Origin of the sequence: Cytophaga hutchinsonii ATCC 33406 (assembly GCF_000014145.1) — a bacterium.
GTDB lineage: Bacteria > Bacteroidota > Bacteroidia > Cytophagales > Cytophagaceae > Cytophaga > Cytophaga hutchinsonii.
The window spans coordinates 3,845,488-4,076,173 of the sequence record NC_008255.1 but is presented as its reverse complement, the minus strand read 5'-3'; the positions used below and the strand labels follow the sequence as shown (position 1 = coordinate 4,076,173).

The 230,686-nt window shown below is 39.5% G+C and carries 152 protein-coding genes (2 of these 152 running past the window's edge); 69 read left to right on the top strand and 83 right to left on the bottom strand.

Annotation, left to right across the window (positions count from 1 at the left end):
- From CHU_RS17110 to CHU_RS17090, 5 genes are all read right to left on the bottom strand, one after another.
- Window positions 1-695: the 5' portion of a hypothetical protein gene (locus CHU_RS17110; RefSeq protein WP_011586862.1), read on the bottom strand. The gene continues 652 nt to the left of window position 1, outside the view; the window shows 695 of its 1,347 coding nt (coding positions 1-695); its start codon is at window positions 693-695; its stop codon lies off the left edge, out of view.
- Between the two features lie 2 nt (window positions 696-697).
- Window positions 698-1,921 carry an OmpP1/FadL family transporter gene (locus tag CHU_RS17105; protein WP_011586861.1) on the bottom strand — a complete coding sequence of 408 codons (1,224 nt, stop codon included), beginning with the start codon at window positions 1,919-1,921 and terminating at the stop codon, window positions 698-700.
- Between the two features lie 421 nt (window positions 1,922-2,342).
- Entirely contained in the window at window positions 2,343-4,637 is a 2,295-nt protein-coding gene (locus CHU_RS17100) for a cation:proton antiporter (RefSeq protein ID WP_011586860.1), read from the bottom strand.
- A 145-nt stretch (window positions 4,638-4,782) separates the two neighbouring features.
- The gene (locus CHU_RS17095; RefSeq protein ID WP_011586859.1) at window positions 4,783-5,502 is read right to left on the bottom strand and encodes a LytR/AlgR family response regulator transcription factor; all 720 of its coding nucleotides are present in this window, start codon (window positions 5,500-5,502) and stop codon (window positions 4,783-4,785) included.
- A complete protein-coding gene (locus CHU_RS17090) occupies window positions 5,471-6,229 on the bottom strand; it encodes a sensor histidine kinase (RefSeq protein ID WP_041932817.1) in 759 nt (252 codons plus the stop codon). Before CHU_RS17090 ends, CHU_RS17095 begins: the two co-directional genes overlap by 32 nt.
- A 167-nt stretch (window positions 6,230-6,396) precedes the next feature.
- On the opposite strand from CHU_RS17090, the gene CHU_RS17085 reads away from it, so the two are divergent.
- Complete coding sequence (locus CHU_RS17085; RefSeq protein ID WP_011586857.1) at window positions 6,397-6,900, top strand: DUF2569 domain-containing protein; 504 nt, start codon at window positions 6,397-6,399, stop codon at window positions 6,898-6,900.
- 106 nt (window positions 6,901-7,006) lie between these two features.
- Here CHU_RS17085 and CHU_RS17080 read toward each other — a convergent pair whose 3' ends face one another.
- A complete protein-coding gene (locus CHU_RS17080; protein WP_011586856.1) occupies window positions 7,007-7,723 on the bottom strand; it encodes a YebC/PmpR family DNA-binding transcriptional regulator in 717 nt (238 codons plus the stop codon).
- A gap of 352 nt (window positions 7,724-8,075) precedes the next feature.
- On the opposite strand from CHU_RS17080, the gene CHU_RS19815 reads away from it, so the two are divergent.
- From CHU_RS19815 to CHU_RS17060, 5 genes are all read left to right on the top strand, one after another.
- The gene (locus tag CHU_RS19815; protein ID WP_256235747.1) at window positions 8,076-8,210 is read left to right on the top strand and encodes a hypothetical protein; all 135 of its coding nucleotides are present in this window, start codon (window positions 8,076-8,078) and stop codon (window positions 8,208-8,210) included.
- Between the two features lie 104 nt (window positions 8,211-8,314).
- Window positions 8,315-9,238: a PCMD domain-containing protein gene (locus CHU_RS17075; protein WP_011586854.1), complete on the top strand. Its 924-nt coding sequence runs from the start codon at window positions 8,315-8,317 to the stop codon at window positions 9,236-9,238.
- 4 nt (window positions 9,239-9,242) lie between these two features.
- Window positions 9,243-9,995 carry an outer membrane beta-barrel protein gene (locus CHU_RS17070; RefSeq protein WP_011586853.1) on the top strand — a complete coding sequence of 251 codons (753 nt, stop codon included), beginning with the start codon at window positions 9,243-9,245 and terminating at the stop codon, window positions 9,993-9,995.
- A 57-nt stretch (window positions 9,996-10,052) separates the two neighbouring features.
- Window positions 10,053-10,670 (top strand): FMN-binding negative transcriptional regulator, encoded by a 618-nt coding sequence (locus CHU_RS17065; RefSeq protein ID WP_011586852.1) that lies wholly within the window; start codon window positions 10,053-10,055, stop codon window positions 10,668-10,670.
- A 65-nt stretch (window positions 10,671-10,735) separates the two neighbouring features.
- Window positions 10,736-11,731 carry a hypothetical protein gene (locus CHU_RS17060; RefSeq protein ID WP_011586851.1) on the top strand — a complete coding sequence of 332 codons (996 nt, stop codon included), beginning with the start codon at window positions 10,736-10,738 and terminating at the stop codon, window positions 11,729-11,731.
- Between the two features lie 102 nt (window positions 11,732-11,833).
- Here the strand turns inward: CHU_RS17060 and CHU_RS17055 are convergent, their stop codons facing one another.
- The 15 genes from CHU_RS17055 to CHU_RS16985 all read right to left on the bottom strand — a co-directional run bounded on the left by CHU_RS17055 (window position 11,834) and on the right by CHU_RS16985 (window position 31,089).
- The gene (locus CHU_RS17055) at window positions 11,834-13,636 is read right to left on the bottom strand and encodes a UvrD-helicase domain-containing protein (RefSeq protein WP_011586850.1); all 1,803 of its coding nucleotides are present in this window, start codon (window positions 13,634-13,636) and stop codon (window positions 11,834-11,836) included.
- Between the two features lie 172 nt (window positions 13,637-13,808).
- Entirely contained in the window at window positions 13,809-14,333 is a 525-nt protein-coding gene (locus CHU_RS17050; protein ID WP_011586849.1) for a hypothetical protein, read from the bottom strand.
- A gap of 101 nt (window positions 14,334-14,434) precedes the next feature.
- Window positions 14,435-15,079 (bottom strand): DUF6498-containing protein, encoded by a 645-nt coding sequence (locus CHU_RS17045; RefSeq protein ID WP_011586848.1) that lies wholly within the window; start codon window positions 15,077-15,079, stop codon window positions 14,435-14,437.
- A 32-nt stretch (window positions 15,080-15,111) separates the two neighbouring features.
- A complete protein-coding gene (locus tag CHU_RS17040; protein ID WP_011586847.1) occupies window positions 15,112-15,672 on the bottom strand; it encodes a helix-turn-helix domain-containing protein in 561 nt (186 codons plus the stop codon).
- A gap of 7 nt (window positions 15,673-15,679) precedes the next feature.
- On the bottom strand, window positions 15,680-16,024 hold the full coding sequence (locus tag CHU_RS17035; RefSeq protein ID WP_011586846.1) for a type II toxin-antitoxin system HigB family toxin: 345 nt from the start codon (window positions 16,022-16,024) through the stop codon (window positions 15,680-15,682).
- A 207-nt stretch (window positions 16,025-16,231) separates the two neighbouring features.
- Window positions 16,232-18,004, bottom strand: a complete 1,773-nt coding sequence (locus CHU_RS17030) for a tetratricopeptide repeat protein (protein WP_238379306.1) — start codon at window positions 18,002-18,004, stop codon at window positions 16,232-16,234.
- A gap of 487 nt (window positions 18,005-18,491) precedes the next feature.
- The gene (locus CHU_RS17025; RefSeq protein WP_011586844.1) at window positions 18,492-20,048 is read right to left on the bottom strand and encodes an Ig-like domain-containing protein; all 1,557 of its coding nucleotides are present in this window, start codon (window positions 20,046-20,048) and stop codon (window positions 18,492-18,494) included.
- Window positions 20,048-20,911: a class I SAM-dependent methyltransferase gene (locus tag CHU_RS17020; RefSeq protein WP_011586843.1), complete on the bottom strand. Its 864-nt coding sequence runs from the start codon at window positions 20,909-20,911 to the stop codon at window positions 20,048-20,050. Before CHU_RS17020 ends, CHU_RS17025 begins: the two co-directional genes overlap by 1 nt.
- A 2-nt stretch (window positions 20,912-20,913) precedes the next feature.
- Window positions 20,914-22,779 carry a tRNA uridine-5-carboxymethylaminomethyl(34) synthesis enzyme MnmG gene (gene mnmG, locus CHU_RS17015; protein WP_011586842.1) on the bottom strand — a complete coding sequence of 622 codons (1,866 nt, stop codon included), beginning with the start codon at window positions 22,777-22,779 and terminating at the stop codon, window positions 20,914-20,916.
- An 824-nt stretch (window positions 22,780-23,603) separates the two neighbouring features.
- Window positions 23,604-24,035 carry an rRNA maturation RNase YbeY gene (gene ybeY / locus CHU_RS17010; RefSeq protein ID WP_011586841.1) on the bottom strand — a complete coding sequence of 144 codons (432 nt, stop codon included), beginning with the start codon at window positions 24,033-24,035 and terminating at the stop codon, window positions 23,604-23,606.
- A 2-nt stretch (window positions 24,036-24,037) separates the two neighbouring features.
- Entirely contained in the window at window positions 24,038-24,439 is a 402-nt protein-coding gene (locus CHU_RS17005) for an ATP-binding protein (RefSeq protein ID WP_011586840.1), read from the bottom strand.
- 106 nt (window positions 24,440-24,545) lie between these two features.
- A complete protein-coding gene (locus CHU_RS17000; protein ID WP_041932473.1) occupies window positions 24,546-27,872 on the bottom strand; it encodes a DUF4175 family protein in 3,327 nt (1,108 codons plus the stop codon).
- Between the two features lie 123 nt (window positions 27,873-27,995).
- On the bottom strand, window positions 27,996-29,756 hold the full coding sequence (locus CHU_RS16995) for an ABC transporter substrate-binding protein (RefSeq protein ID WP_011586838.1): 1,761 nt from the start codon (window positions 29,754-29,756) through the stop codon (window positions 27,996-27,998).
- Between the two features lie 119 nt (window positions 29,757-29,875).
- Entirely contained in the window at window positions 29,876-30,640 is a 765-nt protein-coding gene (locus CHU_RS16990) for an exodeoxyribonuclease III (protein ID WP_011586837.1), read from the bottom strand.
- Window positions 30,637-31,089, bottom strand: coding sequence for a hypothetical protein (locus tag CHU_RS16985; RefSeq protein ID WP_041932472.1), 453 nt, complete (start codon window positions 31,087-31,089; stop codon window positions 30,637-30,639). Before CHU_RS16985 ends, CHU_RS16990 begins: the two co-directional genes overlap by 4 nt.
- A gap of 60 nt (window positions 31,090-31,149) precedes the next feature.
- On the opposite strand from CHU_RS16985, the gene CHU_RS16980 reads away from it, so the two are divergent.
- Complete coding sequence (locus tag CHU_RS16980; protein ID WP_011586835.1) at window positions 31,150-31,860, top strand: ComF family protein; 711 nt, start codon at window positions 31,150-31,152, stop codon at window positions 31,858-31,860.
- Between the two features lie 78 nt (window positions 31,861-31,938).
- On the opposite strand, the gene gldJ is transcribed toward CHU_RS16980, so the two are convergent.
- Both gldJ and CHU_RS16970 read right to left on the bottom strand, forming a co-directional pair.
- Entirely contained in the window at window positions 31,939-33,129 is a 1,191-nt protein-coding gene (gene gldJ, locus CHU_RS16975) for a gliding motility lipoprotein GldJ (RefSeq protein ID WP_011586834.1), read from the bottom strand.
- Window positions 33,130-33,341: 212 nt separating this feature from the next.
- The gene (locus CHU_RS16970) at window positions 33,342-34,343 is read right to left on the bottom strand and encodes a hypothetical protein (protein WP_238379305.1); all 1,002 of its coding nucleotides are present in this window, start codon (window positions 34,341-34,343) and stop codon (window positions 33,342-33,344) included.
- A 171-nt stretch (window positions 34,344-34,514) separates the two neighbouring features.
- Between CHU_RS16970 and gldM the strand changes: the two genes are divergently transcribed.
- Together gldM and CHU_RS16960 are read left to right on the top strand one after the other, a co-directional pair.
- Window positions 34,515-36,125, top strand: a complete 1,611-nt coding sequence (gldM, locus tag CHU_RS16965) for a gliding motility protein GldM (protein ID WP_011586832.1) — start codon at window positions 34,515-34,517, stop codon at window positions 36,123-36,125.
- A 92-nt stretch (window positions 36,126-36,217) separates the two neighbouring features.
- Window positions 36,218-37,348, top strand: a complete 1,131-nt coding sequence (locus CHU_RS16960) for a DegT/DnrJ/EryC1/StrS family aminotransferase (protein ID WP_011586831.1) — start codon at window positions 36,218-36,220, stop codon at window positions 37,346-37,348.
- Between the two features lie 110 nt (window positions 37,349-37,458).
- Here CHU_RS16960 and hemH read toward each other — a convergent pair whose 3' ends face one another.
- Window positions 37,459-38,493 carry a ferrochelatase gene (gene hemH, locus CHU_RS16955; protein ID WP_011586830.1) on the bottom strand — a complete coding sequence of 345 codons (1,035 nt, stop codon included), beginning with the start codon at window positions 38,491-38,493 and terminating at the stop codon, window positions 37,459-37,461.
- 139 nt (window positions 38,494-38,632) lie between these two features.
- Here hemH and CHU_RS16950 point away from each other — a divergent pair, with 139 nt between their 5' ends.
- Window positions 38,633-40,147 carry a glycine--tRNA ligase gene (locus tag CHU_RS16950; protein WP_011586829.1) on the top strand — a complete coding sequence of 505 codons (1,515 nt, stop codon included), beginning with the start codon at window positions 38,633-38,635 and terminating at the stop codon, window positions 40,145-40,147.
- A gap of 517 nt (window positions 40,148-40,664) precedes the next feature.
- Window positions 40,665-41,405 carry a T9SS type A sorting domain-containing protein gene (locus CHU_RS16945; RefSeq protein WP_177254175.1) on the top strand — a complete coding sequence of 247 codons (741 nt, stop codon included), beginning with the start codon at window positions 40,665-40,667 and terminating at the stop codon, window positions 41,403-41,405.
- A gap of 79 nt (window positions 41,406-41,484) precedes the next feature.
- Here the strand turns inward: CHU_RS16945 and CHU_RS16940 are convergent, their stop codons facing one another.
- The 4 genes from CHU_RS16940 to glmM all read right to left on the bottom strand — a co-directional run bounded on the left by CHU_RS16940 (window position 41,485) and on the right by glmM (window position 45,891).
- The gene (locus tag CHU_RS16940; protein WP_011586827.1) at window positions 41,485-42,573 is read right to left on the bottom strand and encodes an alkene reductase; all 1,089 of its coding nucleotides are present in this window, start codon (window positions 42,571-42,573) and stop codon (window positions 41,485-41,487) included.
- A 245-nt stretch (window positions 42,574-42,818) separates the two neighbouring features.
- Window positions 42,819-43,367: a hypothetical protein gene (locus tag CHU_RS16935; RefSeq protein ID WP_011586826.1), complete on the bottom strand. Its 549-nt coding sequence runs from the start codon at window positions 43,365-43,367 to the stop codon at window positions 42,819-42,821.
- 12 nt (window positions 43,368-43,379) lie between these two features.
- Window positions 43,380-44,507: a cysteine desulfurase family protein gene (locus tag CHU_RS16930; RefSeq protein WP_011586825.1), complete on the bottom strand. Its 1,128-nt coding sequence runs from the start codon at window positions 44,505-44,507 to the stop codon at window positions 43,380-43,382.
- Window positions 44,488-45,891, bottom strand: a complete 1,404-nt coding sequence (gene glmM / locus CHU_RS16925) for a phosphoglucosamine mutase (RefSeq protein WP_011586824.1) — start codon at window positions 45,889-45,891, stop codon at window positions 44,488-44,490. Before glmM ends, CHU_RS16930 begins: the two co-directional genes overlap by 20 nt.
- Before the next feature lie 170 nt (window positions 45,892-46,061).
- Here glmM and mazG point away from each other — a divergent pair, with 170 nt between their 5' ends.
- Entirely contained in the window at window positions 46,062-46,856 is a 795-nt protein-coding gene (gene mazG, locus CHU_RS16920) for a nucleoside triphosphate pyrophosphohydrolase (RefSeq protein WP_011586823.1), read from the top strand.
- Between the two features lie 52 nt (window positions 46,857-46,908).
- On the opposite strand, the gene CHU_RS16915 is transcribed toward mazG, so the two are convergent.
- Both CHU_RS16915 and CHU_RS16910 read right to left on the bottom strand, forming a co-directional pair.
- A complete protein-coding gene (locus tag CHU_RS16915; RefSeq protein ID WP_011586822.1) occupies window positions 46,909-47,730 on the bottom strand; it encodes a DMT family transporter in 822 nt (273 codons plus the stop codon).
- A 114-nt stretch (window positions 47,731-47,844) separates the two neighbouring features.
- Window positions 47,845-48,891: an RluA family pseudouridine synthase gene (locus tag CHU_RS16910; protein WP_011586821.1), complete on the bottom strand. Its 1,047-nt coding sequence runs from the start codon at window positions 48,889-48,891 to the stop codon at window positions 47,845-47,847.
- 229 nt (window positions 48,892-49,120) lie between these two features.
- On the opposite strand from CHU_RS16910, the gene CHU_RS16905 reads away from it, so the two are divergent.
- Window positions 49,121-50,029 (top strand): 1-aminocyclopropane-1-carboxylate deaminase/D-cysteine desulfhydrase, encoded by a 909-nt coding sequence (locus tag CHU_RS16905; protein ID WP_011586820.1) that lies wholly within the window; start codon window positions 49,121-49,123, stop codon window positions 50,027-50,029.
- Here the strand turns inward: CHU_RS16905 and CHU_RS16900 are convergent.
- Window positions 49,961-51,991 (bottom strand): hypothetical protein, encoded by a 2,031-nt coding sequence (locus tag CHU_RS16900; RefSeq protein ID WP_011586819.1) that lies wholly within the window; start codon window positions 51,989-51,991, stop codon window positions 49,961-49,963. The two genes, CHU_RS16905 and CHU_RS16900, sit on opposite strands and share 69 nt — an antisense overlap.
- A 6-nt stretch (window positions 51,992-51,997) precedes the next feature.
- On the bottom strand, window positions 51,998-52,528 hold the full coding sequence (locus tag CHU_RS19040) for a type II toxin-antitoxin system antitoxin SocA domain-containing protein (protein WP_011586818.1): 531 nt from the start codon (window positions 52,526-52,528) through the stop codon (window positions 51,998-52,000).
- A 184-nt stretch (window positions 52,529-52,712) separates the two neighbouring features.
- Here CHU_RS19040 and CHU_RS16890 point away from each other — a divergent pair, with 184 nt between their 5' ends.
- The 4 genes from CHU_RS16890 (at window position 52,713) to CHU_RS16875 (ending at window position 58,301) form a co-directional block, all read left to right on the top strand.
- Window positions 52,713-54,092, top strand: coding sequence for a dipeptidase (locus CHU_RS16890; protein WP_011586817.1), 1,380 nt, complete (start codon window positions 52,713-52,715; stop codon window positions 54,090-54,092).
- Window positions 54,093-54,205: 113 nt separating this feature from the next.
- On the top strand, window positions 54,206-54,883 hold the full coding sequence (locus tag CHU_RS16885; RefSeq protein WP_011586816.1) for a protein-disulfide reductase DsbD N-terminal domain-containing protein: 678 nt from the start codon (window positions 54,206-54,208) through the stop codon (window positions 54,881-54,883).
- On the top strand, window positions 54,883-56,559 hold the full coding sequence (locus tag CHU_RS16880; protein WP_011586815.1) for a protein-disulfide reductase DsbD family protein: 1,677 nt from the start codon (window positions 54,883-54,885) through the stop codon (window positions 56,557-56,559). Before CHU_RS16885 ends, CHU_RS16880 begins: the two co-directional genes overlap by 1 nt.
- Window positions 56,560-56,735: 176 nt before the next feature.
- Window positions 56,736-58,301 (top strand): hypothetical protein, encoded by a 1,566-nt coding sequence (locus CHU_RS16875; protein ID WP_011586814.1) that lies wholly within the window; start codon window positions 56,736-56,738, stop codon window positions 58,299-58,301.
- 2 nt (window positions 58,302-58,303) lie between these two features.
- Here the strand turns inward: CHU_RS16875 and CHU_RS16870 are convergent, their stop codons facing one another.
- Both CHU_RS16870 and CHU_RS16865 read right to left on the bottom strand, forming a co-directional pair.
- A complete protein-coding gene (locus CHU_RS16870) occupies window positions 58,304-58,714 on the bottom strand; it encodes a winged helix-turn-helix transcriptional regulator (protein WP_011586813.1) in 411 nt (136 codons plus the stop codon).
- Between the two features lie 132 nt (window positions 58,715-58,846).
- On the bottom strand, window positions 58,847-59,053 hold the full coding sequence (locus CHU_RS16865; RefSeq protein ID WP_041932471.1) for a hypothetical protein: 207 nt from the start codon (window positions 59,051-59,053) through the stop codon (window positions 58,847-58,849).
- 231 nt (window positions 59,054-59,284) lie between these two features.
- On the opposite strand from CHU_RS16865, the gene CHU_RS16860 reads away from it, so the two are divergent.
- The 4 genes from CHU_RS16860 (at window position 59,285) to CHU_RS16845 (ending at window position 64,526) form a co-directional block, all read left to right on the top strand.
- The gene (locus tag CHU_RS16860) at window positions 59,285-60,193 is read left to right on the top strand and encodes a hypothetical protein (RefSeq protein ID WP_143144128.1); all 909 of its coding nucleotides are present in this window, start codon (window positions 59,285-59,287) and stop codon (window positions 60,191-60,193) included.
- Between the two features lie 41 nt (window positions 60,194-60,234).
- Window positions 60,235-61,809 carry an FMN-binding glutamate synthase family protein gene (locus CHU_RS16855; RefSeq protein ID WP_041932470.1) on the top strand — a complete coding sequence of 525 codons (1,575 nt, stop codon included), beginning with the start codon at window positions 60,235-60,237 and terminating at the stop codon, window positions 61,807-61,809.
- 58 nt (window positions 61,810-61,867) lie between these two features.
- Entirely contained in the window at window positions 61,868-63,823 is a 1,956-nt protein-coding gene (locus CHU_RS16850) for a sensor histidine kinase (RefSeq protein WP_011586809.1), read from the top strand.
- A 61-nt stretch (window positions 63,824-63,884) separates the two neighbouring features.
- On the top strand, window positions 63,885-64,526 hold the full coding sequence (locus CHU_RS16845; RefSeq protein WP_011586808.1) for an OmpH family outer membrane protein: 642 nt from the start codon (window positions 63,885-63,887) through the stop codon (window positions 64,524-64,526).
- A 71-nt stretch (window positions 64,527-64,597) separates the two neighbouring features.
- Here CHU_RS16845 and CHU_RS16840 read toward each other — a convergent pair whose 3' ends face one another.
- From CHU_RS16840 to CHU_RS16825, 3 genes are all read right to left on the bottom strand, one after another.
- On the bottom strand, window positions 64,598-65,233 hold the full coding sequence (locus CHU_RS16840; RefSeq protein ID WP_011586807.1) for a peroxiredoxin: 636 nt from the start codon (window positions 65,231-65,233) through the stop codon (window positions 64,598-64,600).
- A gap of 360 nt (window positions 65,234-65,593) precedes the next feature.
- Window positions 65,594-65,869, bottom strand: a complete 276-nt coding sequence (locus CHU_RS16830) for a hypothetical protein (protein WP_011586805.1) — start codon at window positions 65,867-65,869, stop codon at window positions 65,594-65,596.
- A 4-nt stretch (window positions 65,870-65,873) separates the two neighbouring features.
- On the bottom strand, window positions 65,874-67,364 hold the full coding sequence (locus CHU_RS16825) for a dihydrolipoyl dehydrogenase family protein (protein ID WP_011586804.1): 1,491 nt from the start codon (window positions 67,362-67,364) through the stop codon (window positions 65,874-65,876).
- Between the two features lie 460 nt (window positions 67,365-67,824).
- On the opposite strand from CHU_RS16825, the gene CHU_RS16820 reads away from it, so the two are divergent.
- The 4 genes from CHU_RS16820 to CHU_RS16805 all read left to right on the top strand — a co-directional run bounded on the left by CHU_RS16820 (window position 67,825) and on the right by CHU_RS16805 (window position 72,068).
- On the top strand, window positions 67,825-69,291 hold the full coding sequence (locus tag CHU_RS16820; protein WP_011586803.1) for a circularly permuted type 2 ATP-grasp protein: 1,467 nt from the start codon (window positions 67,825-67,827) through the stop codon (window positions 69,289-69,291).
- Window positions 69,292-69,302: 11 nt separating this feature from the next.
- Entirely contained in the window at window positions 69,303-70,250 is a 948-nt protein-coding gene (locus tag CHU_RS16815; RefSeq protein ID WP_011586802.1) for an alpha-E domain-containing protein, read from the top strand.
- Between the two features lie 68 nt (window positions 70,251-70,318).
- Window positions 70,319-71,050: a peptidase gene (locus CHU_RS16810; RefSeq protein WP_011586801.1), complete on the top strand. Its 732-nt coding sequence runs from the start codon at window positions 70,319-70,321 to the stop codon at window positions 71,048-71,050.
- 100 nt (window positions 71,051-71,150) lie between these two features.
- The gene (locus CHU_RS16805; protein WP_011586800.1) at window positions 71,151-72,068 is read left to right on the top strand and encodes a hypothetical protein; all 918 of its coding nucleotides are present in this window, start codon (window positions 71,151-71,153) and stop codon (window positions 72,066-72,068) included.
- 269 nt (window positions 72,069-72,337) lie between these two features.
- Here the strand turns inward: CHU_RS16805 and CHU_RS16800 are convergent, their stop codons facing one another.
- Both CHU_RS16800 and CHU_RS16795 read right to left on the bottom strand, forming a co-directional pair.
- Window positions 72,338-73,954: an ABC-F family ATP-binding cassette domain-containing protein gene (locus tag CHU_RS16800; protein WP_011586799.1), complete on the bottom strand. Its 1,617-nt coding sequence runs from the start codon at window positions 73,952-73,954 to the stop codon at window positions 72,338-72,340.
- Window positions 73,955-74,072: 118 nt separating this feature from the next.
- Window positions 74,073-74,981 carry a glycosyltransferase family 2 protein gene (locus tag CHU_RS16795; RefSeq protein ID WP_011586798.1) on the bottom strand — a complete coding sequence of 303 codons (909 nt, stop codon included), beginning with the start codon at window positions 74,979-74,981 and terminating at the stop codon, window positions 74,073-74,075.
- Between the two features lie 143 nt (window positions 74,982-75,124).
- Here CHU_RS16795 and CHU_RS16790 point away from each other — a divergent pair, with 143 nt between their 5' ends.
- Window positions 75,125-76,471: a neutral/alkaline non-lysosomal ceramidase N-terminal domain-containing protein gene (locus CHU_RS16790; protein ID WP_011586797.1), complete on the top strand. Its 1,347-nt coding sequence runs from the start codon at window positions 75,125-75,127 to the stop codon at window positions 76,469-76,471.
- A 111-nt stretch (window positions 76,472-76,582) separates the two neighbouring features.
- The gene (locus tag CHU_RS16785; RefSeq protein ID WP_143144127.1) at window positions 76,583-77,371 is read left to right on the top strand and encodes a hypothetical protein; all 789 of its coding nucleotides are present in this window, start codon (window positions 76,583-76,585) and stop codon (window positions 77,369-77,371) included.
- Here CHU_RS16785 and CHU_RS16780 read toward each other — a convergent pair.
- Window positions 77,361-78,680: a sensor histidine kinase gene (locus tag CHU_RS16780; protein WP_011586795.1), complete on the bottom strand. Its 1,320-nt coding sequence runs from the start codon at window positions 78,678-78,680 to the stop codon at window positions 77,361-77,363. The two genes, CHU_RS16785 and CHU_RS16780, sit on opposite strands and share 11 nt — an antisense overlap.
- Before the next feature lie 59 nt (window positions 78,681-78,739).
- Window positions 78,740-82,108, bottom strand: coding sequence for a transcription-repair coupling factor (gene mfd / locus CHU_RS16775; RefSeq protein ID WP_011586794.1), 3,369 nt, complete (start codon window positions 82,106-82,108; stop codon window positions 78,740-78,742).
- A gap of 429 nt (window positions 82,109-82,537) precedes the next feature.
- Here mfd and CHU_RS16770 point away from each other — a divergent pair, with 429 nt between their 5' ends.
- From CHU_RS16770 to CHU_RS16745, 6 genes are all read left to right on the top strand, one after another.
- A complete protein-coding gene (locus tag CHU_RS16770; RefSeq protein WP_011586793.1) occupies window positions 82,538-87,187 on the top strand; it encodes a hypothetical protein in 4,650 nt (1,549 codons plus the stop codon).
- A 1-nt stretch (window position 87,188) separates the two neighbouring features.
- A complete protein-coding gene (locus CHU_RS16765) occupies window positions 87,189-89,252 on the top strand; it encodes a fibronectin type III domain-containing protein (RefSeq protein WP_011586792.1) in 2,064 nt (687 codons plus the stop codon).
- A 93-nt stretch (window positions 89,253-89,345) separates the two neighbouring features.
- The gene (locus tag CHU_RS16760) at window positions 89,346-105,707 is read left to right on the top strand and encodes a right-handed parallel beta-helix repeat-containing protein (protein ID WP_011586791.1); all 16,362 of its coding nucleotides are present in this window, start codon (window positions 89,346-89,348) and stop codon (window positions 105,705-105,707) included.
- 88 nt (window positions 105,708-105,795) lie between these two features.
- Window positions 105,796-107,490 carry a hypothetical protein gene (locus tag CHU_RS16755; RefSeq protein WP_011586790.1) on the top strand — a complete coding sequence of 565 codons (1,695 nt, stop codon included), beginning with the start codon at window positions 105,796-105,798 and terminating at the stop codon, window positions 107,488-107,490.
- 41 nt (window positions 107,491-107,531) lie between these two features.
- Window positions 107,532-113,156: a fibronectin type III domain-containing protein gene (locus CHU_RS16750; protein WP_041932469.1), complete on the top strand. Its 5,625-nt coding sequence runs from the start codon at window positions 107,532-107,534 to the stop codon at window positions 113,154-113,156.
- The gene (locus CHU_RS16745) at window positions 113,131-114,429 is read left to right on the top strand and encodes a hypothetical protein (RefSeq protein ID WP_011586788.1); all 1,299 of its coding nucleotides are present in this window, start codon (window positions 113,131-113,133) and stop codon (window positions 114,427-114,429) included. Before CHU_RS16750 ends, CHU_RS16745 begins: the two co-directional genes overlap by 26 nt.
- A gap of 47 nt (window positions 114,430-114,476) precedes the next feature.
- Here CHU_RS16745 and CHU_RS16740 read toward each other — a convergent pair whose 3' ends face one another.
- A complete protein-coding gene (locus tag CHU_RS16740) occupies window positions 114,477-115,946 on the bottom strand; it encodes a phytoene desaturase family protein (protein WP_011586787.1) in 1,470 nt (489 codons plus the stop codon).
- A gap of 178 nt (window positions 115,947-116,124) precedes the next feature.
- Here CHU_RS16740 and CHU_RS16735 point away from each other — a divergent pair, with 178 nt between their 5' ends.
- Entirely contained in the window at window positions 116,125-116,502 is a 378-nt protein-coding gene (locus CHU_RS16735) for a hypothetical protein (protein ID WP_011586786.1), read from the top strand.
- 529 nt (window positions 116,503-117,031) lie between these two features.
- Here CHU_RS16735 and CHU_RS19630 read toward each other — a convergent pair.
- Window positions 117,032-117,190, bottom strand: coding sequence for a hypothetical protein (locus tag CHU_RS19630; RefSeq protein ID WP_011586785.1), 159 nt, complete (start codon window positions 117,188-117,190; stop codon window positions 117,032-117,034).
- Between the two features lie 780 nt (window positions 117,191-117,970).
- Here CHU_RS19630 and CHU_RS16725 point away from each other — a divergent pair.
- The 6 genes from CHU_RS16725 to CHU_RS16700 all read left to right on the top strand — a co-directional run bounded on the left by CHU_RS16725 (window position 117,971) and on the right by CHU_RS16700 (window position 158,175).
- On the top strand, window positions 117,971-126,394 hold the full coding sequence (locus tag CHU_RS16725) for a glycosyl hydrolase family 8 (RefSeq protein WP_011586782.1): 8,424 nt from the start codon (window positions 117,971-117,973) through the stop codon (window positions 126,392-126,394).
- A gap of 93 nt (window positions 126,395-126,487) precedes the next feature.
- A complete protein-coding gene (locus CHU_RS19035) occupies window positions 126,488-134,755 on the top strand; it encodes a glycosyl hydrolase family 8 (protein ID WP_177254190.1) in 8,268 nt (2,755 codons plus the stop codon).
- Between the two features lie 164 nt (window positions 134,756-134,919).
- Complete coding sequence (locus tag CHU_RS16715) at window positions 134,920-142,278, top strand: gliding motility-associated C-terminal domain-containing protein (protein WP_238379304.1); 7,359 nt, start codon at window positions 134,920-134,922, stop codon at window positions 142,276-142,278.
- 174 nt (window positions 142,279-142,452) lie between these two features.
- Window positions 142,453-149,694: a gliding motility-associated C-terminal domain-containing protein gene (locus CHU_RS16710; protein ID WP_238379303.1), complete on the top strand. Its 7,242-nt coding sequence runs from the start codon at window positions 142,453-142,455 to the stop codon at window positions 149,692-149,694.
- A gap of 263 nt (window positions 149,695-149,957) precedes the next feature.
- Window positions 149,958-157,061, top strand: coding sequence for a gliding motility-associated C-terminal domain-containing protein (locus CHU_RS16705; protein WP_011586778.1), 7,104 nt, complete (start codon window positions 149,958-149,960; stop codon window positions 157,059-157,061).
- A 157-nt stretch (window positions 157,062-157,218) separates the two neighbouring features.
- The gene (locus tag CHU_RS16700; protein ID WP_011586777.1) at window positions 157,219-158,175 is read left to right on the top strand and encodes a PorP/SprF family type IX secretion system membrane protein; all 957 of its coding nucleotides are present in this window, start codon (window positions 157,219-157,221) and stop codon (window positions 158,173-158,175) included.
- A 77-nt stretch (window positions 158,176-158,252) separates the two neighbouring features.
- Here the strand turns inward: CHU_RS16700 and CHU_RS16695 are convergent, their stop codons facing one another.
- From CHU_RS16695 to CHU_RS16680, 4 genes are all read right to left on the bottom strand, one after another.
- A complete protein-coding gene (locus CHU_RS16695; protein ID WP_011586776.1) occupies window positions 158,253-159,098 on the bottom strand; it encodes a substrate-binding domain-containing protein in 846 nt (281 codons plus the stop codon).
- A 10-nt stretch (window positions 159,099-159,108) separates the two neighbouring features.
- Entirely contained in the window at window positions 159,109-161,760 is a 2,652-nt protein-coding gene (locus CHU_RS16690; protein ID WP_011586775.1) for an MGH1-like glycoside hydrolase domain-containing protein, read from the bottom strand.
- Window positions 161,761-161,826: 66 nt separating this feature from the next.
- On the bottom strand, window positions 161,827-162,696 hold the full coding sequence (locus CHU_RS16685) for a porin family protein (protein WP_011586774.1): 870 nt from the start codon (window positions 162,694-162,696) through the stop codon (window positions 161,827-161,829).
- 72 nt (window positions 162,697-162,768) lie between these two features.
- Complete coding sequence (locus tag CHU_RS16680; RefSeq protein WP_011586773.1) at window positions 162,769-163,278, bottom strand: FKBP-type peptidyl-prolyl cis-trans isomerase; 510 nt, start codon at window positions 163,276-163,278, stop codon at window positions 162,769-162,771.
- Between the two features lie 489 nt (window positions 163,279-163,767).
- Here CHU_RS16680 and CHU_RS16675 point away from each other — a divergent pair, with 489 nt between their 5' ends.
- A complete protein-coding gene (locus CHU_RS16675) occupies window positions 163,768-166,695 on the top strand; it encodes an FAD-binding and (Fe-S)-binding domain-containing protein (protein ID WP_011586772.1) in 2,928 nt (975 codons plus the stop codon).
- Window positions 166,696-166,749: 54 nt separating this feature from the next.
- Window positions 166,750-167,019 carry a hypothetical protein gene (locus CHU_RS16670; RefSeq protein ID WP_011586771.1) on the top strand — a complete coding sequence of 90 codons (270 nt, stop codon included), beginning with the start codon at window positions 166,750-166,752 and terminating at the stop codon, window positions 167,017-167,019.
- A 72-nt stretch (window positions 167,020-167,091) separates the two neighbouring features.
- Here the strand turns inward: CHU_RS16670 and CHU_RS16665 are convergent, their stop codons facing one another.
- Window positions 167,092-167,301 (bottom strand): hypothetical protein, encoded by a 210-nt coding sequence (locus tag CHU_RS16665; RefSeq protein WP_011586770.1) that lies wholly within the window; start codon window positions 167,299-167,301, stop codon window positions 167,092-167,094.
- 9 nt (window positions 167,302-167,310) lie between these two features.
- Window positions 167,311-169,278, bottom strand: coding sequence for a KUP/HAK/KT family potassium transporter (locus CHU_RS16660; RefSeq protein WP_011586769.1), 1,968 nt, complete (start codon window positions 169,276-169,278; stop codon window positions 167,311-167,313).
- A gap of 156 nt (window positions 169,279-169,434) precedes the next feature.
- On the opposite strand from CHU_RS16660, the gene CHU_RS16655 reads away from it, so the two are divergent.
- Window positions 169,435-170,790 carry an MBL fold metallo-hydrolase RNA specificity domain-containing protein gene (locus CHU_RS16655; RefSeq protein WP_011586768.1) on the top strand — a complete coding sequence of 452 codons (1,356 nt, stop codon included), beginning with the start codon at window positions 169,435-169,437 and terminating at the stop codon, window positions 170,788-170,790.
- Between the two features lie 9 nt (window positions 170,791-170,799).
- On the opposite strand, the gene CHU_RS16650 is transcribed toward CHU_RS16655, so the two are convergent.
- Entirely contained in the window at window positions 170,800-171,042 is a 243-nt protein-coding gene (locus CHU_RS16650) for a hypothetical protein (protein WP_011586767.1), read from the bottom strand.
- Between the two features lie 139 nt (window positions 171,043-171,181).
- On the opposite strand from CHU_RS16650, the gene CHU_RS16645 reads away from it, so the two are divergent.
- Window positions 171,182-172,384, top strand: a complete 1,203-nt coding sequence (locus CHU_RS16645) for a chromate transporter (protein ID WP_011586766.1) — start codon at window positions 171,182-171,184, stop codon at window positions 172,382-172,384.
- A 180-nt stretch (window positions 172,385-172,564) separates the two neighbouring features.
- Here the strand turns inward: CHU_RS16645 and infB are convergent, their stop codons facing one another.
- From infB to rimP, 3 genes are read right to left on the bottom strand one after another with little or no spacing between them, the layout of a single operon-like run.
- Window positions 172,565-175,591 (bottom strand): translation initiation factor IF-2, encoded by a 3,027-nt coding sequence (gene infB, locus CHU_RS16640; RefSeq protein ID WP_011586765.1) that lies wholly within the window; start codon window positions 175,589-175,591, stop codon window positions 172,565-172,567.
- Between the two features lie 26 nt (window positions 175,592-175,617).
- Complete coding sequence (gene nusA / locus CHU_RS16635) at window positions 175,618-176,874, bottom strand: transcription termination factor NusA (RefSeq protein ID WP_011586764.1); 1,257 nt, start codon at window positions 176,872-176,874, stop codon at window positions 175,618-175,620.
- 1 nt (window position 176,875) lies between these two features.
- Window positions 176,876-177,379, bottom strand: a complete 504-nt coding sequence (gene rimP, locus CHU_RS16630; RefSeq protein ID WP_011586763.1) for a ribosome maturation factor RimP — start codon at window positions 177,377-177,379, stop codon at window positions 176,876-176,878.
- A 239-nt stretch (window positions 177,380-177,618) separates the two neighbouring features.
- Here rimP and CHU_RS16625 point away from each other — a divergent pair, with 239 nt between their 5' ends.
- From CHU_RS16625 to CHU_RS16615, 3 genes are read left to right on the top strand one after another with little or no spacing between them, the layout of a single operon-like run.
- Window positions 177,619-178,683 (top strand): endonuclease/exonuclease/phosphatase family protein, encoded by a 1,065-nt coding sequence (locus CHU_RS16625; protein WP_041932467.1) that lies wholly within the window; start codon window positions 177,619-177,621, stop codon window positions 178,681-178,683.
- Window positions 178,684-178,697: 14 nt separating this feature from the next.
- On the top strand, window positions 178,698-180,191 hold the full coding sequence (gene cysS / locus CHU_RS16620; protein ID WP_011586761.1) for a cysteine--tRNA ligase: 1,494 nt from the start codon (window positions 178,698-178,700) through the stop codon (window positions 180,189-180,191).
- A complete protein-coding gene (locus CHU_RS16615) occupies window positions 180,181-181,200 on the top strand; it encodes a M28 family peptidase (protein WP_011586760.1) in 1,020 nt (339 codons plus the stop codon). Before cysS ends, CHU_RS16615 begins: the two co-directional genes overlap by 11 nt.
- Here the strand turns inward: CHU_RS16615 and CHU_RS16610 are convergent.
- From CHU_RS16610 to CHU_RS16550, 13 genes are all read right to left on the bottom strand, one after another.
- Window positions 181,195-182,073 carry a S66 peptidase family protein gene (locus CHU_RS16610; RefSeq protein WP_011586759.1) on the bottom strand — a complete coding sequence of 293 codons (879 nt, stop codon included), beginning with the start codon at window positions 182,071-182,073 and terminating at the stop codon, window positions 181,195-181,197. The genes CHU_RS16615 and CHU_RS16610 overlap by 6 nt on opposite strands.
- A 46-nt stretch (window positions 182,074-182,119) precedes the next feature.
- The gene (locus CHU_RS16605) at window positions 182,120-182,692 is read right to left on the bottom strand and encodes an OmpH family outer membrane protein (RefSeq protein ID WP_011586758.1); all 573 of its coding nucleotides are present in this window, start codon (window positions 182,690-182,692) and stop codon (window positions 182,120-182,122) included.
- 52 nt (window positions 182,693-182,744) lie between these two features.
- Window positions 182,745-183,395, bottom strand: coding sequence for an OmpH family outer membrane protein (locus CHU_RS16600; protein WP_011586757.1), 651 nt, complete (start codon window positions 183,393-183,395; stop codon window positions 182,745-182,747).
- A gap of 36 nt (window positions 183,396-183,431) precedes the next feature.
- A complete protein-coding gene (locus tag CHU_RS16595; RefSeq protein WP_041932466.1) occupies window positions 183,432-183,971 on the bottom strand; it encodes an OmpH family outer membrane protein in 540 nt (179 codons plus the stop codon).
- 4 nt (window positions 183,972-183,975) lie between these two features.
- Window positions 183,976-186,522, bottom strand: a complete 2,547-nt coding sequence (bamA, locus tag CHU_RS16590; protein ID WP_011586755.1) for an outer membrane protein assembly factor BamA — start codon at window positions 186,520-186,522, stop codon at window positions 183,976-183,978.
- The gene (locus tag CHU_RS16585; protein ID WP_041932465.1) at window positions 186,523-187,278 is read right to left on the bottom strand and encodes an isoprenyl transferase; all 756 of its coding nucleotides are present in this window, start codon (window positions 187,276-187,278) and stop codon (window positions 186,523-186,525) included.
- 53 nt (window positions 187,279-187,331) lie between these two features.
- Window positions 187,332-188,027: a DUF6089 family protein gene (locus CHU_RS16580; RefSeq protein ID WP_011586753.1), complete on the bottom strand. Its 696-nt coding sequence runs from the start codon at window positions 188,025-188,027 to the stop codon at window positions 187,332-187,334.
- A gap of 2 nt (window positions 188,028-188,029) precedes the next feature.
- On the bottom strand, window positions 188,030-189,013 hold the full coding sequence (locus CHU_RS16575; protein ID WP_011586752.1) for a DUF6089 family protein: 984 nt from the start codon (window positions 189,011-189,013) through the stop codon (window positions 188,030-188,032).
- Window positions 189,014-189,100: 87 nt separating this feature from the next.
- Window positions 189,101-189,979: an NAD kinase gene (locus CHU_RS16570; RefSeq protein WP_011586751.1), complete on the bottom strand. Its 879-nt coding sequence runs from the start codon at window positions 189,977-189,979 to the stop codon at window positions 189,101-189,103.
- Window positions 189,980-189,989: 10 nt separating this feature from the next.
- The gene (locus tag CHU_RS16565) at window positions 189,990-190,655 is read right to left on the bottom strand and encodes a CBS domain-containing protein (protein ID WP_011586750.1); all 666 of its coding nucleotides are present in this window, start codon (window positions 190,653-190,655) and stop codon (window positions 189,990-189,992) included.
- A complete protein-coding gene (locus CHU_RS16560) occupies window positions 190,645-191,418 on the bottom strand; it encodes an alpha/beta fold hydrolase (RefSeq protein WP_011586749.1) in 774 nt (257 codons plus the stop codon). Before CHU_RS16560 ends, CHU_RS16565 begins: the two co-directional genes overlap by 11 nt.
- Before the next feature lie 104 nt (window positions 191,419-191,522).
- On the bottom strand, window positions 191,523-192,041 hold the full coding sequence (locus CHU_RS16555) for a CvpA family protein (RefSeq protein WP_011586748.1): 519 nt from the start codon (window positions 192,039-192,041) through the stop codon (window positions 191,523-191,525).
- A 7-nt stretch (window positions 192,042-192,048) separates the two neighbouring features.
- Entirely contained in the window at window positions 192,049-192,510 is a 462-nt protein-coding gene (locus CHU_RS16550; RefSeq protein WP_011586747.1) for a GatB/YqeY domain-containing protein, read from the bottom strand.
- Between the two features lie 65 nt (window positions 192,511-192,575).
- Here CHU_RS16550 and CHU_RS16545 point away from each other — a divergent pair, with 65 nt between their 5' ends.
- The 4 genes from CHU_RS16545 (at window position 192,576) to metK (ending at window position 196,170) form a co-directional block, all read left to right on the top strand.
- Window positions 192,576-193,292: a pyridoxine 5'-phosphate synthase gene (locus CHU_RS16545; protein WP_011586746.1), complete on the top strand. Its 717-nt coding sequence runs from the start codon at window positions 192,576-192,578 to the stop codon at window positions 193,290-193,292.
- 4 nt (window positions 193,293-193,296) lie between these two features.
- Window positions 193,297-194,061 (top strand): alpha/beta fold hydrolase, encoded by a 765-nt coding sequence (locus CHU_RS16540; RefSeq protein WP_041932464.1) that lies wholly within the window; start codon window positions 193,297-193,299, stop codon window positions 194,059-194,061.
- Window positions 194,062-194,107: 46 nt separating this feature from the next.
- The gene (locus tag CHU_RS16535; protein ID WP_011586744.1) at window positions 194,108-194,827 is read left to right on the top strand and encodes an SAM-dependent methyltransferase; all 720 of its coding nucleotides are present in this window, start codon (window positions 194,108-194,110) and stop codon (window positions 194,825-194,827) included.
- A gap of 83 nt (window positions 194,828-194,910) precedes the next feature.
- Window positions 194,911-196,170, top strand: coding sequence for a methionine adenosyltransferase (gene metK / locus CHU_RS16530; protein ID WP_011586743.1), 1,260 nt, complete (start codon window positions 194,911-194,913; stop codon window positions 196,168-196,170).
- 50 nt (window positions 196,171-196,220) lie between these two features.
- Here metK and hpf read toward each other — a convergent pair whose 3' ends face one another.
- The 5 genes from hpf to CHU_RS16505 all read right to left on the bottom strand — a co-directional run bounded on the left by hpf (window position 196,221) and on the right by CHU_RS16505 (window position 199,151).
- Window positions 196,221-196,520, bottom strand: coding sequence for a ribosome hibernation-promoting factor, HPF/YfiA family (gene hpf / locus CHU_RS16525; protein WP_011586742.1), 300 nt, complete (start codon window positions 196,518-196,520; stop codon window positions 196,221-196,223).
- 26 nt (window positions 196,521-196,546) lie between these two features.
- Window positions 196,547-197,428: a tyrosine-type recombinase/integrase gene (locus CHU_RS16520; protein WP_011586741.1), complete on the bottom strand. Its 882-nt coding sequence runs from the start codon at window positions 197,426-197,428 to the stop codon at window positions 196,547-196,549.
- Window positions 197,429-197,491: 63 nt separating this feature from the next.
- Window positions 197,492-197,689, bottom strand: a complete 198-nt coding sequence (gene rpsU, locus CHU_RS16515; RefSeq protein WP_011586740.1) for a 30S ribosomal protein S21 — start codon at window positions 197,687-197,689, stop codon at window positions 197,492-197,494.
- Window positions 197,690-197,765: 76 nt separating this feature from the next.
- Complete coding sequence (locus CHU_RS16510; protein ID WP_041932463.1) at window positions 197,766-198,905, bottom strand: acyl-CoA dehydrogenase family protein; 1,140 nt, start codon at window positions 198,903-198,905, stop codon at window positions 197,766-197,768.
- Between the two features lie 27 nt (window positions 198,906-198,932).
- Window positions 198,933-199,151: a hypothetical protein gene (locus CHU_RS16505; protein ID WP_011586738.1), complete on the bottom strand. Its 219-nt coding sequence runs from the start codon at window positions 199,149-199,151 to the stop codon at window positions 198,933-198,935.
- A gap of 131 nt (window positions 199,152-199,282) precedes the next feature.
- Here CHU_RS16505 and CHU_RS16500 point away from each other — a divergent pair, with 131 nt between their 5' ends.
- The 5 genes from CHU_RS16500 (at window position 199,283) to rfbA (ending at window position 205,058) form a co-directional block, all read left to right on the top strand.
- A complete protein-coding gene (locus CHU_RS16500; RefSeq protein ID WP_011584297.1) occupies window positions 199,283-200,605 on the top strand; it encodes a UDP-glucose dehydrogenase family protein in 1,323 nt (440 codons plus the stop codon).
- 209 nt (window positions 200,606-200,814) lie between these two features.
- Window positions 200,815-201,795, top strand: a complete 981-nt coding sequence (locus tag CHU_RS16495) for a UDP-glucuronic acid decarboxylase family protein (RefSeq protein WP_011586737.1) — start codon at window positions 200,815-200,817, stop codon at window positions 201,793-201,795.
- A gap of 9 nt (window positions 201,796-201,804) precedes the next feature.
- Complete coding sequence (locus tag CHU_RS16490) at window positions 201,805-203,103, top strand: nucleotide sugar dehydrogenase (RefSeq protein WP_011586736.1); 1,299 nt, start codon at window positions 201,805-201,807, stop codon at window positions 203,101-203,103.
- A gap of 2 nt (window positions 203,104-203,105) precedes the next feature.
- Entirely contained in the window at window positions 203,106-204,170 is a 1,065-nt protein-coding gene (rfbB, locus tag CHU_RS16485; RefSeq protein ID WP_011586735.1) for a dTDP-glucose 4,6-dehydratase, read from the top strand.
- Window positions 204,171-204,191: 21 nt separating this feature from the next.
- Entirely contained in the window at window positions 204,192-205,058 is an 867-nt protein-coding gene (rfbA, locus tag CHU_RS16480; RefSeq protein WP_011586734.1) for a glucose-1-phosphate thymidylyltransferase RfbA, read from the top strand.
- 10 nt (window positions 205,059-205,068) lie between these two features.
- On the opposite strand, the gene CHU_RS16475 is transcribed toward rfbA, so the two are convergent.
- Complete coding sequence (locus CHU_RS16475; RefSeq protein ID WP_041932462.1) at window positions 205,069-206,253, bottom strand: THUMP-like domain-containing protein; 1,185 nt, start codon at window positions 206,251-206,253, stop codon at window positions 205,069-205,071.
- Window positions 206,254-206,399: 146 nt separating this feature from the next.
- On the opposite strand from CHU_RS16475, the gene CHU_RS16470 reads away from it, so the two are divergent.
- Window positions 206,400-206,651, top strand: coding sequence for a 4a-hydroxytetrahydrobiopterin dehydratase (locus CHU_RS16470; RefSeq protein WP_041932461.1), 252 nt, complete (start codon window positions 206,400-206,402; stop codon window positions 206,649-206,651).
- Window positions 206,635-207,387, top strand: coding sequence for a 16S rRNA (cytidine(1402)-2'-O)-methyltransferase (gene rsmI, locus CHU_RS16465; protein WP_011586731.1), 753 nt, complete (start codon window positions 206,635-206,637; stop codon window positions 207,385-207,387). Before CHU_RS16470 ends, rsmI begins: the two co-directional genes overlap by 17 nt.
- Before the next feature lie 25 nt (window positions 207,388-207,412).
- On the opposite strand, the gene CHU_RS16460 is transcribed toward rsmI, so the two are convergent.
- The 4 genes from CHU_RS16460 to CHU_RS16445 all read right to left on the bottom strand — a co-directional run bounded on the left by CHU_RS16460 (window position 207,413) and on the right by CHU_RS16445 (window position 211,845).
- Window positions 207,413-208,843, bottom strand: a complete 1,431-nt coding sequence (locus tag CHU_RS16460) for a PhoX family protein (RefSeq protein WP_011586730.1) — start codon at window positions 208,841-208,843, stop codon at window positions 207,413-207,415.
- Between the two features lie 4 nt (window positions 208,844-208,847).
- Window positions 208,848-209,783: a DUF6929 family protein gene (locus CHU_RS16455; protein WP_011586729.1), complete on the bottom strand. Its 936-nt coding sequence runs from the start codon at window positions 209,781-209,783 to the stop codon at window positions 208,848-208,850.
- A 67-nt stretch (window positions 209,784-209,850) separates the two neighbouring features.
- Window positions 209,851-210,801: a hypothetical protein gene (locus CHU_RS16450; protein ID WP_011586728.1), complete on the bottom strand. Its 951-nt coding sequence runs from the start codon at window positions 210,799-210,801 to the stop codon at window positions 209,851-209,853.
- A gap of 84 nt (window positions 210,802-210,885) precedes the next feature.
- Complete coding sequence (locus CHU_RS16445; RefSeq protein WP_011586727.1) at window positions 210,886-211,845, bottom strand: hypothetical protein; 960 nt, start codon at window positions 211,843-211,845, stop codon at window positions 210,886-210,888.
- Between the two features lie 194 nt (window positions 211,846-212,039).
- Between CHU_RS16445 and CHU_RS16440 the strand changes: the two genes are divergently transcribed.
- Genes CHU_RS16440 through CHU_RS16430 form a run of 3 tightly spaced genes read left to right on the top strand, consistent with a single transcriptional unit; the run spans window position 212,040 to window position 215,216 of the window.
- Entirely contained in the window at window positions 212,040-212,558 is a 519-nt protein-coding gene (locus tag CHU_RS16440; protein WP_011586726.1) for a 3-hydroxyanthranilate 3,4-dioxygenase, read from the top strand.
- Window positions 212,559-212,571: 13 nt separating this feature from the next.
- A complete protein-coding gene (gene kynU, locus CHU_RS16435; RefSeq protein WP_011586725.1) occupies window positions 212,572-213,870 on the top strand; it encodes a kynureninase in 1,299 nt (432 codons plus the stop codon).
- Window positions 213,867-215,216, top strand: a complete 1,350-nt coding sequence (locus CHU_RS16430; RefSeq protein ID WP_011586724.1) for an FAD-dependent oxidoreductase — start codon at window positions 213,867-213,869, stop codon at window positions 215,214-215,216. The genes kynU and CHU_RS16430 overlap by 4 nt, the downstream gene beginning before the upstream one ends.
- Before the next feature lie 34 nt (window positions 215,217-215,250).
- Here the strand turns inward: CHU_RS16430 and CHU_RS16425 are convergent, their stop codons facing one another.
- Entirely contained in the window at window positions 215,251-216,033 is a 783-nt protein-coding gene (locus CHU_RS16425) for a TIGR00730 family Rossman fold protein (RefSeq protein WP_011586723.1), read from the bottom strand.
- 242 nt (window positions 216,034-216,275) lie between these two features.
- Between CHU_RS16425 and CHU_RS16420 the strand changes: the two genes are divergently transcribed.
- Window positions 216,276-216,908 (top strand): hypothetical protein, encoded by a 633-nt coding sequence (locus CHU_RS16420; RefSeq protein ID WP_011586722.1) that lies wholly within the window; start codon window positions 216,276-216,278, stop codon window positions 216,906-216,908.
- A 2-nt stretch (window positions 216,909-216,910) separates the two neighbouring features.
- Window positions 216,911-217,621 carry a hypothetical protein gene (locus CHU_RS16415; RefSeq protein ID WP_041932460.1) on the top strand — a complete coding sequence of 237 codons (711 nt, stop codon included), beginning with the start codon at window positions 216,911-216,913 and terminating at the stop codon, window positions 217,619-217,621.
- A gap of 306 nt (window positions 217,622-217,927) precedes the next feature.
- Here CHU_RS16415 and CHU_RS16410 read toward each other — a convergent pair whose 3' ends face one another.
- On the bottom strand, window positions 217,928-218,989 hold the full coding sequence (locus tag CHU_RS16410) for a DUF4421 domain-containing protein (protein ID WP_238379302.1): 1,062 nt from the start codon (window positions 218,987-218,989) through the stop codon (window positions 217,928-217,930).
- A 394-nt stretch (window positions 218,990-219,383) separates the two neighbouring features.
- Between CHU_RS16410 and CHU_RS16405 the strand changes: the two genes are divergently transcribed.
- The 6 genes from CHU_RS16405 to CHU_RS16380 all read left to right on the top strand — a co-directional run bounded on the left by CHU_RS16405 (window position 219,384) and on the right by CHU_RS16380 (window position 225,410).
- Complete coding sequence (locus CHU_RS16405) at window positions 219,384-219,764, top strand: RidA family protein (protein ID WP_011586718.1); 381 nt, start codon at window positions 219,384-219,386, stop codon at window positions 219,762-219,764.
- A gap of 94 nt (window positions 219,765-219,858) precedes the next feature.
- The gene (gene gltX / locus CHU_RS16400) at window positions 219,859-221,412 is read left to right on the top strand and encodes a glutamate--tRNA ligase (RefSeq protein WP_011586717.1); all 1,554 of its coding nucleotides are present in this window, start codon (window positions 219,859-219,861) and stop codon (window positions 221,410-221,412) included.
- Window positions 221,413-221,423: 11 nt separating this feature from the next.
- Window positions 221,424-221,624, top strand: a complete 201-nt coding sequence (locus CHU_RS16395; RefSeq protein WP_011586716.1) for a hypothetical protein — start codon at window positions 221,424-221,426, stop codon at window positions 221,622-221,624.
- 27 nt (window positions 221,625-221,651) lie between these two features.
- The gene (locus tag CHU_RS16390; RefSeq protein ID WP_011586715.1) at window positions 221,652-222,305 is read left to right on the top strand and encodes a phosphatase PAP2 family protein; all 654 of its coding nucleotides are present in this window, start codon (window positions 221,652-221,654) and stop codon (window positions 222,303-222,305) included.
- Entirely contained in the window at window positions 222,305-224,053 is a 1,749-nt protein-coding gene (locus tag CHU_RS16385; RefSeq protein WP_011586714.1) for an ArnT family glycosyltransferase, read from the top strand. The genes CHU_RS16390 and CHU_RS16385 overlap by 1 nt, the downstream gene beginning before the upstream one ends.
- A gap of 130 nt (window positions 224,054-224,183) precedes the next feature.
- The gene (locus tag CHU_RS16380; RefSeq protein WP_011586713.1) at window positions 224,184-225,410 is read left to right on the top strand and encodes an NAD(P)-dependent oxidoreductase; all 1,227 of its coding nucleotides are present in this window, start codon (window positions 224,184-224,186) and stop codon (window positions 225,408-225,410) included.
- 147 nt (window positions 225,411-225,557) lie between these two features.
- Here CHU_RS16380 and CHU_RS16375 read toward each other — a convergent pair whose 3' ends face one another.
- The 5 genes from CHU_RS16375 to CHU_RS16355 form a co-directional block, all read right to left on the bottom strand.
- A complete protein-coding gene (locus CHU_RS16375) occupies window positions 225,558-226,073 on the bottom strand; it encodes a transposase (RefSeq protein ID WP_011586712.1) in 516 nt (171 codons plus the stop codon).
- 259 nt (window positions 226,074-226,332) lie between these two features.
- On the bottom strand, window positions 226,333-227,535 hold the full coding sequence (locus CHU_RS16370) for a hypothetical protein (protein WP_011586710.1): 1,203 nt from the start codon (window positions 227,533-227,535) through the stop codon (window positions 226,333-226,335).
- Window positions 227,536-228,429 (bottom strand): outer membrane beta-barrel protein, encoded by an 894-nt coding sequence (locus tag CHU_RS16365; RefSeq protein WP_011586709.1) that lies wholly within the window; start codon window positions 228,427-228,429, stop codon window positions 227,536-227,538.
- A gap of 3 nt (window positions 228,430-228,432) precedes the next feature.
- Window positions 228,433-230,130, bottom strand: a complete 1,698-nt coding sequence (locus CHU_RS16360; protein WP_011586708.1) for a DUF1501 domain-containing protein — start codon at window positions 230,128-230,130, stop codon at window positions 228,433-228,435.
- A 12-nt stretch (window positions 230,131-230,142) separates the two neighbouring features.
- On the bottom strand, window positions 230,143-230,686 hold the end of the coding sequence (locus tag CHU_RS16355; RefSeq protein ID WP_011586707.1) for a DUF1800 domain-containing protein. The gene runs 1,193 nt beyond the window's last position; 544 of the gene's 1,737 nt are visible here — the last part of the coding sequence; the start codon falls outside the window, past its right edge; the stop codon is at window positions 230,143-230,145.

Sequence of the window (230,686 nt, the reverse complement as noted above, 5' to 3'; positions counted from 1 at the left end):
TCCATACTTGCATCAAACCCTACGCCCGGGCCGCCGGCGACCGGTGTAATACTATCATTTGCAGCACCTGCTAATGCATATAACAACACATCATTACTTCCGATAAATAAGGTAAAGAAGGTAGGGTTCTGTGCCATGGCATCCTGCAGAATCGATGCTGTTGCCGGATTCGAAGCCATACGTGTAAAGAACGGATTAAACTTTCCCAAACCGTTTCCAGGATTACCATAACCATGATAGATCGTTGTTACTGATTTCGCTCCCGGTACACCCATGTTATTAAACGGACCGGCAGAACTGTAAATATTTCCAAAGATACTTAAATCTCCAGATGCTGCTACAGGTACGGGCGACAAAGATGTGTTACCCAGACAATCTGTCTTCAGCGCCAGTTTCAATCTTGCGCCGCCAGTTGATCCTACACCTACAGAGGTTTGACTAACCAGCGGTTGTTTAAACTCACCGCCGCCTATTTTAGAAAACTGGCCGGATAAGAGATTCGCAAATGAAACCTGCTGCCCATCATAATACAATGCATTATCTGCATAACCGGAAGTAATGGAATTGCCAACGGCAACATATTTGGTTACATCTAAACTTCCTTTATCAATGGAAGGTTCTTCTATGTGTGGTTTACAGGCAGCCATAGTTCCGCATAATGCCAGTACATATAAGCTGTTTTTATATTTTTTCATGACTAGTTGAAGTTATAGGTTAATGAAATACCTGGCACTAAAATGCGTGTTTTGTATGTACCGGACATGTGTGTTTCTATGTTGGTGTCCGTACGTTTCATAAAGTTGATATAACTGAATGAAGCATCTATTACAAAACGGTCGCTGGGCTTGTACCCGATACCTCCTGTAAAATTCAACCTGTCTGCATCCGGAACTTCCGGTGTTACATATCCATCTTTGATTGGTGTTTTTTCATAGTTTGTACCTGCACGCACTAAAAACTTTTCACTCACTTTATATTGTGCACCTAAACGCAATGCATACGTGTTTTTATAATTACGGGGCGACTCTGTGTCTTTTAACGAAGAAGTATTCTGTTCGTAATCAAACGCCAGTGATTTGTAACTTCCCCAGCCGATGTAGTTCACATCAAAAGTAAGTAATAACCGTTCGCTCGCATTGTAGCCGATCCCTAATGTTAACACTTGAGGAAGTGGAAGGGACGCACTGAAATTACCTGATGGAAAGCTGCTGGCAAGGGATGGAGGTACATTAAACGTTGCCGTGCCCTTGTTTACTTTCATCTTTACTTCCGAGCGGTAACTCAGACCAAACGAAAGTTTGTCACTGGGTTTGTAATAGATACCAAGATTATAACCCATGCCGCCGGCTGTACCTTTTAAGTTAGCTGTAGCATAATCTCCGTTTGAATTGCTAATCGGCAGGTCTCTGCTTAAATCTATATTTCCATAGCCATATACAAAACCTGCACCTATGCCAAACTTGTCGTTGATTTTATAACTTACTGTCGGCTGAAAAAATACGGAAAGCAATTTCATTTGTGTTAAGCTAAATCGTCCGGACCAGCCATCTTCGTATGTAATGGTACTTCCGAATGGTGTATATACACCCATACCAAATTTAAATTTGCTTTCTTTCGGTCCCCAAACGCCATAGCCCGTAAATGGTGTGCTGACCGGAGAATTTGTATTAAACTCCTGCTGGCTGTTCCCGTCGCGGAAGGCGGTACTTTCAGCGGTTAAACTCACCCCTGCACTCACACTGTTTTGCTCTAAGTGCGCAACACTGCCGGGGTTGAAGAAAACACTGGCGGCATCTAAGTTTGTTGCAACGCCTGCTCCACCCATAGCTTGCTGCTTTTGCCCCTGCAAATTTACCTGAAAGCCCTGGGCAAACAGTAATGCCGGCGATAGAATACAAACGATAATTAGTAATTGTTTCATAGCATTTTGATTACGGTTTATAACGATTAAAAAAATTGTACTGAATTTCCCTGAAAAAAAGCAGGATCTATGTCGAATGTCTTCTTTCAGAAAAGAAGCATGCCAGCATTGTCTTTTATACGACCAACAGAATAAAAAAGGTTTTGTTTTTAATCTGTTTCAACTAAATATATTCTCCTGATCCTTTTTTAGGAAGAATACGGTCTGGTTAGATAACAATTGTTAATGCGCTCTTTCCGTTTAATCCGTTGCTATATATAAGTTACACTTTTTTTGACTATTTCAATAGGCGTTTGTGCAACCATACATATATTACTTTTTAGAGGTTTGTTTTTTTTAGATGTGTGCGTAATGAAATTGCAGGCAGAGAATAAAAATTGATGCAAAAAAAACCGGGGCTGATCAGCCCCGGTTTAAAACATCAGGAACGGTTCCCATGAAGTTGTTTTTCCGAAATGATTAATGTGGACGGTATATCTGATAACCATACACTTTTTGTTTCTACTAATTTTTTCCAGCTGGCCAAACTTATAATCATCATGTCCTGTTGCTGTAAAAATGTTTTTTCAATTATACGTTGATTTTGCAGCGTAATGTGGTTTGGTGCATTTTGCTCAATGGCACGTATTTTTTCTTTGGTTTCAGAATTGTTTTTTATTTCACCGGCTGCATCCAGCACCACTACCTGCGCGCCGCTGTTATGAATAAGCTTCTGTGCATAATTAACCAGGTATGCATCTTTGACATCAAAGATCGGAATGAAAATGCGATCAACTTTTGTCAGGTTCTTATCAATTAAAATTCCTACTGGTACATGTGTTCTTGATAAGATAAGTTTTGTACTTTCATCAAACGGCGAATTATCAAACAATTTTTCTTTTCCTGTTACGGTATTTAATAATTTTTCAGGATTAATAATGCGGGTTGTAAAGCCAAGTACTTTCCCTAACAAGCTTCCCTGAAAAATAGATTCGCTTAAGCCTACTAAAAGCAGATCGTAATCTCCTTTGTTTGCTGTATCTGCAACCTCATAATTAATATCGTTAGACGCTTTGAATATGGTTGTTACTTTCTGGTTCAGCTGCTGTGATTCTTCGATAATCGGATCGAAGATTTCTTTTTCATATTCTTCGATATTATAATGATGTAATTCATTGGTTGGCGAAAGGTGCAGCGCCGTTAAGGATGCATTGCTGTTTAGTTTTTTTGTTAAACCGTTTGCAAGTTTTAATAACGTCTTTCCCGATTCCGGATTACTGAACGATACTAAAATTTTGTATTTGCTGATGTCTTTAATTTCCTGTGGTACAATCTGCACTTTACTTCTGAACAGAAAATTAATTGCGTCAAGCGCGGGCCCTGTCATAACAGTTGTGAGTAATGCCATGATCACCATCATGGTAAATATTTCCGGAGTTAAAACACCTAAGTCATAGCCAATGTTTAATACAACCAGCTCCATCAAACCTCTTGTATTCATAAGTGCTCCGATGGTTAAACTGTTTTTCCAGTTCTGTCCTACAAATTTTGCTGCCAGTGCACTGCCAATAAATTTTCCGGCTACCGCAACAAGGATAATCAATCCGGTAATCTTCCATAGATACGGATCATTCAGTAATCCGATCTGTGTTCTTAATCCTGTAAAAACAAAAAACAAGGGCAGCAATAAAACCAATGCTACGTCTTCTACTTTTTCAATGAAAATATTTCTGAACCGAATGTTTTCAGGCATGATAGCACCTGCCATAAATGCGCCGAATAATGCGTGAATACCAATCACTTCGGTAGCATAAGAAGAAATCAATAATATAAGTAAGAATATGGCTACAATTGGTTTACTTAAATTTTCTCTTGTTGCATGCAGTTCACCCACACGTTTTAAAAATGGCTTGATCACATAGATCATAATAACAACATAACCCAAGGCAAGTCCCATGATGTAAAAGGCACTTATAAAAGAACCGGCTTTTACAATTGCAATTACAGCTGCAAGAATGCACCATGCCGTAATATCATCTGCTGCTGCACACGTAATAACAACTGTTCCTAATTTTGTTTTATGGATGCCGCGCTCCTGAACAATACGCGCCAGTACCGGAAAGGCTGTTATACTCATGGCAATACCGAGAAAAAGAGCAAACGATAAAAACTGTACGCCTTCTGGTGCAAAAGACTGATAAATAAAAAACGCGAGCCCCATGCCTAAAGCAAACGGAATAATAATACTTGCGTGACTTATAACAACTGCTTCATGTGCCTTGTTTCTCAAAACTTTCAGATCCAGCTCCATGCCTACGATGAACATAAAAAGTATCAAGCCGATCTGGCTTAGAAACTGAAGGTTACCCAATGATTTTACAGGAAACAAGGCGGCTGAAAATTCCGGAAAATACATGCCGATTAATGATGGCCCCAAGATGATGCCGGCTATAATTTCACCGACTACGGAAGGCTGCCCGATCTTTTTGCACACCCAGCCCAATAAGCGTGCAATAATAATAATTGTTACGATCTGTGCCAGCATAATTGCAAGCGGATGCTGCAGGTTATGTTGCATTGCTACCAAAAATTCCTGCCACTGACTTTTACCGGATTGCGGTATTACAATATTTCTGCCTTTCTCCAGCGATGCCCCTGTCAATACGATCCAATACATCAGTACCGAAAACACACTGATTATACCAATATAAAAAAAGCCGTTTTTAAATTTTTTCATTCTGATTTACTTTTACGATTATGCTGAGGTTAAAATGTTTTTAAGACTGCCCGGATACAAAAATGGCTGGATTTTTAAGGAAAAAATAACCCTTGATTTAAAATATCCCACAAATGTAGTAAGATGGAATTTTTTTGTAATAAAATCAGGGTTTGATTAATTCTATAAACGTATTTCTATAAACATCACTTAAGGTCAGCTTCAATAAACCACCGGATTTGTCGGTAAGGTTTGTGGTGATCTCATCAAATGAAAATAGCTGTACCGATTTCAGCGCAATTAATTCTTTTTTATTAATGCGGCAAAACTGGTCTGCGGGCAATATTTCCTGCAGTTTTTCAAATGAAATATTTTTTAGTGTTAAGGTTGCCCCATCAACAAACTGTGCAAATTTATCCCGGCTATCAGATTCAGAACTTTTTATGTAACACAGCTGATCGAAAAAGATCAATGCTTTTCCTTTATCTGTATTTAGCTGAACAAAAGATTTTGTATTTGGTTTGATATTGATTTTCTGCAGCAGTTTCTGCACAGCTTGCTGAAGGCGTTCTTTCTTTACCGGTTTACGTACATAATCAACAGCATTCAGATCAAACGCTTCCGCGGCATATTCTTTATAAGCCGTTGTAAAAATTACCGGTTTGCCGTTTAATAAATTAGCCACCTGCAAGCCATTCATCCCCGGCATTTCAATATCTAAAATACACAGGTCGAAATCCAGATCAGCCTGTTCAGCAAGAAAAACTTCCGGTTTGTTAAACGCTTTTACAACTTCCAGTTCCGGAATTTGCTCGCATAACATTTTCAAATACGTTAATCCCGGCAGCTCATCATCAAGCAGTATGCACTTTAGTTTTATATTCAAGTAAATTTATTTTTAAATGTGTGGTATAAATATCGTCTTCAATAAACCGGTCTAATGTATAGTTGCCATTATACAATATTTTAAGGCGCTGTTCAAACGTTTCGCTGCCTATGCCGCTGCGGTCTTTTTGCATAGCGGCTTTACCAGACGTTTTATTTGAAACGGTTAGATACAGGCTGCTGTTTTTAAATTCAAAAACAATCGATATAAATGACTCTGCACTTTGCAGATCAGCATGCTTAAAGGCATTTTCAATCAGATCAATAGAAATCAACGGTGCCAGGATCTGTTGGTTATAGAGCGGATCCGAGTCATCTATTTTTGTTTTAACGTTTAATTCAAACAACGGACTGATCTTGATTTTATTTATTTCTATCAGGTCAAGTGCAAATTCAATTTCTTCTTTGGGAGAAACAAGTTTGTTGCGGCTTTCATATAAAATATAATCCAGTACATTCGCTAATTTATCAAGCGCATAATAGGTTTGATAGGCATGCGACTGAATGGAGTTAAGAATGTTTTTAAACAAATGCGGATTTAATCTGGACTCAAGTGTTTGAAGTTGAAGTCCGTTTATTTTTTCTTCCAGCACATTAAACTTTAATTCTGCTTCCTGCTGAATCTGCTTCGATTTTTTAAGTTTAGCATACAGATTCACTGTTACGATTGTTAGCACACTAACCACAATGGTTGCCAGATAAAGAAGTACGAGTGCCGTTATATTCATTCCTGTTGTTTGTTTTTTATTATGCTGCAGGAGCAATGCTTTAAATTTATGTAAAATTCAATGAAATATTTTATTCGCTGCGCTTTCTTGTCTGACAAAAAAATCAGAATTATATTGCTTACGTACAATACCCTTGCTATTGTATAAATCTCAACCCGAGTTATCTTATGGAAAACGACACATTAGACCTGGACCAGCTTCCTGAAAAAGAGCAGAAATACAACAAAATCGGCGGATGGATGATTATCCCTGTTATTGGATTATTTATTACACCGCTGCGCCTGACCGTTTCCTTATTTAAGGATTTGATTCCGGCTGTTACCGGCCCTGATATTGCCTTGTATGAAGATCCGGCATCTGAATTGTATACGCCGGCTTTACGGTATCTTCTTTATGGAGAAATCTTTGTTAATGTAGGATTTTCAATTTTTGCGATCGTGATCCTTGTACATTTATTTAAGTTTAAATCGATAACACCTCTTTTATACATTACGTTTGTTGTTTCAAATCTGGTGTTTGTTGTTGCAGATTCTTTGATCGTGCTGCAACTTGGATTAGGGACCACCGGCGATTTTTTTGATAAAGAATTATTCCAGGCTATTGTTTCGTGCAGCATCTGGATTCCTTTCTTTTTATTATCGGAGCGGGTTAAAGGAACCTTTGTAAAATAAAAATCGCGGCGGCTTATAACAAAACGCGTAGCGGAAATTTTTTTGAATAAAAAGGCGTTATACAAAAATCCGTACAACGCCTTTTTATTGTCAATTCTGATAAGCCTTATTCCGTTTCAGCCATATTATGGAACACCGCCTGCACATCATCATCGTCTTCAAATTTTTCCAGAAGCTTATATATTTCTTCCTGCTGCTCTGTAGTTAACGTTGTAGTTGTATTCGGAATACGTTCTGTTTCTGCATTGATAACAGTAATATTTCTTTGCTCCAATTCTTTCAGCATCGTTCCGAAATCAACAAACGCCGTATAAATGAAAATTTCATTTCCATCTTTTACAATTTCTTCTGCACCAAAATCAATCAGTTCCAGTTCCAGTTCTTCCGGATCTAAACCGGTGCCATCAATTTTGATCACGCCTTTACGTTCAAATAAAAATTCCAACGAACCCGTTTTTCCTAATGCTCCGCCTGAACGTGTAAAGTATGATCGCACATTGGCAACCGTTCGTGTATTGTTATCTGTTGCACATTCAACAAGAATGGCAATACCATAAGGGCCGTATCCTTCAAACACTACTTCCTCGTAATCCGATTCGTCTTTACCTGAAGCTCTTTTTATTGCTGCATCAATTCTGTCCTTCGGCATGTTTACACTTTTGGCATTGTTTACTGCCGTACGCAAACGAGAATTGGTTTCTATATTTCCGCCGCCTTGTTTGGCAGCCATAACGATCTCTTTACCTAAACGTGTAAAGGCTTTGGCCATTCGATCGAAACGTTTTGCTCTTCTTCCTTTTCGAAGTTCGTATGCTCTTCCCATAATAGTTGTATTTGCAATCTTGCGCCAAAGTTACGTAGATTTCAAGAGGTTATATAATGAAATGTTACTTTTTTCGTTAGAAAATGCACCATTATTTACGTCCTTTATATAGTAGAGATGTGCTGTTTTCATCTCTTTTTTAAAATAGGATCATTAAAACCCATTATAAACCATTCAATTGTAACGTATAAATTGTTTGTATTGCAAAACAATCTAAAAACACGAACCGTATTCATATGATGGCAATGCTGTTGCTGGTATCTGAGCATGCATTGTCTATAAGCTTTTACAGCATTTTATTGTTGTTAAACGTGTCAAAAATATTTTGGGATTTGCTACTAAAAATGATAAAATGATAGTGCGTAAAGAACGGTTTGAAACCATCAGTGGTATTTTCGTTTTTATTATTGCAATTTTCATTTTCACGTATGTGGAACAACTGATTGAAAATTATTTAAAAGAACGGGATGAACCGAATGTTGATTAATTGCAGTGTGCTTTATTAATCTATGCTGCTGAATGTTAAACTTAATTTGAACAGAATTTATAAAATGAATTTTTTTTGTAGATTCGGGAAAAACCTTCTCAACTATGAAAAATCTATACATACTTATATTTGCCTGCCTGGCTATATCTGCACAGGGTCAGCAATTATTAAACAGTGATTTTGAAAACTGGACGAATCATCCGGGCAGCGGAGGATACAGCAGTTACGATGAAGCAGACAATTGGGCTTCGGGAAATGCCGCCGTAAATATTGCACCCGGCTTAACTCCTCCAACCACTAAAACAACAGATGCCCAGCACGGAAACGCTGCTGTAAAACTTACAACCCAGTCTATCTTTGGACAAATTGCCGCAGGCAATCTTTTTACAGGAAAATTTCAGTTAAACTTATCGAACCCTGTAAAAAGTGTGCAAATGGGAATACCTTATGTATCCAGACCTTCAGCATTTAATGTTTATTATAAATATGCTCCGGTAAATGGTGATTCCTGCGCCATTTATGTTCTGTTAACCAAATACAATACTTCTACTAAAAAAACAGATACCATTGGCAGAGGTCATTTTTCTTCTACGGCCAACGTTTCTGTATACACGCTATTACACATTCCGGTTACCTATACATCAACTGCAGCTCCCGATTCAATTGCAATGGTATTTACGTCAAGTGCCGATGGCGGAAATTTTCGCGGGCAGGTTGGAAGCTCGTTAACCGTTGATAATTTCTCGCTGGAGTTTGAAGAGCTAAGTATTGCAACTTCCCTTGCTGCGGTATCGGCTGTGTTATATCCAAACCCGGCACAATCACGGGTGGCTCTTTCAAATGCACCTTCAGAATCTGGAACGGTTTATTTCTATAATGTTGCAGGCAAACTGGTTTCCTCACAAAAATGGACGGGTACCGTTTCGCCTGAATTTGCACTCGATAATATGCCGGCCGGATTTTATACCTGTAAATTCATTACTTCTGATACAGCTGTTTTCTCCGGTAAATTATTAATTACGGAATAATCTGATGCGCAGGTATTTTGTCACAACAGCTTGGTTGCTCCTTATTTCTTCTGTGTCGTTTGCACAACATGCACACTGGAATGTGTATGCTAAAACAGGCATACAGGTTGGCGGACCGTTATATCACAGCTCAACGATTGTGAGCAAATCCGGTTCGCCGGGTTTTAACCCAATCATTGGTACAGGAATATCTTATAAGCTTTCAAAAAAATGGTCGCTAGCTGCCGAAGCTTTTTATAGCCGCAGAAAAGTTACATATACATCTGAAGTAAAAGACCAGAATTATATTGACCGCAACACGATTATTATAAACAATAATCCCGTTACGTTTGAAGTTTCCACAACATTTACCGGAACCACAAAAGGTGAATTTGATATACATTACCTGGAATTTCCGTTACTGGCACAATATGCTATCGGAAACAACTGGCAGATTCATGCAGGGATGTATTATTCGTGGGCGTTCAGTAAAACAAATAAAGGCACGGCAACCGGTATTATTGGCCGGACAGATATTTCAAATCCGAACACCGTAACAGATAAAGAATATAATTACAGCAAAGAAGTTAACTCCAGATACTACGGCTTTGTTGCCGGCGCACAGTATCAGCTTTCTCCGGCAGTTGCGCTGGATCTTCGTGCAACCTATTCCTGCAAAAGTTTATACAAAGAAGATTGGGAAGGCGTTCCGTATACGTTAAAAGATTTGTACGTACAGTTTACGGTAAAATATTTCTTTATAAGAGCCAAGGACTGATGCATGCTGTTTATTCCCTGGTAAAATAAAAACGGAAGCTTTTAATTACAACGATACATGTATATTCCAAAGTTTTTCAAACTGGATGATCCTGAAAAGGCGCGCGTTTTTATTGAAAAAAACAGTTTTGGTATTTTAATAAATCAGTTGGATGGCAAACATTTGGCTACGCATATTCCGCTGCTTATTGAAACAAACAGTAACAATGAAACTATTTTGTCCGGACACATAGCAAAAGCAAATAATCAATGGAAAGCTTTTCGCGAAGATCAGGAAGTACTTGTTATTTTTCAGGGACCTCATGCCTACATATCTTCTTCCTGGTATGATCATGAAAATGTCCCAACCTGGAATTACACAGCCGTACATGTATATGGAAAAATTAAAATTTCAGATAATAAAACCGTATTTAATCAGTTGAGCAAACTTGTTGATACATATGAAACTGGAAATAAAAATCCCGTAAGTATTTCAAAAATGTCTGCCGGTATGGTTGAAAACCAAATGAAAGCGATTGTTGGTTTTGAAATCCTCATCACGGAGATACAGGCTGCAGAAAAACTTTCTCAAAACAGAGATGAAAAAAATTACAACAACATTATAGCTGAACTGGAAAAGAAAGGTGATGTGGATTCTCTGCAAGTGGCGGCGGCAATGAAAAATTTAAAACGCTAATCTGAACTCCTTTTCGAAGCAGATACGTACATAGGAATTCCCTTTTTTAGTATTAATTTTGGATCATGGCAATCCAGATTTACAATCCTTTTGAAGAAATGCATTTTGATATGCACACCTGTTTTCTAACCGGAGAAACATTGCAGGCAGATACTGAACCGGTTTCTATTTTTCCGGAGTGGGTATTGAAAAGATATAATCTAAGCGATCAAACATTTAAAATGCTGGATGAAGGCACACGCATTCAATATAAAAATCTGAAAGTACCGTATTCAAAAGCTGTTATTGAACAAGCTATGAATCCGCTGGAAGCAGAAATAGAAAAAGCCTTTTGTGCCGGTTATGATGAAGTTGTAAAAATTCCGGAGGAACGATTGTTTCAATGGATGGCTAAACTTATGATTGGTGTGTTATTTGAAGACTTACGGATTGCACAAAAAAAATTAGCTGCGCAGAATGATATCTTGCATGTATCTTCTTTTTTAAAAGCGCGTTTTCAAAAACTGCATTGGATGCTTCAATCTCTGGTTTTACCGATGGAATTTAAAGGATTAAAACCCTGGTCAATCCGGGTATTTCGTGTAAAATATTCGAAAGATGTTTTTCATTACAAAGATGAAACCAACAATCTTAATTTCTCTTTAGGCATGAATGATTTTGGTATTGTTGCCTGTCTGCAGGACAATGGTGAAGTTGGTAAAAAGCTGAATGAACTTACAGACAGAATTGGCGATAAAACATTGCATCCGATTCAGTTTGAAGAATTGTGCGCACGGTTTATTTATTCAAATTATTTACTTACCAGTTATGCTACGTACAACGTTTTGTTAACAGACGAAAAAGTAACGGTTGAATCAATACCGTTGAGCGCAAAAAACAACACGCCGTTGTTTGATCACTGGGATGATAATATGTACGGACAAGTGCTGGCGAATTACTGGAAACCCTGGGGTCTAACGATGAAAGAAATTATCATGTTCCCAAATCCGCCGATCAGTTTTATCGAAAATGATTACAACGATGAAATCACAGATCTGGAAAAAATTAATCAGCCGTATTAAAAATAAATTTGTATAGCCTGCTGTTTTTTAATTACGACTTCAGTTAAACCGTTGAAATAATGAAATAATATGAATTTCATTATTAAAATTTTCTTCACCTTTTTATCGATAAATATATTCCAATTCCAGTTTTTTAATTCGTGAGCCAATGGCTCCGCGTGTACGTCCAAAATGCTTGGCCATATCACCCAGGCTGATTCCTTGCAGATACATCTGCGCCAGTTCCTGATCCAGCGCATGTGTCCAGGGTTGGTACGCGTCTTTATTTTTATCACGCGTCTCTTCCGAAGAAACAGATTTTTCTTTTGAATAACCGATGGGTTCTTTCTGGTTTTTACTTTTTGATTTTGCGGCAGACTGTGCTGCTCTCCGTTCCTCTTCTTCGGGCTGTACACGTAAGACTTGTATCTGCGCGGAGCGCAGCGCGTTTTTAGGCAGCAGGGTTTCCGGAATATGAATGAGATTTTTTGTACGCGTTACCGCAACATACAGCAGATTGATCTCTTCATTCAGTTTAGAAATATTTATTTGTTCATCGGTGCGTGTACCTTTGGTTTGCTTCTCGATTTTTTCCTGGGTAATAAAATCATTTACAATCTGTATCGAATCATATTCCATACCTTTGCAGCGGTGTACCGTTGAAAAGATCATTTCCGCTTTATGCTTTTCTTCGTTACCAACATGTTTTTCTTTTATGAGTTTTAAAATGTTGGGAATGTCGTTTCCGTATTCATGTATGATTTCGATCATCATGCCGAGCTGCACATCTTCTGTTTTTTCGATATACTCTTCCAGCTCGTCCATGTTCTTCATCTGCGCAATCAGCTTATCGCGGATCAGCGCAGGTTTTTTATTATACAGATTCAACACATCGTACAATGATGTACCTTCGTCTGCATACGTATAGGAATGTATGTTACCTTCAAAATAAATATGCTTAACATTTTTCTTTTCGGTAACATATTCAATGGCTTTCAGCAATAAACCTAAATTGGTACGGGCAATAATGGCTTTTACGGTGGTCTCTTTTCCGGAGCCTTTTCCTTCGATGAAAAACTGCTGTTCTTCTGCAACAAAATTTTTCCAGTTCAGTACATCGATCGCAAGCTTTGCAATATCCGCACTGAAACGGAAGCTGGAGGATAAGTGATGTGTTTTAAAATTTGCCTTCTCCAGTGAGTTTACAGCAAACCGCCAGCCATAGATCTGCTGGTGGGTATCTCCTACTATAACTTTTGTAGCAGACTGTTTGAAAAAAATATCCAGCATAGCCGGTGAAGCATCCTGTCCTTCATCAAACAGTATATAATCGAAATACAAACGCGGATTGGAAAGCTGAAATTTTTTCAGGTAAAAATCATGTGTGATTTCGATTTCCCCTTTATCCATTTTGGCCAAAAACAGGCGTGTATTCTTTTCTATGTATTCATATGCAGCTGAAACAAATGCTTTCGCTTCGGCATCAAAAACTACATCCCGGTAATTGAGTTCCTGCACTTTTTGTTTGTCGCTGTTGCAGAAGTACGCAACAAATTTATTGATGTGATTAGCCGCAACATATTCGGCGTGTTTGTCGCCGTTATTTTTTAAACCTAAAATATCAACGATCTCGTGTGTCTTATATCCGTTTGCTTTTACGCGGTAGTTGTATCTGAAAACAATCTCGCGGTACGCGAGCGAATGTGCCGTTTCAACTTTGACATTATGCAAACCCTGATCTGTAAATTTTTTCTGGGCTTCCAGCTTCACCGATTTATTAAATGCCAGGTAAAGCACTTTGCTTGAAGCCGGACGAGCCTTTGCATATGCAATAATGGTTGTGGTTTTTCCTGAACCGGCAACGGCGTTGATCTTAATATCTCCGGTGGAGTTAATAATTTCAATCTGTTCTTTGGTAAATTCCATCAACCTGCTTTTTACTTTCAATTTAAGAAATTAATCGTGCTATACGATATAAGGTTGAAAGCTTTATAAATGTATTCTGTGGAGCGGTGATCAAAAAGACTTCCACCTGGAAATGGAAGTCTTTTTTTAATTAACAAATTTATTGATCTGATTATACTTAAAATACATTATATCATGAGGGAACTCCTACATATCCTATTTTATCGTTTAACATATTTACAAAAGATTCATATTCTTCTGTAAATATGTATACTCGCAGATAAAGATTTTCCCGGTTCGTAATAATGTGAATAAACGATTTCTTTTTGAATCCAAAATACAAAAATATTCCAGCGATCATCGTTATTGCCATAGATATCTGATTATTGCTCTCGTTCCATTCCATCGCTGCTTTTCTAAACTCTTCGTCCAATAATAATTCATTAAGACTTTCTGATTGTGCGGGAAACAAGCCTAATACATGATTGGCAAAAGCAAACAATAAAACTGCAATACCGATACCTATTAATTTCCAGTTTATTTTTTTTGAATATTCTATACTTGAAATATCTTGTAAGCTGATACTTTTAACATTCTCTCCTCTTGCGATGTAGAGTTTCGTTGGAGTAAGGGTACAGATATTATTTTTTGATGTATTGTTTTTATCGTATCGTAATGTACAAACGGATAAAACTTTTTCATTTGTGGTAATAGCCATAAAACATGTTGTTTAAAAATTAAAAAGAAAATAATGTATAAATGTACTTAGCTGATTAATGCATTCAAAGAATTGCCGGCAATTTTTGAAACTTAGTAGGTTCATCCCGGCTTTTGCATTTCCTTCCGTTTCGCCTTTATTTCCGACCATTCAAATAAAAACTTAATAGTCAAAAAAGGGACGATCGCTAAGATGGTGCTGTAGCTTTGTAATTCAAATGGCAGCGAGGCCAATTTTTTTGTTGCAACTGTCCACAATAAAATTCCTAATATGATGGAAAGGTGCAGGGTTATAACTCCTTTCGACATGACCGTGCGGGCAAGATTATTTTTTACAAGCTTTTTATTGCTGTATACATAGATCTCCCGTGCAGCAAAGGAAAGCAGGCTGATATTGAAATAAACATTTTTGAATAACAGAATTTCTATATTTCTGTAAAGCCCTTCTTGCGTATTCCATTCGATCATGAAACAAAAACAGATGATGATAAAAACGAAATACAGAAACAACATAAAAAACCGGGTTTTGATATCGTTTTTGAATTGTTCCCGGTCTTCAATTTCGTGTTTGCGCAGAATCAGACGCGACAGATCCGAAACCGTTTTAATAATTTCATCCCACCAGAAAACATAGATCAGATAAAAAATAGTAATCTCATGCATAGCCACTGCAACAATGGTTAAGCCTGAAAAAAACAGTAACGTCAGAATATCTATTACGTAAGCTGTGTGATTTTTATTCAGCATAGATTTTCAAAACAATTAAGATAAGTGTCATATTATTGGACAATTATTAAATCATCTTTCCCCAATTTCAACTCTGGTTTATTAATTTTGTTCAATGAAATCCTTAATCTTTCTTTTTCTTTTTGAGTAATAAACGTTGGAATTAAATATTCTAATTTAATATGAAAGAGCCTATGAATAATAATTAAGTCTTTATTACTAAAAGGGCTTATGCCATTCATTAATTCTGACATATAAGATTTTCCATGACCTAATATTTTGCCCAAATCCTGTTGTGTTAGATCAAATTTCTTAAGTTGCTCTTTTATTACATCTTTTCTTTTTTCTAAAAAATATCTTTCATGTTCAGCAATAAATTCAGCATTATCGCTTTCTTTTATTTGCCTATCAGTAATTTTTGTATCATCCGACCAATTCAAATTTTCGTAGGCTTTAATAATTGATCGTAATTGCTTTCTGGATTCGACAAGCTCTGGATTTTCCTTTACCATCAAGCGAAGTTTTCTATCCATAATTAATGCTCTTTCTAATTCTAATTCATCTGAAAGAATCCCCTTTTTCAAGATAATTCTTAAATCTGCTTGCTCTTTCATCTTATGTTTAATTAGTGTATCCTTTACTTTTTAACCAGTTTGCTATGGTTTTTTTATTATTTTTAAATGTTAACTCATATTCATCATGAGTTCCGCACCATACAATCGTTGCTTGTCCATCATCACAAAACTCAATCAAAATCATCGTTCGATGAATATTTATATTAAAGAAATAAAATCCATCATTATGAACAAGATCTGCATCTGGTCTATCTTGTTTTAATTGTTTACCGTTTTTCCAATTTTTAACTTCTAGTTCTTGTAATAACTCATCAATAGCATTAGCAAGACGGCCATTTCCTAAATTTTTATTTTTAAGCTTTTGAAGTTTCTTTATGCCAATAATTTCCATAAACAACAAAATAAATGTATAAAAAGTTCTTATAATTTCCGAACTTTTAAAAAGTGTAAAATATAATTATTTAAAAATCAACTATTTATATTTATGTTCCAGTCAACATCGTTGACAACATTTGTGGATATCGCGGTGCTTTTCAAAATCCGGAATGTATGCTTCCTTGCCCAACTAGAGTCGTGGGCTGATGTTATGATGCACAGATTAGATCTTATCTCCTCTCAATATCCGGAAACGCTTACGTGCTTCGGTAACATAAACACTGTTTGTATACTGAATCAAAAAATCCTGATATAGCTGCATGGCTTTTTCTGTATTTTTCAGATCATAATCGAAGATCTGTGCGGATGTAAATAAGGCATCGTCACCCAATAAATCATCGGCGTAGCCGGTCGATATTTTTTTAAGCATTTCCAGTGCTTCGGTTGGTTTACCTGTCTGTCTTAAGATTGTAGCTTGCAGCCAATATACATCATCCGTTAATTCATGATGCGGATACTGTTTCAACAGCGCATTGGCTGCCTGCAAAGCTTCATCGTATTTTCGCTGGAAAAGCAATAATTGTATTGCACTGTAATCTTTCAAAGCATCTGTTGTGGAATCGAGCCCGGAATTTTCTGTTATAAACACACTCAGCTGAATGGCATCGTTTGAAATTTCGCGGGTGGTTGCCAGTTTCAATACATCTAGCTGCTCCTGTGCCAGCACAAATTCTCCTTTATAATAATACAATTCTGCATTACGTAGTTTTGCTTCGTGGCCAAGCTGGTCTTCTTTAAAATCTTTTTCCACCTGGCTGTATAATAATGTCGATTCCCATGGTTCGCCGGTCAGCAGATAAATATCGCCCAGGTCAATTTTGGCTTTGCCGCGTAAGCGGTTATCGGTATATGGATTTTCGATCAGCGATTTTAAAATTACGACAGCTGTATCTCTTTTGTCCAGATAGAAAGCATTCAGCAGTGCCATGTTCCGTAAACTCTCCAGTGTATAGGCTGTACGCCCGTTCTCTTTCAACAATTGATTATAATCGCTGATAAGTCCCACAATTTTCTGTTTATCCACGGGAAACGTATTTTTAATCTGTTCTTCACGTGTCTGTATCAACAGTCTTCTGGCAATACTGTAATTAAAGCTTTCTTTAAAATTATCAGACACATATTGAAAACAGGCTCCGGCTGCATCGTAATCTTTATTTTCCAGTGCAATATTCCCCACTTCCAGCACCGTTGTTCCCGTTTGACGGTTTCTTTTGTCAATTGCCTTTGCCTGTATAAATGCTTTTGTAAAGTTTTTGCGCTGCAAGTTGAGCCACAGTAAAAGCTGATTGTAAACAATATCGTTCGGGTCTTTATTTATGCGGTCGTAAACTTTTGTTTCGAACAGCGCAAATTTTTCATCTGTATCCAATTCATTTTGAAACGTATTTTGTACCTCTTCCAGTGAGGCCGGATTTACGCTTAAATAATTTAGAAGTTCGTCAAACATATTCTCAGTCTGACCAAGCCTGTTGTAAATGGAGGATAATTCAAAACAATACGCGTAGCGGTCGAAATTTTTTCTGGCCTGCAGGTATAATTGTTTTGCCCAGGTATACTCTCCCAGCTTTTGCAGATATGCACCTGATATATCCACAGCTGTTGAATTCTTTTGTATATCTGAAACAAAAGCCGAAAATTCTTTTTCAGCTTTATCCGTTAAATTCTGTTGCTTATAAAATAGTGCATAATCGATCCGGTACGTATAATTTTCCGGTGAACCCACTTTTACCATTTTTTTAATGATCTTCTCTGCTTCGGTATAGTTTTTCAACTTATATAAAGTAGACAAGTATGTTTCGTATACTTTCGGGAGATTTTCTTCCTTTTTTATAACTTCGGAATAAGTGGCAGCAGCTTTTTCATATTCCCCGTTGTTATAATATTCTTTCCCCAGTTTAAAATAATCGGTCTGCCCAAATCCGGAAAAAGAAATCATAAAAATTGAAATCACTATAAGAATTCTATATATCATTTCTTCTATTATAATTTTTATAAAATAAAATTTTTAAATTTTTTGTCTTTATTATTAAGGCTGTGGATTCGTTTATAAGTTTTTGAATTCACACTTGATTATATGATTTGCACAGTAATAATAATCGATATACACATTAATAACACGTTATCCATATAATAAGTATCAGTAAATTAGAATTTTATATTTTAGATAACAACTATAAAAACTACTTAAATACATATATACACCTATATCAACATAGCACTACTTGTTTATTCTGTATGTGGATATACACACTCATCAACACTTATTCTTATGCTTGTATTTTATACACGATTCAATTTTCTACTACACCATATAATACCATGAATTGTGTTTAATTATAGGCTTATTAACAGGTTGATTATGGATAATTATTTTAAATAATTATGGTAAATGTGCTTATCTACAGTTTGTTAATAAATGCTGTTTAAAATATCATTTGTATATCTTCTAAATCCCAGTTTGCCCGTATTACCAGTTTTTCTTTAAAATAATAGATCGGTTCAGCTGGTGTATTGCTGATTGGATCGTATGCATTCCAATATCCGTCTTTGTTTGTATCAATATGTACAAATAATATATACTCGCCTGGTTCTAAGTTTTTTATTTGATTTTTATGTTTGTCTGTTGAAGTATAAACAATTTCATCTTTGCTATTTTTAAAATACGTGGTAAACCCTGTCTGATTTGTTTTTAATTCGAATTGAATATTTCCGTAATTCTTTTCATTATCTGTACCAAACTTTTCTTTATAGTTTCTGTTATATTCCCCATATATTGAAGTTGCACTTTCACGTGGAATAACTACTTCTACAGTATCCTTTTCCTTTTGACCTTTTAAAACAAGAACAAAATTATTATAATTATTTGTCAATGTATAAGTTACATTTTTTGGTGCTATAACCTCTACATCAATTTTAGTAATCAATTTGTCTGTACTAAATTGAATTGAATCAATAACCTGCTTCAAACTTTTCTTTTTGTTGATAGTTGAAATGTTTATAATACTGTCTTTATCTTTTTGTAAATCAATTTGTTTGAATTTTACTTTCTTTACATATTCACTTTTTATCCCCACAGAATCAATATATTCAATTTGTATTTTAGTAGTATCTGTTAAATTGTATTGATTTTCGATGCTGTATTTTCTGCTTGAGAGTTTTGTATATATATATTCACCTTCTTCACCTTTTATTTTTAAATACTGTAAACCTTTACTAAAGAATATGTTAATAGTTTTATTTACTGAATTTGCCGAAAGTACTTTAGCTGTATCAAGTATTGTTTCCTGAATCTGAAAAGATTCTGTTATCTTATCTTTTACGATGATATTTTTTACAGATAAAGGTTCATTTTTATCCCATTTATTATTTTTATTATTATCTGCCACTGCTACAGCTGTGTACTCTTTTTCTTTTATATATCCTATTTCGACTTTTCCTGAATCTGTAGCTATTCCTATGTACTCTGGTTTTTTACTTAATATATTCGTAATTGAATCTGTTTTTTCAAAGAGCAATAATTTTAAATTTGGATTGAGTGCAGCACCTGGTATATTTTTTATAATTGAATTCACTGTGTTGGAATCGATGTCATTACCGGTTGAAAAAGTAATGCTGTAATTCTTTAATAAATTTCCTTCTGTATTATCTTTAATACCGTCAATGATATTAAAACTGTACGTTGTATTTTCTTTTAGGGTATCTCTCCAGATTACTTTAGCAGTATTTTTTTTGATCTTAACAGTATAGTAACCTTCAATTGTAGGGCTCACAAGAATCTTTGAGCTTAATTGATTGTCTACAATAGCTTCATCAAAGGTCATGGTTATAAAGTTTTCTTTATAATTAGTCTGTCCGTTTTTAGGATAAGCAGAAATAATTTTTGGTGCCTCTGTATCTCTTGGCCCACCGGTTGGTGGTACAATATTGGCACATTGTGTAAAAAGCAAACAGGAAAAAAGAAGTATCAGTATCCGGATCATTATTTTCTTTCTATAATATAAATCAAACTAGAGGTGTTGTGTTTACCTGCTTTAATATTTGAGCGCAAGCCATTCCAGATTGCCTTCAGAATATTTCCTCCTTTGTATTTTTCACTAAGCATGCTGATATAATAACTATCCATTTTCATGGGTAAAATAGAATGTACTTTTAAATCATATCTATTAGCAATCTGTTTAATGACTGTTTTTTTATAATGATACACATGTCTGGGTACATCATAAGCTGCCCAGTTTTCTTTGTATAATTTTGCATCCGGAGATTCCGGATTTGGTACTGCCAATACTAATACTCCATCTGTATCAAGAAGTGATTCTATTTTTTCAAACGTTTTATTAATATCAAGTACATGTTCAAAAACGTGCCACATGGTTATGGTTTTATACGTTCCCTGAACAGCTTCCAGTGTTGTATATGGATCAACATTCAGTTTCTGTTTTGCCTGTTCGGCTGCCCCCGGATCCGGTTCCATAACAGAAACAGTATATCCTCTACGTTGCATATGTGCTGCGAAATATCCTGTACCGCAACCAATATCCAGAAGGGATGTTTTTTTATGAAAATCAGATATGATCGATGCTTTTCTGTTTAATGCAATCTTTCGGGCAATGTGATAAATCTTATTGATTAAGCCTTCCTTTGTATCTGAATGAGAAACGTAATTATCCGATTGATAGTATTTCCCTATTTCAGTTTCAGAGGGCTGAGGGCTGGTATGGATTAAGCCACAGCAAAAGCATTCCAGTAATTCAAATTTTTCATTGGTAATGCTATGATCGGTTACCTGTAAGATTGGAGTCAGATCATCACATTCACAATAATTGCACGTAGTAATTTGATTCATAATTATCTTCCCATGTATATCATTAATATTGAAATATCAGCTGGGTTAACACCGCTGATTCTTGAGGCCTGGCCTAATGTTGCCGGTTTTAGCTTGCTTAATTTTTCCCTTGCTTCCAGTGATAATGCCTGTATTTTTTTATAATCAAAATCAGGATTCAAAGCCATGTTTTCAAGCTGTGTCATTTTAAGAGCCATCTGCTCCTCTTTATCAATATAATCTCTGTATTTTACTTCAATCATTGCCTGTTCAATTTCTTCCTGTGTGTATGGTTCGATCAGGGTTTTTATTTCCTCTACTTTTTCTGCAAACAGGCTAACTTCCATGTTTGGACGTTTAAGCAGGTTGTAAAGAACTACTTTTTCCTTAATCGGAGCAGAACCATTTTCTTCGAGAATTTCATTTGCTGTTTCAGGCTTGATCTTTGTGTTTTTAATTTCTTCAACCAGTTTTTCACTGTTGTGTTTCTTAAGAAGCATATCCTGGTAGCGTTCTTCTGTTGCCAGACCAATTTCATATCCTATTGGAGTAAGTCTTAGATCAGCATTATCCTGTCTGAGAAGAATCCGGTATTCGGCCCGCGACGTAAACATTCTATAAGGCTCTTCTGTGCCCTTATTCACCAAGTCGTCTATCAATACCCCTATATAGGCTTCAGATCTCTTTAGAATAAGTGCCTCGTGGTCTTTAGCTGCTTTATGTGCATTGATACCTGCCATCAAACCTTGACAAGCTGCTTCTTCATAGCCTGTAGTACCATTTATCTGTCCTGCAAAGAACAGGTTCTTTACCAATCTAGTCTCTAAGCTTAATTGCAACTGTGTCGGCGGGAAGAAATCATATTCAATGGCATAACCCGGTCTGAACATTTTTGCATTTTCAAATCCGGCTATTTTACGAATGGCTTTGTATTGTACATCTTCTGGTAAAGAAGTAGAGAAACCATTTACATATACTTCAACCGTATTCCAGCCTTCAGGTTCTACAAAGATCTGATGTCTTTCTTTCTCAGCAAAGCGGTTGATCTTATCTTCAACAGAAGGACAGTATCTAGGCCCTAATCCTTTTATTCTTCCTGTAAACATCGGAGAACGGTCAAAACCTTCTTTTAATGTATCGTGTACAGCTTGATTGGTGTAGGTAATATGACATGAGCGTTGTTTCGTAAGAGAAGTTGTCTGTTTAGAGTAAGAAAACTTGGAAGGGTTTTCATCTCCCTCCTGTTCCTGCATAACACTGTAGTCTAAACTTCTTCCATCTACACGGGGTGGTGTACCAGTCTTCATTCTGCCGCTTTCGAAGCCCAATTCAACCAATTGTTCTGTAATACCTGTTGCTGCTTTCTCTCCCGTTCTTCCACCCCCTAGTTTCTTTTCACCTATATGTATGATACCGTTTAAGAATGTCCCATTGGTTAGTACAACAGACTTGCAAGGTATCTCTATTCCTAAACCCGTGCGTACGCCACACACCTTCCCGTTTTTAACAATCAGGCCAGAGATCATCTCCTGCCAGAAGTCTACGTTAGGCAGTGCTTCTAATTGCATACGCCATTCCCAGGCAAACATATGTCTGTCGTTTTGCGAACGCGGACTCCACATAGCAGGACCCTTTGAACGGTTTAACATTCTGAATTGGATCATAGATTTATCAGATACAATACCTGATAAACCTCCAAGCGCATCTATTTCACGCACAATTTGTCCTTTTGCTACCCCACCCATTGCAGGGTTGCAGCTCATCTGTGCTATGGTCTGCATATTCATGGTAGCAAGCAGTACTTTAGAACCCATATTAGCCGCAGCCGCAGCCGCTTCACAACCAGCGTGACCGGCACCCACCACAATCACATCGTATTCAGGAAACATATTCTTTTAATTTTATTACTTATTTCAGTTTTGTTCCACGTGAAACAATCTGTTTTAATTTTTTTATATTAATATCTGTATACATATCAAATATCAGTGTGTATTATGTTCCACGTGAAACATTGTATGCTATGTATTTCCTTGTCCTGTCCAGTTATGTTTGTATACAAAAGGACATGCCAATATTATTACTTATTCTTTTTTAAACTTTATGTTCCACGTGAAACATATTTTATTTTTTATAAGTATTAACAATGCATTTAACAGATAACGTTTTAAAAGCAAAGTACGCTTCAATAATCCGAAACCTAACCATCAGCAGGATGTCTATTTCTTCGCAATTATAATCCTCTCTAATCCTCCTATTTCTTAAAGCCCCTTACAGATAAATCAAATCAATTAGAGACTTTATGTTCCACGTGAAACATATAAAGAAAAACATTTTATTATTCATGCATTCATGAAACGGTAATGCTAATATTGATTCAACGCTTTTGTTTGTTAACATCATTCAGAGTGCTTCATTATGCTAAAGAAACAAGTTTAGATTGTTTCTGTTGATAGAGTTGTAAAGATGGTTATTCAGAGAAGATTGATTCGTATGAAACAGGATCAGGAAAGATCGCTGATTTCCGGCAGGTTTATATACTGTGATTAATAGCTTCGATGTTTAATGAATCTACATGCACTTCATATAAGGTTTGCTTTACTATCTATTTGCCCTGTATAAACATACACGTTTCAGCTACTAGCTGAACATATTATTTAACCTAATAGATTCATTATTGAATAAGTATGTTTGAATCTATCAGTAAATGCATTAATCAGAATTTACGCAAAGATAAGGATGCGTCTTCTTTTGCCCGCATCATTTCCTTTTCCTTTGTTGTTTTGTCTTTATATCCGGTTAAATGGAGCAGACCATGTGCCAATACCCGGTGCAACTCATCTTTAACTGTTGAATGCTGGAGCTGTGCATTGTCTTTAACCCGATCAATGCTGATAAAAATATCCCCTTCTATTTTACCTTTAACTTCGCTATTATCAAACGTGATAATATCGGTATAATAATCGTGGTCTAAAAAATCTCTGTTCATTTGAAGAAGGTATTCATCCGAACAAAAAATATAGTTGAGTTCTAAGATGGAATACTTTTCCTTTTTAGCAATTGTATTCAGCCAGGTACGTATTTCTGCACGTTGCCTTAATTGGTACTGAGTATCTTCTTTAAAGAAGAAGATTGTTTCTTCTTTCAATTCTAATTATTAAAAAAGGTTAACTCTACTTTACGTCCTTCATTTGAAAACTTAACTTCATCGGCTAGATGCTTCATCAAAAAGATTCCTCTTCCGCCTACTTTTTCAATGTTTTCTGGAGCAGTCGGATCAGGAAGTGTATCAGGATTGAAACCCGGGCCTTCGTCTTCAACAGTAAATACCAATACATTCTCTGTACAGGAAGCCGTTAATGTAACGTTCTTTTTATTGTCTTCTTTATTACCGTGTCGGATAGCATTGTTTACTGACTCAGTAATAGCAACCATTATGTTGCCATAGATATCATCATCTATTTCAAACGTGTCTTTAACATTATCAATAAAACTTTCAACGATGCGAATGTTTTCTACTAATGAAGGGATCTGTATGCGCAAGGATTCCATGTGTTTTCTTAATTGTATTGCAAGTTATTTCATTGATAATTAATAACAAAATAAGTCTACAGTCATTTCAAAGTTTGTTCTGCAGACATCAGATGTTTTATTCTTTTTAATCGAGATTCTTAAAATAATCGTCTATTTCTTCTTTGTAATAGGGCGTATATGATGGCGGAATCGTCTTAATCAGTTCTAATTGCTTTTCTTTCGCTTTTAAATATTTCTCTAAGGACGGAGGATATTCGTTTGGCTTCTGATCAGCAGTTTTAGATTCGCGCGTGTTATCCCACTCACGTTCCCGAACAGATTTTTCTGCTTCTAATAAACGTGTCTGGATTTCGCGCTGACGCATGATGGTCTCGTTGGTAATGTTTTTGTTTACCAAATCGCGTTCCGTTTGTTCCATCATATCACTCAACTGCTTCAACTCATTGCCCGGCTTCCCACCCTGCTCTTTCATCATCTTTTCCATTTCCTGTAAAGACTTTCTAAGCATCTCCTGTTCTGCCGCCAGTTTAGCCAATTCTTCTGAATAGCTTTTTCCGCTTAATCCGCTTTTCTTCAGCTGTTCAATTTTTTCACTCAGGCTCTTCTGCATCTGGCTCATATTACCCGGCTTTGGTTTTCCTGAAGCACCGGGCTTAGGCTTATTGCATTGTGCACTACCCATTTTAGGCTGTGAGCTTGCCATCTCCTGCTGCATTTGTTTTAACACTTCATTCAGCATCAGTGCCAGGTTATTCATAGAAGTCATCGCATACTGCTCATCCGCAGCAGCCAGATCCGGCCGGCGTTCTTTAATGTGTTGTACGGCTGCATCCATATGTTGGTTCATGGCTAAAACCTCTTTTGTAACAAATGCTTCAATCTGGGGAACACGTTTCGCTAAGGCATATAAGCTGTCCTTAATGATTTTTGTTGCGTCTTTTAATTTAACCTGCTGCTGCCCCAGGGTGATGTATCTTGGATCTGTCTGCTGTACCTTGCGGAACTCTTTCATCAGTGCTTCCTGATCAAAAGAAACGTGAAGCAGGTTATCCAGTATCTGCCGCAGATCTTTCATATTTTCAGCCGCTTCTTCAGCCTGCATGTCCTGCTGCATCTGCTGCATTTTTTCAGACATCTTTTTCATTTTGTCTGCCGCACCTTTCTGAGAAGCTCCTGCCTTTTTACTCTGGTTATTTTTTAATTCCTCGCTGCTTTTCTGCATTTCCTGATCAATATCCTGCTGCTCCTGATCAAGATCTTCTAACGGTTTTTTGTTTTCTAATTCTTTATTCAACTCTTCAAGGTTTTTCATTTCCTCTTTTAATTGATCAAACTCCTTGTTGAGCTCTTCCTGCTCCTTAACAAGTTCTTCTTTTGGTATTTTCTGATCCAGTGTTTTCTCCGCCAGTTCCTCTTCTTTTTTAGCCAGTTCCTCGAGTTTTTGAATATTGTTTTCCAGCTCGCGGTCAAACTGCATCTGCTTGAAAAGTTCAAGATTACGTTCCAGTTCTTTCTCCAGGTACTTATCTTTATTTGTAAGGTTTTTTAACGCCTTGTCTAAATCTTCTTTTTTGGCATTCTCCTGAAGCAATTTTTCAAGTTCGGCCATTAATTTCTTCGTCTCTTCATCCAGCAGTTGATTCATCAATTTTTCCAGCTGCTTCATTTTTTCGGCTAATTCCTGAGAAGCAGGATCAAATTTATCTTGTTTTTCCTGAAGCTTTTTAAGGTTTTCCTGAAGTTTTTCCAGCTCTTTTTCCAGCGCCTGATTCTTTTTAACCATCTCTTCCATCGCTTTTTTATCCTGCCAGCTCAATTGCTTTTTAGACTTAAGGCGTTCTTCCAGCTGCTGCATTTCTTTTTGCAGTTGCTTAGCTTGTTCTGCCACTTCCTGGAATTGATTGGATGCAGACGTTGAAGCAGTTTTTAATTCTTCTGATAACTCTTCTTTACTTGGTATTTTCCAGGAGAATACGGAAGACTTTGTACTTTTTGAACCATTTACGCCATCATTATCAAATACTTCTAAATAATACTCCAGCTCCTGTCCCGGATTTATTTGAACGGAATCAATGTTCCATGTGAAATAAAAAGTCTGATTGGACTTACCGGTTTCGATCGGAATAGTTTTGCTTCCTTTTTTTACCGGTTTCTTAGAAGCATCTTTTAATACGTAATGCAATTGCAGTCGATTAATTCCATAATCATCTGATAATGAACCTCCAAATTGAATTGCTTCCATCAAGGTAGAGTCTCTGAACTCTTCCACCAATAGTGCCGGATACTGATCTTTAATAACGTGCAGACTATATTGTATCGGTGCCGGTTGGTTTAGTTTGGATTGATTAACGAGCAAGGAGTATTTATCATCGTTTCGAATGGTTTTTTTGAAACGGAATGTTTCTCCATCTTTTTCTCCTTTGACTTCTTTCCCTTTTTCACTTTCAAAAGAAATGAATAAGGTTTCCGTGTGAACGGTTTCTATGTTCCACGTGGCGGTCGTTCCCTCAGGTATGGTCAGGTTTCCGCCATTTTTAATGGATTCAGCTGGTTTCTTAAGATATGCCGGATAATTTAAAACAATATCCAGGCCTTTGATATCAGGTTTAACCTGCACATCAAGATTGTATTCAGCAGATCTGAAACCGGCAGCTTCGAAAGCAAATGTTTCTTCCCGCTGAACATTTTTAAAATCGTAGGTAAAAACACCGTTGGTTTTACGCTTCAATTTAAAACGCTGATCGTGAATCAGAATATAACATTGATCCGGAATTTCATTTCCGATCAATTCCAGCTCTACCTCAACATCTTCATTTTTGTAGGCAGACAAATTTTTATTCAAAAGATTGAACTGAAACGGTGCCGGTTCTAAAAATTGCTTATCAAATTTAATTATACGGTTTGCACTATCTGTTAATAAACTTGGTATAACAATTAATAATATGATTATTAGAAATATAGGTGGTAGAACAAATCTGAAATATTTACGGTTTTCTGATAGATCAATCGCACCAGAAAATGTAAAGGTATTTAGCTCTTTTGTCTTTTGTTTGATACTGGCCAGAATGAGATCGTTGCTGGATCGGTTTGTACTGGCATGAAGCTGTAGCGTATTGGTAAGCTTGTCTTTTATCTCCGGAAAAAATTGTCCGATTTGTCTGGATGCTTCTTCATTGGATAATGCCTTATCAAGCTGTAGCAGCTTAATGATCGGATTTCCTACCCAGCTGATTAATGTATAGCCAACACTGGCCATAAGCAATAAAAGAAAAGATAAACGGACGATACTATTAAACCTGCCATAATGCTCAGATAGAGCAAGAGCTAAAAATACAGCAGACAATAATCCAATAGTGATTAATGAACCACGCACCAATCTGTTTAGATAATACTTCTTTTTGTATTGTCTGAGATTGGATAATAACTCATCGTATGTTGTGTCATGCACCATGTATACAATAGATTGAAATACTATAGTATGTTATGAGAAAAAACCCGTAATATATTTCTTGTGAAATTATTACGGGTTTTAAATGATTAATATAGTTCTTCTACAACGAAGATTCTCTCAGTGTTATTTTGCTTCGCTCTTAGAAGGAGTTAAATAAACAGCTGTGAAATCTCTGTATTGCATTGCGTTGTTCGGGAAGTTTTTAACAGTTGGCTGCATTAATCTGTATGCTTCATCGTACCATAATACTACGATTGGAGCTTCATACATCGCAACTTTTTCAGCTTCTAAGAAATATTTATAGGCATCAGCATCAGTTTGAGCTTTTAAACCTTTTTCATATAACTCATCAAATTTGCTGTTTTTGTAACGTGCCATGTTCGGGTAAGAAGAACTTGAAGGACCTGCAGGTACGTTTTTACCATACAAATACCAAAGGAAGTTTTCAGGACTCGGATAATCAGCAATCCAACCTACACGGAACAGATCTGATTTACCTCCGATCATGTTATCGATCAATGTTGCAGTAGTAACTACATTTGTTTCGATTGTGATGTTCAGGTTGTTTTTTAATTGTGTTCTTACTTCCGATGCTACAGCTTCATTTCTTCCGCCGTCTGAGTTAAGCTCAAGAACAATTTTAGGAACATCTGCACCGCTTTTGAAACCGGCCTTTTTAAGGTAATAGTTTGCAGAATCTAAGTTTAAGGTATATCCGGTAATTGATTTTGCATCATATTGAGGGAAAACGTTTACCGGTGTAATTCCCCAGAAGCCAGGAGCATCGCCTTCACCATCCAATACTTTATCCAAAATCATTTTTCTATCGATACCAAAAGAAATTGCTTTACGAAGATTAATGTTGCTGAACATTTTTCCCTGGTTTGCAAAAGAAAGGAAGTGCACAGCCATTTCAGGATTTTTCTGTAATTCATACATTCCGTATTCGCCGGTTTTCTTTACAGATTGTTCTTCAATATCAATAATGAAGTCAGTTGGTAAACGGTACATCATGTGGAAATTGCCTTTCTTAAATTCGATCAATTCAATTTTACGATCTTTTAAGAATTTAACAGCAATACCATTCAAATAAGGAAGTTGGTTACCTGCTTCATCTTTCAGGTAATAGTTCGGATTTTTTAATAAGTTAACGGAAGTTCCTTCGTCAATGCTTGAAATAACAAATGGACCTGTCCCTACCGCTTTAACACGCATTTCCTGGCCATATTTTTCATATGCTTCTTTAGCAAAGATAAATGTGAATGGTCTTGCAAGATTGTATGGGAAAATAGAGTTTGGCTCCAGTAATGTAAATTCAATTGTATACGGATCAATAACTTTGATACCTTCTACTTCAAATTCAGGTTTTTTTCCGCCGGTACTTGCTTCATAGTAAGCATCTGCACCTTTAAGAATTCCCTGGAACATGCTGAAACCTTGATTTTGCTGAGGATTAGATGTACACAGTAAGCTGAAGCAATATTTCACATCTTCTGCAGTAAACTCACGGCCTTTTCCTTCTGGGAAACAAGCGTTATCATGAAACTTAACACCTTTACGAAGTTTAAATGTGTAAATCGTTTGTGTTTCATCAACGGTATAGCTTTCAGCCAAGCCATTTGTAAGCTGCAACGAATCCTGTGAGAATTTTAACAAGCCTTCATAAACCTGAGATGCAATTCTGTATGAAGTAGCATCAGTAATGTTATGCGGGAATAAATTTTTAAGAAACTCGGATTCATTGTACTTAAAAATTCCACCAGAATATTTACCGCCTTTGGCTTCTATTAATGCTTCAGCATTTTCAGATTTTCCGTCTTTGTCATTGGAACAAGATCCCATTACAAAAACTGCAAGTAAAAGTGGTAGTAACGATTTTTTCATTGTATCGTGAGAAATTATAATGTACTTATATTAACAATTTTTTCTTATACGCAGCATGCGAATAAACGTTAATTATTTTAGTATAGCAATATACCAAATTCTGAATAGAAACAAATTTATTAGGGAATAATTTCTAATAAAACAGGACAATGGTCAGAATGTATGGCATCCGGTAAAATTACGGAACGCTTTAATTTCCCAACCATTTCCTGTGTTACTGAATGATAATCAATTCGCCAACCCAGATTTTTACCTCTTGATCCGGCCCGGTAACTCCACCAGGTATAGTGGTGCGGCTCTTCATTAAAATGCCTGAATGCATCAACAAAACCGGAGTCAAAGAATTTACTCATCCATTCGCGCTCTTCAGGTAAAAAACCCGACGTCTTGGCGTTTGATTTTGGATTATGAATATCAATCGCTTTATGGCAGATGTTATAATCTCCGCACACAATTAAGTTAGGAATTTTTTTTCTTACTTCTGAAATATAAAGCAGGAAATCATCCATCCATCCAAACTTAAATGCCTGACGGTCATCGCCGCTGGAGCCTGACGGCATATACACATTCATTACCGAAAATGTTGGATAATCAGCACGGATCACACGGCCTTCGAAGTCGTATTTTTCAATGCCGCAGCCATATTCAACATGCACAGGAATTTCTTTTGTACAGATTGCCACACCGCTGTAGCCTTTTTTCTGTGCCGGAAACGCGTAGGTAGTGTAACCCAGGGCTTTAAAACTTTCTACATCAAATTGATCTACAGATGCTTTGATTTCCTGAAAACACAGTACGTCTGCATTGGTTGCTTTAACCCAGGTTAATAAGCCTTTTGTAATTGCAGCACGAATACCATTTACATTATAGGTGATAATTTTCATTCGGAAAGAGAATTTTGTCCATCGGTTTCAGATGAAGGTTTAGGCTTTATAATGGGTTTTAAATGACTGACATTTTTGGCCGTCTTTTCCCGCTCCCGTTCATCGTGAATATGCTCTTCAAAATATTCGATCATGTGAAGCTTCAACAGATCTTCCTGTTCTTCAAGGCTTAATTTCGGAACAGGCTTAACAGCTTTATAATGCGGCCAGCCGTCTGAATCAAGGCCTTCCCATTCGTAATACCCGGATAAACTTAACAGCTTGCAGGTAGCAATATGCATTAAGTCCTGTTTTTCTTCTTTGGAAAATGTTTTTTTCCCTTTTCCTAGTTCATTTACGCCGATAAGAAAAAGGAGTGTATTGGTTGTAGGTTTTTTTCCCGTAGTGCGGATAAAAAAGTACATCAATCGCTTCCAGTCTTTATTTAGATCAAGATCTTCAAATTCCATATACTTTTTATCAAAAGGAAATACTAATTTAACACGCAATTAGCTAAGGAATCATTTTTTATGAAAAAAATTTTTAAAAGCATCGCAAATAGCGCGAATTGCCTGGCGGATGTATTGTTCCCGCCGCATTGCCTGGTGTGCGATTCAGGATTAGTACTTGGCGAAACAGATGTCTGTTCAACCTGCCTTTCAACATTGCCAACGGTAAATGATGATTATTCTCCCGATTCGTTGTATCTCCGTTTGTCGATTGAATTGCGGCCGTCTTTTGTGTGGGCGTATTTGCTTTTTGATTCAAAAAACAAAACACAGAAAATTTTACATGCTATTAAATATGGCGATGCACCGGATATAGCCGTTCGGCTGGCAATGATCTGGACTGACCGGATCAGAGAGTCATTGGTAGAAGCTGATGTAGATCTGATTATGCCCATCCCGCTTCATAAATCAAAATTACGGAAAAGAGGTTATAACCAAGCTACAAAAATTGCTGAAGGCATACAAAAAATTGTTCCCATACCAATTGAAGAAAGCGTATTGATCCGCAAACGCAATTTATTTATTCAGGCAAAAAGCAAACGTGCAAAACGATTTGAAAATGTAAAGCAGGTATATGCCATTCAACATATAGAGAAAGTTGCGGGCAAACATATATTACTTGTTGATGATGTATTAACGACAGGCGCAACGCTGGAAGCCTGCGGACTGTTATTAAAAAATGCAGGAGCTGCAAAAGTGAGTGTTGCTTTGCTTGCAATGGTAGCAGATTGAACAGGACTTATATTATATAAAATAAAAAACCCCGTCACGCTAGTAGTGTGACGGGGTTTTGAAATGAAAGTCTATCTATTAATAGTTTGTTCCGGCTTGAATCATTGCGCAACGGAAACCGATAGTAGCTGTACAAGAATCTTCAGCTAAATATCTTCTTGTTCCAGGAGACATCCAGTAAGCAACGTCTTTCCAGGAACCACCTTTGTATACACGCACGTGATCATCAACCAACGATTGGAAACCTGCTTTATCGTATCCTTTTTCTTCATCTAAGAAACCGTTACGACGTAATGGGTTTAAGTCATCAAATGTTTGGAAAGATAATGGACGGTAAACATCGTAAACCCATTCGTTTACGTTACCTGCCATACAATATAAACCGAAATCATTTGGCGGGAATTCGTAGATGTAAGTAGTAATCATTGCACCATCGTTCAACTTACCGGCGATACCAGCGTAGTCACCACGACCTCTTTTAAAGTTTGCAAGGAACATACCCATTTGTTTTCCATACGGGTTACGTAATGCGTGACCATCCCATGGATATAAACGTTTGTGTGTTTGGTTTTCATCTAACCATTGGTTACCGATAAGTGCCTGAGCAGCATATTCCCACTCAGCTTCAGATGGTAAACGGTAGTTTGGAAGAACGACACCAGATTCCAATGGAATACGGCCGCCACCTTCAGGAACATCGATACCTGCATTTTGTGCAAGTTGATTGTTCACTACTGTTGTTCTCCAGATACAGTAATCGTTTGCCTGAATCCAGTTAACACCAACAACCGGGAAATAACGGAAACCAGGATAACGGAAATAGTGATCTACGTATGGATCGTTGTATGCAAGTTCAGATGCCCATACTGTTGTATCAGGCAATGCAGACTCATAAAATTCCTGAGATGAGTCACGCTGAACATAAAATAAATATTCTAACCAGTGGATGTTCGCTATTTCAGTTTCATCCATATAGAATGAAGCTACAGTAACCGTTCTTTCAACGTTATCACCGTTTTTCATCAAATCTTCTTCAAATGAACCAAGAACTGTACGTCCACCTTCGATGTATACCAAGTTTGGACCTTCTGGCTGACCAGCATAGTCTGACACTTGAAATCCATTTTCTTCATTGAAGGCCATACCAGTTGTTGTGCTGGAACCTCCCGGATTAATGCTAGTAGGGTTCCCTTTGCTACACGAAAAAAGAAGTGAAGCACCCGCTACTAAGACAACCGCATGTTTGATAACACGATTCATTTTCTTCATAAACTGTTTAATTAATAGATAGTCTTTTCCAATTCAGTGTGCTAATTTATCCACATTATATCTAAAATCCAACAAATCAAAGGAAATTTGATACTTGAATTTAAACACAGTTAATAAACAGCTATATACACACTCAAAATTTATCCTTTCAAAAGGCCCCAGGGAGACTTTTATGGAAAACTTATTATGCAAATACCGATAAAGCTAATATTTTAAAGAGATAAATCCAACAATTTTATCAAATCGGCCTCTTTAATTTCATTTAATGGAATAATAGAAGACTCCCGATCTCCTACCCGGGTTTTTTTAGAACCATAATATAGGTGCGTATCTGTTTTTTGAATGGAGATACACGTGACAGCAGCACCTATTGGTAAATTCGGACAAACCCATTGTCCGGAAAGGTCATTTTCCAATGGAATTATACTCATCAACGAATCAAATACAATATAGTTATGTACCTGGACTACTTTTTTTTCAGAAACAGGTAACCTGAATGTTGCAATGAAGTCTGTTTTCGTTCTCATATCATCATAAAAACGGTCGCAGTTGATCCAGCCGAACTTTTGGATAGAAAAAAAATATGTATGTAAGACGGCCTCTGTCTGAGAAATTTCTATGGGTTCATCTTCTTCTGCAACAAAATCATATCCGGTTTCCTCATAAATGGGTGCTATTGATCCGTCCACTTCCCAATTCATATTACCCTTGTCATTTCTCTTCCCCTGAAAATAAATCATGTTTTCCTGAACTTCCCTGGGTAAGCGGATACGGAGGGCATTTTCACAGGTTATTTCTATCGCTTCTCCATTTTCAGCATATGCGTGTACATAAATAGATCCATCGCTCTCTAACATCCTGCCATTTGAAATGGTATAGGCACGCTCTTTCAGCAAGGCTGCTTTTGTATACAATTCTTTCAGTTCAACCGTGATTTTTTTCTGCGGCACACCGGATGAAAAATTTAAACATACCGGATTAATAAAAAGTATGGTTCCTTCTATACCATATAATATAGTATCTGAATGTGTATCAACAGTAAATGACTGAAGCGGTACAGATAAAATTTTTGTTAAATCAGGAAGCAACGGTTTCGTGTTGTTTTTTATTTCCGGATACTGATATACCTGGCGCATACCAATTGTACGATTCATCGGGGCACAGCTGAAAAAGAACAGCAGCGTAAGCATAACATACCAGACAGCATTTTTCATATACATCGGGGTTTATGAAAACATAATGCTATGCAAGTATTTAGTTACAAAAAAGTTGTTTAAAAATTTTCCTGCACCGTATATAAAAATTTTTTCACATGGACTGTATCTTTTTTCTTTCAGCACATTATTCAATCAAAGAATAAACTATTCACGTAACCGATTTGAATTATGTCAACAGGAAAAGAAACACCCAGACAACGCATGATTGGTATGATGTACCTTGTGCTTACTGCCTTGCTTGCCTTACAGGTAAGTTCTGCAATTATTGAAAAATTTTATGCCTTGAATCAAAGCATGGAAACCACGGTCAATAATGGTATTCAATATAATACAGATCGATTAGCCATCATTAAAAAAGCAGTTGCAAACAGAGGAAATTCTGCAGCTGATCAACAGACACAAACACAGGCAGAAGAACTGAGAACCAAAACGGAATCGGTTGTTTCATTTATGAATAAGTTGAAAACAGAAATGATTGTGAAAACCGGTGGCTACGATGAAGACGGGAATCTTAAAGGAGCGAAGGAAGAAACAGAAGTTGAAGTATATATGCTGGGTACAAATAAATTGAATGGCAAAGCATATGAATTACAGAATAAATTAAACGAGTACATTGTATTTGTTAATAAAAGCTCAGGTATGAATTTTTCAAAACTTGCATTAGATGCAAAAGATGATCCGATGTATCAGAACAATGCGGATCAGAAAAATAAAGATTTTGCGCAGTTGAATTTTGCTCAGACGCCCCTGGTTGCAGCCATGGCTGTTGTAAGTGATTTGCAGACAAAAGTTACCAACATTGAAAGCACATTAATGAATCAGTATTTAGCAACTCTTGGTCAGGATGATTTTATGGTAGATAACATGATTCCGATTGTACGTGCTAAAAGTAAATATGTGCCGGCGGGTACAACGTATGAAGCAGAAGTTTTAATGGCGGCATCCTCCAGCTCGCTTGCACCAACCATGCAGGTAGGTACACAGGTATTAACTGTAAATAAAGAAGGAATCGGTTCATATAATTTTAAGGCCGGGGGCGGAGCATATTCTGCAGATGGTTTGTTAAAGAAAACGTGGACAGCACAAATAAAAATTAAAAAACCAAATGGCAAGGATACATTATATACAGTAAGCGAAGATTACTTTGTTGTGAAACCGGTGATACAAATACAGTCTGCAGCACAAACGGGTTTATATTTTAATTGCGGAAACAAAGTAGATATTATGGTACCTGCCTTAGGTGCTGAATACAATCCGGAATTTAAAGCAACAGGCGCAACCGTTAAATCTACCGGCACAAAAGGGCGTGTATATATTATTCCAAATGCTGCTTCAACAAAAATTGCTGTGTATAACAAAGGACAATTTATAGGAGATGAAAATTTCAACGTAAAAGCAATTCCAAAACCAACCATTGAAGTCCGGGTAAATGGCCAGCTGATAAATGCACGTACAGGTATTTCACACATGGCGTTAAAAAATATTTCGATCAAAGCAATTCCGGATGCGGACTTTGCAGCCAGCCAGCCGGAAGATGCAATGTATAAAGTGACGGAATGGGAAATTGATTTTGGACGCGGAAGAAGACCTGTTCCCGGTCTTCCGAAAATGACACCATCAGACCAGCTGGTAAGCATGAGTGGAAAGGCACAGAATCTTCAGGACAAGGACATGATTTTTGTAACACCTAAAAAAATAATGCGGAAAAATTATTTAGGAACGTGGGAAGAAGTTAAGGTCGCATCCACACCGATACTGATTCCGATACTGGAAAATTAAAATAAAAACCCCTCACGAAAGTCTGGGGTTTTTTTATTCCTTAAATAAAATCACATATCTTTAAAAAAGATCTATTAAGTGTTAAATAATTTATGAAGCACATTCCGTTTTTTACATTGGTGCATCAAAACGCTTTCCTTGAAAAGGAAATAGAGTTTTTTTATAAAGAACTGCATGCCGAGGCCTGGTATATTTTAGGAAAACGCGTTGCTCAATTTGAAAAAGCATATGCTGCCTATAATAATGTGCGGCATTGTATTGGCGTAGGAAATGGATTGGATGCATTAACACTTTCGCTGCGTGCATTAAATATTGGAAAAGGTGATGAAGTGGTTGTTCCGGCAAATAGTTTTATTGCAACGCTGCTGGCGGTTACACAGGTAGGTGCAACACCCATTTTAGCTGAGCCCGACAAACACACATTTAATATAACAGCAGAAGAAATTAAAAAAAAAATTACGTCAAAAACCAAAGTAATTATTCCCGTTCATTTATATGGTTTGCCTTGCGCAATGGAAGATTTAATTTCTTTAGCAGAAACAAATAATATATTCATTGTTGAAGACAATGCACAGGCACATGGTGCGACCTACAAAAATCAAAAAACGGGAAGTTTTGGAATTGCTAACGCAACAAGCTTTTATCCGGTGAAACCACTTGGTGCTTATGGCGATGGCGGTGCTGTTACAACGAATGATGCCGGGCTGGCAAGACAGATCCGCTTGTTGAGCAATTATGGATCAGAAGAAAAATATTATTATGAAACGACCGGGATAAATTCCCGGCTGGATGAAATACAGGCCGGCGTATTGTCGATCAAACTCAATTATCTTGACCGATGGAACGAAGAACGGATTCAGCTTGCAAACCTTTATTCAGAAATATTAAAAGATACAGAAGGAATTGTACTTCCGGTTTCTTCACCAGACTGCAAACATATTTACCATCAGTATGTGATTCAATCAGACAAAAGAGATCTGTTGAAAGAGCACTTAAAAAAACAAGGTATTGAAACAGGTATCCATTATCCGGTGCCGCCACATCTGCAAAAAGCATATGACTTTTTAAATCTGCAAAAAGGCAGTCTGCCGGTTACAGAAAAGCTGTCAGAAACGATTTTAAGTTTACCTATCTATAACGGAATGAAAAACGAAGATGTGGAATATGTGTGTGAAGTGATAAGAAATTTTATAAATAAAAAAGTTAAACCAACAGTGCAATGATGGTTGAAGTTAATTGAAGGAATACAAATTGCATCAGAAAAATACAAAGGTCGCAAAAACAATCTCATTACAAATTGTTTTGCGACCTTTGCGTTTAGTATGTTTAAAGATCAACTCTTACTCACTACCATATCCTTCAAACATTCCACCCAGGTAGGGTTTGTATTTAAACTTTCAACCAGTTGCCAGTCTTTACCGCCGTGTTCTTCAAATAGTAATTTATATTCTTCTCCGCCTTCAACCGTTGTTTCTAAGCAATCTGCAATAAACGATGGTGAGAAAAATAAAATACTTTTCTTTCCTGCTTTGCCCAGTTCTTCAATGTTATGATCTGTGTATGGTTTGATCCACGGTGTTTTTCCCAAACGCGACTGGAACGAAACAGAATACGATCCTTCGGCCAAACCCAATTCTTTAACCAGCAAACGGGTTGTTTCATAACACTGTGCACGGTAGCAATATTCATTTCTTGAACCATAAACCTGACAGCAGGTACCTAATTTGCACTGGTCGCCGATGGAAGCTTTTTTAATCTGTCTTTCCGGAATACCGTGATACGAGAAAATGATATGATCCCAGTTTCTTTCAGCCAGGTATTTGCGGCCAATTTCAGCAAAGGCTTTTATGAATAACGGATGATCAAAAAATTTCGAGATTACTTCTATGTGCGGTGTGATTTCCCACTTACCTAATACACGCAGTGCTTCTTCAACGGCAGATCCGGTAGAAGCAGAAGCATATTGCGGAAACAGGGGAACTACAATTACTTTGTTATAGCCTTTTGCTTCCAGTTCTTTTGCTGCTGATTCTATAGACGGGTTCTGATAACGCATACCCAGCACAACTTTATATTCATCGCCCAACGCCTGTTGCAGTAATTCCTTCACAGCAACCCCATGAAACATGAGCGGAGAACCCTGTTCCGTCCAGAGTTTTTTATATTCATGAGCCGATTTAGGTGCACGGAAAGGTGCTATGATCATGTTAATCAGCAGCCAACGGTTAAGCCAGGGAATGTCAATAACACGTCTGTCCATTAAAAACTGGCGCAGGTATTTGCGTACGTCAGGTGTATTTGGACTGTCTGGTGTACCCAGATTAATGAGAAAGACAGCTGTTTTGGATTTTTTATTAGGCAATGCCATAGAAACATATTTAATTTGCAAACTTAACAAATAACTGTTTTAAATTTGTGATTTTAATCAGGAGATGCATTTATATTTCTCATTATCTGATTTCGGTCAAAAAGTTAAAATAGCTGGTAAATACGTATAAAAGAGAATCATGGAAAATAAAGTAGTTGCCCCAGCCGAAAACGGCCTGATGAAAAAAATCGTTTCGCACGCGAAAGAATATGGTTTTGTTTTTCCTTCATCAGAAATCTATGACGGGTTGCAGGCAGTATACGATTACGGACAAATGGGTGTTGAATTGAAAAACAACATCAAAATAGTTTGGTATAAAGCAATGACGCAATTGAACGACAACATCGTTGGTATCGACGCGTCTATCTTTATGCATCCGTTAACCTGGAAAGCTTCGGGCCACATTGATGGTTTCAGCGATCCGATGATCGATAACAAAGATTCGAAAAAAAGATACAGAGCCGATGTGCTTGTTGAAGAACGCGCGGCACAAATGGAAGCTGCCGGTAAAAAAGACGAAGCCGATGCACTGGTAAAAAAACTTGCACGTCTGCTTGAAGCTGATGATTTGAAAGGTGTTCAGGATCTGATCACCAATGAAAAAATTACGTGTCCGGTTAGCGGAACATCAAACTGGACAGAAGTACGTCAGTTCAATCTGATGTTCTCTACACAAGTAGGTTCGGTTGCTGAAGATTCAAGCACCATTTATTTAAGACCGGAAACAGCACAAGGTATTTTTGTAAACTTCCTGAACGTACAGAAATCAGGCCGTATGAAAATACCGTTTGGTATTGCGCAGATCGGTAAAGCATTCCGTAACGAAATTGTTGCGCGCCAGTTTACCTTTCGTATGCGTGAGTTTGAACAAATGGAAATGCAGTTCTTCATCCGTCCCGGAACGGAAATGGAATGGTACAACAAATGGAAAGAGTCACGGTTGAACTGGCACAAAGCAATTGGTTTGCCGGCAGAAAAATTGAAATTCCACGATCACGAAAAGCTTGCACACTACGCAAATGCTGCGGTAGATATTGAATTTGAATTCCCGTTTGGTTTCAAAGAAATGGAAGGCATCCACTCACGTACGGATTTCGATTTGGCGAACCACCAGGAATTATCGAAAAAGAAACAGCAGTATTTTGATAACGATATTGATCCTGTAACAGGAAAAGCATTTGGTAACTATGTTCCGTTTGTGGTTGAAACGTCGGTTGGTGCAGACAGATGTTTCCTTGCCGTCTTGTGCAATGCATATACCGAAGAAACAACGGTAGAACAAACAGAAGAAGGTGAAAAAGTGAAAGAACGTGTGTACTTAAAATTACACCCGACTTTGGCTCCTATCAAAGCAGCAATTCTTCCGATCACAAAGAAAGACGGCTTGCCTGAAAAAGCAATGGAAATTTACAACGAATTGAAATACGATATCAAGGTAACGTATGAAGATAAAGATTCGATCGGTAAACGGTACACAAGAAATGATTTAATCGGTACGCCATTCTGTATCGCGGTTGATCACCAGACATTAGAAGATAATACAGTTACGATCCGTCACAGAGATACAACCCTGCAGGAAAGAGTTCCGATCAGCGAATTACGTCTGAAGATCCGCAAAGAGACGAGCTGGAGAACGATTTTGGAGAAGGTGTAATTTTCATCTATATAATTTTAAAGAAGGCTTGTCGGAAGACAGGCCTTTTTTTTATTCTGCAGTGAAAACATTCCCTTATTTAAAAAGAACATTAGAAGTTATAGAGTCTGTTGAAATGTAATAACAAATTTTTTTACTTGTTGTTTTTTCCAACTCAATTTCAACTTCATCGTCATTGAACCATTTTTACTTTTTCACGCCATGCAAAATGCTATCATGGCAATGAATTATTTCCTTTTGGATTTTATATCCGTTAAGATGATAATAAAATAAATTACAGACAAAATCATATTCGATGAAAATCCCCATTATCGGGAGTTTATATTTTTTAGCATTTGAAAATAAATGTTATATCATCCGGTTTTTCATGATTGAAATATTGAATCGTAAACTATACGAACACAGGGTAATAGTGATTTTACTAAATATTGCTGTTTTCTCACCACTGGTTCATACCTTTTTCAGAATTTTTATTAACTTAAAAATCCGTACTGTTTTAACCTTAAATAAACTTTTTATGAAAACACTTTTAAGTCTTTTTGCATTATGTATGCTAGGTATATGTGTGCATGCACAGAATGTTCGTCTTCGGGATTATACCGTTGGCGAAGAGATTAACGATACCATTTTTTCCTATTATGGCAATCTTCCTTTCAGCGGCAATGGTGATATTTATTTTGGAGGAAATGTTACTGCTGAATTAATGCCGGGAGTATCTTTTAAAATTGTTATTGACAGCATCAACAAGGGCGAATCTTCAGTAAACACAGCATTCCGCGTAGAAGGAGATGAAAATATTGCAATTAAAAAAGGCGATACGGTATCCATGCCGGTACGTTTGAGATTGTTTGCAGGAAAAATTGGTTTTCATATACTTGTACATGGCACACCTTTAACAGCAAACGAGGAATATTTATGTGATCTTGTTTTTGCGCAGACAACAAGTGAGGATTGGGGATTAGTGCTTGTCGACAATAGCAATACGTTATGTACCGTTGATTTGACAACGGGTATAAAAAAGAAGTTATACACTAAAAATATTTCTGTTTATCCGAATCCGGCAACTGGTGACATTACGCTAAATGTTGCTGTGGACATGGTTGGCTTTTCTTACAACATTTCTAACGCCATGGGAAGAGTTGTAACTTCAGGAAATATAAGTGATGCGTTTTCAGTTGTTTCTGTAAACGATTTATTGCCGGGTGTATATTATGTGATTGTTGAAAATGCAGCACCGGTAAAAATTATTAAGCAATAAATTAACAACTAATTCTATAAAAACAGGAAAGGCTCATCACACGATGAGCCTTCTTTTGTTTATAAGGTATGTGAATGAATTAACCACCAAACACCGGATAATCCGTGTATCCTTTTTCATCTGCTGAATAGAATGCATCTGTATTCAGTTTATCAGACAATGGCTGATTATTTTTTAAACGTTCAACCAGATCGGGATTGTTTATAAACGGTCGTCCAAAAGCCACGGCATTTGTAAGTCCGGTGTCTATTGCTCTTTCAGCAGCAGCCTGATCAAAGCCGCCGCAAAGAATAATGGTATTGCTAAACCCGGCACGGATTTTTTCTTTGATACTTAACGGCACTGCAGGCGCACCTATCGCGGAATGATCTACCACGTGGATATAGTCAATACCTAAATCGTTTAATGCTAGGGCCAGGTATTCATATGTTACTTCAATATCCGGATACGGAGGCATATCACTGGCAACGCCATATGGAGAAAGCCGGATACCTGTTTTGTCTTTGCCGATTGCTGCTGCAACCGCTTCAACAACATCCAGCACAAATTTACACCGTCTGTCAATACCGCCGCCGTACTCATCGCCGCGCATGTTGGTATGCGGAGAGATAAACTGTTCCAGTAAATAACCGTTCGCACCGTGCAATTCAACACCATCAAAACCTGCTTCGATCGCGTTTTTAGCAGCCGTTACAAATTCTTCTTTGGTCTGTAAAATTTCTTCTACCGTCATGGTTTTTGGAATCGGATAATCCTGCATCTGTAACGAGTCAGTCCACATTTGTCCGCCAGGCTTTACCGAAGATGCCGATAAAATGCTTGCGCCTTCAGGCATATTAGCCGGGTGACTGATACGGCCGGTATGCATCAGCTGTATTACAATTTTACCGCCTTTATCATGTACCGCCGTAGTTATTTTTTTCCAGCCTTCAACCTGCTCTTTGTTGAAAATACCCGGTATGCGCGCATAACCCAAACCGTTTGGTGAAGGAGACGCTCCTTCGGTAATAATAAGCCCTGCGGTTGCACGCTGACCATAATAGGTTGCCATCAAGTCGTTGGGAATATTGCCTATAGCTCTGCAACGCGTCATCGGCGCCATTACAATGCTGTTCTTTAAAGAGATAGAACCAATTTTCAAGGGTTCAAATAGGTTAGATGTTTTCATTTGGATAAATGTATACGTTGAATAAAAGTGTATTGAAAGATATAAGAGTTAACAGATGTGATTGGTTCATCTTAATAAGTTACCAAAAGGTAAGCACTCCGTTTACAGAAGGTATAAAAAATAGGCGAATAAAAAAACAACGGTTAAAATAGAAACGCCATCAAGGTTTAAAACTTTATCCCTCGGTGTGTGGCACACAGAACGAAATCAGTGTCGTTCTGTGTGCCACACACCGGGGAGAGATATTATTCATCTGTTGAAACTACTTCTTCAATCTCTTCCAGCTTTTTAGCTGTATATGGCCCAGATGTTATATACGAGATAATTCCTTTTTCATCGAGTACAAAAAAATACGGTTCATCGTTTTCTGTAATGTTCAAAGATTTCTTATAAGAAACGAACTCACCGATATAGGTTAAGATATACGGTTGCAATTCTTTTTGTGTCTGCGCCTGAATGGTTTTAACAATATCTCCGCCGGCAACTTTATTGGTACCGGTAACAACTGCCACAAAGTAGGTATTCACATTATATACTTCTGTGGCAAACATGGTTTTCTTTTTTTGAATGAATGTTTGATACGCAGGCTGGTACCAGGTCTTCAGACTTTCTTCCGCTTTTTTTGAAAAGGCGATCCCAATGATGGTATATTTTCCTTTTACACTATCTGGTAAAGAAAAAAGCTGTCCGTTTAATTTTTTACTGTCCAGGTGCGGAAATGGTTTTCCCATCTGTGCGAAAGATGTTGTGATCGCGGCTGCGCTTATAAAAAGGAATACGATTAATTTTTTCATAGTAGTTTACGGTTACTTGATACTTTTTACTAACGTTTTGATGCAGTAATCTATTTCTTCTTTTGTATTATTTCTTCCAAAAGAAAAACGCACATAGCCCCAATCGTCTTTAGCGCCAATAGCTTCTAATACATGAGAACCAATATTTGTGCCACTTGTACAGGCACTGCCGGCAGAGGCTGAAATTTTCGCAATGTCTAAATTCATCACCAGCATTTCATTATTTTCTGATGGAGGCAAACTGACGTTCAATACATGCATCAGGCTTTTATCTATATCAGCAGATTCGCCATTAAATAATAAGCCGGGAATTTTATTGAGTTCTTCAATCATGTGTTTTTTCAACCCGGTAATGTGGTTGCGGTCAGCTTCCATACGTTGATAGGCAAGTTCCAACGCTTTCGCCATACCTACAATGGCTGGAGTATTTTCAGTACCGCCACGCATGTTACGTTCCTGTGCACCGCCGTGCATATAAGGATAAATAGCAGAACCGGACTTCAGATATAACAGGCCAATTCCCTTGGGTCCGTGGAATTTGTGTGCGGAGCCTGCAATGAAATCAACCGGTAAAGAATATAAATGCAAAGGATAATGACCAATGGTCTGCACCGTATCACTGTGAAAGAGTGCTTTATACTGGTGACAAAGATCGCCGGCTTTTTTCAGATCCAGGATATTTCCGATCTCATTATTACCATGCATTAAACTTACCAATGCATTCGGGTATTGCTGCAGCAGTGATTCCAGATGTGCCAGATCAATAACACCTTTTTCATTTACGTCTACATAATACACAGAGACCCGATGCAGCTTTTCCAGATACTGGGCTGTATGCAGTACGGCATGGTGTTCCAGCCGGCTGGTGATAATGTGTTTGATGTTGTGTTTTTCAACCGCGCCAATGATTGCCGTATTATCTGCTTCGGTACCGCCGGAAGTAAAAAAGATTTCAGCAGCGGTAGTGTTCAGCAGATCGGCAATTTTTTTACGCGCGATCTCAATAGCCGACCGCGTTTCGCGGCCGTGCCCGTGGATAGAAGATGCGTTTCCAAAGTGGTCCGTTAAATAAGGCATCATGGCTTCCAGAACCAAAGGATCTAAAGCCGTGGTTGCAGCATTATCTAAGTAAACACGCATTGGTATCAAGTACTTCTTTAATGTCAGCGATTATTTTATGTGCCAGATTATCGGCAGTTGCATGTGTATCTGCTTCTGCATAAATACGGATGATCGGTTCGGTATTTGATTTGCGTAAGTGCACCCAGCCGGCATCAAAATCAAAACGTACACCATCAACCGTAATCATAGGTGTTTTAGCGTAGTGTTCCTTAATCTTTTCAATCACGCAGTCTACATCAATTTCCGGGGTCAGTTCAATTTTATTTTTTGAAATAACATAGTTGGGATAACTGGCGCGCATCATGGAAATCGATTTTCCATATTTTGCCAAATGAGAAAGGAACAAAGCAATACCCACTAACGCATCGCGGCCGTAGTGCAGTTCCGGATAGATCACGCCGCCATTGCCTTCGCCGCCGATCACGGCTTTATTTTTTTTCATGGCCGTAACTACATTCACTTCGCCGACAGCAGAAGCAATGTATTGTTTGCCATGTTTTTCGGTAACATCTTTTAATGCTTTTGTAGAAGATAAATTGGAAACCGTATTGCCTGGCGTATGTTTTAAGACATAATCCGCAATAGCTACCAGCGTATATTCTTCACCAAACATTTCACCGTCTTCGTTCACAAAGCATAAACGGTCAACATCCGGATCCACAACAATACCTAAGTCATAATGCCCTTTTGCAATTTCATTGGATATGAAAGAAAGGTTTTCCGCCAGTGGTTCCGGGTTGTGCGGGAAATGTCCATCGGGTTCGCAGTAGAATTCTGCAACCTTTTTAACACCCAGCGCTTTTAACAATAACGGAAGTGCAATACCACCTGTAGAGTTCACACAGTCGATGGCAACGTTAAAGTCTTTTGCTTTTATAGCTTCAATATCAACTAACGGCAATTTTAAAATTGCATCGATGTGTTTTTGAATATATGTATTGTCTTGTCTGTAAGAACCAAAATGTTTTACATCAACAAATTCAATGTTTTCTTTTTTAGCCAGTACAAGAATTTTTTTACCGTCGCGCTCGGAAACAAATTCACCGTTTGCGTTTAATAGTTTCAATGCGTTCCATTGACCGGGATTGTGACTGGCAGTGATGATGATACCACCTGCCGCTTTTTCCCAAACAACAGCCATTTCAACGGTTGGTGTTGTTGACAAGCCTAAATCGACAATATTAAAACCTAAGCAACGCAGCGTTTCAGAAACGATGGAAGAAATCCATGGTCCGGATAAACGCGCATCACGGCCAATTACTATTGTATTGCTTTCAGAGTTCGTTTTTGCCCAGGTGCCATATGCTGCTGCAAATTTTGCTACGTCGATGGGCGTTAATGAATCTCCTGGTTTTCCACCGATTGTTCCGCGAATACCTGAAATAGATTTAATTAAAGTCACAGTCAAAAAGATTTTGTTTCATACCAAATTTACAAAAAGAAACCATTACAATCTTTTCTTTTAAAAATTATACAAACAAATATTTTATCAACAACTAATAAAAAATTATACCTCAAAAGAAGTATAAGTGGCTATAATATGGTTATTTGTTATATAAACGTCCTATTCGTATGAATTCAAGAGAAGAACAGTTAAAAGCCTTTGACAGATTGTTAACCATCATGGATGAATTGCGCGAACAATGTCCATGGGATAAGAAGCAAACCATTGAGAGCCTGCGCTATTTAACAATTGAGGAAACGTTTGAACTTTCGGATGCCATCGTTGAAAAGAACATGGATGAAATCAAAAAGGAACTTGGCGATATCATGCTGCACCTGGTTTTCTATGCACGTATTGCTTCTGAAACAAAGGAATTTGATATTGGAGATGTTTTGAATGCGCTTTCGGAAAAGATGATCCGCCGCCATCCGCATATTTACGGAGATGTAGAAGCAGAAGACGAAGCAGCTGTAAAAAGGAACTGGGAGCAGATCAAGATGACGGAAAAACCCAAAGAAGAATCTATTCTCAGCGGTGTTCCCAAATCATTACCGGCAATGATAAAAGCAACACGTATACAGGAAAAGGCAAGAGGTGCAGGATTCGATTGGGAAGAAAAAAAGCAGGTTTGGGAAAAGGTTGAAGAAGAACTGGCAGAATTCAAACAGGAATTTAATATTGAAGACGATAAAAAAATTGATGCATTTAAAGCCGAAGGAGAACTAGGCGATTTATTTTTCTCCCTGATCAATTACGCGCGTTTCCTGAATATCAATCCCGAAGATGCATTGGAACGTACGAACAAAAAATTTATCAAACGGTTTCAGTATTTAGAAACCGAATCCAAAAAAGACGGCAAGCAATTAAATACCATGAGCCTGGCAGAGATGGATGAATATTGGAATGCTGCAAAGAAAGCGTAGGGGCGACCTTTACGGTCGGCCTCTATAAAAAACCAACGGGTAGCCGCGAGGGCTACCCCAACATATTCAATACCATTCCCAAAATCACCAACCCCACACCAACGGAGGATTTGACACTGATGAACTCTCCGAAAAAAGAAACTCCATAGACAAAGGAAAGTATGATGCCCAGATAGTATACATACGAAATATTTTTAACTTCTTCGTGTTTATAGGCTTTTGTCAGAAAGAGTTGGCCAACGTGTGTAGTGATTCCGATCAAAACTAAAAACAACCATTCCCGTGCATCTGGTGTTTCCCATTGCAGAATTGCAAAAGGCAACATGAATGGAATAGTAATGAATGGAAAGTAAAACATGATCACCGATGTGTCGTCGGTGTCGCGCAGTTTGCGGACTACAAAGTGCGCGGTTGCTGTAAAGAAAGCTGCGCATAAACCTAATATAATTCCCAATGCCGGGAGTTCATCATCAAGGCCTTTCATCAGCAAAACACCCACAAAGGAAACAGCGAAGAACAGCCATTTTATGTGCGGTATTTTTTCTTTCAGAAAAACGAAGGCCAGAAATAACGTAAAGAAAGGAACCAGATTGCCGATGGTTACAGCTGTTCCCAAGGGAAGCATTTGTATGGAATAGAAAAAACAGATGAGGGAAAGCATGCCGACCAAACCACGCAAGACGAGAAATGTTTTATTATTTCCCCAAACAGAAACCTTAGCTTGTTTAATCGCGATACAACAAAATACGATTGAGAAAACGGATCTTAGAAAAATCGTTTGTACAACAGGAATGTCCGGGATCGCTTTCACGCATAAATGCATGAGAGAAAACGATACGATCGAGAGAAGCATGTAACGGATACCTGTTGACATAACGGGTAAAGAGTTTTTGTATTAAGTACTTAGTACAAAAATCATTTGATTTTACAGATCTGTTCAATACTTAAAGCGATTTTGTACCTAATGCTCTGTACTCCGTACCCAATACTACTTTTCTTCGCCCACATAACGTTCCCACTTATCCAGTACCGCCTGCATGTCTGCCGGAAGTTCGCTATCAAACTGCATTTTTTCTTTCGTTGTAGGATGTATGAAGCCCAGTGTTTTTGCATGCAGTGCCTGACGAGGCAATAACTTAAAGCAATTTTCAACAAACTGTTTGTATTTACCTGTTACAGTGCCTTTGACAACTGAATTACCGCCATAACTCATGTCATTAAAAAGCGAATGACCGATGGATTTCATGTGCGCACGGATCTGATGTGTTCTTCCCGTTTCCAGGTTACACTGGATCAAGGCTACATAATGATAGGCAGCCAGTGTTTTGTAATGCGTAATGGCAAGCTTGCCGTCTTCTTCGTTTTCGTAAGTAGTTACGAGTTTGCGGTCTTTTGTACTTCTGCCTAAATAATTTTTAATGGTACCGCTTTTAGGATCCGGCACGCCCCAGCAAATGGCATAATAGGTACGTTCTATGCTGTGGTCCGCAAATTGTTTTGCCATAAAGGTCATGGCGTAATCTGTTTTTGCAATTACCAATAAACCCGAAGTATCTTTATCAATACGGTGGATCAAACCCGGACGGATTTTTCCGTTCACGTGTGTAGGCAGGTTTTCAAAGTGATATGCCAATGCATTTACCAACGTACCTGTCCAGTTACCATGCGCAGGATGTACAACCATCCCTGGTTTTTTATTTACGATCAGGATCTGATCATCTTCATAGACAATATCAAGCGGAATATCTTCCGGGATCAATACATCTTCGCGTGGCGGATGCGGCAGAGAAATGGTAATGACGTCGCCGGGTCTGACTTTATAGCTTGCTTTAGTTGATTTATCGTTTACTTTAACAGAGTCTATTTCAATACCATATTGTATACGCGAACGGGTAGCGTACTGAATACGCGACATTAAAAACTTATCGATGCGCATAAGAGACTGACCCGGGTCGCAAACAACCCGATGGTGCTCAAATAATTCGTCTTCACTAAAGCCGTCTTCTAATTCTTCCGGTATTTCATTTTCTGCCATAGGTGCAAAGATACGGAAAATACAGAGAAGTATAAGTGGTTGGCATTCGCCGCGGCGAATACGCAAACAATTACTCATTATAATATAATCCGAATTTGCGTAAACGTGCCAAACCACGGCATATTTTGCATCGATGAGTGCCGTGGTTTGGCACGTTTAAGTCAAATAATCTCAAAAAGAAAACGCTAAATTGTTCACTTAAACTGCCAACCACCAGTATCTTTGCCACATGCATCAAAGTCCACTTCAACCTATCATTTTACCACAAACAGAAAAGGCTGGTGTACAATTGTATCTGAAGCGCGACGATCTCATTCATCCCTTATATGGCGGTAATAAGATCCGGAAGTTAAAGTACAATGTGCAGCAATGTTTGCGTGAAGGTAAAATAGGTTTGCTCACCTGCGGCGGCGCCTACTCCAACCACATTATTGCAACGGCAGCGTATGGAAAAGAGCATGGTTTGAAAACCAAGGCAATCATTCGCGGAGAAGAGCTGCTGATTGATAACCCTACGCTTAAAGATGCGGCAGCACTTGGGATGGAATTTGTTTTTGTTTCAAGAGAAACATACCGAAGCATTCGTGAACAAAATGCGTTGGCTTTTGATTTAAGTAAATCGAATTATAACGAATGGTATTTTATTCCCGAAGGCGGCACCAATGCTTTTGCTGTTGAAGGTATTGCAGAACTGGTAGCTGAAATTGAAATCCCGTTTGATTATATCGCTACACCCTGCGGTACGGGTGGTACTTTTGCCGGTTTGATGAAAGGCATTAAAGTTTATTCGCCGTGGCGAACGAAACTGCTTGTTTTTTCGGCGTTGAAAAACGGTAATTATATTATTGATGAAGTGGCTGAATTGCTGAAAGCAGATTTTGACAGAACAACGTTAGAGTTGTTTACTTCAGAGTACGTGTTTGGCGGCTATGGAAAGGTGAAACCTGAACTGATTGCTTTTGTAAAATCGTTTGAGCATCAGACAGGAATTTTATTAGATCCTATTTATAACGGGAAAATGATGTTTGGTCTGTTGGGTAAAATTGAAAGTGGCTATTTTAAAAAGGGTTCAGTGATTGTTGCTATTCACACTGGAGGAATCCAAGCCTGGAGAGGGTTTAACAATAATTTTACTTAAGCTATCAATTCTATTATTTAATAATTGAATTCTTAAACTATCAGATGTATGCGCTCTTTTCAAATTAACTATATTAATAGAATCAATTTTGTTTGATTCTATTTCCTTCATTAAATTAGGCTCCTTAAAATAGTAACTCTCAAGCCCTAGTATAATTGTAATAAGAATAAATGCCGCTAAAAATGATTTATGTAATATTGGGAAATCCAGCTTCCTTATTTCTGATTCTCTAGTTATCAGCCATATGACAAGTACAAAAGAGCATAAAGAAAAACTGAAAACAAGCATGAATTGCAGTGCACCTGAAGTACTTTTTATAAATGGAAATAATTGAGTGGTAGCAGTAGCAAAAACAACTATTGCTGAAAAAATACTCAAAATTTCAATGTTTCTTTTATCACTTTGATCCAGTTTGTTTTTTGTTTCTTTTACTTCATCTTTTGTTTCTTTAATCTCCTTTTTTTCTTTAGAAATACTAATATGTAATTTGTGTATAGTTTTTAATAAAATTAAATCTTCGTTAATAGATTTAATTTCATTTCTATCTTCTGCATAATTGGTAGGCAGAACAAAAGATGATTGAAGAAAAACATTAACAGATTCACCATTTATTGAAAAAGGAAAAGTACATTCTTTAAATGGATGCTGATATATTAGAAACTTATTTTCTTCGCACCAAGCATAATTAATTTCTAATTCTGTAATTATTTTTTCTAATTTATCTAATAATTTATTTGCGATTTCAATTTCTGAATCAGATGAATTTTTTTCATAAATTGAATTCAACTGCTTTACTAAGCATTTTGCTAATCTTTCATAAGGGAAATAATTAAATACATGGGTATCTTTCTGAATAGAAATAATTATTTTGAAATAAGAATCAATATCTTCTAAATTGTCTTCACAATCTCTTAATAAATATGAGAAATAATTATTATGAAGGTAACTAAGAGAGATATTGTAAGCTCTTTTATCAAATTTATTTACTGCACTAATATCGATTTGTTCAAAGGATTTAATTAGTTCTTTTATTTTTAATTCGTTTTGATTTATATCCTTATAATATCTAACTAAAGTATGATAATCTTCATAGCTTAATACTTCTTTTTTCAAGAATTTACCTTTAGCTGTTTCAATATATTCTTTATGATGGTCTGAATTATAACTAGATTCAATTTCAGGATTATTATTATCATGAGCTGTAATCCAGTTATCAAAATAACTGAAAGGTCCCGGATCAAAATTGTCAGGTTTTAATTTTCCAGATTTAAAATTAATTTTATATGAAAGATTACTTTTTTTATATCTAAGTAATATTTTTTTAATTAAAAAAGAACATTTAAAATAAAGTAAGTTGTAAATCTCTGAAGATTTCAACTTTTCCAACTCGTCATGAATTAACAATAAATCTCTTAAAGATTGTTCACTAGTAATTATTGCATGATCTATTCTTGCTAATTTAAGAGTGTAATTAATGAAGTTACTAATTTCTTTTAGGAGCTCAGACTCTGGATTGTCAATTTTAAACTCTTCAGAGTCTAATGTAAAAACGTCCATTATGATACCCTTAGAATTTCCATCAACAATTCTATTGTAAAAAGAAATTAATCCTTTGTAATAATTAATTGCTATTTTATATGGTAAATAAAACTCCTTTATTAAAATATTACTTAAAGATTCTATTTCAGCAAAGGGAATCTGAGAATCTGGAATAGAAGGGATACCTTCAATCAAAAATTTAAATTCTTCTAGTCTTTCTTCAAACTTAAGGTCTTCTATATATTCTCCTGAAATTACTGATAAATGTAAATTATATATTAAATCATTATGAGTATTATTCACAAGACTTAATAAGTTTAATAAGTATTCAGGATTTGAAGAATTAAAAGTAGGATGATTAATCCAATCAGTGGGAAACGCTATAAAAATTATATCGAAGCATTTATCTAAATATTTGCCCATCAGTTATTATAAAATAAAAAACTTCTTCTCAGTTTTAATCATTTCAACAGGAATCGGCATACTTAATTTGTTTTGCTGTTTTGCTAGATTGAAGGATGCTCTCCAAGAAAAATACGTATGACTCAATTCAACTAAATCCATAGCTGAATATTTTATTAAATTATTATTTTCTTTTTTTAAAGATTCTATTGCAAAATTAATTTCTGAACGAGTCTCTTGCTTTAATTTTTCAAAATCAGGATTATTATTAATAGTCGTTTTATTTGAACTAACGCTAAAAAAATTCAGATTATTCAAATTTTCATAAACTTCACTTTCCACATGTCCATATGGCATGGCGTGAAATTTATCAAATATATTTAATAGGCCATTATTTTCTTTGTTTGCATTAACTGCAGCAGCAAAAAAATTTAACTTAAGCACTTTTAATTTACTGAAGTCATTATTATTGAAATTTGAATTTGGTATTTCAGTATACCAATCTTTCAATTTGTCGAGAAGATACTCGAATGCTAAAATTTTTTCAGAATTGTTCATAGTTTCCTACAATATAAAAAATGTAAGAGTTATTTTTACAAATGTATTACATTTAAACGTATAGTTGTATGCTTTGTTGTATTTAATATCTATTGTAAAGGCTATATTGCCTTTAATTTAAAAATAAGCACTTTTTCATCTCCATTCAAAAATATATCTTTACTAGATATAACTACCAAATCCTATGTCTCAACTTACTGCTGCTTCTGTTTCTACTTATGTAGAACAACATAAAGATCGTTTTATTGGTGAATTATGTGACTGGCTGAAAATACCATCTGTGAGTGCAGATAAGAAATTCAAAGCAGATGTATTGCGGGCTGCAGAATTTGCGAAAGAGCAATTTTTAAAAGCAGGTGCAGATAAAGCAGAGCTGTGTGAAACAGGCGGTAATCCGGTTGTGTATGCAGAGAAATTTGTTGATGCATCCAAACCCACGATTCTGGTTTACGGACATTACGATGTGCAGCCTGCCGATCCGTACGAGCTATGGACTTCGCCACCCTTTGCACCTGTAATTAAAGACGGAAACATTTATGCCCGTGGTGCCTGTGATGACAAAGGCCAGGTGTACATGCACATCAAAGCACTGGAGATTTTAACGGCAATGAACGATGTTCCCTGTAACATCAAATTCATGATCGAAGGCGAAGAAGAAGTTGGTTCCGATAACCTTGGTCCGTTTTTAGAAAAAAATAAGGAGAAGCTGAAAGCAGATGTGATCCTGGTTTCAGATACAGCAATCTTTTCGGTGGATACACCTTCTATTACAATCGGTTTGCGTGGTTTAAGTTATTTAGAAGTGAAAGTTACCGGCCCCAATAGAGATCTGCACTCGGGTGTATACGGCGGTGCTGTTGCTAACCCGATCAACATTCTCTGTGAGATGATCGCCGGAATGAAAGATGAGAATAACCACATTGTGATTCCGGGTTTTTATGGAGATGTACTTGAATTGAGTGAAGCAGACCGCAAAGCATTGAATAGTGCGCCATTCAATTTAGATAACTATAAAAAGGCATTGGATATCGCCGATGTGGAAGGTGAAAAAGGATTCACTACGCTGGAAAGAACTTCTATCCGTCCGACCTTGGATGTAAACGGAATCTGGGGCGGATACACAGGCGAAGGAGCAAAAACTGTTTTGCCTTCCGTTGCGCAGGCAAAGATCTCCATGCGTCTGGTACCAAATCAAACGCCGGATAAAATCACGCAGCTGTTTACAGATTATTTCAAACGTATTGCGCCGGCTTCGGTAAAGGTTGAAGTAACACCGCATCATGGCGGAGAGCCCGCAATCACACCTACCGACAGTGCCGGTTACAGAGCTGCCGAAGCAGCATTTGCAGAAGCCTGGAACAAAAAACCAATCCCGATGCGTGAAGGCGGAAGTATTCCGATTGTAGCATTATTTGAACGCGTATTGGGTTTAAAGACCGTATTGATGGGATTTGGTCTGGATTCAGATGCGATTCATTCGCCAAACGAACATTACCGCGTATTTAATTACCTGAAAGGAATTGAAACGATTGTGTTGTTTCACAAATATTTCGGACAGAAATAAGCTTAATCCGGAGCAACCCACCCAGGTTTCTAAAACCTTATAGGGTTTGCATAAGATATCAACTAATTGGTCGTTAGAAACTTTATAACCGTAGATTTTGTATTGTATTGAATATGAAACGAATTATACTTCTTGCTTTTTGTTTGGTATCCGTGTTTGCGCATGCGCAAAAAGGTGAAACAATAAAATGGTCCTTTGCTTTATCGTCCAAGGAAATACATATTGGTGATACCGTTGAAATTGTTGCTACGGCTGAAATTATACCCGACTGGTATCTGTATTCCAATGACTTTGATCCTACGCTGGGTCCCACGGTAACCACGTTTGATTTTGTTTCAGACAAAGGATATTCCTTATTAGGAAAAACGAAAGCGATCAAACCTAAGAAAAAGTTTGATCCTATTTGGGAAGGAGAAGTTACCTATTTCACAGGTCATGCAGAGTTCAGACAAAAAATTGTCGTTCAGAATAACGCACCCAAAATTGTGTTAATGGTTGAATATCAAACCTGCAGTGATGCGGCGGGCCGCTGTATTCCCGGTGAAGCAGAATTTGAATTTATGGGGCTGACCGTGCTGCCTGCAAAAAAAGTAACAAAGACTTCTGCCGTTGAACCAACAACAGAACCTTCTTCAGCAAAAAATCCGGAACAGGTTAATACCAATACCAATAAACCGGAAACCATTCAACGTTTAGAAGCTGAAAAAGCCAGGTTAACACAACGGGACGGGGCAGGGAATGATGTAAGTGTTGACTATTTGAAAAGTTTCGTTAAAAAGTACAGTAAATAATGAAAGTATCTATTGTTTTTCTTTTTGCCTTTTTGTTTCTAACCGTTCAGGTACAGGCAGGTAAAAATGTTTCTATTCCTGAGACTGAATTACAAAAGCTGGCGCAGCATGTTGACAATCTTGTTAAAAGAGATAGTGTGAACGAAGCGATTATTAAACTGCTAAAAGATAGTTTAGACGGGAAAGGCCACACAGTTGCAAAAGCGCAGACACCAAAAGTGTCTACTGTAAAAATCACTGTTAAAGAACGTGGCGGAATTACACAGGATACTTCTTTATTCTTATTTGCGATCTTTGCTTTTGCTGCAGGTTTTGTGTCCATCATTACACCTTGTGTATTTCCCATGGTACCGATGACCGTTTCATTTTTTACAAATACATCAAGTTCCAAAAAAGAATCTGTCCGCAAAGCAATCATTTATGGCTTGTCTATTGTAACAATCTACACGCTGATCGGTGTTGTAATTGCGAAGATCAATGGTCCGGAGTTTGCAAACTTCTTAAGCACACACTGGTTCCCGAATGTTTTGTTCACGTTGATCTTCCTTGTTTTTGCGCTTTCATTCTTTGGCTTATTTGAAATTACGCTTCCGAATAATTTTATCAATAAGGTTGACAAACAATCCGATAAAGGCGGCTATGTTGGAATTTTCTTTATGGCATTTACGATCGTACTGGTTTCATTTTCATGCACCGGCCCGATTGTGAGTACGATCTTATTATCGGCAGCTGGTGGTGAAATTGTAAAACCAATCATCGGGATGGTTGCCTATTCATCGGCTTTTGCCTTACCGTTTACATTATTTGCCTTATTTCCCAACTGGTTAAAATCATTGCCTAAATCAGGCGGCTGGTTAAACACCGTTAAAGTAAGTTTAGGATTTATTGAACTCGCGTTGGCATTAAAGTTCCTAAGTATTGCAGATCAGGTGATGCACTGGAATATTCTGAACAGAAACACATTTTTGCTGATCTGGATTCTGATTTTCTTCTCATTAGGTTTATACCTGCTTGGTGTTATTAAGTTCAGTGAACACGATAAAGGCAGCATCGGCTGGCCAAGAAGAAGCCTTGCGATATTAAGCATTTTGTTTGCCGGATATTTAGGAACCGGTATTGCCGGTAGCCCACTGAAAAAACTTTCGGGCTATTTGCCACCGCTGGAAGATTATACTACCGCAACCGACAGGATTTGCGGTACACCAAAGTATGCTGATTTTCTGCATTTACCGCTCGGCCTTCAGGGGTATTTTGATTACAAAGAGGCCCTTGCGTGTGCGAAGCAGCAGGGAAAACCCTTATTCATTGATTTCACCGGACATGGTTGTGTAAACTGCAGAGAAATGGAACGCAATGTTTGGGCAGATCCTGCGGTGCTAAAGCACTTGAATGAAGACTTTGTTATGGTAGCGTTGTATGTAGATGACCGCACAGAACTACCTGAAAACGAATGGTACACGTCTAAAAAGGATGGGAAAGTAAAAAAATCCATCGGTAAACAGAATCACGATTTCCAGAATACCCGGTTTAATTTTCTTGCCCAGCCCTTTTATGTAATCCTGGATCCGAATACAGAAATGGAACTGGCGCAGCCAATTACATACGAACCAAGCATTGAAGCGTACATTGATTTTCTGGAAGAAGGAAAAGCAAATTATAAAAAGCTATATAAATAAGGACTTTAATCTTACCCTTAATTAAGCCCATGACAGAAGTCATGGGCTAGATGAAAAACTGGGCAATTTTACCACAATAAGTTTTTTATCTCTAAAATAACTTTTTACGTTTTCCAACAAATCGATATATTGCATTATAATCTGATTATTAAATCATTTAATAGGTTATAATTACTATGTCCAGGGTTAAGTCTAAAAGTCTGTTTGATTTGATACATTCGTTGAGTCCGAATGAAAAAAGGCACTTTAAAATCAATCATACAGGCAGCGGTGATCCAGACGACAAAAAAATGCTGTTGCTTTTTGATTATCTGAACAAACAAAAAGTGTTTAATGAAGAGCGGGTATCGGAAGTAATACCGGCTATTAAATCAACCCAGCTCTCTAACCTCAAGGCATATTTATACGAAAAGATTATGTTGTCACTCCGGCAGTATAATCTTCCTAAAATTCTGGATCTGCAGATACGTGAGCAAATTGATTTTGCCCAGCTGTTATTTGAACGCCGTTTATATCAACAGGGAAAAACCTGTCTAAAAAAAGCCCGCCGCCTTTCCCAGGTACACGAAAATCTGGAGCTTACCCTGGAGATTATCAAACTGGAAAAAAGCATTCTGATGTTGACCATTGACGAAGACATTGAAGAAACCGTTGATACAATTATTGACGATGTACGGAAAATCAATTCCCAGATTCATAACATCAATATGTTTTCGAACCTGAGTATAAAACTGAACTCCTATTATACACGTATCGGTTTTATCCGCGATGAAGAAGATTCTATCCGTGTAAAAGAATATTTTAATAGTAATTTACCTGATTATAAGGAAGAAGCACTTTCTCTTGGAGAAAAGACAACGCTTTACTTATTATATATCGGTTATTATTACTTTTTACAGGATTTTTCTAATGGATACCTGTACGCCAATAGGTTAGTACATTTATACGAAGAAAATATCGATCGAATCAAATTTTCTCCCGAAAATTATGTTAAAGCACTGAACAACTTAATGATAGCTCAGTTTAAGCTGAATTATTTTGAAGAATTTGTATTGAATAAACATAAGCTTATTAACTTCACAAATGATAGTACCGTTTATTTTAATGAACGACTGAAAACCAGTTTACTAAAATATTATTTTATTCATGAATTAAACCTTTTTTTCCTTACAGGAGAGTTCAATGCGGGGGTTAAGAAGCTTTTTGTCGATAGAAAAGAAGACATTGACGACTTGCTTAAAAAACTTGATCCGCATTCTGCGCTGATCTTAATGTATAAAATTTCCTGTCTGTATTTTGGAGCCGGTTTATACAACCATTGTTTGAGGTGGCTGAACCGGATTATCAATATTCCGAATGTAGATATCCGGGAAGATATCCATTGTTTTGCCCGGATCATTAACCTGATTTGTCACTATGAATTAGGTAATTTTGATGTAATCAAGTACTACATTATTTCAACGTATCGCTTTTTATGGAAACGGGACGATTTACGTATGTTTCAGAAATACATTCTGAAGTTCTTAAAGGATCTGAATAATGACGTGGATGTGGCAGAATTGGTTGGGAGATTCCGGAATCTGAAAAATCAACTGGTGCCAATTGAAAACAGTGATTATGAAAAAAGGGCATTCATTTATTTTGACATTATTTCCTGGCTGGAAAGTAAAATCGAAGGAAAAACTGTGCAGGAGGTTATAATGAATAAAGCAAAAGCTAAAGGATTCTATTTGGAAGAATAAACCTACAGCATATCAAAAAATGATTCCTGATCTTCGCTTAACGGCAAAGGTATTTCTTGCGAAAGCACTTTTTTATATGGGGGTTTGTTTTGAACTAAATTTCTTCCAAAAGATTCTAAAGCAGTAAGTGCCGGAAGTAAACCTTGTGATTTTTCTGTTAATTTATAATCAATTTTGGGAGGATTTCCCTCTAAAACAATACGTTCAACAAAACCTTCTTCTTCCAGCTCTTTTAACTGCAAGCTCAACATACGGTCTGTGATAGAAGGAATATTTTTTCGTAAGTCAGAGAATCTTAATGGCTTATCTGTTAAATTCCAAATAATAATAAATTTCCATTTTCCATACAGAACTTCATTCAATAGTTCCAGTCCAGATTTAAACCATTTGTTATTATATTTTATATCACTCATACTAACAGATTATTAATTGAATTATAACAAATATAAAAAGAATAGTAATTATTAAAAAATTGGATGTGTATTAAATAAAAAAACCTGTACAGGAAATGCACAGGTTTAAAATTTATATGAGGAGCTTTACGATTAATAGCTGTTTGGAGCAACTACAATGTATTGACCTGCAAGAATCATGATTGCAGAAATGGCAATAACTGCTGCGAATAGAACTTCTTTTGATTTGATAACTTTTCCGTTTGAATCTTTCATGCTTGCTGTATTAGAAAGCATATATCCACTGATGTTTCCAACAATGAAACCAACTACGATAAGTATTGTACCAATTGCACCCATAGTATTAGAACTGTTTGTGAGAATAAAATCTGAAAAGATGCAGATTGAAATACATTTACCTGCATACAGTGAACAAAAATAACAGATACAAATCAATTACACCACAAATTTTTAAAATATAAATTCCAAATGCATATTGATCATTAAATTTTTACTCATAAACTATAGTATTTTGACTGTGCAATCCACATTTATTAAGTAAATTTGAAGATAAACTTTAAAAAAATACTTGTGAGAAAGCTAATTACTGTACTTTCATTATTCTTTTTAACCTTTGTTATCTCATTTGGCCAGTTCAAAAGACAACGGGAATATTCAGGTTTTTTTGACACATATTACTACAGAGGCCCCATAACATTTACACTTGGTGCCGGAATGACAAATTATAGAGGTGATTTAACAAAGGGGCTGGGTTTAAATGGACTAAGTTATGGATTATCTGCAGGGGCTAATTACAAAATTTGGCCTCATATTGTGTTAGGTGCAGAGTTTTCGTATCTGAATTTACAATCTACAGATTATAATAAAAGCCGTAACGGATCTTTCAATGCAACGGCAATGGAACTTCAGGTATATGGCCGTTTATACATTATAGATGAAATTATCCGTGTGGCCCCGGACAGAAGAAAAGAATCACATTATACATTTTGCAAACCATATTTGCAGGCAGGGCTTGGTGGTATGTTGTTTACCTCAACATACAAGTATAATTCAGGTAAAGAATATACCGTAGAAACAGAATTTGCACCTATACTTCCGGTGGGGTTTGGTCTGCAATTTACAATTACTCAAAGAAGTTCGTTATGTGCAGAATATATATATCGTTTCACACTAACAGACCTGATTGATTATACGACATATAATGGATCTGGGAATGACGGATACGGGTTCATGCAATTAAAGTTCCAGTATGCACCGACAGCACCTAAGCGTAAAAAGAAAATGTCATTGCCTCCTCCGACTCAATATGATGGTCCAAAAGGTACTGAAACCTGGAAAACAAAAAAACAAGAAGAGCAGAAAAACAGACCTGCTCCGCAAGAATATGAAATCCCGGAAAATAACACAGATGAAGAAACTGTTCCGGAAGATGAAGTAATAGAAGAAGTAGCACCGGAAGAAGAAACTCCTGCTGAATAAGCGCATCCTTTATTATCGGAAATACGTTGGATAAATTAGATATGAAAGAAGTAGTAGAAGTGATCGGTAGCATTCCCTGGTGGGCATACATTTTTTTGTTTATTGGAGTTATTGCCATCAAAGATATATTCTTCAACAGGCGGCATACGATAAAACACAACTTCCCGATTGTTGGCCATTTCAGGTATCTGCTTGAAAAGATTGGTCCGGAATTGAGACAATATATTGTTGCTAATAACAGAGAAGAGCTTCCTTTTAACCGCAGACAACGGTCGTGGATTTATGCGTCTTCCAAACAGGAAAATAACTATCAGGGTTTTGGTACGGATCAGGATCAGAACAGCCCGGGTTTTGTTTTTATAAAACCATCTATGTTTTCATATGCAGTTAAAGAAGGGCATCCGAATAAAAAGAAACCGGATTTTGTACCGTGTGCAAAAATCATGGGCGCATATAATAAACGCAGACGTCCCTACAGACCGTATTCGATTATCAATATTTCAGGAATGAGCTACGGCTCACTTTCTGCACGGGCGGTAGAGTCATTAAATAAAGGTGCATTAAAAGCAGGTTGTTATCAGAATACCGGAGAAGGTTCGTTAGCTCCGCATCATAAACATGGTGCTGATATCATGTTCCACTTTGGTACAGGATACTTTGGTGTGCGCGATGAACATGGTAATTTTTCCATGTCAAAACTGAAGGCATTGGTTGAAGCCAATCCATGTATCCGTGCAATAGATTTAAAATTATCCCAGGGAGCAAAACCCGGCAAAGGGGGTGTATTGCCTGCTTCAAAAATCACGCAGGAGATTGCGGATATCAGAGGTTTGCCAATGGGTAAAGATGTAATTTCACCGGCCTACCACAGCGTGTTTTCAAATGTGCCGGAAATGATGGATTTTATTGAAAACATTGCACAGGAAACCGGCTTACCCGTAGGATTTAAATCTGCGGTTGGTAAGATGGAAATGTGGGTGGAACTGGCAGACCGTATGTTAGAGAAAGGGTATGGTCCGGATTTTATCACGATTGATGGTGGTGAAGGCGGTACCGGTGCCGCGCCGCCAGCTTTTGCTGATCACGTTTCTTTACCGTTTGTATATGCGTTCAGTAATGTATACAAAATATTTGCGGAAAGAGGTTTAACGGATCGTATTGTGTTTGCTGCATCCGGCAAGCTGGGTTTCCCGGAAAGTTCGCTGATGGCATTCGCGTTAGGCGCTGATGTAATCCATGTGGCACGTGAGGCAATGATGTCGATCGGGTGCATTCAGGCACAGGTTTGTCATAACAATACCTGTCCGTCTGGAGTTGCTACGCAGAATAAATGGCTGCAATCGGGTATTGATGTACCGTTAAAAGCAGATCGTTTGTATAATTACATTAAGAATTTACGTAAAGAAGTACTGGAAATTACGCATGCCTGCGGATATGAACATCCGTCGCAAATGACCATGACGGATATTGATATCAGTATGGGAGATAATAACCTAACCATGCCGCTGGTTGATGCGTATAAGTACAACAAAATTCCGGTAAATTTTGAGTCTATGCAGAAATTGGCAGACTGCAAGTATTTAGGCAAAGCAAATCCGGAAATTATTTTTAAATAAATACTACTAAGTACGTTTTCTGCATACTTAGTAGAAGCTATGGAAAAACGTACTTAAAATGAAAAAGGGGGTAATTTTTATATTACTTGGGCTTTATTGCGCGATTGTTCATGCTCAGACCAGACCATTGATCTTAAACGATACAGCGGAAAAGTTTGAATGGCGCAAAGGAAATTATGCCATCTATCGGGATACTGTACGGAACCTTCCGCTAAGCCGTATTTTAGAACTTCAACGGGAAGGTATATTTAAAAAAACAACATCAGACGCACCACGCCTGCAATCTTCCAGACAGGACATGTGGGCAAAGGTTATTGTTTACAACGGCAGCCTGAATCAAACAGAATGGCTGATTGAGTTATATGATTTTCATATTGATGAATACGATATCTACATACTTCAAAAAGATTCACTTTATGCGCATTTTACAGGCGGTGATTTACAACCTTTTCACAAGCGGAAAATAGAACATAAAAATTTTATTCATGAGATCGTATTTGAACCCCATCAGTTATATACGTTATTTATACGCATTCATAGCAGACAATCTGTTGCCGTTAATGGTGTAGTACGTACATTTCCAAGTTTTTTAGAATATTCTAATAGAGAATATCTATTTCTGGCCATTTTTTACGGCGTTATTTTATTGATGGCGGTATATTGTGTTTGTATCTATGTATTTACAAAAGAGAAAACGTATATATATTTTGCTGCAAATGTTTTGTCTGTTGCTCTTTACAGCTTAACAAATGATGGCCTGGGTTTTCAATACATTTGGCCCAATCATATAAATTTTAATGCAGAAGCGCAAAGCTTAGCGATTGCGCTGTTTTCAACAACAGCGCTCATGTACACAACAGCCTTTCTGAATGTTAAAATAGAATCAACAAAATATTGCCTCGTGATCCGGGTAACAGCCGCTGTAAGGTTCCTGTTATTTCTAATTGGCTTGTTATTTTACAGGCCACTGCTTTACTTTTATCAGCTCGATCTGTTAATCCTGATTTTTATATTTTATACGTCTATAGTATTTTATAAGAAAGATTTTAAAGCAGCGCGGTTTTTTATACTTGCTTACACAGCACTATTTATAGGCTTTTCGCTGAATTTGTCTATTGTCTTAGGTGTTGGCTTTATACATCCGGTTACGGTATACGGTTTGAATATTGGTATTGTCATACAGCTGTTTCTGTTTTCATTTGCACTTGCAGATAGGATAAGGCTTGCCAATAAAGATAACCGGAACACACAATTACAGATCATTCATCAGCTGAAAGAAAATGAAATACTGAAAGATAAACTCACAAAAGAGCTTGAAGATAAGGTTAAAGAACGAACGCAGGAACTGGAGTTTAAGAATCAACAGCTGGACGCCTTCGTTTACAAGGCTTCACACGATATTAAAGGACCTTTAAAATCCATTATCGGTTTGGCCAAATTGGGTTTGCTGGATGTACAGGATCCCAATGCCCGGGAATATTTTAAGCATATTGAAACAAGCTCTACACGTTTGGATAATCTGCTTCAGGATTTATTGCAGGTAGCAAAAATAAAAAACACCGTTATTGAATCTACCGTTATTGATTTCAAAAAAATCATTGATACAATAAAAGATGGGTTCAGTAATATTGAATCGTTTGGTGAGTTTTATATTGATGTACAAATCAAACAGGACCGCGATTTTTATTCGGATGAAAAAATGGTCTATTCCATTTTTCAGAATTTAATTGAAAATGCGTTTACCTACCGGGATATTAAAAAACAAAAATCAAGTTTATATATCCGCATTGAAGTTGATAAACAAAAATCCGTTATAGAGTTTACCGACAATGGAATCGGGATCAATAAAGACTTAAAAGATAAAGTGTTCGATATGTTTTTCAGGGCCAGTGAAATTTCAGGCGGAACAGGTCTGGGTCTCTATTTAGTAAAAATGGCTGTAAATAAAATAGGTGGAAGAATACAGGTAAACACAGAAGTAAGCAAAGGCACAACTTTTACAGTAGTAATCTGAGATTTACTTTTTTCTTTATTAAATAATCACGAATATTGACAGTAAAATAAAAATTACTACTGTGAATCAACGCATTTCCCTAATTATAAACGGCATACTAGCCGTAGCCGTAATCGGCTTATATGTGCTTCATTTTAAAGGTTCAAAAACGGAAGCAGAAACAACAACTTCAAAATCAGATACAACAAACATAGAAGCAGCAGTTAAGTTAGACAGCCTGCCGGATCTGGGTTCAAGCAATGGCGCCATAGCGTTTATAGATTTTGAAGAACTGACAGGTAAATATCAATTCTATAAAGATGGTGTAGCAAATCTTGAAAATGATTTTAAAAAGAAAGAAGCTGAACTGATGAAAAAGCAGCAAACGCTGGAAGAAAATTTTGCAAGATATCAGCAATTAGCAGCCAGCCTTACTCCGGAAGTTAGAGAAAAAAGAGAAAAAGACCTGATGGAAGAAGAGCAGCGCTTACTGCAATTGAGAGATCGTTTAGGAAAAGACCTGACAGATAAAGAAGCAAACTTCAATAAAGAGTTTTTAAAGAAAATAGATAGTTATCTGAAGGCATTGAGCCAGGAAAAAAATTATTCGTATGTGTTCACGTACGTTAAAGGTGGCCCCGCTACAATTGTTTATGCAAAAGATACCTTGAATATTTCAACACAAGTGATCAATGCATTGAACGATCAGTATAAAAAGAAATAACAAAACCAGCAATTACATAAAAGAGCCCATGATTTTAATCACGGGCTCTTTTTTTGTGTTATAAAATAAAATTATTTATTCGGCTGCGGCGTTGTTCTTAAGTAAGGCTTAACGCGTGTGTATCCTTTAGGGAATTTAGCTGCAATGTCTTCGTCTTTAACAGCCGGTGTAATGACAACGTCTTCGCCATCTTTCCAGTTAGCAGGTGTTGCAACACTGTAGTTTGCCGTTAATTGAAGCGAATCAATTACACGAAGAATTTCAGTGAAGTTTCTTCCTGTAGATGCCGGATATGTAATGATCAATTTTATTTTTTTATCGTTGCCAATAATAAATAAAGAACGTACAGTGAATTTTTCACTTGCGTTCGGGTGTATCATATCATACAATTCAGCAACTTTTCTATCTTCATCCGCAATGATCGGGAAGTTAACCGTTGTGTTTTGTGTTTCATTGATATCCTTGATCCAGCCTTTGTGAGACTCTAAACCATCAACACTTAACGCAGCAACTTTAACATTGCGCTTTTCAAACTCAGATTTAAGTTTTGCTGTTGCACCAAGTTCTGTTGTACAAACAGGCGTATAATCTGCTGGGTGCGAAAATAATACGCCCCATTTATCGCCCAACCATTCGTGAAATGAAATTGGTCCCTCTGTAGTATCTGCTTTAAAATCCGGTGCAATATCGCCTAATCGTAAACTCATAATAGTAGCTATTTAGTGGTTAATTTTTTGTAAATATAAAATAATATTCTGAATGTCTAATAAAAATTTATCAATTCAAAATAATATTCTGTTTATTAAACCGAAGGTTGAAACAATAAGTTCCTTCATCCGGATACTATTTCTGCTTCTTTTTTGCCAGAAAGTGTTTATAGCATGCATATCCTACATAAACCAGACTTAAAAACAGGATCACATTAATCAAAAAGGAAAAACTTCGCTGAAAACCAGCATATGCTGCGTTATTGATTATCTGTAATTTTATAAAAAACAGGGTAAAAATAAACAGCGTAATAAGACCGATATTATTGAAGAAATCCTTTTTCATGAGAGAGCAATCGGTTATTTTTTAGCTTTAATAAGCGCGTTAATTTCTTCCGATTGTTTTTTTGTAAATCCGGTTACTGAAACAGCAGTACTGTTTGTAAAGAAGGTTAACGTACTGTACCCAATCAACGGGTTATCTATACTAACAGATACAATATCAACAAAACTGATAAAGGTAGATTTACTTTTGAAAACGCCCGGCTCTTTTATTGAAATGCCAGAAGGTTCAATATGAATTTCGGTTGGGAAAACGTTATTCCCGGAAGAAAGTCTTGACGATACATATTTCATAGATTTAGCGCAGGTAGATGATATCGTTTACACAACCATTCTCATCACAGGATTTGCAGCTTAGCATACCTTTAAAGAATTCAGGTTTTAATACAGACTTTCCAAGCAACATACGGATACATTCCTGAATACCTTCAATGATAGATGGATGCGGGTGAATCATATCCGCGAGCTCTTCCACACCTTTATCCATAGATATGAGAAGCGCTACAGCCTGTATGGCACTTGATGCATGAACACCAACGGCACGCATACCAATGATCTTCATATCTGCATCATTGGTTACAAGAATTTTAAAGAAACCATCGTTGTTGCGCATGGCAATGGCACGCGGAATCATATCGTATCGAATCTTTACAACTTTATACGACATCTTATTCTGCAATGCTTTTTTCTCATTCATACCAACCCCGGCAACCTCGGGCTGTACAAACATGATGGTAGAAACGTTATTATAGGTAATAACAGAATCGCTTAAGCCGAACATTTTTTCAATGACATGGCGGCCTTCCAGTTCAGCAACATTTACTAAGGCTACATCTGAAGAAATATCACCGGCAACATAAATGTTTGGAATATTTGTTTGTCCGTCTGTATTTTCTATTTGTCCGTTAGCCAGAATATTAACGCCAACCCGTTCCAGTCCTAAGTTCTGTGTATTTGGAATACGGCCTACAGAAACCAATACTTTTTCAACGCGGTGCATTTCTTTTCTGCCATCCGTATATTCCAGGATGTATTCAACTTCACCATCTACAATGCGCATGCTTAACAGGTTCGATTTTTTATGAACCGTGATGCCCTGTTTCTTCATGTTTGCTTCAACCACATCTGTAACATCATCGTCTTCGAACGGAAGAATGCGTTCAGCTTTATCAATGATGTTTACAGAAGTATAACCAAAGTTTGAAAATATGGTTGCCCATTCGCAGCCAATCACGCCGGCGCCAAGAATAACAAGGCTTTTGGGAAAGTTCTCAAAATTTTCAACACCATCACTGGTAACAATTATTTTTTCATCAATCGGAATATTCGGAAGTTTGCGTGGCTTGCTGCCTGTTGCAATAACAACGTTTTCTGCTTCAATAATTTCCTCTTCCGTTCCGGTTGATACTTCTACTGTATTGTGGCTAACAAGTTTTGCAGATCCTTTAATATATCTGAAACGGCTTGTCTGTTGTTTGGCCAGCGATTCAATCTGCCCTTCCAAATGAAAACGGCGGTTTGCAATACCTTCACGCACCTGACGTAATACTTGCTGGTAGGTAACAGAGAAATGCTGATCGGGGCTGTACTGAGCCAGACGTTTGCGGGCCGTCTGTATATCTTTTGCCAGTTCCCAGAATGTTTTAGACGAGATTGCTCCGTTGTATAAACCCGCCCCACCAATTTTATCCTTCTCAATTAAGATAACAGATTTATTTAAATCCAACGCTCTCATTGCTGCCGCATATCCTGCAGGTCCAGCACCTATTATACACACATCGTACTTCATGCCTATTTGAAATCTCGTTTACACCACAAATTGCAAAAAAATTGAACAGTTGCCAATCTTTCTTTTTAACAACGTATAAATTGTATTTTTTTGATAAGATTATTATTCAGGCAAACAAACTTAAAAAAACGTAAAAATTGTATAATACAATTAATAAATAGGTACAAGCAGCACATTTATGATCAATATCAACAAAAACCGGTTAAAAAATGAACCATATTTTTATATTTTATTTAATAATTAGTTAAAAAATGCCTTAAAATGATTTTTATTACGAATTATATTAGATAAATTATATTAATCAATTTGTATAATGTAGCCGCTTTTCAACGTATTAGAGTTTCAAAATCTGTCAAAATACCTGTAAAATAAATATTTCTTACAAATATTTTGGGAATACAGAATATACATATATATTGGCTTATATTAATTAAGTTATATAATTTATAACGGTAATGTTATGGAAAATCAAACTGGAATATTTAATTCTTACAAGATAGACCCGGCACACTTTGATGAGGCCTGGCTACCGACCGGAGATGTTCGAATGCATTACAAACACCTGATGGAGACATTTAAGGGCTTAGACATTGAAGAATATCTCAAAATAAACGAACTCGCAAAAGGTAATCTGTTTAATCAGGGTGTTACATTTAATGTTTATTCTGAAAATGCAGAAGGAGTTGAACGCTTATTTCCCTTTGATTTATTTCCAAGAATGATTCCCAGTGAAGAATGGAAAACAATCGAAGTGGGTATTAAACAACGCAACAAAGCCATAAATCTATTCCTGTGGGATATCTATCATGAGCAGAAAATATTAAAAGATAAAATTGTACCAAGTGAATTATTATTCAGTTCGCAGTTTTATAAAAAAGAAATGATTGGTGTAGATCCGCCTGCAGGTATTTACATCCACATCACCGGTACAGATATTATAAAGCACAACGATGGTAAATACTACGTGCTGGAAGATAACCTTCGCTGTCCTTCAGGTGTAAGCTACGTATTATCCAACAGAGAGACAATGAAAAAGATCTTTTTCAATCTTTTCAGCAGGTATCATGTAAAACCGATCATGCAGTATACAGAAAAGTTATTGTCAACAATACGTTCTGTAGCGCCCGATCGGATTGATAATCCATTGTGTGTGATCCTTACACCGGGCACGTATAATTCGGCATATTTTGAACATTCGTTTTTAGCCCACCAAATGGGGATACAACTGGTAGAAGGGCGTGACTTGTTTGTAGAAAAAAACTTTGTCTACATGAAGACAATTAAAGGGCCGAAGCGGGTTGATGTTATTTACAGACGTGTTGATGATGATTTTATTGATCCGTTGGTATTTAATCCAAAATCTGTTTTAGGTGTACCGGGTTTAATGTCGGCATACCAGGCGGGTAACGTAACCATTATCAATGCGCCAGGAACGGGAGTAGCAGATGATAAAGCAGTCTATACCTATGTGCCGGATATTATTAAATACTATCTGGGCGAAGAGCCGATTTTAAATAACGTACCAACGTATCGTTGCGAGCGTCCGGATGAAATGAAATATGTCCTGGAAAACATGCATAACCTGGTTGTGAAACCGGTGGATGAATCCGGCGGATATGGTGTTTTTATTGGTAACCGAAAAACTAAGGAAGAGATTGAAGAATACAAAAAATTAATACTTGATACGCCCAGAAAATACATTGCACAGCCGATCATGTCGTTATCGGTGTTATCAACATTCATCGAAGATTCAAATGAATCAGAACAGCGTCACATTGATTTACGCTCTTTTGCACTAATGGGAAAAGAGGAAACCTATGTGCTGGATGGCGGATTAACGCGGGTTGCGTTATCAAAAGGTAACTTAATTGTTAACTCGTCTCAGGGCGGAGGTTCAAAAGACACCTGGGTTATTGAAAATTATTAAATCGGTTATGTATGTTATCTAGAATTGCAGGAAATTTGTTTTGGATGGGTAGATACCTTGAGCGAACAGAACACATCAGTCGTTTTTCACAGGCACATTATTTCTTTAGTATTGATGCGCCTAAATCGGTTAAGAAAGAACATATTTTAGAGTCGGTTTTAAATATGGCCGGCTCTTATGTAGAGTACCTTGGCAGCGGTAATAAAATGGAGACAATGGAAGTTGCCTATTATATCGGGCTGAACGAATTCAATGCTTCTTCCATTAAACACTCCATTGTCAAAGCGAGGGAAAATGCACGCGGAGCAAAGGATTCTATTTCAAGTGAATTGTGGCAGTCGATCAATACGTTTTATCATTCGATCAACTTAATGGATCGCGCAACATTCAATGAAATGGGTATTTATGAATTTTCTAAAAATGTGCTGCAAAACAGTTCAGTGATCAAAGGAAATATTGATAACACCTTGCTGCACGAAGAAGCATGGTCCATCATTCATCTGGGCCAGCACATTGAACGTACCACACAGGTAATACGCATGATCGTAACCAAGATCAATGATATAAACCGTATTCCGAAAAAGGAATATTATAACATGATTGAATTGTTTGAAAATGTGAACCTGCTGAAAAGTACCGAAGCGTATGACATGAGTAAAATATTTTACAGAGAAGTACCGAGCGTAAGCCATAGTCTGGAGTTTCTAACACTGAACAGAAATTTTCCAAAATCAATTGTATATAACCTGCGACATATTGAACACTGTTTGCTGCGCATTACAAACCTGTCGAAACATGAAACAAATTCACTGGAATTTTACGCAAGTAAATTGCTCTGCACCGTGAAGTATACCTCGATTCAGGATATTGAAAAGGAACCCTTAGCGTTTTATAATGATTTGTTGAACAAGGTAGCGAAGCTTGCAGATATGCTCGAAACCAAATACTTACAATATTGAGTATTTTCACTTTATTATTGAAAGTAGAAAATATGTATATTTCGGGCCCAATTGACTAATTTCTTTATATGACGTATTGTTTAGGTGTAAAATTAAAGGATGGCTTGGTTGCCATTGCTGATACACGAATAACCTCTGGAACAGATACCACAACAGCTAAAAAATTATTTGTACATGAAAGCGCACACGGAAGTCTGTTTCTGATGACAAGCGGCCTGCGATCTGTTCGTGATAAAGCAATAACCTATTTTAAAGAAGTTTTAAAAGACGAACATGTTGTTTACAATCAATTATATGAAGCCGTTAATGCATTTGGCAATCAACTGAGACGTGTAGCAGAAGAAGACCGGAAGGCCTTATATGCGGCAGGTTTCGCATTCAATTTACATACCATTGTAGGCGGACAATTAAAGAATGATGAAGAGCCTAAAATGTTTTTACTGTATCCGGAAGGTAACTGGATCGAACTGACGCAGACATCTCCTTTCATGATCATTGGTAACAGTGGTTATGGCAAGCCTATTTTAAACAGAACCGTAAAGTATGAATCTACACTGGAAGAGGTTTTAAAAGCCGGATTTTTATCGTTTGACTCTACACGCGTTTCCGCAAACGATGTTGATTTTCCGTTAGATGTAGTTGTGTATTACAACAACTCATTTAAAATGATCGAACATAGGTTTGAGAAAAAAGACATGGAAATAATTTCTACAACCTGGGATAATCAATTGAAGCAGGCATTGGATAGTGTTCCTGAAGAGTGGATGAATGTGGTATTTGACCGTAAAAATGTTCTTTAAAATTCTGAAATTTGCCTTTTAAATTAAATTATAATTTATATCTTTATAATTCACGAAAAACAAACTATAACCATAAACTTTTAAATTAACCACTACCATTATGGCACAAGAAGAAAACAAGAAAAGTAATAATTTAATTTTTATCCTTATTATCCTGGCGTTGTTGGGTGTAATCGGATACCTGTTGTTTAACAACAACCAGAAGTCAACTACCATTGAAGAGCAGGAAAAAACAATCATTTTAAAAGATGATTCATTAGCTAATAAAGTTGCTGAATTAGAAGGCTTGCAGTTACAATACCATAGCTTACAGGCACAAGCTGCGCAGTTAGGCCAGTCAAATGATTCATTAGCTGCTAAAATTGCTGAACTGGACAATGCAATTGCAAGTTTGAAAAAAGGTAACGCTGTAAACATGAATAAGCTGAATGCACAGATCGCATCTTACAAGAAAGATCTTGAAGCTAAAGAAGCAGAAATCATGCAGTTAAGAGAAGAGAACAAAAACTTAAATTCTTCTATTGATACCTTAAAGCAGGATAAAGTAGTAATGAATGATTCAATCAATAATCTTCGTTCTGTTCGTTCTGACTTACAGCAGAAATATGAATTAGCTTCTATCTTAAAAGCTGAAAATTTAAAAGCTACTGTAATCAATGCAAAAGGTAAAGAACTTGTTGATGATGAGTACAAAGCTAAAAACATTGATAAAGTTAAAATCACATTTACATTAGCAGATAATAAAGTAGCTCCAAAAAACAAAAAGACTATCTACTTACAGGTGATCGAACCAAGCGGTGCTCCATTATTTGACAGTGCATTGGGCGGCGGTTTCTTCAAAACTTCAGAAGGAAAAGAAATTCCGTTCACTGAAAAACAATCTGTTGATTTCAACAACACAAACCAAGGTGTAACATTTGTTTACTCGAAAGGTTCTGAGTTTAAAGTTGGTTCATACACGATCAAAATCTGGCAGGACGGTAACCTTATCGGTACAACATCTTTAGCTGTTAAATAATTTATAAGCCAAAAGCTTCATGCGGAATGCCTAAGGCTTTCGTACTATAAACAAAGAAGTCCCGCCTCAATAACTATTGAGGCGGGACTTCTTGTTTATACAATTTTTGATATACAGTAGATAAAGAAATACAGGATTTCAATTCTTGAATATTATATCATATTGTTGCTTTTATTCAACAGCTGATAAAATGAAAATCCCAATAGAAGTTCGCTATTGGGATTTTATAACTAATTATTTACTGACAACTGACCACTGTCGCCTGTTTACTAATACACTGCTTCTTTCTGAAGTTTTACTTTATCATCTTCCAGGTATTCTTCATACGTCATTGTTTTATCAATGAAGCCGTTTGGTCCAAGTTCAATGATACGGGTTGCAATGGTGTTGATGAATTGGTAATCATGCGAATAAAACAACATCGTTCCTTTGAATTCCATTAACGCGTTGTTTAGTGCAGTAATCGATTCAAGATCCAGGTGATTGGTTGGGTCGTCCATGATCAGTACGTTGGCAGATTCCATCATCATTTTGGAAAGCATACAACGTACTTTTTCGCCTCCGGAAAGTACCGTACATTTTTTCAGTGACTCTTCACCGGTAAATAACATACGGCCTAAGAAACCACGGATATAGCTTTCGTCTTTATCTTTAGAATATTGTCTTAACCAATCTACCAGGTTTAAATTTCCATCTGAAAAGAACTCGGAGTTGTCTCTGGGGAAATAGGATTGAGAAGTAGTGATACCCCATTTGAATGCGCCTGCATCGGGTTTTTCAACGCCCATCAGCACATCAAACAATGCAGAGATAGATAATGGCTCTTTGCTTAAGATGGATACCTTATCAGCTTTATTGATTGTAAAGGTTAAATCCTTAAATAAATAATTGCCATCGGCACCTTTTTTACTCAAACCTTCAACGGTAAGTAACTGATCGCCTGCTTCACGGTCAGAGCGGAACTGTATGCCTGGGTATTTTCTGCTGGATGCCTGAATCTCATCAATGACAAGTTTCTCCAGTAATTTTTTACGGGATGTAGCTTGTTTGGATTTAGACGCATTGGCCGAGAAACGTTCAACGAAGTCCTGTAACTCTTTTCGTTTATCTTCAACCTTTCTATTCTGATCCGCTTTTTGTTTTGCGGCTAATTGAGAAGATTCATACCAGAATGTATAGTTACCGGTATATAATTTAATTTTTGCGTAATCAATATCAGCAACGTGCGTACACACCGTATCCAGAAAGTGACGATCGTGGGAGATTACAATTACCGTGTTTTTAAAATCTGCCAGGAAGTTCTCCAGCCACAATACGGAGTCAACATCCAGATCGTTGGTAGGTTCATCCAGTAATAATACATCCGGGTTACCAAAGATTGCCTGTGCCAGTAATACACGTACTTTCACCTTTCCATCCACATCCTGCATTAAGGTATAATGATTCTCTTCCTTCACACCCAAACCACTTAGCAATTCAGCAGCTTCTGCCTCTGCGTTCCAGCCGTTCAGATCAGCAAATTCAGATTCCAGTTCTGAAGCTTTAATACCATCTTCTTCAGAGAAATCAGGATTTGCATAAATTGCTTCACGCTCCTTCATGATCTGATATAAACGCTTATGGCCCATCATAACCGTTTCCAGAATGGGAAACTCATCAAACTCATAATGGTTTTGTTTTAATATCGCCATACGTTCGCCCGGCGACATCTCAACTTTACCTGTAGTAGGGTCGATTTCTCCGGAAAGAATTTTCAGGAACGTAGATTTTCCGGCACCATTTGCACCGATTAAGCCATAGCAATTGCCGGAAGCAAAACGAATGGTAACTTCTTCGAAAAGGGTTCTCTTGCCGTATTTAAGAGAGATATTAGAACAACTAAGCATGTGGATTCATTTATTGAAGCACAAAGGTACAAAAAACCCTACAATCAACTATGCCAATTCCTAAAAAATGAAGCAGGCACAACGCACCGGATTACCAGAAAACCGCTATGGGAGCTAATTATTGATTATGTGCAAATGCGGTGATGATAATGCCATAAAGTTTGTAGCGGACCTGTCTGGGTAACAGAAAGCGGAATATATTGGCGGAATCTAAAATATGCAGCCAAAACGGAAAACGTAGAATCCGGTATACGCCCTTCTGCAGCAATGAATTTTTATGCGTCAGAATTTTATCGCTTGCATATAATTCCGGATTGAAACGGGCAGCCAGCCGGCGGTTTTTAAAATACTCTTTTGAACGCAGGGCATATTTATAAAAGGAAAAAAAATCAACGTGGATAGCGATTGCTGTATCCAGATAAAATACCGGAATGTTTTTTGATCTTGCACGCAGTGCCAGATCATAATCCTCAATATCTTTTAACGTTGAATCAAATCCTTCAAGTGTATTAAAAATGCTTTTGGTAATGGAAACATTCTGAGCAGAAAGAACGGTAAGATTTTCAGGAAAATTTTTCTGCTTATACGGATCTAACACCGTTGCCCAGCTTTCATTGAGATAGTCTTTGTATTTTTTTATTTCAGTATCCGCCGCATTGCTGGGCTCGATCACCTGGCCCATTACGATGCGTTTTACAGATAAATCGTTTGCCGAAATATGCTTTTCAATGCACGCCGGATCAAGCATCAGGTCATCATCAAAAAAAATCAGCAACTCTGATTGTGCCTCCCCGGCACCGGTATTGCGTGCTCCGGCTCTTCCTTTATTTTCCTGTTCAATGAGCCGCAACTGTAATTTCCAGTCTGTCGATCTTAAGGCATCAGCGGAGCCATCTGTTGAACCGTCAATAACAACAAGCACTTCAACGTTAGTAACGGTTTGCTTTTCTATTGATTTAAGTAATCCGATCACTTTATCTTTTCCATTAAACGAAGGAATAATTACAGATGCCTGGATTGCTTTCATGAAGGAGCTAACTATTTGATTTGCAAATACACAAAATTTTTAAGGCCAAGCAAATTAATTTCTTAAAAATGCGGTAACAGCAGCCATTTGAGTTTGTCTGTACATTGCTGTACCTTGTAGTATATTCAATAAACAAATAACCGTTGAAAAAAATACTTAAGTGGGTTTTGGGAATCGTCAGTACGCTTTTAGTGTTGGTGTTGGTCCTTTTCACTACTGTTGACCGCACGCCGTATAAGCAAATGCCTTACTATACATCTATGATGAAGGCATTGGATACATTTCATGTGGATGTGCAGCATAAAAAAGGTGATACCTTAAGAGCTGCGTGGTATAAAGTTGCCTTAACACCACATACTTTTCCGCATCCGCTTGCCGGCTATGGTTTACGCAAAAAAGCGGTGTCGGTAAATGATACAACTTTTGTGCGGACATTTATTTTCGATAATGCGAAAACCAGGGTAGCGTATGTGTCTTTAGATCTGCTGATCTTTCCGCCTGCATTAAAAGACCGGGTGAGAGCCGAGCTTGAAACAACATATAACCTGCAGGTTTTTTTAACAGCTACACATACACACAGTGCTCCCGGGGGCTGGGAGCCTAAAATTGCCGGTCGTGTACTGGCAGGAGAATATTCGGATGAATATGTTGCATTGCTTTTTAATGCAATTAATGAATGCATTTCAAAAGCCATTCCTCGTTTGCAAAAAGTTGAACAGGCATACATTCGTGTAAGTGCGCCGGAAGCCGTTCAAAACAGGCTTAAAGGTGCAGATGCTCCTAAAGATTCATTTATCCGCGGCATTAAATTCAGGAATAAATCAGGAGAAGAGGCTTGTCTTTTTACGTTTGCCGCGCATGCCAATTGTTTAAATTCGGATGTAGATTATGTCTCTGCAGATTATCCCGGCATTGTATCCGCAGAACTGGAAAAAAGAAAGTGGGCCTCTTTTGTAAGTTATGCCGCTGGTGCTGTAGGCAGTCATGCGCCAACGTTTGAAACAATCTTAGACGGCAAACTGCGTGCGGATACGGTATCATCTATTTTAGTTGAAAAGCTTCAGGAAACAAAGGCAGCGTATGCGTATACGAATCAGCTATACTACCACCGCTTGCCACTTTTTTTAAGAGACGCACATCTGCGTGTTGAAAAAGATATCCGCATCCGCCCATGGGTATTTAATACAATACTCGGGAAAGACATTCCGGATATTCAGATAATAGAAATCGGTGAAACGGTATTGTTAGGTATGCCTTGCGATTACTCCGGAGAACTTATGCCGCCGCTTGAGAAAATATGTGCAGATAACCAGAGTAATTTTATGCTGAGCGGATTTAACGGCGGCTACATCGGGTATATTACAGATGACGCGTGTTACGACTGGGATCGCGGGGAAACAATGGATATGAACTGGTTTGGTCCGTATAACGCAGCCTACCTGACAGAAGTGAATACAGTTATTTTGAAGAAAGTACTCACGGGTGAGTGAAAGGATTAACTATTTGTTAGAGAACTGAATCCTCCAGGCTAATATTCAATTAAGAATTTATAACTAGCGTATCTTTTTTCTGTTATCGCATTATGAAGAGAAAAATGATTTATGAAAGGATATATAACAGTTGTCGCTATGGCCTGTATTTTTTTGGCCTGCGCCCAAACACAAGATAAAAACCACACAGCAGCGATAGATCAAGTGGTTACTGAAGAGCCAAATCCACAGTATTCATCTATTTTAAAACAACATATCCCCGACTCTGCCGCCATTGATTTTATTCCGGCATATGATAAATTAAAAAGTAAAATAACAGCAAAACGAAATGTGTTTTTTCAAGCATATGAACGTGTGCAAACAGAACATGAAAAGCAAATCGTGCTGGATTCTGCAAACAAATTTTTACAGGAAGCGCTGGTAAACAATGTGTTTCCTTTTTGGTACGGCACCGCCTGGGATTTTAATGGCACAACAGATAACCCGCAACGCGGATATATTGCCTGCGGCTATTTTGTATCGACTACATTAAAACATTGCGGGGTTAATCTCAACCGGTATAAAGTTGCACAACAATACTCCCATTCAATTGTCAAAACAGTGTGCAGTGAAGTAGCGGTATATACCAATACAACAGATCTTTTGAATGCGCTGAAGGCAAAGCCGAATCAGCTGTACGTGATAGGCCTGGATAATCATGTAGGCTTTATTGCCAAAACAGATGCCGGTATAACATTTATTCACGCTTCTTATTTTGGTGACGCGGTGGTGGAATCTGAAAGTGCAGCGGAATCGCAGATATTGGCTATGTCAAAAAAGTATGTAATCGGAAATTTAAGCGGCAACAAGGATCTAATAAAACAGTGGTTAAAAAATAGTGCTGTAAGTATTATTCCATAATGGAATTGATATTATTGTCTTCTCTGACTAAAGGCACATTTTCAAGATTTGGTATGGTAATGGTAAAGATAGAACCGACGCCTTTTTCAGACCATACGGTGATAGACCCGTGAATTTTAGTTAGTGCTTCTTTGGTAATATATAAACCCAGTCCGCTCCCTTTGGTTTTTTCATCTGTCTTAAAAAACATTTCAAAGATTTTATCAATATATTCTTTATTGATCCCTACTCCATTGTCTTTAACAGCAATTTCAAGGGTAGGGAAGTTGTTGCGGACTTTAATATGAATGGTTTTTTCTACTGTTGAAGGCTTGGCATACCTGAAGGCATTCGAAATAATATTATTTAAAATCATGCGCAGGCGGTTTTTATCTGTATAAAAATCACCCTCATATTCACATTCAATCGTTACATGTACCTGGTCATTGTATATGGAATTCATTTCAATGGAATTCAATATTTCTTCTTTTATAGAAACATTGCAGACTTCAATTTCCAGGCGATTATTTTTCAGGTAATTTAAAATATCATAAATAAAATTATCGAGTCTTCGTAAGCAGGCTTCTTTTAATATTTCGTAGTATTTTAATTTTTCAGGATCGGTTTCCAGTTTACTTATTTCAATCAAACCAAGTGCAGATGCAATCGGCGCCCTCAAATCATGACTGATGCTATAGACCAAATGATCCATTTCATTGTTTGTTTTTAAAAGCTTGGCATTCTTGTATTCAATATTTGCTTTGGAAAGCAGAATTAATTTCTGAGAAGATGAGTGATCGCGGATGATGAACCAGGCAAAAAATCCACATTGTGAAAGCGCACAAAGGAAATTAATCTGTCCGTTTATATTTGTAAAACCCGTTGCCAGCTCTTTGGCTGCATGGGCACTTGCCTGATTAATAAACAGCAGATAGGCGCACAGCATGATAGGTATAAGCATGTGCATTAAAATCAAACCAATGTTTTTATTATCAATGATGAATGGAATACCAATTAACAACGGCATGTAAAAACAGAATACCATGGAGGATAATCCCGTAAGCATACATTGAAAAAACACGAGTATGGATACAGTAAGTACAATGATGTTTGCAGCAAGATTTGTATGTCCTTTTTTATTCAAAAAATAACAAAAACCAAAGAGTGCAAGAATTACAGAAACAACAATTAAGGTATCGGTGATCCAATAATATATTTCAGGAATGGTTGCAACAAATACAACGATTGAAGCACCTTTGATCAGGTAGTCCAGCAGTCGTTTGCGTTTATTGTATCCTTCTATTTTTGGATCTTTGAAAGTTGCTTCCAAGGTTTTATTGTAAAGGTGTAATTCTCTAATTTCAATAAACTTTTTAACTTCTGCAATGATTACTTTGCTACGGATAAAGGTTTTTGAATTTCATTGAATATTGAAAGAGCCATTTCAACAGATTTAATATCTGATATAGTTAAAAGAAGTTTTTTGTTTACTTCTTTCATTTTACACTTTTTTGAATGAGTCTGAACAAATGTTAATATAGAACCAAATACATCAGAGGTATAATAACTGGTACGTTCTGAAGGCACGAATTGACAGCGCATGACGTCATTCTTAATGGTTAACTTCTCAAAACCAAGTTCTTGTGCTAACCACCGCAGCTTAATGGTTTCTGTAAGATCAATCACTTCTTTTGGTAATGGTCCGAAGCGGTCTGTTAACCCTTGTATAAAAGATGTTAACTCCGTTTCATTTTTAATGTTATCAATTGTTGAATAGAGCGAAAGACGTTCTGAAATATTAGTTACATATGTATCCGGAATCAGAATAGATAAATCTGTTTCAATAACACAATCCTGCACAAGATTTTTTAAACGCTGCTGGTCCAGTTCGTCTCTGAATAAATCAGCGAACTCTGTTTCCTTTAATTCCTGAATAGCTTCATCCAGAATTTTATGATACATATCAAAACCAAGATCTGTAATAAAACCGCTTTGCTCCGCACCCAACATGTTACCGGCACCGCGGATATCCAGATCACGCATGGCTACTTTAAAGCCATCCCCAAGATCAGAAAATTCTTCCAGTACGCTTAATCGTTTTCTGGAATCACCTGTTAATGCAGATACTGAAGGAGTAAGCAGATAACAGAATGCTTTTTTATTGCTTCTGCCTACACGTCCGCGCATCTGATGCAGATCGGAAAGACCAAACATATGCGCACTATTGATAATAATTGTATTGGCATTTGGTATGTCGAGGCCAGATTCAATAATGTTTGTTGAAACCAATACATCGTATTCGCCTTCAACAAATTTCAGCATTACTTCTTCAAGCTTGTCTCCTTCCATCTGTCCGTGTGCAAACGTAACACGCGCATCGGGCACCAGCTTTTTAATCAGGAATGCCATGCCATCAATATCTTTCACCCGGTTGTGAACAAAAAATACCTGTCCACCGCGTTTCAATTCAAATGAAATGGCATCGCGTATGAATGCTTCATCAAAAACATGTATTTCAGTAGTAACGGGTTGTCTGTTTGGGGGCGGCGTAGCTATGATGGATAAATCGCGCGCACCCATTAAAGAGAAATGCAGCGTACGCGGTATTGGTGTAGCGGTAAGTGTTAAGGTATCAATATTGATTTTAAATTCACGCAGTTTTTCCTTAACCTTCACACCAAACTTTTGTTCCTCATCTATAATCAGTAAACCTACATTCTGAAATTCAACATCTTTGCTGATAACACGTTGTGTACCGATGAGAATATTTGTTTTGCCTTCTTTAACACGCTTCAGTGTTTCTTTGATCTGGCCGGCCGTTTTAAAACGGTTAATGTATTCAACTACACAGGGGAACCGGGATAAACGATCTCTGAACGTTTTGTAATGCTGCATGGCCAGAATTGTGGTTGGCACCAATACAGCAACCTGCTTGCCATCGCACACGGCTTTAAAGGCAGCGCGCACGGCTATTTCTGTTTTACCAAAACCTACATCCCCGCAAACAAGCCTGTCCATGGGGTGCGGCGACTCCATGTCTTTTTTAACATCTGCTGTTGCTTTGCTCTGATCAGGTGTATCTTCATACATAAAAGAAGATTCAAGCTCTACCTGTAAAAAGGAATCAGGCGTGTATGCAAAACCAGGAGCGGCTTTTCGTTTTGCATACAATTGAATGAGTTCTTTGGCAATGTCTTTAACCTGACGTTTAACTTTGCTCTTTTTATTTTCCCAATCACCTGAGCCAAGTTTAGACATGACAGGCGGCTGGCCGTCTTTACCACTATAGCGGGAAATTTTATGTAAGGCATGAATGGATATAACCATCAGATCATCATCCCGGAACACCAGGCGGATAGCCTCCTGCGTGTGTCCGTTATTTTCAATGCGTTCCAGACCGGCAAAACGTGCAATTCCAAAATCTGCGTGGGCAACAAAATCACCCGGCTGCAGCGTGCGTAATTCCTTCAGTGTAATAGACTTTGATTTGGAAAAACGTTCTTTGGTTTTATATCGGTGGAAGCGGTCAAAGATCTGGTGATCGGTATAACACAGAATATTACGCTGTAAGTCAATAAATCCTTCGCGTAACGGAATGATCATTTCCTCAAAACGGATATAGGGATCAAGCTCTTCAAGAATGGAATGCAGCCGCTGAATCTGTTGATGAGACTCAGAAGCAATGATAATTTTATACCCTTGATTGATACGCAGTCTGAAATCTTCGAGCAGTAAATTAAATTCTTTGTTGAAAGACGGCTGAGGTTTTGCTTCAAACTCAATGCGTGTTGCATTGGGTATATACGAGTGCGGACCAAATTCTATAATGGAATAAGCTTCAATGCTTTTTTCAAAAGAATATTTATCTTCAAACAGCGCATCAGGAGAAGTAAGCAGTGCACTGTTGCCGGTGGAGGAAAGAATAGTATCAAACTGACTTTCAACTTTAGAGAAGCACTCTTCGATAATTTCTGTAGTAAGTGCGTAATCTTTGATCCAAAGCGTAGTATCTGCGGGGAGAAATGTAAACAGCGACTCACGTTCTTCTTTCAGCAAACGTGTCTGTACATTTGGTGTGATAGATAAAACAGGAATGTTATCTACGGAAAGCTGAGATTCAGGATTAAATGTCCGGATGCTTTCAATCTCTGTTCCAAAGAGTTCAATCCGGAACGGCAATTCATTTGCATAAGAAAAGATGTCAATGATACCACCACGAATTGCATATTGCCCGGCCTCATACACAAAATCCGTACGCTCAAAACCATAGCTTTGCAGAAACTCTTCCATGAATTCCCGGTTGAGTTTTTCTCCAATACGGGCAATAAAGGTGTTTTCTACTAAGGAGCGTTTATTGATTACCTTTTCAGAAAGCGCCAGCGGATATGTAACCAGATAAGAAGGCTTATCCTGGTTGTTAATAATGTAGTTTAACGTTTCAGCACGCTGCAGAATATTTGCATTTTCAACCTGCTCGTAGTGATATGGTTTCTTATAGGAAGCCGGAAAAACAAAAACAGGCAGTCCAAGCAATTGCTGTAAATCATTTTGAAAAAAATATGCTTCGTCTTTATCCGCTAATATAAAAACATGCGATTTTTTATCAGATTTTGAAAGAGCGGCTGCAATGAGCGCATCCATACTGCCTGACAAACCTTTTAAAAAGAGCGCGTTATTTTCCCTTTCCTGAAGCTTTTGTTTCAATAGCTGAATATGAGAATCTTTCTCATATATGTTCAATAATTCAGTAACCTTCAAAATTCAAAACGGTTCGTAATCATACAAAAATACAATAAAATTAGGCGGAATGATAGGTTTTTGAGATTATGAATGGTTTATGTTATAGATAAAATGCAAGAAGCCCGAGAAAAAGAACCAACAGTTAAATTGTACTAAACAATGACAGTTATAGGCTAAACCTTACCAGAAAGTTGACTCGTCACACAAAAAATTTACTAAAATTTTGGAAGAACTTTTATTCTAAAAAAATATAAAAATAATTAATTAGAAGACATTTTTTAAATTAATTATAAAATTTCCTTGATAATTATGAATATTTCAAGATAAAAATTTGTACTATCTGTATAGTTATATATATAATTAATGGTACATTTGTGCATAAGATTATAAAAATAGTTTTATCCGGGACTTACCCATCCCATTCTTTATTCTATTAAAAAGTACATAATGGATTTTATTGGCTCGTTAAAGCGAATCTGTTGTTTTTTTACCCCAAAGAACAAGTTCGTAGTTGTTATAAAAATTTCGATATTTTTAATAGCAGGCTTATTTTCAAAAACCTCACTTGCACAGTTAAATACCTTGTCAACCGTTCAGAATACCTTAAGTTCGGTAGAAACTGTAGTACAAGGTGCGCAGGCAAAAGTGGAAGAAATTAAAAACGTTATAAATACGGTAAAAGAAAACAACCTATATAAATCGCTTATTGACGGGAAGGAATTTAAATTTCCGATAGGTGTCCTTCCAAACGACGGTGACCGGAATTATGCGCTTGTAATTAATAAGGTTTTTATGACACCGGATGGCATGTATGCAGAGGTGTTTATGAAAGTAACACTTTCTTCAAAAACCACGCTCTATTTTTTAGCTGATAAAGTTCCCTATAGCCGTTCAGGGGGGTTTGCAGGCGACTTGCGTTTGTATTTGCTGGTAACAGATTCTCTTCAGATCGGACGGGGATATAATATTGAATTTAAGGGCTTGACCAATTTGCTTGGCGCGGGCAGTACAGGTGTTGGTTTTAAACCAGGCACTACAGAAGAATGTTGTTTTATAACCTTTAACTGTAAAGGTTTCAAAGATGTAACACTGGCAGGTTCGGTAAATTTTGATAAGAAAACAATCGTAGATAATTCTAAAACTAAAAATCCGGTTTCGTTAAAATTTTATCTTCAGGGAGCTGCCAAGCTTTCTAATTTTGTTGTTGATTTTAAAGACATACCTTCCTTTGAGTTTACAAGTTTGCCGGGGTTTAAATGTTACATGCCCAGTTTCACGCTTGATCACAGTGAACTGAAAAATGCACCTGCTTTTAAATTACCACAATGGTATAAGGATTCAATTGCATTAATCCGTACAAAAAACTTAACTGCAGATACATCAGGAGCCGGAAATTATAATCTCGATGGGTTACAATGGAAAGGTATTTATATTGATTCCTTAGTGATTGACATACCAAAAGCATTTAAAGAAAAAAGTCCGGATGAAATAATTGTGATCACGGCTTCTAACATTATAATTGATGGCAATGGGGTAACCGGCTTATCAAAGGCGGAAGGTAAAAACAATACCCCCTTTTATGATGGTACAATAAAAGGCTGGGAGTATTCTATTGATAAGCTCAGCTTCAATATGATTGCGAGCTGTCTTTCTTCGGCAAGTATTTCCGGAGGTATTACGTTGCCTGTTTCTAAAAAGGGAAGAGAAAACCAGGTTGGTTTTAGTTTGCTTGTCTCAAAGAATATTGCAGATAACGATATGAAGTATGCCGGTTCAGTGCTTCTGAGCAGAACAGGTACAGGTGGTTTAATTAATGTACAGGCGTTTGGTCTTGCAAAAATGCAAATTAACGATGCGTTGATTTCATTTAATTACGCGGCAGGTCAGTTTACACCTTCTGTAAATATAGATGGTTCACTTACATTAATGCCGAAGAAAAAGGCGGCGACTCCGGCAGATACTGCTGCGGCAGCAAAAGAAAAACCAGCTGCGGGTTTTGGAGTTGTGTTTCAGCGGTTGATTATATCTACGCAAGCGCCCTATATTGATATTGACAGAGCACATGGCGGATATTGTAAAATGTCTACCGGCGGCCAAACAATGTCAAACTTTCCCGTATCAATTGACACCATCAATTTAATTAAAGAAGCCGGCGGTCAACGCATGGGCATACAAATTTCTTTACAGGTACAATTACAAAAAACCGGCGACTCGCAAAGCGGGGGCTCCGGGTTTGGAGGGGCTGCCACATTTACCATCTGGACAAAGCGTGACGCTGTTACAAAGAAATGGGAATACGATGATTTCAGCTTAGACAAAATTGTTATTGATGTAAATAACGATGCCTTTAAGCTGCATGGTGAGTTAACAACATTCAGAAATGATTCTTTATACGGAACAGGTTTCTGCGGCAAGATAGCATTATCCTTAATGAAGGATAAATTAAAGATTGAGGTTGCGGCAATTTTTGGGCGCACGATGCAATACACACCAGACATTAATGTTCCGATAAATGAGGCCACATTGATTAACGAAGATGACGCATCATACCGTTACTGGTTTGTAGATGCCGGTGTTACGTTCCCGGTTATACCGGTAGCACCAATGGTTGGTATAAATGGTTTCAACGGAGGTCTGTATCACCATATGGAAATGCAGCAGGTAGGTGTGCCGCTGCCCAAGCCCACGCAGGTTAAGTGTAACACAACTTCCGGTTTAACATACATACCAAAGCATTCCATTCACCTGGGTTTATTGGCTGGTATAGGATTGCAGTCTGTACCAACAGATGCTGTATTTAATGGAAAGATCACCTTTGGTATAGAATTCAATAAAAGCGGTGGTGTGAATATGCTCGCGTTTTTTGGTGATGTAACCATATTTACACCGCCGGTAAATGTACCGGGTGCAGATAAATTAAAAACGGCGATGTCGGTAGTAAAGGTTGATGAAATAAGCGCGAACAAAGAACAAACAAAAGCGGAGGTGCCGAAAGAGGAAACTCCAACTAAGGGTTCGGTGCGTGTAAAATGGTTTACACAATACGTATTCCCGACAGAAACATTTACGGGTGATTTTGATGTATTTATAAATGTAGTAAATGTAGTAAAAGGCGGCGGTGCCATGGATAAAGCCGGCCACATTGCAGTTATGTTCTCGCCGACTGAAAAATATGTGTACATGGGTATTCCGGCAGATCCTATAGCCATTAATGTATTAAACTTATTTGAATGCCAGGCGTATTTCTGCGCGGGTAATAAATTACCAAGTCCGCCTATAATGCCGTTGCCTGCGCAATTTGGTACGCCGCCGATAGATTATAACGCCATGGAAACAGGGGCCGGTTTATCTTTTGGTGCACGCGTAAGTCTGGAAGGTGGTTTTAAAGGTTCAGCAAGTATTTTTGGTTGTGATGTTGATCCGTACGCAAAACTTTGGCTGGCTGCCGGTTTTGATATCCTGATTACACAAACAGCCGAACCTGTATATTGTAAGGAAGGTAAGGAACGTGGTATTAATAACTGGTATGCTACCGGTCAGGCCTTTATTACAGGAGGCATGGAAGTAGGTTGTTCATATAAGTGCGGCCCGCTCAGTGATAATATTACATTAGTATCAGCCTCAATCTCAGCGTACGTTTTTGCACAGCTGCCCAGACCAAGTTATGTAACGGGAACGGTTAGCGCTGAATTTAAAATATTATCCTTTGGTGGTTCTATCAGTGCGAAAGCTACGTTTGGTGAAGAATGTGTGAAAGAAGAAATGGATAAAAACATTGTATTCATTGAAGCAATCACACCAGTAACGGGTTCTATAAATGTACAGGTTACACAGAATATTGTTGTTGACTTTACAAAACCAATCGAAAAGTTCACGTTTGAACTGGCGGATGAAACGGATAAAGATAAAAAGGTTCAGTACAGAGGTATGGTAGAACAACAGGATATTGTTGTTCATGCCGGAGCTGCAGTGATACCATGTGATTTAAAATGGAATTCCGCTAAAACACAGCTTACCTTGGTTCCTAAAATATCGTATCCTGAAAACACCTATGTGGAAGCAATTGTTTCCGTAAGGCTGCAGTTTAACAAAGGCGGCGGCTGGCAGAATACAGATAAGATTGAAAAGGATACAACTATTTTCAAAACGAAAATGGAACCTGTTTCAATACCTGTTGCAAACGTACAATATGCATACCCAATGCCGGGTATGGAAAATTATTACAGGAATGAAAGCAACCAGGGTTATATACGTTTGCTTACGCTGCCTGTAAAACCAATGAAGCTGCAGCCTAATTTTGCCTATCACGTGGTGTTTTATACAGGAGGTGAAGAGGTGGCACGTGTTACCAATGTTACGGTAAACAATCAGTCTTCTGTAGATCAGTTTACCTACCCGATTCCAAATGCTTCTCTGCAGAATGGTAAAGGATATACACTTAAGCTTATGAAAGCAGAGCTTGTTGATCAGACAAGAGATATTAAAGATACGGATGACAAAACCATCAGCTTAGGTACATATGCAAAGGCTGCGGAAGATTCCGTTATCCTGGAATATGCCTTTACGGCAAGCAGGTTCGGAAGCTTTGCAGATAAAATGGCCTACTACAATATTTCTGAAGTTACTGTTTCCGGCAACAATGTTGTTCATGTATTAACACCAAACAACAAAGATCTTACAGCAAATACGGCAGAAGAGTTTTCAACGATGGAAACATTTGGTGTGGTTGTAGGCGGTGTAAAAATATCGAACAAATTTGTACGCGCCGTTGGTGCAGATTTTTCAACAGGCTTTACAATTCCTGCGGGAGTTCATATGCCGGATAGTGTAGGATATAGTTATTACAACAGCAAAATGTATGTGCAGTACAATGTATTCAGTGAACTGCAGAAACAAAATCACAGTGGTAAAGTGACCGCTATATCCTGTGCCGTGCAGAATGATATAAATGCGTGCAATGCTACTGGCAGCAGTGCAGCAACCTTCCCGAAAGGAAAATATTATTACAAAATGGGCTACTACCTGCCTGGTAAAGAAATAAAAACATCTGAAGTTATGGTAGGCTTTGATTTACCGGCGTCTGTTATTTTGCAGTAAAATGAAAAAAAATATATTCTTATTCTTAAGCTTATTTATAACGCAGTTAACCTTTGCTCAAAAAGCAGATACCCTTGGTTTGGTTACGCAGGTTAGCTCAACAGGCGTACTGTTAAAATGGCTCCCATCAAACTATAATCTGTGGATGGAGGGAACGCGTGTGGGTTATAACATACAGCGTTCAGAAGTTCAGTTAAAAGACGGCAAATGGAAAGTAATTACAACAACACTGTTAACATCTGAAGCAATTAAACCGTGGTCCAACGAGCGTATAACCAATGAAGCAAAGACGAATCCGGAATTAAATAATGCGAAAATACTGATTGCAGGCAGGCTTCTTCAGGAAAACGCACAGCCGGGAACCTCTACTTCGAATGCCGCAGAAATACAGGGCCAGAAGGAATATGTATATGTAATGTCTTTATTGGCAAACCTGTTAAAAAATAAATCATCAGAAGCGATGGGTTTATTCTACGAAGATAAAACAGCCTTACCCGGTAAAACCTATTTGTATGAAGTAACGGTTAATACTGCAAAAAAAATAAAAGGGTCCGAGGTTGTTACAATGAATCAACCCGTGGCATTGCCTAACGTAATGGGCTTCGATTTTTATGTTGTAAATAAGTCTGTTGAATTGTACTGGCTGCAGCCAAAGTATTCCGGTTACTTTGCGTATGATGTATACCGTTCATTATCTAAAAACGGCACCTATGAAAAAGTAAATAACAATCCTTATCTGGGAGAACTGGGACTTACAGTAGATGAAAAAAGAATGGTGTTCATCGATTCATTTCCCGAAATGAATAAAACATATTATTACAAAGTAAAAGGGATTAATGCCTTTGAACAGACAAGTGCATTCAGTGAAATACTAACGGTTAAAGCTGTAACCTTTATACAATATGCGCCGAATATCAGTAAAGCTTCTTCAAAAGATAACATACGTATTGATCTGGAATGGGAAGTAAACCCGGTAGATAAAGAAAATGTTGCATCATTTTCTGTCTGGACAGCAAAAACGCAAAACGATGTAATGAAGAAACTGAATGACAAACCGATTTCGCCAAAAACATATACCTATACGGATGCCCGTCTCAATAAGCCTACCTTCAATTATTACAGAGTCTGCGCTTATGGGTATACGGGAGATTCAACCTGCTCGCTTTTAAAGGATGGTTTTTTAGTGGATTCAGTTCCGCCGTCAAAACCCATTGTAGTGTCAGGTATCTGCGATACAAACGGTGTGGTAACCCTGATCTGGAAAAAAAATAAAGAAGCGGATATGTATGGGTATCGTATTTTCAGAACCTTCTACAAACACAAGGAGCCAACGCGTATCACAGATTCTACTTATAAAGACACGGTCTATATTGATAAGGTTGATGTTAACTCCGGCTGGAAAAAAATATATTATGCTGTAGTTGCAATCGATGAAGTGTTTAATGCGTCCCGCCAATCACAGTATGTTGAAGTACTGCTGCCGGATAAAGTACCGCCTACCAATGCCGTGTTTAAAGATTTTAAAACGGGTTATTCCGGCATTACATTAACATGGTCGCCGAGTTCGTCGGATGATGTAAAGTATCAATATCTCTATAAGAAATCCGAATTTGAATTTCAATGGCAGCAATTTGTACGGTTGGGCGGCGACAGTTTAAAAATTACATCCATTCGTGATACCCTCACACAAACAGATGTGTGGTATGAATACAAATTAGTCGCAGAAGATTCATCGGGTTTACGCTCCCCTGAAGAACAGGTGATCCGTATACAACAGCCTGAAAAAGATCCGTTCCCGCAGGTTACAAACATTAAAGCAGTTGCAAGCCGCCCCAATAAAATGATCAAGCTCACGTGGGACTTTAACAAACAGGCAACAGGTTTTAAAATTATGCGTTCGCAAAATGGGCAACAGGTAGAGACCTATGAATTTGTAAAAGGCACCAAACGCGAATTTTATGATACCTGGCTAACAACCAATACCGAATATACGTATGCCATTATCGCTGAACTGCCCGATGGCAGAGAATCTGTAATGAGTGTAGTGATTAAAATAAAATATTAAAAACATAAAAACGACCGTGCACGGAAGCCCATCAAAAATATGGTGTACACAGGCACAGCAGATTTTATTTAAAAATACGTTAACCATAGAAAAATGAAACAGTTCATTTCTACCGCTATATTGTTTTTTGCATTGATTTTTTCAAATGCATTGCAGGCACGCGTGTATTATGTAAATGCAGGTTATACCGGCTCAACCGAAAACGGTAATACCTGGGCAACACCTTTCAAAAAACTGGATGGTGCTGTTGCAGCAGCAGTTGATGGAGATGAGATCTGGGTTGCGAAGGGAACGTATGTAGCACCAGAATTTAATGCCGGCTTAAACGGGTATATAATTAATAACAGTATAAGTATATATGGAGGGTTTACAGGAACAGAGACGAGTATCTATGCAAGAAATATAGAATTGAACAAAACAATTTTGAAAGGTTTTGGTAATAATAATAATTATAACATGTTTAATTTAAAGCCAAATAAATTATTATTACTCGATGGGCTGGATTTAACAGCTTTTGGTGTTTGCATTTTAAGATTTTATGATTCAAATACAAATTCATTCAATCTGCAGGCGGGCGATAGATATAAGTTGACAATTAATAACTGCAATTTTTATGATGGCTCAAGTCCTTTTGTTTTAGAGCACAGTACAGATTTAACTGTTTCAAACTCTTCCTTTAAAAATGTAGGAACTAGCCCAATAAATAGTTCAACATCTGCTTTAGGAACAGATCCACTAATAGATTATTCCATAGTTAAATTTACAAGTACTGTATTTGAGTATACAAGTTCAAATTCAACAATTTTATACTGTAGTAATGCGCAATTCGATATTGTAAATTGTAATTTTAATATCCAGAACTCTTCAACCATGTTCAGCTATAATGAATGTCGGGGATGGAGATTTAAAGGATGTACGTTTAATGGAACGAGGAATAATATAGTTTCTGGCTCCACTATGACTGCAGCACGAGTTATTGAAGATTGTGTTTTCGAAAACTTTTCCGGATCGACTTTATTTTATGGAAATGGTGGTTTTTCAACTACAGAAATACCTGTAAAAATTTCAAATACTATTTTTAGAAATTCTACAAATGCGTATGAGATAATTGTAGGTAACAGTAGTCTGGAATTAGATCATGTAACATTTTCAAATATTTCATTTGGAAATTCAAATGTGTTTGGAACCAATCAAGGAAATATAAAAATTACAAATTCTACTTTTGAAAACTTAAGTTCCAGTAATAATGATTGCACATTGATGAATTACAATATGGGTAATATTGAAATTGATAATGTTACCTATAAAAACAATTCAATTCCTTTTATAAATCGTAGTCAATATACCCCGGACACGGCAAAAACAACTATTCTAAATTCTTCTCTTCAGAATAATACAATAAGGCCTGGAGCAACAAATCCTAGTTTAATAACTGTAAGAGGACAAATTCTTATTTCCAATTCTACAATTTCTGATAATACGTATTTATGGAGTAGCAGCAGACCGAATCTTGGTATAATAACAATAAATGCTGCAAGCGTTTTTACTGCTGTAAATTCAATATTTGAAAACAATGTTACAAATTATCAGGCAGGTGTAATTTATCAAAGTCAAGCTAACATGTCATTGAATAAATGTGACTTTAGCAATAATGACAATACAGCATTTGATATAAATAGTTATTTTAGCAATGCAGGTGCAATCGTATCTGTTGCATTTGGAAGTGAAACACAAAAAATTGAAAATTGCACGTTTACAAATAATAAAAGTAATAGCACAGGAGCGGTTTTAGTACAAAGTCCTAAGATTGAAATAAACAAATGCGTCTTTAAGAAAAATCAATCTTTATCAACTGTTAATACAGAAAACAGTAATCAAGCAGCGGCATTAACAGTACAAATATATAGTGCAACATACCACGATGCTGTAGTGAACAATTGTTTATTTAGTGAAAATATCTCAGGTGGCCCATCTACGGTATACATCTCTTCGGGATCAGAAGCTACAACAAATATTTTACAATCTATTTTCGAAAAAAATGTTTCAAATAATGGTACATCATCTTTAGGTATTGATGGCGGCACATTGAATGTGTATAATACACTTTTTGATAATAATATTTCACCAGCAGCAAACAAAGGTATTATCAAGAGAGGACCGAATACAAAAGCAGTTAATTTCTATAACTGCACCTTTGTAAAAAATCAGGCTCCCGGCTCCGGTTTATTCACGGGTTTAGTTCCCAATGTGATTGCAAACTCAATCTTATGGGCGAACGGTACGGAAGCGCCAATCAACTTAAAGGACTATCCTACGGTAGCAATTCCTTCGTTAATCAGTGTAACAAACAGTGTTGTTGAAGGAGGCTTTGCAACAGGCACAAAAATTTATGATACTAATCCGAAGTTTGTTGATTTTGCAGCCGGCAACTATCGCTTATCCTGCCAGTCACCGCTGATCAACAAAGGGAATAACGCCTTGGGTATTTCTTTATCTGACTTAGATAATACGCCGCGTATTTTTGCAGACACCATTGATATCGGTGCCTATGAAACGCACGTAGACCCTGCGTTAGCAAACGTGATTCCTGCACCATCCTTTACAATCCCTGCAAGTGTATGTAAGGATGAACGTATTCAAACAGAAAATACAACTGCAAATATTGGTAATTATAACTATCAGTGGGTATTCGGTAACGGACAAAAATCCACGCAGGTAGCCCCAAATTATCTGTATACACAAGCGAGTACATATACGGTACAATTAACCGCGTCAAATTTCTGCGGGCAGACAAATACAACAAGTAAGCAGATTACGGTTAAAAATAATAATGCTCCGGTGATCACCACCGTATCGGTTATTTGTCCCGGTGCTGAAGAAACATACACAACAAATGCTGTATGCCAAACGATTGAGTGGACCGTTACTGGCGGAACGATACAGAGCGGCCAGGGTACGAAAACGATAAAAGTTTTGTGGGGAAATGGTGCAGCAGGCAATGGAAAAATTACGTTACTGGCTACCGGCTGCGGTACAGATGCCTGTGAAATACCGGTATCTGTAGAGGTACCTATTGTGCCGGTAAGTTTTACCCTGGCAGGACTGAATAAAACGTGCCAGGGTTCATTGGTACATTATGGAACGGCAAATAAAGATAAATCACCGGCAACCCTTTATACCTGGAGTGTGAAAGGCGGAACAATAAATTCTAATACAAGCAGGGGTTATAATCTTACAGATATTGATGTAAGCTGGAATGCGACATCAACAGAAGGGGTTGTATATTTAACAACATACAATGAATTACTTAAATGCGGCAAAACAGATTCTTTTAAAGTAAACGTACGACCAAGCTTTAAACTATCCGGCAATACGGATGTGTGTACGGGAAATTCAATAAACTATCAGATTACACCTTCCGTGGGTGCCATGAACTGGCAGGTAACGGGTGCGGATAATGCAGTAGCCGGTGGCTATGTAACATGGGGCTCTTCAGCGGGTACCTATAAAATTACGGCTGTTCCACAGGATCTGAGTCTGGCTTGTAATGCACAGGATACATTTTTAGTACAGGTACATGCAAAGCCTGTAATTACGGGAATTTCCGGTGAAACGGAGCTTGCAGCAAATGCTACGAATACGTATACAGGTTTGACAGATACAAACATTAACGATATTAATTTCCAATGGTCGTCACCAGGTGCAACCATTCTCTCCACGTATTCAAACAATGCAACATTACTTAGAAACAGTTTCTCACCGGACAATATCTCGTTAAGTGTTTCTACTAAAAAAGGGTCATGCAGTTCCGATCCGTTTACGATCAATGTTAAAAAACTATTTGATTATATAGTTACAGGTGCCGACTCCGTTTGTTTCGGCGAAAGCACAACGTATGAGGCCAATGAAAACACAGGCCAGACGGCTGTGTATACCTGGACAAATATTCAGGATGGAACGAGCTACAGCGGACCTTCAATCAACCCGACATTTACCTATCCGGGAAATCAGATACTTGAGTTAAAGGTTGCGAGCAATGGAAAAGAATTTATTGTCCGTAAAAATGTATATGTTAAATCTACCAGATCAGATATATCCATTGAAGGAAATGCGGTTATAGACCCGGCGGGCTTACAGACGTTTGTGTATACAATTAAAAAACCGGCTAATGCATCGTATGATGTTAAAATAATCGGCGGTGTAAAACAAGCACAAACAGGAGACCAGATCACTGTTAAATGGGGCGGTACGGCACCGTTCTCCATACAGGTACAGGATATTTTCAGTTCGCCTGCCTGTAATGGCTTACCTGTACTGCTTCCGGTTAAAAAAGCGGATCAGTTAAGCAACGGCATTATTGTTAGTGGCCCGGCGTGTCTGAATGCACGTGTTAATTATGGCTTCAACGGAGATGAATATACAAAAGACATAACCTGGAGCTTAAGCGGCGGCGGCACAATTATAAGCACTTCACAAAGTGCCGTATCTATTGAATGGAATAAAACAGGATCATATATACTTACATTAAAATATGAACGCTATGGTTTACAAACGGTTCAATTACCAATTGTTGTAAATGCCTTACCAGCACCTGAAATAAATTCAGGAACAATATGCGGAACAAGTACATTTAATTTATCTACCACACAAAATTATGCGCAGTATAGCTGGTATTTAAAAGAATCGAATACGGCATTCTCTACTCAGGCAACTCCGCCGATTGTTGCGGAAGGTTTATATACGGCACGGGTAACAGATAACAACGGCTGCGTAAATGCTGCGAGTAAATACATTAAGCAATTGCCTTTACCAAAAGCAACTGTTTCAACAGAAGATAAGACGGTATTCTGTACAGACCCGACAATAGGTAAAAAGAGTGAAACAAATCTCTTTACGTATGAAGGCCAGGATTATAAATACCAGTGGTATGAAAATAACAGTGAAATACCAGGTGCTACATCGCTTAAGTATAAAGTTGAGAAACCGTTAAATCTGGAGAAGTATTATTCGTATAAAGTGCGGGTATCACTGGAAAACTGTGTACAGTATTCAGAAGTAGAAAGTATTGCTGTTATAGCATGTAATGGAAACAACACCGGCAGCGGAACCATTGGAACGAACTGCACAGATCCGGCGGTTTCTTTTTCAATAGATCCGTCATCGTCCTGCCAGACATTTAAATTTATTGTTGATCCGTCCATCACAAGCGGTACAGGACTTGGCTGGGATTTTGGTGATGGAACAACCGTATCCGGATTGAACCCAACAAAAATTTATGTAAATGCAGATCCACGGGTATACAGAGTACAACTTACAAAAGGATGCAGGTATGATGTGAAGCCGGTAAAGATCCTTGCACGTGCCTTATTTAAACTTGATCAGCCTACGTGTATCGGAACAGAATTAATTTTTAATGAATTATCCGTTAATTATGCAGGTTACCCCATAACAAACTGGACATGGAATTTCGGAGATGGTTCCGGAGACAAGAGTTTTAGCGGTACCGGTGACCGAAACGGAAAACACATCTATACAACTGCCGGCACATATACCGTTCGGTTAACAGTTAACGTAATGAACGATCAAAATACGGAGTGTTCGTTTACAACAACCAACACCTATGAAATCAGTAATCTGCCAACGGCAGATTATACGGTTGAGGCACCATTATGTACAGGCAACACATATAGATTTATTCAAAAGACAAATTTTGGCACCAATGGAAGCGGCCCTGTAAAATGGACATTCAGTAATGGAGAAACATCTGTGAGAGATACAACGCTGCAGCAATTTGCCGCGGGTAATCAAACGGTACAGCTTAAAGCTACTGACCGCCTGGGCTGTTCCAATATCAAAACCAGTAACATAACGGTTACTGCATTTTCACCTGTGGGCAGCATTAAACTTCCGGTAAAAGATACGCTTTTATGTAATGGAAAACCGGTACTGTTAACAGCTCCGCTGGCAGCAACCGGCGGTACATATGCGTGGAGAAAAGTTGGCAATACAGCAGTACTTGGGTCGGCACAAACATACAGTGTAACAAGTGCAGGTGAGTACACCGTTACATATTCTACAGCGGCATCCTGTACAGGAACAACAGCACCTGTTAAGGTAAACGGCTTTAGTGTTCCGAATTTGGTTTCCGGCGAAAAACTTAATTGTGTTGGCAATGTGTTACTAATTAAAAGTAATTTAACTCAGTCAGGTTATTTATATACATGGAAACATGGCACAGATACCTTGGCAAGTAAATCCACTGAGCTGGTTATCAATAATATTAAAGCAACGGATGCGGGCGATTATCAGCTCACCGTAACGCAGGCAGCAACAGGTTGCAGCGTAGCGTTACCTGTCTATACCATATCGGTTAATGCAAATCCTGAAAAACCAAACATTAAAGCAGCCTCAACGGCAATCTGTTACAATGCTTCTGCTGTATTACATACGGAAACTGCAAAAGCAGGAAAAACAATTGAATGGTATGAAAATTCAGTTAAACTATCTGCTGCTGATACTGTACTCACAACTGCTTTGTTACGGAACGATGCATCCTATGTTGTGTCTGTAAAAGATAATGCAACGGGTTGTAAAACCCCATCAGAAAGTCTTACGATAAAAGTAGCACCTGCTATCAATCCTTTCATCACCGGTGATACATCACTTTGTGAGCAGGTTTCATCAGAACTGGTGTCAGCACTTGAAGCAAAAGATTTCACGTTCCAATGGTTAAAAAATGATCAGCCTGTTGGGGGTGATTTGTCAAAACTGACGTTTCAAACAATTGCGCGTGCAGATTCAGGTATTTATAAATTACGTGTAACCAGCAAAGGCACCACAAACCTGTTGGGCTGTACAGCGGTTTCAAACATAAAAACAATTAACGTTAAAGCAACAGCGGTTACACCTGTGATCACAGGTGTCAACGAGTTCTGCTCCGGAAATACAATTACCTTAACAAGCAATCTGTTATCCAATTTTGTATGGAATACAGGTGCAGTAACACCAGCCATTACGGTTTCCTCCGGAGGGCTCTATTCTCTAACGTCAACGAATGTTGTTTCAGGATGTAAGGTAACTGTTTCTAAAACAATTACACAAAACCCAATACCTGATCTGAACTTTGTTCCATCAGGCGAATATGCACGATGTGGTACAAATAAAATCGTATTCGAGGGACTTAATCCATATCCTGTAACTAAATGGTTTGTAAACGGACAGCTGTTCAGTACAGATAAAATTATCTATCCGACACAATCGGGTAAATACATTGTGCAGGCAACTACAGCTAAAGGCTGTACAAATGTTTCGGACACAATGCTTATTAATGCACAGGAATGTGCCTGCTATGTAACCAATACGAATAACAGCGGAGATGGTTCGTTACGGGAAGCAATCAATTGTTCGAATGAAAAGCCGGGAAAAGATGCCATAAAATTTGCGATCGTGGGTACTGGGCCGTTTGTAATCAAACCACTTACTGCATTACCTGTTATTTCCGACTCTGTATTTATAGATGGTTTTTCACAATCCGGTACAGGCGTATATGATATTGTTATTGAAGGTTCAGGCACAAATGTTTCAAGTGCATTTGTATTAAAAGATAAATTGTCAAATGTGAAAGTTTCAGGACTTACCATCCGCAATTTTAGTACGGGTGTTGATCTGAACTCAAATACATTTAATAATACAATTGAACAGAATAGATTTACGAATAATACAATTGCCGGCGTTGTCATCAACATTGGCGCAAATAAAAATGCGATCCGCAATAATGAATTTACAGGAGGAGGTTCAGGGGTGCAACTTGCATCTGCGGCTCAGTACAATACCATTGAATTAAACGCAATTGCAAATGCGGTGTCAGGTATTGAATTTAAGGGAGGCAGTAATAATACGGTGCGTTCAAATACTATTTCAGGATCGTCAAAAATTGGCATCCTGATGGAGAATGCTTCAAACAATATACTTGTTTCGAACACAATCGGTACTTCGCTTAAAAGCGGTATCCTGCTTGGCCTGGGAGCAAATGGAAATACGATTGATGCCAATTATATCGGTGTAACCGCTGCAGGAGTAATCCGTGCAAACCAGGAAAATGGAATTTACATCGCTCCCAACGTTCTTAATACAACGATTTCAAATAATACTGTTGCAGGAAATACATTAAACGGAATTTATGCGGAAGGAAAAAACACACGCATAATAAATAACTACATTGGTACCAATGCTGCCGGATCAGCTCTTCCCAACGGCACCAACGGTATTCAGGCAACAGCAGACAGTATAAAAGTTGCCGGAAATAGTATTGCCAATCAAACCCAATATGGTATGTTGATAGGCAATAATTCATCTGTAATTGGCAACACGGTTGTAAACAATGTTTCAGGTGGTATATATGTTGGCGGAATAAATAATACCCTTTCGAAAAACACGATTACAAACACAAATGTAACCGTTAACGCAATTGATCTGCATGCCGGTGTATTGCCTGCAGGTAATTTGAATAAACAGCCGGCGGCATTTAAAAGCTACAGAAGAGCAGTATCCGGCAACATCGTAATCAGAGGGACAAGTGATGCAAACGATACGATAGAAGTATTTTACAATAATGATAAACCGCAACAGGCATTATTGTTTGCAGGTTCAGCAAAAGCGGATGCTGCGGGAATCTGGGAAATTGAAATTCCTGAAGGCGCAGCATTTAATCCCAACGATAAAAACTTTTATGTTAACACAGCAAGAAGTACCGCTAACAATACTTCTGAACTTTCAACACCATTCCTTACAGGTTGTTTCACCTGTATCTGTTATGTTGAAAATACAAATGACGCGGGTCCTGGTTCATTCCGTGAAGTCATTGATAAAGCAAACGCAGGTGCATGTTTAACAATAAACTTTTCGTTAACAGCACCCGATACGATCCGTTTGGTAAGCGTATTAAACCCAATCCTGGTGCCTGTTAAGATTGTTGGTCCAACATCAGGTGGTCCGGATCCTATGATCTTTATAAAAGGTGCAACGGCATTTAATGGGTTGGTGGTAAATAATGAAGGCGTGACTATTTCTCAATTAGGTTTTACAAACTTTAACCAGGCGGTAGTGCTTAATTCAGATTACGATGTTGTACGTAACGTAACTATAGTAAATTCTAAAAGACCGCTTACCATCACGGGCAACAATGCACAGGTATTTTCAAGTGCGATCAATACTACCTGGGCAACTGATGCCAGTACATTCAAGGCGGATACAGCAGTATATATTACCGGCAAAGGCAATCAGATCGGCGGTACAGATGCGGGAAACAAAATTACAAATAGTAAAACCGGTGTACTCGTAAACGGCGGAACATCAAACAGCATTTTAAATAATGCAATCTATAGTAATACCAAAGCAATTTCATTGGTAAATAACGGCAATGCAAATTACAGCCAGCCTGCAGATATGCTGAGCTCCATTACCGGAAATACAGCTTCGATACAAGGAACAGCTAAGCCGTTTGACCGGATTCAAATCTTCTCAAGCACCTATGTTGCAGAGCAGGCAACCGGATTTGTTGTAGAAGCAGTGGCAGATGCAGCCGGTAACTGGACAGCAATAATTCCTTCCGATAAAATTACAATAAATCAAAACAATTATTTCGTTGCGACTGCTACAGGTACAACCGGAAATACTTCTCCGTTATCAACACCGATACGTGTTGGTAATTATGTACAGGTTTGTTATGTAACAAATACAAAGGATCTTGGAGAAGGTTCGTTGAGAGAGGCTGTAAATTGCGCAAACCAGGCGGGCTTTGGTACAAATGGTGTAGCGGCACGGATTGAATTTTTATTGCCGTCGGCACCAAATGAAATCACACTGGGATCTAAGCTGGTTGTTACAAATAATTATGGTGTTGCTGTAAACGCGCGTTCCATACCTGTTACAGTAAAAACAAGCACTCCTGCATTGAATTGTTTTGAATGGTCTACCAATAATTTTCAGGTTAAGAATTTAGTATTCCAGGATTTTGCAAATGCATTATATTGTACCGGTCAAAATGCAGTAATTGATTCAAACAGTTTTATCGGCAACCAAAATGCTATTTATATAAATGCGGTTGATAGTATTAAACAACAAACCATCAGCAACAATTATTTTACAGGCGGTACAAGCAGCATTAACAGTGTAAGGGGTTCACTGATTGTTACTAAAAACACATTTGGTATTTCAAAAGCAGGTATTGCCGCACCTATTAACGGTTACGGAATTTCAGCGCTGCGTGCACGTTCTATTGAAGTAACAAGCAACACATTCGCTAATATTTTAAAAAGTGAATCTGCAACAGTGCCAGCTGCTGCAAATGGGTATGTACTTTCCGTTGAAAATGCAGTGTCTGTTATTTCGGCAAATATTATTACCGGTACTGTTTCAACTGCATTACCGGCGATCAGATTGTATGCAAATAAAAACGCGTCTGTTTCAACAAATAAAATAACAACTGCTTATGAAGGGGTGCTGATTGATAACAGCAACGGCATTACGGTATCTCAAAATACATTTGCTGCGGTTTCAAACAACGGTTTGAATATCAATAAGAGTATAAATATTAAGTTAACACAGAATACAGTTGTTGGATTAGGTTCAGGTAAAACACCCATTAATTTAAACCTGACTTCTGCAACAAACGCTTCTAACTATAGTAAGGCTGCTCCGGTTATTCTTACATCAACCTATCACGACGGTCAATTGTTCCTGATCGGCCAGTCAGAAAAATTTGATGAAGTGGAAATTTTCTATTCAAATCAGAATAAACGTGACCTGGTTAAATACATTGAAAAATCAACTGCAGATTCTACAGGTACCTGGATTGTTTCTTTCCCTGTTTCAGCAGAAAGATCGGATACATTATTTTTCAGAGCAGTAGCAACAAAAGCAAATACACTTTCTTCTGAAGCGTCGGTTGCATTTAATCCGAATTTGAAAATCTGTCTGGTAAAAACGAAAGCAGATGACGGAGAAAACTCGTTAAGAGAGGCCATAGATAAAGCAAATAAAGATGAATGTAATTTAATTCAGTTTGCAATTCCTGGCGGTGGTGTTGCTGAAATCAAAACAGATTCTGAATTGCCCGCAATCACAGCTCCATTATTAATTATTGATGGTACTTCACAGCCAGGCTATGTAAAAGGTTCTCCAACGGTAGACCTTATAAATAATGTTGCCAATGGTTTTAACGGACAAAACGGCAATCAGCTTGATATTTATGGCATGAAGATTACCAATTTTGATGTTGCTATTAATATTCTTAACAGTAAAATTGTTAATACCAACGACAACGTTATTGAAAATACAACGGATACAGGTATTAACATTAAGACCACAGGATTTATATACGGTACGGTTAAGAACAATACCATTAAATCTCAGCATACAGGTATACGTCTGGATGGAACGGCAAAAATGCAAATCGACCAAAACCGTGTTTCTAATTTCAGTGTTGCCGGTATAAGCATTACAGGAAGTAATCAGAAAATTACTAAGAACATCATACAGGCATCGAACAATACAACATCTGTTGGTATTGCTGTTGACAACGCGTCTGGTACGTTCATCGAGGCAGATACAATTATTCATGCTGGTTTTGGTTTCCGTATTACGAACAGTAATGCCAATACAATTTTGTCTAATGTTGTCGGTAAAACAGATTCAATATCCAGGGTACGTGGTTATATCGTCAGAGAACAAGGCATATCCCTGATAGCGAGTAATAGCTGTTTGGTTTCACAGAATACCATAAATGTAAACAAGAATGCAATAGCGGTTACAAATTCTAAAGGTTATCTGCTTAATTTCAATACCTCTAAAAAAGCAGAGACAGGCATTCTTTTAACAAATGCACCAAATGGAAAAGTAAATAATAACACCATTGATTCAGCAATGGTAGGTTTACAGGTTGATGCTTCACATGGTGTGTTTGTATACAACAATTTAATTATGCGCTCTCTTACCTATGGTGTATTCTTAAATACCGGTTCAGATACATGCAGATTAACAGCGAATATAATCGGTGCAAGATACTTTGGCGACCCAACCTATGCAGAAGGTGCAGGTGTATTTATTAAATCTTCTAATAACTACATTGGTCCGGATACGGCATTGGGACTTGGAAATAATATTAAGCAGAATAAGAAAGGCGGCGTTATTGTTGATGGCGGAAAGAAAAATGCCATTAAATATAATTTCTTCTACAACAATGATGTAACGAAAGGCAGACCAACTGCTTTTGCAATTGAATTAAAAAATTCAGGTAACAACAATAAGCAGAAACCTGCTATTACTTCACACAAATGGATTAATGGTCTGTTACACATTTACGGAACCAATAACGGTACAGCTGGTGATTCGATCCATGTGTATTTAGGAACCGGGGGTTATGAAGAAGTATCTGAAATTTTAGGCGGTGTAACGTCGAAGGTTTCCGGTACATGGGAAATCATTGTTGCTAAATCAATCAGCGACCGCATACCGCCAAGAACTACCTGGTATGTTGTAGCAACAGCAACGGATACAGATAGAAATACATCGCCGTTGAGTAATATGTATATACTGGGAGATTGCTACATCACCTCATTAAAAGATACAACGGATAATGACTATCCGTTACCTAATACCATGCGGATGGCAATGAAGTGTGCAAACGGTCAGGCTAATCCGGTTGGCATCTATTTCAACGTAGCACAAGGCGGAGTTAAAGAAGTGAAGCTGCAACAGAAAATGCAGGATCTGAATAATGGATATGGAGTATATTTCAGTGGTAAAAATATTCCGGATGGAGTTATTGCAGGCATGAATGCACAAAAAATGCCAGGTGCTTCCTGGACAATTGCATCAGCAAATGCAGCATCAAGTATTACAAATTTCCGCATCGTTCAGGCTTCCACAGGCCTTGAAGTGCTATCGGATAGTATTCTCGTTCAAAAATTACGGTTTGATGAAATTACTGAAACAGGTGTATTGGTAAGTAACAAACGTATTGTTGTGGACTCCTGCGTATTTGATACATTGGCCATTGGTATTAAACCGTTATCAAATGCTGTTGGTGCAGTATTCAGTAACAATACATTTAATGCTACAAAACAAGGTATACTTGATGTTAACACGGATAGTGTGAGTATCCGCACAAATACATTTAATAATCCTGTTGGTACAGGTGTTGACATAAACGGTTCAACGCACGCTGAGATCTCAGGCAACAGATTCAATAGTAATAAAGCACTTGCAAAATCAATTACCTGGAACAATTCTAAAGGCTCTATTGAAGGCAATACATTTACCGCACATTTTGTAGAAAATCCTGTTTCTATTTCGAATACAACACAGATACTTGTTGCAAACAATACATTCAGAGATAGCGCGGATGTTTACTTAGCGCTTTCAGATGCTTCGCATGCAGTGATCATAAATAATACATTTACAGTTGCAACCCGAAACAGCATCAAAACAACACGTGCAGAACATACTACAATTTTAAATAACACGGTTTACAAAGCACGGAACGATGCCTTTAATTTAGAAAGTTCTTCTACGGTATTTGTATCTAAAAACATTGTAAACAATGTTCGGTATACTTCTAAAACAGACTCTGCTTTGTGTATCAATATTCATAAAGGTGAAGGAGCTATTCAGTCTAACATAGGAAAAGAAGAACCTAAAAACCTTTCGTTTGAAGTTAAGGCAGGAGACGACAGAAGAATCGGGATTATTGTAAAAGGTTATGCGCAACCGGGTGATAGTATTGAATTATTTTTCTCAGATAGTATTTCTGCATCCATGAATCAGTATGTAATAAACACATTTGTGCAGCCGGATGGAAGATGGTCTGTTAAAATACCAAGAGAATTTTACCATAGAGATACCGTAACGTGGTATCATGTGATTGCAGTGGCTATAGATGCAGACAGCAATACCTCTAAAACATCGTCGGTATTACACATACCACCGAGCAATACTAAAATATATGTATTAAACACATATAATACGGGTGACAACTCATTACGCTATGCTCTAAGAGATGTAAATAATTCAGATTTATATTCTAAAGTAATCTTCTGCATAGACAAACCGAAGAAAGAAGGTCCGTACAACATTAAAATCGATTCCTTATTTGGCCCTGTTTACAGCTATAAAGGATTTGAGATGGACGGAATTACTCAAAAGCAATTGGTTAATTATGGCCCGGATCAACGCATATTAGTGAATGGCACAAAAATCCAAAATAATTACGGGCTGGATATTACGGATTCTTCTGATGCCTGCTTAATAAAAAATATGTGGATTACCAATGCCAGAAATGGTATGCGTATCAGTAATGATAAAAATATTATAGAAAAGTTTTATATCGTAAATACAGATTCGTCTGGAGTAGTGCAATTAGACACAGCATTTAATCTTCGCAGTAATAAGAATGAAATTAAAAATATGGGTATTGCAGGCTACAGCGTCGGCGTATTATTCCATAATAAGATCGGAGAAAATAAGTTTACTGAATCCAGTATAGACAGCAGTATTGTTGGTATCGCGCTTACAGATAGTTCCTATTTAAACTATGTAGCTAAAAATACATTTACACAAACAACACAGCATGCCATATTGCTGGATTCTGTTGCTGCAGATAATAAAATCGAAAGCAATATATTCGGAAAAGAAAATAAGGCAATCATTGGAAATGCTATTACCATAAGGAACAGCAGTAACCAGACGATTGTTACAAACCGTATATCTTATTTTGATGAAAATGTAACACAACCGGGAATATCCAGCGCCATTATTATTGAAGGAAAATCATCAAATAACTTTGTGTATAACAACCGCATTGGTCTGGATTCAGCTGGCATCAATGTACATACAGCAAATGTACGCGGTGTAACCATTCAGCGCAGAGGCACGCAATCACCATCGGGCAATTCAATAATAGGAAATGAAATTAACGGAACGAAACGTGCTTCCATTCACATTTCTAATTCTTCTCAGGATCAGATCAGTGAAAACCTGATCGGTGGTGATTCTGCTCAAACGATATTTGGTATAGATACCACCGCCATTTTTGTTACAAACAGTATTAATGAACAGATTAACGACAATACAATCTTAGGATATAAAAACTATGGTATTGAATTACTCACTTCATCGGGTATTCAGATGCATAGAAATGCCATTTATTCTAAAACAGTTGCCAATAAAGCAATTAATATCCATGCAGATGATGCTGCCCTTGCATCCAATGGAAAAATTGTAACACCGGTTATTACTTCAGGTATCTTAACCGATATCAATACCATTAAGCTTACCGGAACAGCTTTAGCGGGCGCCGTGGTAGAAGTTTACCAATCTGTAAAAGATACGTTACAGGCGATTGAATATGTTAGCAATGCGTTTGCAAGTGCAGGTACAAATGGTGAGTGGGAATTGCAGGTGCCAAAGGCATTCTTCTCTTATGCTACGCAAAATACTTTTACGGCACAGAATCACAGTAACAATAATTCATCTGAATTGGGTGCTACCTTTACCCCTGCTCCGGTATTGTGTCAGCTTCAGAATACACCATCAATCAAAGTTATTGAGCCGAGATATACACCGTGCCCAGGTCCTGATTTTTACATAGAACCAACAGATCTGGATGCAGAATTGTCGTTTGCATGGAAAGCACCTGAATGGACTGATTCGGTGAAAACAAGAAAATTAAGTGTAACAGACACAACTGAAAATCTGGTATTAAAAGTTTCGGATAAATTCGGCTGTTCACTGGTGCGTTCAACAGAAGTTATTTTCAAAGGCAAGCCTGTGAGCCCGAACTTTATCATCAGCAGTAATGTGTATGCAGGCGATACGATTGTGCTGGTAGATATATCCATGCCGGTACCGGAATCTTATACCTGGTATAGTTCTCCGGGTGTAACCGTACTTCCTTCGAAGGATTCGGGCGCTGTAGATATGGTTGGAGAAGATGGCAACATATATCCAAAAGGCGTGCGTGCGATTCGATTTGTATTACCCGATTCAGGCAAGTACTCAATCCGCCAAACATCTGTTCGTAATGGCTGTTTTGTAGATCAGACAAAAGAGCTGCACGCAATAGATAAAGATGTCAATGTCAGCAATCCATATTTTGTTGCACCGGTTGTTGAAAGCATGTATGCTTATCCAAACCCTGCCGCAATAAATCAGGATGTGTTTGTACATATCAAAGTAGATACAAAAGAGGAAATAACACTTTCATTGATGACTGTCGAAGGAGTACCGGTTGGTACAACAAAAGTTTCCGGCAAACAGGTGTATGACCTGAAATTACTGGGTAACGGAAGTAACCAGTTATTTACAAATAATTTATCTGCCGGTGAATATATTCTGAAACTGGTGACGCTTAAAAATGAAAACATAACCTTTAAAATTATTATTGGTGCAGTAAAATAGCAGCACTAATAATAATAGAATAAAATACATCCGAACGAAACATTTTCAGAACAGGCATTTACCCGAAGCCCGTTGCTAATTGAATCAAATGAAAAATATTTTAAGTGTTTGTTTTATACTTCTAACTGTTGTGCTGCAGGCACAACAGTTAGAAAGTTTAGGTATAAAAAAGGGAGTAAAAGTAAATGGCGGAATATCTTTCGCGAACAACTTTTATACCGCTTCCGGTATTTCAAACCGTTTGAACCCTTACTCCTACGTACTTTCCGGAAATTTGAATATCAATGCTTTTGGTGTTGCTGTTCCACTTTCATTTGCCTATTCCAATCAGAACTTTTCATACAGACAGCCATTTAATATTATTGGCGCCAGCCCTTCCTATAAAAAATTCAAAGCACATATAGGTTACCGTAATTTGACTTTTTCACCATATACCTTAAACGGACACAATTTTCTGGGTGGCGGTTTTGAATATAACGGCGATAAATTTGGTGTTGTGATCATGTCCGGGCGTTTGCTGAAAGGAGTTCAATATGACAGCAACAATGTAAATGTATTGCCTGCTTATAAACGCATGGGTGCAGGTATAAAATTATCGTATCGGAATAAAGGAGATGAAATTTCGCTGTCAAATTTTTATGCGAAAGATATCATCAATTCAATTGATTCAGTTCCTCCGCGATTAGGTTTACAGGCCCAGGAAAATGTTGTCTGGGGAATTTCATTTAAAAAATCAGTAGGTAAAAAATTCGCACTTACGGGTGATCTTGCACGCTCCGAATGGACAAAAGATATTACGGCACAGCAATTACCGGAGCAATCAAACAGTCCGTTTGCAGCGCTGTTTTATATTAAAGGAAATCAAAGCACGGTTACATACAATGCAATGAAATTCAATGGTACCTATACATTTAAGCTGTTTTCGCTGGGTGCAGGCTACGAGCGTATAGATCCGGAGTACAGAACGCTTGGTGCCTATTATTTCAATAACGATTTAGAGAACGTAACCGTGAATGCAGCAACAGCTTTATTAAAGGATAAAATTAAACTATCCGGTAACATCGGGTTGCAGCACGATGATTTGAATAAAACAAAATCATCTTCTATGAAACGTACCGTTGGTTCCGTATCGCTGGGTATGAACCCGACAAAACGCTTAAACATTAACCTGTCGTATTCCAACTTTTACAGTTATGTAAATATTAAACCCATTGATCTGCAATATCTGCCCAATGCGCGATACGATACACTCAACTATACACAGGTATCTCAGACCATCTCCGGTTCTGTAGGCTATAAATTACTGGAAAGTGACAGGGTTACAAAAATGATTCAGTTGTCCAGTTCGCAAATGAGTGCGTCAAGCAAACAGGCTTCGGCCAATCGTAAAAACAGCATGCTGAATGCAACCATTGCTTACAACCAGGCATGGAAAACATCCGGCATAAGCTTTGGCATCAGCATGAACGGAAATCAATCCAGGTTTGAAGATAATACCAATATGTATGTTGGTTTAGGCATTACAGGCGGTGCACCGATCTGGAAGAAAAAACTGCGTTCAAATCTGGGCATTAATATGAATCAGAATTACGATAACAATACCCTGGTAGCGTATCTGTTTTCTGTAACCAACAGCTATTCTTACAGATTAGGCAAACATCAGTCGTTCAATGCCAGCCTGCGTTACACAGGCAGAACAAAAATAGCTGATTCTGCTACCGGAAGATACAATACAAATTTTAATGAGTTTATGGGCTCGCTTTCTTACAGCTACAGCTTCTAAACCATTAATTTAATCAGACATTATACGAAATGACTATTTCAATGAGTACGAATAAATTAAGTATGCGGATTTTATTTTTAGTGTTGGTATGCATGAGTATTATCAGTACACCTGTTCAATACCTGTTTGCACAGCAGCAATACCCGGTGCAGATTCAGCCATCCGTTTCTTTTCCTTCTACCTTTTTGAGCGACTATGCAGACCCTGCAAACACAAGCATCCGTGTTTATCTGGCTGATATGACGAAACAAAATTATACGATCAATATTCGTATTCAATTAACAAGTACCAATATTTCATACACCAGTCTTTATGGTATTAATGTAACGCTTGACGGCGGACAGGTATATTTTTTAAATGCAAATGAACTGGCACGTCTATTCGCACTCACTGATTTAAAAGTTGTTGCTTCTTCACAGGGTAATGAACCCAACTCACTGCCGGAAGGCTCATATAACCTGGCACTGCAGGCATTTGATGTAACGCTTTTACCGACACTCGTACCTGTATCAAACATCCGTACAGATTTCACTATTTTCAATGTCGTGCGTTATGACCCGCCCCTGTTAAATGCACCAATGAATAAGCAGGAATTTGATCTGCAGACGACCAACCAGAATATTTTCTTTAACTGGACTCCGCGGCACATTGTTTATTCGCCAAACCAGCGGATACAATACCGTTACCGCATGATACGCGTTATTCCGGTAGATCGTAATCCGTATGATGCCGTAAATACGAGCCTTGCCGGAGCAACAGGAAATATTGATGTAAACAATTTAGACTTTCCTGCATTCAGTTATTCTCCCGCTGATCTTAAGCTGGAACCAGGTGCCGTATATGCCTGGCAAGTGCAGGCATATGAAACAGTAAACGGGCAGAAATCAACCAGCAGATTTAAAAACCAGGGATACTCAGAAGTATTTACGTTTTCTGTTAAAGAACACTGCGAGCAGATAACCCTTGGAACACCTCTTGTTATGGGGAATTCTGTAAAATTTAACTGGAACAGCGGAATCTCTTCAGAATATAAGGAATACGAATTCAATTACCGTAAGGTAGGTTCAAACACAGGCTGGATTCCGGTCAGTACACTTGAAAATACCATTACGCTTGATAACACCGTACTTGAAACAGGTGTTTCGTATGAATACAATGTAAGAGCCCGGTGCAACAATTGGCTGCTGCCGGTACAAGGTGAAAACTTTACGTTAGCAACACCAACCTGTGTACCGCCTTCTCCGCTTACAGTCAATACAAGCGGCAATGCAACCGTATTGAGCTGGCCGCAGGCAAAAAGTGTTGACAGCTTAAAACTATATTATAAAATAACAGGCAGCAGTGATCCGTATAAAACACTTGGACTAAACGCTGCGGATGTGCAGTGCAGCCTTCCGCTGCTTACATCAGGCGGCTACACCATACACCTGGATGCACTTTGTGGTACCGAACAGTCGGCAGGTGCAGAAAATTCCTTTGCTTTTGATGAGACCGGTATTGTAGGACCGTGCCCGATACCCCTGCCGTTTCAATTGACTGCAAACCGGATTAAAGGAGATACTGCAAGCCTGCAATGGAACACCGTTGCCGGTGCACATACAGGATCAGGTATCACATACTGGCACAAAGATTCAAGCACCGTTACCTATACCCTGAGTGCAATAACAACAAGCGCAGGTACAGGGGTGTCCGGCCGACATATTTACAACGATCAGGTATATAGCTACCAGATTACCTATCAATGCGGAAATAAAACAAAGGTAACACCAGTAGGTATGTTCCGGATTCTTTCTGCATCAGCACAAGTAGCCATCGATCCGCAAACAGCGAATTGTTTTCCTCCGGTAGACATCCGTGCAGAAGCACGCGACTCCGTATCTGCCCGCGTAGAATGGGATAAAATTTCCGGTGCCGAAAGCTATGAACTGAGCTATCGGGTAAAAGGAACAACCGGTCTTTTTACAACGTTCAATACAACAGCAATCAGTACAACACTGAAACCATTGCAGGCCAATGCACAATATCAATTGCTGGTACGTGTTAAATGCAACGGACTGTTCAGTATCTATTCAGATACAGCGTTACTTGATCTAACCGTTGCGCGTAACAGGAATTGCGATACAATAGCCTATTTTAAAACGCTTAACAAAACCACCGGCAATATTCAGGTTGCCTGGGATTATGATTCAACCAACACGGGTTACATCATTAAATACAGAGAAGAGGCACAACCGATTGCAACGGAGTATACACAGGCATTTACAAATATTGACAGCTTAAAGCAAAACAATTTAGTGCTGCCGGATACATTTAAATATACGTTTCAGAATTTAAAAGCCGGCACAAAATACATTTTCCGTATTCAGAAAATATGCGGACAAAATAATGCACTCTTTAATGCGCCGTTAGTTGTTTCCACCATGCCCGATACAAAAAGTACGGGAGCCTGCGGAAGCGGAAATGTGTGTGATAAAAATCCGGCAACAAAATTACAATCCTTAAAGGTAACGGATACCATTTATTGCGCGGATTACCTTGTTGTGGTAGATAGTATAACTACTGCTACATCAAATCCATCGATGGGTCTTTATTCCGGTCTGGGCCATATGGAAATGCCCGTGCCTGGTCTGGGTGATTTTGTAAACATGCATGTGAGTTTTAATAATGTAAAAATAAACGGCAAACCCAACAGCTGTGTATATGATGGAACGATCAATATAGACAGTATGAATGCCAGCATCATACCAATAAAAATAAGGGATTCTATCAAGGCAATTATGGCGAAAGCCGAAGAAGTAATTGACCAGGCAAACGAAGTGTTAAATCAGATACAAACAGGTATAGATGATGCGCAGGCAGCCACACAGGATGGCATCGATTATTTTCAGGGTGGTGAAGGTGTAGGAAATGTTAAGACCGGAGGCTTGGGTGAAACGGAAGCAGGTGCTAAAATTTCCAAAACTACCCGGACAGCCACAGTAGGTACAAATTCTGTTACGATTGATGGGCGCACCGTTCCGGTCACGTCAGTCCCGGTATTGATAAAGGATAGCGATGGCCAGGTATTCCAGGTGTCGCCTGCCGGGGTTGTAACTTATCTGGGGGTATATAATACAGCGTTCGCAAAAGATACAACCTTAGATCTCTCTGCACAGATTGTTACCTATGAAGAGGCTGCAGGGGCTGTGTATGATTTTGATAAACGTGAAACGGCATATAGTGTGTCCACACAGATTGACCGGGAATACGAAAAAATCGGCACGAGTTATTATGTGCCGGCTAAGTTTATAACACCGGGCGCGCTGGATAAAGTAACGGCAACGGTAAGCGGAAGCAGCGCAGATCCGGCAAAAGTTGTATTTACAAACGGAAAAGGGTTTGTATATGAAAAAGGAACGGCAACCGGCAATAGCTTTACGCTAAACGTAGCGGGTGGTCCGGCCTCAGACGGGCAGTACATCTATGCCTGGTATGTAGATGGAGATAGCAAAAAAGCCATCGGTAAATTGTTGTTGCCAAGTTATGCACCGCAGGTTAAAAATGTTGTCATTGTTCCCGTAAAAGGAAATCAAACGTTTAATCCTGCAACGTATGAAACGTATCTGAATCAAACCTATCAAAAGGTAGGTATTACCTATCATGTAACACTGGATAACACCTTCCGCACAAATACAGCCTGGTCAACCGACGGCAATTTAACCGTACAATCAAGTGCAAGCGGTCTGCTAAGCAACGATTATCAGGGAAAAGAAAAAGCTATTGTTCAGGCGTATGTAGCATTTAAAGGCGGTGCTGCTAATATAGATTCCACCGCTGCTTATTTTATGGCAGTCTACGAACCCTCTTCAATAAAAGATGGAACATCTAATTTATTAGGTAAAATGCCGGCAGAGGAGCAATTCGGATTCTTATATTCAGGCAGCTTCCCTGCTTCAGGCTCAGGACAGGATGAGGGCTTAAAACGTACGATGGCGCATGAACTCGGGCATGGAGCTTATCACATGGAACATACTTTCAATGCCATTTATTTGCGTGAAACCAGCAGAAATAATACAACTAACTTAATGGACTATGCCGCAGGTAATCAACTCTGGAAATTCCAGTGGGACATTATACACGCACCAGGCCATGTGTGGGGGATTCTGAAGAGAGATCGGGATGCGCAACTGGTGAGAGATCCATTTTTCTTTAATCCCGGTGGAATTCCATTTAAAATTAAAACAGATCTTTGGGGAGGAAATTATAAGTTAAATGTTCCAATTAGTATGATTGAAAATGGAACATTTCCCAATGGTGTTGTATATGGTTGGTATGTTTTAAAAAATGATGTAAAAGTTGATGAGTTTAGAGCAAAAATTCAGAATGGTAAATTTTTAGGATATTATCAGGTAGTAGATGATGTAGTAACAAATAATTATTACGATGATGGTGTGTCATTGCAAATTGATTATAGTTTTGAGCTTAATGACCTTGGTAGCACTCTTTATCTTGCTAATTATATTGGTAGATGCAATGTGGCTCTTTATAAAACTGAATATACAATAAGAGGAACAAGAAAGACTGAAAGTGAGTATAAAAACGGTTCTGTTAAAGTAATAGCTCAGATAAATAATTATTTACCCATAAGCCTAAGCGAAGTTATAAATTATCAAACGCCTTGTTCTTTTACAAACGGAAAATTTGCTGCAGGTGAATATGCCACATATGATGATTATAAAAAGGTACTTGGTGCAAATGCTCAGCCTATTGGATCAGATACTTGGTCAGGCGCTTGGCTAAAATCTGATAGAATAAATCGAACACAGAGATGGATTAATGCAATGGAATATATTACATTACAAAAATGGCATAATGTTTTAAGACCATATCACCAAGTTAGTGATTATTATCTTTGGGCTCAATGGAAAGCTGAAAAGTTAGGTCATGAAATAAGATGGGCGAAAGGTGCTGCATATTTAGTAGATGATTTAGGAGATGGATATGAATCCGGTGCGACAAGTGCAAATATTACAGATATGGGCGAAAGAATGGGCCAATCAATTTTGTCAGATTTGAATATGGGTATTTTAAACTATGCGATGGATAGGTTTAATGATTTGTTTTATGGGCCAAATAGACATGTTATACTAAAGGGTAATGCTGCGTATTTATGGGATTTAAGTTTTATTAAAGAAGAACAAGGTGATGTTGCATATGGTGTGTATCCAAATTATAAGAATTCTGAAGAGTTGACAACATTAAAAAATATAACTCGAAAAGAAGGTATGTATGGAACTGGCTCTGTTTTTATTGCAAGATTTATTCCAAATTTTGCAGTAATTGAAGCAGATGTTAGTGATGCTAATACAAGATATGGAGAAGTTGCAAGAATAAATATTCCAATGTTTATGCTTTGGCCAAATACACATGATATGAATGCATATCAGCAATTTACTAACCCTTATAATTTATCTAATCACAGAACTCCTTACAATAAATATCTTATATCTGGAGGTAAGCTTAATGTAAATTATGTTACAAGTGATTGTGTAACAACAGCTGTATATACATCTCCTGGAACTCCTGCAGTACTTGTAAAAATCTGTAATGATAAATTTGTTGAAGAAGTATTATATGCAAATTCTCAAGTAAATAGATTTTATGAAAGCAATAAAATCCAGCAATAATATTTATTTAAGAATAATATGTATTATAGTGTTTTTGTATTCTTGTAGTCAGGAAAACAGAAATATTAATTATACTGAAAAACAAAATGAATATAAAGACACTTTGCACAAAATATTCACTGAATGTGGGCTAAAACAATTTTTAACGAAAGAAGACATTGCTTTAGTAGATAAAAATTACAACTCTTTAGTGGGGCGAAATATATATACATATGCATATCTTTCGGATTCAATTTTCCTTAAAGATAAAGGTGTTATATTTTATAATAATGTACCTGAAGGGAGTTTATTTGATTATAACAAGACTCATTTAGTATATTTTAATAGAAGAGGGCCAGACAATGAAATTCATGTTTATGATATAGCTAAGGGAAAAACAACACCATATACTTTTAAATTTGATATCAAATACCCCTTTAATCTAATTATTGTAGGGGATAATGTTGTTGTAGCCGATATAAATGGCAATCATTTTTTTAATTTAAAAACATTAGAATATCTCTTTTTTTCAGAAGGATCTATGAATATCAATACACCGAGAGATCAAATTAATTATTCTAATACTGCAAGAAGCGCAGACGATTGTATTTATCCATATAAAGGTGATCAGATAATAAAAAGCAATCATACCTTTATTCTACAGAGTAGCAATAAAAAAAATGAATCCTATAGCGATAATTATTTATCACTACTAAATGTAACTAATAAAAAAATTGTTCACTTAGATTCTTCAAATCAATTTGATAAACAGAAAGGCATAGCAAAATATTTTTCTGTGCATTATTATCATGATTCGCTAGGCTTATTATACCACATAAATTATAACCCTCCAATATACAATCCAACACTATTTAGATACGATATCCGAAACAAATCTCATATTTGGTCATTACCAATGAAACAAAAGGAATTGATAGTAAGCATTCCTTTTTTATGTTTAGCAGAAGTGAATGATAGTATAACCAAAGCGTTAAATATGCATTTCTATTCTGTATCTGATGGGTCATTATATAAAAACATTAGTGTTGCAGAATTAAAAAATGATGAAATAGGTATTGTTATGATGAAACTTTTCAAAAATGTTTTAATTATAAAATGCCAAACAAAACAAGAACAAAAAAACTCAAGATTTTTTAGTATTGTTATAGACATTGTTAGTGGCAAACAATATACAATTGATGATTTCGAACGAAATGCATTTTTTGAAAGTGATTTTATTGATAAGTATGGAAATTATTATTGGTATGTAAATGGTATGGGAATTTATGAATAGATGATTTGTATATTTAATTATTTAAATGGTATACTGTAAATAAAAACTTAAAAAGTTTCAAGTATATGTTTCGATACAATTTTACTTCCAATAAGTCCGGCAACTGTCCCAAGTCCGGGCCAGGTATTATCGCCAACAATCCATAAATCTTTTTCTCCTATATTTTGAGGAATAGAGTTGAAATTCGAATTTTCTAATGTTTGTTTAAAACCACCAACACTTCCGTTCACTCTATTTGTAAACTTCTGATAAGTTAGTGGACTACCTATTTTATAGATGATTCCATTATCTACTAAATTTGGATAGACCCGTTTAGCATAACCTAATAATCTTTTGCCAATTTCTTCTTTTTTAAGCTGATACTGATGTTCAGATAAATTTTTCCATTCATTAATATCACAATGGGTAGAAATCATTACAGAACGATATCCAAGAGGGGCAGACAAAGTATCATCCTTTGAGGAAATGGAAATAAACATATTATTTCCATTTCCTAATGGTGAATCGTAATTGAGTAAAATTTGATGATGCGTTAATATTTCATTTTCTAAATTAGATTCCGGCACTCCTAAAAAAATGACGATTGCCCCTCCTGTAGCTTCTTTATTGTGAAACATATATTTATTTAATATTTTTTTTATATGGATAGGAGCGATGTTGTATGTTAAATCAATTGGTAAGGAGCTAACTATTTTTTTTGCATAGAAGGAACCTTTAGATGTATTAATTGTCCAGACAGAACGATCTTTTGATAGACTTAAAACTTTATGCGCTTTTTTAATTACACCATCTTTGCTTAAGTAAATTTTTGAAAGATAATTCCAAAACCCTTTCATTCCTCCTGTTGCTCTCATTAATCCAGCACCTCTTATTGAACAACCTAAAGAAGCATTAATGAAAGGTGCTTTATCTATTGTACTATTAACTGTATCCTCAATAAGAACTGAAAGTAATCCCTTTAAGGCTTTATCATTTTCAAGTTTAAATTTTTTTAAAATATCAAGCATCGTGTAATTTTGATATTTCAATAAATAAATATTTTTTGCACCAATTACTCTAAAAGCATAAATAATATCATTCAGGTTTTTTATTGGTAGACGAATATTCTTTCTTGCAGCCCTCCAAAAGACTTCAGTTGTTTTATCAATAAGATTCCAAAATTCTATGTGATTTTTAGTGGTTCCGATTTTTTCTAACCGTTCTTTATTCCATTTAATAGCATCTCTATATAATGTTACTTTTCGATCCGGAAGCCATAACACATAATCAATATATTCCCCCTCAGGTAAAGAAAAATTAAGCTCTTCAAAAAAATCACCTCCAATTCCCCCTTTACTAAAATCAACTAAAGTAGTTGCCCCTACATCAAATGAAAAACCTTTTTCACTAAAAAAGCCAGCACATCCACCTAATTGCCCATGTGATTCAAAAACAATTGTTTTAAAACCTTTATTTTGTAGTCTTAAAGCAGTAGCAAATCCTGATATTCCTCCTCCAATAATGGCTATATCATACATGTTTCATAAATAAATAATTTATCTCTTTTATTGAATATAATGAAGTAATCTTTTGAAGACAAATTTTCTTTAATCATAAGCTATTATATTGAGCTTCTATTCGGCCAACCAGTTTTTCTGTAACTTTGTTAGAAAGGATCGTTATACAAGTATCGAACTTCAATAAGTAATTAACATTATGGAATTGCAAAAAGACATGATAGCAAATGCTCTTTATGAGGAAACTCATAGAGCAAATATTGATTTTGATCAGGGTACTATAGAAATATATGTACATCCAGCAAATAGTTTTGCTATTTTATCGATTTGGATGCTGTATGATATAAATAATCAGGTTACAAATGTTGTATTTTTTAAAAGCATCCGTGATTACCTGAAGTCTTATTTTAAATACAACGCTTCTCTTCGCATTGCAAATAAATTAGTATTAGAAGTTAAAGGTGGGAAAGTAATTAATATTACACCATCCTGGGATGAATCTATTGTTGATCAATTTTATAATAATCTGCCTGCAAGTAAACGAAGGAATCATATTGGTTGGTATGATAAAGATTAAGAGCGCTGAAGCATAAGTTAGCAGATACTCTATTTAATCTCCTTTTGGTATGCCTTGACTAGCAAATTTCAACCATGTTTGTCTTTTGACAGAGATCGCTGCCATATGATAAATTGCATCTACGTGCAGAATTTTTTACTGAACCTTCAGCACTTTTCGCATACCATAACCCAGGTGTTGTGTTTTTCTGTCCAAAAGCCAATTACTAGTATTGCGACATTGGGTATGTGATTCCAACAAGGGGCAACTCATGTGCATCACACCACAGTATTCTTTCAGCTTGCTGCAAAAAAGAACTGACACCAACAGCCCAAGAAATTCAACTTTCTCCTATGTTATCTTCGTGGGGTCATTAAACAATTTCCAATGTTATGTTTTTAAAATATTCTACACCATGATCATAAAAATTGAAGTGTAAACCTAAATATAAAATTTATGTATTAAATACGGTTTCTAACAAAACCTATTAAATTTTAGTTTATTCATTTTTAGTATTTTAAATAGTTAAAAGTATGTTATAAATATGGTTTTATAGATTTGAAATAAATGCATTTTCAGCTTCGTAGAAATCTAATTTTAACAGGATCAGGAATACAAATTCCAATTTCAAGGAATGTTCCAGTCTGAATAATACATAGAAACCGATAATGTTCTGGTAATGAACATATTTGTTTTTATTATATACCATATCATTTCTCTGGAGTTCGCTAATTTCCGCGCAATTTCACCTAAAAAATATGTTATTACGGCTTCATAGGACATATTATTGTCATCAAGACATTTATAATTAGATTAATGTATAACAAATAACTATGCTTTCTGAATTTTATACAATTCGTTTTTTACGCCAATCATTCAGGCGTTTTGAATACATCATATTTTGGAGATCTTAACTAATCATATTTTGTTTAACCGGTTCGGTTTAAAATACCCACTGTAAAAAATCAAAACAGCTTTTATGAATGCATACATACCAATCCGGATTATAGGGCAATATATAGGAGGGAGCTTAGCAATTGCAGGCAGAGCCAAAATGGATACATGCTCAGGCATAAATTCCTTTCTGTTTTTCTTAAGAAATATTGCAAAAGTTATAAAACTACTTTTAAAACAATTATATAAAACGTTTGTGTTTTTGGTAGAAAAAAATTTTCAAATACGGTCAAAAATTTTTCAACTTAGACAAAATGCGCTTAAGGATGTGGTAGCAGAACTAAATATACAGTGGTATTAAATCAGTAACCTAAAAATTGATAAAGGGTATTATTTCAATAAAAATTTAATTTTTATGTGGTATTAACCTATTTGAAAGTTTTTTTTAAAATAGCGTAAAATCACAAGTTACTTTTGGTTCGCCTGAACGTATTTATTAAAATAAAGTTGTAATTTAGGTAATGAAATTTATCATTATTACAATAAGAAATTGAAATAAATTTATATAAAAATTCAGCACAATTAAAATTTTAGTATGACCGGCATATTTAAAAGCTTTAAAAAATCCAACTTTACATATCTTACCAGGATTGTATTTTCTGTTTTATTAGTTGTGACGGTTGGGTTCCATTCAACTCTTTTTGCGCAAACCTGGCCAGGTGATACGATTCATGTACAGATAAACACTGATAATCCCCAATTTCCTTTTCCTCAATTTTTAGAATATGAGCAAGGCAAGTCACTGGCAGCTAACAACGCCGTAGGGGTAACCCATGCGGACATGGAAAAAGCAATGCGTGAAGCATACCAGATTATGATGCGCAGGGCGCTTAAAGTTCCCGGGAAAGTGTTAAATGGTGTACAATACATGCAGTTTAACAACAATACCGTTCCGCAGAATTATGGAACCTTCGTTTCAGAAGGGGATGGATATGCCATGCTGGCAGCTGCGTATTTTGCTGACAGACCAACGTTTGATGGTTTATGGGCCTGGGTACACGACAATCGTTTAAGTGCGGTTAAGAAATATTATGATTGTGCGCCGTTGCGGCCTACATATACATATGGTGCTGGTTTTGCCGGCTGGGATTGTGTTGAAACGACCAATATTTCAAGTACAGGCATCAACTCTGCTGGTGACGGCGATGTAGATATTGCAATGGCATTACTGATTGCAGCTAAGCAATGGCCCGGTTTGGGTATAAATGATGGTTGCGGAAATCTTCATACATATAATGAGGAAGCTTTAAAAATGATTAAGGTAATGGTTGATACCTTGTATTATTCTGTAAGTCCGTTAGGAGCTCAAGCCGGGGGAAAAGGATATTTATCGGGAATTGTTGGGGTTGATGGCTATATTAAAAGTGGCAACACCTGGGGTGAAGTTACGAACTGGCGCTATTCAGCAGCCAATACAATTTATCCGTGGGCTAAAACGAAGCCCGATCCCATTCAGGTGAACAGCAAATACGTAGATTATAATGCACCGGCATATTTTGAAGAATTTGCAAAGTTTCTGGCTGCGAACGGAGGTACCCCGTGGGAGATCAATCAATGTTACCGCTGTGCTGCCTCCGGTGATTGGACAATAAAGCAGATGTATGATAAGGGAATGATTGCCAGTGCAGGGAATTATACGCTTAGTGATGACGGAGCTACATCAACCTTCGGGCCGTTTTCTGCAGGAGAAGATTTCAGGATGGCGTGGCGTACCATATTAAACTACGTATGGCACGGAAACCCGACAACAACATGGAACCCTGTTACGCACCAAACAACTGCTGCAGGAAATACCTTCGAATATGATATGGCAGTACGCCATAAAGAATTTTTGAAATTCCCGAATGCACTTCCAAGCAGTTCGGCAAATGCGTTTTGCAGCAAGCTTGGCGCTTCTCCGGATCCGGGACAGCCCAATTGGAAAGGGGTGGCTCAGATAAAACAACAATATGCTCCAAACGGAACGGTATTGGCAAATTATGGTGTGAACTGGATGGCGGGATGCGGCATGTCGGCTGCCGTAGCTTCAGGAGATCTGGATCTCACAGCAGAATTATACAGACAATGCGAATTGAGCTGGGATGACCAAAGCGGTTTAGCAAAAATGCCTTCAGATTATTTGCGCTATATAGGTAGTACTCCTAAATATTTCCATGGATGGTTTAGAACCTTAGGAATGCTTACAGCTTCCGGGAACCTGCATGCACCGGAAGATATGGTTGCAGCTGCAAACATGAAGGTTTATATGAGTGTAGACAAAACATTTGCCTATGAAGGTGACATATTAAATTATGAAGTAAGCTATCGGAATTATGGTGCTGTAACTGCAACCGGAGTAACGATTACAACGAATGTAGATCCGAATTATACCATTGTATCGGCAACCGGAGGCATCGTTTCAGGCAATACAATTACCTGGTCTATCGGTACCGTTGCTGGTTTTAAGACTAATGGTTTAGCAGCAACAAAAGGGGTGAGAACATTTGTTGTAAAAGTAAAACCACTTGCTGCTGCTACAGTAGCTTGCCTTACAAGTACGGTGACTTCTGCAAATGCACCCGCATGGACAAGCAACGAATATCCCAATAATGCTTCCTATACCATGGAGCGTAACTGTGTGGATCTGTTGAAAGATCGTGTATTAGCGATTGAAAAAACGACAGACAGAACGGTAATGAACCCGGGTGATATTGTAAACTTCACGTTGAATTTTGAAAACAAAACAGGGTCTAACTTATGGTTAAATGGAGGAAGAGACCGTGTAATACTATCGTATGCAAATTATGACGGTGGTACAGGCTTTTATCAGTTTTACAGAATCTGGCATACAGCACAGGAAGCGTACATCAATTTAGGAAATTACAGAGTGTCGTATTTTATGAATGATGCGGCCGCAATAGGTAAATACGATGCAGCGACAAATCCAACGGGTTGGGATACATACGTAGATAATCAAAACGATTTAAATAAATACGGATACAATCCATTGACGCTTCCGGTTAATCAGCAGTTAAAGTTTACCTACCAGCGGATTCCATGGGGATCAGATGCAAATGGTGCATGGAACCAGCGGATAATAACCCAGTTTGCGAACGTGCTTTCTGCTCCATCCACACACATCTTTGATAAACTGGATAGCGAATACTTAATTCATAAAGGGGTTACAGGTCCCGGCTTTACCCGTACCCGTTTTGAATCCAAACCATCTTCTACACTGGCACCCCGAATAGCTGATGACTGGTCTTTTGATCCCGCAGCAAGCAGCGGCTCTCTGGATGGTCAGGGAAAATATTTCTTCCCCGTTACTCCTTCGTATACAAATGCTGCAACGGTTCCCAGATTTGCTCCCGTTTTGGTAGACAACTACAGCAAGGATGCCTGCGGCGGACCCGTTCAGAATTTTTCAAAAGTATTGTTTGAGGAATTTGATGGATATACCTGGAGACGTATTGCAGGAAATGGTCCGTTACCGGGAAGAGAAACATATAATGTTGTCGTAACAGATTCTATTCCGATTGAATTGGCATGGAGTGCATTTACAGATGACAATGCGGTTGGTGTAACGGCAACCTATACACCGTTAACAGGAAATCCTAAATTCTCGGGTTATGTAAAGTGGTCCATACCGGTAATGCTTACGGGTGAAAAAGGTAATTTGTCCTATAAGACGATTGCAAAATCTCCCTGCGCGGAAAAAACATTTATCAATGCAGGCTGGATCTGGTCGGATGTAGACTCTCCGGATTCTTCTGCAGTACATTTAAAACTTACCTGTAATCCCGTTCCTCCTACGCCTCCTATTGAAACGTCTTTGGTTAAAACAGCTAACACAGCAAATGCAATTGTTGGTGATGTTGTTACTTATACATTAACCTTTACAAATAAAGACGGATCAACTGCATCGTGGGCCGGAGCAAGTACGGCTGCAGCAGATTGGCAGACATTGGGAACAGGTGTTACCATGCCTAAATTAAACGGAACGGTTATTTCTCTGGATCAGAATGGCGGCAATAATGCTCCGGGAGCAAATGGCTACTCGTTTGGTCCGAAGAAAGCACATGGTGTGAATGGCTGGATGGAAGCTACCATAGCAGCGACAAACTCCAGTAACTTATCTTTCCTGTATCGGTACCAATCACCAACTCAAAATATCAGACTTGAAGTATCTCCCAATATCGGAGGAAATAATAACATTGCTTTTTATGTGTATATAAATGGCAGTGCAACGCCTTTTGTTTCACTAACGGGACTGGCATTTCCAGGCAGCTCCAGTGCGATCAAGATCAGAACCCAATTACTGGATGATAAATTATACATCTGGGTGAATGATTTCAGCGGGGCTCCGTTAAAAGTAATTTCAGGCATTACTCAGCTGGGTGCAGGCTTTGCAGGTATATACGGGAACGGTTCGCAGCAAGCACTTTCCGCCTATACGGCACATTTTGATTCGGCATTTGATTTAAGCATTTCTGACCCTGTGCCTGCACAGTTGAATACGATTACAAATATTTCCCATACAGGTGTATTAACCGGTTCTGCCATCACATGGCCAACTGTTCCGGGTCCGATTTTAGCCAATGCGGTTATTGTACGCACATTTGATGCAACAGTAAATACCTGTGCAGATTTTATCACAAACATTGGTAAAGCCAGTGTATATGGTGTGACAAATATTCAGTCGCAATATGTTATTATATGCGGAGCAACAACGCCGCCTTGTACACCTCCAACAACACCTGTAATAACGGCTGATCAAACGATCTGTACGGGTACCGCACCTGCACAGATCGGGGGGGCAGCATTGGCAGGAGGTTCTTCAACAGGAACAATAAGCTACATCTGGGAAATGTCAGCGAACGGAACAACCGGCTGGACAGCTGTAACCGGCGCAACGCTTAAAGATTACACTCCAGGTAGTTTAACTGCGGATGCCTATTACAGAAGACTTGATTTAAAAGGGGGTTGTACATCGCTTCCATCAAACGTTATAAAAATTACAGTTACCCCGGCAGTTATCGTTGGTACGATTGGAGCAGATCAGACAATCTGTGCAGGATCAACACCTGCAGCGTTAACAGGTACTGCAAGTACAGGCGGCGTACCGGTTAAAAATTATAAATGGCAGCGTTCTTCAACAGGCACAGCTCCATGGACACAAGTAGCAGCGTACAGTACTACCGGTACTGGTTTTGCTCCGGGTGCATTAACTGCAGATACGTATTATAGAAGAATAGATTCATCCGGCGCATGCCCCGGAATTGCTGCAGATACAATTAAAATTACAGTTACGCCTACAGTTACAGCGGGAACAATCTCGCTGGCACAGACAATCTGTTCAGGAGCAACACCTGCCGCATTAACAGGAACGGTAAGTACCGGCGGAGTGACGGTTAAAAACTATAAATGGCAGAGCTCGGCTACAGGAGCTGCACCATGGACAGAGGTAGCGGCATACAGTACAACAGGTACTGGCTTTGTACCGGGAGCGCTGACAACAACAACTTCTTACAGAAGAATAGATTCATCCGGCTTTTGTACGGCTGTTACGAACATCGTTACAATTACCGTAACATCGCCTACCATAGCTGGTACGATCTCAACCAACGAGACCCTCTGTTCAGGTTTCATACCAACAGCATTCACCGGAACAGCCAGTACAGGTGGTACTGCAACCAGAAACTACAAGTGGCAGGGTTCTGCTACTTCAGCAACAGGCCCATGGACGGATATAGGAGCATACAGCACAACAGCAACAGGTTATGCACCTGGTGCCTTGACAGCAACAACGTATTACAGACGTATAGACTCATCAGGTGCCTGCGCAGGCATACCTACAAACGTTATTACCATCACCGTTGACCCTGCGGTAACAGCAGCTGTTATTACGGCAGATCAGTCCGTGTGTGCAGGAGAAACTCCGGCTCAGATCGGTGGACCGGTAGCAGCGGGTGGATCACCAACAGCAACGGCAACATATCTGTGGGAGTATTCAACAACATCAGCCATTGCAGGATTCAGTTCAATCTCAGGTGCAACCTTAAAAGATTATACACCGGCCGCGTTAACCGTTGATACCTGGTACAGACGCATAGATAAAAAAGGCATATGTGCGAATATAGAATCCAATGTAGTTAAGATCTCTATCGTAGCCAGTGCTGCGGCAACAGTAGTGCTTACAGCAGCACCAACCGGTACGATCTGCGCCGGCACAAGCGTAACCTTTACAGCGAGTCCGGGCAACGGAGGTACCGCACCGACCTATGAGTGGTTTATAAAAAAGACCACAGATGCGGCACCTGTAAGCCAGGGGGCAGCGAGCTCTGCAGCAGGGGCCGATGAGTTCACGCGTTCCAACCTTGGAAACGGCGATGAAGTAAGCGTTCGTATGGTAAGTAACTCCGGCTGCGTAGTTGCTCCGGGTATAGCCAATTCGAATGTGATCACGATGACAGTTACACCGATCCCTGCCCCGTCGGTATCGTTATCAGCCAACAAGAGCACGTTATGTCCATCCGAGACCATTATTTATACAGCCGTTCCGACAGCAGGGGGTGCCGCACCTACCTATGTATGGAAAAATAACGGCACAGTCATTACAGGCCAGTCGGGCTCAACGCTGACAACCACAGGTACAGCGATCGGCACACCAAACTCCATTACGGTAGAAATGGTAAGCAATGCGCCATGCGCGCCTGCAACCCCGGCCGTCTCCACACCGGTAGCCGTAACGGTTACCCCTGTACCGACCTTATCGGTAAGCATCGCAGCAGATAAGACCACGATCTGTTCAGGTAATGCGGTTCAGTTTACCGCTAGCGCAACGGGTTCAGGCTCCACACCAGCGCCAACCTATGAGTGGTTCATCGGAGCGGCAGGTTCAGAAACCAGCCAGGGAGCAGGTTCCACCACGGCGAACCCGTACAGCACAACATCGTTAACGACCACAGCAGCGTTAAGCCCTCAGACCTACAGCATTTATGTAAGAGCGACCAGCAATGCAACCTGCGCGAGCACCACTCCGGCACAGTCCGCAGCGGTCACTGTTACGGTAAATGCCGGAGTTGGCGCGGGAACAATCACAACAACGTTATTAACGATCTGCAACAACACCGTTCCCGGTGCGATTACTGAAGCAAGCGCTGCCAGCGGAGGCACTTCCCCGACCTATACGTGGGAAGAATCCATTGACAACGGGGCCTGGGGCCCTGCCACAGGCACTGTAAGCGGTACGGGCTTTACACCGAGCGGCGCCAAAACAGGCACCAAAGTATCCTACAGAAGAATTGTAACCTATACAAGCATCCCGGCTCCATGCAACACAGCCATGAGCAACATTATCGACATCACGGTTAACCCTGCTTTAGTGGCCGGCGTTATCCAGGATGATCAGATAATCTGTTCAGGATTGGTTCCGGCAGCGCTTACCCAGGTAAGCGCGCCAACAGGCGGTACAGGCAGCTATACCTACCAGTGGCAGAGCAGCAGCACAGGCACAGCCGGTTCGTTCAGCAATATTGGCGGAGCCACCACATCTGGCTATGCACCGGGCGCATTAACGGCAACCACCTACTACCAGCGCGTGGAAACGTCCGGCACATGCGGGAGTGTCACCGGCAATATGGTAACCATCACCGTATCGACCCCCGAAGTAGTAACAGCCCAGATCAACGATCCGGGTCAGGTATGCGAGGGTTCAGTGCCGATGGTGTTTACGGCCACCACAACGGGATCCGGTACCTTAACGTATGCCTGGACACTTGACGGAGCACCGGTAGGCACCAACAGCAGTACATACAGCTATAACCCAACCACAGCATCCGATGCAGGCAAAAAAGTAAAAGTAGTTGTAACGACCTCAATCGGCTGTAATGCCGGTCCTGGTATCTCCAATGAAGTAGCCCTGAATATTGTTGTATCAAGCATGCCTTCGGTAAGCATCACGGGAGCGCCTGCGGTACAGTGTTCCGGTTTACCGGTCCGCTTTACGGTAAGCAATACCACAGCCGGTGGCAACAATCCGACCTACCAGTGGTTCATCGAATCACAGGCAGGTGTAGCCACCGCAGTAAGCGGGGCAACCAATACAAGCTTTACCAGCACAGGCTTAACTGCCGGGGATAAGGTGTATGTGGAACTTACTTCCAATCTTGGCTGCGCACTGGGTACCAACCCGCACGCTTCCAATAAGATCGCACCAGCGATCCTTGCTACACCGGCTCCGGTGATCAATGAGACACCGCTTCCGATCTGCAGCCCGGAAGGGTTTGAGTTCACCGCTGTAGTAGGAAGTGCAACGCCTCCAAATACGCTGCAGTGGTATAAGGATGGCGTAGCGATAAGCGGAGCAACCACAAGCATCTATAAAGCCTTTGAAAGCGGACTTTATTCGATAGAGGAAAGCAATGCAGCGTGCGGCACGATCTCCACGGAAGTACCGCTTACCGTAATCCAGACGCCGGTAGCCAATGCGGGTTCAGATATCACGGTAAAAGAAGGAGAGCAGGTAACGCTGAACGGCAGCGGGGGAGTAATCTACAGCTGGAGCCCGGATACGGGTCTTGATGATGCCAGTTCAGCCACTCCGAAGTTAACAGCTGATAAGACAATCATGTATATCTTAACGGTTCGTGATGCCACAGGCCAGTGCCATGATGATGATGAAGTAATGGTGTTTGTGGAGCGTCCGATCAAGGTACCCAATGTAATAACAGTAAACGGGGATGGAGTGAACGATACCTGGGAGATTGAGAACATCGAGAGCTTCCCCAATGCCGAGTTCCTGATCTACAACCGCTGGGGGAACCTGGTGTGGAAGAGCACAGGGTATCCCAAGGAGTGGGATGCGACCAACTTCCGCAACGGGGAAGTATTGCCTGACGGTACCTACTTCTACATCATCGACCTGCACAGTACCATTTATACAGAAGCATACACCGGGTATATACAGGTTGTGAAATAGGTGTATGTAATAAAATAAAATTAATTACTAAAAGAAAATTCAATGCAAAGAAGTGGTTATATAAAAGGTTTGTATCTGATAATATTTGTATTCGTGACAGTGCTTTCAAAAGCACAGGTTACGGTACAGATCAATTCCGGAAATCCGAATTTTCCATTTCCGCAGTTTTTATCGTACGATTTTGAAGGCAGCCACTCGTTAGGAAACTTAGCGACAACAAATGCTCCGGGTGTGGTACATGCGGAGATGGAAAAAATCATGCGTGAAGCCTGGCAGATTGAAGCAAACAGATATGAATATACAGGCGAATCGTGGCAGGGAGTTAATTATATTCTTTCAAACATCGGTTGTCCGTATGACTGTTCAGAAGGTGCCGGTTATGCAATGATTGCGGCTGCCTATATGGGTGATAAAACCACGTTTGACGGGATCTGGATGCGTGAACATGATATACGAAGAGTATTACATCCTAATTACAGAACAGGAGCGATTATTCGTGCAGGATATCAGTATGGAAAAAATGCGCTTGCAGAGCCGGGCGGTGACGCGGCAACGGATGGTGATGTAGATATTGCATTGGGTCTGTTAATGGCCTGGAAACAATGGGGAGACAACTCCGGTTATACGGCTGCGAATGGTACACCGATCAGCTATAAGGATGAAGCGCTTGGCGTTATCAGAGGTCTTGTGGAACGCGAGAACAGAGGATTCATGTCCGGTAGTGTTGCGGATTGCAGAAGTGTTTCCGGTAACGTAGGTTTTGATGGATATTTAAAAAATGGAAATACCTGGCTTGAGACAACAAATTTTGGCAGCGGAGATCCGTTGTGGTGTCCGGAGTTTGCAGGACCTACGCAATTACATATTGATTACGCCGCACCGGCATATTTTTATTCGTTTAGAAATGTAATGAGCGCTGAAGCGTTAGATCCCTGGGAGATCAACCAGATGTATCGTGCTGAGGCATCCAGCGACTGGATCATGGGTAAGCTGCTGGACAATCCTGCAGGGGTACCGCATGCAGGATGGGCCGCTGTAAATGGCAGCAATGTTACGTTTTCAAGTTTTAATCTAGGAGAAGATTTCCGGGCAGCCTGGAGAACCATATTAAATTATGTATGGCATGGAGATCCGGATTATACCTGGGACCCTGTTACACATACTGTACAGGCAGGTGTGCCGAATTCATTTGAACAGCTGATCGGAAAAAGATTTTCCGGTTTTGTGAAAGATCAGCGCCAGGCACCCTGGGGTAATCCATGTAAGGACCTGGGCGGCGGCCCGGATCTGACGTATACAGGACCGCCCATAACCAGTGTTCAGTATGATCCGAATACAGGAGATGAATTATTTCCATTACCGATCAACTGGGGCATGGCCACATCGGCTCCATCAACCATTGCTGCCCAGGATTATGAGGTGATGGGTGATATGTTCCGGCAATGTGCCATTGAATGGGATATCACAGATGCCGGTGACCGCTACTTAACATCAAAGCCTGTTTATTTCCATGGATTCTTTCGTTTACTGGGTATGTTGATCCTGTCTGGAAACTTTCAGGATCCACTCGTAGTAAAGCCAATTGCAAATATAAAAATTTACCGTGCAGTAGATAAGACGTACGGGGCAACAGGCGACCAGTTTCAATTTACATTGTCGTATAGAAACTATGGAAAGTTAGCTGCTACAGGTGTTACAATCGTTGAAACACTTCCGGATGATTTCGATTATGTACCTGGTTCTGCTTCCAATGGCGGTTCATACAATGCCGGTACGCATTCCATAACCTGGAACGTAGGTTCGGTATCTGGCTTCTCTACTGCAGGTGGAATCACGCCTACACAAGGGATAAGAACCTACAGCCTAAAAGCAAAAGAAGAGGCAGAAGGCAGATATTGTGCGACGGCTACGATCACGGCTACAAATAGTAAAAGCTGGACGACAAATGAATATCCGAATAATGTTACCGAAGTGATGGAACGCAACTGTATTGACATTGTAAAGCGTGCATTACTGATTGATAAATCCGTGAATTATTCCAAGGTGCAGAATAATACAGAAGTAAAATTTAAAATTGATTTTGAAAACTCTTCTACAGCAGGCTGGATCAACGGAGGCCGTCCAAATGTTTTTTTCTCGTATGCACAGGGTACCTATGGTGCTAATGGTGATACACGCGGCATAAAAATCCGTTTGTTCCATGGTGCTGCGGAGCCTTATATCAATTACAAGAATTACCGGATCTCCGCATTTTTAAATGACAACAGCTATACGTGTGTGAGTGGTGTTGGGCCATGTACAGCGGGCTGGGCGCTGCGGAATACAATTTATGAAGGTGGTGCGGCCACAGGCGTAACATTTACGCAGGAGTCGATTACCCCCGGACAGGATGCACGTGGAAAATGGAATCAGCGTGTGATTATTCAGTTTGCAAACCAGATTGCTACCACCACCCCACAGCTTTCTGCCATGTATGGCACGGCTGCTCGGATACACCAGGGGGGAACGGAACCACTCCGTGCCGTGTGGGATCTGTATACATCCAATTATGGTTCCATAGATTGGTCGGATGACTGGTCGTGGGATGCAGCCGCACAGGCGCCCGATGGAGATAAGTATTTCCCTGTTACAAACGATTGGACAGATCCACATAATTTAAATATTCCTGTTACATCCTGGCATAAAGATGCCTGCGAAGTAGCTACAAAAACAGTAGACAATGTTCTTATTGAAGAGTGGGATGGATATACCTGGAGAAGGATATATGGTAACGGACCGCTTCCCGGCCGGGATGTTGAAAATGTTGTTGTCCGGGATACACTTCCCCTGGGTCTTACCTGGAATGGCTGGATTCAGCAAACTACCTTAGGTGTTACAGCAACCTACAATCCTGCAAACAGGGTTATTACCTGGACAATTCCAAAATTACAGGTCGGTCAAAAAGGCTCACTGGAATATAAAGCGATCGCAGCATTTACTACTCCGGGTGTATGCCCGAAGGCCGATCAGACACATATCAACCCGGCATGGATAGAGGGTTTGGGTGAATCTAAAAAAAGAGATACTGCCCGGGTAACAGTAACATGCGATGATGTGATATTACCTCCCGTACCAACAACAATGACTAAGACTGCTGATAAGGCAGCCTACGTTGTTGGTGATCCGATCAATTATAGCATTGAATATGAGCAGACACATGGAGCAATCATTGATGCTTCCATGAGTAATGCTGCCGAATGGGATCAATACGGCGGAACCTGGGGTTTCGGAACAAAAATTTCAAATACGACAACCAATGGTACCGGAACCATGCTGGTTCATAAAAGGGCTCATGGAACAAACGGCACCATTACAGGTACACTTGAACTGGCACCATTCTCAATTTTTTCCATTGCATTACGGCAAAGCGGAAGCACCATTGCCAGTGGTTCCTACGTTTCATTTAAAGTAAATCCGGGAGCCGGTGATCTGGAAATTAATGTATGGAACGGCACTACTGCCTTATTTACATTACCTCAAAAATTCGGATATCCCGGATCACCACAGAATTTTAAAATTGTATTAAATGGCAATCAATTGAATTTATGGGTGGGAAGTTTAACCGGTGCGCCATTGCTTACTGTAACCGGCATAACGGTGAAGGCAGGATATATAGGCTTTTTAAACGGAAGTCCTGCTAACCAGGAAACATACAATAGCCACAGCGTTGTTTCCCTGCATTCTGAAATGGATTCAGCCTATGACATCATAATCTCCGATCCGGTGCCAGCCGGGATAACATATGGCACATCTTCAAACAGCGGTACTAATACAGCCGGCACAATCAGCTGGCCGGTTATTGCAGGGCCTGTTTTATATGGTACAGTTATAACAAGAACATGGACAGGAACAGTTGCCACGTGTTCGGCAACCGGTAAGATTGTTAATAATGCATATGCGAATATGCTTGGGCAGGCAACGAATTCAATTGCAGCTCAGTCAATCGTTACCTGCAGCGGTACAAGTGTTTCCTGTACACCTCCAGCAACAGTTACCGTTTCTACAACAACACCTGCCTTATGCAGAGGCAGTGCATTAACTATAAAGGGAACAGCAACTCCGGCAAACGCCAATTATTTTTATACCTGGTACAGGAATGGAATCGCAGTTACTGCTGCAAGTAAAACATATGCGGATTACGTTAAAGCGGTTACTGTTGCAGCTGATTCAGGAACGTATACATTACGTGTAGAAGATGGAAATACCGGCACAACAACGTGTTTCAAAGAAAACAGCATTCGGGTACGCATTGATACAGCAGCTGTTGCAGGTATAATTTCAGCAAGCCAGGAAATATGCCTGGGCACAGCAGCAGCAGCCTTAACCGGTACAGCAAGTACAGGAGCGATAGCTGTTAAAAATTATAAATGGCAGCGCTCCGCCGTTTCCGGAACCGGTCCGTGGACAGACGTTGCTCCGTTCAGCATTACGGCTACCGGACTAACAATAGGCTCGCCTACAGCAACCACGTATTACAGAAGAATAGATTCATCCGGTGTATGTGCAAATGCCGTAACGAATGTAGATACCATCCGGGTAAATAATACTCCTAACATAACCAGTATACAGCCGATTCTCAGAGATACACTATGTATTGGGGAGAATTTCAATCTGTCTGCGGCCATTAACCTGGCAGATTCCACCGGAGCGCGTGCTTCTAAAAACGGCGGATATTATTTTACCTGGCAGCACTACCGGGACGGTGCATTAATCACAACAAGCGGGCCGTTGCCTTATAAAAATTTCCTGGCAGCAACCAGGGCAGCAGTACTTACCGACTCTGGTATGTATTACCTCATTGTTCAGGATGGAAAGCTTGCAAAAAAATGCATGGATACCATATCGGTACGCATTGTAATCAATCAGGGCATTGCTAAAAAAGCAATCATTGAAAAGCATCAGGAAATCTGTAAAGGTGATGCGGCAGCTGTTTTAACAGAAGTTGCACCCGCTGCAAATTATGCCGGTACCATTATAGCACAGCAATGGTATACAACCAACGATACAACAGCTACACCAGCGTTAACAAAAATCAGCGGAGCAACGGGTGTTACCTATAATCCGGCATCTCCGGCAGTAACACAATATTATGTGCGTAAAGATTCAGTTAAATTCTGTCCGGCTGTAGCAACAAATTACATAAAGGTGCGCGTGAACAATTCGGTTGTAGCGGACACTATCATGCCGATCGAAAACGATACCTTATGCGAATCCATAGGAAGTATGTTTCAGTTAAAAGGAATTGTTGATAGTACCGGAAAGGCTTCGATAAATGGCGGTTATTATTTTACCTGGAAACATTATCGGGATGGATTATTACAGGAAACACGCGGTCCGGTGAAATATGAAGACTTCCCTGTAACGGCAAGGGCTGCGGTTGAAGCAGATTCCGGCACCTATTATTTAATTATTCAGGATGGTGCAGGAGCAACGGTTTGTATGGACACATTGAAAACGAAGGTTGTTGTTTATAAAAACTGTGTGGTTATACCGCCTGCGTGCAAAAAACCTGTTTCAGTTACAGCACAACTCGTGGGAGGAAATGATACCTTATGTACAGGTAATGCCCTGCACCTGGCAAAAGACATTATTGACACCTTGCCCGCTCCTCAGGATGGGTATTATTTCTCCTGGAGAAGAATCAATTCCCAGGGCAGTAGCGTTCTGTATGGACCATCTTTAACCTATGCCGATTTAACAATACCTGCAGTAGCACCTGCAGATTCCGGCACCTATTATTTAATTGTTCAGGATGGCTTAACAGCTCCTGCTGCCTGTACAACAACTTCTGCAGGTATAGCAATCGGTGTGCATACCCCAATCATAACACCTGCTGTTATTGCGGCTTCTGATACAATCTGTTCGGGAACAGTACCAGCAGTGTTCACAGAAACAGCAGCGGCAACAGGCGGAAGCGGAACACCATACAGACATCAGTGGTATGTGTCAACCGATAGTTTTAAAACCGTTGCGGGCACATCCATACTTATCGGATCAAATTTAAAAACGTATCAGGCGCCGGCACTGACAACTACTTCTTATTACATACGTATTGACTCAGCAGGTGTGTGTCCGAAAGTATCGACAAATATTATAACCATTCAGGTTGATGCACCAACCGTTGCAGGAACTGTAGGAAGAGATACCGTTGTATGTGCAGGCAGCCCGGTGTCTGAATTTAGAGAAAGTACACCGGCATCAGGAGGAACAGCTATATATACATATAAATGGCAGGAGTCCGGGGACAATACAACCTTCACCGATATAGCCGGAGCAACAGGCAGCACGTATCAATCACCGGACATATTTACAAGAACCTATTTCAGACGGATAGATTCTTCAGGTATATGCGCGGGAACACCAACAAATTCAATATTCGTAGACGTGGTAAACGGAGTAGATCCGGGACAGATAGCAGGGCCCACAACTACAATCTGTTACAATACGGCTCCGTTGACAGTTTTTAGTAATGTGGCTGCAGCAAGCAATGGCAGCGGAGGCCCGGGCTCGGAATCGTATCAATGGCAAAAATCTACAGACAATATATTCTGGACAGATATAAGTGGAGAGACAGGATTAACGTTTACCGAAAACAATCTGCTTACCGATACAACATACTACAGAAGGCGCGTGGGCATGGGGCCTGGCACCTGTGATACATCGTATACAAGTACGGTTGCTGTTAATGTATATGATCCGCTCACACCAGGTGTGCTTTCAGGGGATACAACTATTTGCAGCGGGAAATCGATTGCTGTTCTGGAAATTACTCCAGTGTCTGGCGGCGGTGAACCAAACAGCTTAACGTATGAATGGATTCAATCTACGGATAAAGGCATGAATTGGAGTGCAGCATCCGGTACAAACAATCAGGTATCTTACACAACGCCTGTATTAACAGATTCTATCTGGTATGCCCGTATTGTTACAACCGTTTGTAACATTGACACAACAAACATAGTACATGTGCATGTTGATTCAATCAATACAGTAAATATCGCCATGATGGATGCATCAACCTGTATTGGTTCAGATGTTACCTTTGCTCCTGTATTCAAGGGTGAAGGCACCGCTCCGGTTTTTGAATGGTTTACATCCGCTTCATCAGCCGGGCCATGGTCGCCGGTGACAGGGGCTGCTGCAGCATCTTACACAGTTGTTAATCCGCAGGTAACAGATAATGGCACGTATTACAAAGTACGTCTTAGCTCATCATTTGTTTGTAATTCAGGTACAGCCGAAAGCATTGTGCTGCTTACTGTTCAGGATGTTATTGAACCAAAGGTAGCAATCAGCTCAAGTCCTGCCGGTACCGTATGTGATACAATTACAAGCGTTACATATACGGCCGTACCTGTTCAGGGAGCAGGTGCGGTAACAACCTATCAATGGTACGACGGAATAACAAATACGCCTGTTCCATCTGAAACAAATCAGACCTATACACCAGCAGCGGCACCAGCAGCAGGTCAGCAGGTATATGTAGTTATGACCACAGATCTTGTTTGTGCAAGTCCTTCAACGGCAAGGTCGGAAACACTGCAGCTGGATATAATTCCAAAACCACGTCCGGACATCATAAATAATGATACCACCATTTGTACACCCTATGAAGTACGTTTAAAAATCAAAGGGAATACAGGCGGAACATTGCAATGGTATAAAGACGGTGCTGTTATTCCGGGTGCAACTACGACCCAGTACATTGTTCCTGTAAGTGATTTCCCGGGCGCGGAATATGTACTTGTTGAGGATAACGGAGCATGCAGCAGTTCGGATACGGTTGAAGTAATTATGTGGGAAAGCCCTACGGCAAATGCAGGCACAGACATATATGCAGTTGAAGGGGAAACCATTTCATTGAACGGATCTGTAAGCAGCAATGCAACCAACTATGTATGGATTCCGGCAGCATCTTTAAGTGATGCGTATGTGTTACAGCCATCCCTTACAGTACCGGCGCTTACTACCGTATATACCCTAGTGGCATATAATAATGGAAACGTTTGCTCCGGTTCAGATGCAGTAACCGTTATTGTAGAGAAGAAAATAAAAATTCCGAATGTTATAACCGTAAATGGGGATGGTGTAAATGATACCTGGGATATTGAAAACATACAGAATTTCCCCGATGCAGAGATTCTGATTTACAACCGTTGGGGGAATCTGGTCTGGAAAAGTGCCGGATATCCAAAACAATGGGATGCAACAAATTACAGAAACGGAGAAGTATTGCCCGATGGAACGTATTTTTACATCATAGACCTGCATACGGAAAGAGTAAAAGAAACTTTTTCAGGGTATATTCAGGTTGTAAAATAAGTTGTTGCAATACACATAGGATTAATCGAAGGAAGATTGGTAACGTGAAATGCCAAAAGTTACTTTTACATAAAAAAATGTATTAAGTATAGAAGCTACCCCACAAGTTGGGGAACTAATGGATAAATCCAAAAAAATAATTACAGAATTATATACATATGAAAATGAAGAAGCATAGAGGCGGGATTAGTAGATACTTACTTGGTATTGTTTTTATACTGTTATCATTCTATAGTTTTGCGCAGTGCGGTACAGAAACGTTTACGGTAAAAGACTGGTGTGAGAATTCCTATGCGGAATGGACAATAACCAACCCCGATCCTACTGCCAAATACCACTGGTATGAACCTGTATACAATGCTGCCGGAACAGTTATTGTTGATACACTGGATAGAAATTACGGAGAAAATACTGCGGGTACGTATTTTGTTTCCCCATACAGATATACAACCCCTTCACCTACACCAGTAACGCCAGGCTGGGACAACCGTACCTTCTGGTATGTAAAGGAAAAGCCTGCAACATTCAGCTTAAATAATCCAACAGCTGAAAACCATGCAGTAGCACCGGCAACCGGCTATAGTATGAATTTTACATCTACGCTTGAGACACGTATAAATTATGTTACGATTCCATTTTTCTCCTATTATGTAGATCCGGGTAGAACATGGTATGTTCAGGTACAGATAGGTACAAAGTATTCGGCAATTTATTATTTCAATTCAACAAACCTTACAAGAGTAACAACAAATGTATACTTATTGCGTGTACCGGTATTTATTGATACTCCGGCTGGTTCCTATACAATGAGTGTTGTTACAAACCCGGCATCGCCAACGCCAGGAACAGTTGCAATCGGAACAAATCAGCTGGATCTTGCCATGCTGAACACAGCTACTACATTTCCAATTAACAATACTGCAGGTATTAATATTACCGGATCATCGAATGCAGGAAGATCAATGATCTATAAATGGGAAACAGATACTTATTGCCCATATAGATTTACACCTGCAGCTAAAAAAACGACAACAGGCTGTTGCGTACCCGTTCTTGTAACCGGTGTTGTGGTAGCATCAAATCCGATCATTGTGAGCGGCACAGACAATACCGATCTGGATGTTACCGTATATGAAAGCACGTCAAACTATTTTCAATGGTATAAAGATGGTGTGGCTACTACAGGCGGAGCAGGCTTAATACATATCAATGTGAATCAGGCGGGTGTTTATTCAGTCCGTGAAGTTAAAGTTGCCGCAGATCTCAACAAAGTCAGCTGTTACCAGGAAGCAACGGTAACGGTTTCTGAACGTTCCTTATTTGCACGGGTAAATAATCCGAAAGCGAGTTATTGTGTCGGAGACAAGGTTACGGTTGAAGCGTATGGATCAAACATCGGTTCTGTAGCCTGGACTCCGGCATCACTGGCAACGTCTCCCAATTCAAAAATCACGGAAGTAACATTAAACGCTACCGGAACATTAAATTTTACAGCTACAGCTCAGGTGTTCACCGGTCCGTCTATCATCAACGGTGACTTTGAAGCCGGCAATACCGGTTTTACGAGTGACATGACAAATACTACCGGAACGCCTTCCAGCGGGCAGTACCGCATTGATACCTACGTAACAGAACAGCAGTCTTACTGGAGTGCTTCTGCAACACCCTCGCCTGCCGCACAAATGAAAGGTTCCGGAAGATTTTTATACTCAGATGGTTTCCAGACGTACCAGCCGGGAAGTATCATCTGGAAACAAACAGTTCCGGGACTAAGCCAGAATCAGAATTATACGTTTTCCATGGATCATGCAAACATTTCCTGGAATTCAGATCCTTCCAATACAGCCCGCGTAGCAGATATTGATACAAAATTTGATATCTATATCAACAACGTTAAAATTACAACGTTTACAACAGATGGTCAAGGCCAGTATGCAGGTGTGGGCCGCTGGAAAACCGATCAGGTGGTTTGGAATTCAGGTACGGCAACACAGGCAGTTATCGAAATCAGACAGCAGGTGAAAGGTGGTACCGGATATGACTTTGCCATTGACAATATTTTATTTGGCGGGCCTGTACTGCAAACAGCAACGGTAAGTGTTGGTCCGATCGCTGATTGTTTCGACGTTATTCCAAGCCAGAGCGCCTGCGTAGGAGCGAATAAAACACTAACGGCAAAAGCAATCAATACCGTTACAGGAGAAGAAGTAGGGGTAATTGACCGCTGGGAAGCACCGGTAGGTACGGTAGTAGGTACCGGTAAAACAATTACGGTATCGCCTGCCGTTACAACAACGTATACCGTGTATGCACGTTTTCCTGCATCAAATTTAATACAGAACAGTGATTTTGAACTGGGTGCCAATGGGTTTAAATATGGTACGGCCAATGGATTGTATAACCAGGGAAATTCCCAGGGAAATTTTCAGGTACTGAAAAATCCTACTACTACCGGATGCGGTGGATATTGTGTGAATTTGGGCGACCATACAACCGGTACCGGAAATATGTTATTTGTGGATCCGCAAACGGCAGATGGAAATGTGATTGCCTATGATTTCAATGCCATTGGCGGACAGAGTTATCTGTTTTCGTTATGGGTGGCGAATGCCGTTAATTTTGCCAGCAATGCAAATCCACTTCTTTCCAGCGTAAGTTTCATAGTAAATGGTCCGGGTGTTACCAACCAGACAATTGCAAGTATCAATACAACAAAAGACAATGTCTGGAACCAGTTGAGTACTGTCTGGACACCGCCATCCAATGGGGCATATACATTAACCATCCGTGCGAAAGGGGATGCAACGTTGCAGGCATTGCAACCGGGCAATTCCGGCGGAAATGATTTTGTTATTGATGACATCATCCTGGCAGAGCCAACCAGTAAAGTATATTCCAAAACAATTGTTGTTACACCCTGCGTTACCTGTACACAGCCAACAAGTGTTACCATTACAACGCCGGCGGCAGCTACGGTAACCATCTGCCAGGGTACCGCACAAACATTATCCGGAACGGTTACCGTACCGGCTGCATCATCGGCAACCGGCGGATACAGATATCTATGGATCAAAATGGGTGCTACTCCTGCAGCCAATACGGTGCTGACATCCGGCGCAATAACGCCAGCAATCAATACAGCAACAGCAGTACCTGATTATACAGGTATAACCGGTGCGTTGACGGATGCAGGTAAATATATTTTGCGTGTTGAAGACGGCACAGCAGGAAATCCAACATGTTTCAGAGACGATACGCTAACCCTTGTTATAAACCCGACAACAGTTGCGGGTTCCATAGCCGCAGCGCAGACGATCTGTACGGGCGGCGACCCGGTAGCCTTTACCAGCGTAGCAGCTACCGGCGGCAACGGGACAACATATTCGTATGTATGGGAAAAATCGATCAACGGAGCAGCGTATGCCGATATTACACCTGCAGTTACTACAGCTACTTTTGATGAAGGCGTATTAACCAATGCAGGGACAACAGCCATGACGGTTGACTACCGCCGTAAAGTTACTTCCGGGGCCTGTCCGCAGGTCACCACAGCCGCTGTCCGTATCACGGTTAACCCAGCCATTGTTGCGGGCATAGTTGCGGCCGACCAGACGATCTGTTCAGGCGGGGATCCGGCAGCCTTTACGGTAACGGCGACCCCGACAGGAGGCACAGGCACGTATACTTACCAGTGGCAGAGCGCTTCAGCCCTTGCAGGTACATATACCAATATAGCCTCAGCAACAGGAGCCACCTACGATGTTCCATCGGGCTTAACAGCAACCACGTATTACAGAAGAGTAGATGCCTCAGGCACCTGTACAACAGTCAACACCAATGTTATCACTGTCACGGTTCAGCCGGCTTTAGTTCCGGGTACTGTAACAGCCGATCAGACCATCTGTTACAATACAGCACCGGCAGCATTCACAAGCACAGCAGCTGCCAGCGGCGGCAACGGTACTAGCTATGCGTATCAGTGGCAGACCAGCACAACAGCTGCAGGCGTCTATACAGATATTGCCGGAGCAACCAATGCAGCATTTACAGACGCGACCCTGCTTACAGCAGATAAATATTACAGAAGAAAGGTTACTTCCGGTACCGTTGCTACCTGTAATATAGCCTATACCGCAGCGATCCATATAACCGTTTCTCCCGATCTTGTTGTTGGGAGTATTGGCACCGCACAGACCATCTGTACAGGTACAGCTCCTGCAACTCTAACAAGCATAAGCCTTCCAACCGGAGGTAAAACACCCTATACATACCAATGGCAATCCAGTCCGGATAACGGAACAACTCCTTGGTCTAATATCGGTTCAGCTACAAGTGTAGATTACACTCCTGGCACGTTAAGTACAGATATGTACTACAGAAGGTCAGATATTTCAGCTGGCGGCTGCGGAACATTATATACAGCAAGCATAAAAATCACGGTTGATCCTTTAGTAACAGCAGCTGTTATTTCATCCGACCAGTCAATCTGTTCAGGCGCAGCACCCTCTCAGATCGGCGGCGCGGCAGCAGCAGGGGGTTCAACTACTGCCACGGCAGGTTATGTATGGGAAGTATCAACAACCTCAGGGAGCGCGGACTTCAGCGCAATTTCAGGGGCTACATTAAAAGACTATACACCGGGTACCTTAACAGTTGATACCTGGTACAGAAGAGTTGATAAGAAGGGTACATGCGCGGGAGTAGCTTCGAATGCGGTTAAGATTTCTATTGTAGCAGTAGCACCAGCTACCGTATCGTTATCCCGGTTACCATCTGGCCCGATCTGCGAAGGTACCAATGTTACCTTTACGGCCAGCGTTGGCAACGGCGGCACACCTGCTTATGTATGGACATCCTCTGTAACGGGTGCGTTGGCTTCAACCACAGATACGTATTCAAGCACAACGCTTGTAGACGGAGAAGTTATCACCGTTGATATTACCAGCAGCTTAAGCTGTGCGAACCCGAAAACAGCGACAGCGAGTTCTACGATGGTTGTGAATACAAAAGTAACGCCAACGATATCGATCACAGCAGACAAGACAACGATCTGTCCGAGTGAGAGTGTAACCTTCAGCATCACAGCCCAGACCAATCAGGGTACAGCTCCTGCCGGCCCAACGTACCAGTGGCAGACCAATAAGAGCGGTACTTACCAGAATATTTCAGGAGCGACAAACAGCACATATATAGCCTCTTCGGTTACCAATGGGGAATCGTTCCGTGTAGTAATGACAACAGGCTTAACGTGTGTAACGTCAGCTACCGCCGTCTCCACACCGGTAGCCGTTACGGTTACCCCTGTACCGACCTTATCGGTAAGCATTGCAGCTGATAAGGCCACGATCTGTTCAGGTAATGCGGTTCAGTTTACCGCTACCGCAACGGGTTCAGGCTCCACACCTGCGCCAACGTATGAGTGGTTCATCGGAGCGGCAGGTTCAGAAACCAGCCAGGGAGCAGGTTCCACCACGGCGAACCCGTACAGCACAACATCGTTAACGACCACAGCAGCGTTAAGCCCTCAGACCTACAGCATTTATGTAAGAGCGACCAGCAATGCAACCTGCGCGAGCACCACTCCGGCACAGTCCGCAGCGGTCACTGTTACGGTAAATGCCGGAGTTGGCGCGGGAACAATCACAACAACGTTATTAACGATCTGCAACAACACCGTTCCCGGTGCGATTACTGAAGCAAGCGCTGCCAGCGGAGGCACTTCCCCGACCTATACGTGGGAAGAATCCATTGACAACGGGGCCTGGGGCCCTGCCACAGGCACTGTAAGCGGTACGGGCTTTACACCGAGCGGCGCCAAAACAGGCACCAAAGTATCCTACAGAAGAATTGTAACCTATACAAGCATCCCGGCTCCATGCAACACAGCCATGAGCAACATTATCGACATCACGGTTAACCCTGCTTTAGTGGCCGGCGTTATCCAGGATGATCAGATAATCTGTTCAGGATTGGTTCCGGCAGCGCTTACCCAGGTAAGCGCGCCAACAGGCGGTACAGGCAGCTATACCTACCAGTGGCAGAGCAGCACCACAGGCACAGCCGGTTCGTTCAGCAATATTGGCGGAGCCACCACATCTGGCTATGCACCGGGCGCATTAACGGCAACCACCTACTACCAGCGCGTGGAAACGTCCGGCACATGCGGGAGTGTCACCGGCAATATGGTAACCATCACCGTATCGACCCCCGAAGTAGTAACAGCCCAGATCAACGATCCGGGTCAGGTATGCGAGGGTTCAGTGCCGATGGTGTTTACGGCCACCACAACGGGATCCGGTACCTTAACGTATGCCTGGACACTTGACGGAGCACCGGTAGGCACCAACAGCAGTACATACAGCTATAACCCAACCACAGCATCCGATGCAGGCAAAAAAGTAAAAGTAGTTGTAACGACCTCAATCGGCTGTAATGCCGGTCCTGGTATCTCCAATGAAGTAGCCCTGAATATTGTTGTATCAAGCATGCCTTCGGTAAGCATCACGGGAGCGCCTGCGGTACAGTGTTCCGGTTTACCGGTCCGCTTTACGGTAAGCAATACCACAGCCGGTGGCAACAATCCGACCTACCAGTGGTTCATCGAATCACAGGCAGGTGTAGCCACCGCAGTAAGCGGGGCAACCAATACAAGCTTTACCAGCACAGGCTTAACTGCCGGGGATAAGGTGTATGTGGAACTTACTTCCAATCTTGGCTGCGCACTGGGTACCAACCCGCACGCTTCCAATAAGATCGCACCAGCGATCCTTGCTACACCGGCTCCGGTGATCAATGAGACACCGCTTCCGATCTGCAGCCCGGAAGGGTTTGAGTTCACCGCTGTAGTAGGAAGTGCAACGCCTCCAAATACGCTGCAGTGGTATAAGGATGGCGTAGCGATAAGCGGAGCAACCACAAGCATCTATAAAGCCTTTGAAAGCGGACTTTATTCGATAGAGGAAAGCAATGCAGCGTGCGGCACGATCTCCACGGAAGTACCGCTTACCGTAATCCAGACGCCGGTAGCCAATGCGGGTTCAGATATCACGGTAAAAGAAGGAGAGCAGGTAACGCTGAACGGCAGCGGGGGAGTAATCTACAGCTGGAGCCCGGATACGGGTCTTGATGATGCCAGTTCAGCCACTCCGAAGTTAACAGCTGATAAGACAATCATGTATATCTTAACGGTTCGTGATGCCACAGGCCAGTGCCATGATGATGATGAAGTAATGGTGTTTGTGGAGCGTCCGATCAAGGTACCCAATGTAATAACAGTAAACGGGGATGGAGTGAACGATACCTGGGAGATTGAGAACATCGAGAGCTTCCCCAATGCCGAGTTCCTGATCTACAACCGCTGGGGGAACCTGGTGTGGAAGAGCACAGGGTATCCCAAGGAGTGGGATGCGACCAACTTCCGCAACGGGGAAGTATTGCCTGACGGTACCTACTTCTACATCATCGACCTGCACAGCACCATCTATACAGAAGCGTACACCGGGTATATACAGGTTGTGAAATAAAAATTCACTCTTATAGGCGTATTTCATAAGTATCTCAAAAAGAGTCATTTATTTCTTATTATAAAGAAATAAATGACTCTTTTTTTATAAATAGTTACTTTTCTATAAAAACTAGTATAAAAACTGTACAAATGGTAAATTTGTATCCCTATGTGGATTAAATCTGTATCGAAAATGAAAAAAAATACTCTCGGATTAAAAATAATCATTCAATTAGTAATAGTTTTTCTTTCTATTCATACTAATGCACAGATTTTAGTTTCCGGTACGGACTTCGATCCTTCACCAGGAAATGCTTCAAGATTTTATATTGGATTAGATGATATAACTCAAATAGGTTTTCAAAATGGAAGTATAACATCCACTCCTCCATTAGCTACCAATGTAAATCCCAATATATTTAATGTTGGGTATTTATATGCCGTTACACCAACACCCATTCGCTTAGATAGTACGCGTTATCAGAACTTTATCCCTGTTGATTATTCATATGTATACGCACCACCAGCCTCAAGTGGTGGTAATCTTAACATTTTGCAATATTCACTTACAGGTTTAGTTCCTAATTCAAGTGTTTCCGTTATTGTTGATTATTGCAGTGCGGTAAAATCTACGTATGCATCTTGTACGGGTCAGCGGAATGAATTTAAAGCAGGCATTAATTTAGATGCAAGTAACCAATTGTTTGGTAATGATGTAACCCAGATAGGTATGGGTGAATGCAGAAGTGCAACAATAACGGGTACTGTAGATGCTGGAGGAAATATGGTATTCAGAATGAACAATACCAGATTTGGTTCATGCCAGGCGATGGCTATCAAAAAGATTGCGATAATGGGTTTTCCTCAACCGGCAATTATTTCTACTTCAGGAACAGAAGTTTGTGCAGGTGAGCAGATTACTGTACAGACAACATCTACCTATAATGCAACGTATCAATGGCAGGTGGATAATGGATCCGGAACATTTACCAGTATTGCTGGTGCAACAAACCAGGCATTGTTATACGAGGTTGGAACAACACCGGCTACATATAAATTCAGATGTCTTGTTACTCCATTACCTAGCGGAACGGCAATAGCTTCTAATGTGGTTCAGATAAAATCAATAACGTGCTGCCTTGATCCGGTTACAGGTGCCGGAACGTCACGAAAAACTATTTATTATGATGATTTCGGAACCCTGGATTTATCGGATGCTACTGGAAGGACCTATAAAGTATGGGATTACACAGATATAACAAATCCGAAACTCGTTACAAAAACGACAACAACTCCTTTCCGGTGGACATTAACTCCTGCTCCTTTGGGAGCAACTTTTAAGGCTACAGGCCCATTACAGGATGGAGAATATGCTGTGGCATCTTACCTTACAGCTACAGCTGCAGATGGTGCTTATGCTGGTGCACAACTGGATTGGGCAAACCGGGTAACCGGCCCGACAACTCCGCCAAATGTTTCCTTAGATCATTCCGGTACAAAAGCGGGAGGAGCGTTATTTATAAACTGTCCGCCTAATACTCAGGGACAGAAATTGTATACACGCACCATTCCTGATTTATGTTTTGGAAAGCAATTGTATTTTGAATGCTGGATTGCAGTATTTACAAATGGTCCAGCTGGAGGTTGCCCTTCATACTCTCCTGTGGATGTAACTATTAAATTAACAGATGGATCAAATACAGCTAATACATCTTCTGCAAATGCTACTGCTACAAGACAGAGCGATGGCGGCGGCGTTTGGGTACGTGTAGCCGGCAATATAACACTTGGTGCCGGAAGTACGTCTGTTATTATGGATGTGATAAATAATTCAAACCAATATCTGTGCGGTAATGACCTTGTTATTGATGATATCAAAATTATGGCATGTGCTCCGCCGCCCTTAGATGTGTACTTTGATATTCCTACGATATCCACTAAGAAAGATGTGTGTACGGCAGCATTGGATCTGAATTCAAAACCAAGCACTCTTTTAAAAGCGTATTATAATAATGCTCCGAAGTATTTATATCAATGGACTAAAACACCGGCGGATTATACTTCATGGAAAAACCTGGCTGTTCCGCCACAATCCGGAGAAGTTTTTACTATTGCAAATCCTTCCTTAAATGCAGCATATACCGGAACAGTAAATGGCGATAAAATTTATTTCAGAGTAATCGCCGCTACAGATGCTGTATTTACTTCCAATAATAATTTTACAGCGCCTAAGTATGCGAATGATAATGATCCGTGTAAAAATTATTCGGTTTCAAACATAATCGAGTCTACTGTTAAATGTCCGAGCTGCACGAAACCATCTGCAGTAACGATCACGACCCCGTCTACGGGTACGGTAACGCTTTGTCAGGGTACGGCTCAGAATTTAATCGGCAGAGCAACAGTAACAGCAGCAGCTCAGAATACAAACTTCACGTATTCGTGGATCAAGGTTTTACCAACCCCTGTAACTACCCCGGTTGCAGCAACGGTAATTGCGCTTCCGGCCAATACCCCTACGTCTACGCCGGCGTTTGCCTTAACGGGCGCGTTAGCGGATGCAGGTACCTATACCTTACGCGTTGAAGACGGAAGCGCAGGTAATGCAGCCTGTTATACAGAGGCGAGTGTGGTAGTTGTTGTTGACCCTGTAGTAACAGCAGCGACAATTTCAACGGCACAGACCATCTGTTCGGGCACAGCTCCTGCACAGATGGGCGGCGCGGTAGCAGCAGGCGGTTCAACAACGGCCACAGCCAGTTATGTATGGGAAAGTTCAGCAAACGGAACAAGTGGCTGGACAACTGTTTCAGGTGCAACGTTAAAAGACTATACACCGGGAACACTTACAGCAGATACGTATTACAGAAGAACGGATAAAAAAGGAGCATGTACAGGTGTTGCATCGAATGTGATAAAAATCACGGTTGACCCTGTAGTAACGGCAGCGACAATTTCAACGGCACAAACCATCTGTTCGGGCACAGCTCCAGCCCAGATCGGCGGTGCTGTAGCAGCGGGCGGTTCAACAACGGCCACAGCCAGTTATGTATGGGAAAGTTCAGCAAACGGAACCAGTGGCTGGACAACTGTTTCAGGTGCTGCGTTAAAAGACTACACACCGGGAACACTTACCGCAGATACGTATTACAGAAGAACGGATAAAAAAGGTGTATGTACAGGCGTTGCATCGAATGTGATAAAAATCACGGTTGACCCTGTAGTAACGGCAGCGACAATTTCAACGGCACAGACCATCTGTTCGGGCACAGCTCCTGCACAGATCGGCGGTGCTGTAGCAGCAGGCGGTTCAACAACGGCCACAGCCAGTTATGTATGGGAAAGTTCAGCAAACGGAACCAGTGGCTGGACAACTGTTTCAGGTGCTGCGTTAAAAGATTACACACCGGGAACACTTACCGCAACAACATATTACAGAAGAACAGATACAAAAGGCGTTTGTCCTGCCGCTGTTTCCAATGTTATTCAGATCACGGTTGACCCTGTAGTAACAGCAGCGACAATTTCAACGGCACAGACCATCTGTTCGGGCACAGCTCCAGCCCAGATCGGCGGCGCTGTTGCAGCAGGCGGTTCAACAACGGCCACAGCCAGTTATGTATGGGAAAGTTCAGCAAACGGAACAAGTGGCTGGACAACTGTTTCAGGTGCAACGTTAAAAGACTATACACCGGGAACACTTACAGCAGATACGTATTACAGAAGAACGGATAAAAAAGGAGCATGTACAGGTGTTGCATCGAATGTGATAAAAATCACGGTTGACCCTGTAGTAACGGCAGCGACAATTTCAACGGCACAAACCATCTGTTCGGGCACAGCTCCAGCCCAGATCGGCGGTGCTGTAGCAGCGGGCGGTTCAACAACGGCCACAGCCAGTTATGTATGGGAAAGTTCAGCAAACGGAACCAGTGGCTGGACAACTGTTTCAGGTGCTGCGTTAAAAGACTACACACCGGGAACACTTACCGCAGATACGTATTACAGAAGAACGGATAAAAAAGGTGTATGTACAGGCGTTGCATCGAATGTGATAAAAATCACGGTTGACCCTGTAGTAACAGCAGCGACAATTTCAACGGCACAGACCATCTGTTCGGGCACAGCTCCTGCACAGATCGGCGGTGCTGTGGCAGCAGGCGGTTCAACAACGGCCACAGCCAGTTATGTATGGGAAAGTTCGGCAAACGGAACCAGTGGCTGGACAACTGTTTCAGGTGCTGCGTTAAAAGATTACACACCGGGAACACTTACCGCAACAACATATTACAGAAGAACAGATACAAAAGGCGTTTGTCCTGCCGCTGTTTCCAATGTTATTCAGATCACGGTTGACCCTGTAGTAACAGCAGCTGTTATTTCATCCGACCAGTCAATCTGTTCAGGCGCAGCACCCTCTCAGATCGGCGGCGCGGCAGCAGCAGGAGGTTCAACTACTGCCACGGCAGGTTATGTATGGGAAGTATCAACAACCTCAGCGAGCGCGGGCTTCAGCGCAATTTCAGGGGCTACATTAAAAGACTATACACCGGGTACCTTAACAGTTGATACCTGGTACAGAAGAGTTGATAAGAAAGGTACATGCGCGGGAGTAGCTTCGAATGCGGTTAAGATTTCTATTGTAGCAGTAGCACCAGCTACCGTATCGTTATCCCGGTTACCATCTGGCCCGATCTGCGAAGGTACCAATGTTACCTTTACGGCCAGCGTTGGCAACGGCGGCACACCTGCTTATGTATGGACATCCTCTGTAACGGGTGCGTTGGCTTCAACCACAGATACGTATTCAAGCACAACGCTTGTAGACGGAGAAGTTATCACCGTTGATATTACCAGCAGCTTAAGCTGTGCGAACCCGAAAACAGCGACAGCGAGTTCTACGATGGTTGTGAATACAAAAGTAACGCCAACGATATCGATCACAGCAGACAAGACAACGATCTGTCCGAGTGAGAGTGTAACCTTCAGCATCACAGCCCAGACCAATCAGGGTACAGCTCCTGCCGGCCCAACGTACCAGTGGCAGACCAATAAGAGCGGTACTTACCAGAATATTTCAGGAGCGACAAACAGCACATATATAGCCTCTTCGGTTACCAATGGGGAATCGTTCCGTGTAGTAATGACAACAGGCTTAACGTGTGTAACGTCAGCTACCGCCGTCTCCACACCGGTAGCCGTTACGGTTACCCCTGTACCGACCTTATCGGTAAGCATTGCAGCTGATAAGGCCACGATCTGTTCAGGTAATGCGGTTCAGTTTACCGCTACCGCAACGGGTTCAGGCTCCACACCTGCGCCAACGTATGAGTGGTTCATCGGAGCGGCAGGTTCAGAAACCAGCCAGGGAGCAGGTTCCACCACGGCGAACCCGTACAGCACAACATCGTTAACGACCACAGCAGCGTTAAGCCCTCAGACCTACAGCATTTATGTAAGAGCGACCAGCAATGCAACCTGCGCGAGCACCACTCCGGCACAGTCCGCAGCGGTCACTGTTACGGTAAATGCCGGAGTTGGCGCGGGAACAATCACAACAACGTTATTAACGATCTGCAACAACACCGTTCCCGGTGCGATTACTGAAGCAAGCGCTGCCAGCGGAGGCACTTCCCCGACCTATACGTGGGAAGAATCCATTGACAACGGGGCCTGGGGCCCTGCCACAGGCACTGTAAGCGGTACGGGCTTTACACCGAGCGGCGCCAAAACAGGCACCAAAGTATCCTACAGAAGAATTGTAACCTATACAAGCATCCCGGCTCCATGCAACACAGCCATGAGCAACATTATCGACATCACGGTTAACCCTGCTTTAGTGGCCGGCGTTATCCAGGATGATCAGATAATCTGTTCAGGATTGGTTCCGGCAGCGCTTACCCAGGTAAGCGCGCCAACAGGCGGTACAGGCAGCTATACCTACCAGTGGCAGAGCAGCACCACAGGCACAGCCGGTTCGTTCAGCAATATTGGCGGAGCCACCACATCTGGCTATGCACCGGGCGCATTAACGGCAACCACCTACTACCAGCGCGTGGAAACGTCCGGCACATGCGGGAGTGTCACCGGCAATATGGTAACCATCACCGTATCGACCCCCGAAGTAGTAACAGCCCAGATCAACGATCCGGGTCAGGTATGCGAGGGTTCAGTGCCGATGGTGTTTACGGCCACCACAACGGGATCCGGTACCTTAACGTATGCCTGGACACTTGACGGAGCACCGGTAGGCACCAACAGCAGTACATACAGCTATAACCCAACCACAGCATCCGATGCAGGCAAAAAAGTAAAAGTAGTTGTAACGACCTCAATCGGCTGTAATGCCGGTCCTGGTATCTCCAATGAAGTAGCCCTGAATATTGTTGTATCAAGCATGCCTTCGGTAAGCATCACGGGAGCGCCTGCGGTACAGTGTTCCGGTTTACCGGTCCGCTTTACGGTAAGCAATACCACAGCCGGTGGCAACAATCCGACCTACCAGTGGTTCATCGAATCACAGGCAGGTGTAGCCACCGCAGTAAGCGGGGCAACCAATACAAGCTTTACCAGCACAGGCTTAACTGCCGGGGATAAGGTGTATGTGGAACTTACTTCCAATCTTGGCTGCGCACTGGGTACCAACCCGCACGCTTCCAATAAGATCGCACCAGCGATCCTTGCTACACCGGCTCCGGTGATCAATGAGACACCGCTTCCGATCTGCAGCCCGGAAGGGTTTGAGTTCACCGCTGTAGTAGGAAGTGCAACGCCTCCAAATACGCTGCAGTGGTATAAGGATGGCGTAGCGATAAGCGGAGCAACCACAAGCATCTATAAAGCCTTTGAAAGCGGACTTTATTCGATAGAGGAAAGCAATGCAGCGTGCGGCACGATCTCCACGGAAGTACCGCTTACCGTAATCCAGACGCCGGTAGCCAATGCGGGTTCAGATATCACGGTAAAAGAAGGAGAGCAGGTAACGCTGAACGGCAGCGGGGGAGTAATCTACAGCTGGAGCCCGGATACGGGTCTTGATGATGCCAGTTCAGCCACTCCGAAGTTAACAGCTGATAAGACAATCATGTATATCTTAACGGTTCGTGATGCCACAGGCCAGTGCCATGATGATGATGAAGTAATGGTGTTTGTGGAGCGTCCGATCAAGGTACCCAATGTAATAACAGTAAACGGGGATGGAGTGAACGATACCTGGGAGATTGAGAACATCGAGAGCTTCCCCAATGCCGAGTTCCTGATCTACAACCGCTGGGGGAACCTGGTGTGGAAGAGCACAGGGTATCCCAAGGAGTGGGATGCGACCAACTTCCGCAACGGGGAAGTATTGCCTGACGGTACCTACTTCTACATCATCGACCTGCACAGCACCATCTATACAGAAGCGTACACCGGGTATATACAGGTTGTGAAATAATCTTTGAAAGTAAGAAATATAAAAAAAGCGGTTGATTAGAATAATCAACCGCTTTTTTTATTAGCATGTAATTGAAATTTTTCCAGAAAAATTGTAACAAAAGAAGTTGTTTTGCGTACCCACTCAAACCCCATACTCTAATTATTTTATATTATCTCCTTAAAGGTTACATTTTAATCTAAAATGGTATTTAATAAATAAATAATAGAATTTACCTGGTATAATACCGACTTCTAAATTCATACTTACAAAATGCACTCAATATGTTTAAATTCAGAAAGTTATACTATACATGGATAATAGCTGTTATCAGTCTATTAGCAACTGTACAAGTAAAAGCGCAGGATTTATTAATATCCGGCGGATATGCGTATTCAACTGCCATATGTGCAAACGGTAACGTGTATTCCTGGGGCCAGAATAATGCTGGCACACCCTCTATAAAGGGTACATTAGGTATAGGTTCAGCGACCGATCCTATACTTTCTCCAACAAGAGTGTTATTTCCTACAAATGACCCGTATTTTTCCGGGGTATTAGGACTTCCCAATATTACAATTCGTGCTGTTGATGCAGGGTCTACGCTAACGCTGATGGCATTGGATTGTCATACAGGTGTATGGACAGTTGGTATGAATAATGATGCAAATGGTGTCTTGGGACAGGGCCCCGGTAAAGGTGGTGCATCAACGGTGCCGGCAAGGGTGTTAAAAGGAGAGTATACAGGTACCGCATATCATCCGTCTTTATCTACGTATTTGACGAATGTAAAATCCATTTCAGGAGGTGATAATATGAACTATGTTATCATGAACGGATCAGGTGAAGTAATGTCGTGGGGCTTAAATGCAAATGGTCAGTTAGGGAATGGTACAACAACATCAAGTACGACACCGGTATATGTTAGAACGAATGCTACAACAACATTAAAAAATGCTATTCAGATTGAAGCCGGAGATAAGACAGGTTATGCCTTAATTGATCCGGATGGAGATGGAATAGGTACAGTATATTCCTGGGGAGCCAACACAAATGGAGAACTGGGGCGTTCCAATGCGGGAGGCACAAATAACGGTACAGAGAATGGCCCCAATTCAAATTACGCCAGCCCCGTTGTATTCAAAACAGGTTTGCCATTAGACAACATTGTTTCAATTTCTGCAGGTGACGTAATGTGTTTTGCGATTGATGTGGATGGATTTGTCTGGGCATGGGGTAATAACGGCTGGTTTGGTTTATGCGGTACAGGTCCGGGCGGTGTGCATTCCGATCCGAAAAGAGTTCTGGCCGGAGAGTGGGCAACCACGCCGGGTGGAGCGGGGCAAACGTTTTTAAAGGCGCGTGCTATTGGTGGCGGGCAGGGTTTTGGTATGGCTGTTTCTATTGATGGCATTCCTTTGGCCTGGGGTGGAAATGGCGGCAATAATGGATATTTAGGAAATGGATCAACAACTCCTTCAGATGTTGCTGTAATTATCCGTACAAGTGCTGCTGCATACGATACAGATGTTATCGGTATTTCAGACGGTGACGGCTGGGGCTTTTACACCCGCAGAGACGGTAGTCTAAGAACATGGGGTTTTAATGCACAAGGACAATTAGGTATCGGAAACACAACGAGCCAGGTATATGCGGTAACCTTTGCATTACCGGGAGGCTGTGCAATCCCGGATCCGAAACCATTTGCGAAAATTACACCGAGAGATCAGAATATATGTCCAGGTTCATGGACAGGAACATTATTGAATTCGCAGTTTAATGTGTCCGGAGCATTAGCACCAAACTATACCATAAGATGGTATAAAGATGGATCGGCTACTCCAATTACCGGTGCTACAACATCTACATACAATGCAACGGCAATAGGTACCTATAAGGTGGTAGTCAAATATATCGGAGCTTCTGTACCATGTGCTACGTATCCGGACGCGATAGATGAAATTACCATTGCTGAAGCGGTTGCACCGTATACGGCAAATGCAGGGACATATTGCGGGACAACCGGAACATTTTCAGTTACTGGATATACCGGGAATTTAACAAACTTCCAATGGTTTAAAGATGCTGTGGGAGGAACCGCTATACCGATTACACCTGCTACTACTCCTCCCAATACAAGTAATACCATTACTACAGCATTAACAAATGCTACGATGGTAAACGCAACTACCTATAGATTGTGGGCAGAAGACATCTACGGATTAGATAATTATGCAGCTAAAACCCCTCCTTGTGCTACTACATCCCGTATGGCGATAAATGGAGGAAGCTTTGCAGTAGCTTTCACGTTGGCTCAGACAAACGGTGTAATCATTAATTCCATAGATGTAACAGCCTGGGACTACAACAATAAGACAGTTAGTTATCAAGTAAGAATATTATCTGATAATGGCTCTAATTCACCTGATTTTGCTTCCAATATATGGACGAGTCCAACAAAAACAATGGATTTTACAGCATCTGCGGTTCAGCAATCCATTCCATTAAACTTTAATGCTTCAATTTTAACTCCCGGTACGAAATACTGGATGCAGATAATTTCAACAGATCAGTTTACTGTGGCCGATTATACCGACTGTAGTGCCAATCCATTACCACTTGTTGATGATAGCGGGAAAGGTGTCTTAACGATCGGGAATTCATATAAGAATAGTAGTGTGAATACGAAGTTTCCTAATATTTATAATTTTAATATTAAAAGAGGAATTGCTTATCCATGTAAAAGAATACCAGTTGATATCACAAAAGATTGTCCACCCTGCACCAAACCGTCCTCGGTAACGATCACGACCCCTTCTACGGGTACGGTAACGCTTTGTCAGGGTACGGCTCAGAATCTAATCGGCAGTGCAACAGTAACAGCTGCTGCACAGAACACCAACTTTACGTATTCGTGGATCAAGGTTTTACCCACCCCTGTAACCACCCCGGTTGCAGCAACGGTAATTGCGCTTCCGGCCAATACACCTACGTCTACCCCGGCATTTGCCTTAACGGGCGCGCTAACGGATGCGGGTACCTATACCTTACGTGTAGAGGATGGCAACACAGGGAATGCATCCTGTTATACAGAGGCCAGCGTAGTGGTAGTCGTGAACGCTACAACAGTTGCGGGTTCCATAGCCGCAGCGCAGACGATCTGTACGGGCGGCGACCCGGTAGCCTTTACCAGCGTAGCAGCTACCGGCGGCAACGGGACAACATATTCGTATGTATGGGAAAAATCGATCAACGGAGCAGCGTATGCCGATATCACACCTGCAGTTACTACAGCTACTTTTGATGAAGGCGTATTAACCAATGCAGGGACAACAGCCATGACGGTTGACTACCGCCGTAAAGTTACCTCGGGGGCCTGTCCGCAGGTCACCACAGCCGCTATCCGTATCACGGTTAACCCAGCCATTGTTGCGGGCATAGTTGCGGCCGACCAGACGATCTGTTCAGGCGGGGATCCGGCAGCCTTTACGGTAACGGCGGCCCCGACAGGAGGCACAGGCACGTATACCTACCAGTGGCAGAGCGCTTCAGCCCTTGCAGGTACGTATACCAATATTTCCTCAGCAACAGGAGCCACCTACGATGTTCCATCGGGCTTAACAGCAACCACGTATTACAGAAGAGTAGATGCCTCAGGCACCTGTACAACAGTCAACACCAATGTTATCACTGTCACGGTTCAGCCGGCTTTGGTAGCAGGTTCCATAGCATCGGCCCAGACCATCTGTACAGGCGGCGACCCGGTAGCCTTTACCAGCGTAGCAGCTACCGGCGGCAACGGGACAACATATTCGTATGTATGGGAAAAATCCATCAACGGGGCAGCGTATGCCGATATTACTCCAGCCGTAAGCACAGCGACCTTTGATGAAGGCGTATTAACCAATACAGGTACAACCGCTATGACCGTAGACTACCGCCGTAAAGTTACCTCGGGAATGTGTTCTCAGGTGACCACCGCAGCGGTACGTATCACAGTTACTCCGGCCATTGTTGCCGGCGCTATAGCCACCGATCAGGCGATCTGTTCAGGCGGTGACCCGGCAGCCTTTACAGTTCCAACGGCAGCATCGGGCGGTACAGGCACCTTTACCTACCAGTGGGAATCCTCGGTTTCACCGTTCACAACCTGGACAGCAATATCCACATCAGGCACAGGCTCTACCTATGATGCCCCATCAGGCTTAACAGCGACAACCCACTACAGAAGAGTTGTCTCATCAGGTACATGCACTGCAGCCAACACCAACGAAGTGATTGTTACCGTAACACCGACTGTTGCGCCAGGGGTAACAATCTCCACGCCATCAACGACAATCTGTGCGGGCACAAGCGTAACGTTTACCGCTACGCCAACCAACGCAGGTACGCCTCCGACTTATCAGTGGTACAAAGGAGCAGTAGGCTCAGGTACGGCGATAGGTTCAGCAACAGGCTCCACCTATACAACCAGTTCGGTAGCCAACAACGACAGCTATTATGTTGTTGTAACCAGTACGGCAACCTGCCCGAGCCCTGCCACAGCAAGCTCCACAGCGATAGTAATGACTGTAACCACGGTTGTAACCCCTGCGGTAAGCATTACAGCAGCACCAGCCGGTACGATCTGCGCCGGCACAAGCGTAACCTTTACAGCGAGTCCGGGCAACGGAGGTACCGCGCCGACCTATGAGTGGTTTATAAAAAAGACCACAGATGCGGCCCCTGTAAGCCAGGGGGCAGCGAGCTCTGCAGCAGGATCCGATGAGTTCACGCGTTCCAACCTTGGAAACGGCGATGAAGTAAGCGTTCGTATGGTAAGTAACTCCGGCTGCGTAGTTGCTCCGGGTATAGCCAATTCGAATGTGATCACGATGACAGTTACACCGATCCCTGCCCCGTCGGTATCGTTATCAGCCAACAAGAGCACGTTATGTCCATCCGAGACCATTATTTATACAGCCGTTCCGACAGCAGGGGGTGCCGCACCTACCTATGTATGGAAAAATAACGGCACAGTCATTACAGGCCAGTCGGGCTCAACGCTGACAACCACAGGTACAGCGATCGGCACACCAAACTCCATTACGGTAGAAATGGTAAGCAATGCGCCATGCGCGCCTGCAACCCCGGCCGTCTCCACACCGGTAGCCGTAACGGTTACCCCTGTACCGACCTTATCGGTAAGCATCGCAGCAGATAAGACCACGATCTGTTCAGGTAATGCGGTTCAGTTTACCGCTAGCGCAACGGGTTCAGGCTCCACACCAGCGCCAACCTATGAGTGGTTCATCGGAGCGGCAGGTTCAGAAACCAGCCAGGGAGCAGGTTCCACCACGGCGAACCCGTACAGCACAACATCGTTAACGACCACAGCAGCGTTAAGCCCTCAGACCTACAGCATTTATGTAAGAGCGACCAGCAATGCAACCTGCGCGAGCACCACTCCGGCACAGTCCGCAGCGGTCACTGTTACGGTAAATGCCGGAGTTGGCGCGGGAACAATCACAACAACGTTATTAACGATCTGCAACAACACCGTTCCCGGTGCGATTACTGAAGCAAGCGCTGCCAGCGGAGGCACTTCCCCGACCTATACGTGGGAAGAATCCATTGACAACGGGGCCTGGGGCCCTGCCACAGGCACTGTAAGCGGTACGGGCTTTACACCGAGCGGCGCCAAAACAGGCACCAAAGTATCCTACAGAAGAATTGTAACCTATACAAGCATCCCGGCTCCATGCAACACAGCCATGAGCAACATTATCGACATCACGGTTAACCCTGCTTTAGTGGCCGGCGTTATCCAGGATGATCAGATAATCTGTTCAGGATTGGTTCCGGCAGCGCTTACCCAGGTAAGCGCGCCAACAGGCGGTACAGGCAGCTATACCTACCAGTGGCAGAGCAGCACCACAGGCACAGCCGGTTCGTTCAGCAATATTGGCGGAGCCACCACATCTGGCTATGCACCGGGCGCATTAACGGCAACCACCTACTACCAGCGCGTGGAAACGTCCGGCACATGCGGGAGTGTCACCGGCAATATGGTAACCATCACCGTATCGACCCCCGAAGTAGTAACAGCCCAGATCAACGATCCGGGTCAGGTATGCGAGGGTTCAGTGCCGATGGTGTTTACGGCCACCACAACAGGATCCGGTACCTTAACGTATGCCTGGACACTTGACGGAGCACCGGTAGGCACCAACAGCAGTACATACAGCTATAACCCAACCACAGCATCCGATGCAGGCAAAAAAGTAAAAGTAGTTGTAACGACCTCAATCGGCTGTAATGCCGGTCCTGGTATCTCCAATGAAGTAGCCCTGAATATTGTTGTATCAAGCATGCCTTCGGTAAGCATCACGGGAGCGCCTGCGGTACAGTGTTCCGGTTTACCGGTCCGCTTTACGGTAAGCAATACCACAGCCGGTGGCAACAACCCGACCTACCAGTGGTTCATCGAATCACAGGCAGGTGTAGCCACCGCAGTAAGCGGGGCAACCAATACAAGCTTTACCAGCACAGGCTTAACTGCCGGGGATAAGGTGTATGTGGAACTTACTTCCAATCTTGGCTGCGCACTGGGTACCAACCCGCACGCTTCCAATAAGATCGCACCAGCGATCCTTGCTACACCGGCTCCGGTGATCAATGAGACACCGCTTCCGATCTGCAGCCCGGAAGGGTTTGAGTTCACCGCCACAGTAGGAAGTGCAACGCCTCCAAATACGCTGCAGTGGTATAAGGATGGCGTAGCGATAAGCGGAGCAACCACAAGCATCTACAAAGCCTTTGAAAGCGGACTTTATTCGATAGAGGAGAGCAATGCAGCATGCGGCACGATCTCCACGGAAGTACCGCTTACCGTAATCCAGACGCCGGTAGCCAATGCGGGTTCAGATATCACGGTAAAAGAAGGAGAGCAGGTAACGCTGAACGGCAGCGGGGGAGTAATCTACAGCTGGAGCCCGGATACGGGTCTGGATGATGCCAGTTCAGCCAATCCGAAGTTAACAGCCGATAAGACAATCATGTATATCTTAACGGTTCGTGACGCCACAGGCCAGTGCCATGATGATGATGAAGTAATGGTGTTTGTGGAGCGTCCGATCAAGGTACCCAATGTAATAACAGTAAACGGTGATGGAGTGAACGATACCTGGGAGATTGAGAACATCGAGAGCTTCCCCAATGCCGAGTTCCTGATCTACAACCGCTGGGGGAACCTGGTGTGGAAGAGCACAGGGTATCCCAAGGAGTGGGATGCGACCAACTTCCGCAACGGGGAAGTATTGCCCGACGGTACCTACTTCTACATCATCGACCTGCACAGTACCATCTATACAGAAGCATACACCGGGTATATACAGGTAGTGAAATAAAGAATAACAGAATAAATAAAAAACAATAGAATAATAATAATAACCGGTAAAAGGCATTAAGCAGAGAAATCAATCCTGCAGTCTGCAGTGCTGATAGTGCTGATATTCTTTTACCGGTTTTGATAGAGAGAGAAAAAACAATTAAAAGATCGCTTGAATGAAAAAGTCTTATTTGTTATTGTGTTTCATGTTTTGTTGTGCAGTTGGCGCGTTTGCTCAGCAGCGTCCGCAATACACGCAGTATATGGTTAACCCGTTTTTGTTAAACCCGGCCGTTTCGGGAACAGAAGACTATGCAGATCTGCGGGCAGGTTACCGCAAGCAGTGGGCAGGTTTTGAAGGATCACCGCGTACCATGTATGTGAGTGCGCATACCAATATCGGCAAGCATTTAGTCACCAATAACCGTTCAAGAAGCAAGAAAAACGGTTTCCATGGAATCGGCGGTATTATAACCAACGATGCGATCGGAGCCACCAATACGACCACGTTGAGTGCAGCATATTCCTACCATTTGAAAGTATCCAAAAAGGTATTTGTATCGCTGGGTGCTATGGGTGGATTTAACCAGTTTTCGCTGGATGCCAACAAGCTTCAGCCGGCCTCTCAAGGGGATAACCTGATCCAGAGCCAGTCGAAGATGGGTTTAGGGGATATCACAGTTGGTGGCTGGGTGTATTCAGATAAGTTTTACTTTGGAGCCTCTATGGCTCAGCTGGCACCGAGCTTAACGTTTACACGTACAGGGGAAGCGCTTAACTATCAGCTGGCGCACCATTATTTTGTGATGGCCGGTTATATGATCCCGCTGGGATATGATTTTAAATTCATTCCATCGGTTTGTATCAAAGGGTTAACGCCTGCGCCTTTATCGTTTGATATCAATGCGAAGATCCGTTACAAGGATTTTTTATGGGCCGGAGTATCGTACAGAAACCGGGATGCGGTAGCGGGTATGGTTGGGATCATCATCAACAATATCTTTGATATCAGCTATTCCTATGACTATGTAACCAGCGACATTCATAAATATACAGGAGGCTCCCATGAGATTGTGGTAGGGTACCGCTTACGCTCTCAGGGCAGAATCATCTGCCCCTCTAACTTCTGGTAAGAAAAATATACTCGCAAGAGAAAAAAGAGCGGGTGTTTAGAAATTTCTAAACACCCGCTCTTTTGCATATATGAACGCTATGCCTTGCAGATATGGGTGTAATCAGGTTTTTCTTTTAAAATTCCCGCTTCAACCAAGGCATGGCAGGTTGTATCAAAATCTTTTTCAGTAAGTGGTGTATTGATTGCCCATTCAATACGGGAATACCAGTCTTTTGCATCTTCAATCTTTAAATCATATACAGAAGCAATTGTTTGTACCGGGTCAGGAAGTTGTTGAATGAAATGTATTGCTTTTTCCAGTGCTCTGTACATACCCGATAAATTACCAATACGTGCAGAAGCCTTTTTAGTAATTGTGATTACTACAGAAGGCCATGGTGTGGGGCATTCACCGATTCTTCTCAATTCACCATTATATACATAAGGAGCCGTCATGTTTTTTTCCCATAGAAAATAATCGGAATCATTTTTTTGTAAAGAAACGCGTGCACCATCTAAATTCTGTATCAATTCCCAGGAAGCATCTGTTAAGCTTAAACCACGCTGAATGCGGTCAACAAGCGCCATCAGATGAGAACCGGAACCCATTCTGCTTACAGCATATTTAATAAGGCCTGGGGTATCCGGATTTGAATGCTGTGATTGTGCACCGGTGTGTATGCCCCATATTAAGGGAGATGATACGTATACAGAATCAATCGTTGAAGGGTTACCATTTGCAATATCGGTAATAGCACCTTCCGTTAACAGTGTTGCAATATCAATAATATCTGCACGCAGATCCTGACACATGGCTCCTGTACCGCCTTTGTAATCTATCCATTCAAATTCAATACCTTCAGCAGAAAAATAACCCTGTTCAATAGCAACATGCCAGGGATAATTGAAATGCTCAGGTACACCGCCACATCTTATTTTCATGTTAGTTGAATTAATTTTCCTGGTCGTAATAACCAAATTTAAATATCATATCTGCAATTAACCCCGTCCAGCCTGTCTGGTGTGAAGCACCTAAGCCCGAACCGTTATCTCCATGAAAGTATTCGAAGAATAAGATTTCATTGTTAAAGGCCGGGTCATTCTGCATTCTTGGGTAGTTGTTGTAAATAGGTCTTTTGCCTTGTTCATCTTTTCTGAATAATTTCATCAGGCGGATACCAAGTTGAGCAGCAACATCGCGGATGGTTAAAAATTTTCCGCTGTGTGTGGGGTATTCAATTTTAAAGTCATCTCCATAATACAAATGATACTTCAGTAAGGATTCAATGATCAGGTAATTTACGGGAAACCATATAGGTCCGCGCCAGTTGGAGTTGCCGCCAAATAAAGATGTTCCGGAAGTTCCCGGTTCGTAATCGATTTGATATATCTGGTGATCAAGCTGGTATTTATATGGTTTGTCTTTATGTATTTTTGATAAAGCCCGGATGCCATAGTCTGATAAAAACTCCGTTTCATCCAGCATCCGCACCAGCACCTGTTTCATTCTGAAACCGCGTAACAGCGACAACAAGCGTCTCTTGCCGTCACCGGGCTCATCTAAGCGTGAAACATTTTTCGTTAAATCTTCGCGTTCTTTAATAAAATAATCTACCTGCTTTTTGAATATGGGTAAGTTTTCATAACTCTCTGCAATGATTGTTTCTACTGCAAACAGCGGAATGATGCCAACCATTGAGTTTATTTTTAGTCGTTGTACTTTACCATTGGGAAGATGCAGCAAGTCATAAAAGAATTTTTCATTGTCATCCCAAAGTGAATTATCATTTTCCCCGATATTATTTAAGGCTGCAGCAATGTAATAGAAGTGTTCAAAAAATTTGCAGGCCATACTTTGATAGTTTGGATTGTGCAACGACAACTCCAACGAAATTTTAAGCATGTTCAGCGAGAACATCGCCATCCAGGCCGTCCCATCAGCCTGTTCCATGAAACCGCCTGTTGGAAGGGGTTTGCTGCGGTCAAAGATCCCGATGTTATCCAGACCAAGGAAGCCGCCCTCGAAAATATTACTGCCATGCCTGTCTTTCTGATTTACCCACCAGGTAAAATTTAACAGAAGCTTGTGGTACGATTGTTCCAGGAAATCAAAATCACCTTTATCACATCTGATTTTTCGATCGATCTGAAAGATCCGCAACGTAGCCCAGGCATGAACCGGCGGGTTAACATCACTGAAAGCCCATTCATACGCAGGAATCTGTCCGCTTGGATGCAAATGTTTTTCATCCAATAATAATTGCAGCTGATCTTTTGCAAAGGACGGATCAATACGGGCAATCGGAATACAATGGAAAGCAAGATCCCACGCGGCGAACCAGGGATACTCCCATTTGTCCGGCATAGATATGATTTCGGAGCAATGCATATGTCTCCAGGCTGCGTTGCGGCCATGGCTGCGGTTAACATCAAAATCTATATGCGGCGGATTTACAGCATCACCATCCAGCCATTTCGAAACATCGAAATTATAATATTGCTTTGCCCACATCATGCCGGCATAAGCCTGGCGCTGAATGTTCTTTAAGTCTTCTTCGCGGATATGGGCTTGAAGGTCGTTATAAAAAATATCAGCTTCGGATAAGCGCTGATGTACTAAGTTATCAAAATTATCAAACGGGTTTTGTATGCGTTCTTTGCTCAACCGCAGCCGGATCACATAGTTATTGTTTCCGGCAACAGTAATACGGTATGCACCTGCCGCTTTTGTACCCATCTCGTCACGGTTTACAGCATGGGTATCATTATTTACAATGTAATTGTTAATACCATCTTTAAAAAAAGATTTTCCATTGCTTTGACCAAATACACGTTTTGCATTTGTTTCATTTTCACAAAAAAGCAATTCCGGTTGTTGATCCAGATAAAAATTGTATGTTCCAAATTCGCGGTGCGCAAGCCTGATCTCATTATCAGAGATAGAAGAAAGGGAAGGCTTGTCTGCATTAACTTCCCAATCCCAGGTATTCCGGAACCATACGGTAGGCAGCACAACCAGGTCCTTATCTTCGTGATATTTGTTTACAACATTCAAACGGATAAGAATATCCTCCACATCATTTTTTGCATATTCAATATAAATATCAAAAAACTTATTGCCGTCAAATATGCCTGTATCAATTAAATCAAACTCATCTTCGGTCCGTAACCGGTTTTTATTTTCAGTTACTAATTGGTTGTAGGGAAATTCGTCATGCGGATAGCGGTACATCATCTTCATGTACGAGTGCGTTGGTGTGCTATCCTGATAGTAATAGTATTCCTTTACATCTTCACCATGATTGCCTTCATTACCGGTTAGTCCAAAAAAACGTTCTTTGATGATCGGATCCTTATGGTTCCAGAATGCAAGTGCAAAACAAATATGTTGTTGGTCATCGCTGATACCGCCGATTCCATCTTCGCTCCAGCGGTAAGCTCTGCTACGGGCCATATCATGCGGGAAATATTCCCAGGCAGAACCATCTTTACTATAATCTTCACGAACCGTTCCCCATTGCCGATCGCTTACATAAGGCCCCCATTTTTTCCATGAATCGGTTGTTTCGGAATTGATGATGCGTTCTTTTTCAATATTCATCATAAGATATTACTAAAGTAATTACGGTAATATAGCACTAAAGCCGGAAGGCTTTTATAAGAAAAAAAATTATTTATTAATCGAATAAAGCAGATAACGTACGGTTAATGTTATCATATGCATTTTATAATGATCGAGATTTTTTCCGGAAGCATTTTCAAAAGCATTTTTTCCATCTTGAGAATAAACAGAATTTGTTAATGTGTTGTTAGAAAAGGCAGCATCTGTAGTATAATAGTGTGAAGAGGTAAGGGGAATGTAATAGCTTAACTGAAGATCTAAATTGCGTCTGTAGCCTGTTAATACAGACGTACCCACACCCAGGATCAAGTGTGCCTGAAAAGGTTTATAGCCGTCTACTTTTACTTTATTATAATCAATATCAACTTTATTGCTTGCAATTAAATCCGTTTCATTGTAATAAGACGTTATGGAATCTTCCCGCGAAGACAAGCGCATGCCTGTATTGTAGGCAAACTGAATGCCGGCGGTTGCAAAATAGTTTTTATCCGGTATGATATAATATTTCGCAAGAATAGGCAAGACCAGTTGGGTGCTTTTGAATGTAGCTGTTGATAGAACTTTATGTGTAATATATTCTGAACCGGAAACCGTATCATTACTGATAAAAATATTGTTGAACGTAGAACGGAATAGATTGAATCCCGGCGATGCAACAACACACCATTGATGCGCAAAACGATATTGTACGACTCCCTGAAATCCGATTTGAGCGCTTGCACGGACTTTGTAATCCAGATTTTCAATAGAAGGATTTTGGTCTTTAATTACCTGAGCCCCCTGCTTAAGCTGAGAAGAACGTAAATAGCCAAGACCCAGTGTTGTGCCTACACCAAAGCTGAATTGTGAAAATCCAGCCAGCATCGTACTTGCTGAAAGAAAAAGCAGCAGAAATGTTTTTTTGAAAATCGTGTCCATAGAAGTAAGTATATACGGGTTAGCCCCAAAAAAGTTAGAGCCTGTAATACATACAGGCTCTGCTATTTTCTATTAATGATGGTGACCACCTTCGCCGTGAACGTGACCGTGGCTGATTTCTTCAGCAGTTGCTTCACGAACATCGATAATTGTTCCTTTGAAATAAAGGTCTTTTCCTGCAAGCGGATGATTGAAATCCATGATTACGGCATCATCTTTCAATTCAACAATTCTTCCTTGTAAGAAATTATCTTCATTGTCTCTCATTGGTAAAATGCTGCCAACTTGCAACATATCTTCCTGTAGTTTACCATCGATTGTAAACGCTTCTTTTGGAATGTCTACCAATGCATTCGGATCTAACGGGCCGTATGCGTTCTCAGATGCAATGGAGAATTTGAAAGAATCACCTTGTTTTAAACCAAATAAATTTTCTTCAAATTCAGGCAATAAGCCACCTACGCCAAATAAGAAAGTAGCAGGCTGGTCTGCATCAACTTTTTCAATTACTTCGTCTTTTTTGCTGTCTTCGCTTAATTCGTATGTAAGACGAACGACTTTGTTTTCAGAGATTGTTAACATAAACTGTTATTCTATTATAATGAATGATTAAGACGAATTGTGTATCGCTACGGCGCCTAAATTTACTAAGTAAAGATAAGGCCTTTTTTTTAAAATGGAACGCCTGAAATTGAAATACTTTAGGGCTAAAATTTCCTGTCATGATTCAGATTTGAGGTGATTTCTTAAAAAAGGGGATCATGAAGAAACATTTTTGAAGAAAACCGCTGTTATTTATCTTTTAAAAAGCCCATAAATGAAAGTATTAAGACTTACTGTAGCGGCTAATCTCCTAACGTTTTATTTTTTAGCGTTTTAAAATAATTCAACAACCTATACGCTAATTTTCCGGACACAAGCAGCAGTTTTTAGCAGTCAGATATTTCGGGATTAAAAACAGGTGCTTTAATTTTAATTAAGACAAGAACTAAATAGAGTTTTTACCTGTCATAAAACATAAAAAAAACCGATATTTACATTCTTAACTTATTTAAGTTACTTTCCAATAACATGCTTGCACATTTAGAAGAATTAAAGAAAAACATAGAAGGCGATTTATACTTCGATCTTACTATGAGAACACTTTATGCTACAGATGCTTCTGTATATCGTGAACTGCCGTTAGCAGTAGCAAGACCAAAGCATAAACAAGATGTTCAGAAAATAATAGCATTCGCAAACAAATATAAAATAGGGATTATTCCGAGAACTGCCGGAACTTCGCTGGCGGGACAGGTTGTAGGAAAAGGTATTATCGTAGACGTTTCCAAATACTTTACTGAAATTTATGAAATCAATACAAAAGAAAAATGGGTGCGTTTGCAGCCAGGTATTGTATTGGATGAATTAAATAAAAAATTAGAACCGCTTAATTTATTTTTCGGACCTGAAACGTCTACTTCTAACCGGTGTATGGTGGGTGGTATGGTTGGTAACAACTCCTGTGGTTCACACTCTGTCATTTATGGTACAACCCGTGATCACGTATTGGAGATTAATGGTTTCTTAAGCGATGGCAGTGAAGTAACCTTTAAATCAGTAACACTTGAAGAGTATCAGGAAAAATTAAAACTGGATAATCTGGAAGGTAAGGTTTACCGTTATATCAACGAAACCCTTACCAATAAAGAGAATCAGGCAGAAATCCGTGCGGAATTTCCTAAGCCGACCATTAACAGACGTAACACAGGTTATGCCATTGATGTGTTGCTGGAAAGCGCTCCGTTCACCGAAGGCAAAGAAGCTTTCAACATGTGTAAACTGATTTCCGGTTCTGAAGGAACATTGGTTTTCATCAATGATATAAAACTGAATCTGATTGATCTGCCTCCGAAAATCAAAGGTGTTATTGCGGTGCATCTGAACACGGTTGCAGAAGCTACACGGGCCAATTTAATTGCATTGGCAAATAAGCCGGGTGCCGTTGAATTGCTGGATGATATTGTATTGCAATGTACAAAAAGCAGTATTGAACAATCTAAAAACAGAACGTTTATTCAAGGTGATCCAGGCGCGTTGCTGATTGTTGAATGGGCACGGGAGACGAAAGAAGAGATAGAAGCACTTGCTGCTAAAACGGAAAAAGAGCTTCGTGCAGCCGGTTACGGATATCATTTTCCTTTATTGTTTGACAATGACATCAATAAAGTATGGGCGATACGTAAAGCTGGCCTGGGTCTGTTAGGAAATATTCCTGGAGATATGAAAGGCGCTGCATGCATTGAAGATACTGCCGTTGACGTAAACGACCAACCTGAATTTATTGATGAGTTTCAAAAAATATTAGACAAGCATAATACGAAGTGTGTGTTCTATGCACACATTGGCGATGGCGAATTGCACCTGCGTCCGGTAATGAATCTGAAAGACGAAACAGACCGTCAGTTGATGTTTACCATAACCGATGAAGTAGCAGATCTTGTTAAAAAATACAGAGGTTCATTAAGCGGTGAACACGGGGATGGCCGTGTACGTGCACCGTTTGTGAAGAAAATGATCGGTGAAAAGAATTATAAGATGATCTGCGAACTGAAAAAAGTCTGGGATCCGAATGATATTCTTAATCCGAATAAAATTGTAAATGCTCCGCCCATGCTGGAGTCTTTGCGTTACGCATCCGGCCAGCATACACCGGATATTAAAACAACATTCAACTTTGAAAAATCGCTGGGTATTGTGCGGATGGCAGAGCAGTGTAATGGCGCAGGTGATTGCAGAAAGTCTTCCATCATTGGCGGTACCATGTGTCCGAGTTTCCAGGCTACGCGAAATGAAAAAGATACAACGCGCGCGCGCGCAAACATCCTTCGCGAATTCTTAACAACTTCCGGCAAGCAGAATAAATTTGATCATAAAGAAATTTATGAAGTAATGGATTTGTGCCTGTCTTGCAAAGGATGTAAAAGCGAATGTCCGTCAAACGTAGATGTTACAAAATTAAAGGCAGAATTTTTACAGCAGTACTATGATGCAAACGGCGTTCCGCTGCGTGCCCGTATGATTGCTAATTTTGCGAAAGCTAATGCACTCAATAAAAACTGGCCGTGGCTTGCAAACTTTGTAATGGGTAATCCGGTTACGGGTAGCCTGTTAAAAGGTGTTTTAGGAATGACGCAAAAACGTCCGTTGCCTAAGATGTCTATGCAGACTTTACGCACCTGGGCACGTAAACATGCAGATGAATTGAAACCTGCAAAAGGACATTATGTTGGAAAAGTATATTTATTCTGCGATGAGTATACCGATTACAATGAATCTCATATTGGTGTTAAAGCCATTCACCTGCTTACACGTTTAGGATATGAAGTAGTTGTACCGAAACACCTGGAAAGTGCTCGTACCTATTTGTCTAAAGGGATGGTTAGAGAAGCGCAGAAGATTGTTCGAAAGAACATTGCTATGCTGAAAGACCTTGTAACGTCTGAATCCCCGCTGATCGGTATTGAACCTTCTGCGATTTTAAGTTTCAGAGATGAGTATCCCAACTTAGTTCCTGCAGAAGAACTGGAAGCCGCCAATCACTTAGCAAAAAATGCCTTTATGATTGATGAGTTTATCGCCAATCAGTTTGATGCAGGCAAGATCAGCAAAGATCTGTTTACACGTGCGAATCGTAAAGTGAAGCTGCATGGGCACTGTCACCAGAAGGCATTGTCTTCTGTAAACTTCTCTCAAAAGATTTTAACAATACCTGAAAATTATAAAGTTGAAGTGATTCCTTCAGGATGCTGCGGGATGGCCGGTTCATTCGGATATGAGAAAGAACATTATGATTTGTCTATGCAGGTAGGTGAGCTGGTATTGTTCCCCGCAGTACGCAAGGCAGATGAGCAGACAATCATCGCGGCCCCGGGTACGAGCTGCCGTCACCAGATTAAAGATGGAACGGGCAGAGAAGCGAAACACACCGTTGAAATATTGTTTGAAGCATTAGCATAAAAGTAGAGTAACGTATTTTAATTAAGCCCCAAATAAAATTTAATTTTTACAGACATGAAAAAAATTGTATTTGCATTGTTACTTGCATTTCCATTGTTAAATTCCTGCCAGAAGGAAGAGAAATTAGAAGAGAAATTAGAAGGCCATTCCGGAGAAATGGAAGATGGCTATGGATTGAGCGAAAAAGAACTTACGCAGATCTCTGACCTTAAAAAGGAAATTATCCTTGAGATTAAAAAGGGTGATTCAATTACAGTTGCTGGTTTAAGAACGGAGATTGATTCATTAAAAGCAGAGATACATAAATTAAAAGGTAAAAAATAATTTGCCAATTCTGCATGAAAAAAGCAGCCCGGAAGTTTAAACTCCGGGCTGCTTTTTTTAGAACCGTTGAATCTATTTGCCTTCACGGGCCTTCTTCAGCGAATCAATATTTTTTAACCCCAATTTTTCGTTGTACTGGATCTTATATTTATTGACAAAGGTTGTATCTTTTTTTCTATCCCAGGGTGAAGTGGTACGCGACATAAAATCAACCGTAAACCAGATCATGGTTCCTACAAAAAGGAAGAATACAACAACCAGAATTAATTTTTGAGGTTTCATGATGGCATGTTAATATACCCGTTTTAACTGGAAAGCTTCCATTGGGCTGATCACCATAGGTACTTTCTCAACGGTAACAGAACTGGTATCTAAACCAAAGGCGCTTGACTCGGAGATGGAAATGTGTTTCAGAAAGAAATACCAATCCATCGCAAACTGCTCCATCACACTTAAATCATTGTCGTTGCTTAAATGTTTTTCCAATACAACAAACCTGAAATCACCGATCACATTCCGTTTATTTAACGATGTATAGCGTGAAGTAAAATCTACTTCTTTATTGTTAACCATATCTTCCACCACTTTACGGAAGAATAAATTGATACGGTGTTCAACTCTGAAGCCCAATTTAAAATCTATCCGGATCACATCATCCGCAAGCATGGTGCGTACCTTGTATTCCATTGTATAGGGTTCATCTACAACATCAATGTGCAGGAACCAATAGATATCCGCTCTCTTCGGTTGTTTTTGAAAGATGGAATAGATGACTTTTGATTCGATTTGTGTGTAGTTATCTGCACCAGTTAAGTAGATCAAATGCGTTGAATATTTTGGAATCGATGTATCCTCGCTGAGTTCTTTGATCAACGGGAAATAATCCTGAATTTTTACATACTCTGTTAACCTTCTTTTAATTCTATGCGCCGTATACCAGATGATCATTATAAATGCTAAGATACCGCTGGAGATGAGTGTGAAGTATCCGCCGTGAAAGAATTTTTCAAGGTTGGCAACCAGAAAGGAAACTTCAATAATCAAATACATTAAAATTAAAAGACCTACCCAAATAAAAGAGATACGTTTTATAATTAACAGATAGTACGCTAATAAAATGGTTGTCATCAGAAACGTAATGTTAATGGCAAGCCCGTAAGCTCCTTCCATGGCAGAAGATTCTCCAAACCATAAGACAACGAAAATACAGCCTGCCAATAACAGCAGGTTGATGCTTGGAATAAATAGCTGCCCTTTTTTGACGGAAGGATATTTCACCCGTACCTTTGGCCATAAATTCAATCGTAACGCTTCACTGATTAATGTATACGATCCGCTGATCATTGCCTGTGAGGCGATGATTGCAGCCATGGTTGCAATAATAATTCCGTAAACAATAAACCATTCAGGCATAATACCGAAGAATGGATTTCCTTTAATTACATATCCTTTATTCTGAAGTATCCAGGCACCCTGTCCGAAGTAATTAATCAATAAGGCAAGTTTAACAAAGATCCAGCTGATACGGATATTGGGTCTGCCGCAGTGACCAAGATCAGAATATAATGCCTCAGCTCCGGTGGTACACAGGAATACAGCACCAAGAAGCCAGAAACCACTTTTATCATCAACAGTTGTATACTGTGTAAGTAAATTAAAGGCATACATCGGGTTGATTGCCTTAAGCACATAGAAATTGCCCATTAGCTGGCTTAAGCCTAAGGTTGCAAGCATGGCAAACCAGATAAACATGATGGGTCCGAAAAACTTCCCCACGATATTTGTTCCAAACCGCTGGATCATGAATAACATTACAATGATTGCTAATACAATGGGTATGGTGGGAATGTCTTTATTAAAAATGAGTAACCCTTCAACAGCAGAAGAAACGGAGATGGGCGGTGTTATGATCCCATCGGCGAGCATTGCCGCACCGCCGATCATTGCCGGCCAGACCAGATTGGGGTTTCGCCTTCTGATTAGTGCAAATAAAGAGAAAATACCTCCTTCACCTTTATTGTCAGCGCGAAGTGTAATAATTACATACTTGATTGTTGTTTGTAATGTGATTGTCCAGAATACACATGACAGACCACCTAAAATTAAATTTTCAGAAATGACATTTCCACCTGCTATCGCCTTCATTACATACAAAGGCGATGTTCCTATGTCCCCATAAATGATGCCTAATGAAATTAATAAACCTGCAGCTGTTAATTTCTGATGGCCGTGATTTTTGGAATCTGCAATTGTTGACATAGCATACGTTAAATAACAGCTCAAATTACTAATTCATTTGTTATGGACAAACCTTTCCTTTCAGTAATACAAATTGTTTTATAAATTCAGGATAAATCTAAGTACCTTGCAATTCATTTTTTATCTGTAAATATTATCTGAAGTAAATAACAAGCAATGAAACTGACATTTTGGGGTGCCGCAAGAAAAGTGACGGGGAGCATGTATTTGTTAGAATCGCTTGGATATAAAATACTGATTGATTGCGGCTCGGATTTTTCAGACAGGCACAAAGTATTAACCGGAGGCTTATTTCCTTTTGAAGCTTCAGAAATTGATTTGGTGATTCTTACGCACGCACATGTCGATCATTCCGGAAATATTCCTGCGCTTATCCGGGCAGGCTACCGCGGACAGATTCTTTCAACGGCACCTACAGCAGAATTGTCAGAATTGCTGTTTGCCGATTCAGCCTATATTCAGCGGGCAGAAAAAAAAATAGCGAACTCTGCGCCTAGCGATTATTCGTATAAGCCCGTTGATCGGTTTATTCCGATTGCATTCAATAAAGATTTTGAATTAAATGAACGTATAACGGTTCGTTTAACTCCTGTCGGACATATTCTTGGTGCCGCAAGTGTTTTTGTAAAAGTTGAAGAAGAAGGAAAAACCAAAACAATTCTTTTTTCCGGAGATGTGGGCCGTGATAACTATCCGTTGCTTCCGGATCCGGAGCAATCGCCGCAGGCCGATTATGTGCTTTGTGAAACCACCTATGGAAACAGGGTACACAAAGAAACCGAACCGGCAGAAGAAATTGTAAAGCGTATCGTTACCGAAGCCTGCGTAGACAAACCCGGCAGATTGATTATCCCTGCATTCAGTTTAGGGCGGACACAATCGCTGCTGTATACCTTAAATAAATTAGCGCTGAAAAATGAACTGCCGCCGATTAAAGTGTTTACAGATTCTGCATTAGCAGCTGAAGGCACAAATATCTATTCAAAATATTCTTCATTAATGAATGGAGAAGCGCTGGCCATTAAAGCGCAGGATGAGTCCTTATTCGATTTCGAAAATCTGGATCATGTTAAAACATTCAAGGAAAGTAAAAACATATCCAATTATTTAAAACCATGCATTATTCTTTCATCTTCCGGCATGATTACCGGAGGCCGTATACAACACCATATCCGGCAGAATATACAGAACCCGTATTGTACGATATTATTAGTAGGCTATGCCGTAGAAGGCACCATTGGTCACGACTTACTGGCGGGGAAACAAACCATCCGTTTTAAAAAGCGTTCCATTCCGGTTGCTGCAAAAATTATCTATACAGATATATTCAGCGGACACACTGATGTAAACGGATTAATCAAATACCTGGGGCATCAGGATAAAGCAAAACTGAAAAAGATATTTCTGGTGCATGGCGAACATCAAAGCATGCTGGATTTTGAAAAACGACTGCACGAAGAAGGCTACAACAATATTGAAATTCCTGATTATGGCCAATCGTATGATTTATAACAGAATGGGTTAAATTCTGTTTAATGCATCGTTCAGCGATTGATTCATGTTTTTAAACCGTGTTTTTATTTCTTCCACAAAAACAGGGTCTTCAATGATTTTTTTAACTTCTTCATCACCCGTAATATCCATCTCACTGATTTTATAGGTTTGTTCAAACATGCCTTTTTCAATCTTCAGCAGATATTTGCCATTCCAGGAAAAAACGGTGATTTTAAAATCTACACTTGGGTATTCTGCTACAATGCGCATAATTTGTACGGTTTCGGATGTCTAAATTACATAATTTTACGTACATCTGAATCTGAAATATGTTTAGTTCTGATAATTCATGGAAAAAGCGTATTTTAGAGTATTCGTTTACGAAACCGTACCACTTTAAACTAACTAAATGAAGAACATCAGGCATCTTATTTTTCTAAAAGATGTATTAGTTTTGTCGTTCACATCATTTGGTGGGCCTCAGGCGCATTTAGCAATTTTCTTTAAAATTCTGGTTCAAAAAAGAGCATATGTAACAGAAGCAGAACTGATGGAACTGTATTCTTTCTGTCAGATTTTACCCGGACCTGCTTCTACTCAAACAATTACAGCTGTAGGATTTAAAATCGGCGGGCCCAGACTGGCGTTTCTTACGGTGCTTGTTTGGTTATTGCCTGCTGCCATGGTTATGACAGCAGCAGCTATATTGGTCAGCTATTTTCAGGCACAAAATTTAAACCTGGGTATTGTTAAATACCTGGAACCGATTGCAATCGGTTTTGTATTCTATGCCGTTGTAAAAACAATTTCCATTATTCAAAAAACAAAAACAGCTATAATCATTTTAATACTTACAGCCAGTATTTGTTTTTATATCAGTTTGTATGATAAAGCTTCCCCATGGATGTTTCCGATTATATTATTGATCTCAGGTTTTCTTACATCGTTCCGGTTTGGAAAACATGAAAAAGAAGAAAAGACGCCATTCAATATCCGCTGGGCAAATCTTATTCTGTTAGGCGGTATCTTTTTAGGAGCTGCCGTTATCGGAACTATAACACAAGCGTTGCCGATCCGTCTCTTTGAGAATTTCTTCCGGAACGGAAGTTTGATCTTTGGCGGGGGACAAGCCTTGATCGGTTATTTTTATACGGAGTTTGTAGAGTTCAAAAATTATTTAACGCACAGCGAATTTTTATTAGGCTATGCCTTTTTACAATCCCTGCCTGGACCTGTCTTTACATTTGCATCGTACATCGGTGCATTATCCATGCGTGAGTACGGCATCTGGGGAGAAATTGCAGGTGGTTTCATCGGTTCATTCGGTGTATTTTTACCGGGCACCATTTTAATATTTTTCATTGCTCCGATCTGGAAAAACATCAAACAATACAGAATTGTTAAGGCCTCTTTTGAAGGTATCAATGCAGGCAACGCGGGTATTATCATTTCCACCGCATTAATGCTTGCCTTGCCTATGCAGAAGGGCGAATGGCATTCGATTGCATTAAATGACGGGATTGCATTCGGAACCATGTGTATCCTGCTTTTCACACGTATCCCGCATCCGTTTTTAATTATTGCCGGTTTGCTGGCGGGGTGGGTGCTTTAAAACCCAACTGCTGATTATGCATGCCATCGTTTACCACTAACTATCTTTATCAATTAGCAGTTATCATTCCTATATTTTAAACCTGAAAGTTTGGCCGTTATACGTAACCAGCCATAACAACAAAAAAGAGCGTCCCGATAACTATCGGGACGCTCTTTGTATTTTAAACCTGTAGGTTAACTACAGTGTACGTTTAACTTCTTTCTGTTCGAATGCTTCGATCTGGTCACCGATCTGAATGTCGTTGTATCCTTTTAAGCTGATACCGCATTCATAACTTGTTTTCACTTCAGAAACATCGTCTTTGAAACGTTTCAATGCACTGATTGTACCTGTGAACATAACAATACCATCACGGATCAAACGAACCTGGTTATTACGTTTAACAATACCTTCAGATACATATGCCCCGGCAACGGTACCCACTTTGGTGATCTTGAATACGTCACGGACATCGATTGTACCAAGTACAACCTCTTCCATTTTCGGCTCAAGCATACCTTCCATCGCATCTTTCACTTCGTTGATCGCGTCGTAGATGATTGAGTACATACGGATCTCAATCTGTTCCTGCTCGGCAAGTTTACGTGCACTTGTAGAAGGACGTACCTGGAAGGCAACAATGATCGCATCCGATGCAGATGCCAGTAAGATATCTGATTCAGAGATCTGCCCAACACCTTTGTGCAGGATACGGATCTGAATTTCTTCGGTAGATAATTTCAATAATGAATCGGACAAGGCTTCCACAGAACCATCCACATCGGCTTTAACGATGATGTTAAGTTCTTTGAAGTTACCGATCGCCAAACGACGGCCGATTTCATCCAATGTAATGTGTTTCTTGGTACGGATGCTTTGCTCACGCAATAACTGCTCACGTTTAGAAGAGATCTCTCTCGCTTCACGTTCTGTCTCCATTACCTGGAACTTGTCACCCGCCTGTGGTGCACCGTTAAGACCCAATACCTGTAATGGCATGGCTGGTCCTGCTTCTTTTAATTTTTTACCGGTATGGTCAACCATTGCTTTCACACGGCCGAAGTGTGCACCCGCTAAGATGATATCACCAATACGTAAGGTACCTGCTTCAACCAGTACGTTGGTTACATAACCTCTGCCTTTATCAAGAGACGCTTCGATAACCGCACCAATGGCACGTTTATCCGGGTTTGCTTTTAATTCAAGCATCTCTGCTTCAAGCAATACTTTATCAAGCAATTCGCTGATACCGGTTCCTGCTTTTGCAGAAATTGCCTGGCACTGGTATTTACCGCCCCAGTCTTCAACAAGAATATTTTCTTTCGAAAGTTCTTCTTTAATCTTATCCGGGTTGGCAGCTGGCTTATCAATTTTATTGATTGCAATAATAATCGGTACACCTGCTACACGCGCGTGGTTGATTGCTTCTTTTGTCTGAGGCATCACCGAGTCATCGGCAGCTACCACAATAATTACAATATCCGTGATCTTGGCACCACGGGCACGCATCGCTGTAAAGGCTTCGTGACCCGGAGTATCTAAGAATGTAATCGGTTTACCTGAATCGGTCATTACATTGTATGCACCAATGTGCTGCGTAATACCGCCGGCTTCACCCGCTACAACTTTTGATTTACGGATATAATCAAGCAAAGAAGTTTTACCGTGATCGACGTGACCCATGATGGTTACAATCGGTGCACGATCAATCAAGGATGCAGGATCATCCTGATCTACATCTGTAACATCGTCTTCTTCACCTGTAGTCTGGAAGTTTACATCATAACCAAACTCATCTGCAATGATGGTGATCGCTTCAGCATCCAAACGCTGGTTGATGGATACAAACATACCCATTGCCATACATTTAGAAATTACTTCATTGATGCTCACATCCATAAGAGATGCTAAATCACTTGCAGAAATAAATTCAGCTACTTTTAACGATTTAGCATCTTCCTGCTCCGCCATTAAACGTTCTTCTTCAGCATCTGCCATTGCAGAACGTTTATCTTTACGGTATTTGGCTCTGTTAACCGGACCGGATTTTGTACCGCCACCAGACAATTTTGCCATGGTAGCTTTAATTTTATCCTGAATCTGTTTTCCGGTTACTTCACCTTTTTCGCTTGCTTTTGTTAACGTAGGTTTTGGTCCGTTGCTGTTAGGACGGTTCGGAACACCCGGACGATTTGGTCCGCCGGCTGGTCTTGGCCCGTTCGGATTACCACCCTGGCCCTGTGGTCTCGGTCCGTTCGGATTAGTACCTTGCGGTCTTGGCCCGTTTGGATTGCTGCCAGCTGGTCTTGGTCCGTTCGGATTAGCTCCGGCAGGTTTATTGGGTCCGTCGTTAAGACGTTTGCGCTTACGCTTATTTTTATTTTTATCTACAACTTCATCCGAAGAAGCCACACGTGTTGGTTCTTTCTTTTTATCCGGAAGTTGAATTTTACCAAGTACAGTTAAACCCTGCAGTTTGTCAGCATGTGCCTGAACAACTTGCACTGGAACGTCTGCAACAGGTGCCGCAGGCTCTTCAACAACTGGTGTTTTTTCAGCAGGTTTATCGGCAACAGGAGGCTTCTGCGTTTCCGCTTTAGGCGTCTCTTTTTTAACCGGCTGTTCGGTTTTCGGCGTTTCTTGTTTTGGCTCTGGCTTCGGTTCAACAGGAGGTGCAACAGTTTCAGGCTTCGCCTTCTCAATTGGTTTTTCTGCTGCAACTTTTTCTACAGGCTTCGTATTTTTCGCTGATTTTTTGGAGTCTTTATCCGCTGTGCCTAAATCAATTTTGCCCAATACCTTTAAGCCCTGAAGCGTTACGTTTCCTTTAACATCTTCCGGAGACTCTGCAGTTGGTGCAGTTTTAGGTGCTTCTTGAGCAGTAACAGCCGGCACTTCCGGAACTACCGCTTCAGCAGGACTATTGTTGATGATGCGAACTTCATCCTCTTCGTCGTGTTCGGGTGCAACATTTACTTGATCGGCATCGATAACAACATCACCCATGTGTTTTTTGCCAATGGTAAGGCTTTCAGCCTCTTTTTTTACCTGTGCAGATGACTCATATTCCTTTGAAAGAAATGCGTACATGTCAACCGTAATTTTGGCATTGGGGTTGTTCTCAATATCGTAGCCTTTGGCAGAAAGGTGATCGATGATTGTCGAGGTTCCGACATTCAACTTTTTCGCCACTTGGCTTAGCCGCATCATTTTTTCTTCAGCCATTTATAAATTATTTATTCAAATTATTTTTATTCAAATTCCTGTCTTAGAATTTGAAGTACGTCTTCAACCGTTTCTTCTTCCAATTCAGTACGACGTACTAAGTCATCTTTACTTAGAGCTAATACACTCTTCGCTGTATCCAGACCGATACGTTTTAATTCTTCTAATATCCAATCTTCAATTTCATCAACAAATTCTGTTAAGTCAACATCTTCGTTGTCTTCATTACCTGTTAATTCTCTGAATACGTCAATTTCCAGGCCTACTAATTTGCTGGCAAGTTTAATGTTCTGGCCACCTTTACCGATTGCAAGAGAAACCTGATCCGGCTTTAAGTAAACAGAAGCTCTTCCTTTATCCGCTTCCACTTTAAGGCTGCTTATTTTAGCAGGGCTTAATGCACGCGCAATAAACAAGTCAATGTTATCCGTAAAATTGATTACATCTATATTTTCATTCTCTAACTCACGTACAATGCTGTGAATACGGGAACCTTTCATACCAACACATGCGCCTACCGGATCAATACGGTCATCGTACGATTCAACAGCAACTTTAGCACGCTCACCCGGTTCACGAACGATATTACGGATTGAAATCAATCCATCATATACTTCCGGCACTTCAAGTTCAAACAAACGTTCTAAAAATTTAGGTGACGTTCTGGATAAAATAATTTTTGGATTTCCATTATGCATTTCAACGCGGTGTACAATAGCGCGTACATTATCGCCTTTACGGAAACGGTCTTTCGGGATCTGCTCGTATTTAGGCAATGCTAATTCATTACCATCTGCATCGATCAATAAAATCTCTTTGCTTAATACCTGATAAATTTCCCCGTTGATAATTTCACCTACCAGGTCTTTATATTTCTGGAAAAGATTATCTTTTTCAAGGTCTTTTACTTTTTGAATCAGTGTCTGACGTGCCGTCTGAACCATTCTTCTTCCAAAATCCTCTAATTTTACTTCAGTTGCCACTTCTTCACCTTCTTCGAAATCTTTTTCAATTAAGTGGGCATCAGTCAACGAAATGTGTTTGTTCGGATCATAATCAAAACTATCTTCAGCAAAATCATCTGAAACAATTTCTCTCATCCACCAAATCTCAAGATCACCTTTGTCTACGTTAATGATAACGTTGAAATTGTCATCTGTTCCGTATTTTTTACGGATCATAGTGCGGAACACATCTTCCACGATTTTCATCATGGTAGGGCGGTCTATACTCTTGAATTTTGCAAACTCTGCAAACGATTCTATTAAAGTTGAAGTATCCATTTTATTTAAACGATACAATTAAGTTACACTTTTTTATTTCCTCGAAACGTAGTTTTCTAGGCTCAATAGCCACGTCAACAACAGCTTCTTTTTTATTACTCTTTTTTACTTTCTGCGGAGCCGGCATTACAACTACACCTTCTTCTGATACGCTCTCAAGAACAGCATCGAATTGGGTTCCGTCGTTTAACAGAAAACTCAGCGTATTGCCGATTCTTCTTTTGTATTGTCTTGAAACAAGCAGCGGTCTGTCCATGCCCGGCGATGAAACCTCTAATACATAAGCATTATCACCAAACAGGTTGTTTTCTTCAATCAGGTTTCCCAATGCGCGACTGAATTCACCGCATTCATCAATCAGAATACCGCTATCTTTATCCAGAATAACCAGAATCTTTCTTCTTGAATGGGTGCCTGAAAAAGCGATATCCACCAGAAAAAGCTCCGCTCTTTCCTGTAATAAATCAGATACGTATGTTTTTATTTCTAACTCCTGCTTGCTCATATTGATTTGATACAGAAACAAAAGAGGGGACACAGTCCCCTCTTTTCAGTATTCAATTCATTCTACAGTGCAATATTAATCATTTTGTATGGTGTTTCCAAAAATCCTTAAAAATATTACCTGTTTAATACTTCTTTCCAGGCGCTTACACCTTCTGCTGAGCCTTCTTTATTATTTTTACAGGGGCAACGGTTTACAAAGATTCAATAGCTATATTTGCCTCCAATATTAACAGGTGAATGACGGATCAACGCACATATAAACGAGCTATTTTATTGACAATAATGTCTTTAGGTTTGTTTTATATGCCTGAAGTATCACCCCGAGACTTTTGGTACAGCAGCTTTCTTGCCTTAGGTATTCCGGCAGGAATTGTGCTGATTGCAATAGTGCTGATTTACTGGATCGTAAAAAAAAATATTTTATTTCTCGTTCCCCTGGTGTTATTACTAATTAACTGGAAGTACATAGAACGCACCGTTACCTTTTCCGGATCGGAAGAACAGCAGGCTGAATTATCGGTTTTGTCCTATAATATCCGGCTGTTTAATGTGTATCCGCAATACGCAGACAAAACATTTTCTTCCTCCAGGAAAATAATTGATTTTATTAAAAAATCGGAAGCGGATGTACTTTGTTTGCAGGAATTTTATAATGATCCGAAAGATACATTGTTCAATACGATTCACCGGATACGAAAAAAATATAAGTATTATTATTTTAGTGAAACATATAAAAACCGTGCAGGCGCTTCTTTCGGAATGATCATATTCAGTAAATACCCGATTAAGAACAGGGGTAAAGTGGTTTTCCATGAACGTTCAAACAACCAAACCATTTATGCAGATGTGCTGCTGCCAAATAAAACAGTACGCATATACAACATGCATCTTCAGTCCATGAGTATTAATGACAAGGAAATTGCAGAAAGTAATTTTGATACCAAGTCGAAGACAAATGTATTAAATGCATTTACTAAATTTAAAAAAGGAACTATTAACCGCAGCATTCAGGTTGATACGCTTGTTGGTCACATAAAAGCATCACCTTATAAGGTTATTGTATGCGGTGACCTGAATGACCCTCCTTACAGCTATACCTATGAGACGTTATCGGATCAATTGAATAATGCGTTTGAAGAAAAAGGAAACGGACTGGGAATAACATTTAATGGCCGGCTTCCTTTTTTACGGATTGATCAGCAGTTTTGTGATCAGGATATTGAAGTGATACGTTTTGAAACACAGCATAATATAACGTATACCGACCATTTCCCGGTTAAAGCAGGGTATGTGTTTAAATAACAGGAATTAAAATAATGACAGCAGAAAAATTAGTCGTATACAATACACTTACCAGAAAAAAAGAAGTATTTGAACCGATACATGCACCTCATGTAGGCATGTATGTATGCGGTCCAACAGTATATGGGGAGGGGCATCTGGGTCATGCACGAAGTGCCATTACATTTGATATTGTTTTCAGGTACCTGCAGCACTTAAAATATCAGGTGCGTTATGTCCGCAATATCACAGATGTAGGACACCTTGAACACGACGCGGATGAAGGTGAAGATAAAATTGCAAAGAAGGCAAAGCTGGAAAAAGTTGAGCCGATGGAAATAGTACAGCGCTATACAGAATACTATCACGACGCACTTCGTAAACTGAATGTACTGCCTCCGAGTATTGAGCCTACAGCATCCGGCCACATTCCTGAACAGATCAGAATGGTAGAAGAAATTCTCTCCAGCGGATATGCATATGAAAATACCGGTTCGGTATATTTTGATGTAGAAAAATTCACGAATGATAAAAATAAGTACGGACATTTATCCGGCCGTATTTTAGAAGACCTGATCAGCGGCACGCGTTCACTGGACGGGCAACACACTAAAAAGAGTTCAGCGGATTTTGCTTTATGGAAGCTGGCATCTCCTGAACACATTATGAAATGGGATTCTCCATGGGGAAAAGGTTTCCCGGGCTGGCATTTAGAGTGTTCAGCCATGAGCACGAAGTACCTGGGCGAAACATTTGATATTCACGGCGGCGGAATGGATCTCATGTTCCCGCACCACGAATGTGAAATTGCACAATCGGTTGCTGCAAATAAAAAAGAACCTGCAAAGTATTGGTTACACAACAACATGATTACCATCAACGGACAAAAGATGGGAAAGTCATTGGGAAACTTTATTACATTGAATGAATTGTTTACAGGTAATCACACGTTGCTGGAACAGGCCTATTCACCAATGACTATACGGTTCTTTACATTGCAGGCGCATTACAGAAGTACACTGGACTTTTCAAATGATGCATTAAAAGCAGCGAACAAAGCATTCAGAAAAGTAATGAATGGCATGAAGATGCTGAATAGTCTGGAATACAGCACCGACATTGTTGAACAGGACCAGGCATTAAATGATGAAATAAATAAAATCATTGCGGATTGCTACAAAGGTATGTCAGATGATTTTAACACAGCAATTACAATTGCATCCTTATTCAATCTGATCAAAAAGATCAATGTGTTCTATTTGCAGCAAAAGTCAACAGCTGTACTTTCAAAAGAAACATTTGAACACATGAAAACAAGTTACACTACGTTGGTACATGATGTATTGGGGCTTGTAGATGAAGTTGCTGTAAATCCGGAAGGGTTGATAAAAGGTTTGCTTGATTTATATAAGGAAGCAAAAGAAAATAAACAATACGATAAAGTTGACCAGATCCGCGCTTACTTTAAGCAGCAGGGGTTAGCGATAAAAGACATGAAACATGGAATTGACTGGGCATATGAAGAATAACAGATATAGTATTTTCAGGAATGCAATTTGTATTGCTGCAACAGCAGGGATGTTGTTTGGTTGCGGGCCTGATAAGAAACCGGTTGAAAAGGTTGCGGAAGAAGTCGTGCTGCAACCCATGGTAACACCTGACTTTAACAGCGATTCTTCGTATGAATATGTTTCCAGACAAGTGGCATTCGGGCCAAGAGTACCGAATACAAAACCACATATGGATTGCGGTGAATACCTGGCAAAATTTTTTACAAAGCATGGCGGCTGGGTTTACAGACAGCAGTTCTCTGCAAAGGCTTTTGATGGAACGGATTTAAGACTGAAAAATATTATTGTATCCTACAATCAAAAAGCTACAAAACGTATCCTGCTTGCAGCACACTGGGATACACGCCCGTTTGCAGACCAGGATGAAGTTGACCCTAAGAAACCAATTGATGGTGCTAACGATGGCGCAAGCGGTGTTGGAATTTTAATGGAGCTGGCTCGTGTAATTAATCTTGCAGAAAAAAAACCGGATGTGGGTTTTGATATCATTCTGTTTGACGGAGAAGATTATGGACAGCCAATGTATTACCCGGGCCCGTATCAAAACGATAGCTGGTGCTTAGGTTCTCAATATTGGGCGAAGCACAAATTTCCGGCGAACTATTCTGCTTACTATGGAATTTTGCTGGATATGGTTGGTGCAAAAGATGCAACCTTTGCTAAGGAAGGTGTATCGGTAGAAAATGCTCCTTCTGTGGTAAACAATGTATGGACAACGGCTGCACGTTTAGGTTATGGGAAGCATTTTATAAATGTTATGAGCCAGCCAATCACAGATGATCATACTTACATCAATAAACTCGCGCTTATCCCGATGATTGATATTATTGAATATGAAAACAGTGACGATGTTTATTTTGGTTCATACTGGCATACACATAATGATAATATGAATATCATAGATAAAAATACACTGAAAGCAGTAGGTCAAACATTAATTGAAGTTCTGTACAGGGAAAAATTATAAGTACCTGAGTGTAATTTCAGATTTAGCTACAATCAACTCACTTTTCAATCCCAATATGACTGGCATATTGGGGGCTTCGTGCCCGGCAGGAAAATCAAAGCATATGGGAAATGTGTACTCTTTTGTATGCGAAAGAATAATATCTGTAACAGATTGCCCGAATTCATCTTCGTGTGTAATGTCTGTCATATGACCAACGATTAGCCCTTTAAGCTTTTTAAGCTTGCCTGAACGTTTGAGTTGAACCATCATGCGATCTACTCTGTATGCAGCTTCACCAACTTCTTCAATAAATAAAATTTTATTATCGGTAATGATTTCCGTAGCTGTACCTATGGTTGAACAGATAAGCGTTAAATTACCGCCTGTGATGGGTGCTTTAGCTTTGCCGGGTCTATTGTTTTTATTTGAACGAAGCAGGTAATCAGGAAAATCATTTTTTAAAATAGCAGTTACTAAGTCAACCGCTTCTTTGTGGTTGTCATCTGCAGCCTGCGCCACCATTGGTCCGTGAATGCTTGGTATGTTATGATTGGATAAATGAATGTGAAATGCTGTGATATCGCTAAAGCCAATGATCCAGGAAGGCTTTTTAAAAAACTTTTTCCAGCTGATCGTATCTATGATGCGTGTGGTGCCATATCCGCCGCGTGCCACCCAGATAGCCAATGCATTGGGGTCATCTAAGGCAAGTTGCAAATCATATTGACGATCTGTATCAGTACCTGCAAAATATCCTTTTTTTTGAAAGATGGATTTGCCGGCTTTAATTAAAAAATCAAAACCCGATACATAGCTTATGCCTGCTGCAAGGTTTATTTTATTTACCGCGCCAGCGGGGGAAACAACATGAATAACGGATGAATCTTTCATGTGTTAAATATAAAAAAAGTCACGATGTATATCGTGACTTTTTTATTTATTTGGAAGGGGTTGTTGTGGTTGGAGTAATAACAACTCCCATATCTTTTAAAACCAGATTAGAGATATCGTCCTCTGCTTTATTTTTAGCATAGAGGATAATTGCTGAACCACCTGAATCAACATGCGTACTGATGATGTAGGTATAATTATTAGCAGCAGCAACTTTGTCAATAGATAATTGAATTTTATTGAGTAGCGGATCAAGCATAGATATTGATTTGCTTTGCAGATCTTCCTGAGCGGTTGTTTCAAACTGCTGGATAGATTGCTGCATTGTCATCAATTCTTTTTCTTTGTCTGCTTTTACAGCGGGTGGTAATACGCTTCCGCCTCTTTTATAATCTTCAAGTTTAACCTGATATTCGTTGTACTTGCTTTCTAATTGCTTCCGAAGCTGGTCTTCGTATGCTTGAAGGTCTGCTTCGATTTTTTTTGTATCGGGATGTTTGTTAATGATGTATTCAACATCCACAATACCGATCTTCTGAGGGATAACCTGAGCCTGAAGCTGTGCTGTTAAAAAAACAATGGATAAAATCAGTAGCAGGTTTCTTAATAGAGTATGCATAAACAAACATTTAGGGGGTAAAGTAAAAGGCCTCTAACCGAAGCCTTTTTATTTATTTTTTAGTAGGTGTTGTTGTTTTTGCAGGTGTCGTAGTATTTGTTGGTGTTGTAGTGTTTGTCGGCGTTGTTGTAGTATTCGCAGGTGTTGTTGTAGATGCCGGCACAACGATACCCATATCTTTTAAAACTAAATTTGAAATATCGTTTGCATCTTTATTTTTTGAATAAAGAACGATTGCGGATCCACCATAATCAACGTGTGTACTGATGATGTATGTATAATCATTTGCAGCAGCAACTTTATCAATAGACGTCTGTACTTTTTCAAGCACCGGTTCAAGCATGCTTAATGATTTGCTTTGTAAATCTTCCTGAGCTGTTCTTTCAAACTCCTGGATAGACTGCTGCATTCCCATTAGTTCTTTTTCTTTGTCTGCAATAACAGCAGCAGGCATTAAACCAGACTGCACACCTTTTTGATATTCATCTAATTTACGTTGATATTCTGCACCCTTGCTTTCTAACTGAGTTCTAAGTTGTTTTTCATATACCTGCAGATCTGATTCGATTTTTTTTGTTTCAGGCATATTGCTTAATATATATTCAACGTTAGCAGTACCGATTTTCTGTGTTTGGGCCTGTAGCTGTGAAGTAAGCGAAAGTGCAAAAAGTGCTACAAGAATTTTTGAGAATACATTTTTCATAATTCAATATTAAATTAATATGTGTTGTAAAGGGTTTTATTTATTTGTGGGGACTACATCATTTTTATCTCCTAGTCCCAAAGCTTCAAGTACTTTATCGGAGCAATCGTGTGCAGGATCTGTGTAAACCATTACCAGCTCACCTGCTTTATCAAAGATAATAGCATATTTTTCTTTTTTTGCTACTTTTTCAACTGCTGCAAATAATTTATCCTGAGCAGGTTTTACCAATTCCTGTCTTTTCAGGTACAGCATACCTTTAAAACCGAAATAATTGCGTTGAAGATCTCTTAATTTACCCTCATGTGCTGCAATCGTATCTAAACGTTCTTTGCGCATATCATCGGTAAGTAATATTTCTTCTGCCTGGAATTCTTCTTTCATTTTGTCAATTTTTGACTGTTTCTCTTCCAGTTCTTTTTGCCATTTCAACGAAAATTGATTTAACTCCGTCTGCGCTTTTTTATATTCGGGCATCTGGCTGATTATATATTCAGAATCGATGTAGCCAAATTTTTGTGACCAGGCCATTAACGAGGCTAAAGTCAAGAATAATGCCAAACATATCTTTTTCATATATCTAACGGATTTGTTGACCAATTGTGAACGTAACGTGCGGTTTGTAGGTAGGATTTGGATAACCAGGAACCTGATCAAATGGTACACCCCAGTCAATACCTATCAAACCAAATGCCGGCATAAATATTCTAGCACCCACACCTGCAGAACGATATACATTAAATGGATTTACATCATGAATATCGCCCCATGCATTACCTGCTTCAAAGAAGGTTAATACGAAAATAGAGAAAGACGGACTGTTAGAGATCGGATAACGCACTTCAGCAACAAATTTATCAAAAGCAACACCACCTGATTGCGTAGGCTTGATGGTATTGTTTCCATAACCTCTTAAACCAATGATGTCTGAACCCAATAAGAAGTTGTATCCGGAAAGACCATCACCACCCATGATATAACGTTCGAACGGACCTACACCAACGCCAGGCTGGTACGCTGCGATAACACCACCATGGAAACGTGCGTTGAATACAATTTTATGTTTTGATTTCTTTCTATGCTGCCATAACGTAGTAAACCACGAAGCATCAAAACCATATTTTTGATATTCTAACCACTTATAACGTTGAGACGCTTCTAAGTCCGGATCATCATAATTCAGTTTGTTGAAATAAGAATACGGAGGCGTGAAAGTCATGCTGAATGCCATGTTTGCACCCGATGACGGGAACTGGAAATTATCAATGCTATTTCTTGAAACCGTTAAGTTATAAGATAAGTTATTGGAATAACCAGTTGTATAACCGATCACTGCTGTAGAAGAACTGCTTTGATAATTATTAAGCGTGTAGCGTAATAAAGAGAACGTATGGTTGATTGTAAAGAAATCATCCGGCCATTTCAAACGTTTACCTACACTCACCGTTAATCCGCTTACCTGTAAAGAACCTGATTTAACACTTCTTGTACCATTATAAATAAGCTGGCTCTGCACAGAGTGCTGTAAACTTACAGATAAGGACGTTGGTTTTTTACCTCCTAACCAAGGTTCTGTAAATGAAATTGTATAGGTCTGGTATGTTCTTCCATTGGCTTGCACTCTAAAGGCAAGTCTTTGTCCATCACCGGCAGGTAGCGGGCTCCAGGTCTTAGGATGTTTGATATTTCTAAGAGAGAAATTGTTGAATACCAAACCAACCGTTCCTACAAATCCATAATAACCACCCCAACCACCGGATAATTCTACCTGGTCATTTGGTTTTTCAACTACAGTATAACCAATATCAACTTTACCTGTAGCCTGATTTGGAACAGGGTTCATACCTAATTTCTCATTATCGAAATAATTTAATGCCCCCAATTCTCTTTGTGTACGGATCAGATCGGCACGGCTGAATTTATCACCCGGGTACGTTCTCACTTCACGAAGAATCACATGATCGTGTGTTTTTGTATTACCATCCACTTCTATATGATTCACGATTGCCTGCTCACCTTCGTAGATACGCATTTCGATATCAATAGAGTCGCCTTCAATTAAAATTTCAACCGGGTCTATGCTAAAGAATAAATATCCATTATCTAAATAAAGCGAACTGATGTCTGGCCCGGCAGGATTGAAGCTAAGCTTGCGCTGTAACAGATCATTGTTGTATACATCACCTTTTTTAATCGCTAAAATTTCCTGAAGCTGTGCGGTACTATAAATATAATTCCCTTTCCAGGTAATGTTGCGGAAATAATACTTATTACCTTCTTCAAGCTGAATGGTAATATTTACGTGATCGTTTTTTACAGGGATTATAGAATCACTGACAATGCGTGCATCGCGATAACCTTTAGAGTTGTAGTATTCAATCAATGCTGCTTTGTCAGCTACATAGTTTTTATTTATGACTTTTGATCCCGTCCAGACATTGGTTAATTTCTGTCCTTTGGTTTTCTTCATTTTGGATTGAAGAGTTGCAGACTCAAACGACTCATTACCGGTAATGATTACTTTTTTGATCCTGACCTTATGTTTTTTGTCAACAACAACCCGTAAAATAACGTTGTTCTCTAAAATGGTATCCTTTGTCTGTATGATATCAACAGCTACATTCAGGTATCCTTTTTCTAAATAGAATTCACGGATTTTATTTTTTGCATTCTTTATTAAGGCATCATTTACAATTCTACCTCTTGACAAATCAATTTTGTCTTCTAAATCTTCACGTTCTGATTTTGTTGGTCCGTCAAAAATAAACTTTGTAAGTCTGGGACGTTCTTTGATAATGAATTCAAGGTAAATATTTTTAACCTCAATTTTTTTTACTACAACTTCTACATCGCCGATCAGCCCTTGTTCCCACAGCTTTTTAATGGCATTTGTAATTTCATCTCCGGGAATAGTAACCTTATCGCCGATTTTTAAACCAGTCAATGCAATAATTGCTTCAGGATCTAAAAACTGAACACCGGAGACTGAAATTCCTCCGATATAAAAGTCTTGCGGGGTCTCGTAATTTATATCTACGTTGTTTCTTTTAGCACCATATCTCCACTGGCTATTTGCTGTAAAAGTTATTACGAGTAATAAAAAAATGAGGTATAGAATCTTTTTCATTTAAGCTTTTGCTCCGTCCAATTGTTCACTAATTTTTCCAAAACGACGTTCGCGTTTCTGGAAGTCTACAATAGCTTTGTATAAATCATTTTTTCTGAAATCCGGCCAAAGCACATCCGTAATATGAATCTCAGTATAAGCAATCTGCCACAACAGGAAATTGCTCACTCTGAATTCTCCACTCGTGCGTATCAGCAGCTCCGGATCGGGTAACGTTTTATCAGAAAGGAATTGTCTGAATGTATTTTCGTTCAAAGAATTAATATCAAACGATTGATCTTTTACAGATGCAGTTAATTTCTTTATTGCTTCAAGAATTTCCCATCTGCCGCTATAGCTCAATGCTAACGTTAATACAACGCCGGTATTGTGTTTCGTTTGTTCGATAGTTTCGGATAATTCTTTTTGGCAGGAGAGGGGTAAAGAAGCCAAATCACCTATAGCATTTAACCGAATCTTATTTTTATTAAGTGTTGGTGTTTCACTTTTAATGGTAGATACTAAGAGTTCCATCAGCGCATTTACTTCCTCTTTCGGACGATTCCAATTTTCCGTTGAAAAAGCATACAACGTTAGATACTTAACACCTAATTGGGCACATGTTTCTGTCGCTTCTCTAACAGAAGTGATAGCACTTTTGTGACCAAAAATACGATTAAGTAATCCTTGTTTCTTTGCCCAGCGTCCATTACCATCCATAATAATGGCAATGTGTTCAGGCAATTTCGATGAATCTATTTGTGATTGGTATTCCATGAATTCTAATGAAGGGTAAATGTACAAATAAAAATACCCTTTTTAAAATCCTCTTACTGTGGACATATTACTTTCCAGAAAATATACCCCACAGTTATTCCGGAATAATAATACCAGTCTGTGCTATGGGAGTTGGTTATTGATTTTGTGGAGCCGGCCGGGTCGTAAATGCCGTCAATTGCGTCCGTAAAGGTTTTATTTATAGTAAATTGGAAATTTATGGTAAGATGCGCATTGGTTCTGTATTTGAACCCGCCACCAAAAGGAATGATCGGTTGGGCAATTGTATTTACTTTATAATCCGGATCAGATATGGTACTTTTATAATTTAAAATACCCAAACCTGCTGAGATATACGGAGAGAAATGCTTGCCGTTGCTTTTTTCAGTATAAGAGAAATCTAAAAAATTATACTCAAACATGGCAGTAACATCATTATAGATGGTAGAAAAGCTTGCCTTTCTATAATCTGCCATAGCATTGTTGTATTTACTGTCAGATGCACCAAGCATCCCGATACTGGTAGAAAACTTCAGCGCTGCTACTCTGTTAAAGTTTAATCTATAATAAAATTGACCAGCTGGTTTAAAGTTGGTAACATCAATATGCTGAACAATTTCGCCCGTGTAATTTGCTACTCCTAACCCAATGCCAATTTCATTTTTTTGAGCCTGTACGCTTAATGAAGCATAAATAAAAAAGATAGAAAGAATTACTCTATCTATCTTTTTAAAGAAATTCGATATCATTTTTATCTAAATTTTGGACAAACCACTTTCCCTGGAAAGATATATGTTAAGTGAAAGCCTGTAATTATATATACGTCTCTTCTGCCTTTTAAATCTCCGCGCTGGCCGCCTTGCTGGCCGTACGTACTGATACCTGTCCATCCGTCATTTTGATTCATCGGATGTCCGTTATAGCCTGTAAGTGTAGGCGAATAGTGGTTATCGGCACTGGCTGCTAATTCAGCATTGGATGAATATGCCTCATACGATCTGTCCGACATAATTCTGCTTTGATCGCCGTAGGCATCGGTAAGCGCCTGCTTGTCGTAATAAACGCCGGCAACATCATCCAGATAATCGGTTAATGTAAATCTCCAGCCAACATCAAAGGCCAAATCCCATTGTTTTGCCAATTTATATCTAAAGCCAACGCCAATAGGTAAGGCAATCTGGTTTCTGGAATAATTTTTTGGTCCGCCGGGTAAGCCCTGGCCTTCTGTATGTAAGTCTTTCAGATTAACCCAGTCTCCATCGGGCGTCTGGCCTTGAGGGTTGTGGTGAAAATACGCAAGACCAACAAACATATAAGGCGTATAGTCAGGTCGTTTGGTATATCTTCTTGAATTTTCAAACAGATCAATTACAACGTCAAACTTGAATTCATATATCTGATTTCTGAAAGAAAGATTGCGGTATAAACGATAAACGTTTTTGTTGGTGTAATCTGCACTTTCTGAATCATCTCCTTTAATTCTGCCGTAGGAGAATGTTCCTCTTAAAGAAACACGTGGCTTCCATCTGTATAAACCCGTAACGCCAAAATTATACCGTGTGAATTTAATACTCGGGCTTATAAAGCTCGGCCCCGGATCTAATTCCCCCACATAATTCATGGCATTAAGACAGCCGCCAATACTGTAATATCTGTATTTTTTAAAGCCTTGCTGCGCATGAGCATTAATACCCACTAAAAAAATAACGAAGAATAGTAATTTAAATTGCTTCATATTTAAATTTATAGAACTATGAACAAACGGTCAGCCATACTTTTTGTCAAAAGATGCTCAATATAAGACTATTATTCCAAATAGGCATTAATTTCGAGCATCCAATCCCCAATTTAGTTTGCTTCGAAGTGTTTTGTAATAGTTATAGTTTTTTAATTCTACTAGTTGAATCTTAAAGTCCTCTTTTTTTACGGATAATTTAATATTGGAAGAAACAATTTCAGCTCTTGAATCTAACGAAATAAGGAAATTTTGGTTTCGGCCTTCAATTTCGAAAGAAATATGACAACTGTCGGGCACAATCATTGGCCGTACATTCAGGTTATGGGGACTTATTGGTGTTATAATGAAATTCTCTGTTTTGGGATGCACTAAAGGCCCTCCGCAACTTAATGAGTAACCCGTAGAACCTGTTGGGGTAGATACTAATAAACCATCCGCCCAGTACGAATTGAGAAACTCACCATCAATGTAGGTATGCACCGTGATCATAGAAGAAGAATCTCTTTTTGTTAAGGCAAATTCATTCATGGCAAAATTTAAATCGCCGAAAAGTTTCTCATCAGAAATGAGTTTGATCAATGTTCTTTCAGAAAGCTTATAGGAGCCGGAGATTAATTCATCTACGGAGCCTTCCAGTTCTTCACGTGGTGTTGTTGCCAGAAAACCCAGGCGCCCAGTATTGATACCAACCAATGGAATATTCTGATCACCGATAAAGGTTGCCGATTCCAATAGCGTTCCGTCACCGCCTATGCTGAGCATCAGGTCTGGTTTGCCCAGGTCTGTTTTGTTTGTAAATGTAGTAAAGAAAGAAGGCAGAAGAATGTTGCATTGAACCAAATAATCAACAAACGATTCATTGATCAGAAACTGTATTTCTTTTTTCTGAAGATAATACAACAAGTGCTGTACATAAGGGATGTTATCCTCTTTGAATGGTCTGCCATGCAATGCAAAAATCATAAAAACAGCATTATATGTTTAGATATTTGAACAACATATCTAGGCGATCTTTATCTGTATTTTCAACGTCTGTTTCCTGAAATTGAGCAATGATGCGGTAGTCATAACGTTCAAGTGTAGCAATAACCCGGGTTAAATCTATTCTGTTCAGCTTTAAGGTTACTTTTAAATAGTCAGATTCTTTTGAATCATTCGTAACAAAAACGCTTAAAATTTTCGTGTCATTTGCCTCAATTAATCTGGAGATCTGGGCAAGTGAATAGTCAATCTCTTTCATTGCCAATACCAGAATACCTCCCGGACCCTGGCTTGCAAACATTTGTGCAATGGCTGCAGATGTTTCATTCACAGAAATAACACCAAGGTATTCATTGGTATTGCCAAGAACGGGTATAAGTTCCAAGTGATTTTGCGTAGCAAGATTGATTACATCGTAATAATGTGCACCGGCTTTAATAGCAATATCCGGATAACTTAAACGATAATCAGATATGGGTAAATTTGGATTGTTTTTTTCTAAAATAGAATCTTCATCAATGATCCCTTTATACATAAGCTCATCAACCACAGCAAGCTGTGTTAAATGAAATACCTCCATCCAGTTTAAAGCCGTCTGACTTGAGTCATTCAACTTTAGCGGGGGTATCATTTGATTGATAAGTTCTTCAGCTAACATTGGCAGTAGCGTGTTTGGTTATAAAACGTTCAAAGATAGAATTAAATTTTTCAGGTTGCTCCATCATCGGGGCATGGCCGCATTTATCGATGTAATAGAGTTCAGAATTTTTAATCAGTAAATTAAATTCATGCGCTACAAGAGCTGGGGTAATGGTATCATTCAAGCCCCAGATCAATAACGTAGGTTTATTGATTTTATGCAGATCACTGGCAATATTATGTCTTTGAGCCGATTTAGCAATAGCAATAATACGCATGCATTTGGGGATATCGCTGCATATCTGATATACTTCATCAACCAGTTCTTTTGTTGCCGTTTCCGGATAAAAGAAGGTATACTCAACACGTTCTTTAATGTAAGAATAATTTCCGCGTTTTGGAAATGATCCGCCCATTCCGTTTTCAAATAAACCAGAACTGCCTGTTAGGGTCAGACTTTTTATTTTCGATTGGTTTTTCAAGGCATACAACAAACCCACATGGCCGCCAAGTGAATTTCCAATCAGATTCAAATCCGTTAACTTTTTAAATTCAACGAATTTTTCTACAAAAGAAACCAAACCCTCCAGACCTGCTGATTTAATAGGCATTTCATAAATGGGCAACATAGGAATAATAACCCGGTAATTTTTACTGAAATAGGTAACCAGTTTTTCCCAATTGCTTAGTGCACCAAATAGTCCGTGCAGAAGAAGAAGTACTTCACCTTCACCTTCTTCAACAAACTTGAAGTCACCTTCTTTTTTAATAATCAACTCCATAAATCAACCAAAACGCATTGTACCAGTACTAACGTGCAATCTAAAACAAAGTTCTCAATATACCATATTCAATAAGCGGTACAATATGCGGATGCGGATATTTTTTAATCAATTAATTCTTTTACTTTTTCCATAATATCCTGCAACGGAATTATTTTACCTAAAAGTTTTATAACACTTGGCGAATATTCTGTGAGCCAAGTATATACAAATGATTCATCAATGTATTCTGCAGGAATTTTTAATCCGGATTTATCAAGCAGCCACAACAAACAGCCAAGCCCGAATGCTGCTTTCAGAATTCCGACCAATGCACCGGCATATTGGTCCAGGCTTCCAAACAGAGTTTGATGTAACACTGTTGTTAGGAATTTTCCAAGAAGAATAATTAAAATAAGTACAACAAGAAAGATGGCGATAAAGCTTACAACCGGTAATATACTTTCTTCTAAATCAAACCACTCTTTCAGTTTCAGGATGCCTTGCTGGCATAAATTAAACGCAGCGATTATGGCAATAACAAAAGCAACAAATGTAATAATCTGAATTAATAAACCTGTCTGATAACCTTTGTAGCCCCCATAGCCCAAAATCAGAATTAAGATAATATCAATTATTTCCAATATCGTATTATGCTAATGTTGCCAATACTTTTTTTACTGCTTCTGAAACAGCCTTACCTTCTGCTTTACCGGCTAATTCTTTTGACGCAACACCCATCACTTTACCCATGTCTGCAGGGCCTTTGGCACCAACTTTAGCAGCAATTTCTTTTACAACCGATTCAACTTCTTCTGCAGATAATTGTTTGGGAAGGAAACGTTCGATAACAGCAATTTCCTGTAATTCTTTTTCCTCTAAGTCTTTTCTACCTTGTTGAGCGAAAATTTCAGCAGATTCTTTCCGCTGTTTATATGCTTTCGTTAATATTTTAGATTCCTGTTCAGTAGTTAAATCCCCGCCTGTAGCACCTTTTTCGGTTTCAGCCAATAATATCATCGACTTGAGAGCTCTTAATCCTCTTAAATCATCTGCATTACGTGCAAGCATGGCTTTTTTAATTTCTGATTCAATTGTTGCTTTTAAACTCATAGGTCTTTTGTACTTTTGTATGTTGGTAAGACAAAAATATAAATAGAAGCACAGACTACAAGCACATGACCCGATTAAGTGTAAATATTAATAAAATAGCTACGATACGTAATGCCAGAGGCGGAAATAATCCGGATCTGTTGAAAGTAGCACTGGATTGCGAACGGTTTGGCGCAGAAGGCATAACTATTCATCCAAGACCTGATGAGCGTCATATCCGCTATCAGGATGCATATGATCTGAAAAAAATTGTAACAACAGAATTCAACATTGAAGGAAATCCGGAAGGAGAATTTATTGCGCTGGTGGAAAATATAAAACCGGATCAGGTAACACTTGTTCCGGATGCAGTTAATGCGATTACATCAAATGCCGGCTGGGATACTATTACACACCAATCGTTTCTTACTGAAATCATCAGCAATTTTAAAAAAGCCGGCATCCGTGTTTCTGTATTTGTAGATCCTGTAACGGCAATGGTTGAAGGAGCCGCGAAGGCAGGAGCAGACCGTGTTGAATTATATACAGAACCGTACGCCACTTCGTTTCATTCAAATAAAGAAGCAGCTATAAAAGAATACATAGAAGCGGCTGCAGCGGCTAAATCACTGGGATTGGGAATAAATGCAGGGCATGATCTGGATCTGTTTAATCTAAATTATCTAAAAAAGAATATCCCTTTCTTAGATGAAGTATCCATCGGGCATGCATTAATCTGTGACGCACTATACTATGGATTGGAAAACACGATACAGTTATATCTTCGTGAATTAAAAAAGTAAAGAAATGAAATTATTTTACAGAGAAACCGGAGAAGGCAAGCCATTAGTAATTCTTCACGGATTGTTTGGCTCATCCGATAACTGGATGACGGTTACAAAAGAGCTTGCATTGAAATATAACGTATATGTACTGGATGCCAGAAACCACGGTCAGTCTCCGCATGAGAATGTGCATACCTACCAGGCGATGGCGGCAGACCTGAAACAATTTCTGGACGATCATAACATTGAAAAACCAGTGCTGATCGGACATTCTATGGGTGGTAAAACGATTATGCGGTTCGCAGCAGAATATAAAGGCGTTGCAGAAAAACTGATTGTTGTAGATATTTCTCCCCGTTTTTATGGAAGACATCATCAGGATATTTTAGCCGGATTGAATGCTATTAATCTTGAAACACTTCAAACAAGAAACGAAGCAGATGCGATCTTAAGCAATTTTGTAGGCGATATAGGGGTTCGGATGTTTTTATTGAAAAGCCTGTATCGATCCAGTGAAGGGAAGTTTCAGTGGCGCATCAATCTGCCGGTTATTGAAGAACAAATTGATAATATAGGAGAACCTTTACCTGAGGAGGCACATATTGATACGCCTACGCTTTTCATAAGAGGAAGTGAAAGCGGTTACATTGAAGATAAAGACAAGGCTGTGATAGAAAAACATTTCACACAGTATACGTTAGAAACAGTACAGGGTGCAAGCCATTTTGTGCATGCAGAAAAACCAAAAGAAGTAATACAACTGATAGAAAATTTTATTGAAAACTAAATCTGTTTTGTTGTATCCTTCCGTTATTTAAAGCCATATCTCAGTCATGCATTCAAAAATCAAAACGGTATATCTTATTCCAAACGAATTGGCTGATGGTACAGCAGAAGCATACATTCCTGAAATTGTTAAAGAAAAATTATTATCTGTACGCATTATTTTTTGTGAAGATGCGCGCACAACCAGGCGCTTTATAGGCAAGTTACTACGGGGTAAAGTTTCTGTTGAAGAATATACATTATATGAATTAACAAAGGCTACAACCGATCAGCAGCTGAAAGAACAGATCAGTCAGATTGCAGAACCTGCAGAAGTAGGTATTATCAGCGATGCAGGCTGCCCTGGCATTGCCGACCCTGGCTCTTTACTGGTAGCTTGGGCGCATAAGAATGGAATAAAAGTAGTACCACTTCCCGGGCCTTCATCCATATTGCTGGCAATCATGGCATCCGGCCTTAACGGACAATCATTTGCTTTCAACGGTTATCTGCCGATTGACAGACAGGAACGTAAAAAAAGAATCAAAGAACTGGAACGGATAAGCAAAGCAGCAAAGCAGACACAGCTTTTCATTGAAACCCCTTACCGGAATGATAAAATGCTGGATGATTTAATTGATGTATGCGATAAAAGTACCCTGCTCACAATCTCTGCGGACCTGACCGGTGGTACGGAACAGATAATCACAAAGCCTGTTTTTCTATGGAAAAAAGGAGAGATTGAATTGGGAAAGCGGCCAACCATGTTCGGCTTTTTGGCAGTGTAAAAAAATATTTCTGAAATATAAACTTTTACCGTATTTTTGAGCAATTGTACAAATACAAAAGAATCAAAAAATACATATAATATATGCCTTATTTATTTACATCAGAATCTGTTTCTGAAGGTCACCCGGATAAAGTAGCAGATCAAATATCAGATGCTCTTATTGATCACTTTTTAGCATTTGATCCCAATGCAAAAGTAGCTTGTGAAACATTAGTAACTACAGGTCAGGTTGTATTGGCTGGTGAAGTTAAATCAAAGGCATATTTGGATGTGCAGGAAATTGCACGTGAAGTAATCCGTAAAATCGGATACACAAAATCCGAGTATATGTTTGAAGCAAACTCCTGCGGTATCTTCTCTGCTATTCATGAGCAATCTGCAGATATCAATCAGGGTGTTGACCGTAAGAAAAAAGAAGAACAAGGCGCAGGTGATCAGGGTATGATGTTTGGTTATGCAACTAACGAAACAAATGATTATATGCCATTGGCACTTGATCTTGCACATAAACTATTAATCGAACTTGCGGCACTTCGTCGTGAAGGCAAGCAAATCAAATACCTTCGTCCGGATGCAAAATCTCAGGTAACACTTGAGTATGATGATAACAACCGCCCGGTTCGTATTGATGCAATCGTACTTTCTACACAGCATGATGATTTCGATACAGAAGAAAAAATGCATAAGAAAATCGAAAAAGATATTGTTTCAATTCTTATTCCGCGCATCGTTTCTAAATATCCGAAGTATAAAAAATTCTTTGATGGAAAAACAAAAATCAAATATCATATCAATCCTACAGGTAAATTTGTAATCGGTGGTCCGCACGGCGACACAGGTTTAACTGGCAGAAAGATTATTGTAGATACATACGGTGGTAAAGGTGCACATGGTGGTGGCGCTTTTTCAGGTAAAGATCCATCAAAAGTTGACCGTTCTGCAGCGTATGCTACAAGACACATTGCTAAAAATTTAGTTGCAGCGGGTTTGTGTGACGAAGTATTGGTACAGGTATCTTACGCAATCGGTGTTGCTAAACCAATGGGTATTTATGTAAATACATATGGTACAGCTAAGGTTAAAAAGAACGATGGTGAGATTGCTAAGATCGTTGAGAAACTGTTTGATATGCGCCCTTACGCTATCGAACAACGTCTGCAGCTTCGCAACCCGATTTACAGCGAAACAGCTGCATATGGCCACATGGGACGTAAACCGGAGACGGTAACAAAATCATTCAAGAGCAATGATGGAAAAATAATTAAGAAAAAAGTCGAATTGTTTACATGGGAAAAATTAGACTATGTAGATAAAGTAAGAAAAGCGTTTGGTATTAAATAATACAAACACATTAAATAAAAAAACCTTCCTAACGGGGAAGGTTTTTTTATTTAATGACTAAGCGATTTTTCTTTTAGTTTAGAGAGCTGGTTTTTCAGTATATCATACGAAACATCAATCGCCTCTTCGAATGTACTGCGTTGTTCTTTCACAACAATTGAATTACCGGGCAGATTCAATTTTATATTTACGACCTTATTTCCTTTAGAATCGTTGGTGTCGAGTTTTAAGAATACTTCTCCATCAATAATCGAATCATTGAATGTCTCTAGTTTGTCTAATTTTTTTTGAAGGAAATCTAATAATTTCACATCAGCATCAAAATGGATGGATTGTACCTGCAGTTTCATAATTCTAAAAGTTTAAATGGTTAATACTAAGATTTAGGGTGGGCTTGATCAAATATTGCTTTTAATTTATCAATGCTATTATGCGTGTAAACCTGCGTAGCCGCAAGACTTGTATGGCCTAACAAATCTTTGATTGCATTTAAATCTGCTCCCTTGTTTAAAAGGTGAGTAGCAAATGTGTGACGCAAGACATGTGGGCTTCTTTTATCTACGGTTGTTACCTGGTCCAGATACATGCGCACTAATCTATAAATGAACATTGGATATACTTGCTCCCCGTTATTAGTAACGACAAAAAATTCGGTATTGTTACTAAATGATTCGGATTTCTTTTTTATAGTATATGCTTTTGCCAGTGTTATAAATGTATCGTGAATAGGAATGATTCGTTCTTTATTTCCTTTACCCAATACTTTAATTGTCTTTTGAAACATATTGACATCTGCATTTTTTAAACCAATAAGTTCAGAGAGCCGGATACCAGTGCCATACAACAATTCGAGCACAAGTTTATCACGCAGGCCTTCAAACGAATCTGCAAATTCAAATTTATCTAACAGGTCAGTAATATTTTCTTCTGCTACAAAAACAGGCAATGATTTTTTAACTTTAAGTGCGCGTATTTTTAAGGTAGGGTCTTTTGTGATGAATTCTTTTTTCTGTAAAAAATGATAATAAGATCTAAGACAGGCAATTTTCCTGTTTATAGATTTAGGTTCAAGTTCCTGATCCACAAGTGTAACAATCCAACTGCGAAGCATGGGATAATTAGCATGCTCAGGAGTAGAAAGTTCGTATGTAATAAGAAGATAATCAGAGAGATTCGAAAGGTCGTTTTTGTAAGAGACCGTGGTATGTTTGGAATACCTCTTTTCGAAAGATAAATATGTTAAAAATTCATTTACCATATTGTTTTACCGGAAGTAATATCCCAGTAAAACAATATAGATAAAATATTTTAATAAACGAAATTAGTCGTTTGAAGCAGCTTCCTGTAATTTAAGACGGTAAGAAGCACGAATTACTTCTTTTCTTAAACGTACTGATTTTTTCTCGTAGTAAGAACGAGCACGAAGTGCCTTTAAAACACCTGTTTTTTCAAATTTCTTTTTGAAACGCTTTAACGCTTTATCTATTGGCTCGTTTTCTTTGATGTTGATTACGATCATAACAATTCTTTTATTTAATAAGGACTGCAAATTTACACATTCATTATTAAATAAGCAATGCAGAATGTGAATAATTTTATTTTTGTAAGGACTTGGCAATCACAATTTTCTGTATTTCAGAAGTTCCCTCCCCAATTGTGCAGAGTTTTGCGTCTCTGTAAAATTTCTCTACCGGGTAATCTTTTGTATACCCATACCCCCCAAAAATTTGAACGGCTTCATTTGCAACACGTACGGATACTTCTGAGGCATATAATTTTGCCATTGCTGCTTCACGTGTCATGGGTTGTCCCTTCATTTTCATATCTGCCGCTTTATATGTTAATAAGCGGGCAGCTTCAATTTCTGTAGCCATATCTACCAGTTTGAAGGAGATACCTTGAAAATTACCGATTGGCTGGTTAAACTGCTGCCGCTCTTTTGAATACTGAAGTGCTGCTTCATATGCCCCCTGGGCGATACCTAAACTTAACGCAGCAATTGAAATCCTGCCTCCATCCAAAACTTTCATCGCTTGCTTGAAGCCGTCTCCGATATTTCCCAGAAGCTGACTTTTATGCACGCGAACATTATCTAGCAATAACTCGCAGGTTTCGGAAGCCCGCATACCCATTTTATTTTCTTTACGGCCATGTGTAAGGCCTTCCGTACCTTTTTCAATAATAAAGGCCGAAGAGAATTTCTTGTCTTCACTATCTGCATGACGTGCCAGCACAACTACTACATTAGAGGATTTAGCGTGCGTTATAAAGTTTTTGCTGCCATTCAGAATCCAATAATCACCGTCTTGCCTGGCAACCGTTTTCATATTTCCGGAATCTGATCCTGTATTTGCTTCTGTTAAGGCCCAGGCTCCAATCCATTTGCCGGTAGCCAGGAGCGGAAGATATTTAGCTTTTTGTTCTTCATTACCAAACGCCAGAATATGTCCGGTACATAGTGAATTGTGCGCAGCCATTGATAAACCTATCGAACCACACACTTTTGATATTTCCTCTAATGCAGTTATATATTCGAAATATCCCATTCCTGCACCGCCATACTGCTCCGGTACTAAAACACCTAACAGACCGAACTCACCCATTTTGTGAAACAGATCTACAGGAAATTCCTGTACTTCATCCCATTTCATAATATTGGGCCGAATGTATTTTTCTGCAACATCCTTGGCCATTGAAGCAATGAGCCGTTGGTTTTCAGTAGGTTCTAAATTCATAGTAGCAAAGATTGAAGCATAAATATATTAGTAAGCCATATCCCATTCATGACAAAGGGTTACTTTGTTTGCAAAATAATCATGAATAAGAATATCGGGCTGAAATCTCAATAAGTCAAATACGCTGTTATCCTTTGAAAAAAAATGTAAATTATAATTCTTTTCACGAAGTTCGTTTGTGATTGTACGAATGTTGTTAATGTTGTCTTCAAGAACAAAGACTTTTAACTGTTTTGGAGTATCCATAATAATTTACGGTTAAGTAGCATTATAATGGAATACGTTGAAAAACGAATAATAGTTGTTTTTTTGATGTGTTAACAAAGGAATATACCTCTATATTTTATATCTTGCCAGTAAATCTTTTTTTTAAAACAATGAAAATAGTAATAGTAGGAACGGGATACGTTGGTTTAGTAACGGGAACGTGTTTTGCAGAAGTAGGTATCGAAGTTGTATGTGTAGATATCGATCAGAAAAAAATAGACAATCTTAAAAACGGGATTTTACCGATATACGAGCCAGGCCTGGAAGAAATGGTAGAACGCAACGTTAAAAAGGGGCGTTTGAAGTTTTCTACAGATTTATCTCAAAGCATTGTTGATGCAGAAGTAGCCTTTATTGCTGTTGGTACCCCTCCCGGAGAGGATGGAAGCGCGGATCTGAAATATGTATTGGCTGTTGCAACTGCAATCGGACAATCTATGAAAAATGATATTGTTGTTGTTACAAAAAGTACGGTTCCGGTAGGTACTTCCTTAAAAGTTAAAAAAGCACTTCAGGAAGAACTGGGAAAACGTAATGCTTCCTTAACGGCATATGTATCTTCCAACCCCGAATTCTTAAAAGAAGGTGCCGCTATTGATGACTTCATGAAACCTGACCGTATTGTGGTTGGTATAGATGCTCCTCAGGCAGAAGAAACCATGCGCAAATTATACAAGCCGTTCCTGTTAAACGGTCACCCGATTTTCTTCATGGATATTCCTTCAGCTGAAATGACTAAGTATGCGGCAAACTCTATGCTTGCAACTAAGATCAGCTTTATGAACGACATTGCAAACTTATGTGAGATCGTAGGTGCAGATGTTAATCTGGTTCGCAAAGGAATCGGTTCGGATGCACGTATCGGAAATAAATTCATTTATCCGGGTGTAGGTTATGGCGGTTCCTGTTTTCCAAAAGATGTGAAAGCACTGATCAAGACAGCGAAACAAAACGGGTACGACATGCGCGTGTTAAGCGCTGTTGAAGATGTAAATGACGATCAGAAATACGTACTTGTTAAAAAAGTAAACAAGTATTTCAACAACGATCTGAAAGGAAAGAAATTCGGCGTTTGGGGTTTATCTTTCAAACCAAAGACAGATGATATGCGTGAGGCGCCATCATTGGTAATCATTCCGGAGTTATTAAAAGCAGGCGCAAGCGTTATTGCATATGACCCGGTTGCCATGCATGAAGCATCTCATACATTAAAAGACACCATCACCTATGCACAGGATCCGCTGGAAGTATTGGAGGGTATTGATGGATTACTGATCGTTACCGAATGGTCTGAATTCCGTTCTCCGGATTTTGACGTGGTAAAAAGCAAAATGAAGGGTAAGGCAATTTTCGACGGAAGAAATATTTATGATCCCAAAGAAATGAAAACACTGGGATTTGATTACTACTGCATCGGACTAAAAGCAGAATAAAACAATTAACATTTCAGAATAAATTCCAAAATACAAATAACAAATTTCAAACGGAAAAAATGTCTAATTCATTAGGTAAGCTACAACGAATAGTTGTTTCTGTTTTGGAATTTGTTATTTGGAATATACTTTAAGTAGGTTTGGAATTTGTTTTTTGTTATTTGGAATTTCATAATTAGTACTTTATCATTCAAAATACACAAATACTAATGGCTAAAAAAAGAGTACTTATCACCGGAGCGGCCGGTTTTTTAGGATCACACTTATGTGACCGTTTTATTAAAGAAGGCTATCATGTAATCGGGATGGATAACCTTATTACAGGAAATCTTAAAAATATTGAACATTTATTTCCGCTGGAAAATTTCGAATTTTATAATCACGACGTTTCCAAGTTTGTGCATGTTGCAGGTGATTTAGATTATATCCTTCATTTTGCATCACCGGCAAGTCCGATTGACTATTTAAAGATTCCGATCCAGACCTTGAAAGTTGGTTCTTTGGGAACACATAATTTACTGGGATTGGCGCGTGCTAAAAAAGCACGTATGCTGATTGCTTCTACTTCTGAAGTATATGGTGATCCGCTGGTTCACCCACAGACAGAAGACTACTGGGGTAATGTAAACCCGATTGGTCCGCGTGGTGTATACGATGAAGCAAAACGTTTTCAGGAAGCTATTACGATGGCTTACCACACGTATCATCAGGTAGAGACACGTATTGTACGTATCTTCAATACCTATGGCCCGAGAATGCGTCTCAATGACGGACGTGTATTGCCTGCATTCATTGGCCAGGCGTTAAGAGGAGAAGATCTTACTTCTTTTGGTGATGGTACACAGACGCGTTCATTCTGTTATGTGAGTGATCTGGTTGAAGGTATTTACCGCTTATTGATGAGTGATTATGCGTATCCGGTAAACATCGGGAATCCGGTAGAGATCACCATCAACGATTTTGCACAGGAAATCATTAAGCTTACCGGTTCAAATGTAAAAATTACTTTTAAACCATTGCCTACAGATGATCCCAAACAGCGTAAGCCGGATATCACAAAAGCAAAAGAACTATTAGGCTGGGAACCTAAGGTTTCCAGAGAAGAAGGTTTGAAAATTACCTACGACTATTTCAAATCACTTCCTAAGGAAGACTGGGATGTCTTGCCAAAAGAATTTAAAAAGAACTAAACGTTTCTCATGCCTACTTTCAGTAATCAACTGATTCAAAAAAATCAAACGTTAGCTGTTATAGGCTTGGGTTATGTAGGCTTACCAATTGCTTTAGCTTTTGCAAAAAAAGTTAAAGTAATTGGTTTTGATATCAATTCGAAACGAATCGATATCATGAAAAAAAATATAGATCCAAGCGGCGAGCTTAGAGAAAGTGATTTTTTAAACAGCGATATTTTTTTTACAGCTGAATTATCTGATTTAAAAAAGGCATCCTTTTATATTGTTACCGTACCAACACCTATTGACGAGTTTAATCATCCTGATCTTGCACCACTTGTTTCTGCAACCAGAACAATTGCTAAAGTATTAAAACAAGGTGATTATGTTGTGTATGAATCTACCGTATATCCTGGATGTACAGAAGAAGAATGTATTCCGTTGCTGGAGGAACTTTCCGGTTTGGTATGCGGCAAAGATTTTAAAGTCGGTTATTCGCCTGAAAGAATTAATCCGGGAGACAAGGAACATACACTTGCTAAAATTACAAAAGTAGTTGCCGGCTGTGATGCAGAAAGTCTTGACATCATTGCACAAACCTATGAGATTGTAGTTGATGCAGGTATCCATAAAGCATCATCCATTAAAGTAGCAGAAGCCGCAAAGATTATTGAAAACACACAGCGTGATGTAAACATTGCACTCATGAATGAGTTATCTGTGATTTGTGATAAACTAAACATCAATACGCTTGAAGTATTAGAGGCCGCCAGTACAAAATGGAATTTCCTGCCTTTTACACCGGGCCTTGTAGGCGGACATTGTATTGGTGTTGACCCCTATTACTTAACGTATAAAGCCAGAAAGCTTGGCTTAAACCCAAACGTTATTTTGAGCGGCAGATTGATCAATGATCAAATGCCGATGAACATTGCAAAAAAAATCGTTAAGTCTTTAATCAAATCCGGTACAGATATTTCAAAAGGACGGGTATTGGTGTTAGGCGTTACGTTTAAAGAGAATGTTGAAGACATAAGAAATTCTAAGGTTGCAGAATTAATAAAGGAATTACAATCTTATAGCCTGCAGGTAGATGCTGTAGATCCATACGCATCTTTTCAGGAATTTAAACATGAATATAATTTAGATTTTTCAACAGAAATAACGGGTACATATGACGTTGTTATATTAGCCGTATCTCATAAAGAATATCAAAAACTGAACATTGAGTACTTCGAAAACCTGTTAACAGAAAAAGGTATTTTTGTAGATATTAAAGGACTATACAGAAAACAAAATCATAGAAATTCCTATTGGACATTATAAAAATGAATACTAATAAAACGATATTAATTACGGGTGGCGCCGGATTTATTGGGTCTCACGTAGTACGCTTGTTTGTTAATTCATATCCGGATTATCTAATAGTGAATTTAGATAAACTTACATATGCAGGGAATCTCGCAAATTTAACGGATATAGAAAAAGCTCCCAATTATGTTTTTGAAAAAGGAGATATTTCTGATGCAAATTACATTCAGACACTTTTTAAAAAATATAATTTTGATGGCGTTATTCATTTGGCAGCCGAATCGCATGTTGACCGTTCAATAGTAGCTCCAATGGAATTTGTTGTAACCAATGTTATTGGTACAGTAAATTTACTGAATGCAGCAAAAGATGCCTGGAAAGGTTCAAACTACGAAGGTAAACTTTTTTATCACGTCTCTACAGATGAGGTGTATGGCTCGTTACACGATGATAGTTTCTTTTTAGAAACAACATCATATGATCCGCAATCTCCTTATTCAGCATCAAAGGCATCTTCAGACCATTTTGTACGTGCCTATAGTAATACGTATAAGTTGCCAGTTGTACTTACAAACTGTTCAAATAATTACGGGCCAAATCAATTTCCTGAAAAACTGCTTCCTTTATTTATCAATAATATTCAAAATAATAAAGCATTGCCTGTATATGGCAAAGGTGAAAATATCAGAGATTGGTTGTTTGTAATTGATCACGCAAGAGCTATTGATATTGTTTTTCATAAAGGTAAACGGGGAGAAACATATAATATCGGCGGCCATAATGAATGGACAAATATTGATCTGATTCGGTTATTATGTAAGCAAATGGATCAAAAATTGGGTAGAGCTGAAGGTACAAGTGAAAAATTGATCTCGTATGTGACCGATAGAGCCGGGCATGATTTCAGGTATGCGATTGATGCAACGAAAATTAAAGATGAATTAGGCTGGGTACCGTCGGTAACGTTTGAACAAGGCTTGAGCTTAACGATTGATTGGTATTTAGCAAACAAAAAGTGGATGGAAGAAATTACTTCCGGTGCGTACGAATCTTATTACGAAGCACAATACATTAAAAGATAAATTAACATATTTTATATAGCTATGAAAGGTATTTTATTGGCGGGAGGAACAGGTTCACGTTTGCATCCATTGACATTGGCAATGAGCAAACAGATGATGCCGATCTATGATAAGCCGATGATTTATTATCCATTATCCTGTTTGATGCTGGCAGGAATAAGAGAAATATTAATTATTTCTACCCCTCAGGATTTACCGAACTTTCAGAAGTTGCTAGGTGATGGGAGTGCGCTGGGCTGTAGATTTGAATACGCTGTACAGCCCTCACCGGATGGGCTCGCGCAGGCATTTGTAATTGGAGAACAATTTATCGGAAACGATAAAGTAGCATTAATCTTAGGAGATAATATTTTTTATGGCTCTGGCCTTGGCCGGTTATTGCATTCACACAATGATCCGGATGGCGCAGTGATATTTGCTTATCACGTTACAGATCCGGAACGTTACGGCGTTGTTGATTTTGATGATGATATGAATGCATTGTCGATTGAAGAAAAACCAATCAAACCAAAATCTAATTATGCGGTACCAGGTGTATATTTCTACGACAACAGTGTAATTGATATAGCTAAGAATTTAAAACCAAGTTCAAGAGGTGAGCTTGAAATTACGGATGTAAATAAAATCTATTTAGAAAAAAATAAATTAAAAGTTGCTGTATTGAACAGAGGTACAGCCTGGCTGGATACGGGTACATTTGCTTCTTTAATGCAGGCTGGTGAGTTTGTCCGTGTAATTGAAGAGCGCCAGGGTTTAAAAGTAGGCTGCATTGAAGAAATTGCTTATACCATGAAGTTTATAACAAAAGAACAATTGGAGGCATTGGCAAAGCCGTTAATGAAAAGCGGCTATGGCCAGTATTTACTTGGCCTGATCAAAAATAAATAAATTGTTGTGCTTATATTTTTTCGCAAATCAATAATACTTTACTTAAATCATGAAGGGTGGTAGCAAAAATAAAAATGTTACCACCATCTTTTAATCCTGTTTTTTTTCTGATGGCTTCAACCGAATCGGGGAAGTTTCTGGTTTGAATGTTTGCTTTCCCGCCAGGTACTGCAGCTTGAATATCTTTCTTACTATAACCAACGGTTTCTTTAATCTTAAACGTTCTTCCTGGAAAATCAGAAACCTCTGATGCTGATGTATACAAATGAGACGAAGCATGTAATTTAAACACTTCGTATTTTTGTGTAATGCTGTTAAACCCGCCGGCCTTTAAGATAGAAGGATTGGGCTCATATAAATACGCGAGCGGCGCAGAATAGCTCAGGGTTACAGCCTGTTCGGCAGCAATCGTAAATGAAAATAACTGCAGTTGTTTTTTATAATCATGTGCGCATATATACGTAGCTTTTCCGGAATAATTTTTCTCAAGCAGGTATAAAACTTCTTTACATTCATTATCTACACTCACTACGTGAATTTCCTTAATGCCTGTGAGCTGTCGTGTGGCTTCTGTTATATCAAGCATTGGAGATGTTTTTATTAAAATGACATCTGCTTTGCTGAAATAAAAACTCTGGAGGGCAACAACATTCGGTTCGCAATCACTCAGCTTATAAACTTTCCGCATTTCCTTTCTGCGTGCAGGATCTAAAAAGATTACATCAATTTTTTCTGCAATATCTTTTAGATATTCATCCGAATCAGCAGTTTTAACAACAATGTTATTTTGATTTAGCGTTGAAAAATTATGTGCCGCTATTTCAGCCAGATCTTCCTGTTGTTCAATATAAATAACTTCATTAAATGATTTTGAAAGATAAAAGGAATCTACGCCGAACCCACCGGTAAGATCTACCAGTCTTTCACCGCTCATAAGCGTTGATTTATAGTGTGCCGTGCGCTCGGAGGAGCATTGTTCCATGCTTAAGCGAATGGGATAGATAATGTTTTCAGTTGATGCCCACAAAGGAAGCTTTTGAGATGCTTTTTGCCAGCCTTCAATCTGTGCAGCAATCCATCTGCTGTCTACAGTAAATACAGGCATGCGTAACATTAATTCAGCTACGGAAGCATGTTTATGCTGAACAATGAAAGCGTTCACTTCTTTTGATAATAAAGCATCTATAGGAACCATAGTCAAAGATACCATTTATAAAAGAATGATACATACAGAAAATATAATCGCAACGCTTCTTTGTTATTTTTTTTTTAAGAACTAATTTGTATGTATTAGTTAATAAGAACCCATGTAATTCATTATTCAAACTATTTCTTTTCATTATGAACAAGTGGACAGAACAAAACAACAGACTTATCAAGCAATTTCAATTCAAAGATTTTAAAGAAGCTTTTGAATTTATGAAACGGGTTGCTGTGGTAGCCGATAAAATGGATCATCATCCATATTGGACAAACTGCTACAATAAAGTATATATCGAACTAAATACCCATAGTGCAGGTGGGGTAGTTACAAAAAAAGATTTTTCACTGGCAGAGGCCATTGATACACTAGCTCATGAATCAGACAATTAATACGTCAGGTAAATTATATTTAGTACCAACTCCGATCGGCAATCTTGAAGACATTACGTTACGTGCTATCCGGATATTAAAAGAGGTTGATCTTGTTTTAGCGGAAGATACGCGCACCAGCGGGAATCTCTTAAAACATCTGGCTGTTCAAACGAAGCTACAGGCCTTTCATGCGCACAATGAACACCGTGCCCTGCAATCAACGATTCAATTATTACAGCAAGGTAAAAATCTTGCCTTGGTTTCTGATGCCGGAACACCAGGCATTTCTGATCCGGGATTTCTACTGGTGCGTGAATGTTATGTTCATAATATACCGGTTGAATGCCTGCCCGGGCCAACGGCGTTTGTGCCTGCTATTGTAAAGTCTGGCTTACCGAGCGACAAGTTTGTGTTTGAAGGATTTCTTCCGCATAAAAAAGGCCGTAAGACGCGTATTGAAAAACTGATGCCTGAAGACCGCACCATTATTTTTTATGAGTCGCCTTACAGATTGGTAAAAACACTGGAACAGTTAAGAGATGCCTTTGGTGCAGACCGTCAGGCATCGGTATCACGCGAGTTGACCAAAATGTTTGAAGAGACACGCAACGGCTCTCTGGAAGAGCTTGCAGCGCATTATACCAAACATACACCTAAAGGCGAAATTGTATTGATTGTTGCCGGCTATAACAGCAAATCAGATACACTGGGTAACGTAGATGAAGCGTATAGTGAGGCAGACGACGAAGAATAATTTAAAAGAACACTTATCTATTCTTTCATTTTAAATCAATTACAATGGTGCACGATTTATTAAAAGGTGGTGGATTACTACTGTAGGGATGCTGGATATTTATAAAATAGAACCTGGTGTTTCCAGACATAAATGCACCGCCAGTAGTTTCAGCACCTGCAGGTGCTATTAAAAAACGCTTCAGATCATCAACGGTAGGATTTTTAACACTTAGATCAAGCCAGAAAATTTCATTCATAAAAAAATTTTTCTCCAGCGCGCTTTTGCTCACCCGGCCGCGTGTATTTAAAATAATATCTTCCTGAATGATCAGATATGTTTTTCCATTTTTTGTAAGCGTAGTAACCGCATCAGGATTTGAAAAATGTTTTTCCGGATCTTTTTTTCCTGCTCCGCCATTCAATAAAAGATCCATGTTGTTTGTTACAGGATCAAACACGAGAACACTTCCATAGGGCTGATCGATCACAGACTTATTCGTAAAAGGAATTAAATGTTTGGACGGTTTACCATTGTAAATATTTTCTATTATAAAATTATCACATCCGGTTGCTGTAATATAAATTTTATTTTGCACCTGTGTCATCCATTCCATACGTAGAAAGTAACTGGCACCCATGCGCAAGGCTACATTGCGGATATCGACCAATGAATCCATAGTCATGGGTAATGTTATCCAATGGCTTGTATCATCAGGTGTAGCATCTCTATATGCGTACAATTGTCCATGCTCAAAATTATTTTTTTCACTCGCAATAAATTTAAAGAAAACACCCGGCGCAAAGTCATCGGTTAAAAAAACAGTTTTGCCATCGTTTAATAGAAGCGCACTTTCATGTACGAAGCGCCCCATGTTGTAAAGCTTGCGAAGTGATGTTAACGAATCCGGATCAACTTCAACCATCCAGCCGGTATGTTTAAATCGCGCAAGTCCGTTTATGTCGCTGGTGTCCCGATAACCTTTCCCCTTTTTATACAGGTATACATTGTTTACCGGTGTACCTTCTTCTGCTGTAAGAATAGTGTTTTTTTCTTTTATGTATGTACCGCTGCAATTGTCATATGTTCCGCCAACAGAAGTAAAATCAATATTTTTAATAGAATCATAAACGTTCCAGGTAGTGTGTTTGAAACAGAGAGGCACAATGCTCATGCCTCCGCCATCGCCAAGTACAGAAGAAGAGTCATTGCACTCATGCGAAACAGCTAAAGAAACTTCAGAAGATTTTTTACCGGGCAAAATAAGAATCATATCATGCATCCCTTTTGCCGGAGCCGATTTTCCTGTAGAAGTATAAACAGTGTCACCCATACTGAATAAAATTTTATAAGATAATTTCTTATCTATAATAATGTCAGTAGAGTAATCTTGAAAAGGAATTTCGTTAAATGGATATTGAGCAAAAACAGGAAAAGCAATTATCCAGCACAATTGTGAAATAAGTACTTTCAGCATATGATTAGAGATCTAATTGGAGCATTAAAATATCTGATCCGCCCATGTCGTCGTCACTTACTGCCAGGGCTATGTATGAATTTTCTCCTTCCTTTTCGTAAATAGAAATCGATTCAATTTTCAGCGGTAAGCCGTTTATTTCAGGAATGAGCGTATACGCAGAAACATGACCGACAAATCCACTCGCGAGCTTGCCACGCATTTTTTCTTCCCCATCAAGGGACAAGATGCCAACCGCGCTGCCCATGATGGCACCATCGTCTATTGCATTAGATGTGTTTTCAGCAGCAGCAGTGAAAAATAGTTTCTGATCAAAATAATCTGCGCCGGAAAATCCTGCGCGGATAGTTTCTATTTCCGGCAGTTCGGATGTAATAATGGTTGGGAATGGAACACCATCTGTGTGGCCCTGAATAAATTCAACAAATTCTACCAGATCGAAGCGCAGGATCGCATTATTTTCACGATTGAAAACATATAGATATGTTTCTGTTGCAGCGGCAGCTTCAAAATTTAATACGCCGCTTATGCCTGTTACATCTTCATTCATTCGTAAAAAGGCATACCATTTCACTAATGATATTTCCCATACCAAATGTTTTTTATTGTAAGGTGTCGGTAATTTTACCAGGTAGGCAACATCGCGGCGCGGCGATTTAGAGCCTGATCCAAGGATCAGTAAGTGTGGGTACCCATTGATATTGAATCTGGTAATGCATTCCAGATCCGGTTTTTTCTTTTTTAAAATTCTGTTCTCAACAATATCTTCATCCTTTGCCTGAAACAGCGGAACTTTAGCCAACACGGTTAAATCGTATTTAAGCACATACAGGAAGCTTGAGTCGTCGCCAACGATGTAAATGTTGCCGTTTACTACTTCAACCGCTGAAGCTGAAGGGATACTTGTTAAATGAACGTGTTTTAAAACAGATAGATGCATAGATAAAGATATAAAAAAAGCTCTCTTATTTTTACATAAGAGAGCTTTAAACAAAATGGTTGTTTAATTATTTTTTAACAGAGAATTCCATGTATTCGTTGTTTTTACCTGCACCGGTTCCGTCTGTATCCGTTGAAATGAAGGTTACTTTAATCAGCGCATAATCATTTCCACCTCTAAGTTTAGCAACAAAGATATCACCTGCAGCTACACCTGTTTGTGTATCGATTGCATTACCAGCAGCAGCATATGCATTTTTTATAGTTAAATCAGTCGCGTTTGTGTAGTCAAATCCAGGAGCTAATTTTGCATACAATGTTCCTGAAGTACCAGCATTGAATGATTTTTCCCAGAATGCAGTAGTCTTATCAGCATCGATCATGTCTTTGCCGGTCTCAGCATCTGAAGCAGCCTTGTTTGTTAAGGCAACAAGATCAAACGCACCTGAGTTTGGTCCTTGAATGTTATTTAATTTAAGGCCTGTCGTTTCTTTTAAGACACCATATACAATAAAGATTTTAGCAGGTCCTAATAAGATACCGGATGTATTTGTTGGTCCGCCAAAGTTTGTTCCGTCTGTAAATGCGAAATAGTACTCATCAGAAACAATTGCAACGTTGTTTGCATTTAACTCAACAGTTAAATTTAACACCGTATTGTTTTTTTGGTCAGAAGGAATATCATAATAGTAGTTATTATTTCCGTCTTTTTTGAAACCTGATCCCTGGTACGTTACATAAGCACCTTCTGTAGGATTAGTAGTTTTTTTGTACACATAGATACGTTTCATGTCTGTGCTTGTCTTAGAAACAGCCGTTACCTGAAGCGCAGCCGTTAATTGCTGTCTTGTTACATAAAGTGTTGTTGAGCCGGTTGTGTTTGTGTTTTCATTTAATGTAACAGTAGCATCTGGTGTAACCGGAGTAGCTGGCGTTTCTTCATCATTTTTAGAACAAGAACTTAAAAGTGCCATTGAACTTAGTGCTAAAACAGCAACATAAGAATAAAATTTTTTCATAGTAGTTTAAATACAGTTAAAGGTTATATAAAATTATATATTAAGTTAAGAATTTTTATTCAAAAAAAGTTATCTAATGAAGAATTATTTTTTCAGGTTGAAGATAAAATATTCATTATCATTGCTTCCGCCTGTTTTTCCATTCTCAGGCACGATATACATAATTTTCATAGCAGCATACGATGTTGTACCTCTTAATTTCATCAGATAAATATCACCTATGTTAATAGAATCCGGTGTTTCAGTAAAGGATGTACCAAGTGAATAATAATAAGCTACTTCTGTATCTGTAGCATTTGCATACGGAAAATTACTTTCGGCTTTTACAAATGAAGTACCGTTTTGAGATGTGAATTTTCCGGTAAACAGCGGGTTATTATCTGTGTTCTCATAGATATCCATATCAGCAGCAGCTTCTTCGTTGTATTTGTATGCAAGGTTAACAACATCAAAGCCCGGATAGTGGTATGCAACCGTAGACGCGTAATTATAAATACGTTTGCCTGTAGATTCGCTTAGCTTACCATATAGAATAAAAAACTGTGCCGGGCCAATAACTACGCCTCCACTGCCAGGGCCTGCATAATCGTTATCATCTGTATAGATAAAATAAAATTCTTCCGCAATCGCCGTAAGATCATTTGCTCTCAGCCCAACGGTCACAGCAGTAGTTGTGCTATCCTGATTGTCACTGTTAAGCAGTGAATAGAAGTTATTATTACTATCTTTTTTGAAACCATCTATTTCAACGGATTTGTAAGCTCCCGGAGCCAGAACATTGTCAATGGGGCGCGTAAAAATATACAGGCGTTTCATTTTCATTCCGATAGAAAATGTATTTGCATTAACACGCAAATTTGCTGTAACCTGATCTCTCTTCACATAGAGTGTATCTTGAACGGAAGGCGTATCCTGGTTGAGGTATATAGCCTTATGTGTAATAAATGGTGCTACCGAATCTGAACTCTTTTTTTTGCAGGATGAAATGGTGAAGAATAGAAGGCCGGTAACAAATAACAAGGATGAAGGGATATTTTTAAACATAATATGTATTCCTTTAATTCGCTGGACAAGTAAAGCGTTAAATAGCCAATAAAATTACACCATACCAATGAAATATCAATGAATTGTGGTGTCTATATTTAAAATTAACGTACTTTATATCTAAATTATTTCATAATGCAGGTTTGTGCGTAGAATTGCTCACAAATCAGGAATCTCATAAATTGTATTCATGTATGCTCAAGCCATTTAACTTCAAAGTCTGGATTGATGAAAACAGACATTTATTAAAACCACCTGTTGGTAATAAACAAGTGTATGTCGGGAATGACGACTTCATTGTTATGGTTGTGGGCGGTCCGAATGCACGTAAGGATTTTCACTACAATGAAGGCGAGGAATTCTTTTATCAGGTAGAAGGCAATATTATTTTGAAAATCATTGAAGATGGAAAAATAGTAGATGTCCCGATTTATGAAGGAGATATTTTTTTACTGCCTGCCCGTGTGCCGCATAGTCCGCAGCGGGGGGAAAATACCATTGGTCTGGTTATCGAACGTTATAGAAACGACGAAGAGCTGGATGGGTTCATGTGGTATTGTGAAGCCTGTAACCACAAGCTATACGAAGAATTTGTTATGGTAAAAGATATTGTTTCGCAATTGCCGGTTGTTATGAATAAATTTTATTCATCGAAAGAACTTTGTACCTGCTCCAATTGCGGAACTGTGATGGAAGCACCTGTTAAACGATAAATATTTTCCTATAGTGCCAACAAAATTTCTCATTACCAGAGCTTATTCTGTTCAGCTGGATAAAGAAGATCCGTTAGCTGAATTCAGAAAAGAATTTCTATTTCCCGGACCTCCTGCAGCAAAGGCTTATTTTTGCGGACATTCGCTGGGCCTGCAGCCAAAGCGTACAAAAGAACTTATGCTGCATGAATTGGCAGACTGGGAAAAATGGGGTGTGGAAGGTCACTGGAAAGCTGCTAATCCGTGGCTGCATTATCATCAGTCATTTGCAAAACCCTTGTCTGTATTAGCAGGGGCTTATCCGGATGAAGTAGTGGCAATGAACAGCCTTACAACAAATCTGCATTTTATGCTGGCATCCTTTTACCGGCCAGCAGGAAAAAAAATTAAAATTATTACCGAAGCCTGGAATTTTCCTTCGGACCGTTTTGCTTTGGAAAGCCTTGTAAAACTGTATGGCTACGATCCGAAGAAAGTAATTATAGAATTAAAACCGGGCAAAAAAAATACAGCATTAACAACAGAAGAAATCTGTGCCAGCATTCAAAAAAATAAAGATTCGTTGGCATTGGTTGTATTAAGCGGTGTGAATTATTATTCCGGACAAGCGTTTGATATGGAACGTATTTCACAGGCAACCCATCTGGCAGGTGCATTTGTTGGCTTTGATCTTGCGCATGCAATAGGCAACATACCGTTGCATCTGCACGATTGGAAAGTTGATTTTGCAGTATGGTGCAGTTATAAATATCTTAATGGCGGACCTGGCGCAGTAGGCGGCGCGTTTGTACACCAGAAGCACGGGCATGACAAAACAACGCCTCGTATGGCAGGCTGGTGGGGCCACGACCACAACACCCGGTTTAATTTAGAAGGCACTTATAAGCCCCTTTCAGGCGCAGCAGGTTTTCAGGTGAGCAATGCACCGGTATTTAATATGATTGGCTTAAAAGCTTCGCTGGACATATTTATGCAGGCGGGATTAACAGCGATTAATAAGAAAAGAACTACCATGTTTAATTACATGGTTTTTTTAATTCATGCCTTGTGTACAGAAGATCAGAAGAAAGCATTCTCCATACAAATGATCACGCCTGTAACACAACAGCAGCATGGCTCTATGTTATCGATACGCGTTGAAAAAAATAAGGGAAAACAGTTGTTTGATCTGCTAAGCAAACAAGGTTTTATGCTCGACTGGCGGGAACCGGATGTGATACGCATTGCACCTGTTCCTCTTTATAATAAATATCAGGAAATATATTCGTTTGTTTTGGAATTGTCTAAACATGCTGTTTTAGTTCGCTTATGAAAGAACAGATTACCATTTGCGGCGCGGGATTGGTTGGGAGTCTGCTTGCTGTTTATTTAATAGAAAGAGGATTTTCAGTACGTGTATTTGAAAAAAGAAAAGACCCGCGCAAAAATGAAGCAGATGCTGGCCGCTCCATCAATCTGGCTATTAGTCACAGAGGCATTCATGCCTTAAAGGATGCACAAACCGGTTTGGAGAAAGAAGCATTGAAGCTTGCTGTACCTATGTATGGCAGAGCAATACACGATTTGCATGGCCATGTATCCTTTCAGGCGTATGGAGAAGCTTCCCAACATATAAATTCAATTGGCAGAGGAGCGTTAAATAAATTACTGATCACAACAGCAGAAAACCTAGGTGTACACTTTTTGTTTGAACATACGTGTACAGATTACCATGCAGCCGGAGAGCAATGGCTATTTTCTGATATAACAGGCAATACTGTTGCAACGCAATCAAAAGAAATCGTAATCGGTGCAGATGGCGCATTTTCTATTGTACGATCTTTTTTGTCTAAACAACAGCAACCACAGCCACAGATAGAAACACTTGAGTACGGATATAAAGAGCTTGAAATAGCTTCGGCACATACTGAGACAATAACAAACAACCAGGCGCTGCATATATGGCCAAGGGAACGGTTCATGCTGATTGCCCTGCCTAATGAAGACGGCAGCTACACAGCTACTTTATTCCTTCCCTTGAAGGGAGAAATTTCTTTTGAAGCATTACAATCTGATCAGGACATTCAACTCTTTTTTAAAAAATATTTTCCCGATACAGAAAACTTGTTTCCGGATCTTACAGAACAATTTTACAGGCACCCGACATCAAAATTATTTACCATTCATAGTTCGAACTGGTTTAACGCACATACACTATTGATCGGCGATGCGGCTCATGCATTGGTTCCTTTTTACGGACAGGGTATGAATGCAGGTTTTGAAGACTGCAGGATATTAGCGGAAATTATTGATGGCAAATCAAAAACAAACTGGTCCGAAATATTTGCAGAATTTTATAACCAACGCAAAGAGAATGCAGATGCTATTTCGGATCTGGCTTTGCAGAATTTTATTGAAATGCGGGATCACGTTGCAGATGCTTCTTTTTTATTACGGAAAAAAATAGAAAAGCATTTACACCAGGAATTAGAGGATGCATTTATTCCACAATATACAATGGTTTCCTTTACAGACATTTCGTATAAGGAAGCCATGGAAACAGGTTTGTTGCATCAGAAAATATTAGATGAGATTATGGCTATACCTGATATTGAAGCAGCCTGGCCCACAGAAGAATTAAAAAATAAAGTCATTACAGTGACAAAAAAATATATATAAAAAAGCCTGAACACATTGTTCAGGCTTTCAATTTTTATTCTCCGAAGATCATCCAGCGTTTTGGCTTTGTAACTTTTTTCAGACCAAAGGCATCTACTGCATATTTGCTTAGGTGATTTTCCATTTCGTGAATGTCGTCTGTAAACAAAAACAGTTCAAGATCTTTCGGTGATATTGTTCCCGCTTCAGCCATATACTCAAGATGCTTGTACAAATGTTTGTGGTACTCTTTTCCGAATAATACAATCGGGAAACGTTTGATCTTATTGGTCTGTACCAACGTTACGGCTTCAAAGAATTCATCCAGTGTTCCCATACCACCTGGCATACAAACAAAGGCATAAGAATATTTACATAAAAGAACTTTTCGTACAAAGAAGTATTTTATGTTTACACTCAGGTCTAACCATGGGTTGGCGTATTGTTCCATTGGTAAAATAATGTTACAGCCTACCGATCTGCCACCGCCCTTTTTAGCTCCTTTGTTTGCAGCTTCCATAACACCCGGCCCGCCCCCGGTCATAACCGTGAAACCCAGGCCGGCAACTGCCGCCCCCACTTCAAACGATTTTTTATAATATTCGTGATCTTCCTTAAAGCGGGCAGATCCAAATACGGTTACACAGGGTCCTGCAAAATGCAGTACCCTGAATCCGACCAGGAAATCCCAGATAATATGCAGCAGGAATTTAAATTCTTTCCAACGTGATTTTGGACCTTCTAAAAAAAATCGCTCTTCGTTTTGTTCTTCCGGCATAACGTTGGGATTATTCTCAACAACGTTACTTTTATCTACTTTTGTTTTTAACCCCAACATATCGACCCTCTTTAAAACTTTCTATTTTATCTTATGTTAATACTATAATAATTGATATTACGGACAAATATAAAATATGTTATTTTATTAACTGTCAAATGGTTAAATAACTTATTGGGTTATTTATATAAAATATTGAATATCACTCTTTTAATGATTTGTTCTGAAAAAATGATTGCTTACTTTTGAGTAGTATTCACACAGAATAACAACAAAACAATTTTATACCCCTCTAACAAAAGATGAAAACATTTTATCTGTTACTGATGGCTGTTGCCTTAACTACCTTTTCGTGCCGCACAAAAGAAGGAGCTCCGGGTCCTGCCGGTGAAAGTGCATTAAACAAACAAGGTTCTATTAACGGGACATTGACCTTTGTTGATTACAAGGGTGATGAAGTAAAGCAAACGTTTGATTATGCGTACTACGAAACATTATTTGATAACCAGTTTCAGTATTTTAATTATGGTGAATATGATCTGAATGTAAAGAGAAGAGATCTGAAGGATAAATACAGCTATATATCTTTTGATGCGTATGGTTATACAGATGAAGGCGATGGTATCACGCCTGTTCCGCCATTTTACGGTCGTCTGGATTTTTCAATGATAAGAAACGTTAATAATTCTGTATTTGATTTTGGGGTTACATTTGATCTGGATGAGTCGTCTTCAACATTCAATGTTACAAACTTAAAACTGGACACATTATCCGGAAGAATTACCTATGATTTCGAAGCCATTATAAATCCAAATGATATGTACGGGGATACGTATGGCAGCACCGAAGCTACTTTACAGGGGCATGTAGATGTTATTGCAAAAAGAAAATATGATTCAAATGCTCCAATGCCAGCACGTATAGGTAGAAAATAAGTATGAAAGCAAACATTATATGTATTTTAACGGCAATGCTGATGGTGTCAGTATCGTGCCGTACAAAAGATGGTGAACAAGGACCTGCAGGCGAGAGTGATTTAACGAGGCAAGGCTCAATTACCGGTACAATCAGTTATGTAGATTATAATGGAAAGGCTGTGAACCCTTCCTTTTCATATGAATACTATGAAACGCTGTTAGATAATCAATTTATGTATTCCGGATTCAATTCGTCTACGATGCCGAAACGCACAAACATACCAATTCCTTCAAACATGTACTCAGTTACCTTATCAAGAAGAGATCTGCTGGATACGGAAAAAAGATTTGCGATAACCCTGTCGGGTGAGGTAAATGCCGATGGAACCATTCACACTCCAAGCTATGCTACGCTGGATTTGTCGTTTATAGGTCTTGTGAATAATAACGTATTCTTGTTTGAGGATGAAGGCGAAGAATCAGATTATGTAAGTGCTTATCCAAGCAGTAGTGCAGGAGAATCGGATGCAACATTTAATGTATCTAACCTTTCCCTGGATACACTAACCGGCAGATTGCATTTTGATTATGTTGCTACTTATCCTGCTCATTATATAACGTACAGAAGTAAATATGATGGTAATACATCTGCTACTGTAACCGGTACCGTTGATGTTGTGCTGAATCGTAAAAGACAGTCAACAGCAAATCCTCCTATTTTAGTAGACTAACTTAAAAAAAAAGGTGTCAAATTTTGACACCTTTTTTTTTAAGTATTGTTTTGATTAGAATCCGGAATTCAGAACGCCTGATTCTGTTATTTTTAATACAACTGAAATAAAGTTAAATAAAACATTTTATCTGGTATTATTTGCTGCGGTTATATGCATGAGAGCATGCCGCTGCACAAAGGAAGGCGAACTGCAACTGTTGTTACTCTTATATATTCATTCAGCGGTATTTCTAACGGAAAAATAGCTTGTGAACAAATAATAAAGAATACTTAAATCAGAGGTAACAGATCTGTTGCCTCTGATTTAAAAATTATGGAGTGTATGTTCAAATTTATTTTGCATGGTGCTCATTTTTTTAGATAAGCCTTTACCCCAGTTCGGCACATTGATCTTGTAGCCAACCTTTAATATAACTTTACCATTGTTGTTGAATATATTTGTTTTAGAACCTAAATGATACCGTTCATTATCATATAAAACACTTATTCCCGCAGTCCATCTCTTTGCATGAAACCCAGCTCCTGCTTTTGCAATAATGCGGTAGGAGATAGCAACCTTATTTTCATGTTCGTCTTCAAATGTCATAGACTTGTATTGAAAGCTGGGTCCGAATCCCGGAATGATGCCCAGATAAAATCGTTTGCTGAAAATCCATGTAAAACCATAACCCGGTAAAACAGAAATGCTGTAGAAGGTGCCCCCCTTAAAAATTGCTTCCTGATTCATTTGGTCCAGAATGAAAGCTGGAATCGAATCGCTCATTCTAAATTTGCTTAATGAAAAACTGGTATTTATAATAAAAGAGGATGAGCTGTTTTTTTGCATTTCACCACCAATCATTGTTGCATTCATTGAATATTTAACCGGATTAAATACACGCAGTAAGTTTATTGTAAACCGGTTTGTCTTCATATCAAAATAGGGCGTTTTATCCGGTGCATTGGCTACATCAATGTATCCGTTATAGTTTCCCAGGAAGTATCCTAAGTTTTGACTGTAAAAAATATCAACGCCATATTTTGGTGTATACGCCAGCGCCTGTAAATTAAAATTCTGGTATTTTGATTGAGAGTTATCGTAATTACTCTTACCAAGCTTTGGTGATAAAATGGCGATGTTTACCGCGAGCCATTTATGGCTGAACCCTAAACCAATGTTTAAAGGAGCAATAGGGAAATAATAATTATCGATACCGGGGTTTGTAAATAACTTTCCATTCAGGTAACGCGTGCTGAAAATAAAAATAGTGAGTTTGTCGCGGGCACTAACGACATAGTTTTCTCTTTTAAGGTATATACTGTCCAGCTTTTTATCGATTTTTTCAGATTTCGTAGTCTGCGCATAGCCAGACAAAGAAAAAGTCATGAAGAAAAATAGTGATATAAAGAATAATAAAAGCTGTTTCATTTAAAGTTTCCAGAAAATTCAGGTGTGTATATTAAATATAACGAAAAAAGCACAAATGCTATGCGCGCAGAGGTGTGTTATTCGTTATAATGTTTTGAAAAGAAATGAAATGATGCAGCATGACCTATCCACGGAAGGCCGCCGAACGACCAAGGAAGGATCTGTTTTTATAAAGATATGAATAGAAGAATATTTCTGATATCGTAGTGAATGAAGAACTTCAAACCAATAAAAACCTATGTTTCAGCGTTTAAAAGATGTTTTAGCGTTAAACATACCGGGTTACACGAACAGGCTTTATTTCCTGTAATTCCCTACTTTTTTTGTATTTTTGTATTCAGATTTAATCTTCATGACAAAGAAAATAATTAATACTTCAAATGCGCCGGCACCTATTGGTCCGTACAGCCAGGCAATATTAGCCGGAAATACGTTATATGTTTCAGGACAAGTAGCATTTGATCCGGCATCCGGTAATTTAATTACGGATTCCATTCAAAATGAAACACACCGTGTGATGAAAAATATTGAAGCCATCTTACTTGAAGCTGGCTATAGTTTCTCTGATATTGTGAAGTGTTCCATTTTTGTAAAAGACCTTAATAATTTTGCTGCCATTAACGAAGTGTATGGTACATATGTAGGTGATGGAAAGCCTGCCCGTGAAACAGTAGAAGTTGCCCGTTTGCCAAGAGATGTAAATGTGGAGATCAGCTGTATAGCGGTTAAATAACAAAACCCAAATAACAAAATACAAATAACAAACAGTTGCATTGGTTCGCCGCGGCGTGATTTGTTTTTTGGAATTTATTTTAAAATAAAAATTCATGTCAGATACTAATAAACAAGTTCGAGTTCGATTTGCTCCATCCCCTACGGGGCCTTTACATATTGGCGGTGTGCGCACGGCTTTATACAATTATTTATTTGCCCGTAAAATGGGCGGTAAAATGTTGTTGCGTATAGAAGATACCGATCAGAACCGTTTTGTACCAGGTGCGGAAGCATACATTCAGGAAGCACTTGCATGGGTTGGTATTGTAATAGATGAAGGAGCCGGCGTTGGTGGGCCGCATGCACCGTATAAGCAGTCTGAGCGTAAGCCGATGTATCGGGAGTATGCAGAAAAATTAATTGCTGAAGGAAACGCTTATTATGCGTTTGATACATCCGAAGAATTAGAAGCTATGAAAGAGCGGTTGAAAGCAGCAAAGGTTGCTTCACCTTCTTACAACATGGTTACACGTATGCAAATGAACAATTCATTAACCTTGCCTGAAGACGAAGTGAAAAGACGTCTGGATGCAGGAGATGAATATGTAATCCGTTTGAAAGTTCCGCGTAAAGAAGAAATACGCCTGAATGATATGATCCGTGGCTGGGTAGTAGTACACTCTTCAACCATTGATGATAAAGTATTGTTAAAATCGGATGGTATGCCAACATACCATTTAGCAAATATTGTTGATGATCACTTAATGGAGATCACACACGTAATACGTGGCGAAGAATGGCTGCCTTCTGCACCCTTGCATGTATTGCTTTATCGTTTCTTAGGCTGGGAAGATACCATGCCGCAATTTGCGCACTTACCGTTATTGCTAAAGCCGGATGGGAATGGTAAATTAAGCAAACGTGATGCGGATGCGGGCGGTTTCCCGATATTCCCGTTAGATTGGAAAGACCCGGCAAGCGGAGACACTTGGATCGGCTTTAAACAACAGGGATATTTACAGGAAGCAACGACAAACTTCTTAGCCTTTTTAGGCTGGAACCCGGGTACACAACAAGAGTTGTTTACCATGGATGAACTGATCGAAGCATTTACAGTAGAGCGTATTGGTAAATCGGGAACGAAGTTCGATATTAATAAAGCAAAGTGGTACAACCAGCAATACATGCGGCAGTTGCCCGATGAAACTTTAACACGTTTATTAAAAGAAGAAGCAGATAAACATCAGGCAAAATATGATGCGGCTAAACTTCCATTGATCGCGCAGATGTTAAAAGAACGTTTGACGTTTGCTAAAGATTACTGGATCGAAGGACAATTCTTTTTTGAAGCACCTGAAACATTTGATGAGAAGGTGGCAAGTACAAAATGGAATGCCGAAGCAGTAACTGTTATCAGTGCGTACAAAGAGGCATTAGCTGCTTACACAGGCGAATTCAATGCAGAAAACGTGAAACATGTATTGCACGAAGTACTGGAAAAAGCGGATGTCAAAATAGGCAAGATCATGCAGGCACTTCGCCTGGCTTTAACCGGCGCAGGTGCAGGACCTGATCTGATGCAATTCATAGAAATTGTTGGAAAAGAAGAGGCGATAAAAAGAATGCAGTTTGCCCTTATAACATTAAGTGAAAAAGTAAATTCATAATTGACTTAGTTATGCCAAGAAAAAAGAAAACCGACGTTACAGATTCTAAACCTAAAGTTTCTAAAGAACTGGAAGGATTGAATATTAAGGTGAACACCTTTGGCGAAATTAAAACCAATTATGACATCGATAAGATCAATGAGTTTCTGAATAAAACCGTAGATGATAAAAAGCTACGCGACAGAGACGATCTGGATTCAACTGAATCTTAATTTATAGTATTCATTAAAATAGTTCGTGTGAAAGAAATTCTTCAGCAAACGCGTATATTCCTGGTGCTGTTTGCATGTTATTTGCTGATACCGGGATTTATCTTGTTAATGACCGCAAAAGGTCAATTTGAAATCTGGTTGAATTCCTTTCACACAACTTATTTTGATAATTTCTTTTACTGGGTAACGTATTTCGGCGACGGATTTTTTGCCGCGTTTTTATTGATTGGTTTAATACTGTTTTTTTCAATACGAAAAGGATTAATCATTACAGGGATTTTATTAGCCGTTTCTGTTGTTACACAGATCTTGAAATTATTTGTTTTTCCAACGATGGATCGTCCATCGGTATATTTAAAAGATGTACTGGAACTGCACTTTGTAAAGGGCCTGGAAATACATACATCCAATAGTTTTCCATCCGGACACACCACGCAAGCTTTTTGTTTGTTCTTTTTATTTTCGTATTACTATGCGAACAGATCCATGAATTATTTATTTTTTCTTCTTGCTGTACTGGCAGGTATTTCACGTGTGTATCTTTTACAGCATTTCCTGATTGACATATATGCAGGTGCCGTGATTGGTTCGCTTGGTTCGCTGATCTTGTTATTCTACGTGAATAAATACAATCTTCTTTCAAGTCCGGCTTTAAATAAACCTTTAATTTCTATACGATAATGCATGTATTAACCGATACATCCTTTCGCACAGATAGAGTACTTATCATACTTATATCTGCTATTCTGTTTATACCGTTTATTGGTTCCGTTCATTTATTTGACTGGGATGAAATTAATTTTGCAGAAGCTTCGCGTGAAATGATCCTGACAGGTGACTATACACATGTGCAGATCAATTACGAAACGTTTTGGGAAAAGCCACCTTTTTTCTTTTGGCTGCAAGTGCTCTGTATGAAAATTTTTGGTGTAAATGAATTTGCATCACGTCTGCCAAATGCATTAACAGGCATCGCGACCATGTTAACGCTGTATGCAATGGGCCGAAAACTGGAGAACAGAAAGTTTGCCTGGATCTGGATGCTTACGTACGCGGGCTCTGTATTACCGCACTTCTATTTCAGAACCGGCATCATTGACCCGGTATTTAATTTATTCATTTTTGTTTCTTTATGGTTTGTATACAGACTTGCTCAGTTAGGTTCAGACCAGGCAAAGGAGCGTTTGAGGTTTGCCGCGCTTGCCGGTTTCTTCTCCGGTATGGCAGTGCTTACGAAAGGACCTGTAGGACTGCTGGACGTGCTGCTGACGGTTGCTGTGTACATGGTTATCGTACGAAAGTTTTGGGTGCTTGCATTCAAAGAATGGGTTGTGTTTTTTGTTACAGTAGGGATTGTATCGGTTGCATGGTTCGGATATGAGCTGGTAACAAATGGTCCGTTTTTCCTTCAGGAATTTATTATTTATCAGATCCGGTTGTTTAAAACACAGGATGCAGGCCACGGCGGCCCGTTCTATTACCATGCACTTGTTATTTTGTTCGGCTGTTTCCCCATGTCGTATTTTGCCTTTTTAGGTATGAAGAATCGGGATGGAGATACAGAAGCACGAAAACAATTCCGTTTATGGTCTGTGCTGGCTTTTGTTGTGGTATTGGTTTTATTCAGTATTGTAAAAACAAAAATTGTTCATTATTCCTCTTTCTGTTATTTCCCGCTGTCGTATTTAGCAGCTACTGGTGTAGAGCGTATCATGAACGGTTCAAAAAAACTGAACCGGTTTTTATTTTTTGCGCTGCTTATTACCGGCGTTATTATTGGTATGGCGCTGATCGGATTTCCCTTGCTTGTAACGTATTATGAAGGAAGAATGATTGAGATCACACCCTTGATCAAAGATCCGTTTGCGGCGAAGAATTTTCTTGCACCTGTCAGCTGGAGCGGTTGGGAAGCGTTGGCGGGATTGGCTTATTTAATCGTTTTCATATCCGCTATCTATTATCTGAAGAAAGAAATTGTAAAAGGTATTGTATTGTTATTTTGTTCTACCATTCTTTTTCACGAAACAGTATTGCCTTTATTTCTACCTAAAATAGAAACATATATTCAAGGAGAAGTAATTAATTTCTATCAACGCTTTACAGACCGCGATGCAGAGCCGGCTTATGTGGAAGTATATAATTTTAAAAGCTATGCGCATTTGTATTATACAAATAAAACTCCGGTAACAAATCAAAGAGAACGGAATCTGGATTGGCTGATGAATGGTAAAACGGATAAAGCTGTTTACCTGGTAACAAAAACAGGTAGAGAAGAAGATCTTGAAAACCATCCGAATTTTAAGCGTATCGGGGGAGCGTACGGGTATTTGTTCTATAAGAAAATTGATACCGCACAGATGCAGCATACACCTGTTGGTGTAAAAAATATCGAACCGAAATCAGACTCGTTAGTAATAAAATCGTATTAGATTACTTAAACGATCGGATGTAACGTATGGATATTTGATTCTGAGTAAAAACCTCTAGTTACCAGGTTCTGGTTTATAGACGAATGTAACTCATCTGGAAACAAAGCTCCGCAGCGGCGGATGGAACCTTATGACTAAATTAAAAATCGGTATTATTCGCGAAGGTAAAGTACCATCTGACAGACGGGTACCCTTATTGCCTGCTCAGTGTGTAGAGATTATGCAGCAATACCCGCATGTTGAGATTTTTGTTCAGCCAAGCGATATCCGTTGTATTTCAAATAAAGAATATGTATCTGCCGGTATACCCATCAGAGAAGATTTAAGTTCCTGCGATATACTTTTAGGTATAAAAGAAGTGCCGATCTATCAGTTGATGGCGGATAAAACGTATTTGTTTTTTTCTCATACGATTAAATTACAGCCTCACAATCAAAAATTGCTGCAGTCTGTTTTAGAAAAACGCATTACGCTGATTGATTATGAAGCGTTGCGAGACAAAGAGAATAAACGTGTTATTGCCTTTGGATATTACGCGGGAATAGTTGGTGCATACAATGCTTTTTTACTTACAGGTAAAAAGTATAACTTATTTGATTTGAAGCCAGCTCATAAATGTTATGATATCAATGAACTGATAGCTGAATTAAAAAAAGTTGTTTTGCCGCCCTTGCGGTTTGTGTTAACAGGAGCTGGCAGAGTGGGAAACGGAGCAGAACTGATGTTGAAAGAAATGGGAATACAAAAAATTTCTCCTCAGGATTTTCTTACTAAAACATATAAGCATCCCGTTTACACACAGATTATTTCAGCAGATTATAACAGGCTACCTTCTGCAAATCAATCGATCAATATCTGGAACACCGAACATTTTCACGAACATCCGGAAATGTATCAATCGAATTTCATGCGTTTCGCATCTGTAACAGATGTGCTTATTGCCGGTGCTTATTGGGATCAGCGCGCACCCAAATTGTTTACAACAGAAGATATTAAACGATCTGATTTTTCAATCCGTTTAATTGCAGATATTACCTGTGATATTAACGGATCCATTCCAACTACGGTGAAGTCAACAAACATCTACGATCCGGCATATGATTTCAATCCGTTTACAAAAGACATTGAAGCACCCTTTTCAGATCCGAGAAATATTACAGTGATGGCGATAGATAATCTTCCCTGCGAAATACCACGCAGTGCCTCAGAAGATTTTGGAAACCAATTGATCAAAAATGTATTACCCGATTTGCTTACCAAGCCTTACGGAGACCTGATACAGCGCTGTGCACTTACAGTTAAAGGAACGCTGGGTCCGCATTTTAGTTATTTAAAGGAATATTCAGAAGGGAAGTAATATTGAGAGCGGTTGGCTGCTCGGCTAATTATTGATTGTCAGTTGCGTGTGACATCTATTTACTGTCTTAGTTTAAAGCATATACACGTAACGTGCCGAACCACGGCCTGCTCTTCCATCTGCCATTGTTCGGCACATTATTGTTTCTCATCCTCTGTAATGTGTAAGCATATTCCAATAATCTATACCTGTTAAATAAAACGAGGCACTCGAATATTTATAATATTCTTGCTTTTCGCACAAATTCGCTTTTACAGGATTGTTGTGGATATAATCTAATTTTTGTTCGAATACCTTGTCAGTGAATAAATCAATTCCTAATGAACGTCTTTCCCAAAAATGATACGTTCTATCTTGTTGAGTTGATTTAAAATATTCTAGCACATTAGGGTCATTTAATTTAAGATCTCTTTTAAAATATTGTGCGGTTGGTGTAAAAAAACTTCTTTTGATAATCGATGGATTTGTATCTCCTTTGACCTGCCAAATCAAATGAATATGATTGTCCATAATACAATAAGCATATAAGATTATTTTGTTTGAGTGAACCAGAAATTTTAATTCTTCTAATATTACGTGTTTATATTTTTCAGGTGTAAGTAGTTTGTTCCAATTTAATATTGTTCCTGTAAAAAATTCAGGATGAAAAATGATTTTGTCCATAGCTGATTTGAAAATACGATTGTTCCTGTATTAAAGCAATTACAAGTGGTTGGCAGTTTAAGTGCAATGGATATTTCTTCTTTATTCAGTTTTCGAGAAGCACTTAAACGTGCCGAACCACGGCGTATGTATGTGCTATCTATGCCATTCGCCATGGTTTTACTCTATTTTGCCAAGGTTTGGCACGTTTACGCAAACGGGTTTATATAGTGTACAGAAGATTATTCGCGTAAACTGTCAACCATCTGTTGCAACTGGCTCACCAGCCCAGCTCATCTTTTGACAATTTAAAAACAGCGATGCGCGAAAACCTGCCTGCTACCTGTGTAGTAGCAAGCACAGCAATACCTCCGTCAATTGTCTGAATAATATTTGCCATCGCATACGGATTGGTTGCACCAAGATATTTTGTAGCTAATAATTGTTTGCTTACGGCATCATATGTGAATAAAGCTACCTGCGCATTTTTTGTGGTACTTGCGTAGACCAATACTTCCCTTCCATTCAAAGACAGTAGCTTTAATGCCATTGGTGCATCACGGATAAATTCAGGAATAAGAAAACCTTCCATATCGCTGCTGGAAGAAAAAGCGGAAGATGTAACCGGAACTGTTGCAGAAGGAATAATAAAATTATCTCCGTAAGCATACCGTGATGTTGCAATGTTATTTCCGCCCATTGGTACGACGCTGCTTATACAACGTTCATCTCTGTATCCTTGTGCAGCAGCTGGCTCATCTTCATTGTTCCAGTTAAAATCAAACATACACAGGGAAAGCGTATAGTTACAAAAGCCGTTAAAATAATATGTATTACCGGAAAGTTTGCCATTCAAAAACGGATATTTTTTTCCATTGCCCGTCAGGTGATCGATAATAGGTTGTTCAACATTAAAATCACCGGAACCAATGCCAAATGCACGGCTCGCGGTTACAGCACCGGTTGTGGAAACACGTGTAACCAATGTCTGCAGATCATCTTTATTATAATGCTGTATAATTATCTGTGCGTTCGAATTATCCAGCTCTGCAGATAATGGGTATTGCATCACATCAACGAATGCACGCTCTGTTGTTTTTCCTGATTCAGCAACTTCAAGAATATATGTTCCCAGATTTTGTCTGTCCATGCATACCACAAAACATTCATTTCCATTGCGTATTAAATTAGGCACCGCACTTACGTATATGTCGGATAATAATTCTGCAGATTGAACGCTGCCGTTTTTATCGATCTTCATAATGTAAATACCAGGGAATGCACTAATCTCAATTTTGGCAGCGCTTAAAATCAGAAAGCCTTCATCAGAGGTCTGTTCAATATCTAACGGTGTATATTGATTCGAATAAGAATTTTCATTATATATTTTTAAGAAGCCAGAGGGTTCGGCGTTCTTATTTTTTTTCATATCACAGCTGAATATGCCTGCAGCAAGAAGTATATATAAAATTACCTGTTTCATTTAGTCTACTGCTTTATGTGACGGAGAGATTAAAAATTTCATTGGGAATAAACAGCCGAATGAAAATGTAATGTTATTTAATTTCAGATCATCAGACACATCACCCGCGCCGGAAAGCGAATTAGATATATACCGGTTTTGTACATTGGAAATATTATTTAAGCCCATGCGATATGTGGCATCAAGGATCAGGCGTATGTTACCGACTTTGTAACTGGTACCCAGACCAAGCGCCGCACCTATGGAAGAATTGATAAATAAATCATCGGCTCCGATTATGGTAACCGGTTCAGTAAAACTCCGGCTTGTGCCGCCTGAATGATCCACGCCTTCAATATTCAATTGTTTTGTTGCGCTATTTAAAATAGCATAATAAAAGCCTGCCTGCACAAAAGGTTTGAATGCACCTGAAATTATATCATACCGGATGAACAACGGAAATTCAATATAATCCAGCTGCGTTTTTTGATTATACGTAAGCTGCAAATAATTTTGTACGTTGTTTGCATCATGCCATTCATACGTATTGGAATAACTGTATGTTTGTCTTCTGTAATTAGGCTGAAAGCTTGCGGTAAATTTCTGATACGAAAAAGAAAATTCCAGTCCAAAAGAGCCAGCCGGAGTTGTATAATCGGTATATGTTTTTTTATAGTCTTCAGCAGGATCTGTAGGAGATACAAAAGAAGAATAACTATTAATGATACGTACTTTCGTGAGATTCAGGCCTCCGCGAATACCAATATAGAATTGTGTTTTTTCAAAATTATTTGTGGGCAAGCCGCTCGCATGTGCTGATTTTTTTCGGTGAACCTGTGCGTGTGCTTGATAGGAGTATGTCCATGCACACAGGGAAAAAATAAAAATGCATGTATTGAATAACTGTTTTTGCATACACTATTTTTGAATAACAATTTTCTTGGCATCTTTAAAGTAAGACGTTTCAATCTGGTAGAAATACATGCCGGCTTTTATTTCCCGCAAATCTACAGAGACTTTACTTTCACCCACAGGATAGGTTTCAGAAACAATATTTTTTATCAGCTTGCCGGTACTATCGTGCAAGGATATGGTAACAACGCAACTGGTGTTAATATAAAATGTAATATCGGTAAAATTGACTGCCGGATTGGGATAACAATTATTCATGTAAAATCTATCGCGCACGAAATCATTTACACTGGAAATTAAATTATTATTTATAATAGGCAGTGTTGTACCTCTTCCGGGATAGTTCCCCCAAAGAATGCCAAACTCATTATCAACAAGACTTGCGTCCACACACATCCAGTCTTTAAGAATACTTGCATACACCTGTCTGTAATCAAACTGCATGGCTACATTGTCCTGCGTTAAGTCCGGGTTTGTGCCCGACAAGCCTGGTACAACACCTTTACCAAAGAGCATCATTGGCGCACCTATACCGTGATCGGTACCATAACTTCCGTTTGAATAAATTCTTCTGCCGAATTCAGATGTTGTCATAGTTAATACACGTTCATCGATACTCCGTGCTTTCAGATCATCCTGGAAAGCACGCATGGCTGAAGAGATGTGATACATCAAGGCGGCATGATTACCCATCGTTGCACTGGTTGTTTCAACCTGTTGCGCGTGCGTATCAAATCCGCCCATGCGGATCAGATAAATTTTTGTTTTCGATCCGCCCTGGATCAGATTGGCAATAATTTTTAATTTTGCTGAAAGCGGATTTTTAACACGTTGTTTCGGCGCGTTGAGCGGATAAGAAACCGGATACGAAATATTCGGGTCTGTTGCTTTTCCTTTATTGTATACCTGAAGAATGCGGCTGTGGTATTCATCTGATTTTTCTTCCAGATTAAGAATCCAGTTCATTTCTTTTCCATACGGAGAATTAGCTACAGACGCTGGCGGGATACCGCGTGCATCTATCCCCGGCTTATCATTGTATCCAGGCAGGGTATCAACCAGATCAAAAAAAGATTCCGGGTCATCTATCGCTATGGATGTTGGGATATTATCGTCCTGATGGAACACAAGCGAGAGATCATCATTGAACTCCAATGCCAATGGATCCGGCATGTTTGCATTCGGAAAATCAGCAGGATACACATCGGGCGCGTAATTATTTTTTAAATACCTGCCTGCCCAGCCGGATGTTAAATAATCAGAGGAGCCGCCACCCATAAATAATATATCCCGGCCTCTGAAGTGTGATTGGTTGTGATTCTCATACGATACACCCTGGATCATGCGTACCAGACCCTGATCATACATACTTTTCACGCCAACCATATCCGGGTGCAGGCCAATCTGGTCTGTATTGGCAAGCGTACTATCCAATCGGATAAAAGCCCGCGCGCCTTTATCCGGAATAGCAATGTTGGCGCGGACATTATAATAGCGGTCATAGTCAGAAACAGGTAACAGCATATTGATACCATCATTACCGCCATGCAGCTGTAAAATAATCAGTACCCGGTCGTTGGGGCAGTTAGCTGCCAGACGCTGTAAGGGCGACAATGTATCTGCCAGTATGTTGAAGTATGTACCATTGATTACAAACGGCAATGCCAGTGCAGGGAGTTTTGTTAAAAAATCTCTTCTTTTCATACCATTACTGAATTAATGAAGTTGAAATTCCGGTGACTGTAAGAGTGCGTTTACGAGGTCCTGTAACATGCCCCGTGCATCTGTTTTACTTGCAGGGACCGTATCTCCATTTGCCCAGCTGAACTGCCAGAATACAAGCGGGCCTTGCGGCAGCGCTTCCCCTAACTGAAAGAACTGTTGTTTGAAATAATTCAGACGCTCTGTTGTTATTTCAGTTATTTCCTGTGAAAGCGGAAACAGATATGAAATCAGTTCACGGATAAAAGCATCCGGATCTGCTGCAACAGATCCGAACCTGAGTTTCATATATGCATACAGATCAATGTTTATGGCGCCATCCATCATCATGTTGTCGGTAGTCATGCTTAAAAAAATAAAATTATATCTTCTGTTTAATGCATTGGTTGAGATCCATGCTCTGTTAAACATTGGATATTGATGGTATGCATCAAAGCCGGAAACATCTATCGGGTTCATGAAATTCATTCCCATGATCCGTAATTGGGTGAATAGATTATCCGTTGTTTTGTAATACGCATCCAATTGCGCGGGTAAG

What these genes read in the sequence shown, in the direction of transcription:
- CHU_RS17105 (WP_011586861.1), bottom strand. Translation starts at nt 1,921, where the DNA reads ATGAAACAATTACTAATTATCGTTTGTATTCTATCGCCGGCATTACTG.
- CHU_RS17100 (WP_011586860.1), bottom strand. Translation starts at nt 4,637, where the DNA reads ATGAAAAAATTTAAAAACGGCTTTTTTTATATTGGTATAATCAGTGTG.
- CHU_RS17090 (WP_041932817.1), bottom strand. Translation starts at nt 6,229, where the DNA reads ATGAATATAACGGCACTCGTACTTCTTTATCTGGCAACCATTGTGGTT.
- CHU_RS17085 (WP_011586857.1), top strand. Translation starts at nt 6,397, where the DNA reads ATGGAAAACGACACATTAGACCTGGACCAGCTTCCTGAAAAAGAGCAG.
- CHU_RS17080 (WP_011586856.1), bottom strand. Translation starts at nt 7,723, where the DNA reads ATGGGAAGAGCATACGAACTTCGAAAAGGAAGAAGAGCAAAACGTTTC.
- CHU_RS19815 (WP_256235747.1), top strand. Translation starts at nt 8,076, where the DNA reads ATGATAGTGCGTAAAGAACGGTTTGAAACCATCAGTGGTATTTTCGTT.
- CHU_RS17075 (WP_011586854.1), top strand. Translation starts at nt 8,315, where the DNA reads ATGAAAAATCTATACATACTTATATTTGCCTGCCTGGCTATATCTGCA.
- CHU_RS17070 (WP_011586853.1), top strand. Translation starts at nt 9,243, where the DNA reads ATGCGCAGGTATTTTGTCACAACAGCTTGGTTGCTCCTTATTTCTTCT.
- CHU_RS17065 (WP_011586852.1), top strand. Translation starts at nt 10,053, where the DNA reads ATGTATATTCCAAAGTTTTTCAAACTGGATGATCCTGAAAAGGCGCGC.
- CHU_RS17060 (WP_011586851.1), top strand. Translation starts at nt 10,736, where the DNA reads ATGGCAATCCAGATTTACAATCCTTTTGAAGAAATGCATTTTGATATG.
- CHU_RS17055 (WP_011586850.1), bottom strand. Translation starts at nt 13,636, where the DNA reads ATGGAATTTACCAAAGAACAGATTGAAATTATTAACTCCACCGGAGAT.
- CHU_RS17050 (WP_011586849.1), bottom strand. Translation starts at nt 14,333, where the DNA reads ATGGCTATTACCACAAATGAAAAAGTTTTATCCGTTTGTACATTACGA.
- CHU_RS17045 (WP_011586848.1), bottom strand. Translation starts at nt 15,079, where the DNA reads ATGCTGAATAAAAATCACACAGCTTACGTAATAGATATTCTGACGTTA.
- CHU_RS17040 (WP_011586847.1), bottom strand. Translation starts at nt 15,672, where the DNA reads ATGAAAGAGCAAGCAGATTTAAGAATTATCTTGAAAAAGGGGATTCTT.
- CHU_RS17035 (WP_011586846.1), bottom strand. Translation starts at nt 16,024, where the DNA reads ATGGAAATTATTGGCATAAAGAAACTTCAAAAGCTTAAAAATAAAAAT.
- CHU_RS17030 (WP_238379306.1), bottom strand. Translation starts at nt 18,004, where the DNA reads ATGATTTCTTTTTCCGGATTTGGGCAGACCGATTATTTTAAACTGGGG.
- CHU_RS17025 (WP_011586844.1), bottom strand. Translation starts at nt 20,048, where the DNA reads ATGATCCGGATACTGATACTTCTTTTTTCCTGTTTGCTTTTTACACAA.
- CHU_RS17020 (WP_011586843.1), bottom strand. Translation starts at nt 20,911, where the DNA reads ATGAATCAAATTACTACGTGCAATTATTGTGAATGTGATGATCTGACT.
- mnmG (WP_011586842.1), bottom strand. Translation starts at nt 22,779, where the DNA reads ATGTTTCCTGAATACGATGTGATTGTGGTGGGTGCCGGTCACGCTGGT.
- CHU_RS17005 (WP_011586840.1), bottom strand. Translation starts at nt 24,439, where the DNA reads ATGGAATCCTTGCGCATACAGATCCCTTCATTAGTAGAAAACATTCGC.
- CHU_RS17000 (WP_041932473.1), bottom strand. Translation starts at nt 27,872, where the DNA reads ATGGTGCATGACACAACATACGATGAGTTATTATCCAATCTCAGACAA.
- CHU_RS16995 (WP_011586838.1), bottom strand. Translation starts at nt 29,756, where the DNA reads ATGAAAAAATCGTTACTACCACTTTTACTTGCAGTTTTTGTAATGGGA.
- CHU_RS16990 (WP_011586837.1), bottom strand. Translation starts at nt 30,640, where the DNA reads ATGAAAATTATCACCTATAATGTAAATGGTATTCGTGCTGCAATTACA.
- CHU_RS16985 (WP_041932472.1), bottom strand. Translation starts at nt 31,089, where the DNA reads ATGGAATTTGAAGATCTTGATCTAAATAAAGACTGGAAGCGATTGATG.
- CHU_RS16980 (WP_011586835.1), top strand. Translation starts at nt 31,150, where the DNA reads ATGAAAAAAATTTTTAAAAGCATCGCAAATAGCGCGAATTGCCTGGCG.
- gldJ (WP_011586834.1), bottom strand. Translation starts at nt 33,129, where the DNA reads ATGAAGAAAATGAATCGTGTTATCAAACATGCGGTTGTCTTAGTAGCG.
- CHU_RS16970 (WP_238379305.1), bottom strand. Translation starts at nt 34,343, where the DNA reads ATGAAAAATGCTGTCTGGTATGTTATGCTTACGCTGCTGTTCTTTTTC.
- gldM (WP_011586832.1), top strand. Translation starts at nt 34,515, where the DNA reads ATGTCAACAGGAAAAGAAACACCCAGACAACGCATGATTGGTATGATG.
- CHU_RS16960 (WP_011586831.1), top strand. Translation starts at nt 36,218, where the DNA reads ATGAAGCACATTCCGTTTTTTACATTGGTGCATCAAAACGCTTTCCTT.
- hemH (WP_011586830.1), bottom strand. Translation starts at nt 38,493, where the DNA reads ATGGCATTGCCTAATAAAAAATCCAAAACAGCTGTCTTTCTCATTAAT.
- CHU_RS16950 (WP_011586829.1), top strand. Translation starts at nt 38,633, where the DNA reads ATGGAAAATAAAGTAGTTGCCCCAGCCGAAAACGGCCTGATGAAAAAA.
- CHU_RS16945 (WP_177254175.1), top strand. Translation starts at nt 40,665, where the DNA reads ATGAAAACACTTTTAAGTCTTTTTGCATTATGTATGCTAGGTATATGT.
- CHU_RS16940 (WP_011586827.1), bottom strand. Translation starts at nt 42,573, where the DNA reads ATGAAAACATCTAACCTATTTGAACCCTTGAAAATTGGTTCTATCTCT.
- CHU_RS16935 (WP_011586826.1), bottom strand. Translation starts at nt 43,367, where the DNA reads ATGAAAAAATTAATCGTATTCCTTTTTATAAGCGCAGCCGCGATCACA.
- CHU_RS16930 (WP_011586825.1), bottom strand. Translation starts at nt 44,507, where the DNA reads ATGCGTGTTTACTTAGATAATGCTGCAACCACGGCTTTAGATCCTTTG.
- mazG (WP_011586823.1), top strand. Translation starts at nt 46,062, where the DNA reads ATGAATTCAAGAGAAGAACAGTTAAAAGCCTTTGACAGATTGTTAACC.
- CHU_RS16915 (WP_011586822.1), bottom strand. Translation starts at nt 47,730, where the DNA reads ATGTCAACAGGTATCCGTTACATGCTTCTCTCGATCGTATCGTTTTCT.
- CHU_RS16910 (WP_011586821.1), bottom strand. Translation starts at nt 48,891, where the DNA reads ATGGCAGAAAATGAAATACCGGAAGAATTAGAAGACGGCTTTAGTGAA.
- CHU_RS16905 (WP_011586820.1), top strand. Translation starts at nt 49,121, where the DNA reads ATGCATCAAAGTCCACTTCAACCTATCATTTTACCACAAACAGAAAAG.
- CHU_RS16900 (WP_011586819.1), bottom strand. Translation starts at nt 51,991, where the DNA reads ATGGGCAAATATTTAGATAAATGCTTCGATATAATTTTTATAGCGTTT.
- CHU_RS19040 (WP_011586818.1), bottom strand. Translation starts at nt 52,528, where the DNA reads ATGAACAATTCTGAAAAAATTTTAGCATTCGAGTATCTTCTCGACAAA.
- CHU_RS16890 (WP_011586817.1), top strand. Translation starts at nt 52,713, where the DNA reads ATGTCTCAACTTACTGCTGCTTCTGTTTCTACTTATGTAGAACAACAT.
- CHU_RS16885 (WP_011586816.1), top strand. Translation starts at nt 54,206, where the DNA reads ATGAAACGAATTATACTTCTTGCTTTTTGTTTGGTATCCGTGTTTGCG.
- CHU_RS16880 (WP_011586815.1), top strand. Translation starts at nt 54,883, where the DNA reads ATGAAAGTATCTATTGTTTTTCTTTTTGCCTTTTTGTTTCTAACCGTT.
- CHU_RS16875 (WP_011586814.1), top strand. Translation starts at nt 56,736, where the DNA reads ATGTCCAGGGTTAAGTCTAAAAGTCTGTTTGATTTGATACATTCGTTG.
- CHU_RS16870 (WP_011586813.1), bottom strand. Translation starts at nt 58,714, where the DNA reads ATGAGTGATATAAAATATAATAACAAATGGTTTAAATCTGGACTGGAA.
- CHU_RS16865 (WP_041932471.1), bottom strand. Translation starts at nt 59,053, where the DNA reads ATGGGTGCAATTGGTACAATACTTATCGTAGTTGGTTTCATTGTTGGA.
- CHU_RS16855 (WP_041932470.1), top strand. Translation starts at nt 60,235, where the DNA reads ATGAAAGAAGTAGTAGAAGTGATCGGTAGCATTCCCTGGTGGGCATAC.
- CHU_RS16850 (WP_011586809.1), top strand. Translation starts at nt 61,868, where the DNA reads ATGAAAAAGGGGGTAATTTTTATATTACTTGGGCTTTATTGCGCGATT.
- CHU_RS16840 (WP_011586807.1), bottom strand. Translation starts at nt 65,233, where the DNA reads ATGAGTTTACGATTAGGCGATATTGCACCGGATTTTAAAGCAGATACT.
- CHU_RS16830 (WP_011586805.1), bottom strand. Translation starts at nt 65,869, where the DNA reads ATGAAATATGTATCGTCAAGACTTTCTTCCGGGAATAACGTTTTCCCA.
- CHU_RS16825 (WP_011586804.1), bottom strand. Translation starts at nt 67,364, where the DNA reads ATGAAGTACGATGTGTGTATAATAGGTGCTGGACCTGCAGGATATGCG.
- CHU_RS16820 (WP_011586803.1), top strand. Translation starts at nt 67,825, where the DNA reads ATGGAAAATCAAACTGGAATATTTAATTCTTACAAGATAGACCCGGCA.
- CHU_RS16815 (WP_011586802.1), top strand. Translation starts at nt 69,303, where the DNA reads ATGTTATCTAGAATTGCAGGAAATTTGTTTTGGATGGGTAGATACCTT.
- CHU_RS16810 (WP_011586801.1), top strand. Translation starts at nt 70,319, where the DNA reads ATGACGTATTGTTTAGGTGTAAAATTAAAGGATGGCTTGGTTGCCATT.
- CHU_RS16805 (WP_011586800.1), top strand. Translation starts at nt 71,151, where the DNA reads ATGGCACAAGAAGAAAACAAGAAAAGTAATAATTTAATTTTTATCCTT.
- CHU_RS16800 (WP_011586799.1), bottom strand. Translation starts at nt 73,954, where the DNA reads ATGCTTAGTTGTTCTAATATCTCTCTTAAATACGGCAAGAGAACCCTT.
- CHU_RS16795 (WP_011586798.1), bottom strand. Translation starts at nt 74,981, where the DNA reads ATGAAAGCAATCCAGGCATCTGTAATTATTCCTTCGTTTAATGGAAAA.
- CHU_RS16785 (WP_143144127.1), top strand. Translation starts at nt 76,583, where the DNA reads ATGAAAGGATATATAACAGTTGTCGCTATGGCCTGTATTTTTTTGGCC.
- CHU_RS16770 (WP_011586793.1), top strand. Translation starts at nt 82,538, where the DNA reads ATGGATTTTATTGGCTCGTTAAAGCGAATCTGTTGTTTTTTTACCCCA.
- CHU_RS16765 (WP_011586792.1), top strand. Translation starts at nt 87,189, where the DNA reads ATGAAAAAAAATATATTCTTATTCTTAAGCTTATTTATAACGCAGTTA.
- CHU_RS16760 (WP_011586791.1), top strand. Translation starts at nt 89,346, where the DNA reads ATGAAACAGTTCATTTCTACCGCTATATTGTTTTTTGCATTGATTTTT.
- CHU_RS16755 (WP_011586790.1), top strand. Translation starts at nt 105,796, where the DNA reads ATGAAAAATATTTTAAGTGTTTGTTTTATACTTCTAACTGTTGTGCTG.
- CHU_RS16750 (WP_041932469.1), top strand. Translation starts at nt 107,532, where the DNA reads ATGAGTACGAATAAATTAAGTATGCGGATTTTATTTTTAGTGTTGGTA.
- CHU_RS16745 (WP_011586788.1), top strand. Translation starts at nt 113,131, where the DNA reads ATGAAAGCAATAAAATCCAGCAATAATATTTATTTAAGAATAATATGT.
- CHU_RS16740 (WP_011586787.1), bottom strand. Translation starts at nt 115,946, where the DNA reads ATGTATGATATAGCCATTATTGGAGGAGGAATATCAGGATTTGCTACT.
- CHU_RS16735 (WP_011586786.1), top strand. Translation starts at nt 116,125, where the DNA reads ATGGAATTGCAAAAAGACATGATAGCAAATGCTCTTTATGAGGAAACT.
- CHU_RS19630 (WP_011586785.1), bottom strand. Translation starts at nt 117,190, where the DNA reads ATGGTATATAATAAAAACAAATATGTTCATTACCAGAACATTATCGGT.
- CHU_RS16725 (WP_011586782.1), top strand. Translation starts at nt 117,971, where the DNA reads ATGACCGGCATATTTAAAAGCTTTAAAAAATCCAACTTTACATATCTT.
- CHU_RS16715 (WP_238379304.1), top strand. Translation starts at nt 134,920, where the DNA reads ATGAAGAAGCATAGAGGCGGGATTAGTAGATACTTACTTGGTATTGTT.
- CHU_RS16710 (WP_238379303.1), top strand. Translation starts at nt 142,453, where the DNA reads ATGAAAAAAAATACTCTCGGATTAAAAATAATCATTCAATTAGTAATA.
- CHU_RS16705 (WP_011586778.1), top strand. Translation starts at nt 149,958, where the DNA reads ATGTTTAAATTCAGAAAGTTATACTATACATGGATAATAGCTGTTATC.
- CHU_RS16700 (WP_011586777.1), top strand. Translation starts at nt 157,219, where the DNA reads ATGAAAAAGTCTTATTTGTTATTGTGTTTCATGTTTTGTTGTGCAGTT.
- CHU_RS16695 (WP_011586776.1), bottom strand. Translation starts at nt 159,098, where the DNA reads ATGAAAATAAGATGTGGCGGTGTACCTGAGCATTTCAATTATCCCTGG.
- CHU_RS16690 (WP_011586775.1), bottom strand. Translation starts at nt 161,760, where the DNA reads ATGATGAATATTGAAAAAGAACGCATCATCAATTCCGAAACAACCGAT.
- CHU_RS16685 (WP_011586774.1), bottom strand. Translation starts at nt 162,696, where the DNA reads ATGGACACGATTTTCAAAAAAACATTTCTGCTGCTTTTTCTTTCAGCA.
- CHU_RS16680 (WP_011586773.1), bottom strand. Translation starts at nt 163,278, where the DNA reads ATGTTAACAATCTCTGAAAACAAAGTCGTTCGTCTTACATACGAATTA.
- CHU_RS16675 (WP_011586772.1), top strand. Translation starts at nt 163,768, where the DNA reads ATGCTTGCACATTTAGAAGAATTAAAGAAAAACATAGAAGGCGATTTA.
- CHU_RS16670 (WP_011586771.1), top strand. Translation starts at nt 166,750, where the DNA reads ATGAAAAAAATTGTATTTGCATTGTTACTTGCATTTCCATTGTTAAAT.
- CHU_RS16665 (WP_011586770.1), bottom strand. Translation starts at nt 167,301, where the DNA reads ATGAAACCTCAAAAATTAATTCTGGTTGTTGTATTCTTCCTTTTTGTA.
- CHU_RS16660 (WP_011586769.1), bottom strand. Translation starts at nt 169,278, where the DNA reads ATGTCAACAATTGCAGATTCCAAAAATCACGGCCATCAGAAATTAACA.
- CHU_RS16655 (WP_011586768.1), top strand. Translation starts at nt 169,435, where the DNA reads ATGAAACTGACATTTTGGGGTGCCGCAAGAAAAGTGACGGGGAGCATG.
- CHU_RS16650 (WP_011586767.1), bottom strand. Translation starts at nt 171,042, where the DNA reads ATGCGCATTGTAGCAGAATACCCAAGTGTAGATTTTAAAATCACCGTT.
- CHU_RS16645 (WP_011586766.1), top strand. Translation starts at nt 171,182, where the DNA reads ATGAAGAACATCAGGCATCTTATTTTTCTAAAAGATGTATTAGTTTTG.
- infB (WP_011586765.1), bottom strand. Translation starts at nt 175,591, where the DNA reads ATGGCTGAAGAAAAAATGATGCGGCTAAGCCAAGTGGCGAAAAAGTTG.
- nusA (WP_011586764.1), bottom strand. Translation starts at nt 176,874, where the DNA reads ATGGATACTTCAACTTTAATAGAATCGTTTGCAGAGTTTGCAAAATTC.
- rimP (WP_011586763.1), bottom strand. Translation starts at nt 177,379, where the DNA reads ATGAGCAAGCAGGAGTTAGAAATAAAAACATACGTATCTGATTTATTA.
- CHU_RS16625 (WP_041932467.1), top strand. Translation starts at nt 177,619, where the DNA reads ATGACGGATCAACGCACATATAAACGAGCTATTTTATTGACAATAATG.
- cysS (WP_011586761.1), top strand. Translation starts at nt 178,698, where the DNA reads ATGACAGCAGAAAAATTAGTCGTATACAATACACTTACCAGAAAAAAA.
- CHU_RS16615 (WP_011586760.1), top strand. Translation starts at nt 180,181, where the DNA reads ATGAAGAATAACAGATATAGTATTTTCAGGAATGCAATTTGTATTGCT.
- CHU_RS16610 (WP_011586759.1), bottom strand. Translation starts at nt 182,073, where the DNA reads ATGAAAGATTCATCCGTTATTCATGTTGTTTCCCCCGCTGGCGCGGTA.
- CHU_RS16605 (WP_011586758.1), bottom strand. Translation starts at nt 182,692, where the DNA reads ATGCATACTCTATTAAGAAACCTGCTACTGATTTTATCCATTGTTTTT.
- CHU_RS16600 (WP_011586757.1), bottom strand. Translation starts at nt 183,395, where the DNA reads ATGAAAAATGTATTCTCAAAAATTCTTGTAGCACTTTTTGCACTTTCG.
- CHU_RS16595 (WP_041932466.1), bottom strand. Translation starts at nt 183,971, where the DNA reads ATGAAAAAGATATGTTTGGCATTATTCTTGACTTTAGCCTCGTTAATG.
- bamA (WP_011586755.1), bottom strand. Translation starts at nt 186,522, where the DNA reads ATGAAAAAGATTCTATACCTCATTTTTTTATTACTCGTAATAACTTTT.
- CHU_RS16585 (WP_041932465.1), bottom strand. Translation starts at nt 187,278, where the DNA reads ATGGAATACCAATCACAAATAGATTCATCGAAATTGCCTGAACACATT.
- CHU_RS16580 (WP_011586753.1), bottom strand. Translation starts at nt 188,027, where the DNA reads ATGATATCGAATTTCTTTAAAAAGATAGATAGAGTAATTCTTTCTATC.
- CHU_RS16575 (WP_011586752.1), bottom strand. Translation starts at nt 189,013, where the DNA reads ATGAAGCAATTTAAATTACTATTCTTCGTTATTTTTTTAGTGGGTATT.
- CHU_RS16570 (WP_011586751.1), bottom strand. Translation starts at nt 189,979, where the DNA reads ATGATTTTTGCATTGCATGGCAGACCATTCAAAGAGGATAACATCCCT.
- CHU_RS16565 (WP_011586750.1), bottom strand. Translation starts at nt 190,655, where the DNA reads ATGTTAGCTGAAGAACTTATCAATCAAATGATACCCCCGCTAAAGTTG.
- CHU_RS16560 (WP_011586749.1), bottom strand. Translation starts at nt 191,418, where the DNA reads ATGGAGTTGATTATTAAAAAAGAAGGTGACTTCAAGTTTGTTGAAGAA.
- CHU_RS16550 (WP_011586747.1), bottom strand. Translation starts at nt 192,510, where the DNA reads ATGAGTTTAAAAGCAACAATTGAATCAGAAATTAAAAAAGCCATGCTT.
- CHU_RS16545 (WP_011586746.1), top strand. Translation starts at nt 192,576, where the DNA reads ATGACCCGATTAAGTGTAAATATTAATAAAATAGCTACGATACGTAAT.
- CHU_RS16540 (WP_041932464.1), top strand. Translation starts at nt 193,297, where the DNA reads ATGAAATTATTTTACAGAGAAACCGGAGAAGGCAAGCCATTAGTAATT.
- CHU_RS16535 (WP_011586744.1), top strand. Translation starts at nt 194,108, where the DNA reads ATGCATTCAAAAATCAAAACGGTATATCTTATTCCAAACGAATTGGCT.
- metK (WP_011586743.1), top strand. Translation starts at nt 194,911, where the DNA reads ATGCCTTATTTATTTACATCAGAATCTGTTTCTGAAGGTCACCCGGAT.
- hpf (WP_011586742.1), bottom strand. Translation starts at nt 196,520, where the DNA reads ATGAAACTGCAGGTACAATCCATCCATTTTGATGCTGATGTGAAATTA.
- CHU_RS16520 (WP_011586741.1), bottom strand. Translation starts at nt 197,428, where the DNA reads ATGGTAAATGAATTTTTAACATATTTATCTTTCGAAAAGAGGTATTCC.
- rpsU (WP_011586740.1), bottom strand. Translation starts at nt 197,689, where the DNA reads ATGATCGTAATCAACATCAAAGAAAACGAGCCAATAGATAAAGCGTTA.
- CHU_RS16510 (WP_041932463.1), bottom strand. Translation starts at nt 198,905, where the DNA reads ATGAATTTAGAACCTACTGAAAACCAACGGCTCATTGCTTCAATGGCC.
- CHU_RS16505 (WP_011586738.1), bottom strand. Translation starts at nt 199,151, where the DNA reads ATGGATACTCCAAAACAGTTAAAAGTCTTTGTTCTTGAAGACAACATT.
- CHU_RS16500 (WP_011584297.1), top strand. Translation starts at nt 199,283, where the DNA reads ATGAAAATAGTAATAGTAGGAACGGGATACGTTGGTTTAGTAACGGGA.
- CHU_RS16495 (WP_011586737.1), top strand. Translation starts at nt 200,815, where the DNA reads ATGGCTAAAAAAAGAGTACTTATCACCGGAGCGGCCGGTTTTTTAGGA.
- CHU_RS16490 (WP_011586736.1), top strand. Translation starts at nt 201,805, where the DNA reads ATGCCTACTTTCAGTAATCAACTGATTCAAAAAAATCAAACGTTAGCT.
- rfbB (WP_011586735.1), top strand. Translation starts at nt 203,106, where the DNA reads ATGAATACTAATAAAACGATATTAATTACGGGTGGCGCCGGATTTATT.
- rfbA (WP_011586734.1), top strand. Translation starts at nt 204,192, where the DNA reads ATGAAAGGTATTTTATTGGCGGGAGGAACAGGTTCACGTTTGCATCCA.
- CHU_RS16475 (WP_041932462.1), bottom strand. Translation starts at nt 206,253, where the DNA reads ATGGTTCCTATAGATGCTTTATTATCAAAAGAAGTGAACGCTTTCATT.
- CHU_RS16470 (WP_041932461.1), top strand. Translation starts at nt 206,400, where the DNA reads ATGAACAAGTGGACAGAACAAAACAACAGACTTATCAAGCAATTTCAA.
- rsmI (WP_011586731.1), top strand. Translation starts at nt 206,635, where the DNA reads ATGAATCAGACAATTAATACGTCAGGTAAATTATATTTAGTACCAACT.
- CHU_RS16460 (WP_011586730.1), bottom strand. Translation starts at nt 208,843, where the DNA reads ATGCTGAAAGTACTTATTTCACAATTGTGCTGGATAATTGCTTTTCCT.
- CHU_RS16455 (WP_011586729.1), bottom strand. Translation starts at nt 209,783, where the DNA reads ATGCATCTATCTGTTTTAAAACACGTTCATTTAACAAGTATCCCTTCA.
- CHU_RS16450 (WP_011586728.1), bottom strand. Translation starts at nt 210,801, where the DNA reads ATGAAAAAATTTTATTCTTATGTTGCTGTTTTAGCACTAAGTTCAATG.
- CHU_RS16445 (WP_011586727.1), bottom strand. Translation starts at nt 211,845, where the DNA reads ATGTTTAAAAATATCCCTTCATCCTTGTTATTTGTTACCGGCCTTCTA.
- CHU_RS16440 (WP_011586726.1), top strand. Translation starts at nt 212,040, where the DNA reads ATGCTCAAGCCATTTAACTTCAAAGTCTGGATTGATGAAAACAGACAT.
- CHU_RS16430 (WP_011586724.1), top strand. Translation starts at nt 213,867, where the DNA reads ATGAAAGAACAGATTACCATTTGCGGCGCGGGATTGGTTGGGAGTCTG.
- CHU_RS16425 (WP_011586723.1), bottom strand. Translation starts at nt 216,033, where the DNA reads ATGTTGGGGTTAAAAACAAAAGTAGATAAAAGTAACGTTGTTGAGAAT.
- CHU_RS16420 (WP_011586722.1), top strand. Translation starts at nt 216,276, where the DNA reads ATGAAAACATTTTATCTGTTACTGATGGCTGTTGCCTTAACTACCTTT.
- CHU_RS16415 (WP_041932460.1), top strand. Translation starts at nt 216,911, where the DNA reads ATGAAAGCAAACATTATATGTATTTTAACGGCAATGCTGATGGTGTCA.
- CHU_RS16410 (WP_238379302.1), bottom strand. Translation starts at nt 218,989, where the DNA reads ATGACTTTTTCTTTGTCTGGCTATGCGCAGACTACGAAATCTGAAAAA.
- CHU_RS16405 (WP_011586718.1), top strand. Translation starts at nt 219,384, where the DNA reads ATGACAAAGAAAATAATTAATACTTCAAATGCGCCGGCACCTATTGGT.
- gltX (WP_011586717.1), top strand. Translation starts at nt 219,859, where the DNA reads ATGTCAGATACTAATAAACAAGTTCGAGTTCGATTTGCTCCATCCCCT.
- CHU_RS16395 (WP_011586716.1), top strand. Translation starts at nt 221,424, where the DNA reads ATGCCAAGAAAAAAGAAAACCGACGTTACAGATTCTAAACCTAAAGTT.
- CHU_RS16385 (WP_011586714.1), top strand. Translation starts at nt 222,305, where the DNA reads ATGCATGTATTAACCGATACATCCTTTCGCACAGATAGAGTACTTATC.
- CHU_RS16380 (WP_011586713.1), top strand. Translation starts at nt 224,184, where the DNA reads ATGACTAAATTAAAAATCGGTATTATTCGCGAAGGTAAAGTACCATCT.
- CHU_RS16375 (WP_011586712.1), bottom strand. Translation starts at nt 226,073, where the DNA reads ATGGACAAAATCATTTTTCATCCTGAATTTTTTACAGGAACAATATTA.
- CHU_RS16370 (WP_011586710.1), bottom strand. Translation starts at nt 227,535, where the DNA reads ATGAAACAGGTAATTTTATATATACTTCTTGCTGCAGGCATATTCAGC.
- CHU_RS16365 (WP_011586709.1), bottom strand. Translation starts at nt 228,429, where the DNA reads ATGCAAAAACAGTTATTCAATACATGCATTTTTATTTTTTCCCTGTGT.
- CHU_RS16360 (WP_011586708.1), bottom strand. Translation starts at nt 230,130, where the DNA reads ATGAAAAGAAGAGATTTTTTAACAAAACTCCCTGCACTGGCATTGCCG.